Below are 230,686 nucleotides of genomic sequence, written 5' to 3' on the forward strand. Positions count from 1 at the left end.
ACAGCACGCATTGCGCCACCGGCGATTACGCCAGTACCTTCAGATGCAGGTTGCATATAGACTTTACTAGCACCATGACGTGCTTTGATCGGATGATACAAAGTTGCATCATTTAATTCAACAGTGATCATATTGCGTTTAGCAGCTTCTAGTGCTTTTTGGATAGCAGCTGGCACTTCACGTGCTTTACCACGACCAAAACCAACGCGGCCATTACCATCACCCACTACAGTCAATGCAGTGAAAGAGAAAATACGACCACCTTTAACAACTTTTGCAACGCGATCAACGGTAACTAAGCGTTCTACTAGACCGTCAGTCTGTTCATTTTTATCATTTTTATCATTTCTAGCCATGATTAAAACTCCAATCCGTTTTCGCGAGCAGCTTCTGCTAAAGCTTTAACTCGACCATGATATTTAAAACCACTACGGTCAAAGGCAACTTTAGTAATGCCAGCTGCTTTTGCGCGTTCTGCGATCATTTGGCCTACAGACGTTGCTGAATCAGCATTACCAGTCGCGCCTGAACGCAAGCTGTTGTCTAAGGTAGATGCCTGAGCAATCACTTCACCACCATTTGGAGAGATAATCTGGGCATAAATATGTTTTGACGTGCGGTTAACCGTTAAGCGATGAACGCCCAAGAAACGGATATGTGCGCGTGTTTTCTTAGCTCGACGCAGACGAGCTGCTTTTTTATCAAACATTTCAACTCACCTTATTTTTTCTTAGCTTCTTTGCGAATCACATGCTCGTCACTATAACGAATACCTTTACCTTTATAAGGCTCAGGTGGGCGGAAACCACGGATATTAGCCGCTGCTTGACCAAGCTGCTGTTTGTTGTTTGATTTCAAAACAATTTCAGTTTGCGTTGGGGTTTCAGCTGACACACCTTCAGGTAACGTGTACTCTACTGGATGAGAGTAACCAACGTTAAGGGTTACTTTGTTACCAGCAACTTGAGCACGATAACCAACACCAATTAATTGAAGACGTCTTTCAAAGCCTTCGTTCACGCCTTTAACATAGTTGTTAATAAGAGCGCGCATGGTGCCAGTGTGCATCATAGCTTCTTTTGAATCGACTGTAGGTGAGAAAATGATAGCATCATCTTCCTGTTTCAGCTCGACCAATTCATGCAGGTGTAAAGACATAGTACCGTTCTTGCCTTTAACTTCGACCTGCCGATCGTTCAAAGTAACGCTTACGCCGTTAGGCAGCGTCACTGGGGCTTTAGCCACACGAGACATAGGAATATTCCTTAAAAAATTTAACTTCTTTATATTAGCGAAAAAACTAACAGGCTAAAAAGCGTGTTAGTTTAGCATAGTTGACTATGTTAGACACCTATCAATTTGAAATAATTTAATATTACTCCATCAATAGAGGCCTAACAATCATCAAGTAAACTTCATCGTCGTATAGCTTACGCTACAAATGCGACGATTTCACCACCGATACCAGCAGCGCGTGCAGCACGATCGCTCATGATACCTTGGCTAGTAGATACGATAGCAACACCCATACCTTGCTTAACAGTAGGGATTTCATCTTTGCCGCGGAACTGGCGTAGACCAGGACGGCTATAACGTTGAATCGTTTCGATGACAGCACGGCCTTCGAAGTATTTCAATTCAATAGTAAGGGTCGCTTTGTTGTTTTCTTCTTCAGCAACAACAGCGCTAGCCACATAACCTTCGCTAACTAGCAAATCAGCAATTGATTTACGTAATTTAGAGCTCGGCATTGCTACCGATACTTTGTTAGCCATTTGTGCGTTACGGATACGGGTTAGCATATCCCCAACGGTATCTTGCATACTCATATAGTTACTCCTTACCAGCTTGCTTTACGAACACCAGGCACATCGCCTTGCATGACACGCTCACGCAGCATATTGCGTGATAAGCCAAACTTGCGGAAGTAACCGTGAGGACGACCGGTGATAGCACAACGATTACGCAGACGTACTGGTGATGAATTACGTGGAAGAGCTTGTAGCTCTAACATCGCTTCCATACGAGCTTCGTCACTTGCAGTCATATCACTGATAGTTTCTTTTAGCTTGATACGCTTTTCAGCATACTTAGCAACCATTTTTTCGCGCTTTAATTCGCGGTTAATCATGCTCTTCTTTGCCATAACGTCTTTACCTTATTTAAATGGGAAGCCGAATGCTTTAAGCAACGCACGACCTTCTTCATCAGATTGAGCTGACGTGGTGATAGTCACATCCATACCACGGATACGATCAATCTTGTCAAAATCTACTTCTGGGAATACGATCTGTTCTTTGATACCCAATGAGTAGTTACCACGTCCGTCAAAGGCTTTAGGTGAAAAACCGCGGAAATCACGAATACGAGGAATTGCAATGGCAACGAGACGATCTAAAAATTCGTACATTTGCTCACCGCGTAGCGTTACTTTACAACCAATTGGCCATTCTTCACGAATCTTAAAGCCAGCGACTGATTTACGCGCTTTAGTGACAACAGGCTTTTGACCAGCGATAGCGGTCATATCAGCTACAGCACCTTCAAGCAATTTCTTGTCTTGAGACGCGCCGCCCACACCCATATTAAGTGTGATTTTAGTGATTTTCGGCACTTGCATCACATTACCCAAACCAAGTTCTTCTTTGATTTGTTGCTTTAGTTCATCGTTATATAAAGATTTTAATCTTGCCATTACCATTACACCCTTAGTGTCTTACGCAGTCGCCACTACTTCACCGTTTGAACGATAGACGCGTTGTTTCTTGCCATCTTCGCCAAACTGATAAGTAATACGGTCTGCTTTTTGGGTTTGCGCATTTAAGATTGCGACATTTGAAATATGCAGAAAAGCTTCTTGCTTAAGAATGCCACCTTCAACGCCAGTTGCCTGATTTGGCTTCTGGTGTTTAGTAACAATATTAATGCCTTCAACTTTAATACGATCATTTTTTACAGCTTGTACAGTACCTTGCTTGCCTTTGTCTTTCCCAGCAATCACGATAACTGTATCGCCTTTACGTAATTTTGACATGGATTACCTCACAATACTTCTGGTGCTAGTGATACAATTTTCATAAACTGATCACCACGTAGTTCACGAGTTACCGGTCCAAAAATACGAGTTGCAATCGGCGCTTTGTTTTGGTTCAACAATACCGCAGCATTGTCATCAAAACGTAACACAGAACCATCAGGACGACGAACGCCTTTTTTGGTACGTACAACTACTGCATTCATCACGTCGCCTTTTTTGACACGACCGCGAGGAATGGCTTCTTTAACCGTTACTTTAATAATGTCGCCAACTGATGCATAACGACGATGAGAACCACCCAGTACTTTAATGCACTGAACTCGCCTTGCACCGCTATTGTCTGCAACTTCCAGCATTGACTCAACCTGAATCATAGCGTTACTCCACACGTATGAGCAATAAAAACCAGTTGCTGCCGCTAGCACAGAATGAGTAGACGGCATTTTAATATAAATAGCCGCAATTTACTCTTCATGTGAGTGATATACGCTCGGCGCAATCAGCATCCTTAAAAAGGCGGCTATTTTAACAGCTTCTGGCTTTTAATGCAATTTACTTAGATTTTTTCTACTTTTTCAACCACATCAACTAAAGTCCAAGACTTAGTTTTTGAGATTGGACGCGTTTCTTTGATACGGACAAGGTCACCTTGTTGGCAAACGTTGTTCTCATCATGTGCTTTGATTTTAGTAGAACGACGAAGCTGCTTGCCATACAAAGGATGACGAACCAGACGCTCAATCAAAACTGTGATGGACTTGTCCATCTTATCGCTGACAACTCGTCCTGTCACTACGCTAGCATTGGTAGCTGTTTGATTGTTATCGCTCATGAGTCGCCTCGTTGTTTCTCGTTAATCAAAGTCTGAAGCTGGGCAATCGTACGACGATTGTCTCTAACTTCATGGGTATTACCCAACTGACCAGTTGCTTTAGCCATACGAATACGGAAAGCATCAAGTTGCTTCTCATCAAGTAACTGGGTCAGTTCTTCTAATGATTTATCACGTAATTCACTGATCTTCATTACATTATCGTCCGCTTAACAATGGTAGTTTTAAAGGGCAGTTTTGCTGCAGCAAGCGTTAAAGCATCGCGAGCAAGCTCTTCAGATACCCCTTCAATTTCATATAGCACTTTACCAGGCTTGATTTCGCATACCCAATATTCAACTGGACCTTTACCTTTACCCATACGTACTTCTAATGGTTTATTGGTAATTGGCTTGTCTGGGAATACACGAATCCAAATCTTACCGCCACGCTTAATTTTACGAGTGATGGTACGACGTGCTGCTTCAATTTGACGAGCTGTCATACGACCACGCGTCAATGATTTTAGACCAATTTGTCCGAATGCAACGGTGCTTCCACGATGAGCTAGCCCAGTGTTACGACCTTTGTGCATTTTACGAAACTTGGTACGTTTTGGCTGTAACATAGTTTAACCTCTGTCTGAGTTTCGACGGTTTCCACGACCACGGCGTTTTGGCGCACGAGTCTGCTCTTCTTTGACGGGATTGTAAACACTGTTCATACCGTCAAGGATTTCGCCACGGAAAATCCAAACTTTAACACCGATGGTGCCGTAAGTTGTCTCTGCACGAATTGACGAGTAGTCAATATCAGCACGAAGTGTATGCAATGGCACACGGCCTTCACGATACCATTCGCTACGAGCAATCTCAGCACCGCCAAGACGACCAGACAGCTCAACTTTGATGCCTTTAGCACCAGAACGCATACTGTTCTGTACAGCGCGTTTCATCGCACGGCGGAACATAACACGACGCTCAAGCTGGCTACCGATACCGTCTGCTACCAAACGTGCATCAAGATCAGGTGACGTGATTTCTTCAATGTTGACCTGAGCAGGTACGCCCATAATTTTGGTCAATTCTTTTTGAAGTCTTTCGATATCTTCGCCTTTCTTACCGATAACGATACCAGGGCGCGCAGTGGCGATGGTAATCTTAGCAGCGCCAGTAGGACGCTCGATCATGATGTTGCTGATCATTGCGTTATCTAGCTTCTTGCGTAGATATTCACGAACTTGAATATCGTTGATTAGGTATTCTGAGTATTGTTTAGGGTTAGCATACCAGTTTGCGTTATGCTTTTTTACAACACCAAGACGAATTCCGATTGGATGTACTTTTTGACCCATAACTTATTCTCCTACCTTTATAGTGATGTGACAAGTACGCTTGCTGATACGATCAGCGCGACCTTTGGCACGTGGTAGGATACGTTTTAGCGTAATGCCTTCATCAACATAGATAGTCGCGACTTTAAGATCGTCGATATCTAGGCCGTGATTATGTTCGGCATTGGCGATGGCTGAGTTAAGACATTTCTTAACAAACACAGCGCCCTTTTTATTGCTATACGTTAGGATATCCAAAGCACGCTCAATAGATTTGCCACGAACTTCATCAGCAACGAGTCTAACTTTTTGTGCCGATATGGCGGCACCGCGTAATTTTGCAGTTACTTCCATGGTAAGCACCTTATCTCTTAGCTTTTTTGTCAATGCCATGACCACGATACGTACGAGTCGGGGCAAATTCACCTAGTTTATGACCAACCATCTGCTCACTTACGATAACCGGTACATGAGTACGGCCGTTGTGGACAGACAAAGTTAAGCCAACCATTTGTGGTAGGATCATCGAGCGGCGCGACCAAGTTTTAATTGGCTTGCGTGAGTTGGTGTCTAATGCATTCTCAACTTTAGCAAATAAGTGCGCGTCTATGAATGGACCTTTTTTCAATGAACGAGGCATGAAATTCTTCCTTTATTTCTTCTTGGCGCGACGGCGGATGATCATGTTGTCAGTACGCTTATTATGACGCGTTTTAAGTCCTTTAGACTTCTGACCCCAAGGGCTAGTTGGATGGCGACCTTTGTTACGACCTTCACCACCACCATGTGGGTGATCAACCGGGTTCATAGCGACACCACGAACTGAAGGACGAACACCACGCCAACGTGAAGCACCAGCTTTACCAAGTGATTTCAAGTTGTTTTCAGTGTTAGAAACTTCACCAATAACAGCACGGCAATTTACGTGTACACGGCGTGTTTCGCCAGAGCGTAGACGTATAATAGCGTAGATACCGTCACGGCCTAGTAACTGAACGCTAGCACCCGCAGAACGAGCCATCTGTGCACCTTTACCGATTTTAAGCTCGATATTGTGAATCACAGTACCCAATGGGATGTTTTTTAGCGGCAAGCAGTTACCTGGACGAATTGGAGAAGTCTCACCTGACATTACGGTATCACCAACTGCTTGTTTTTTAGCAGCAATGATGTAACGACGTTCGCCATCAGCATACTTAAGTAGTGCAATATGTGCAGTACGGTTAGGATCGTATTCAATACGCTCTACCGTTGCTGGGATATTGTCTTTAGTACGTTTGAAGTCGATAATGCGATAATGTTGCTTATGACCACCGCCAATGTGACGAGTAGTGATACGACCATTATTGTTACGACCACCTGACTTACTTTTTGATTCTAGAAGCGCTGCATAAGGACGACCTTTATAAAGGTGTGGATGCACAACTTTTTCAACAAAACGACGGCCTGGTGATGTTGGCTTTGCTCTTACGATAGGCATGAGTGTAATCCTTATTCGTTATTCGCTGTTTCACTAGTAGAAGTAGTAGTGTTCGCTACGTCTTCACCAGCATCAGCCATTTGTACATCTTGACCAGCTTTTAAGGTAACATAGGCTTTTTTATAGTCATTACGACGGCCGATGCTTTTACCAAAACGCTTTGTCTTACCTTTAACATTCAAAGTGTTTACTTTAGTAACTTCAACACCTTCAAACATCAACTCAACTGCTTTCTTGACTTCAAGCTTAGTAGCATTAGAATCAATTTTAAATACCTGCACACCAAGTGAGTCGCCAAGCATTTGAGATTTTTCTGAGAATACAGGTCCTCTTAAGACCTGATAAAGTCTTGCGTTGTTCATGCTAGTGCTTCCTCAAATTGTTTCGCAGCTTCAACTGACATGATCACTTTATCAAATGCGATCAAGCTCACTGGATCCACTTCGCCTGTACCAAGTACGTTGACGTGTGGAATGTTGCGAGCAGCTAAGTATAAGTTCTCGTCAACTTCTTTAGTGACGATCAATGCACGAGGTGCACCAAGCTCATTTAGCTTTGCAATCAGTTCTTTGGTTTTCGGCCCAGAAACGCTCAACTCTTCTACCAAAATCAGACGCTCTTGACGAATCAATTCTGCTAGGATGCACTGCATCGCACCGCGATACATTTTACGGTTTACTTTCTGTGACCAATCTTGTGGTTTTGCAGCGAATGCACGACCACCTGAACGCCATATTGGGCTACGAATAGAGCCCGCACGAGCGCGACCAGTACCTTTTTGGCGCCATGGCTTGATACCACCGCCAGAAACTTCGGCACGGGTTTTTTGTGCGCGTGTACCTTGACGAGCACCAGCTAAATAAGCGGTGACGACCTGATGCACTAGTGCTTCGTTGAATTCACGACCAAAAGCCGTATCAGAAAGCTCAACCGCCGCACCTGTAACTGTTTTTAAATCCACGTTAATCCCCTTGCTTAGGCTTTGACTGACGGACGTACGATAACATCGCCACCGGTGGCACCTGGGATAGCACCCTTGATGACAAGTAACCCTTTTTCGGCATCAACCGAAATCACTTCTAGGCCTTGAACAGTAACACGCTTGTTACCCATCTGGCCCGCCATCTTCTTGCCTTTGAATACTTTACCTGGTGACTGGTTTTGACCAGTTGAACCATGCGCACGATGAGACACTGAGTTACCATGAGTAGCATCTTGCATACTAAAGTTGTGACGTTTTACTGGACCCTGAAAGCCTTTACCTTTGCTCTGTCCTGTCACATCAACCATCTGACCTTGTTCGAACAAATCAGCTAGAATCTCGCCACCAATCTCACGACCTTCAAGATCGCTTTCGTTGGCACGGAATTCCCAAACACCACGGCCAGCTTTAACACCAGCTTTAGCGAAGTGACCTTTTTGTGCTGCAGTTACGCGGCTGTCACGACGGGTACCTGTAGTGATTTGGATGGCTTGATAACCATCTACATCAGTACTTTTTACTTGAGTAATGCGGTTTGCATCGACCTCAACTACTGTTACAGGGATAGATGCGCCTGCTTCAGTGAAGACACGGGTCATGCCGCACTTTTTACCGACTAAACCGATCGCCATTTTAGACCTCTTTATATCTTATATTAATGGGTTGGGTGTGCATTAACCCAAAGCAATTTGAACGTCAACACCCGCCGCTAAATCTAATTTCATTAGCGCATCCACAGTTTTGTCAGTAGGTTGAACGATATCAACCATACGCTTATGAGTACGGATTTCGTACTGATCACGAGCGTCTTTGTTAACGTGTGGTGAGGTTAGAACGTTGAAGCGCTCAATGCGAGTCGGCAACGGTACAGGACCACAAACTTGCGCACCGGTGCGCTTTGCAGTATCAACAATCTCTTGTGCAGATTGATCAATCAGACGATGATCAAAAGACTTAAGACGGATACGGATTCTCTGGTTAGCCATGCCAGCAAGCTCCTAATATGTGCTTTCGTCATTCTTGCGTTGCAAGATCATGATCAAAAGCAGTTTGGTTAAATATTCACTTAAAGCGGCCTTCTGTTCTTAACCAGAATGAGTTCTTTATCCGAACTTATAGCGTGCCAAAAGCAAAATAGTTTAAAGCCCCGCCGACCCTCCTATAATGGATGTCAGCAAAGGCATAATGAAATAGTGCTAGAAACGATGCTCCAGCTGTAATAGCGCCAGCTTTTCTGTTCAGCTGCGCGTATATAATTCAGTGGTGTATATTATACACAGTATTTTGGTCATTGCAAGGGCAATATATTTGAGAGTTTCACATGCCAACTCTAAAAATTTCTCGCATATAAATTTATTTATTACTTAGACCTATTAACTGCGCTTAATAATAGCTATTGATATCGCTAGTCCAGAACAATATCGTACTGTTCTTGGGTATATAGGTTTTCTACATCAAAAGTAATCACTCTACCTAGTAGATACTCTAAATCGGCTACTGTGTCTGACTCTGTTGTGAGTAGTAAGTCAATAACTGCCGCATGAGCCACTACCGTGAACTTTTTGGGAGAGTTATAGGTGCGAGCACATCGCATGATCTCACGGAATATCTCAAAACAAACCGTTTCTGCGGTTTTTACGAACCCGCGACCCTGACAGGTAGAACAAGGCTCACAAAGCTGCTGACCTAATGACTCACGTGTACGTTTACGTGTCATCTCCACCAATCCAAGCTCACTGACTTGTGTAATCTTGGTTTTGGCATAGTCTTGAGTAAGCTGTGACTGTAGGCTCTCTAGTACATCATCTTTATGCTGTTGCTCCAGCATGTCGATAAAATCTAGGATAATAATACCGCCCAGATTACGTAGACGCAGCTGACGCGCAATAGCATGTGTGGCTTCTAAATTGGTCTTATAGACGGTGTCCTCTAATGAACGACCACCCACAAAAGAGCCCGTATTGACATCAATAGTGGTCATTGCTTCTGTTTGGTCGATGATTAGATACCCACCAGACTTTAGATCAACACGGCGTTTTAGGGCATCACGCAAGTCATCCTCAACACGGTGTACATCAAACAATGACAGCTCTGCCGTATAATGCACGATTCTATCATATACAAATGGTACAAACTCTTTGGCAAAGTATCTTATTTGCTCATAAATCTGTGTGTTATCAATGATGACTTTTTCGGTATCGGCATGCACTAGATCGCGGATAGAACGCAGCGGTAGAGACAACTCTTGATAAATAAGCTCTGAGCTCTGGTTGTGGTTGATCTCTTGACGACGCGCACAGATAGTACGCCATAGCTGTAGTAGATAATAGATGTCTTCTTCTAGCTTATCGACAGGGACACGCTCAGCAGCAGTACGAGCAATGAGACCGCCTTTTAGGTTGACTGTCTGCATCAAGCTACTCAGCTCAGTTTTTAGACGCGTGCGTTCTTCGTCACCATCGATACGCTGTGATATACCAATATGATCGCTTGACGGTAAATAAACCAAATAACGTGATGGTAAAGAGATGTTGGTCGTTAAACGCGCGCCTTTACTACCCAACTGATCTTTGGTCACCTGCACCAAGATACGCTGGCTTTCGTGCAAACGGTGTTGAATCAAAGTCTTCGACGCAGGTACAACTTCAGTACTTTTTGCACTAACAACTGGCGGGGTTACCTCTAAGTTGTCTGCAGAGGTTTCTATAGCCGACCTACTATCACCGGTTTCTTTTTTGGTTTCTGCAGCCGTTTTATTTTTATTTTCTGCGACTGGGCGTGGCTCTCGCTGCATGTCGTTGACATGCAAAAATGCAGTTCTTGACTGACCGATATCGACAAAAGCTGCCTGCATACCAGGAAGTACACGTACAACCGTACCCAAATAGATATTGCCGACCAAACCCAGTTTGTGATGTCGCTCAATATAAATCTCACCCAAGATGCCATTGTCTAAAACCGCAACACGGGACTCCATTGGACTAATATTAATCAGCAGCTCTTCGGACATAGTTTTTTCTCTTATCTCTTAGCTTTCTTATTAGGCGTTCATCGCCTATTCGTTTGACAGTGTAACAAATGCAGCTTGCTCTTGCCCATTACCCTACCGTGTCATTATGTGCATATCCGATATGGTAGGTTGATTGCGTTCACCTTGTGCTATGTGTTCTCGCTACCCTATGACATATCTTTGATCAATGCCAACGTTTGTGCCAATGGCAGACCGACAACATTGGTATAGCTGCCGTTGATACGCTCAACCCAAGCCGCACCCAAACCTTGAATGCCATAGCCGCCTGCTTTATCAGCGGGCTCTCCGCTATCCCAGTAATCGCTCATCATCTGCGTGGTTAACGGTATAAAGGTCACCTCTGTACGTTCAGTGAATTGCTGCTGATCAACAACCTGGAAGTCTTTGATACGGTCTGGAGTATGGCCTTCTTTTTTTGATAGCAACTGTACTCGAGTTGCTTGCACAGCTGTCCACACTTCATGAACATTGTCAGACATCTGCTGCCACATACTATAAGCATGCTCGCGATCGACTGGTTTGACCAGGACTGTCTTACCATCCGGCAGTACACCAATGGTGTCGGAGGTCAGAATAATAACTGACTCGGCAAAGATATCCTCATCTATATTCAGTGTTTGGTTTAATTGCTCTATAGCAACAGCAGCTTTGGTCGCGACCATACGTTCGATATAGTCTTTTGGCAATTCATCAACTTGCTTGGTCTCATCGATATCTACGCTTAGGACTCTAAAATCTAACTGCGCTCTGGCTAGCAACTCTCGACGACGCGGCGAACCAGACGCTAAAATGATATTCATCGCTTTTCTCTTTATTTATCAAAATATAATGTATGGGTTTGCTGAATAGATTGGCAAATGCAAAAGCGACTGTGACAAAGCAACCATTGATAGCAACCATTAATAACAGCGCTGTCATTAACGTGCGAATTTGCGTAGCGCCAACAGTATAAGTGGCCAGCTGATAATACTCATGATGAGTGACAGAGCAGATTTTGCGACAAAAACGTTTTGGACAAACAGTTGCAGTATCCATAAATTCAACTGGAAAACGAACAACCCTAAGCTGGCGATCAACCACGCACTAATTGTGTTTAACTGCCTGACATAGATGCTGACAATCTTGATCACAAGGGCAACCACAACCGCTGCAAACGCTTGCTGCCCCAAATGGGTATCCATCAGTAAGTCTGCAATAAGCCCAATGGTAAATGCGGTAAAGATACCGACATAGCGCGGCTGAAATAGCAGCCAATAGATCAGTACCATAATCATAACCATAGGGCGCAAGGTTGCCATACTAGGACTTAATGGATAGACATTGAGTGAGGAGGCAACGATAAAGCTTAGGGCAATGACCACAATCAATAGCGCCGTTGAATTCTCAGAATCAGGATACGACATGAGTACTTACCTTAGCGATTGTGTGGTGGCTACTATTATGTTGTGGGATAAATACTGAAAGGGCAAATACTGTGAGTACCATTTGATAACAGAGTTACCTAACGAGCAAGCTATTCGATAGCTTTACGCTAAACATGATGCGATCAATGTTTACTGACTCATAATAGTATTGTTTTTATTGGGCATCTTGTCTTGGAGTATCAACACATAGGCATTATCAATAAAGTTGGCAGCGGGCGTAATTTCGATACTTCTGAAATTATCGGCTTGCTCGTCTTTGATATGAGCAATACGGCCAACACGGTAGCCTGCTGGGATACGTCCACCCAATCCCGACGATACCAACTCATCACCGACGCGTACATCTGAGGTCTTAAAGACATAGTTAAGGCTTAACGCAGATGGGATACCCTGACCTGTCACGATAGCTCGCTGACCAGTACGCTTGACAGTGACTGCAACTGACTGCTGCTCATCAGTAATCAGTAGTAAGCGGCTGGTATTAGGATAGACATTAATAATCTGCCCCAAAATACCATCTTCATCAATGACTGTCTGTCCAACTTGCACGCCATCTTGCTCGCCCTTATTGAGCACAACAATCTGTCTGAGCAGGTTGGTATCGGTACCGATCACTTGAGCCAAGTTAAGATCAAACTGCTCGGGTTTGGTCGTCGACAAAATACCTTGCAAGCGCGCATTTTGTGCCAAGATATAATCTTGCTGCTGCAGCTTTGCGTGTGCATGAATAAGTTGCGATTTTAATTGCATGTTTTCGCGGCGCAGTGCTTCTTTTGATTGTAGGCTACCACTCGCCCAATGCTTGGCATAACTGGGCAATAAAGACAGCTCATAAATAGGCTGCATAGCGGCATGACTGGTATTACGCACTGGATTGAACCATTCCGAATTTTTGCTATCAAACCACATCAGTACTGAGGCCACTATCAATACGATAGCAGTCTTACGAAGTGATAATGCCTGGCGCGCAAAAATACTTGGGGTCATAAGTCGTCTAATTTAAGAATTCTAAAATGAGCAATAGCACGGGGTTAGAGCGTGAGTGTTTATCGATAATATTGGGTTCTAGCATGGTTCAATGCAATTAAAGGCAGCACAACTGGCTACCTTTAATATTGTAAACTGCGATCTCACAGAATATTTAGCTGTCATAAAGCATGATAGACGCTATAACGACAACCTCACACTCATGAGTAAACGCTACTTAAACAAAGATCATGTTCAAGCTTTTGTTATTGATGAAATCAAGCGCAATACCACCACCGCGGCTAACACAGGTTAATGGATCTTCTGCTACAGTCACTGGCAAGCCTGTCTCTTGTGAGATAAGCTTATCAAGATCGCGTAACAATGCGCCGCCACCCGTCAATACAATACCACGCTCAGCGATGTCTGATGATAACTCTGGCGGTGTCTGCTCAAGGGCTACTTTTACAGCGCTGATAATACCGCTCAATGGGTCAGTCAATGCTTTTTGCACTTCTTCTGAATTGACGATAAAGGTCTTTGGTACGCCTTCTGCCATACTACGACCACGCACTTCCACCTCTAGCTTGCTGTCTTCATTCAATGCAGAGCCGACTTCTTTTTTGATGCGCTCAGCGGTCGTCTCACCGATCACACAACCGTGCGTACGACGTACGTGTGTGATGATTGCTTCGTCAAACATATCGCCACCGATGCGAATAGACTCAGCATAGACACAACCAGACAGCGCGATAACGGCAATCTCAGTCGTACCACCACCAATATCAACGACCATAGAACCACTGGCTTCGTGGACAGGCATGCCAGCACCGATAGCCGCAGCCATAGGCTCTTCTAGTAGTAACACCTTGCTTGCGCCCGCTGATGATACCGCTTCGCGAATCGCCTTACGTTCAACCAATGTAGACTTACAGGGTACACAGACCACCACGTTAGGCTGCGCCATAAAACGCTTGGCTTTTACTTTAGCAATGAAGTGCTTTAGCATTTTTTGCGTCACTTCAAAATCAGCAATCACGCCGTCCTTCAACGGGCGAATCGCTGTGATGTTCGCAGGTGTACGGCCTAACATCTGCTTGGCATCAATACCAACAGCAGCGACGGTCGGGTTTTGAGTACGATTGCTTCGTAACGCGACCACCGTGGGCTCGTCAAGCACGACGCCTTTATTAGGAATAAAAATTAGGGTGTTCGCAGTACCGAGGTCGATAGCGATATTATTTGATAAAAATCCAAACAGGTTCATGACTAATATATCCAGCGTCTTACGAATGAGGCGAATGAGATTGACTGAGGGGTTACTCGTCAGTGTTGAGCAGGTCATCGTTAGACAGTAACGGCAGCGAAATTAAGTCATCGCAACCCGTCAAACCTAAGCAATAATGATGAAATGAAAAACTGAGCTAAATTATACCGATTTAGCTCGAAAAAAACATAGATATTTGCATCAGTAAGCAAGGATTTTTGTCTTAGACGCCAAAAGTTGTTACAAAGTTTGAAATAGTAGCGACTATCATTCCACTCAATGAAACATCATTTATTCTGATAACTAACAAGGCTCTACAGGCAGATGATTGTTTTACTTAACAGCAGATGCATACTGTAACGTATTTTAGAACCTAATTGGGGAGCAATTGAGAATCAATCGCCAATTATACGCGTAGTTTTGCAAATGTTTGTGTCGCTGCGTTTATATACCCCTAGATCATTAGTCCATCTTGGTTGATATTGTGCATCAATCAAGCCTCATACTCTGTAAACTTGAGTCAGATGCTTTATAATAAGCCAACTTTATAGCCAATTACATTTGAGCACTTATATATTCGCCCTGCCCCTACTCTAACAAAAACTGTCCTTAACTGGAGAAACTATGTCTCAGCAATCAGCAACGTCTGACAACACTGTCAGCCGTGAAGAAATTCTAGAAGTGGCCAACCTTGCACGCTTGGGTGTCGATGAAAGCACGGCCGATAGCTATGCCGACGATATCAGTAAAGTATTAAAACTTATGAACACGTTATCTAACGTAGATACCACAGACATCAAGCCATTAGCCAATATCCACGAAGCTTGCCAAGAGCTACGTGTCGATGTGGCCAAGCACGATATCGAACGCGAGCGCAATCAATCGGTAGCGCCTGCCGTTGAAGACGGCTTTTATCTGGTACCACAGGTGATCGAATAGTCATATCACATGACAGTGATTAGCGCGCCTAATCACGTATTTGCCATTATCTCATCTTATCTTATGCTATTAACATTTTGACGGACGACACCTTATGTCTGAACTTCATCTATTAAGTACCGATCAGCTCATTATGGGCTTGCAAGACAAACAATTTAGTAGCGCGGAATTAACCGAGCACTATATCAAGCGCATCGACGCGCTAGACAGCAAGATCAATAGCTTTATCACGCATACTTCTGAGACTGCACGTGCACAAGCAAAAGCGGCAGACGAGATGCGTGCACAAGGCGATAAGCGTCCGCTACTTGGCGTGCCTATGGCGCACAAAGACATCTTTTGTACCCAAGGCGTACTGACGACTTGTGGCTCAAAGATGCTGCATAACTTTGTCTCACCATATAACGCGACCATCGTCTCTAACATCGACAACGCTGGCATGATTAGCTTGGGCAAGCTCAACATGGATGAGTTTGCAATGGGCTCAGACAACAGTAGCTCATACTACGGTACGGTACAGAATCCTTGGAACCTAGAGCGCGTCCCTGGTGGTTCATCAGGTGGTAGTGCTGCCGCGGTTGCCGCTGGTTTTGTGCCAGTTGCTACCGGTAGTGATACAGGTGGCTCTATTCGTCAGCCTGCTTCATTCTGCGGACTAACTGGTATCAAGCCTACTTATGGCCGTGTGTCACGCTTTGGTATGATTGCCTATGCCTCAAGTCTAGACCAAGCCGGTAGCATGGGACGTAGCGCAAAAGACTGTGCCTACCTGCTACAGCCAATGATTGGTCATGATCCGCGTGATGCCACCTCTATCAAACATGAGATGCCTGACTACGTACAAGATATCAATGATGCTCAGGCTGCTGCTGGTGATAAGCCATTTGAAGGTCTTCGTATCGGTGTTGCCAAAGAATACTTTGGCGCAGGGCTGGATAGCGAAGTTGAGCAAGCTGCCCGTGCCGCTCTAAAGAAATACGAAGAGCTGGGTGCGACGATTGTAGAAGTGAACATCACTGATCCTGAGATCACGCTTGCCACTTACTATATGTTAGCGCCTGCTGAAGCGTCATCGAACCTATCACGCTTCGATGGCGTACGCTTTGGCTATCGCTGTGAAAACCCAACGGATCTGATTGACCTATATACACGCTCACGCTCTGAAGGCTTTGGCCCTGAAGTACAGCGCCGTATCTTGACCGGGACTTATGCGCTATCGGCCGGCTACTTCGATGCTTACTACACTAAAGCACAGAAGATTCGCCGCTTAATCGTCAAAGACTTCGATGAGGCATTTGCTAGCTGTGATGTGATTGCTAGTCCAACGGCACCGACAGCAGCTTATAAGCTGAGTGAAGATCTCGACCCTGCAACCATGTACTTAGGCGACGTTTACACCATCGCGGTCAACTTGGCAGGTCTGCCTGCGCTCAGTCAGCCAGTTGGTTTGACTAAAGAAGGTCTACCTATTGGCTTGCAATTAATCGGTAAGCACTGGCAAGAGAGTCAACTGCTTACGACTGCGCATCTATTCCAGCAGCATACAGACCATCACTTACAACACTCAGCCATCGCAAAGGAGACGGTATAATGAACACAGCTACTACTGATAACAATGCCGTCCGTGAACACGCCGTGCGTAAAGAGCTATTTATTGATGGTTATGAAGTGGTCATCGGTATCGAGATTCACTGCCAGCTAAATACAGAAAGTAAAATATTCTCAAGTGCGCCGACTGACTTCGGTCATGAGCCAAACAGCCAAGCCAGTATCGTTGACTTAGGTCTACCTGGCGTATTGCCCGTATTAAATGCTGGCGTGGTCGATCGCGCGCTCAAATTCGGTATCGGCGTCAATGCTGAGCTGGGTCTGTTTAATACGTTTGACCGTAAGAACTACTTTTACCCTGACCTACCTAAAGGCTATCAAATCACTCAGATGGCCAATCCTATCGTCGGCGTTGGCTATATCGATGTCGTGGTGAATGAAGGAGATAAGAACGAATACCCTAAACGTATGGGTATCACCCGCGCGCATCTAGAAGAAGATGCAGGTAAATCAGTGCATGACGCTGTCGACGGTATGACCGGTGTGGATTTGAACCGTGCTGGTACACCACTGATCGAAATCGTCTCTGAGCCAGACATGCGCTCAGCTCACGAAGCACTTGCCTACATCAAAGCCATCCATCAGCTAGTCACGTGGCTAGGTATCTCAGACGCTGTAATGGCTGAAGGCTCATTCCGCTGTGACTGTAACGTCTCTGTGCGCAAGCCAGGCGCGGATCTTGGTACACGTACTGAGCTGAAGAACCTAAACTCATTCCGCTTTATCGAGCGTGCCATCAACCGTGAAATCGAGCGTCAAATCGACATCATCGAAGATGGTGGTAAAGTCGTACAAGCGACGATGCTGTATGATCCAGAGCGAGACGAAACGCGTACCATGCGTACCAAAGAAGACGCTAACGACTATCGCTACTTCCCTGATCCTGACCTGCTACCTGTCCGTATCGAGCAGCACACGGTTGATGCCATCAAAGCAGCGATGCCAGAGCTACCAGTTGCTCGTCGTGCACGTTTCGAAGAAGCGCTTGGTCTGTCAGAGTATGACGCACGTATCTTGACGGGTAGTCGTCAACTTGCCGATTACTTCGAAGATGTGGTGGCTGAAATCGGTCAGTCAGATGCCAAAATGGCTGGCAACTGGGTCATGGGCGATTTGCTTGGCGCACTGAACAAAGATGACAAAGACATCGTCGACTCTCCTATCAGCGCCAAACAGTTGGCTGGTATGCTGAAGCGTATCAAAGATGACACGCTATCTGGCAAGTTGGCTAAGAAAGTCTTTAGTGCTCTATATGAGCGCGAAGGTGGCAATGATGATGACGCAGCAGATAAGATCATCAAAGACAAAGGCCTCAAGCAAGAAACTGACACTGGTGCTATCAAAGCCATGGTCGAAGACGTCATCGCAAAAAATGAAGCCATGGTAGAAGAATATCGCGGCGGTAAAGAAAAAGCCTTTAACGGTCTAGTCGGTCAGGTCATGAAAGCCAGTCGCGGTAGTGCCAACCCGCAGCAAGTGAACCAAATCCTAAAAGAGCTATTGGGTTAAGACGAGTTACTCACTAGTTATGCTAACTGTGATATGCAGAATAATGTGATAGATTTTGGCTAGTATAAATAGCCCTTGCAATATACATAATTTTGCGTAAAATAGTCAGTCATTCGGGGCGTAGCGCAGTCTGGTAGCGCACTACACTGGGGGTGTAGTGGTCGCAGGTTCAAATCCTGCCGTTCCGACCAAACATAGATTTAGGGCAGACCGTCATAGACCGTCTGCCCTTTATTTTGGGCGTTTTTTGGGTTTTCACCACTTTGTAGGTGTATGGCGTTCCATATAGAATGTTGGTATTATTGTTGGTATCGAGCAATACCAACATGGACAATACCAACAAAGGATAGACCCATGCCCCTAACCCATACCAGTATCAACAAGCTATCACCTAGACCCACCTCGATTGATACAAAACGACCTGATAAACACAGTGACGGTAACGGGCTGCAATTATGGGTGCGTCACACGGGCACTAAAACGTGGATCAGCGCCTATCGCTGGCAAGGTAAGCAGCAAACCCTCACTATTGGCACTTATCCAGTAATGAGCCTTCAAGATGCACGCAAGCGCAATATTGAGATCAAAAGATTATTAGCTGATGGTATCAACCCTAAAGACGACAAGAAAAAGACACAAGCTGACAATGACGGATCAAGGGCGTTCGATACTATAGCCCAGCGTTGGCATGATGACCGCAAAGCGCACATAGCCCCTACCACCTATAGCCGTGACTATTCACAGTACCAGCGCGATATTAAACCCATCATTGGTCACATGAATATAGAGGACATAACCGCGCCTGATGTTTTGGCTATCGGTAAAACTATCGAAGCGAGGGGCGCTAGTGATATGGCAAGGCGTGCAATGCGTCAAACGGGGCAGATATTCAAACAAGCCATACGTGAAGGCTTAACCAACCTCAACCCAGCCACCGACCTAACCGAAGCACTAAAACCGCATAAGGTGAAGCACCACAGCCGTGTGACCAGCCAGCAATTACCTAAACTACTTCAAGACATTAATGCTTATGATGGTGATCTACTGGTGAAACTGGGCTTATGGTTTCTATGCTATACGTTTGTGCGTACTCAAGAATTACGCTTCATGGAATGGTCAGAGATAGACTACAAAGCTAAGGTATGGCGCATACCAGCCGACAAAATGAAAATGGATAGACCACACCTAGTACCACTTGCACCGCAAACAATGGCATTATTAGAACAGATCAGGGCGCTAGGTTTTTCGGATCAGTACGTTTTCTTTAACCCCTCAACCCGTAAGCCATACAGTACAAACGCTTTTATCACTGCCCTATGGCGAATGGGTTATAAAGGACGTATGACAGGGCACGGTTTCCGTGGACTTGCCAGCACTACCCTACATGAACAGGAATACATGCACGAAGCGATAGAGCTACAGCTAGCACATGAAAAAGAAAATAAGATCAGCAAGGCATACAACGGAGCGCAGCACCTACCATACAGAACCAAGATGATGAATGAGTGGGCAAACTTCATTGATAATGCTTACGCTGGCAAGCTGGACAACTTGATCCGTGCAGACTTTAAAGGACAAAAACAAAAGCTAGGCTAAGGCTTAGCACCAACTATGCAAGGCTAGGACTAATTACCCGAAAGCCAGCCGTTCACACACCTTTAGGCTGGCACTGCCTTGCACCTACTTTGATTTAAGGGTGTGTAAAGGTGTGAAAATGAGTTTTTTTGAACAGCAAGAACAACGTAAAGATAAACAGTTCATATCAGTTTTTGATAGCGTTTCTTTTGTATCAGAACATGGCAAAGGTACATTGCAGCAAGCCTTTGATCTTATAACAAGTACATTTTTAAGAAAGCAGACTTACTTACTACTCATTACCCCCACTACAGTTAAAGCCGTGTATGTATGCAGTAGTTACGAGCAATCAACTTGCGAACCCTATATTACTTTTGAGTCTATTATTCATGAGTTAAAAATGTGCCTTGACCGCAATAAGGTTGAAAAAGGCAATCCAATTTATAAGCTAGGTTTTGGTAAAAAAAGATTTGTGGAACAGTTGGTTAATTTAGGTATGCAGCTACCTGAACAAATAATATTTAATACTGAGTCACCCGACATAACAGATGCAGACTACACAAGCGAGGGTGACGAGTTAGCATTTTATCAAGGCTTGCCTAAAGAATACGACATCTTGAGAGCTGATAACGAGAAGCTAAAAGCTCAATATCAAGAACTATTCAACAAGAAAGGATCACCTGAAGCTCTTTACGAAATCCGAGAGAAGCTATATAAAAGTAGTCGAGAGCAGCTAGACAAATGCAAAAATGAGTTAGATAAGTTATCAGTAGATTATAAAAATCTTGAGTCAGATTACGACTACTGCAAACGCAACTTTGAAAGCACAAAGAAAAAGACAGCTTTAACTCAACAGGTAGCAGAAAAAAGAATATCAGACCTTGAGAGCCAACTAGCACAAGCTAATGCAGCACTGGCAAACAAGCCAACTGATGACTATCAGCAATTGAGTGAACGTACCGAAAAAAGCTACCAGACTACCATAGGCTTATTATTAGAATTGATGGTCACACCTAAAGGAATTGACCATAAACAACCGTTTTCAAGCCAAGCCGTCATTATTAGTGAAATTACAGATAAAGGAATATACGGGCAAGGTAAAAGCACTTTAGAAACTCGCTTTAGTGATGCTAATTCTATTTTGAGTGATGCAAAAAAGAAATAATATAATCATGACTAGACACCACCCCAAAATAAACTCATACCCCATTTAGGGTGTGACTTCACCCCAGCTAGGGTGCTGCAAATATTCCTACCCCCTAAAGTAGTAACCACTGGACGTTACATACCGTAGCGTCATTTAGTGGAGCTACACACAATGACACACCCAACCCAAAATACCCCAATAATTCCTTTTACTGATAACACCCCTCACGATACCGAACCAACCACCGCAAACAGTCCAGCTATGCAACTGCCTACTACTGGCATGGGGCGTGCGAAGGATATCTTACCCTATCTACCCTTTAGCAAAACCACCTTGTTTGAATGGTCAAAAGACGGACGTTTTCCAGCTGGCAGAAAGTTATCACCAACGATGACCGCATGGAGCTATGCAGACGTTCACGAATGGCTTAATTCTCACACCTCAACCACTAGCGAGGTGTAGATCATGAACACACGGCAAACAAAGCAGAAGTACAAGCAAATCATTCTTAATCATCTGTTAGCAGGTAAGACTCTATCCACCTATGAAGCGTACGACCTCTATAACATTACGTGCTTTTTACAGCGTGTCAGTGAGCTAAGAGATCAAGGCGTAACCATTCAAGATGAATGGGTAAAGAATAACGGCAAACGCTTTAAACGCTACTGGATAGACCAGCCAATCAATAAAGATGATGACGCTAGTGGGGTGCAATCATGAACCAATCAAACGACATATTAGAACCGCGCCTAGTGGCAGTAGATAGTTATTACTTGTCTGTCATTAATGACCGCATACAAGACCTATCAAACGATGCTGAGAGCCTAGCAATGGCGCTTAATGCAATCAGCACCGATGATGATGCAAGCCGTGGCGTAATAGTCGCTGTACGGTCTGCCTTACTCGCTAACAGTGAACTGGCAACCATTCTAAGCGAGCAGATGGACGGGCTTATCTTACTGCCTGAGCTGGAGGTAACAGACCATGAGTGATAACGACCTAGTGAATGAAGTTATAGACAGGTTAAAAGGTGAAGGGTTTTTGATGATAACTGATGACTTTATAGATCAGCTGATTATCACCCTACATGCCAATGTAACCCTTATTAATACTATGACCCAAATAGCCGAACTAGAAACTGCAATGTTAGGCAGCTTGCTACCTACAGGCAGCCGACAAGTAGAGTCGCTAAAAAACCTATCGGTAAAAATAGCAGAAATTGCTTTCAACATGGAGGACGTGCGGGATGAGCAACGATAACAAAACCAATCTAAAAGCCGACCACGGGCAGAATATCGACAACAAGAAAACTAATAATAGAAAGGTAGTTACTATGCTTAATTCAAATAAAACACAGTCTAATATTGACGCTCAATTCATTAACGATGCTCAAGGTTTTAGTATTACTGGACTCAACCTGTTAAATATAAATGATTTACCTAAGTCGCTACAGTTTTTGGCTAAAGCGCGTTATTACTTATCTATTATCAATGATGAACTTATAAAAACAGGCAAAACCCAAGAATTAAACCGCGAAAAGATAAGCAACTTTATAGCCCATTTATGGAATGAGCTAGAACAAGTGACTTTTGCATTTAGTAATTACGATAACAATCTCAAAGCACTAGCAGAACCATTACCACTTATGGCAGAACAAATGCTATCTGGCTTTTTTGCTGATGATGAAATAGTAAGTCATATTGGTTTTATAGACTTCCTTATTCAAACGATCACTATGAGCAGACGCTTAGAATTAGTTTGTGAAGCTGCATTGAACCGTCAAACAGATTGCAGCAAGGAGGTAGTAAGTCATGCTTAATAATCACGACAGAAATAACCTAAAAGCCGACCACGGGCAGCACAGCGACAACCAGCCCCACAAACGTAGCTTACTACTTAGATTTACTATCTTTGTGTCATGGGTAGTAGGTATTGGCTTGCTACTGTCACTAATCGCGTGCCAGCCAGTCAATGCTAAACTGATTGCAACCAATACCAACAATGGTTACTATATAGACCTCTCAAAACTTAACAGCGACTTGCCAAGTCGTAAACCTTTGGCTTTTTTTATGCCTGATAATAGCGCAGCCTCTCAAGCTGTCCCTATCTACTCAAGCATAGCCCCACATGCTTATTTAAGCGTATCAAGGGGGCAAACCATCATATCTATAGCAAATCACTTGCTAACCGACTATGACGGGTTGACGCTGCAAAATAAAATAGCCGAAAGGCGAATATGCGGGGCGGTCACTGTTAAGACCGAGAGTAAGACCCGTCACCCTATACTTTTACCGTATAGCGTGGCACATACTCAAAAATTAACAGGAGGCTATCATGCCTAATTCAATCCGCACGACCTCAAACACTCAAACCACTACCAACAGCACACCAGCCATATTCAAGGCAGGTGATAGCGTTCTGTGTCCGTCTGTGGGCAATGGTATATATAAGCTAGTTCAAAAGTCAAAAGACTGCCTAACCATCAATATTGGCAATGTTGAGTGCCTATATCGCGCTGATGGTAGGGCTTATCATGATGACTGCTACGTCTTACCCTCACTATTTCACGACACGCCAGCCAACCGCCAAGCGATAGCCACGCTATACAGGGGCAGCCAAACCAGCCAACGCACAGTAATAGACATAACCGAAGCAGACGACAACGAAGTGATCTTAATGTCTGCATTTGAGTTATCAGATATTGCTTGTGATCTTGAAAGCGCAGCCGTTGTTATAAGTGACATTGGCAAGCTATTAGCACTCATTCACTATGAAAAAATAGAGACTCACACCGCTATATCAATGGCACGCTTAACGCATGACACCACTGAAACGTGGCACGAACTACTACAAAGCCAGTTAGGTTCAATCAAAGAAACCCTAGCAATGACAAGTTACGGCAAGGAGGGCAGCCAATGAAAACCTACCCTCCAAAACAGAGCCGTAAGCACGCCAAGCGCAAAAGCTACTACAAGAAGTACAGAGCCACGCGCCAGCCTAAACAGTCACACGCAAGGGGGAACAGATGACCACCACACCAACAGACACCCATGAAAAAGCCCATGCATTTAGCACAGGCTTTACGGAATTGCTGAATAGTTTTGATGCAGCCACACGGCAAGGGCTAGCAGATGATTATCTATTGATTAAACTATTGCAGCTGTTACCGCCTAACAGTCTAATAAATATTACAGATGATCTTACTACAGATGACGCGCAAATAGTAGCAACCGCTGGCACGATAGCCTTACGTTTGACCGACAAACAAGGCGATACAGTAGGCGCGGTATTCTACACACCAAACAGCAAAGCAAAGCCTATTGTCATTGATCCTACAGGGTATGGCGCTATCGTCATTGGTGAGCCAAACAAAGCCCATGAGGTGATAGCACTTGATAACCTAGATGATGGTATCGAGGTTTACAGCTATCTAATGAGTAGTGATAAGACAATTATTGTTAGCCCTCATAGAACCAAGCAATGCCTTAAAAAGATGGTGCAGCACTGGAGCAGCGGATCACTTGTTACCGTACCGATGACACTTGATGACAAGGGCTTGATAAACCTATTGGCAGGTGTGAGGGCGCAAGCATTGGTTACTGTGGCTCATATTGTCACTATGCTACAACATGACAGCTATGAAGCGATACTAGCAGCTGATGACACCCAGCTAATTAATTTACAAGATACTGCCTATTATCCTGAATGGCGCGATGATCCCCAGCTGAATGAACCGATGACCTACAGTGATGGGCGTTTTGAGCTATACCACGATGGGCTGTTTTTCGTGAAGTATAACGATGATGACCCAGCAAACATTACTTTCAAGTTTAAGGCGTTTGTTTGTTCACCGATTGAGGTTATCGCTAAGACACGGGACACAAGCAGCGGTACATGGGGGCGGTTATTGCAATGGCGTGATGATGACAGCGTATTGCATACATGGTCAATGCCGTTATCACTACTACAAGGCGATGCAAAGGAATACCGCAAAGAGCTGGCTAGTCAAGGATTGAACATTACCACCAACCCCAAACAGCGCAGCTACTTAGACACCTATATTCAAAACTACCCTATTCATAAACGGGCGTTATGCGTGGATAAGCTGGGCTGGCACGATAAGCAATATATATTACCTGACAGGGCGATAGGCAGCGATGGCAAGCAGCTTATTGTCTATCAGTCTGCAAATAGCATTAACAGCACCCTAGCCCAGCAAGGCACATTAGATCAGTGGCGTGATAACTTATGCAAACCACTAGCAGAACAAAGCCGTTTTGTTTTCTCTATTGCTTGCGCGTTCGCAGGGCAACTACTGGAATTATTAGAGTATGACGGGGGCGGTTTTCACCTCTTAGGTTCATCAAGCATGGGTAAGTCCCTATCGCTTAAATTGGCTGCTAGTGTATGGGGCAACCCTGACAGGTACGTTAAGACATGGCGCAGCACTGACAATGCCCTAGAGGGCACAGCAAGCGAGCACAACGACAGTTTTTTACCACTTGATGAGATCAGCGAATGTGACCCCAAAATAGTAGGTAAAACCGTTTACATGCTGGCTAATGGTCAAGGTAAAGGACGTAGCACCACCACGGGACACAATCGCATAGCCAAAACATGGCGCATTATCTTTTTGTCTAATGGTGAGGAGTCGCTACAAAACTTTATGGCGCAAGCAGGACAAAAAACCAATGCAGGTATTGAGGTTCGAGTCGCACATATAGACGCTAATGCCGGCAAAGGGTTAAAAACCTTTGATAGTTTGGTACTGGCAAAAACAAGCGAAGCACAAGCCGATAAGATCAAAGAGCTGTCACACGCTTACTATGGATCAGCTGGCATTGCATGGCTAGAACATATCACCAGTGACAAAGCAGAGACCACCGCCACCGCTGGGCAGTTTGTAAGTAGTTTTATGAGTAAGTACAGCGACCTGACAGCACAGGCGCATAGAGTGGCTAAACGGTTCGCTATCGTGAGCGCAGCTGGAGAACTGGCAACAAGTGCAGGTATAACAGGCTGGCAAGCAGGACAGGCAACCACAGCTGTTATGACTTGCTTAGATAATTGGCTTGATAACTACGGGCGTGATGGTGAGCATGAGCAGCGCCAAATCATAGAGCATATCAAGGCGTTTATTGAACAGCACGGATCAAGTCGTTTCCAGCCTTGCCACATTCACACGTACCAAGACTTTGAACCTAAAACCAATAACCGCGCTGGCTATCACAATTACGACACAGGGGAATACTATTTCTCTACCAGTACCTTTGATGAAGTCTGTTCACCATTTAACAAAAGCAAAGTCTTACAAGTGTTAGATGACGCTGGATTGTTGAATGTGACTGAGAATGACCGTAAAACGTGCAAAGTGCCTTTACCATTCAAAAAGAACCGCCAACGTGTTTATGCGGTCAAAGGTGAGATATTAAGTTGTGAAACTACAAAAAGCACTGGGACAGCTGGGACAACTGGGACAACCCATACACCGCAAGGGCTAGAACCTGTCCCAAGCATTAAAACACCACTGGGACAGCTGGGACAAAATGGCTCAATTTGTTAATCTGTCCCAAGTGTCCCAAAGGCTAAAAAAGGGCTGGGACAGCTGAAAGCCAGTAAGTACGGGCGCTGTCCCGTTGTCCCAAGTGTCCCAAGCAAAAAAGCAGATGCAGACAAAAATAATCAAAGGTGGGCGTTTATCGTCTGCCTTTTTTTATGCCTAATACTTATTGTGAGATCAGTTTGATGACTGGCAGCATGTTAAGCTATGTTAAGGTTTATCTAAGTTTTCGGACACGTTAGGCGATCACTGCCAAGCCCTTTTTATAGTGTAAAAAAACTAAGGTTTCCCCTAGGTTTTTGGACATCGTAGAACTTGACAAAACTCAACATTAAAAATGAAAAAACGAAGTAGTGAACCTGTCAAAACCTTACATTCAAAATCAATTTGCACCGCCTTGCCTGTTAACATTTGTTAACGTTGGTAGCACTCACTACTACAGGAAACTACAGGCTAGAACCTGTCAAAACTTGTTATTCAAAACCTCACAAAACCTCACATTGAAAACCAAATCACATACCGCGCAGTATTAGCTTGAGCTTTGCCTTTACCTAGTTTTCGGAGTCCATAAAAGGGGCGATTTTCGGACATCGTAAGCAGGGTTAAAAATGAGTTTATGGAACAGTACGCGCGCGCGCGAAGCAAGCACCAATGACGGGGTTTTTGCGCGATATAAAAGGAGTTTTTGGACTCCATAAAAAGAGTGACTTTTGCGAACAGTACGCGCACGTACAAGGAAATTTTTTGAGTCCATAAAAGGGGTAGTTTCTTAACAAGTACGAGGTAGATTGTTGGACACGCTAGGGACTTTTGGGAACAGTACGCGCACGGGTGCAGCTTATGCCAATGCTGGATAGTTTTCGGACATCTTAGAGGGCAATTAAAATAATACTTCGAGTCCATAAAAAGAGCGGTTTTTCGGACTACTATAAAAAGACTGGGGGAATTCTTTGAGTCCATAAAAAAGGACTTTCTGCACAGGTATCGAGGGGGGCTATAAATCGAGATTAAACAGGCAAACCATAGGACACCGCCCCTATCCACACGCACAAAATAAAAACCGTTTCAAAAAGAGGTTAAAGGTAGTTTTGCGACAAGTATCGTAAGCGCATGACTTACAGCGATAATTATCAGGTTAAAGCCATGTTAAAAAGTTAAAAGGAATTAAAGGTAGTTTCAGGACAAGTGAACGCCTTTTTTATAATGCGTAAAAACCTACTGAGCAGATGCCCCCAAAACTGGGGGAATGGAAGCAAAAGCGAGGAAGCAAGGAGAATAGGAAGCAAAATAGCGTATCTCTTACTATTTCTATTTAGTGCTAAGTCAATACAGCAAACGGATAGCGATGGAAGCAAAGGTTTTTGAGGAAGCAAGAACAGGAATAACCCCCACTGGTGATAATTAGCAAACGCATGAAATACGCACGCATTTGAGTGCTGTTATTGAGCGCGTGCAGTGATTAGCAAAACAACCCCATGCAAACAAAAAGCAACCCCTAAACTTTTAATTACGCGGACGCATAAAAATTACTTAGGCAGCGGTCACTACTGACAAAGCTATGAACAATTACACCGCCCTACCGTGTTGAGAAATGTTGAAACGGCAAGCAGTGAAAATAATTACAAAATAATAGTGAGTGAAGCAGCAAACAGCCAAAAAAGGGCATTATTAAAAACGATTGTTGGTATTATTGTTGGTATCGTTAATATAAAAAACAATAAAGCCTATATATTACAAGGAATACAGCCTTTACTTTACTTCCTGCCGTTCCGACCAAACATAGCAGTAAAGCAAAAAGCCAATCATTGTTTTCAATGGTTGGCTTTTTTTTGTGCTAAATTTGGTTAGTAATTGTATGATGTTTTGATTGAGCAAATAATAAAAATCTCGCCAGGCATGATGAACAATCTAAAGCCAGTCACCCATATAGCTTTAGGCTGGCTTGTCTTATATATACTTTGATTTAGTGGTTTTTAGAGGTGTGTGCTATGGGTATTATTTACGAAGTGATGCGTAAAATGGAAGAAAGTGAAAAAGAAGTCTTCGATGATAATGAGCATAAAAGCTACGTTCTATTTTATGAGTTCATAATTATTATTGCTTTATATGGAGATGATAGCGAAAAAATGGTTGCTAACTACCTCATAAGCGATGATGAGTTTTTGAAGCTAGACTACTATATTTACGACTCCTTCTTTTCGAAAGTGGCAAATCCTAAAATACCTTATAACAAAGATGGGAGTTTCTCTTTACATGAGATCCCAAACTTAGACGAGCTAATTAGTGAATATGGATTTCATAAGCAAAAATATAATGACTGTGGCAATGAAGATCAATATCCAACAGAATTTTTTTTAGAACAAGTTTTAGATGATCACGTAGAAAACATCTTCAATGACAAATATTGGAAAATTGAAGATATCCTATCATTAGATTGTATATTCAAAATAGGGTTAGATGTCAATGCTTTTGAAGAATGCTACGAAGCATTAAATAGCTCTCCTAGTACTACACTTCGCTATATTAGAGAAAGAAAGGAATTTAAGGAGAGATTAGTAGCAGAACAAAAAAAAGCTTCTAGAAGCCAAAATATTGACCCTGATATATATGATAGTGCTATTGAAAAGTTGAAGAAAAAGGAAAATGAAGTCAAAGATTTACTAGAAAAAATAAGAAATTTAGAAGGTAAGTCTTTATCAAGTGAAAATGAGCCAATGCACCCTAGAACAGCCAATAATGCTAGTAAAATTATAGGAGCACTTACTAGTGAGCTGTTAAGCATAGACTTAACACAACCTTATGCAACTGATAGTAATGGGAGAATACAAAGAGCTATTGAAAAACAAGGTAATAGCGTGAGTAAAGACGTTATTGCTTACTGGTTAAAACTTGCTCATGAAAATAGTATTTAATTCTAATTAGCTTCTAGTTAGAAGTCTTAAACTGCTAACTAGAACTATCGAACAACCCCACCACATACCATACAACCATGTCGAAAGCCGTAAAATACTTTACGGCTCAATACACAACATGGAGCTATGAGCATGACCCAGCAAAACCAACCACCGCACAACGCGCCTAACAATATATCAAAACGGCTACTACCAATACTTAAAGCAATAGTTAGCATCCTTCTACCTTACTTGCTATCACCGCCTGATATCAGCATTCATATTTACCACATTAATATCATATTTTAACGCCAACAAACTGAGCACTACCCTAACCGATACTTGTCATCTATAGACTTTTATAGAGCGAGCCGTTAGGGTAAATGCTACCCCTTACACTGGTTTATCTTATGTCCAAGCCTGTCAATCAGCCCACATCTACCCGCCTCATAGATAACGCCCCTTGGGAGGCATACCACCGACCTTACGTGCGCGATTTAGCTTATGTGCTGGCGTGCCCCAATGTTTTGACGCAGTGGCTGGACTTTGCACCGCATGAGAACACACATGCTGTTTCAGTACATAGCGCCAGTTTTTGGCAAACGCAGTTTGAAGCGTATGAGCAACGCTTAACTGAGCTAGATACTACCACTGCCTATCAAGAGTTGACTCGCTATTTACTCAAGCGTCCGAGCCCGAATCGATTAGGTTTTCATTTTGAAGGGTTACTATCATTTTGGTTAGAGGATGGCTATGCGCGTAACCTGCATCCATATGAGACACTAGCGAATAATGTGCAGCTGTATAATGGTAAGCAGACGGTCGGTGAGCTTGATTTGATTTTGTACAATCATGCAGAACAGCTGGTCGAACATTGGGAACTGGCGATTAAATTCTTTATGGGGTCTGCGCCGTTTGAACCTGAGAACTGGGTGGGGATCAACTCCAACGATAATCTACAACGCAAGATGACGCACATGCAGACTAAGCAGTTCCGAGCGGTGTGGGTAGATACTGAAGATCAAGGAAAGGTAAAAATCGATAAGCGCTATGGGGTCATTAAAGGCCGATTTTTTTTGCCGATTAACACGACTGACCTTGGCGATTATGAGTGGCCTTTGTGGCTTACACCTAGCTTTCCGATACATGAATGGTGTGACAAGAGGGACAAGGCAGGTCTTGCTACGATTGACACCACTGCATTGCGAGCTGCACATTATATTGAGTGGTTTACTCAGCGCAGCTTTTACAATGACCGTAAGCAGCAGCTAGGTTGGTCAGATAGCGAGTTACCTAGGACAGGCTTGTACTTTGAGGGTGATAGACCCATCGTCATTTACCCAAGACGGCTGAACTCAGACACAGAATTAGAATAAAACCCAGAATAAATTGATAAACCAACTTAGTTAGCTTAGTTAGCTTAGTTAGCTTAGTTAGCTTAGGTAGATTAGATAGATTAGATAGATTAGAGGCTAATAGCTCAAACAGCACTGTAATAAGGAACATTATTTGGACGGCATGGCTTAAATAACAATATGTTTCAAGCGTCAAATCTATCTAACGAACTGCTTAATAACTCTCGATGACTTGCATCAGCTCATATCTCAGCATATCGGCACTCGGCATACGCTCAGCGTGGAAACGGACAATAGCGATACCTGCACTCGCAAGGGCTTTATCTTTTTTGTCATCGGCTTTTTGCCGCGCTTTACTATTGTGAGTCCAGTCATCCAGCTCAATAGCAAGCAGCGTAGTCTGAGCATCAATATCTACAATCACATAGTCAACACTCTGACGACAGATACGATTGAACCAAAAGCTGCGCTCAGATGTCTCATCACTATTGGCCTCAATGATTCGTGACAGCTGAACCTGCACAAATATATGATACTCAGGCAATGCGTTTTTTAATTTATTAAAAAAGATGACCTCGGTATCTGTCATGATCGGCATCGGTGCAAATGGCCAGATGGCCAGCTCGTCGCCGCGCACAGGCTTTGGGTCAGGCTCAACGATTGGGCGTCGTCTGGCTGACAGTTTCGGTAACGTAATCAGCCCTAAAAACCCAACGGCCAAAATTAAAAATATAACGCCAAATGACATGGTTTTACCTTATACAATATGAAAGTGATCTGTCAGTCATCCACATCAAAAGATATCAATGATTGACCAATCACAACGTGGCAACCTATATAGGCTGACAGGTTATACAAAAACAAATAATAAAATGGTGCTCATCGTACTCAAGCTTACCTCAATCGGCAAACAATAAAACAAAAAACACGACAGTAGATGTCGTGTTTTGATAAATCAGTAGATATTAGACCAGCACATATTAGCTCGGCATCATAGCGCGTGTTTCATTTATCCCAACACAACTGCATCGCTACGCCTTTTAGTCTATGGCTTAACGCCAGTATAGTACCCAAGCACTCGTCGTGTTGACATTCGGATCGCTATTGATCTTGTCTTTTAGTGCCAATGCAGCGACTTTGCCGCGCTCAGGACCGACGACAACACGTACGCCACGACTGGTAGGGCTGGTCTTTACTTGATAGCCTGCGGATTGGAATGTTTTCACTAATTGGTCTGCTTTGGCTTGGTTATCTGCTAATGCCACTTGTACTCCAAAGCTACCTTTTGCATCGGTCTCTTTCACTTCTTTACGCGCTTCGCTAAGTTTTTGCTGGGCATCACGTTTGGCATCGGCAGATTTCTTCGCAAGCGCTTCCTCTTGTTCGCGCTTCTTCTCACGCGCTTGCTCAGCTGCTACCGCTTCACGCTCTAGACGTTGTACTTGGCTACGAGATGGTATAGTAATTTCTTGACCCAGCTGTAATGAGGTCGATGGTGAGATATTATTTGCCTGAGCCAATACTTCGACAGGCATATTGTACTGCCTTGCCAGTTTAATCAGTCCATCACCCTTTTTTACTTGATAATCAGAGGGTGATTTTGGTGGCTCGTTTTTAGCCGCTTCGGCTGCTTCCCGCTTTTTTTCAGCGGCTGCTTGCACCTCAGCTTGTTTTTTAGCTTCAGCTTGCCTCTTTGCTTCCGCTTCTTTTTTACTCTCTGCCAGTTTTTTGGCTGCGGCTTGCTCTTGAGCCTCCTGCTGCTTTTTCGCTTGCGCTTCTTTTACTGCATCGTCCGCGGCTTTGATCAATTTATCAGCGTCTTGTACTTCTTTGCTTGTCGCACTACTTTGCGTGTTGGTTGCATCTGCTGAATCATCGGTCTGCTCACTCGTCGCAGCAATGTTTTGCACATACTGCTGACTCTCGGCACGGGCTTTGGCTAGTGCTTCTGCTTCAGCAACTTCTTGCTCGGTCAAAAACTCTTTTGCACGCTTTTCTTGCTCTGCGACGCGCGCAGCCCGTTCTTTTTGCTTTTGCGCAAGGATGCGTTTTTCTGTCTCTATATCAGTCGTTAGCGGCTGCGGCGCCTCCTCTTCAACACTTGGCTTTTCTATCAGCGCGGTTGCAGGCTCTAGCTGATTGCTCTCACCGATCTGCTGCACCATGGCGTATAGCATCACGCTACCGCCTAGAATCATCCCAATGCCCAATAAGGCTTGTCTCGAAAAGTTCATCCGTTTACGTCTCTTAGTTGGTGATAAGGTTGATTGAGCGGTGCTTTGACTGCCTTGTAGCAATAGTACCATTGATACAAGACAGTATCGCTTGCCGCCAGTTAATGCCATCAGTGTTCAAGATTTGTGTCGACTATCGCCTACCAGTCTTACAAATCATTTTGATTATAAAGCATATTTTTTGCGCTGTCTGCTATCAGGCTACGACTAAGATTAACATTAAACTGGCGTTATTTTAACTTAAATTATCATACGGTAAGTGCACTCAATGCCTCGCCAATGGTATGAAACGAACCACATACGACAATGAGGTCTTGCGGTTGGCTGGCCTCTACCACTGCATGAGTCGCGGCGTGCAAACCATCGCACTCATGAATGTTGTCGCTATCAACATACTTAGCCAACACACCCTCTAGCTGCTCAGTGCTCGCAGCACGTGGATAGTCAATCTCAGCCAGATACCAATCACTAATCGGTAGACCTGCTTGAGTCAGACGCTGCACCACCATATCGATGTCTTTATCACCCAACATAGAGAACAGCATGTTTATCTTTGGCATACCTTTATCAGTTTGGCTGCTGTGTTTTGCCACATGTTGCTGCCAAAATGGTAGCAACTGCGCGATCAAAAACTCAACGCCTTGCTCATTGTGCGCCACATCAAACAACCAATGTCGACCATGACTCTCACGATAGTCGAAGCGCCCAGCCAGTTTGACCATATGTAGCGCGTGCTCAATAGCGCTGATATCAACCTCTAGCGGGCTTGCGATCACTGCCGATAGGGCATTGGCCGTATTTGTCAGGGATAGTGCAGGACGAGGTAATTGTAGGGTGACAGCCGCATTGCTGTATTGCCAAGTCGTTGAGTCAATATCGCAGTAGCTGAAATCTTGTCCAATCTGATAGCAAGTTGCCTGTCTCTCGTTAATAACATGCTGCACGCTAGACGGCATTGCAGTAGCCCCATAAATAAGAGGAATGCCTTGTCGTAAGATACCTGCTTTTTCGCGTCCGATATCCTCGACATTGTCACCTAGCCAGTCGACATGATCGATACCAATATTGGTAATCACCGCCATATCAGGATCGATGATATTGACGACATCAAGTCTGCCACCAAGCCCCACCTCTAACACCCAAACATCACAGTCAGCCTCAGCGAATATCAGCAGTGCTGCAAGCGTTGTCATCTCAAAGAACGACAAGGTCAAGTCACACGCTAATCGAGCTGACTCTACCTTGCTAAATGCGTGAATCAGTGTCTCGTCGCTGACCATTTCGCCATTGATACGCACGCGCTCGTTAAAGACACTAAGATGTGGTGACTGGTATAGCGCTGTCTTATAACCTGCGGCTTTACACATTTCGGCGATGACAGCGGTCGTAGAGCCTTTACCATTAGTACCTGCTACAGTGAAAACATAAGCATCATCTTTGGCTGACTGTACTACGCCTAGCGCTTCGGCGACAGGCAGGACGCGTGACAGTCCCATATCTATCGCAGACACGTGTATTTGCTGCATATAGTTTAGCCATTCGGTCAAGCTAGCCAAGCCAACTTTGTCGTTAGGGCTACTAAGATTAGACGCTAAAAAATCAGACATGAATAAAACCTATATAAAATTTGATAAGAGATAAACTATGTGTGTTGGCTAAAACCAAAAATAGCATTTACCGTGCAATGACGATAAATGCTATTAGGGGTCTTGCATATGCTGTAGATAGTAGCACGCAGCTATGCGGTTATGCACTCAATAAATGGCTCAGACTACCAAGCCATTCATGCTACTGAGCATCTACGTTCGGTACGCGGCATAGTTTTGCGAGCAAACGATAGATCGTATCAATCAGTTGATGACGATGCACCACTTCATCTACCACACCGTGCTCTAGCAAGAACTCAGCGCGCTGAAATGGCTCTTCTAATGTCTCACGAACGGTCTGCTCAATCACACGCTTACCAGCAAAGCCGATCATGGCTTTTGGTTCTGCTAAATGGATATCACCTAGCATCGCAAGCGACGCCGTGACACCGCCGTAGACAGGATTCGTCAATACCACAATATATGGAATACCAGCGATCTTTAAGCGTTCAATCGCTGCTGCCGTGCGTGCCATTTGCATCAATGACAACAGACCCTCTTGCATACGCGCACCGCCCGAGGCTGCAAAACAAACCAAAGGTATCTTTTGCTCTAGCGCCTTTTCGGCAGCTTGGACAAAACGATCACCAACGACTGATCCCATCGAGCCACCCATAAAGCGAAAATCAAAGGCACAAGCGACGATATCAAGATTACGCAGTTTGCCGTACATAGCAACCAGCGCTTCAGACTCACCCGTCTTTTCTTGTGCTTCACTCATACGTGCAGGATACGGCTTACTGTCCACAAAGCTCAACGGGTCTTTTGCCGTGAACTCTTGACCAGTCTCGCCATCTACTTGGTCAAGTAACCAATTCAAGCGCTCACGAGCACTCATTGGTAGATGATGATCACAATGTGGGCACACATAGCAATTAAAAATTAATGCTGTATTAGTAATCATCGAGTGACAGTTACTACACTTAGTTGACGGCTCAGTCTCTACCGCTGTCAGTGGTGCAGTCAGTTGCTGCTTGATACCCGGGATAGGACGATTGAACCATGACTGCTTACCTGTGTTATTTGGCTCAGCGTTAGCAGTATTGTTTTCAGATTTTGTTATTGTATCAGTCATATTATTTGCCATCATAAAAGGCTTATTGACAAGTTTGCTCATTGGCTTGTCATTGAGAGTGTAATGGTCGTCTAAACAAAGCGTCAAACCCAGTCATAACATGAGCAGTTATGCGACATATCAGATGTTAAGCTAATATGTTGGTACTCTGGCGGTATGCTTTTTGATAGACGATGTAATTATGAGGATAATCACTCACAATAAACTACTATCAGACGCCATATAATAATCATGTTAGTTTACACTCGTAAACTAAATTTAGCAAAGTCATTATTTAGCAAAGTCATTTAGTATTGCCTTCACGTAAAGCGCTTGAGTAAAGTCTTTAGAAGGACAATAGCTGCGATTTGACTTTGCCGTTTCAAATAACTATCTCTTTAAATAACAGTAATACTAAAGCAATAGCTACTAAGCACTTAAACTGTCCAGCGCACTACGTAGCTCATCCATTTTTTCCATGATTCTCTGCTGGGCATTGGCAACTGCCGCAGTATCATTGGCATCAATATCTGCAAAGTTCTGTACCAGCGCACTACCCACGATGACACCATCGGCATGAGTACCGATTGCTTTTGCAGAGTCACCATCACGGATACCGAAACCGACGCATACTGGTAGGTCTGTCTCTGCTTTGATCGCTTGAACTTGCGTGGCAACGTCATCTGTATCTAGGGTAGCTGAACCCGTCACGCCTTTTAGCGATACATAATAGATATAACCGCCACAATGGGTCAATACTTGCTCACGGCGTTCAGGTAATGTCGTTGGCGATAATAAGAAAATCTCATTCATCGCATGGTCAGTCAAATGCTGAGTGAAGCTGCCCGCCTCGGCCGGTGGTAAATCTACCATCAATAAACCGTCGACGCCTGACTGCTCACATAGTGCCACAAAGTTGTCATAGCCGATGATCTCCACAGGGTTGAGATAACCCATTAGGATAATCGGCGTTTGCGTATCGGTTTGACGGAACTCTGCCACCATCTTGAGCGCATCACGGGTACTGGTACCGGCGGCTAATGCACGCTCGCCAGCCAGCGCAACGGTTGGACCATCTGCCATTGGGTCAGAGAACGGTAAGCCAACTTCGATCATGTCTGCGCCGTGCTTGACCAAGTCATGTAACAGACCGACAGTGGTTGCAGGATTAGGGTCGCCTGCCATCACATAAGGAATCAGGGCTTTTTTATTTTGTGATTTTAAGGTTTCAAAGGTACTTTCAATTCGGGTCATAGTAATCTCTTAGTTATTATAAACTGGCTTATTTGACCCTTTATCTAACACTATCTATCAGACAAAGGATGCTAAGCTATTTTTTTATGAGGGAGTGTCTAGTAACTTGTAAGATTATTAGCTTACAGAGGCAGTCACTATTACATCTCAATCCCTTCTGCCTTCATGACAGAATGCAGATCTTTGTCACCGCGACCTGACATATTAACGACGATCGTCTGATCAGGGGTCATAGTCTTAGCCAGTTTCAATGCATAAGCGACGGCATGAGCAGTCTCAAGCGCAGGGATGATACCTTCTTTGCGAGTTGCTTCATGGAAGCCTTCTAACGCTTCTTTATCAGTACAGCCGACATACTCAACACGCTTCATGTCTTTTAGGAAGCTGTGCTCAGGGCCAACGCCAGGATAATCAAGACCTGCTGAGATAGAATGTGTCTCCTGAATCTGACCATCATCATCTGCCATTAGGTAGGTGCGGTTACCATGCAGTACACCGATACGACCTGCCGCCAATGGCGCAGAATGGCGACCTGATTCGATACCATCGCCCGTGGCTTCGACGCCATACATTTTGACATCGGTGTCGTTTAGGAAATCAAAGAACAGACCAATAGCGTTTGAGCCACCACCGACACAAGCGACCAATGCATCAGGAAGCTTGCCTGTTTTTTCTAAATGCTGGATACGGGCTTCTTTACCAATAATCGCTTGGAAATCACGCACCAATAGCGGATAAGGATGCGGCCCTGCCACCGTACCGATAATATAGTAGGTGCTATCGACATTGGTTACCCAGTCACGCATGGCTTCGTTCATTGCGTCTTTGAGCGTACGTGAGCCAGATGTCACAGGCACAACTGTCGCACCAAGCAAACGCATACGATAGACGTTCATCTTTTGACGCTCAACATCGTCAGCACCCATATAGACGATACATTCTAGTCCTAAGCGTGCTGCAATCGTTGCCGTTGCGACACCATGCTGTCCTGCACCAGTTTCGGCGATGATACGTTTTTTGCCGCACATTTTGGCAAGCAATGCCTGACCGATCGTGTTGTTTACTTTGTGCGCGCCTGTATGGTTAAGGTCTTCACGCTTAAAGTAAATTTGCGCACCGCCAATCTCATCGCTCAAACGCTTGGCATGATATAGCGGTGTTGGACGACCGACGTAATTGACCAAATCGTTGTGATACTCTTCCCAAAACGCTGGATCTGCTTTTACTTTGGTATAGAGGGTCTCTAGCTCCTCTAAGGCAGCCATTAGCGTCTCAGAGACAAAACGGCCACCATGTACGCCAAAGTGTCCACGTACGTCTGGATACTGGTTAAAGTCCTGTACATTTTCAGGATTGGTAAAGGTGTTTACAGACTGTGCTGTATCAGATAAATCTTTATTAGCGACATGACTCATGATAATTCCTACTGTAATAAGTGGTATTTTTTAGAATAAATATAAAGGGAAAAATAAGATTCAAACAGAAAGATCGGAATAACGATCAGATAAGCCTATTATATATAGAAAATCACCTATCATAAAAAACTTAAGCGACGTCAGTGACCGTTTCGTTTTGCCATCGGTCACGCTTGACTGCTTTCATAAAGGCACGCATTTTGGCAGCGTCTTTTTTGCCCTTGTCACTCTCGATACCGCCACTGACATCGACGCCATAGATAGGTAGATTAGAGGTTTCTGCCACGTTCTGCACATCGAGACCACCAGCCAATACAACTGGCAGCGTGCTGTCTTGTGGAATAAGACTCCAGTCAAAGCGCTGCCCTGTACCGCCGTATGCCGCTTGATGATAAGCATCCAACAAAATACTACTGGCACCTGCGGTTGCAAATTGGGCGATCTGCGCACGAACGCTATCGGGCGTGTCTTGTTCTGCATTGATACGCAGTGCCTTGATCCAGCGCTTATTGACCACACTTGCCAGCTGCGCGCATTGTTCAGGCGTCTCATCACCATGGAACTGAATAATATCAAAAGGTACAGTATTTGCCAGTTCGATCAACTCATCTGTAGGCATGTTGACCACTAACGCCACAACGCTCACAAAAGCAGGCACGGCAGCAGCGAGTGTCTGCGCTTGCGTCAGTGTAACTGCGCGCGGACTTGGTGGATAAAACACCAAACCGACCGCATCAGCACCTAACTGTGCCGCGGTCTGTATATCACTAAGCTGAGTAAACCCGCAAAACTTAACGTGCATGTCGTGACCTTTGATTTTTGGTACTTTTTCTTTCTTAAGACTGATGATTTCTTTAGAACTGCTTATCTTTTGAGACTTTATGTTCCTAAGCATGACACTGATTATAACGGTGTCAGATAGGTTTGAGCTAAAGGTAAATCGTTAGATATGATGATGATTTGTTACTCAAACGGCAAAGCCATTGCATCCAAAAACTTATCCTAGCATACTTTTATCACCAGTTTTGTTTATGATTGCGATTGATTAATATAGGGATACTTTGATGTCTAAGACTACTAACAACAGTGGTAGCAATAATAAGAATAGCGACAGTAGCAGTAGCGATAGTCCGTTGCATTACTTAATGTGGTTTCGTCGGGACCTACGCCTTCATGATAATACCGCATTGGCAGCGCTGTGCGAACGCGCTAATGAGGACAATGCATCAGTATCTGCTGTGTTTTTTTTGACACCTGAGCAGTGGCAAGAGCATGACACTTCTCTTGTCCAAGTCGATCATATTATCCGCACCTTGCCTAATCTAGCAAAGGACTTGCAATCAAAACTCAATATTACCTTGATCGTACAGCTCTGTCCTAGTTTCTCTGACTGTATAGAGGCTCTGACAAGCTTATGCAGTGACAACGATATCAGCTGCGTTATGGCCAATCATGAGTATGAGGGTAATGAGATCGATCGTGATGAGCAGGTAAAAGGCCAGCTTGCAAAAGATGATATCGAGTTCGTCCGCTGGCATGATCAGTGTATTTTACCACCACTGAGCATTACGACCAATGACGGCGACAGTATGTATAAGGTCTTTACGCCGTTTTATAAGAAATGGCGACATACCTTGGACGTGAGCACTATCCAAATGCATGACGCATCAGCGGTCGACTGCGATGATAAACTCAATCTAAAATCGTCGAAATATATGGCGACTACAATCGATGATATCGAAACACTCAGTAAAAAAATACTCAATGATTATCAAAAGACGCTAGAGAAAGAAGACTCATTAGCGCATATCGATATAGAAACCCAGTTGACTGCCGCAAGAGACGCCTATCCTGCAGGCGAATCTGCTGCTTGCCAGCGTGTAGAGGCATTTATCGCTGATGATATCAATGATTATGATGTCAGCCGTGATGTACCACATCTGCATGCTACCAGTCAGCTATCGGCTTATCTTACTATAGGCTCTATCAGCCCTAGATTCTGCTATCTACAAGCAAGCAAAGCTCAAGAAAAACTGCATGGCAATGATGGCGATAATGAAGACATCAACCGCTGGATAAGTGAGCTCGCATGGCGTGATTTTTATCGTCATGTGCTGGTCGCCAAGCCAAACCTGATTCGTCATAAAGCGTACAAAGAAGACACCGATACTAAAGTCAGTTGGTCATACGATGAAGATGATTTTAAATCATGGTATACCGGCATGACCGGTGTGCCACTCGTTGATGCGGCAATGCGCTGCTTAAATGCGACTGGATTTATGCACAACCGATTGCGTATGGTCACAGCGATGTTTTTGACCAAGGACTTATTGATTGATTGGCGCTTAGGTGAGCGCTACTTTATGCAGCAGCTCATCGATGGTGACTTTGCGTCCAATAATGGCGGCTGGCAGTGGAGCGCGTCAACAGGTACCGACTCAGCGCCCTACTTCCGTATTATGAATCCTTTTAGCCAAGGCAGTACGCATGACAAAAAAGCATTGTTCATCAAAACATGGCTACCGGAACTAAAAGATATCCCCGCGAGCACCTTGCATAGTGAAGACAAGATGCGTAAAGCACTGTCAAAGGATGGGGAGTTTGCCGATGTTAATTACCCTGTGCCAATGGTCGAACACAAATCAGTCCGAAAACTGGCCATCGCTGAATTCAAGAAAGAAGCTTAAGTTTAAGAAAACAACCAACAGACTAGCCATTCGTAGTTGCGGGCAACTGACAGGCGCCTGTACCCTGCGTGGTCACCGTCACAATAGCACCTGTCAATGTAAATAACTGCTGCAATTGCGTTTGGGCATTTTGCAGCGCCATATTCATCACGTCGCCTCTACAAGCACGCTCTAGCACCTCTGCTTTTGCCATACGCTGTGCTTCATCCAGTATCTTAGGATCGACCTGCATCATGCCAAAAGCACCAGTCTGCCAGTCATAAATCTCGATATCATCCAAATATACCGAAAATATCTCTGTAGGTGGTAAGGTAATATTGATTTGGGACATAGTGGCAGCTGATGAGTTAGGATCAGCGACTTGCTCTTCATTCGTATCAACTTGAACAGGCTGTACCACTTGTACCATCTCAGGTGTTAGCGCGCTCAGATCAACCCCTGCCTCTACGCGCCCATGAGCGATAAACAATGCTTTTTGTTCATCTTGCCACAGCTTCATCCAACTGCCCGGTCGCTCACTGGTAATCACGGTATCCACACTAAATGCAACGGTATGTAAGCGGTTGAGCTGCTGAATTTGTGTCACCACGCCCTCTCGTGTGATGGTCTCTATTGGCTCTTCTTCTGTCACGTTTTGTGCACTATAAATAGCAAAAACGATTGCAGCCAAGCCAATGAGTAGTATCACCCAAGACATCGTAGCAATAGGTTTCTTGACTGGTTGATCGGTGCCATTGGTATGATTGGTATCAGGACTGTTCATAGAGACTCCCTTTATAGTATTGCATCGTTCTTATAAGACCAATGGTGCTGTAGAGCCAAAGCAAGTGCTCACGATATAAATGCGACTATTGTGCAGTAAATTCAAGTAACGACTACCAATCCTCTACATAATATCTGGCGGAGCTGTCTACAAAGTGTCTTACGGTTTGCCATAAAATCATAGGGATAACTTAATTATTTGGCTGTTATCAGAGCCTTTACGTAGCGTTCGGTCTGAAAAGTCAAAAAGTCATTGCGTCTTAGGCTAACTTTACCTAACATAGTCAGACTGTATGTATAAAATGTCAGCATAAGTGTGCTTCTCGGGTTTTGACCTGAGTATTTATCATGACTACTTTGCATTTCGACATCATGATATATCAGTCTAAATTTACCGCTCTATTACAAGAGTGGTTTTTACTAATGTGCTTTTGTATGAGCATATTAGTAACTAGGAAATACCCTAGATTATTGCTAAGTAATAAAGGTAAGCTTGCGGCGGCAACGAAACGATTAGCCATACGCTCAACATCCTACTATTTCTTATTTTTTTATCGTTGATAAGGTTACGCTTTATTTATGAAAGCCAGTCAATTTTTATTTGCTACACTAAAAGAAACCCCAAGTGATGCTGACATCGCCTCAAGCCAATTGATGGTGCGTGCTGGTCTTATCCGTAAGATCGCTTCTGGGTTATATATTTGGTTGCCTATGGGTTTGCGCATCTTGCAAAAGGTCGAACGTATTGTTCGTGAAGAGATGCAAAATATTGGGGCGCAAGAAGTACTGATGCCAATGACTCAGCCAGCTGAGCTTTGGCAGACGACTGGACGTTTTGATGATTATGGTCCTGAGCTACTGCGTTTCAAAGACCGTCATGATCGCGACTTTGTGCTGGGTCCAACGCACGAAGAAGTCATCACCAACCTCGCCCAAGGTGAGCTGCGTAGCTACAAGCAACTGCCGATAAGTTTCTTTCAGATTCAAAACAAATTCCGTGATGAGATTCGTCCACGCTTCGGTGTGATGCGTGCCCGTGAGTTCACCATGAAAGATGCTTATTCATTTCATGTGGATCAAACCTCATTGGCCAAAACCTATGATGACATGTATGACGCTTATACCCGTATCTTCACCCGCCTGGGTTTAGATTTCCGTGCGGTACAAGCAGATACAGGCTCTATTGGCGGGTTTGCTTCCCATGAGTTTCACGTATTGGCAGACAGCGGCGAAGATGATATTGCTTTCTCTGACTCTTCTGATTATGCAGCCAACGTTGAGCTGGCTGAATCTGTCAGCACCGCTGAACGTCAGACACCTAGCATGGAGCGCGAAGACGTACTAACAGAAAAGATGACCACTTGTAAGATGGTCGCTGAACACTTAGACATCCCATTAGAAAGCACAGTCAAAACATTAATCGTACACGGTCATACCGAAAACGATGAACCACAGCTAATCGCTGTCGTATTGCGCGGCGATCATCAGCTCAATACGATCAAGGCTGAAAAGATTGAAGAAGCCAATGTACCGCTGACGCTCGCTTCTGATGAAGAGCTAAAGGCAGCTGGTCTGAACAAGGGCTATATCGGCGTCAATTTAGATATGCCAGTATTCGTTGATCGCTCAGCAGCAGCATTGTCAGATTTTGTCTGCGGTGCCAATGAAATCAATAAGCACACTATCGGCATGAACTGGGAACGTGACGCCAGCATCACGCGTGTCGTTGATGTACGCAATGTGCAAGAAGGCGATCCTTCTCCTGATGGTAAAGGTAGCCTAAAAATCAAACGCGGTATCGAAGTGGGTCATATCTTCCAATTGGGTGATAAGTACTCACAAGCGATGAGTTGTACGGTTTCCGGCGAAGACGGCAAGCCTGTGACTCTTATGATGGGTTGCTACGGTATTGGCGTCAGTCGTATCATTGCTGCTGCAATCGAGCAGAACAACGATGACAATGGCATCATGTGGCCAAAAACGCCAACGGTTGATGACTCAATCGCACCTTTCGAAGTCGCTATCATACCGATGAAGTCAAAAGAAGAAACCGTTATGCAAACAGCAACGGCATTGTACGAAGAGCTGAAGTCTCAAGGTATCAATGTGCTGCTCGACGATCGTAACGAGCGTCCAGGCGTCAAGTTTGCTGATCTTGAGTTGATTGGTATTCCGCACCGTATTGTCGTCTCTGATCGTAACCTTGCTGAAGACAAGTACGAGTACGTCAACCGCCGCGAAGCTGAGAAGCAGATGCTAAGCCGCGAAGAAGTCATGGCAAAAGTAACCAACAAATAGCAGTATCAATAATAACGATAAAAAAAGCGCCTATCTTATGAGATAGGCGCTTTTTTGTTGACTTAGCGTGGTTCGTACTCTAGCACTAGTAATGCCAGCGCTACTGACGAATCAAACGACTAGGCTTAGGTAATAGATCAATATCGCTTACACGGCAAGGATTGATATCGATACCGCCGCGGCGCGTATACCATGCGCGAACCATCAACTCGCTTGGCTCGTAGTAACGGCTCAGGTCAGCAAATATCTGCTCAACACACTGCTCATGAAAACCATTGTGTTGACGAAAGCTCAATATATAACGCAGCATATTAGCATTATTAAAAGCCTTGTCAGTCGTTATGGATACGGCTAAAGTGCCCCAGTCTGGCTGATTGGTCACTGGGCAATTACTACGCAGTAGATTGGAATAAAAATTATACGGCTGCGTACCATCACTTGCCATGCTTTCACTGCTCGCCTTTACTTCGTTAGTACTCAGCAATGACGCATCAGGATGCTCAGTTAAAGCAACTTTATCTGTGCTTTCTGCTAGCGCCTCATCAATACAAACCCCTTCAGGCTGAGCAATCAATAGTCCTGTGGCTTTGTCGTTCAAGTCATCATTTAAACCAAACAGCTCTACCTGTACGTCAGCTTGCAGACAGGCTGACAAGTCTTTGGCAATCAACGCTTGCACATCATTCCAACTGGTAAACTCAGTAAAGTTAATACTATTCAAATACAACTTAAGCGACTTTGACTCTACGATAAAGGGTGAACTGGCAGGAATACCAAAGCGCGCAATAGCCACCTGTGAGATCCCTTGCGTATTTAACCAAGACATCTCAAACGCTTGCCACCAATCCACACCAACCGTTAACTTGTCATCTTGCCAGCCAATCGCATCACGACCCATACTACGTGCAATAGGATATAGCGTCTCTGGACTATACTCTGTAGGATAGTCTGTGGTTTGCTCACCCAAGATACCGTGGATACTCATCTGTCTTCCTAATATTGAACTGTTAAAAACTTGCTATAACTAATACATTCAGTGGATAGTATCTGTACTACCCTTTTGCATCATGCATACTACAAGCGCACACGCGAACCGTTGCTTAGTAAGCGATAAGCAATCGTATAGAATATCGCACAGAATACAAAAATCGCTGCCATCGAATACCAAACATTGACATCAGAATAGCCAAGAATCCCGTAGCGGAATGAGTTGACCATGTACACGATAGGATTCAGTAGCGAGACATTTTGCCAAAAAGGCGATAAGTTCTCCATCGAATAAAAAACACCACCAAGATAGGTCAATGGGGTCAATACAAAACTCGGTATGATAGAGATATCGTCAAATGAGCGTGCAAACACCGCATTGATAAAACCGCCTAGTGAGAACAAAATCGACGTGCCAAGCACCGTAAACACCGTTACAAATAAATGCTCGATACCAAGATCGGTAAAGAATAACGCCACTATCGAAACAATGACCCCAATAGCCAGTCCGCGGAAAATACCACCGCTGATATAACCCATCAAAATGGCATGTTTGGATACAGGCGATACCAATAACTCTTCAATACTAGATGTGAACTTGGCACTAAAAAAGCTCGACACCACGTTCGAGTAACTGTTGGTAATGATCGACATCATGATCAAACCAGGTACGATAAACTGCATGTATGGCACGCCGCCCATCTCGCCCACACGCGAGCCAATCATCTTACCAAAGATGACAAAGTACAGACTCATCGTGATCACTGGCGGTAGTAACGTCTGCGGCCAAATACGCAAAATGCGGCGTACTTCTTTGAACCAAATCGTACGAAACGCAATCCACTTTTTGCTCAATGACATGGTTTTATTATGATCGGTCAATTCCTGACTCATAATCCCGCCTCCTTCATGCTGTCTGCACTTTCAATATTTTTGTCTACCAAGCGCATAAACAACTCTTCTAATCGGTTGGCTTTATTACGCATACTTCCTACCTTAATGCCTTTATCAGACAACTGATCAAAGACACCATTCAATGACTCGCCTTCTGTCAATGTGACTTCTAGTGTTTGCTCATCCGGTTGTAATATATCTGTCACCCCAGTCAAAGCCAACTGCTCAGTGAGCGGCGTGTCCAAATCAAAAACAAACGTCTCTACTGACAGCTGTGCCAACAAGTCTTTCATTTCCGTATTAATACGAATCTCACCATGATCCAAGATAGCAATGCGTTTACATAGCTGCTCCGCTTCCTCTAGATAATGAGTCGTCAAAATAATCGTAGTGTTTTCTTCGATATTAATCTGCTGCATAAACTCCCACATGGAACGGCGCAGCTCGATATCAACACCCGCCGTTGGCTCATCAAGAATCAATAGCTTTGGTTTATGAATCAATGCTCGTGCGATCATCAGACGGCGCTTCATACCGCCGGACAGCTCACGTGATTTACTGTCGCGCTTATCCCACAGCCCAAGTGCGGTAAGTAGCCTTTTCGCCCGTGGTTTGGCTTCTTTGGCAGGGATACCGAAGTAACCCGCTTGAGTAATCAAGATATCTTCGACTTTTTCGAACATATTAAAATTAAATTCTTGCGGTACTACGCCAAGGTATTGCTTAGCAATCGAAGGGTTTTCTAGTAGATCTGTCCCAAAGATATGCACACTGCCTGTGGTTGGCTTGAACAGTGAGCTGATAATACCGATCATCGTAGATTTACCTGCACCATTTGGGCCGAGCAGCGCAAAAAACCCACCTTGTGGTACCATTAAATCGACCCCTTTTAGAGCCGAAAAGCCGTTATCGTAGGTCTTGGATAAGCCTTGGATAGAAAGTGCTGGTACATCAGACATGAAGACCTCTTTATTTGTTATCGGTGTATATAAAGTGCCATTTTAGAATAATAGGCTGTGTTGAACATTCGACTGTCATATGGGCAAAAGCCATATAGAAACGCAAGAGTATGAGAATGTTCAACACACTCTACTACCTAGAAGAGACGGTACAATCTCATAAAATGAGGCTACCAATGATGAATTTCAACTGCTTTATATTCGAAGTACCATATTAATAATACTCATCATGAAAAAGCGCCTACCTCATTGCTGAAATAGGCGCTTTATAGATAACTATCCTAAAAGCTTTAAGAGATAGTTAATAAGAATTAGCTGGCTTCTGCAACCATATAATCTACAGCGTTTTGGACTTCTTCGTCAGGAATGTCCGCGCCACCTTTGGCAGGCATCGCATTAAAACCGTTGATAGCATGAGTGTATAAGGTTTCTTTACCCTTTGCTATACGTGGTCCCCACGCACCAGCATCACCAAAGATAGGTGAACCCAGCAAACCTGCTGTGTGACAAGTCTGACATACCGCGTTATAGACAGCTTTACCATCACGAGGACCATCACCCGCTGATGGACCAGCAGCACGTGCTGTTACATCACAAACTTCATCATCTTCAAAACAGACATTGGCAACAGGCTGAATACGAGCAATTAGATTCGGGTACAGCGCGATCAGTTTTTGGACTTGTGGCGTATCTTGCGGGATCGGCTTTTCGTCAGCGGCAGGTGCTACAGCGGCTGTTTCTTCGCCATCTGCTGCTGCCGTCTCTGCGCCGTCTGCTAGTGCAGCTTCGTCCGTAGTCGCAGTACCATCTGTGGTATCTGCAGCAGCTATAGGCTCACCACCTAACGTTTGCGGCGCCTCTTCTACAGCATCTTGTCCTTCTGCTACATCAGACACAGATACAGGGGTGTCTACAATATCTTCAGCTTGGCTCACCGCGATACTAGCGATTCCTAGAATGGCAGCTGCCGATAACATAACTACTTTTCTCATTCGTCACGTTCTCTTATTACGTATACAAGGGCTGAGACGGCTCGGACATTCTGTCTGTCCTCCTTTGATGACCTCTAAGTCCTCAATAGCAGACAGCCATCCCGCGTGCCAGCGCACTTGTAATCGGTGATTATAAATATGAATTCTCCCCAACATTATAAGGGAAAAGGCAGGTAAATTGCCATGCTTGTTTAATGACTTGACTGTTTTTTCTCAAAAAACCTCAATCACAGCTGTCATTCATTGGCTTTATGCATTTTATTTGTTAGACTAAGCGGTCTTTATTTACAGGCACTTTATGCTGGTTATCATGCTGATCTAAGCGTGACACTCTGGCATACCGTTATCATATGCGCTCGTAGCTCAGTTGGATAGAGTATCGGTCTCCGAAGCCGAGGGTCGTGGGTTCGATTCCCGCCGAGCGCACCATTCCCATAAATAAGCGTTATCTGGGTCTATTTCTAATTTGACTTTGTATAGTGTTTTACCTTTATCAAGACCTAGTACATCAGCCACTTTCAATATTGTTTCTTCATTCGGTTTTCGCTTGTCTCCTACTTTATAGTTTTTAAACTCTGATAGTCTGCCTTGTGTTATTCCTAGTCTTTCAGCAAGTTTTGTTTGGTTTCCTGCCTTCTTTGTCGCTCTTTCAAATAATTCGTTAATCATCGTAATTTCTCCTTGCTAATTATCCCCATTTGGATATAATAGGCGTATAGGTTATTTTTTTACCTTGCACTATCCCCATTTGGATATATACCCAAAGGGTAATAATCAAATAATATCACTAGGCAGGAGTGAACCACAATGAGCATTATTAGTTTTGAAACTAAAAGCTACAAATCAGGGGCTATGCTATTAGCAAGCCGTCCAAATTTGATAGCTATTCGTATCCATAAGATAGGCACAAAAAACCTTAAAGAGTGTTATGTGCCTTTAGCTTTACTAGATGATGTAAAGCAAATCAAAAACCATACTGCATTGGTGGCATTCGCCAAAGCAAATCGAATACAGCAATCCGCTGTTACCTCTTGTCCTGTTCCTGCCCCTGCTCCTGCCAAGTCAGCAGCTAAGGGACAGGACATTCTTTTTGTAGAAGTTGAAACGGAAGGACGCGGCAAAGCTGCCGAAATAACCGAAATATCAGTTGTTTCTATTAATGAAACCGTCCTGTTTCACTCTCATGTTAGACCTACCAAGCCAAAAAGCAATGTTTCTATGGGTGCGCCTACTTTTGACAAAGTGTGGGCGAAACTTAGTGAGGTTATTGGACGCGCTGATATAGCGTTTTATAACGCTGACCATTCCAAACGCATGATATTGCAATCTATAGCAATAGCCTTTGATACGCCCATTCCTGAGCATTTTTATACCTTATTTCCTTATAACAAGGTTCTTGATGTGGGTCTGCGTTATGAGCTTTATAACAATAGATTTCCTCGTTTTCCTTGCTCTGCTGGACGACAGCATATAAACAGTGCTTGCGGTCAGTCTGGGCTATTTTGGCGTGATGTATCCAACAAGGCATCAGGTAATGCCATTAAATCCGCTCGGCTCTATAAGTATTTAGATCATAAGGCGGTGGCGTAATGAATTATCAGCCTTTTTTAGATATGCATTTGCTTGTGTCTGACGAATTAATGAAAGCTTTACCTCCAGTCATTCAAGCAATCGCACTTACAATTTTAAGCACAGTTTTAGCCGTTCTTGCCTTTATATGGCTTCGTAAGAACGTGTAGCAGTATTTAAGCATTACAGCGTGTCATTGGTGGCAGGACTAAGTGACGACGGGGTGACACGCTTGATAAGACAAGCCGCGAACTGGTGGTTCTTTGCGTATGCGGCAGCAGTATGAGTGACACAGCTTTTCTGTGGCGTAGCGGTATATTGGGTGATCGTTGCCCTTGCTCGCGTAGTCCTAAAGCTGTGGCAGATTGACTGTGCAAAGGGGGCGCGTGTTGTCCTAATCAATCTTGCTGTGGCTTAACACTAAGACTACAGCCCCCTATCGGTGATGGTGTGATGCGTGAGCATAACAACAAAAACGAAGGCGGATCACTCTAGCGGTAAGCAAATCAGCTTATCTCTAGGGTGAGTATTTTCCCCACTAGCTCAAGTGCTCCGCATAAGCATAACGAAACATCTTGTTAGAAGAAATAGAGAAAATTTAATAAAAGTAATGAGAGCAGAGAAGCTGGACTGGTGCGAAGGGTTCTTTTTACCGCTAAGCGTTTGGGGCTTTATCCAAACGCTTAGCGGTAAAAAGAACGCGCAGTGACAGTCAGCAAACAACCGAAGGGCGTTAGCAAAGTTTAGATGTTGCAAGAATAAGTACAGTAAGGAAGGCGTTAAGGAGTTTTAGCTAATGAAGACAATTCCCCCACTAGTAATACGGGGGTTAAGTACCCCCTAGGGTTTTCAGTATTCAGTTAAGGCTTTTAAAACTTGTTTTAAACAGTCTTGTTCGGTGGTTAGTGATCTTTTGAGAGAGTACGAAATGACAGATTTTGACAAGAACGCTGCTGAGTATTTGGAAAAAACACGCTTGCAACTGGAGCGTAAAGAGAAACTAGCTAAGCATGTTGAGATTCCATTTTTAAGCGTTTCAAACTCTGCTGAGCAAGTGTTTTTAAACCCTGCCTTAGATGCATCAGCGATTGATCCACGTAAGGCAACCGAAGCGGATTACAGTCAAAGCCACCTACTGAAAGTTGAAGCTGTGATAACTGCTGACGGTGTGCAAGATGAAATGATAAGACGACCATCAGGTCGCAATAACTGCTTCATCGACTGGATAAGCATCACGATGCAGTCAGACACTTTTGATGATGCTAAGACGACAAAGGAAGTGCTCGAACGCTTCCGCCAGTCTGCAATTATCGAAAACGCATCTGATGTTTTAAAAGATATATTTGGTTTCGGCATTGAAGGTGAAAACAAAAATGGTCGTAACTTTTATGATCGTAGTTTTAGCTTAGAACATAACGCTGGTTTTATCTGCATTGGTGGTCAGAATGACACGGTTATGATTAGCATAAATGGCACTGGTTGCACTTATGGTAAACATGGCTGGGAAGAACACTTACACGCATGGCTTAACTTGTTTGCTCGTGAATTTAAAATCACTCGTGTTGATTTAGCCCATGACGATTTATATGGCGAATATACAGATATTGACTGGTTTAACAATCAGCACACGATAGGCGGTTTTACTCGCGGTGGTCGCCCTCCTAGTGTCGAATGGCGCGGAGATTGGAAACGACCAAACGGCAAAGGTAGAACGCTATACATAGGCTCTCGTCAATCTGCACAGCTATGCCGAATATACGAAAAAGGCAAACAGCTAGGGGATACAGAATCGAAATGGCTACGCACAGAAGTACAGTATAGCTCACGCGGTATGTTGATTAGCTCTGATGTATTAATTAAGCCAAACGAGTTTTTTAGCGTGACTTATCCCTGCTTCTCTATTTTTGAATTTGAGGGTGAAACAAAGAAATTTGAGCGAATAGATAAGCAAGATTTTATGACTTATCAGCAAGCCATTGATTTAGTAAAAAGGCAATACGGCAGATATCTACACTTTTTCCGCGATGTTTTTGATGATGATACCGCCCTATTGGACGTATTGACAGACATCGAAAATACCGCAATACCTGAGCGCATAGATGTGCTCACTATCCCAAAACTTAGCCACTAGGCAGGAGTGAATACTATGAATGATGACACTATCGTATTAAACGGCATTACCTATGACGCTGATGAAGTAACAGAGCGTACCCTTGTTATCAAAGGTCAGCAGCCTACTGATTACGAAGATTATAAATTTATTGAGGTTTTAGCCGAGTTAAGAAATAAAAAACCTAACGCTGGTGGTCGTGCTCAAGCTGCTTACCGTTATTCGGATTTAAGCGATCATAACAAGTTTAACGAACATCAATACCCTTACAAAGCCAATGTAAAAATGATTTCTACAGTTGATAAAAAGGGTAATCAGGTTAATGAGATTGTTTGGGTTGATTTTGCCAATATTGAAGAATTAGCGACTATCCCTCGCAAAGAATTAGAAGCCTTTGAAAAATGGAAGGCTCAGACTGCGAATAAACACGCCAATGTTGCTGGAGTTAAATAATCATGGATCCAGTCAAACTATTTATCTACACGTTTGTCATTACTGCCGTGATTGCTGCGGTGATATGGCTCTTATTCTTTAAGAAGTAACCGAATATGCCAAGCGAAGTATTTCAAGCCGTTTATGTATGTTTACAGCCTAACGCTGATAATCCAGCATTGTGCGACGCTTGGCAACAAGTGCATCAGGGTAACTACATTACACCTGAGCTAGCTGGGCAAATAATAATGTTTGCCTTCATTATCAATATAGTCGTGTATGGCTTTGTAGCCTTGAAACGGACTATTTAAAAAAGGAAGTTGTTATGGAAGTTCAAAATCAAGCGGTAGCAGTTCAAGACGTAGCAGTTACCGAAGACAAAGGCGTAATGGGTTTAACAATGCGTTTCTTACCTGCTACTGGTGCGGTTGGTGCTCTAGCGTTTACCAGTGCTGCTAATGCTGCTGAATTCAGCTTAGACATGGCAAGTTTGCTTGTGAATATTGGTGTTGTTATTGCTGCTGTGACTGCGGTTGGTCTTGCGTCATTGTCTCTAGCGTTAACTGTGAAGTCGTTCAAGTATGTTAAATCTGCGTTTTAATTAACACTTATTTAGCGTTAACTGCCCTGTCATGGTGTTAGCGCACTATGTCGGGGTTTTTTTATGACTGCTCAAGATGGTCTATACATCATATTTATCATTATATCGTGTCTAGCTATACGCGATTTATTCGCGAGGTTATAAGATGCGTAACTTATATTATCTTTTAAAAATTTCTAGATTATCGCTACCGCATAAATTCAGAAAATATATAACCATTTTGCTATTTTTGATACTTGGCTTTTTCCTGTTCAATTCTGCTTTTGCCGAGTTTGACCCAAATCCTAAACACTCAAAGTGGTTCACTGATTCCATTGTTGCCGATCCTACCGTTAAAAGTTCTGTCACTGTTGAAGCATCTAAGACTTATCCAGTCTCTACGCTTGGTGCTGACGGCAAGCCGATTGTACAAAATCGTACCGCCAAGTCTGTTGTAAAAATAGCCCCTGCTGCTGCTAACATTAGTAAGTCCTTGATTAAAAGAGTGCCGTCTGCTGCTATTAGTACCGCTTTGTTTGCTCTGCTTTCTAAGTCTGTTGATTGGGTTCTAGATAAAGAAAATAATGCTGTTACTTACACTGAAGTTGGCGTCAAGTCTTGGTTTATTAGTGGCCACCCCCCTGGAAGTACTCCCGATGCTCCTTGTAAGAGCTTAGCTAAAAGTAGCAACGGTCGCTACACTTTTCATTCGATTGAAAGTGTGACTAACGACATTTATAGATGTTTTGTCATGGATATATATGTTCCCAATAAACCCCAAAATGTTGCTAATGTCACATCATCAATTACACGCGAGCCTTCTGAGGTATCGATACCTCTTGACCATGTCTCTAATCAGATAATTAGTGATGCTAATAACGGCGAAGCTCCAGCACAGCAAGTAATCTCTGATACAGCTCTCGATATGCTCGAAGCTGGTTTGTTAGATGATGTTTTAGATGCTGCATCTGATATACCACAGCCTGACCCTGATGCAGTAGACCCAGAAACCCCAACAGACCCAGAAACCCCAACAGACCCAGAAACCCCAACAGACGGACAAGACGGACAAGACGGACAAGACGGACAAGACGGACAAGACGGTAAGGACGCAGAACCTTTTGATCTCCCTGCATTTTGTGACTGGGCTACTAAAGTCTGTGATTTTATTGACTGGGTTAAAACTGAACCTTCTGATGGTGATGGTGACGGTGACATACCAGTTGAACAGCCTGATCCTGATATGCACGTCGGCATTTTAGAGCGTCTATATATTGATATGCCTGCTGCTTGTCCTGCTGATCCTATACTTGAATTCATGGGCGCTAAAATCCCCTTTCCCATGTCTATATTTTGTCAATTTGCAGAAATGATGAAACCTTTAATACTGCTATTCGCTTATATAAAAGGGCTTTCTATCATTGGCAATGGTCTTACATAAGGAGTAAAAAATGGGCGGTTTAATTGGCTTATTCTCAAAATTATTCAGCGGATTTTCTAAAACTGGCTTAAAGCAATTGATGCTCGGTGCTGGCATTGGTCTTGCTTCTGCTGGTGTAAGTCTCATTGTTATTAACTATTTCATATCTAAGATAACTGAAATGACTGGAAGTATTGGATACGGTGTTGCTGGTCTATTCGGTCTTGCTGGTCTTGATAAAGCATTGTCTATTGTAATCGGTGCTTATGTGCTCAAAGCCATGTTGCAGCAAGGGTCTTTATCATTCAAAAAATTAGGCGCGAAGTAAGAATTAATAATATTTTTCGGCAACGAAAAATATTATTAATTCTTACGAGTTCCAAAATATTTTAACTGGAAAATATTATGTCAAGCATACTCGGACGCTCTAGCATATTGGTTACTGGGCTTGAAGGCTCGGGAAAATCACATTTCATTATGTCGCAAATCAAGCAAATACTTGATAACCCTGATAATGAGTATGAGATATATCTTGCCAATGTCGATGGGGTAACGCTCGTTGATGCTCAATTTCATATTGTGCAGCCTGAATTTTCGTGGGTAGAAGATGCCCCAAAAAACAGTATTGTTATTTATGATGAAGCTGGAACAATCGAGCGTTTCAACAATACCAAAACTAAGATTAACAGCCATATTGATGTTGAAACATTGACCATGCGACGACACAAAAACGTACTAACAATCTTTGTGACTCAAGATCCAAAGCTAGTCCATAGCGGTTTACGGTCGCTCATTAAGTTCCATTTTCACTTCTCAAACCCTTATAGTTCTGGCGCTGAAACAAAATGTTTTGTTACGGCTGGCGTCAATGATGGTTTCCCAAAAAAGACAGTTATCGAAGAATTTGATCACAAGTTAGACCCTGCTATCTTCCCCCTTTACAAGTCAGTCGATGATGGCGTAAAGCATGACCAAAAACCAGCTAAAAACAAAAAAGCGCAACTAATGCAGCGAATAGCTATTCTCTGTTTTATTCTTTGTATACCTGTTTTCATAGGCATGTTTTATCTCATTAAAAAGGTCAAAGACGACCAATTCGACACAGATAATGTTAATGAAAAAGTGAATAGTACGATAACAGACAAAGCAAAGGATTTTACCGATAAGGCGAACCCAACAAACGGCATGAATACGGCTGGTAATACTAATCTACAGCAAAACAATTTAGATGCTGCACGCTCTTTGGAGCTTTACGATCAGCGATTGCCCCAAGATTATAGAGTAACCGTAAATAATGAAGATTTGCGCGTAAGCGGTGTTGTCATGATGGGTGGCAGCTGTAAGGCATATAACGGTCATGGTGAATTTATCAACATATCTCAAGCGGAATGTGTCAATTACACTCAAGTTGCTGGAGCGATGCCAAAAGCCAACAGAAACGGTCAACGGATTATCACAGAGAATAACGCTAGCGGTAACAGCGACCAATCTAATATAGCTGAACAAAACTACAATAACGGTTCTAATGAAGTTATAGCAAATCCTGCCCCAATACCCCAAACTTAATAGGTGATTTATGTCTCATGTAACTGGTTCTTATAATGCTCAACGTGGTTACTCGTTATACGCTAATAATATTAACTATAGAGCAACGGTTTGCCTTACTTCCATTGGTGAGCCTTATGCGTCTGTTTATGTTTCTCATAATGTTACTGGTGATGCTTTCGAGCGCGCATTAAATAGAGATGATATAACCCATTTTCTATCTTTAAATCTTACTGATGATTTCATCAATCATGCTCTAGCTTTTTATCAACAATAGTTAATCTCCTGCTGCAATTTTGCATATAGGAGTTTTAACCATGTTTAGTAAGCTATCCGAAGTAATAGAGTATTATCAAGAGTATCATCTAACTAAAAATAAGTATCAATATCGAGCGGATAACCTCCGCTTTTTTGATGCCTATAATTTAAAGGATTTAAGAAAAAAAGATATTAGGCAGTACGCACAGTTTAGGCGTGTCACTGTCTCCAATAGCACCATCAACCGTGAATGTTCGTTCGCTCGTGCTGCGATCAATCGTGTGATAGATGATTATGAGATTAAATTAAACAATCCCTTTGAAAAGGTGAAGTTTGTTGAAGCGGATTACATAGCTAATTATTTGTCCAGGATAGAATATGAAAGACTTTTAAAATCAGCTCTAGCTACTGGAAATACTGACCTTCACGACTTTATTGTTTTACTCACCATGACAGGGTGTAGACCTATAGAGCTATTAACGCTTGAATGGTCAAATGTGCATTTAGATAAAAGGCAGTTCATTGTTCGCAATTACTATAGTAAAAGTAAAAGGACGATGTATAAATATTTGAATGATACTGCCTTTAATTTGCTATTGGAACGTAGCGAGCACAGGCAAGGTGATTTTGTTTTTACTAATCCATCGACTAATACGAGATATAAGAGCTTTGGTAAAGGATTTCAACTTTGCAAAAAGCGAGCTGCTGTGACTTGTACGATGTATGATCTTCGTCATACTTACGCTAGCTGGCTAATTCAAAAGGGTGTAGGGATTTATACTATTAAAGATTTGTTAGGACATGGTGATATTGACAGCACTATGCGCTATGCACACTTAGACTACGCACAGTATGTTGATGCGGTTTCATTGATAGAATAATACCAGTCATACTTATTAATAGACGGCTCATGACCTCCGAAGCCGAGGGTCGTGGGTTCGATTCCCGCCGAGCGCACCATTATTTATAGCTTAAGTTTTATTCAAGTTTCGCCTCAAACATTATATTGTTTGAGGTTTTTTTGTGTCTATAATTTCCTTTAAAACCTTTATCTATAAAGCCTAGCTATTGTGTCTTCATCAACCCTTAAGAAGCAGTCTACTCTTTAATAACATAATCGCGATAAGTTTGTGGGCATGCACTCTACCCTTTAAAAATTGGTGACCACCTGCTCGGTGACCAAACGGTGACCATTTTGTGACCAAGGTTGTTGAAGGTCGGTGATGGTTATCGACTCCATTGTCGAGGTAGTTAATCGCTAACTTAGCAACCCATTTTCAATATACCTAGTTGCTCGCTTCACCTCATAGCTATCTGACTTTAATAAATTATCCCAAACATCTAAGCATAGACTCAGAGTAACATCATCCTCATCATCGACCGCTTCATCATATATTCTCTGCAATATTTTGGTTAATTTATCCATTTCACTGTAAACAATTTGTTTAGTTTCATCAGATAGACTGGCTGTAGCTATTTCAATAAATAACTGTAATAACATACTTTTAAAATCACTTAAACATAAAACATGGTTTTCTAAAGCGTAAAATAAATGGTATAGCTTTTTGTTCACTACTTGAGAGTTCATATATATATCAACTAGTTCTTCAGTAATACCTTTATTCCAAAAATTCTTTTCTCGAATACAAGATAGCAAATTTCCTCTTACTTTCTGTGAATCATCGTTAAGTAAGGACCTATATACTTCAACTAGTTTATGTTCTTGTTCTGCATAATCATCCGTGGTCAGAAGTTGAACTAAAACTTGAGCAACACCTAGCTTAACTGACTCATCAGCCATTAAAACAGAGAATATTTCTTTTGCAAATAAATCGTTAAAGAAGTAACGGGCGAAAATTTGTGTGCCAGCCTGCCTACGAACCTCTTCGTACTCAGAAGTAAGCATAAGTCTAACTAAATCTATATACTGATCTTTAAATTTATCTATGAAAGCTGAATTAAAAAAATTATAAGATTCATAAGCACAGCTCATTCTTAAGTCAGATTTACATAAATCTAGAAACCTTTGCAATGCATAATTTATGTCGTAATTTAAGAAAGGAGTCAATAATCTGACTGCTACTATTTTTACAGCTGGATGAGGATCATTTATAGCAGAGTCAATCAAACTCAGATTATCCCGTGCATACTCTTCATTATCCCAAAATATTTTGGCAATACCACCGTATGCAATCCCTCTATAACAGTTTATAGAATTTTGCATTAGACTCTCAGCAGTAGTGTGCTCAGCACCTTCTCCCTCTTGAGGGTCATATACATTGAGCTTGTTATTGTTCGGATTGGATGAGTGAAGAGCAATATCAATAAGCTTATCTAGCATATCAGGATGGTCTATAATCTTTGGAGTATCTGTTAATAATCTTGTCAGTGCTTGACTCTCATCAAAACCTTCAAAATGTCTAATAACTTTGTAACGAAGGTCTAATAGGCAAGGTTGCCAGCTTTCTTTAAAATCTTCCGCTAAATTAGATGAATTGTTATCTGCCAGTCCATAGTAAATATTCTCAATAAACTTCTCATTGATATTTTTTGGCAGTGTTAATGATAGTTTTGCGAACCTCTCAGGCTCATTTTTTACAGCTGTACTTAGACTATTAGAAAATGCGCGTATACTGGATTCTGTAATATTCCCCCTATCTAAAGGTTTCATCTTCCAAGTACTGAAACGTTCTTCGTTTGTGAGTATAAGCTTTGTCCATGCTCTATCAGATAATTTATTCGCTTGTGGTATAGGTGAAACAACTGCACCACCATATGAAGAATCATATGAATAAAAATAAGTATTGACCCCTGCCGTCAATCCCGTATATATAAACTTGGGAGATTTTGATTACGCAGCCTGACGATAATAATCAAACCACACCTGTCTTGGCGATTTATAGCCTAAACCCTTTTGAATCCTAGTCTGATTATAATATAACTCAATATATCCAATGATATCTCTGATAGCTGCAAACCTTGTTTTATAGTCTTGGTGATATACTAGCTCGTTCTTCAATATGCCCCAGATGAGCTATGCTGAAGAAACCGTACAAGTAAACTTGGTAAACTAAGCATATTAATCGGAGTTTATCATGGTCAAGAAAATAAGAACCTATAGCACAGAATTTAAAGCTGAAGCCGTTAAGAAGATATCAGACAATAATGGCAATATCTCAGCGACTGCAAAGCAGCTTGGCATCGCCATGCAAACCTTATCGAACTGGAACAACAAAGCCAATCAAGGCAAGCTGATTGGCACAGAGCAATATGATCCTGATCTCATGAGTGCTCTTCAAGAAATAAAGCAGCTCAAGCGGCAGCTTAAAGTAGCCGAAGAGGAGCGAGAGATATTAAAAAAGGCGACGGCGTACTTCGCGAAAAACAGCTAGTCAGGTACGCCTTCATCAAAGATAACCAGCACTTCTTTACCATCACCACTATGTGCCGCGTGCTAAGGGTTAAGCATTCAAGTTACTACGACTGGCTGAGTCGCGATATCAGCGAGCAGCAGATACATCGCAACCATTGTGAGCTACTCGTTAAAGCCGCTCACAGTGAAACTCATGAGCGCTATGGTGTTGAGCGTCTGCATGCGCATCTAAGTGAGCAAGGTCATAACATCAGTCCCTACATGGTCAGAAGCATCAAAGAGGAATACAGCATCAAATGCCGTCGCCACAAACACTTTAAAGTCACCACCGACTCCAATCACAACAAACTGGTCTATCCAAACGTGTTGGATCAAGAGTTTGATGCCAGTCGCCCTAACCAAGCGTGGGCCAGTGACATCACCTATATTTGGACGCTTGAGGGCTGGTTGTATTTAGCGGGAGTCAAAGATTTATATACCAAAGAGCTGGTCGGCTATGCGATCAATAAGCGAATGACCGCAGATCTAGTATGCAAAGCATTGAACATGGCCATCAAGAATAAACAACCAAGCAAAGGGCTAGTCGTTCACTCTGACAGAGGCAGTCAGTACTGTAGCCATGCTTACCACAAGATCATCAAGCAGCATCAGTTTACAGGTTCAATGAGCGGTAAAGGCAACTGCTTTGACAACGCACCCATAGAAAGCTTCTGGGGCATATTGAAGAACGAGCTAGTATATCACCAAGACTATAAAACAAGGTTTGCAGCTATCAGAGATATCATTGGATATATTGAGTTATATTATAATCAGACTAGGATTCAAAAGGGTTTAGGCTATAAATCGCCAAGACAGGTGTGGTTTGATTATTATCGTCAGGCTGCGTAATCAAAATCTCCCAAGTTTATATATACGGGATTGACGGCAGGGGTCACTTTCTATGGGTGCGTTGTCAAAGCAGTTGCCTTTACCGCTCATTGAACCTGTAAACTGATGCTGCTTGATGATCTTGTGGTAAGCATGGCTACAGTACTGACTGCCTCTGTCAGAGTGAACGACTAGCCCTTTGCTTGGTTGTTTATTCTTGATGGCCATGTTCAATGCTTTGCATACTAGATCTGCGGTCATTCGCTTATTGATCGCATAGCCGACCAGCTCTTTGGTATATAAATCTTTGACTCCCGCTAAATACAACCAGCCCTCAAGCGTCCAAATATAGGTGATGTCACTGGCCCACGCTTGGTTAGGGCGACTGGCATCAAACTCTTGATCCAACACGTTTGGATAGACCAGTTTGTTGTGATTGGAGTCGGTGGTGACTTTAAAGTGTTTGTGGCGACGGCATTTGATGCTGTATTCCTCTTTGATGCTTCTGACCATGTAGGGACTGATGTTATGACCTTGCTCACTTAGATGCGCATGCAGACGCTCAACACCATAGCGCTCATGAGTTTCACTGTGAGCGGCTTTAACGAGTAGCTCACAATGGTTGCGATGTATCTGCTGCTCGCTGATATCGCGACTCAGCCAGTCGTAGTAACTTGAATGCTTAACCCTTAGCACGCGGCACATAGTGGTGATGGTAAAGAAGTGCTGGTTATCTTTGATGAAGGCGTACCTGACTAGCTGTTTTTCGCGAAGTACGCCGTCGCCTTTTTTAATATCTCTCGCTCCTCTTCGGCTACTTTAAGCTGCCGCTTGAGCTGCTTTATTTCTTGAAGAGCACTCATGAGATCAGGATCATATTGCTCTGTGCCAATCAGCTTGCCTTGATTGGCTTTGTTGTTCCAGTTCGATAAGGTTTGCATGGCGATGCCAAGCTGCTTTGCAGTCGCTGAGATATTGCCATTATTGTCTGATATCTTCTTAACGGCTTCAGCTTTAAATTCTGTGCTATAGGTTCTTATTTTCTTGACCATGATAAACTCCGATTAATATGCTTAGTTTACCAAGTTTACTTGTACGGTTTCTTCAGCATAGCTCACTATTGACAGGTAGACCTCAATTATTAATATCCGAAGATTTAAAGAAGAGTTACCTGTGCTATCGGTATCCACTGGAATTCACACCTACTCGTAGTAAAGCTCAAGAAAGCTGGGACTCTAAACTATATGCAGAAAATAGTTCCATCCTTCATCTTATCTACCCTACCGTTATTGGTGATATACACTATTATCTATTACATGACATAAGCATAAAGGATCTAGAAGAAATTAGAAACAAGGCTAATGAAAATTTAAAAGCTCTAAATAAGAAAAGCAAAACTAGATTAACTATTAATAAAATTAAGAATTATTTAGAGCACTTCCTTATACACAGTGGACGAGATCACGCTTTAATCAATGTCCTAATTAGTAAACCAATACACCATTCTTCGGCACTTCCTTATTTCAATGTTAGCCAACTAGATTTATTCCTTTGCCAGGACGACTTTAATGAGCATTTGTATGAAATAACATTTGATAAGGTCAACGATGAATCAAAAAAAAATCAGGAATATCTATTTTTTAAATTACCTGATGATAGAGAAATAAATTACTGGGACAAACAGATAGGTAGTGTTTTAGCCGTACAAGAAGGCCGCTTAACATCTATAGTTAGCGATTTAATCACTCGGATCAATTCTTCATTGCTAGATAGGAATACCCTAAACTCTAGATCTATAGTTGACCTACATAATACCTTTACTGATTACTTATATATTTTGCTATCGGTTTCAAGTGGTTATCGTCCAGTGCGTGAACCTTTTGGTAGGCTTATAGATATAGATGTTAGAACCAAGAAATATTTCATCAGCGACAAGGAAAACCGCCAACATACTCGAGGTAGATATATTTATCTACCTGATATAGCAAATCATCAGATTGAGCAGTACATCAAGTATTTAAAGACAAATGTCTTTATTTTAAATAATCTAGATAATAGTCTATGCGATATTTATTCAAATATTCTTGCTAGCAATATTGGACTTATCAGTTATCTAAAGCTGGATGAAAAAACTAATACTATTACTGAAGTCAGTCTCACTCAAACATTTATTCAAGAAAGACTATCTAGGATTTTAGAGTTACCGTCAAACTGGCATCGTCATTTTATACGCTCATATAAAAGCCCAGAAGTTGGAATCTTTTCTGCTAAAAGCAGTTCATCATTATCTGATAGTTTTGGTCATGATGTTATTGGAGCTTGGATGGGGCATGCTGATGAACTTGGTTTCGATTACTACGATAAGCATAGTGGTCTTAAAAGAAGTGAGTTGCGCAGGTTTGCTTATGAGCTTAATAAAATACTTGAGTATAACGGCTTTAAAATTATCTATTTGGAGAATAATTAATGGCTCAGCGTAAATCAGGTATCAAGGAGCGTGCAGAGAATAGAAGCAAAGAAACCTTAAAGCGTAAAAACTTGTCTAAACGAATAGTTAGAGAGTCTATAGATTTTGACAAAATTATTGCATCAAATGATCCTCAAACAATATTTAATGCTATGTGGGAGCAGCTTGATAAAAGATTATTAGAAAACAAACATTTTCAGGGCTATCTTGGTTATGTAGAAGGATATAACGAAGCAGTAAAGTGCTGTCAAGATTATATTGAAAATAAGGACATTGATATTGGTTTTCCAAAGCTTATTGTTACCTCATACCGTCCAAAGTCTTTTAGAAATGAAGTAACCTTTTCTGAAAACCAACAAATATTAGATTTTTATTTGTATTGGATAGATGGTATAGCTAGCAAAGCTTATGAGCTTACTATCACAGATTTAATGCTATCGTTAATTTTCCATAGTGCTGTATTAAAAAAGCCAATATTACAAACGCTTATATCTCGCATCAGTGACAAATCATTAACTATAGAAAGCATATTTGAACTGCCTGTGACAACACTCATTATTGATGACGATAGCTACCATACTAACACTTACAACGATTCAACAGCTGTACATGAAGTAAAAGTCTTTTTATCGCCATTAACGAGCTATTTAATTAAGCTCTATAACAAAAAGGGCAAGACTAAAAAGGTATCGCTTAGTACTGATATTCATAAGCTATACCAAACATTGCAGATGACTAAATCTCTTAGTCAAAACCAACTATCTATGACTTTAAAGAAGTTTTTAATAGGTGCAGTCTATGTTTTAGAAGATTATCTATTTTTAGATCTGCCAGAACATACTTGGTATCTATTAATTGGTTGGGACTCTACCTATGGTCTGTCAACAGCCAATTGGCAGTCTCTAATCTTTAACATATCTCATGAGACCCTTGCCAATGTAACTACTAGCATTGAGTATCATAACGATGTCGTTGTAGAGCCTAGAAAAGCTAACCCTACTATCACTGTCGAGATTGCTAAGCTATTCAAAAAGAATAAAGATGAAAAAATCTCAATGACTACATTCTCAGCTGGCCTCAAACAGCTATATGAACGTTTATCCACGAGCGATGCTCCTTTAAGTGAGATCGCAATTGTAGGTTGGTTACTGACGAAAACAGTAACTTGCAAAAAAGTAAGTAGTGTTCAGACTTACAGCGGCACTATTACGAATCGATGGTTATCTCTGACGCAGGGTGTTGCTCTTGAGGAGCACACTGAAGAGGATTATATTCAATTTTATAGCGAACTTATTGAACTTGGGAAGTCAAAAGACGCTAAGAATACTATTGCTACTCGTATTGATGAGATTCATGAATATTTAGTTAATCAACATAATATTGAACCTATTGCACCTCTTTCGTCTACCAAGAGAGCACATCATAGGACAGGTTATCTTTCAGAAACTATGTTTCAGGCTATTCTTAGCAGTGCTGACAATCTTGAAATGACTAAAGATGAGCTAGAAGCGGTAAAGCTCGCTCTGATTTTAGGTCAACGCTGTGGACTTAGAATAGGTGAGATAGTTAAGATTAGATTAAAAGATGTGGCTATAACTTCAGCTTATCTAGAGGTGCGTGACAACAAATATGGTAATAATAAAACGGGTTCTGCATTAAGACGGACGTTGTTAGAACAACTTTTGACAGATTCAGATATGTTGTTTTTTAGAAAAGTCGAGCTTATTCGTGGTGAGGGTAAAGGTGACACCTTAATCGCTAACCAAGCGGGTATGGCTTATCGTGCCAGTGATTTATCTAAAATTTTATCTCAGTTAATTAAAACTGTTACAGGACTTCCTCATCTTACGACTCATCATCTAAGACACAGCTTTTTGACTAATTTTCAATTAATGTCATTTATGTATGACCAAGCTAATAATTTTAAGGGACACAAATGTACTCAGGCTTTAAAAGACCTATTACCTTATGACGAAGAAAAGTCTTGTGAAATATTAGCTTATATTGAGACATCACTACAATACAAAAAAATCTATGCCTTAGCAGGGGTTGCTGGTCATGCCAGTCCTAGTACCACTTTTGAATCTTATGTTCATTTGACTGACATTCAGATTGGATTGTTACTTTGGCATATGGATTACCACCTAACGTCTAAACACCATGAATTAATAAGCATTCCTAGACGTTTGAAAAAGCAGTTAGCCGCTTCACCTGTTGCAGTTAATGACTATCTGCTTAACAAGCTCAAACTTAAACCACTGCCTAAACCAAAACATAGTAAACGACTAAAGAGAGCAGATAAAAAATCTACAAAGCCAAAAAGATACTCATTCGATGAAGTTCGTCAGACTCTAGAGGTACATAATAGAGAGGAAGATTTCAAGGAAAAAATGGATGTTTATAAACTTGATCAAAATACTTTTGAAATGTGGCTTGAGAATGCTAGACGGCTCAGAAACGATTCTGCGTTTAAAACCACACACGGTAATTCCAGATTGTTTGCCTCTGATGATAACAGGAGTTTATTACCAGTTCTCGATAGGTATGCTGAAGACAACCACATGCTCATGCAGATGACCAATAAATTTCGTGACTTATATAAGATAAAAGACAATCGAGAACCTATGCTTCAGTTTGTAGGGCTTACGCTTACGAACTCTCAATACTACAAAAATCATATTAGTTTTAATGAAGCTCTGGATCTATATAGTTATATACAAATACTGAGACAACTAGTCTTAAAGAAGAATATTAATTTAAAAATATACCATTATGCACAAGCTAAAGATGACGATAAAAAGGAATGGCAACCTGTAATGAAATTACTTGCCTCATCTCAAATAAAAAATTGTAATGTAGCAGATAAATTGAACGGCAACGTATACAAAAAGAAGATCCGTGCTGAATTATCACTATCTAGCCAAACTGAGCAGACTAGGCTTAATAATAGAGAGAAATCAAATCTCCCAATCAAGCAATGGACCGTTAGAACTTTACAAATTTTCTGTCATTACGCTTTCATTATGATAGGGCAAAGAATTAATTTAGGAGATCACAAGCCATGAATCTGTCAGCAAAGTCTATCAGCATTAACAATAGCACTAAAATTAGTCTTCATCCGTTGGCTAGCCAACTAAATAAGCTAATAGTGAAAGCCTACTTAATTGGTGGTCAAGAAGCCTATATTAAATCTATGCATACTAAGTTTGATTGTTATAACAGTGTACCTATTCATAATGTATCGTTAGTGAATAATGATGTGAATGAGTATTTACTCATTGGTGGTTGTTTTTTACCTGTATTTAACCTAAAAGATCTTAATAACAACAACACTATTTTCTTAAGTTATAAAACCTCTAAAAAAGACTCTAAGCCTGAGCATAAGAAACAAGTTAAGAAAGAATTTGATCAGGATGTGATTGACTTTATATACATGGACTTTATCCGAGCAATATCAATACTCTCGTTAGCTAAACCTGGGCTTATGTATCCAAGTCTTAAAACAATAACGCAAGAGTATAAAAGTCAGATATGGAGTGAAATATTCAATAGGGAATCAAAAACCCCAAAAGATTACATTTTATTAAATAACGTCGCCGATCTGCTTGATACAACACGTGGCACATTGAATAGTCATACTAAACTAAAGAAGTAGCGGTTAGTTCTTTCCGCTATGCCTGATTAGAAACAGAGCTATCTCACTAAGCTTAGAGTAACAAGCTAGACAACCTTAATCCTCGAATTGGAACACAAGCGATCTAATGCGAGGACTTATTCAGGATTGGATAGCGATATATCTACTTCTAGGAGTCATTAAAGAGATGATTTATGAGAGAGATACAAAGGGATGTATTCACAACCGTATTAAAACTTAATAGCTCTGCCTAACCACGCTACCAACTCACGGGCAGGAGCCTGACTCAAACACTGCGGACAATTAATATAGGTCATTATGCAGTCATTTAAATCAGTCAACATATGTAGTAATAACCCTAAACCAATTACCTTATAGGGCTTTGGTAAAAACAACATGCCCGCATATACTGCCATCGCATAATAAGTATGTAGCGGATGGAAATTAATACTACAACGATTGGGCGAAAAGATAGGTGTCGCTAGCAGATGATCTAAATCAACTAGCATGGTTGCTAATAGGATCAAATAAACTCGCTTATAGTCACTACGAAAAAACATATAGGCGATGATAAACGGCATACCAAAGTGTAGAAAATAATGGATAACGGTTTGAGTCATCGCTTTTTCCGATTTAAGAGGGTGTTTTAGAAAGTGTTCTAAGAGTATCATACACGATCTGAGGTATACCTTCACACCTGAAAGACAGGCGCGAATCCACCACCTGGCATACGGAAGTTGGTCATCTGACCGTGATAAACACGCGCAGCAGGTAACATGCTAATCTACCGTTGAGAGACGCCAGTAAACGGTAACTCGGTCTGGTAATGATGAACGAGTAAACATGCAACTGTATTTATTGCTATGGCTATTTTTGGAGGAATTATGACTCTTGTAAACCAATCGTGCCGAGCAGCAGCGTTAGCTGTGCTTGCCCTGATGGTGTGGAGCGTAAGTTTCTTTCTCCATTTTTTTTGGGAGATGGCACAGGTACCGTTCTTCTCAGGCATGGCAGAAGCGAGCCACTGGGAGGTGGTCTGGCTTTGTACACGTGCGACCTTCGGTGATGCCAATATTGCCTTTGGCGCCTACGTGCTTGGGGCGTTGTTTGTAAAAGACTGGTTCTGGATTTCAAAGCAGTGGCTTCTGTCGACTTTATCGATATACCTTGGCGTTGGCCTGATTGTGACAATACTCTTTGAATACTGGGCAACTGGAGCTGGCCAAAGGTGGAATTATAGTGGTCTGATGCCTGATGTTCCGTTACTAAGCATAGGTGCGTTGCCGCTCTTTCAGTGGATGGTCATTCCGATAATATTAATCTACGCTGTCAAATGGATGTTCCTTGGGTGGCTGGTTTCGAAGCGTACCGAACGCGAGTAGATCGAGTAAAGACAACCACATTCTCTCAAAGCGCTTCCGGAACAGTCAACATCCATGTCCTGACCTGACCTGACCTGACCTGACCTGAGGTATGAAACTCTGCTCGATATATCGTTGAGAGGGCGTTTAGCTAATTTGAAAGGGGTTTTTTACCACTCATGATCTGAAGAACAAAGGTTCCGGATACTGTAATCAATAGGAAACCGTGGAAAGCCTCCATAGCAGTCATGAATCGTAGATGTCCGTTGGGCATGAGATCGCCTCGCCCAAGCGTTGTGAAGTTGACTAGCGAAAAGTAAAAGTAGTCCATAAAATTAAGAGAGCTACCATCGCTAGATGAGGACGATACGAGGTTACCGACCTCAAGGTCGTGCACAGCAAACCAGAAGCCAGCAGCGTAGAGCAACGCCTCGAACGTATGGGCAAGTACGATTGAGCCGACTGCGACCCCAAGACAGTGTCCTAGACGGCGAGACGGCGTCACAAACTGTGACGAGAACTTTAACGCGCCGTAATGTATTGTCGTGCAGACAGCGATCAGAATCGCTGCCATTATGATTGCCAGAACCACTTTTTACCCTCTTCAAGAAAGTCATGTTATAGTCGAAGGAACGGCACAGATTACCACGCTCTATCTATCAACTGTAGTTGTTTCTTCCTATCGGTGTAAGCACAATAAGCCAGAAAAACTTATGCCCGTTTCGCCTCATAAGATAACGTATCCCTTTTATTCAGTATCGGATATAGTAATCCTAAGCCAATTATTTTGATGCAGAAAGTAATGAATAAAGAGTTGAATCATCATTTTTCCAGTTCAGCATGATATTTTGATTATTGCATTAGTACTTAGAATAATCCAAATAGTAAACACTGCTTAAAAGCCAAACCCAAATGATCACACTTGGAAAACAGGCGCAAATCCACCCCCTGGTGTGCGAAAATTAGTCGCTTGACCTTGATAGATACGCCCAGCAGTTAGTAACAGCTGTCCTGCATAGGTATAAAGACGTATATCTACTTTTTTGGTCGTCACAACATCATCGATTTTTATTGATCGCTCTGTAGCAGGTATAAAGGTCTGTGCAATATAATCCTCATCCAGAATGTTCTCAAAAACGCGTCGAGTGAGCTTGCTACCGCGATAGACGCCTTTGCTTCCATATCCAGCAACTGGCTTAAAAAACAATTGTCCCCGAGTACGCCATAACTCTGCTGCATCCTCTTTTATAACCATTTTGGTAGTTGGCACTGCCCTTTCTAGACATTTTGCATCATCATTATCTAGTCCCCACGACTGCAAAGTTTGCGGATCGGATAGTAAGGCTAAGTTGCGCTTATTCGCAAATATAGCATGGACATGAGGATTAGGCGTTACTACTACCGCACCCTCTAGATAGGCACTTTTAAGCACGGCGTGGTTAGGGTTTTCAAATGCAAAGTCGACCAACCGATTATAGATCATATCAATGGGCTTACCATGCGCTGTCAGCTTGCCATCAACATAGTTAATTTCAGACGGATCAAGTATAACGGTATCAATGCCCTTAGCTTGAAGTAGTCGGCAAGCCAGCTGAAACTCTAAATACATGAACTGACTTTTGGGATCATTATCGATAATAGCTATGCGATTAGGCATGGCAGTAGCCGATTGTCGCTGCCACTCTTGTATGAACATGTTAGTGACGGCTTCTTCAAAGCCATCAAGCATTTTAGTAGTATCAGCACTTTGCTCGGAAGGGTGGCAGCATTGTTTTTGTGCGCGGGCAAGTGCTACGTTTAAAAATGCGCCTCCAGCGTTAGTATTGATCTCAATAAGTTGAGGGCTATCGCTACCTAAGTGAAAGTCATAACCCATAAAGGCTCCTATTGGCCCTGGATCGAAAGCAGCAATTTTGGGTGCCCATGACAATACTTGCTGTTGGTAAGATGGAAGTCTAGCAGCCGACTCAATAGCTGCGACAATTCGCACCATTGTCTCTATCTCTGTTTTGGGGACAAACACCGGTGTTGCTGAAAAAATTTTATTAAGCTCATTAGCTCCTATTGGGTTGTCTCTAGTGTCTGACAATTGATTTTGAAGGCTAGTATTAAGTACTTTACGATCTAAAGTACGGCAATAGCACTCTTTATTAAGTTGATCTGCAAGATTGTCATTCACTTTATCTTGGTTATTGCTTAGGTGTTCCATTTAAATCTCATTACTAAGTTTAGTGGGTATGCTGATAAGGTTTAGAAGACAGCCAAAGTAAAAAAGGTATTTGAAATGTTTAAGATAAGGTTGTTTTTATAGTTGTTTTATAAAATAGTCATTGTGCGCCATAGCTACTTTGCGAGGTTAAACAGTTTTATGCTCTTCTTTGATTAGCACTTTTGCTAAAAACAAACCTAACTCGAACAGTAGCCACATCGGAATCGCTAGCAATAGCATTGAGACACCATCGGGTGGTGTAACTACAGCTGCCACAGCAAAACAACCAACAATGATATATCGGCGCTTACTCTCTAGACTCTGAGTGGATACGATACCGACCATTATCAATAGTAAAGTAACCACTGGAATCTCAAAAGTCAGTCCAAACACCATAAACAACTTGAGTGCAAAGCTCAGATAACTATCAATATCGGTCATAGGTATGACATTCTGCGGAGCGAATAGGATAAAGAACTTTAATACGCCTTTGAGTACCACAAAGTAGGCAAAGGCAACACCCGTATAAAATAGAAATATCGAAGAAAACAGCACAGGAATGGCAATTTTCTTCTCTTTTTTATATAAGCCAGAAGCTATAAATGACCAAATTTGATACAGAATATAAGGCATCACTACAAATGCAGCAACGAAAATTGTCAAGCGAATAGGTGCCATAAAGTTTGAGGTAATGTCAGTGGCAATCATAGTCGAGTTCGCAGGCAACTGTGCAACTAGAGGGTCTGATAAAAGGTTGTAGAGTTCACGCGAAAACCCTACCAATGCTAAGAAAACAATCAAAACGGCTACGCATATTTTGATGAGATGCTTGCGTAGTTCAATCAAGTGTTCAGTAATAGGCATATCACTGAGCGCATTCAGCACATTATCAGCCTCATCACTATGGGCAGTGTCTGGGGCTTTAATATTTGTATCCGCTAACTTTTTTTGTCGATTTTTTTGGCGTTTAAATAAGCTCATTCATTCACCTTTTCTATAGGTGAAGAAGAAATATTTGGCTGATGAGGATCGGTTGGTTGATGTGAAGCGTCTAAGCTTTGATTCTGCGAGTCTTCAAACTTTTGCATACTACCGCGCATCTCTGCTAGTTCACGCTTCATATCTGACTCAGTCTGACGGATTTTTGCAAGCTCATTTTGCATTTGTTGGCGCGTTTCAGCCAGATCAAGCTCAGCTTCTATTTCAGACTGTAAAATGGATACTGTACGGCGCAGTTTGGCATACCATTGCCCAGCCGTACGTGCGGCCTGCGGCAGTTTTTCTGGGCCCAATACGATTAAGGCTATGACGCCAAACAAGAGTAACTCGGAAAACCCGATATCAAACATAACAGACAAATATATTAATTAATAGGCTATTGAGTATCGCCATCTATAGCGGCGCACTTCATACTTTCTGCTTATTATCAGTGGTAGCAGGGTTGATTTCTATATCATCAGCCTGTGTATTTGAGTCAGTATCTGGTACTGGCAGATTGCCTTCATGACTAAGTGCGCGGTTTTTGCGAGTATGCTCGGTCTCTTCATCTTTTACCGCTTCTTTAAAGCCCTTTACCGCACCGCCTAAATCTTTACCCGCGTTTTTGAGCTTAGCGGTACCAAATACAACCACTACGACTACTAACAAAATCAGCCAATGTGTAATAGAAAAACTACCCATAACGATATCCTTATTTTTAAATTCTAATAAAACCCGTATTGGGCATTACGTTTTGACAATTTTTCCTAACATTCATATCACAAGTCCAACCTACGTAGTCTAAGCGCGTTAACAATCACCGAGAATGACGACAAGCTCATAGCTGCCGCTGCTATCATTGGACTAAGTAGAAGCCCAAATACGGGATAGAGCACACCTGCGGCAATTGGGACACCAAGTGCATTGTAAATAAAGGCAAAAAACAGGTTCTGTCTGATATTGCGCATGGTGGCGTGGCTAAGCTTATAAGCTTTAGCAATGCCCATTAAATCACCTTTTAGCAGGGTAATACCCGCACTCTCCATCGCCACATCGGTACCCGTTCCCATAGCGATACCAACATTAGCCTGCGCTAGTGCGGGCGCATCGTTGATACCGTCACCTGCCATTGCTACCAATTTACCGCTATCTTGCATCTCTTTGACGATACGGTTTTTGTCCTCTGGTGAGACGTCGGCATGGACTTCATCGATACCTAATTTATTGGCGACTGCCTGCGCGGTTTTTTCGTTATCACCCGTTAGCATGACGACTTTTAGTCCCGCGTCATGAAGCAGTGAAATAGCCTCTTTGGTGCTTGGTTTAATAGGGTCAGCAACTGAAATAATACCAGCAGCTTTACCATCTATAGCCACAAACATTACCGTTTCACCGTCTTTTCTACGGACATCAGCTTTAATGGACAGCTCATTATCAAAACTATTTAGGCTTTCCATAAGCTTAGAGTTACCAATAGCGACTTTCTTACCATCGACCACGGCTTGTACGCCTTCGCCAGTAGTCGAATTAAAGTCAGTAGCTTTAGGAATAATGAGTGATCTTTCTTGAGCCGCTCTAACGATAGCTTCTGCTAAAGGATGCTCGCTTGCACTTTCTACTGCGGCTACCAATGCGAGGAACTCGTCTTCATCTTGACCTACCTGCGCGTCAATTGCAGTAAGCTCGGGCTTACCAGCGGTCAGTGTTCCGGTCTTGTCGACGACAATAGTATCGACTTTTTCCATACTCTCTAACGCTTCAGCATTTTTGATAAGCACGCCATTCTGAGCACCCTTGCCAGTACCGACCATAATCGACATAGGTGTGGCGAGTCCTAAAGCACAAGGGCAAGCGATGATTAACACTGCAATAGCGTTGACCAGTGCAAAGGCCATAGCGGGCTCAGGGCCGAATATCGCCCAGACAATAAAGGTAATGACGGAGCAGATAAGCACGATCGGTACGAACCACCCAGCTACCTTATCTACCAATTTCTGTATAGGTGCGCGGCTACGCTGAGCTTCGGCAACCATTTGTACAATTTTGGATAATACCGAATCTGCTCCAACATTGACCGCTTCGACCAATAGCGTTCCAGTGCCATTTACCGTACCGCCAGTAACCGTATCTCCTTGTGCTTTTGACACAGGGATTGGCTCACCCGTTACCATTGATTCATCAACATTACTATTGCCATCGATCACTGTACCATCTACGGGTAGTTTCTCACCCGGTTTAACCCGTAGCTTATCGCCAGTGACGACCTCATCAAGCGAGACTTCGACTTCGTTGCCATTTTCATCGACACGTCTTGCAGTCGGCGGTGCGAGCTCAAGCAATGCTCGAATCGCGCCTGAAGTTTGACTTCTGGCTTTGAGCTCTAATACTTGACCCAAAAGTACTAAGGTTACAATGACAGCTGCCGCTTCGTAATACACACCGACTTGACCATTAGCGTCTCTGAAACTGTCTGGGAAAATATTGGGAAAAAAGGTCGCGACAATACTAAAAATATAAGCAGCGCCTACGCCTATCGCAATCAAAGTAAACATATTGAGATTGCGGCTTTTTATAGACTGCCAACCACGGACAAAAAACGGGGCGGCGCCCCAAAGCACGACAGGGGTCGCAAGCACTAACTCAGCCCATTGTAAGATCTGTGATGAGATACCATACTGACTGAAATTAACTACGTTTACGTCAAACATACCGCTCATCACATATATTAATAGCGGTACAGTCAGTACTGTACAAACCCAGAATCGACGAGTCATATCATCGAGCTCTGAGGTATCTTCTTCACCGATAGTAAGCGTTTCAGGCTCAAGTGCCATGCCGCATATTGGACAGCCACTATTCTCAACATCTCTGACTTCAGGGTGCATAGGACAGGTGTAGACCGTGCCATCATAATCAGCAGGAACTTTGTCGTATTTACCGCCTTTGATAGATTTTACATCAGTGCTGTTAGAAGTATCCTTTCCATGACAGTGTGCATGACTGTCTTCATCAGTAACCTCGTTCTCAGGTTTGAGAAACATACCGCATATTGGGCAATCGCTTTTTTCCACATCTCTCACTTCTGGATGCATAGGACAGGTATAAACGGTTCCGCTATAATTTTCAGGTACTTTGTCGTAATTACTCTCTTTAGTAGGATGGGCATCGGTATTTGACATGCTATGGCAGCTTGCATGGTCATCTTTCATTGCTACCATCTCGGCAACAGTGTCTTCAGGTTTAAGAGACATTTTGCATATGGGACAGCCTCTATCTGTAATGTCTCTGACTTCCGGATGCATCGGACAGGTATAAATGGTTCCACTGTAGCAAGTTGGCACCTTATCGTAAGTGGTATCTTTATTAGATTCTATGCCTGTATTCGCTGTACTGTCACAGCAATCAGGGGCTTCGCTGTCCGAAGTATTTTTTGTCGTATCGTGTTTCATGACTATGTTCCCGTTATTGATTGCAATGATAGTTTAGGGCTAAGTCGCTAGCTTTTGATCCCATTCAAGATTGGTGCACTGTTCGTCTTTCTCAGCATAGCTGACCTATCTGAGCCGAAGATTCAATGGCTACGCTAGACTCATCCTGCTTTAGCAAACCAGCGATATAGCGGTACAAACACAATCGCAAAATACCAACCATAAAGATAGGATTCGACAAATCCAATTAGGAAACCTGACCATGTCAGCCATTCAAAACCAGGTAGCAGCGGTGCCCAAGCCTCATGCATGCTTATCTGCTCAGGTGCGAGTAGGCCAAAGCCTATGCACAAGAGATAGCTAATGAGCAGAAACAGAGAAACGCTATTGCCCACAGGACCAATTCTTAAAGTATTCGCTTTTGAATTCAATTCGTTCATCTTGACTCTCCTTGGTGGATGCTATACACCGCTTTCGTCACTACCAAACAACGGTATGGTATATGACCCGAGCATCCGAGCCAGAAAGCTTTGCGCAATAATTATAGAAAATTACATCAGTAGAGCATTAAAACCGGTCGTCAAACAGTCTCCATATACTTGATGCAAGTACGTCGCAGCACCGCCAGCTGACGGGTAAGCGTTAGAGATTTTGATATAGGAGTAAGCACTAAAAGAGACAACAATTGCAGCAGCCAGAAGGCCAGTAGGGAAAGTGAACCATGCATACTCAGCCTTTTATTGCTTTTTCATGAGCAATGTTTTGATTCTGTAGTGAAAGTAGCTTTGAATAAAAAGACCTATATGCTTAAGTCTATTATTTGATAGACCATTATTTTATTTGTTTAAAATATTCCTATCAGTATAGATCGTTATTCAAGCTCATCAATCAATTGCTTCATCTCAGCGATTTCACGCTTTTGCGCTTTAATAATATCGTCAGCAAGCTTTTGTACACGCGGATCTTCAATATCAGCGCGACTACTAGTGAGAATGGCAATCGAGTGATGCGGTATCATCGCTTGCATCCAATCGACTTGATCGACAGTTGCTTGTGATCTAACACCCCAAATACCAACAGCAAACATCAATACGCTTAGACCATAGATCATTAAATTGACTTTGGTCTTCTTATACATATTCGTCATAAATGCCAACATGACCACTGCCATACCGGCACCCATGTAGAGCGCCATGTAAGCTCGGGTTTCACTAAAATAAATATGATCCCATTCATAAGTATTGAAATACATCATGATGTACATCACAATCGTAGACGTCACAATCATCAGAGTGAACTTTACATAAGGGTTCATGCCCTGTTGATGATCCATGGTGTTTTGATCTGAAGCATTCATAGTATATCCCCTATTATTTTAATAATATTAGAACCAGAATTTGACCCCCGCAGTCAAACTACTGCTATCAACCGATTCATTTTCTTGACGTCGTTGACCACGAGCCTTGCCAAGCGCTGTCTCATAACTCACACCGATGTAAGGCGCGAGTTGGCGACTGAATGTCTCATAAGTCAGCCTAACCTCGGCTTCCATTTCATTAAAGCCCTTGGTAATGCCATTATCATGGTCATCTTTACTAAAGGCAGTCAGTCCCACCTCCGGTATGACCACCCAATGCTGATCCAAACGCCATTCGTACTCTGCGCCTAAATCAAGACGAAGTTGACCATCGGTATATAAATAGGCTCTCGCATCTGTTTCGATAAAATACGGCGCGGTACCGACAATACCTGCCATAAGGGCAGCGTTATCGTTTTCAGTATCGTAAGCGACACCAGCTTCACCATTCCAGAAAATGCTCAGTGGTTTCCAATAAGCAAGCGAGCTCAAGCTATCGATTTCTTTATCATCTTTAGTCTGAGCACTACCTTCCGTGCGTAGCCTGATACGATTACTGTCAGTACCATACCAACCCGTCGCCTCGAAGTTGATTTGATCCTCATCAAACTGATAGCCCAAGTCGTCTACTGATACTCCCCATAATGGCATGCTGCCCATCATCATTGGCTTACCATACTGCCCGTAGGGAACCCCATTTGAATAGTCTGGACTACGAGCATCGGCTGGCGGCTGCCCGCCTTGCATCCCAGACATATCCATGCCGCTGTGATCCATGCCTGACATATCCATACCGCTGTGATCCATGCCTGACATATCCATACCGCTGTGATCCATGCCTGACATATCCATGCCGCTGTGATCCATGCCTGACATATCCATACCGCTGTGATCCATGCCTGACATATCCATACCGCTGTGATCCATACCAGACATATCGCCCGACATGTCCATGCCACTGTGATCCATACCAGACATGTCGCCCGACATACTCATACCGCTATGATCCATATCAGACATATCGCCCGACATGTCCATGCCACTGTGATCCATACCAGACATATCGCCCGACATATCCATGCCGCTGTGATCCATATCAGACATATCGCCTGACATGTCAATGCCACTGTGGTCCATACCAGACATATCGCCTGACATATCCATACCGCTATGATCCATACCAGACATATCAGCAGCCGTTGCAAACGATGATGTGAGCAAGACTAGCGATGACAAACCAATGAATGGCAGATTTTTCTTAGATATTTTCATAATAAGCCTCATATTCGAAGGTTTGTTAAACGACGGCAACTTCTCTGAACATACCGGCTTCCATGTGATAAAGCAGATGGCAATGCCATGCCCATCGTCCAACTTCACCCGTCACATCGAAGCTAATCTTTTGCGCTGGCTGCACCACAACCGTATGTTTACGTACCTGAAAGTCTCCAGATGGGGTTCGCAAGTCGCTCCACATACCATGCAGGTGCATCGGATGGTTCATCATGGTGTCATTGACTAAGGTAATGCGTACGCGCTCGTTAGGTTTAATATTGACAGGCGTTGCATCCTTAAACATGACACCATCTAACGCCCAAATATAGCGTTCCATATTGCCAGTCAAATGTAATTCGATCTCTCTAGTAGGTTTGCGCTGCTCTGCCAGTACTTGCTCATCCACGGAGCGCAATTGGTCATAAGTCAACACCTTTCTATTAATATCACGCAGGTTAATACCGGGGTCATCGAGGTTCATACGTGGACTGTCGACACGCATATCAGATTTAAAGTCGTACTCGGTCTTAGCGTGCTTTGCTTTGTAGCCTTTGTCACCCATAGCCCCCATCATATCAGCCATGGTCAGCCATTCGATCTTATCCATAGCAGGTATTGCAGCACGAGCGCCTTTTTTGGTCGCAAGCGTGGTCGCGACATAGCCCGAACGATCAATGTTTTGGGCAAATATGGTATGTGCATCTTTGGTCGGCGTGACGATGACATCATAAGTCTCAGCCACCCCAATGCGGAAATCATCAACATCGACAGGCGCGACATCATTACCATCCGTTGAGACGACTGTCATCTTCAGACCCGGTATACGCACATCGAATATCGTCTGCGCCGAGCCATTGATAAAGCGCAGTTTGACGGGCTGTCCCGCTTTCACTAGCTGTGTCCAATTGGCGGCGGTGGTTTTACCATTCATAAGGTAAGTGAATGTCTTCTCACCAGACAGATCCGTAAAATCTGTCGGCATCATGCGCATCTTATTCCACATTTTGCGCTTGTCATAAGCGGCTTCTAAATCTGTTGCGGCAATATCAGACAATAGCTTTTTAAAATCTGGCAAGTGGTAGTTATCAAAGTCAGCGCGCTGCTTTAATAGCTTTAGCAAGTTATGCGGATCACGATGTGTCCAATCACTCAATAAAATCACGTGATCTTCGGCGACTGGATGACGTTCGCGGCCTTTAGGCTCAATGACGATAGCGCCGCGCATTCCAGTTTGCTCTTGAAAGCCAGTATGGGAGTGATACCAATACGTACCCGATTGAATGAGTTTGAATTTATAGGTAAAGGTACTGTTCGCAGGAATACCATCAAAGCTGATACCTGGCACCCCATCCATCTCAAATGGGACGAGCAAGCCATGCCAGTGAATAGAGGTCGACTCATTCATCTGGTTATGGACACGGATGGTCACGGTATCGCCTTCTTGCATCTTTAGCGTTGGCGCTGGCAGCGAGTCATTGATGAGGGTTGCCATACTCGACTTGCCATTGACAGTAACGGGCTTCTTGCTGACATACAGGTCAAACTCATTACCGGTTAGGATAGGTACGATATGGTCAGATTTATCACTGTTGACGGCTACGTTTTGTTGACCTTTACCGAGCGCACTATTGGCAATAGATGGCAGTGTGGATAGCATGGATGCCCCTAATAGAGTAGAGGACCCTGTCAAAAAACGCCTGCGGTTAAGCATATTCTTGTTCATAATTATTTACCTAACTTAATCCATGAAATGGGAGTTGAGTCTATATATTTATCAGTCAAGCTTATGTCTTCGACAGCCCATTAGTAGAGCTGGATAAGCTATTTAAACGTCACTCAAACTATAATTGCTGCTGCGGTGACTCAATGGTTGCATAAATGGCTGTTGAGCCATCTTTGTTAAGCTGCATCACTTTATACGGCATAAATTTATCTTGATATTCCATACCAGGGCTACCAACTGGCATCCCAGGTACGGCAAGACCGATCGCATCACTTGGTGGGTTTTTTAGGAACTGTGCCATATATTTGGCAGGGACATGACCTTCAAATACGTAGCCGTCAGTAGTGACAGCGGTATGACAAGAGCGCATCTGCTGCGGTACGCTGTAGCGCTCTTTAAACAAGGACAAATCTTCGACGTTCTGTGCGGTTGCATTTAGGCCATGACCTTCGGCATAACCGACCCATTCTTTACAGCAGCCACAATTGGCATCTTTATAAACGGTGACTGAGATATTTTTTAGGATAGTTGGCTGGGTGTCTGAATGAGCACTGACAGGCATTATTTCCGCTTTTGGTTGCTCTGTTTGCGCGGTTTGCGTAGCGGTAGTTGGCTCAGTCGCTGGTGTTGAGTCAGCAGCAGCGTTAGGTTGACTACAAGCCGCTAATAATAGTGAAGATGTCATCATCACTAAAAGAACACGACCAGATAACCGGTTGTGTTCACTAGAAAATATATTGGTATAGCGTCTCATAAAATCACTCCTGAGCATTTATCTGACGATCAAATTTATAAAAATTAAAGCCGTAACACTGACCAAAGTGGTATTGGTAAAGCTTAAAACTCAAATCGCAAAAGGCAGCACTCTTGAGTACTGCATTTCTTACGAATAATCAATGTTGCATGCCGGATCCATCACCAGACATATCCATCTCACCATCAAATGACATGTCCAACACATCATCGTCTATCCTAGTCGTTAGCATGGTGTACTGATTTTCATCTAAGTCAGGTAACGATCTGATAAAAGCAACCATTGCCCACATTCTATCGTCATCGTGCGAAGCGCCCCATGCTGGCATACCTGATGCCATAATGCCGTGTTTGATGGCCCAAAAAGCTTGCTGAGCACCGGCATCGGTCTTATAGCGTTTAACCAAGTCAACATTGGTAAAACTTGGCGGCTTAGGATATAAACTGGCGCTAAAATCAGTGCTTTCCACCCCAGGAGACAAGTGACACCCTGCACACATATCTTTGTAATCGGCACCGCCCGAGCTGATCATTTCTGTCTTTTCTAAGTTGGGAACCGTAATGTCCTTACTAGCATTCGCTATTGAACGCGTGCGGGCAGTCTCTAAAAAATTGTAAACTAGCGGACTATGGGCTTGATCAGCGCCGATATTTATCACACCACTAGTCACTACAATAAAAATACCCACAATCGCGACAAAGACGGTAAACAGTATTCCTAGTAAAAACTTCATAGGTTTGTCCTAAAAATCCATTTTTGTTAATATCCAATTACTGCTCGACAAAACCATCTAACAATAATATTGAATTTCTACGATCCACTTCTATAAGATCAATGCCTAAGAGTCACTTTTACTAGTAACACAGTGCTTTTGATACATCGCTTTCATTTTGCTCATGTTGGTCATCATGGCTTTCATAGCAGGATCGTTCATATCCATTTTGCTATGATCCATTTTTCCCATCATATCCATGTGTTTTTCCATCTTTTCGCAGTTCATCTGATCTTTCTGCGCATGCATTTTTGGGTCATGTGCCAAAGCTGACGTTGAAACAACTAAGGCTATAGCAGTGGCTACGATTGATTTAGATAGTGGCATTGATTTGAATAATGACATGGTAAATCCTTATTTGATTTGGTATAAAGTCAAAAAATCTTTGGGGTGTTAAGTTATTTTAAAGCATACTTCATTGATTCTGACAGAGAGATGACAGCAAGATTACAATATTGTCATCTTGCTGTTTTTAGTTTTTAATGTTGCTTGTATTCATTTAGTATTGAGGCAGCATTAGAATCACGATCACGTCCATACTTATCTACGAAATACTTTTCAGACTGTAGATGTTGATCTTTGTGTTCGATCTCACAAGCCACTCTAGCATCGATATAGCTTTTCATTTGGGCGCTAGAAAGCTGAGCATCGTTATGATCCAAGTTTTTTGCAAAGTCAGTAACAGCGTCGCAGTTATTGATGACTGAAGTACTTAGATCAGTAGTATGCGCATTAGCAGTGGTAATACCGATAAGTACAGATACCGATAGCAATACTGCTTTTTTGAATGAACCGTGAATTTTCATATAAAACCTCTTTTGTAAGTTATTAGGCGTTTAAATTGATTACCTGTGAAAATAATTCGTAGTAGCTAGATATTAGGAACGAGCAACTATGTTTCATTCATATAGATTAGCAAATGAAGACTGACAATCTGATTACGAGTACATGACATTTTTGTCAGTTACAAAACGTTTTTGTCATCTATATTGATTAGGATGTCAAATAATCATAATCGTATTGAGGGGTTACTATGAAAATACTGCTGGTAGAAGACGAGTTGAAGCTTGGCGAGTATATAAAAAAAGGCTTAACGGAAGCTGGGTTTATTGTGGATCATCACATAACAGGTTTAGATGGCTATCATGCATTGATGACGGAAGAATTTAGCGTGATACTGATGGATGTCATGCTACCTGATGTTAGTGGCTTTGAGCTGGTGCGCAATTACCGAGAGGCAGGTAAGCGTACTCCCGTGCTCTTTCTAACGGCAAAAGATGGCTTAAGTGACAAAATAAAAGGGATTGAGATTGGGGGCGATGATTATTTAACCAAGCCTTTTGCGTTTGCAGAATTGATCGTTAGAATCAAAAGCTTATTACGACGTGCCAATCAATCCGATTATCAAAGTACGATTATGCAAATAGCAGATCTTAAAATGGACATTGCCAAGCGCACTGTGCATAGAAAAGACAGGGCTATTAAGCTCACGGCAAAAGAGTTCTCATTATTACAGTTTCTATTAGATCGCCGAGGTGAGGTGCTACCGCGCTCAGTCATCGCCTCTCAAGTATGGGATATGAATTTTGAAAATGATACCAATGTGATTGATGTGGCGATAAGGCGTCTTCGCATAAAAATAGATGATGAGCATGAGGCGAAGCTGATTCATACTGTGCGTGGTATGGGTTACCGATTGGAGGCACTAGCTACTGAAGTCCAAAGTGGTGCGGACGGAGACTATTCTAAATAGCATGAACTATAAACTCAAAAATCGGCGCTGGTCATTGCTATGGCGAACTATTTTCTTATTGACAGTCTTCGTTATCATCTCTCAGGTCATCATCTATGCGTGGGTGCAGCGCTCTGTGAGTGGACACTTTGAGCAAATGGACTCAGAGATTATCACCCATGCGGCTTTTAACCTGCGCAAACGCATGATTGATGTTAACGATCACATAGAACCATTCACAGTGTCAAAGTCCCAATCACTCATTAATGACAATCACTTGCATTCCTCTTGGCTAGATTATGATTTAAAAACCTTAGTAGCAGATAAAAAAGGCAAATTATTATCCAGTGACCCTAGTAATTTCATTCATAATTTACCGCCCGATTTTAGCTTGTTATCACTATGGCAGGATCATCACGATCAGCAGTTTATGATCAAGATAAATAATAGGCATTACCGAGCAATTATTATTCCAAATCAAGAGGTTTTGGCGTTTATTGCATTACCTATCGATGTGCATCATCAATATCTTATCCAGTTCAATCGCCAGCTGAGCTTGATACTTACTGCCATCACCTTATTATTAGTTTCAGTAGCGGCATTAAGTGTTTATTGGGGTTTTGCTCCTCTGGCCACTATCGTACAAAAAATGAAAGGCATAAACCTCCAAAGGTTAGACGAAAGAGTTGGGGTTGACGATATGCCGTTAGAACTGCGGCCACTAGCAGAGTCTTATAATTCGATGATGGTCAAGCTTGAAAGCAACTTTGAATCTTTGTCTCGGTTTTCAGACAATATTGCCCATGAGCTACGTACGCCAATAGCGACACTGAGTACACAAACGCAGGTCATGTTAACTAAGCCAAGAGAAGGCGACGAATATATCGAGCAGCTACATCATCAGCATGATACGTTAGAGCAGTTATCCGCCATGATTAACAATATGCTGCTACTGGCAAAAACCCAAAAAGGATTAAGTGACTCGCAAATCAGTCACGTGGATACAGACAGCTTAATCACAAAGCTCGTTGATTACTATGAAATGATTGCAGAAGATCGAGGGATAACTTTTGAGAAATCAGGTAAGTTCGAAAGAGTATTAGGTGATGAAGGCTTATTGCAACGGCTGTTTGCCAACCTGATGTCAAATGCGATTTATTATGCAGCTAGTGATAGTACTATCATGATATCCGCTACCGTCTTCACCTCAACCACCTCACTTAATGTAGCAGAAGACGAGGTTCGACCCTCAAAGCAGCCATGGTTGAGACTAACGATAACCAATCGTTTAGACAAACCGTTAGATCAGAGTCAAGCCGATAAATTATTCGAGCGATTTTATCGTCATGATAAAACTAGCCATAAGTATGCAGGTACAGGGTTGGGATTATCTATCGTGCAGGCTATCGCTAATGCACATAAAGGTACGGTTGGTATCACTATCAAAGATGAGTATTTTTTTGAGGTTACTGTAAGATTATTGATGGCTTAACAAGGTAAATCAAAAGAAGATAAACTCAAAACGTTGTTGTCAAAAACTCAATATCGGAGTATTTGCAAGTGTAGTCCAGAACCGTTTCTTCAATGCATTCGAAAAATCGTTAAGATCTAAACTACGGCTGAAATGCCTGACTGTTTTTTCGAAATTATAGCACCCCATTTCTACAGTAATTTATTCCGATATTACTTTGATGAGTTAATAATTCGCTTAATCAGTAATTTCTGAAAAATTTAAGTATAAAATACGTACATTAAAACCATAAAAAATGATTGAATTCTATACTTAACCAGTGACCAAAATTGATATTCATGTTGCTATAAACTCCTTTAAAAGACGCTAAACGTCACACCGATAAATCCTTTACACCCCTTTATTTGTATAGTATGGTAGGTTGTTATACATTAATATAACTTAATGAAATATGGTGGTTCTAGCCTCCGAAGCCGAGGGTCGTGGGTTCGATTCCCGCCGAGCGCACCAATCATTATATTTCACCTTTCCTTAGCATGACATCCACTATCTGCTACAGATAAGTACCTAGCAAGGTAATACTTCTAAGTGCTGGCATTTCTGTGTCCATATACTTTATAGAAGCCTACTCTGCCTCTTGCAAATTGGCAGTCAGTTGAGCACGGCTGGGTACACGGTGATAATTGATCACTGGTACATCTCCTAGACGGCGCTGACTTGCGGCAACCTTCTTATCAATGGTAATCATCGCAACCTTTTTACCTTGTTTGCTAATAAGCAAATGATTCACCTTACGGGCAACGTTGTAATCAGGGAAATACTGCTTTAATAATGCGGATGTCTTGTGCAAGGCATCATTAGATGTTGTTTTTTTTGACTGGTTACCACTCTTTTTGCTTATCTTTACTCCGCGGGACTTTGCAATAAACCACAAGATTGCAATGACCGCAAACAGTATGACAAGCCACCAAATTCCGTCTATCATAAGAAAAAATATCCATTATTAGCAAGGGTTGGCTCATGTTAGCAGAATTATCACCAGCGTTAATAGCAGAAGTAAAACGTGCAGCAAAACTGTTGGCAGCACAATCACGTATCTGTATCTTGACTGGGGCTGGCATCTCAGCAGAGAGCGGCATCCCTACGTTTCGAGACAAACAAACAGGACTGTGGGAAAACTACGGTGTCGAAGACTTAGCCACACCTGAAGCCTTTATGCGTGATCCAGAGCTAGTATGGTCATGGTATCAGTGGCGCAGACAGATAGTCGCAGACAAAGTACCTAACCCAGCACATCATGCGCTGGCCCAGTGGCAGTATCATGCACAAACCTCCGAGCAAGAAGTGACCCTTATCACCCAAAATGTCGATGATTTGCATGAGCAAGCAGGCAGTACGCTCACTCACTTACACGGTCATCTATGGCGCAATCGTTGTGGACAGTGTGAGATACCCTACCAAGATCAATTAAGAGCATCATACGATGGCCAAGATACTGTAAGTTTTGAAGATGAGCTGATTACTTGTCCACATTGCAACGGCTATATTAGACCAGATATTGTATGGTTCGGAGAGACGTTGCCCGCGCAGGCGTGGGAGACTGCAGAAAAAGCAGCTGCCAAATGTGATGTGTTTATTAGTATCGGTACCTCAAGCTTGGTCTACCCTGCTGCTGGGTTATCACAGTTAGCCAAACAAAACGGCGCGCAACTCATTGAGATAAACCCCGACCCAACACCCAATACCATAGTCGATATCACATTAGCAGAAAAGGCTGGCGTCATATTGCCGTTACTTATAGAAGAGATTATGTCTTTATAATAGCTACTACTGATAAATATTATTGCGGGATAAACAATAAAAAAGGCTTAACGATTTATAAAAACCGTTAAGCCTTCTCAACTAAAAAGACGCTATAAAGCTTAGTTCAACGCCAAATCAACTTTTGCTAAGTAGGCGTCTTTTAGCTCGTCACTGATGAACGCAGATCTAAAAGAGTTCTTTACCAATTTGACAATATCTTCTTCTGTGATTGGTAGATTCTCATGTAGATTGATAAAGTTTTGGTTCACGTAGCCTTTGAAATACGCAGGGTCATCTGAGTTGACACTGATATTGAGACCATAGTCTAAGAGCTCTTTGATATTGTGCTCTTTATAAGTATCAAACACTCTCAATTCGATGTTTGAGTTTGGGCAAACAGTCAACGGCATCTGCTCATCTTTGAGCCTTTGCATCAGCTCTGGGCTCTTTATAGACTGTACACCATGATCGATTCTATTGATATTTAGCAGATCTAGTGCTTCGTAGATATATGAAAAGTCCGCTTCTTCGCCTGCATGTGCCACCAATTTAAAGCCTTCTTCTTTGGCTTTTTTGAAGACTTCTTTGAACTTCGATGGTGGGTTGCCTAATTCTGATGAGTCCAGACCGACCCCGATGATGTCGTCTTTGTAGGCTAGTGCTTGCTCTAGGGTCTCAAATGCCTCTTCTTGCGATAGATGGCGCAAGAAACACATGATGATGCAAGAAGTGATGCCATACTTTTCTTTGGCGTCTGCTAATGCTTCTTTGATACCTGTGATTACCGCATCAAATGGCACGCCTCGCTCTGTATGTGTCTGCGGATCAAAAAATATCTCTGTATGAACGATATTGTCTTCGACACACTTCAAAATATATTCCCACGTCAAATCGTAGAAATCGTCTTTGGTGAGTAATACATTTGCACCCGCATAGTAGATATCTAAAAAACTTTGCAGATTGGTGAAGTTGTAAGCAGCGCGCACGTCTTCTATATCTTTGTAAGGAATTTCCACATTGTTCTTTTTGGCCAGTCTGAACATCAGCTCAGGCTCCAATGACCCTTCAATATGTAGGTGTAGCTCAGCTTTTGGTAGTTTCTTTATTAATTCAATCATAGTATTCCAATAATGGTGTTATCGAGACGTGCTTGTCATCAATGCTATATATTCTTGTACTGTATTCCAACCGCACATATATCAGGCATTATTTATTGCTAGAAGCTCTATTTTAGCATCAAAATCATATCGCCTAAAACAAAACCCTTTGTTTATACCCTTTGCTTGTATAAATCAAGCAGTCTCTCTATTTGTAGAGCCAACTGCTACGTGTAAAGCCTACAAGTCACTGCTATTTTAAAAATACCACCGTATCAGACAGCTCATTGCCTGCTGGGTCATGTTCGAGCTGATAATACTGACGCAGTAGCTGTCCTACCTCATCGAGTAAGTCAGCCAAACTCTCTTCTGTTTTTTGACTGGCAATACCTGATACTGCCTTTTCGCACATGGCACGCCAGACAGTCGGGCTAACGTGAGCACTAATACCGCGGTCAGCGACAATCTCTAGCTGATGCTCACAGATATTGACGTAAATCAGCACGCCTGTGTTTTCTTCAGTATCCCAGACGCGATACTCACTGAATAAATCAATCGCACGCTCGCGGCAATCCATGTGATAGGCATCTTGAATAGGCAAGTGGTTTTCTACAATCAAAAAAACCTCACCGCGGTGTCCAAGCTCAGCTCGTGTCACTGCTTCTGTGAGACGTGCCCGAGCTGCTGCTGTTAGCCACTTACTGTGTAGTAAAGGAACAAACAAGACCTGGCGCCACCAGCGAGCAAAGCTGGATGTCGAGCTAGAAGTTGAAACGGAGTTTGTAGCATGGTTTTCTGCCATTATATTGTTTCCTCAAATACATCGTTCTAATGGTTGTTTTGGTCTATTGTATGGAGCTTAATGGGCACTTACCACGAGCCACCAGCGCCGCCGCCGCCAAAACCACCACCGCCGCCGCCGAAGCCGCCGCCACCAAAACCACCACCGCCAAAGCCGCCACCACTTCCACCGCCCATACCAGGTAAGAAGATCATACCACCTCTGCGTCCACCTTTACCGCCGCCGCCTTTACCACCACCGCCGCCACGCGAAATCAAGAACATCCATATAAATATCGCCATGATCAGCGTCATAAAAAAGCCGCCGCCTAATGCCAACGAACCAGCAAAAAATCCACCTGCCGTGACAATCGAGCCAAATACTCGGCCTAGGATATTGGTGATAAAGCTACCAAATATCATCGCCATGATAAATAAGAAAATAGGAGATGGCATCTCCTCTGAACTTTGCTGAGCGCTACGCTCTGCAGCTTGTGCATCAGCACGTGCGAGCACTTCAGGATCAGCGCTCAGACGTGTTTTGAGCGCATCCACACCTGACAGTATCCCACCACCATAGTTGTTCTGTTTAAATAGTGGTGTGATATCTTCTCTAATAATACGGTTGACTGCTGCGTCTGGGAGCACACCCTCCAGTCCATAACCAGTTAAGATATACATATCACGATCGTTGACTGCGACGACGATGAGCAAGCCATCATCGATAGCGTCATCACCCAGCTCCCATTTCTCTGCAACCTGCAAAGCATAATCAAATATAGGTAAGCCATTGGTCGTCGGTACGATGACAACTGCTGCTTGAGCCAACCCTTGCTGATAGATATTTCTCAGCTGCGCCTCTAAGCGCTGTTTTTCTTGTGGATTTAGGATATTGGCCTGATCGACAACTGGCTCATTGAGTATGAGTTTATCGGCATCGACGCTCTGGGCGCTTGAAGTTACTGGTGGTTGAGCTTGTGCCTCAGCTGTTGCCTCATCATTCGCCGCGCTTGGATTGATCGCATCATTACCTAAGACCGCACCATTAATAGCATCATTATTCAACACTGCATCATTGATGGCTTCGTTGGACTCTCCTGCTTTTGCAATGGCTACCAGATCTTCAACGCTACGGTTTTGTAGATTTGAGCTACTATCTGTCGCAGCAGCACTGCCAACATCATCGCCTGGTGCAGCATGTAGCACTGATGTTCCACCAATGCTCAGTGTCAACAATAATGCTGATAAGATTGCTTTTGAATTATTCATCTAATCTATACCACCTCAAATGACATTTTTACAGATTGATAGACATTAGCTAGGCGTCATTACGTCATCAGCTAAATAAATAGAGCGGCATACACCGCTCTATTTTGTATATTTTTAACCAGTACTACTCTGCTGCTGTAGAATCTCCAAAGTCGACACTGGGTGCAGTCGAGATAGCTTCCTCATTAGCAACACTAAAGTTTGGCTTGGTATCCATGCCAAATACTTTTGCCGTGATATTGGTTGGGAACTGGCGCACCGTTGTATTGTAACCTTGTACTTCCTGGATGTAGCGATTACGAGATACGGCAATGCGGTTTTCTGTACCCTCTAACTGCGCCTGCAGATCTTGGAACAACGCATCTGATTTTAGTTCAGGATATCGCTCAGATACCGCCATTAAACGTGACAGCGCGCCAGTCATCTGCTCTTGCGCCGCAGCGTAACGCTCCATCGCTTCTGGGTCGTTCAGCACTTCAGGTGTCACAGTAATACCGCCAGCACGTGAGCGAGCTTCAGCTACTTGGGTGAAGACCTCTTGCTCTTGCTCAGCATACTGCTGTACAACCTTGACTAAGTTTGGCACCAAATCACTGCGACGCTGATATTGGTTGACCACTTCTGACCACGACGCTGTTACTTGTTCATCTTGCGCCTGTAAGTTGTTATAACCACAACCGCTTAGACCAACCGTAGAGGTTGTCAATAGTGCTGCTAGCAACATCGGCTTCATAATTGATTTGCGCGTCATCTTTGTTTCTCCTAATAATGATAAATAACAAATATCTAATAACCCATTTTTAATAATTTTTGCGTATATGTCCCAATAATCATCGAGCAGTCACATATGTTTTGTATTTTGTATCGAGGCGACTGTTTATAAGCAGTCAAAATACAATATGCGCAAAACCCGTTACTCTTATCGACGATCTTATTGGCAGCCACATCGATAACTTCCATATATCGATAGCTTCTATATATTGGTAATCCGCTAACAATGTCGATAGCTTACAGGATGTCATGATAATAATGGCGCTATCGCAAAGCTTTTACAATTGACCGTTACCAAAACACAACCACGTACGTCACCAGTTATCTGATTTTGCGACTGTACATAGATTGGTAGGTTAGTAAACTGGTTCAAATAGACGAAAAGTTGTATGTATACAAACAATTATTTATATCCAAACCAAAACTTGCTGATGTATCTGTCAAATAAAATTCGAATATATCTGCTCTCTACAAAGAAATTTCTAGTAATTAGCATAAAAATATGGCAAATTGCAGTTACGTAGCCGTACGGTTTGAATACATTTGGTAGTGGACTTATAGTTTGATACGTATTAGCGAGTTGGTAGCTGAGACATAAAAACGTCAACCAGCCACCAAATCTTTTCTAATGCTATCAATTCGCCATATCAGCAGTGTAGTCAATCGTAATGGCTCATAGCAAATTGAATACCATCGTCATGACGAGTATTTAATTATATAACCGCCTGTTTTATCCGCGGGTTAACTGATGACTCATCTCATTCATAGCGTGATGATAGGACACCGCACGAATTGATGCTGTATAACATTTACAAACGCAGCTGATATTAATGCTATCGACGATAAGTACTCTGCACATGGTTTTATTGTCGATAAGCCAAGCGGATAAATACAGACAACTACAGTCCATTTTTGGTGGCTAAGCACGTATGAGACTTAACTAATAAAGATATGAGTCAATGCAGATAATTTAACTGCTTAACTTAGATAAGTAAGTTAACCAGTTAATTTACTCCTAGCATACAGAGCCACCTCAAGACAGTACTAGGAATATATATATGGAAGGTTTAGTTAACTTAGTAAATGGAATTATCTGGAGCCCAGCACTGATCTATCTGTGTTTGGGTGCTGGTCTATTCTATTCCATCATGACGCGCTTCGTTCAGGTGCGTCTATTCGGTGAAATGATCAAACTCCTATTCACTGGTAAATCTAGTGCACAAGGTATTTCATCATTTCAGGCACTAGCCGTTTCCCTCGCAGGACGTGTGGGTATGGGTAACATCGCTGGGGTAGCTGCTGCTATCGGCTTCGGTGGCCCAGGTGCTGTATTCTGGATGTGGGTTGTGGCCTTCTTAGGCGCATCTACTGCCTACGTCGAGTCTACCCTTGCACAGATTTATAAAGAAAAAGATGTGGTAACTGGCGAATATCGCGGTGGCCCTGCTTATTACTTTGAGCGTGCCCTTGGTCAAAAGTGGTACGGCATCCTCTTCGCAATCTCTTCTATCTTAGCTTGTGGTATGTTCCTACCTGGTGTACAGGCGAACGGTGTTATCAGTGCGTTTGCACAGGTAATGGGCGAAGGTACGATCATGAACGTTGGTGGCCTAGAAGTTGGCTCTATGCGTTTAGTAGCACTAGCTATTATCTTAGTCGTACTAGGTATCATCATCTTTGGTGGTATTAAGCGTATTGCAACCTTTACCGAGTACGCCGTACCTTTCATGGCACTTGGCTATATCGTTCTAGCGTTGATCATCATGTTCGCTAACTTCAGCATGATCCCACAAGTATTTGGTATGATTGTTGGTGATGCGTTCACTGCACAAGCAGGTTTTGGTGCAGCGATTGGTTGGGGTGTAAAACGTGGTATCTACTCTAACGAAGCGGGTCAAGGTACAGGTCCTCACGCTGCTGCTGCTGCTGAAGTTGAGCATCCATCACAGCAGGGTCTGGTTCAGGCATTCTCAGTATATGTTGATACACTGTTAGTATGTTCTGCTACTGCCTTTATGATCCTAACGATGGGTACATACAACATCCAAGGTACGCTACCTGATGGTCAGTTCATCGTTCAAAACGTTGCAGCGACTACTGAAATCAACGCGCCTGCCTTTACGCAGATGGCAATGGAATCAGTATACGGCTCATTCGGTGATACCTTTATCGCTGTCGCTGTATTCTTCTTTGCCTTTACAACTATCCTAGCTTATTACTACATCGCTGAAGTAAACGTCACTTACTTGACTCGCTTCATCGGTCGCGGTGCGCACAAAACAGGTCTATTCTTGGTTAAGATCTTGATCATGGCGATGGTTGCTTATGGTGGTCTAAACTCAGCTGGTTACATCTGGGCAATTGGTGATATCGGTGTTGGTCTTATGGCTTGGCTTAACATTGTTGGTATTTTGGTTATCTTCATTGTGGCACGTCCAACCCTTACCATGCTTAAAGACTACGAAGCACAGCGTAAAGCTGGCGTAAAACGCTATAGTTTTGATCCTGCTAAATTTGGTATCAAAAATGCACCTTATTGGGAAGAGCGTCATCTAGAAGAGCAAAAAAGAATGAATGCAGATCCACTACGCAAATAACATATACGTAGATAATACGCATAGTATGTTTTAGAGTAGGTACTGCTCACTCTAATAAAAAGCCCGAGGCAATAGTCTCGGGCTTTTTTGTTGTCTTATTTTCGTACATACCGTTGTGACGACTATTGCAGTAGGTTTAGATAAGTTTAAACCTTAACCGTATGCAAACTTTACTCTGATAGTAGCCTTATCTGATAAAACGTTTCTTAATAATAATTGCTTTCAGTAGCCCAACGAGTAGCCTACTCTTTTATGCTTATATCAGAAAAACTGCTCATCTTTTCCTAGAGTGACAGCAACGCCAAGTATTTTTCTGGTATGTGCTCTTGTCATCTAAACACTCAAAGCACTTTCGTAGCTTTTTTATTATCAGATTGCGCTTTAGTTGTTTGAGGCGTGACGACTATTTCCTTATCTTGCAGGTTCATTATCTTATAAGTACAAAAAAGCCTAGCACTATGGCTAGGCTTTCTCTGTAAAATTAGTTCTATGGTTCAACGTTATCAAATGTTAATCATAAAACTAACCTACATTACAAAATAGTTTACTCAGGCATCAACACTGCATCGATAGTATGTACTACGCCGTTTGTCGCCATGATGTCTGTACCAGTTATGTTTGCTGTACCACCAGTAGCATCGGTAATCACGTTATCTTCGCTGATAGAGATTGTGTTGCCATTCGCGGTTTCAATATCAGTACCATAAGGGATATCAGCAGCTTGAACTTCCATTGCTACGACATGGTAAGGAAGTACTGTTTTTAATAGGTCTGTATTGGCCAACAACTCTTCTTTGGTCACACCTAGTTTTTCTAGTACAGGAGCAAATGCATCATCGGTTGGTGCAAATACAGTGTACTTAGTGTCTTCCATTAGCATGCTGTCAAGACCAGCTGCTTGTAGCGCTGCTGTTAGGATGGTTAGGTTTTCGTTACCTGCTGCTAGCTCTGCGATGGTTTGCGTCGCTTCCATATCCATATCGTCTGCCATTGGCTCTGCTTCAACCATTGGATCAGTCTCTACAACAGGCTCCATAGCCACTTCTTCAGTGGTAACTTCAGGCTCAACTGGCTCAGCAACGGTTTCAGTATCGTTACAGGCTGCTAGTGACATGGCTGCTGTTACGACTGCGATAGATAATAGGTTCTTCTTTAACATGGGTATTTCCTTTTATATAATTGGGTGCGTCATTTATTTAACAATGGATTGTTTTCAATAAATATAACAGTGACTGATATATTGTAAATATGACCAATCAATCAGTCATAATGTTATGTCCGCTATATCAATAACTACAATTCTAACGGTTTCATTTTTAATTGATACTTACTTAAGTAGTGGCACTGTATCAATCACGTATATAGCATTATCAACTTGTATATTGGTTATTGCGATATTTGAAATACGAACACGTTTCTGAACATCAATACTTACAAGATACATCTGTCATAATGGTTAAATAATCGTTGTCAGTTCTTTCCTAAATCTTAAAACAGCTATTATTCGATGATAAATTCATCAAATAATAGCTGTCTACTACTCAAGCCTTACTATAAAATTTGAGTGTTTTTACTGGTCTTATTTAGGTAGTAGTACTCTATCGATAACATGTACAACACCATTAGTGGCTGCAATATCAGTTTTTACGATATTAGCAGTACGGCCGTTTTCATCCATCAGTTTACCTTGGTTGGTAACCATCAATGTATCTTTGCTTGCAGTCATGACGTTGCCTGGCTTGACGTCTTTGGCATACATCGCCATGTCGCTACTAACTACGTGGTAGCCCAAAACTTTCGTTAGCAATGGCTTATTGGCAAACAACTGCGCTTTGGTCATGCCTGTTTCTTGCAATGCTTGCATGAATGCAGCATTGGTTGGTGCAAATACAGTATAGTGTGCGTTAGGATCAGATAGCATGCCTGTTAGACCTGCTGCTTGTACCGCTTCTACCAATACTGAAAAATCAGAGTTACCCTGAGCAACCTGTACGACGTTCATTTTTGCCATGTTTTGGCTGTGCATTGGTGCTTTCATGTCTGCGCTTTGTGCTGGCATCATATTATTACAGGCGCTTAGACCAGCAACAGAAATGGCTAGTGTACCGATAGTAGCAAGTTTGGTTAATTTCATAACATTATCCTTAATGATTGAGTATTTATTAGCTATAGTTTTACAGGTCACATTCGCTTCTTATACAAGCTGCTTGTTTTATATAGTAACTTGAACTACTACCTCATATTGATACGAGAATACCTGTCAGAGCTACTTAAGCAGTGATTTTTACTTATAAGCAAAACTTACGAAGACCTTATCTTTCTGAAATCAAATTAACATTTATAAGACAACTATCAACCTGCCTTTACGCAACTTTTTGTAGTACAGGTGTAAACTCTGTCGCACTTGTAAGAACAACCGTTGACTTTCATTTGCAAAACCAAAGCTTTATGTAATCTCTAAGCGAAATGATATTCATTTGTTCTTATTTTCTATACGACATAGAATCGATATCATGCTGTAAGCAGTGCCACAGCCAAACTGCTTGTCTATGGCAAAAGTAGAATAGGCAGTATCCACGTGGGCGATATGTTTCATGCTAGAATAATGCAAATTTGCCTACCCCTCTTTATGAGATTTTGTACTCTATTTATTTGTTATTCCTTCCTTTTATAATATTGACGATATAAGCAGCGCTACTATGACTCAAACGATGACCTCACAGACTTCTTCTCACTCTGACATTACTTCTAGCCCGTCATCTGCTGATGACTTTATTCTGACACCGCCTGCTGTCTTTCCTTATAAAGAGCAGCAACTGACGGCACGCGACCGTATCATCGAGCAAATGACATCACGAATTCTGCTGTTAGATGGCGCGATGGGTACGCAGATTCAGACCTACAAGCTAGAAGAGTCTGACTATCGTGGTGAGCGCTTCGCTGATATCAACCAAGACGTACGCGGCAATAATGATCTGCTGGTGTTGACTCAGCCGCACATGATTAAAGACATTCACCATGATCATCTGTTGGCTGGTGCGGATATTATCGAGACCAATACCTTTAACGGTACGCGCCTGTCGATGGCTGACTATGACATGCAGTATTTGGTGCCTGAGCTGAACAAAACAGCAGCCAAGATTGCGCGCGCAGCGGCTGATGAGTTTACCGCCAAGACGCCTGAGAAACCGCGTTTTGTCGCTGGTGTGGTCGGTCCGACCTCACGTACGTGCTCGCTATCGCCTGATGTCAACGACCCTGCGTTTCGTAATATTACTTTTGATGAATTGGTGCTTAATTACCGTGAAGCGACCTTATGCCTGATAGAAGGTGGCGTCGATCTTATTTTGATTGAGACAATCTTTGATACGCTAAATGCCAAAGCGGCGATATTTGCGATCACAGGTGTGTTCGACGATATTGGCTTTGAGCTACCAATCATGATTTCAGGGACGATTACCGATGCGTCAGGTCGTACGCTATCTGGTCAGACGGCGGAAGCATTCTATAACTCGATTCGCCATGCCAAGCCATTGTCTGTTGGCTTTAACTGTGCGCTTGGGGCGGATGCGCTGCGCCCACATATTCAAACGCTATCGAACATCGCGGATACCTATGTCTCTGCGCACCCAAACGCGGGTCTACCCAATGAGTTTGGTGAGTATGACGAAACCGCTGAAGAGACCGCCGCCCTACTCGAAGGTTTTGCCAAAGCGGGTATCTTAAACATCGTGGGCGGCTGCTGTGGTACAACGCCTGAACATATCCGTCAAATCGCTAAAGTCGTGGCAAACTATGCGCCGCGTGTCATTCCAGAGATTGCGCCTGCCTGCCGCTTGTCAGGTCTAGAGCCATTTACCATCAATGCTGATAGCTTGTTTGTCAATGTCGGTGAGCGTACCAACGTCACAGGCTCCAAAAAATTCCTCCGTTTGATTAAGACCGAAGCCTATCTTGAGGCGCTGGATGTGGCGCGTGATCAGGTCGAGGGCGGCGCCCAAATCGTCGATATCAATATGGACGAAGGCATGCTCGACTCCAAGCAGGCGATGATTCATTTCGTCAACCTCGTCTCAGGTGAGCCAGATATCAGCCGTGTGCCGCTGATGATTGACTCGTCCAAATGGGACATCATCGAAGAAGGCCTTAAACGTACGCAAGGCAAATCTGTCGTTAACTCCATCTCGCTAAAAGAAGGTCATGCTGAGTTCGTTGAGCGTGCCAAACTGTGCATGCGTTATGGTGCCGCCGTTATCGTCATGGCGTTCGATGAAGACGGACAAGCTGACACCTACGAGCGTAAGATTGAAATATCTAAACGCAGCTATGATGTATTGGTCAACGAGGTGGGTTTCCCTTCTGAGGACATCATCTTTGACCCGAATATCTTTGCCGTCGCCACGGGTATCACTGAGCATAACAACTACGGTGCTGACTTTATTAATGCCACGCGCTGGATCACGGAAAACCTACCAAATGCGATGGTTTCGGGCGGGGTGTCCAACGTTTCGTTTAGTTTCCGTGGTAACCCGATTCGTGAAGCGATTAACTCTGTGTTCCTATTTCACGCGATCAAAAACGGTCTGACCATGGGTATCGTCAACCCAGCCATGCTCGAGCTGTATGATGATATTCCAAAAGAAGCGCGTGATGCCATCGAAGACGTCATGCTCAACCGCAACCAAGGTGAAACTGGTCAAGATGCGACTGAACGTCTAATGACGGTCGCTGAAAACTACCAAGATGGCGGCAAGAAAAAAGACAGCACCGTCGATATGAGCTGGCGTGAGGGCACAGTAGAAGAGCGCATCGCTCATGCTCTCGTCAAAGGGGTGACCACCTTTATCGAAGAAGATACCAAAGAAGCCTGGGAGAAATACCCCAAACCGCTCGAGGTCATCGAAGGGCCACTCATGGACGGTATGAATATCGTCGGTGATTTATTCGGTGCGGGTAAAATGTTCTTACCGCAAGTCGTCAAATCTGCCCGCGTGATGAAGCAGTCCGTCGCATGGCTAAACCCGTATATCGAAGCGGAAAAAGTCGAAGGCGAAGTCAAAGGCAAAATCCTCATGGCAACCGTCAAAGGCGATGTGCATGATATTGGCAAAAACATCGTCGGCGTGGTACTTGGCTGCAACGGTTACGATATCGTCGATCTGGGCGTCATGGTACCGTGCGAAACCATCCTCGATACGGCTATCAGAGAAAAAGTCGATATCATCGGTCTGTCAGGGCTGATTACCCCCAGTCTCGATGAAATGGTCTATGTCGCCAAGCAAATGCAAGAGCGCGGCATGACCCTGCCATTGATGATCGGCGGCGCAACGACATCTAAAGCGCATACGGCCGTCAAGGTCGAGCCGCAGTATCAAAACGATGCGGTCATCTATGTCTCGGATGCCTCGCGCTCAGTTGGCGTGGTGACCAAGCTGCTATCAAAAGAGCACCGTACCGCCCTCATCGATGAGACGCGCGAAGAATATATCAAAGTCCGCGAACGCCTGGCTAAGCGTCAACCAAAAGCCGCCAAGGTTACCTATGCCGAATCGGTCAAAATTGGCTTTCAATACGACTGGGAAAACTACGTGCCACCAGTGCCAAATAAGTTAGGACAAGTGATATTGGATGACTATCCAATCACTAATCTGCTGCCATACATCGACTGGACACCGTTCTTTATCTCTTGGGGTCTGACGGGCAAATACCCAAAAATCTTGCAAGATGATGTGGTCGGCGAAGCAGCCCGTGATCTGTTTGACAATGCTGACGAGCTACTACACAAAATGATTGAGGAAAAATCAATCGTAGCAAAAGGCGTGTTTAAACTCATGCCCGCTCGCCGTACTGACTCGGATACCGTCACCGTCTATGACAATGCGCCTGCTGATGGCGGCAAACCGACCTATCAGTTCGAGCACTTACGCCAGCAAAGCAACCGTTCACAAGAGGGGGCCAGCGGCAAGCCAAACTTTAGCTTGGCAGATTTTATCTCGCCATCGGATAACCATATCGATCACTTGGGCGGCTTTACCGTCTCTATCGTCGGTACAGAAGCACTCGCTGAGCAATATAAAGCAGCAGGTGATGACTACAATGCCATTATGGTACAGGCGCTGTCTGACCGTTTAGCTGAAGCCTTTGCCGAGCATCTGCATGAGCTGATCCGCAAAGACTACTGGGGCTATCAGCCGACTGAATCTCTCACCAATGATGAGATGATCAAAGAAAAATATGTCGGCATCCGCCCTGCCCCTGGCTACCCTGCTTGCCCTGAGCATACCGAAAAAGGCAAATTGTTTGACTGGCTCGGCACGGTAGAGGCAATCGGTACAACACTAACTGAAAGCTACGCGATGTGGCCTGCGTCATCGGTCAGCGGATTCTATTACTCGCATCCTGACAGTGAGTATTTCAATATTGGAAAAATCAGCCGCGATCAGTTAGAGAGCTATGCGGAGCGTAAAGGCTGGGATATAAAAACAGCTGAGAAGTGGTTAAATCCGAATTTGTAGGTTTTCAAAACTCAGTTAACGCTTAAATAATTTGTGATAATTTTTTGGCTTATTCATTTAGTATGAGTAAGCCATTTTTTATGGTGCTCTCTACTGACTATCAGCAAACTTATCGCTACGGTCATGGCAAAATACTTTTATCATTTACTAGCAATAACCGTGCTAGATTATTGTCTACTTCATTTTTCGTTATTTTGAGACAGACTATGAGTCAGATTGCATTACTCTCTAGTTGGATTGGCAAAACCTTTGCAATCTGGGCATTGGTCAGTGCTGTGCTGGGCTTTATATTTCCTACCTTCTTTGCTTCATTGGCTTTTTTGATCGTACCGATACTTGGCATCATTATGTTTGGCATGGGTATGACGCTCAAAACTGAAGATTTCCTAGAGATTGTTAAACGCCCCAAGCCTGTACTGGTCGGATTGTTGGCACAGTTCACGCTCATGCCGCTGATTGCTTACCTATTAACTGTCATCTTTAACCTTGACCCTTTAATCGCGGTCGGTGTCATCTTGGTAGGCTGTTGCCCTGGCGGTACGTCAAGTAATGTGATTACGTTTTTGGCAAAAGGCGATGTGGCACTAAGTGTGGCGATTACGTCTATCTCTACCCTACTTGCGCCCTTTTTGACCCCTATTCTATTAAATGTGTTTGCCGGTCAGCTGATCGATATCAACCTAGCCAGTATGATGATAACCATCACCAAAATCGTCATCTTGCCCATCTTACTAGGCGTTGTCTTTCATAAATTTTTGGGTAGCAAGATCGCGTTCGTCACCGAGGTATTGCCGATGGTATCGGTATTGGGTATCTCAATTATCATTGCGGCGGTAGTGGCGGTGTCTAAAGCGACCATCTTAGACAGCGGTGCCATCGTCTTTGTCGTCGTCGCTCTGCACAATATGCTGGGGTATACCTTGGGCTATGGGATCGCGCGCTTGTCTGGATTTACGGAGAAACAGCGCCGCGCCATTATGGTGGAAGTGGGCATGCAAAACTCTGGTCTAGGCGCTGCCCTTGCGGCGACGTATTTCAATCCTGTCGCCGCCTTACCGAGTGCGATATTTAGTGTGTGGCACAACTTTAGTGGAGCGTTGGTTGCGAATATTTTTGCGAAGAGAGATGCTAGGTAGAGATTTTATTGGTTGCGGCCTAGCAATACGTACTTTCATGTAAGCGAAGTCAGCCGTGATCAGTTAGAGAGTTATGCTGAGCGTAAGGATTGGGATATGAAGACTGCTAAGAAGTGGTTGAATCCGAATTTGTAATTACTCATTACATCAATGATTACACCTTCTAATTCAAATTAAATATATTAAACTGTGTTTAGCTAAAATAGCTAGGTAGAGTTTGATATTATTAGACAGAACTATATATCAAACTCTGCGTGAATAGTTTTAATATTTGCCAATTTTAAACACTCTTTGCAGTACCCTCGCTTCTTGTTGAAGTACCTGTCTATAGTAGACTCTTCTTCCGAATGATTTAAGTTTCCACAATGAAATATCAACTTAGTTTCAGTTGTGCTTATCTGTTTTTCACGATCCCTCTGATTAGCAAAACTAATAGATGGTTTTAAAAGGGGTAGAGCAGAGAACTTCTTAGATAAAAGCTCGCTTATAATATACATTCGACCTTCTATCATCTCAATACTCTTAGTCGTGTGAGGAATATCATCTCGCATTACTGCACAAACATAGCATGGTGTCCTAAACTTTGAGGCTTTTTCCTTACTACCTATAGTATGAGCTCTTATAAAAAAGTCTGGATGAGGATTTTCAAATAGCTCAAATCTTTCTCCACAGTTATACCTTTCCATTCTTTTACCTGAGCTATCGAAATCATCAACATAAACTACCGATGGATGATATTTTTTTAAAAAATCTAATCTGTGAAATACAGTCGTTGAGCTATGCTGAAGAAACCGTACAAGTAAACTTGGTAAACTAAGCATATTAATCGGAGTTTATCATGGTCAAGAAAATAAGAACCTATAGCACAGAATTTAAAGCTGAAGCCGTTAAGAAGATATCAGACAATAATGGCAATATCTCAGCGACTGCAAAGCAGCTTGGCATCGCCATGCAAACCTTATCGAACTGGAACAACAAAGCCAATCAAGGCAAGCTGATTGGCACAGAGCAATATGATCCTGATCTCATGAGTGCTCTTCAAGAAATAAAGCAGCTCAAGCGGCAGCTTAAAGTAGCCGAAGAGGAGCGAGAGATATTAAAAAAGGCGACGGCGTACTTCGCGAAAAACAGCTAGTCAGGTACGCCTTCATCAAAGATAACCAGCACTTCTTTACCATCACCACTATGTGCCGCGTGCTAAGGGTTAAGCATTCAAGTTACTACGACTGGCTGAGTCGCGATATCAGCGAGCAGCAGATACATCGCAACCATTGTGAGCTACTCGTTAAAGCCGCTCACAGTGAAACTCATGAGCGCTATGGTGTTGAGCGTCTGCATGCGCATCTAAGTGAGCAAGGTCATAACATCAGTCCCTACATGGTCAGAAGCATCAAAGAGGAATACAGCATCAAATGCCGTCGCCACAAACACTTTAAAGTCACCACCGACTCCAATCACAACAAACTGGTCTATCCAAACGTGTTGGATCAAGAGTTTGATGCCAGTCGCCCTAACCAAGCGTGGGCCAGTGACATCACCTATATTTGGACGCTTGAGGGCTGGTTGTATTTAGCGGGAGTCAAAGATTTATATACCAAAGAGCTGGTCGGCTATGCGATCAATAAGCGAATGACCGCAGATCTAGTATGCAAAGCATTGAACATGGCCATCAAGAATAAACAACCAAGCAAAGGGCTAGTCGTTCACTCTGACAGAGGCAGTCAGTACTGTAGCCATGCTTACCACAAGATCATCAAGCAGCATCAGTTTACAGGTTCAATGAGCGGTAAAGGCAACTGCTTTGACAACGCACCCATAGAAAGCTTCTGGGGCATATTGAAGAACGAGCTAGTATATCACCAAGACTATAAAACAAGGTTTGCAGCTATCAGAGATATCATTGGATATATTGAGTTATATTATAATCAGACTAGGATTCAAAAGGGTTTAGGCTATAAATCGCCAAGACAGGTGTGGTTTGATTATTATCGTCAGGCTGCGTAATCAAAATCTCCCAAGTTTATATATACGGGATTGACGGCAGGGGTCACGTTTGTAGTGAATTAGGCCGTGAACCCGGGTAAGCGCATACAAGACATCGAGTAGGAACCACTTTATCATTTAGATAAGTATTCTTAAGTAATCTTTTAAGCTCTCTCATATTTAAATCAAAGACATGTTCTTTTAGGCATTTTGAACATGAAACTTGACAGTAAATTTCGTATTTTTTATTATTAACAGCTTTTCTTAATTCTATATTGCCTTTTTTTATTAATCCTGCTTTTGCTATCTCATTAATAAAAACATCTTCATTTTGGCGCATTGTCATAATTGAAGCTCTGTTCTCAGATGTATTTTCTAAATTATTTCTTTTTAATTCACATTGAATACATCTATAGCTCTCTCCATTAAAAAACCTCTCTAATTTTTTTTCATCTAAATTACTAATCATCTCATTATGCTCAGAGTTTCGAGAGCATACTAAGTAAAAAATACCATTCTCTAACTCTTTAATATGACTAGCTATATATTTAGAGATTTTTTTAAACATCTCTCTCTTACTATTATTATTACTAGAGCGCAAACCTTTACTCTTGCAAGAATTACAAAATTTTCTTACCTTATTATCAGTGAGTGATTTTGCGATTATATTATTTTCTTTATTACAATGACTGCACCTGTACTTTACAATTGACTCTCTATTTATTCTGTCTTTATCAGGAGAAAGTAATTTGTGCTCTCCAAGGCTATAGACAACTGAATTCTGAACATCGATATATGGGTTTTTGTTATATCCATTCCAAAGACTCTCAATTTTATCTATGTCAGTTTTAGTTAAGTTGTAATCACCTAAGTGGTTTATTTTCTTATTTCTTAATAACTTAATTATATTTTTACTGTAGCTCTCAACTGTTAACTCCTGAGTATCAACTGTTATTAGTTTAATATTCCTCTCGGCACATATTTTTCTTTTAAACAAATCTCTTTTTTTAATATCTTCAAAATTTTTTATACTTTCCTCATTATCACTAATTGGCTCATAATGCTGCCTACCGTTGTGTTCAAAAGCTATACTTAATTCTTCACAATAACCATCTAGCTCTAAATTATTACTAGTAATGTAATTCAAAAAATCTGGTCGGATATTAAAAGTCCAATTATGATTAGGAAAAATAACTCTAAAAATAGCTCTACATAAATTTTCTGCTTTATGACCACCTTGCCCCCAGTTAGTTGTCATTATTCTATATATTGAATCTGTACGCTCTTCTCCAAATCTATTTAAATATACTACATTTCTTTTTTTGCCCATAGATTTAAAAATTATATTTGTAGCACCATTCTTCTTTCCTTCCTCAATAAGGCTCTTAGCTCTCATTTTATCTTTCTTTTCTTGTACTATTAATTGGTTAACTCGCTTCAAGCTTGCTATCCGATCAATATGCTCTCCCATAGTTCGCTTGGCACTTATTTTGAAGTAATAACCTGGAGTTGTGAGGCCCTCAATTTTATTACCATAATAAGAAATATCTCCACTTGGAAATTCTTTAATAAAGTCCATCTTAGTATTTTTGATCAAACCTTCCAACTTTGATCTACTTTCAGACTGAAACTCATATGATTTTATATAGCCACGTAATTCATTTCTATTAAATTTTCTAGAATTTTTACCGCCACTGTCAACAATTATATAACCTATACTAGGAACATTAGGTTTCTCAATTTGTATATTAATAATTTTAAGAGTATTGTTTTCGTGGAGTATAGACTTGCTAAATAATAATTTAACCTCGTCTATACTTTTACAAACAGGGCAGCCAACACCATTTAGTACATTATTTAGTTGCATCTTCCACAAACCAGTTTTTCCAGTATCACAACTAGCGCATACAAAAGGTATTTTATCTTTTAAGCTAATAATATCTTCGGAATGTCCTTGTAAAACAATATTTCCATAAGATTTTTTCGACGCATGCCAGTTGCTAATCTTTTCTTCAATCGTATGCTTATTCATAGCAATACCTTTTAAATATGATAGGTTTAACTCGTATGAAATAGCGTAACATATCGAAAACTATTAAATGGCAAATATAAAAGAATAACGACAACTGATGTCGTGTATTAATTTATCTTACATTGATTCTAGCCTCATACTGTAGGTAATTATTAACTCTTCCTACCCCGCCGACACCGCTCAGAACAATAAATCACCTGCTCCCAGTCTTTCTCCCACTTCTTGCGCCACGTAAACGGACGCTGGCAGACGGGGCAAGTTTTTTGCGGTAGATTTGCTTTTTTATGTGCCATTGTTTACTCCCATCTACTTTTGACTATTTGCGTTACAGTGAAATCTTACTTTTGATGCTCGACGCCCTCATACTTCTTAATTCGGCGGCATTGGTCTGAACAATAGACCATGCTCTCCCAGTTTTTATCGAGCTTTTTAGTCCAACTAAACTCGCGCTCGCAGACAGGGCAGAGTTTTTTTCGAACGTTCTTCTTTTTGTGCGCCATACATTTCTCATTGGTTTGTTTACGACATCGGTCGCGTGTCACTATAGCCTACTACGTATCATTGCTATTAGTCACAGTTACTAGTCATAATCGTCAAATATTTTATTTAGGCGATTGAGACTGTTGACGATCAGCTTACCAGATTGATCAGTACTGCTATCAATCGCGAGCTTCTCATCCATGCGCATTGTCAGTGGTGCCAGCGCTTGCTTGAGGGCGTTCGCCATCAGCGTGGTCTGCTCATGGATATCAAGCGTATCGCTATCTAAGGTCTTACTCTCATCATTTTTAATCAAGCTTTCGGCCAAGCTACGAGACAAGCTATCTGCCATATTGTGTGCCAGTTCCTCCACGGCATCGACCAGCTGCACCATCAGCGCTTTTTGCACGTCTTGGTTTTGCTTGAGGTACTCGCCTTCCGCTTTGTGGTCATGCTTATATATCTGTAGCAATTGGCTCACGCTTTTCTCAAAGCCATTATCGATACTATCGCTGACGACTTTGGCGTTATTGATCACGCTATCAGCGAGGATTTTCTGTGAGGCTAACTGCGCCTCCATCTGAGTCTCTAACTGAGCTTGGCGCTCTGCTTCTCGTAAGCGGGCGATTTGCTCTGGATCATTTTTGGTCAAGTAAGTCTCAAACTGACGACTGATGGCATTGAAGCCACTCGCCAAGTCGACCAACTGCGCGACGATACGCGCGCCCGTATCACCGTCTTCGCCGCCCATGGATTTATTACGTAAGAAGTCGGCTTTGATCTGCGCCCAACGTTCCTTTTCTGCCTCGGTTAAGGTGCCGCGCATCTCGCCAAGCTTGAGCAAGTTGCTCTCTGCGCCTTGGGTCAATAGCTGCGACTCGCCCAAATAGTGATCGTCTATCAGCTGGTTTAGCTCATTCTCATTCATGACCGCTGACAGCTTTTCGGTCATTTTATTCATATTACGATAACTGCCTTGCAGCTTAAATATCGGCTCAACGCGATATTTATCATCTTGCGAAGCGGAGGCAATATAGGCTTGATTGACGTCCAAAATAACTGCTTGTACTTGAAACATATGACGCAAGATGGCGATAATCTCGTTAATCTCTGAGGTGCTATATGGATAGGTTAGATCGCTACTTTGGGCTTGCGCGAGGTTGGCATTGTCCGTTTTTGCCATTTTAATCAGGCGATGCACATCGCTTAGGTCGCGGTTGGCCAGTGGCGCGAGGACACTATTAGAAGTGAGGGAGTTTTCAATATAACTGAGGGCAAAGATGTCTTCCATACCGCTCATGATATCGCCTAAGTTGTAGATATCGGCACGATTGGCGAGCATGTCAGGCACTTTAAAGGCTTCGCCGCTTTCGGTATAGGGGTTACCCGCCATGACCACGCAGAACTTTTTGCCGCGCATGTCATAGGTTTTGGTCTTGCCTTGCCAGACGCCATCGATACGGCGCGTGCCATCGCCGAGTGAGATAAACTTCTGCAAAAACTCCGCGTGCGTATGCTGAATATCATCGAGATACAGCATGACGTTGTTGCCCATTTCAAAGGCCAAGTTGATTTTATTCAGCTCTTCTCGTGCAGTGGCATTCGGGGCTTTTTCGGGGTCTAATGAGGTGACGTCATGACCGAGTGACGGACAGTTAATCTTCATAAAGATTAGGCCAAGACGATTTGCCACATACTCCATCAAGGTAGTCTTACCATACCCTGGTGGCGATATCATCATGAGGATACCCATCAAGTCCGTCCGCTTATCCTCTCCGACCGTGCCCATCTGTTTGGCAAGGTTGTCACCGATGAGTGGTAGATAGCTCTCGTTAATCAGACGGTTACGCACAAATGAGGACAAGGGGCGCGGCATAAACTCGTCTAATCGCAAGGTTTCTTTTGACGCGTGTAATATCTCTGAGCGCATGGCCAGATAGCGTCGATAGGCAGGAATGACTTGGCTATCATGGTGATGCAAACGGTTTAAAAAGTCATCAACGGCAAAGGTGAGGGTTTGCTGATGAATACGAATATGCTCACCCAATAAACCGTTAACTTGTATCTCAAGCGACACTTTACCCGTATGACGCGTAAAGCTTTGCACTTGATTGAGCGGATTATTGATACTGGTCAATGACGTTGATGATGATGCTTGAGGTGAAGAGAACGACAAGGTGGAAGCGGCATTAGCTGTGCCTTTATTTGCGCCGCCTTTATCAAAGCGCGCGCCCGAGTCAATCAGACGCTGCACCAAGGCTTCGCGCTGCGCATCGTTCAGTTGAGTGAGTAAAACGGCAATGGCTTCTGGCACATAATGACGACCGCTCTCTAGTTGCTGTTTGCGTAGTGCGTTTTGTTCTTCAATCTCAGCAAGCTGCGCTTCACTGAGTGTCTCGCCTGCCTCATCCGTGCCATCAGCTGTTGCGTTAGCCGACTCACTATTGCCGTAGTTCTTATCAAGCAGTGCATGAAACCATGTCGCCAGTAGCTCATAGGCTGATTTGGGTTGGAAGCCAAGCTTGCCGATTGAGGACTGTAGCTGAGCAAAACTGGCATTACTTTGCGTACTGACGGGTGAGCTACTCAGTGTTTGGCTCAGCTGCTCGCACAACTGCTCGGCCTGCCTACTGGTCTGCCAGTTCATTGTGTTATATACGGCGGCATTTGGCTCTGCTGACTGACCCATGACGCTGACTAAGTATTCGCAAGCCAGCTGCACATAGCTGGGCTTAAAAATATTGGTATTGTGAACATCGCTGGTAGTTGAATCTGGCTCTGACTCCAATGCAGCGTCTGATGGCTGCTTAGCATCATTATTACTGCCAATACGCTCGTCACGATAGGCCGCGACAAAACGCTGCATCACTTGGCTCATATCCTCAACCAGTAAGGATTTGGCAGTGTCACTACCAAGGGCACGGCGCAATTGCTCAGCGGTAGCCGCTCTATCCGTCCAGTTATTCGCGCGGGTCAGTACTGACTCATTCAGCCAATTGTCATAGCCAAATTGACGTAGGCTGTCTAAACCCAGCGCTTGTACGATGTTTAACTGCCAATAGAACAGTTGCGCCAGTGCGCGGACTTGCGGGGTATAAATCAGTAGCCCGGCCTCACGTAACGTCGGCAGTATTTGCATCAACAGCAGCGTGGCATCATGGTCATGAATACCTTTGTCATAACCGAGCTGATAACGCGGAGTCGCGTAGGCTTTGACCAGTTTTGCCAGCGGACTGTCATTATCGATATCACCATTGATATCAATCGTAATGACGGTTTCGTCGTATGCTTGGTAGAGACGGGTCTCTGTCAAACCGTCTTGACTGTTTTTGGCGCTCTCGATGATGCTATAGGCCAAGTACTCGGCGCGGTATACTTTGTCGGACTCGGAGGCAATATTCATCTCCCAATACGGACGTAAGTCATTCAGCTCAGTGTTATTAAGCGCTTCGTAATAGTCGGTACCCGTCAGGTGAAAATTGAGCACGCGCTTGCCATCCGACTGCTGGCGACTGAGCAAGGTTAAGTCTAGCGGTTGAGTGTTAACCGAAAAGCGATGCTTGCCCAGCTTAATAATTTGACCGCCATCTTCAAACAAGTCCGATTTGTCTTTTAGACTCTTATAGCTTTCGATTTGAATGGCTTTTAGGCGCGCATCAATGTCATCGGCTTTGACGCTAAAGCCCATCGCTTGTAGCTCTTTTGCGATGTTACGGACTTTTTGCACCAGACCATCGGCGGCAAAGTACGTATTGAGCGCTTCTTCCTCGGTAAAGCCTGTGACACCTGTGCTTTGCGTGCGCTTCTTGATACTCTCAAGCATCCGTAGCGCACCATCCCCTAGGTTTTGCGCTTTGCGATTGCGAGCATCGAGCAGTTGCTGCTTATGATTTTCAAAGGTTTCGTAAATCTCTTCACGCTTACTGATGATGTCGGCTAAAAACTGATCGCCGCTATTGGTCTCTGGATCGGCGAACTGGCTTTCTAATTCCTCTAACTGTATGAGCAGCTTTGCCATTTGCTCATCTGATTTCTCAGGTGTATTGGCAATCGATAAGGCATTGGCAATCGATTGACCAAACAGCTTAAACTGCGCACCAAATTGCGCGACCGCTTCAGCTGATCCTAAGTTTTTGCGTTTATGATTGAGCTTGGCTTTGCTCTGATTCAGGCTGGCATAAATGGTCGAGATGTCATCGATGATTTGCGTACGTACCGTGGCATCTGCAACGTCCAACGTACCGAGCAGCTCGGTCAACAAGTCTAATCCTTGCGCCGTCTCATCAATTTTATCGAGCACTGGCTTTAACTCAGCATTGGTTTCAGCTGTGTTTAGGCGCTCACTGACATCGACCAATATCCCTTCGTAGCTTGATAGTGCTTCGTCTCCGCTTAAAAACAGCACGGTTTTTTCGGCAAGATCGCTTTCTGCTTCTTCTAGCTGCACCTGCAATGCTTCTAATTTATCACTATCTAGATAACGCAAATCTTCTAGGCTGACCAAGCGACCTTTTTGTCGTCTCAATGCCGACAGCTGATCGACATAGTCGCTTGCAGACTCAAACGTCGTGACCCTTATCTGCCGCAAAATCTCATTTTGCTGAGATTCGGCATCGGCAAGCGCCGTTTGGGTTTGCTTTTGAATACTTTGGACTTTGGCAAATTCATCAATGACCAACTCAGCGGTCGCTGTCACTTCTTTAATACTACTGGCGACGTCAGTCAGCTCAGGCTCAGACAGCCAATAATAGCTATCAAGCAATCTACTGGTATTGTCTGACAGCTCTTCATAGAGTTTTTGCGACACGCTTTGGTTGTCGATAAGACGGGTAATGCTATAAAGATCAGAGATGCCGCGCACCAGCTCTTTGTTACCGATTTTGCCATAGAAGCTCGTGCTCTCAGGCAATTCGCTCACATATTCAGGCGAGGCATAAGGGGTGTGCCATATCTGCATCGGATGAATGCGTGACGGCTCACTTTGGTCACTAAACAGCACCAAGCGACCATTGTCTGCCAACGCCATACCATTGCAATAGATCGGATTCGCCAGTTGTTTTTTGATCAGGTTATAAGGAAACAGCCCCGTGATACCCAGCTCTCTGTCATAAAATAAGAATAGGACATCTTCGCCATTCGTCGAGATGATTTTGCGCTTAAACTTTAAGTTTTTGGCACCGGCACTGTTGGCATCGAACAGCTTATACTCGCCCGTCTGTAGATAATAGCCACCCGGAAATATAATACCGTGATCTTCGGGCAACTGTACGCAGGACTGACCAATCGCATCCAAACGCAGCACCGCTTCGGTCAAAGTGTTATAAACAAAGTAACGATAACTGTCCTCACGATAAGGCAATATTTTGAGGAGGATTAAGCTACCGACTTTGGCATAGGCAATCTCAGCATCGGTCAGCGACTGGGTACGGTCATTGACAGGCTCGCTATAGATGCCCTGCCCTGATTGGGTGTTGTCTTCAATCTTGATGGTCAAATCACCGCCGACGGTTTCCACAAATATCGTGTCCAAGATATTCATGTGTGGATACTTACCATTGACCATCTGATCGCGCGTGGTCTCGATCCAATCAAAGTCATAGGCAGGCGGCAACTCGATATCACGCTCGCCGCGATTGTCCACGTAGGCGACTTGGGCAGCCTCTGGTGTGCCTTGGCTAAAGTCTAACGCAAAACGAAACACCCGAATATCGGTGATACGCTCACCGATCTGAAACGCCAATAGCAACTTGCTGTCTTTAACAGTCAGTTGAATCAGGCGTGTTTGCTTGTAATAACGATAGAGCTCATTGAAGTCTTGTACAAAGGCATTTTGATCTAAAAACGTCCCTGTTAAATCGACCTCTTCGAGCTGATACTCTTGCTCCGCACTATCACCACTACTGCTCTTCGGACTCTCATCGCTATCGCCTTTGTTAGCAGGATCTATCAAGCGATATAGCGACAGCACATCTTTAATATTACTGGCGCGCTTTAGCCCCATAAACACGTTATAGCCAAACAGCAAGTATTCGCCAACTTGCACCATATCCTGCGCCACACAGTTGTGCTCGGTACGAATACGCGTGCGGGCAATGACCTGCATTTGGGTGCTGCCAAATTCCATCAGGCGTGCAGCATTTAATTTGGCGGTTTGTTGCTCTAGACGACTGCCCTGCTCTGTTAGGCGTTTTTTGATGAGCTCATACGCATTACCAGAGGCCACTGCCTGATCGGTTTGGGTTGCTTGGTTCGCATTAGGATCGCTTTTACTATCTGAATTGGTTGGGTGTTGCGTGTCCGCCATCGTTACTCGTCCATTTCTGTTTTTACATAATAAGAGAATTGTCTGGCAATCAGGAAATAAGAAGCTATTTGAGATAAAACAGTATTAAAAGTAAAGAAGCGCGTGGCTAATCTAAAGGAACGGTCAATATGGGTTTGTTTAGATTAGCCAACTCATTTTCGGCGCAAACGTTGAAAATGGGTTGGTTGAATCACTCTGCTATCTAGATAACAGAGCGTTTATAACGACTAATATTCATACCAATCGCACATCGCTTAAGCAGTTTTGTCATTATTTGACTGATTGGCTTTCATCGCTTGGTTGGCCATGACCCCATTGATAATACCGCTTAACGTGTCTGACTTACCCGCTAGGCCATCAATGGCTTTACCGATCGACAATGATTTGGCAAAGTTATCAAAGAAGTGCGCCTCACCGCCGACGATATCGATTTTGGCTTTTTGGAGCGCCACTGCCAAGACTTCAGCGTTTTCTTTGGCAATCTCTTTACCAGCATCAATTGATGCCATCGCTTCTTGGAGCGCGGTCTCAAGTCCCATGCGGAACTCTTCGTGCTCACGTGCTTCCTTACTCATGCTGCCCATGGCATTGAATTTCTCGACCAGACCATCTGCTTCGGCTTGGAAGTGCGCGCGAGTGACTTCGGCTTTTGCCAGTCCAACGTCACGCTCTGCCTTGGCATTTGACTCACCGCGAGCAGCGATAACCTCAGCATTGGCCATGCCGACATCACGCTCGGCTTTAGCATTAGATTCACCGCGAGCAGCAACAATCTCTGCATCGACCATACCGATGTCACGCTCCGCTTTTGCTTTAGAGGCACCGCGAGCAGCAATAACTTCGGCTTCAGCCATGCCTTTTTCACGGTCTGTTTGAGCCTCAGCCTGCCCTGTAGCTTTGATGACATTCGCTCTCGCAATGCCTTCTTTTTCAAGCGACACTGACTTGGCTTCTTGAATCGCTGCTTCAGCAAAGCCGTGCGCTGACTCTTCTGCTTTAATACCTTCCGCCATCTTGATTTTGGCGTCCGCATCTTTTGCAGAGGCTTCCAGATTGGCATTGGCAAGCGTGGTAATTTCGACAGCTTTATGCTTGGCAGACAGCTCTTCTGCTTCGGCTTTTTTCACCTGACGCACTTTGAGCTCTTCAGCATCTGCTTCGGCAGCCAGTACGCGCGTTTGCTTAGAGCGATCCGCTTCGCTGACTTCGCGAACTTCTTTGATACGCTCTTCTTCTTGCGCCACAGTTTTGTCCACCGCGATGCGCTCACGAATGACGTTGGCGATTTCTTTTTTCTCAAGCTCAATCGCGCGCTCGGCTTCGATACGCTGCAAGTCTACTTCGCGCTCACGCGAGACAATTTCTAAATCGCGAGCACGCGTGACTTTTTCTTCTTCAATGACTACGGCACGCAGGCGATTTTGACCCGCCACTTCGATTTCACGTTGCTGATTTTCACGCTGAATCGCCAAATCTTGCTCCACCATAATGATGGCAGTTTCTGATTTTTTGCGCTCTTCTTCTTCAATCTTGCGAGTTTCGGCCGTTTCACGGGCAATCACTGATGAGATTTCACGCTTTTGCTTGGCTTCGGCATCGGCTTGTTGACGCTCCAACTCTAGCATCGCTTCTCGGGTTTCGACATTCTTTTTCTTAACGGCCAGCTCTTCGTCACGCTCAAGCTCATTGGTAATGACGTTTTGGAACGCTGTTAGCTGAGTGATCTTCTTGATACCTTCAGCATCTAGGATGTTGCTTGAGTCTAGTGATACTTTTGGTGTTTGTTCCAGATAATCAATCGCCACATCCTCTAGGACATAACCATTGAGATCGTTACCGATTTCTTGGACAATACTGTCGCGGAACTCGCTGCGGTTTTCGAACAGTTTGACAAAATCAATCTGCTTACCGACGGTTTTTAGTGCTTCTGAAAACTTAGCGTTAAACAGCTCATTGACCGCGACTTTATCGGAGGCTCTCTCAACACCGACGGACTTGGCGACTTTGAGTACATCCTCTTCGGTTTCATTGACACGTAGATAGAATGCGACTGTGATATCAGCACGCATATTATCCGCACAAATCAAACCTTCTTTACCACGTCTATCAACCTCTAGCGTGATGAGCGAGATTCTCATCAGCTCTTTTTTGTTGATTACTGGCCACACAAAGCCGCCATCAAAGCGTACGGCTATTTTACTCACACCGTTGATAATGAGTGCTTTGCCCTGCTCAACCTTGAAGTAAAAGGCTTTGAGCATCAAAAGTGCGACCATCATAAAAACAAACGCCAGCACCACAACCACGCCGACGATAATGAGTATGTCCATATCCATTCCTTTAATTAAAACATTCCAAGCGAATTTAAAACTCTTGCTATATTTACTAAATACTTATTTTTTATGTTATTTAGCCATCATCCACTGAGCAATATCATTGATGAGCTTTATTTGTCTTCAACAGGAGTCACTCGATAGCTATTAGTGCTATCTAAGTACTCTACCAGCACGACTTTATCGCCTTGTTTTAGTTGATGGTCGTTCATGTCTGATCGGATCTTGAGTATCAGTCCAGCACCGCCATCATTGAGTGTCGCCTCGCCATGTTTGTCCGTCACACTGAGCGTACGCACTACAGCGACTCTACCCACGTTACTAGACGAATTACGTTTGGGAATTTTGGCTATATTTTTGCGGATAGGGGAAATAATAATGCCTGTCAACCACATCGATACAACCAAGACAAAGACAAGTGCCCCTGTACCGAATAAATAATACAGCGCACCCGAATCAAGATACTGATGTAAAAAGCTGGTATATAAGTAGCTGAGTAGCCACCCTATCAAGCTAACGAGACTGAGTATGATGATCAACGGAACACCATAAAGACCAAATTTGAGCATGAGACCTGTGAAAAAACCAGTCGATGACAAGTTGGCGATATCAGTATCGCTGCCTGACTCACCACTTACATCAACCAGATCGACAGTGTCCATATCTGCCATGCCAAGCAAAGACACAACCCAATACAAGGTGACAAACATCACAAGCCCAGTAAAAATAATCGTGGGATACAAACTGATCTTAGTAACAAATACTAAAAACGCTTCTTGCATGACACCTGCTCTCCCTTTACCCACCTAGTCTGATACGCTAATCGTTCAGTGCAGCGCTTAGTACGATGCGGATAACGCTTAACCGACCTGACGCTATTTGTTTAAACCCTTCAGAATCAACTTATATTTTCTTATTCATAATTATATATACATTTCATTACATAATATATAGGAATTGTTACTAACGTCCCCATATCGGTGAGCGCACGACGCCACCATCTTGACTATTAATGGCGTAGCTTGTATTCCCTGAGAGCGAATGAATCACCAGATCTCCCCCATTCTTACCGCCGATTTGCCCACTGATTTTTGAGTAGCGTGTAGGATAAACCGCATAGTTTCCAGAAGGAGACAGACGAGCAGGTTCATCAAGTCCAGTTTCTGCCAGATTGGATACTTGTCCAGTTGTCAGCGTCATAACAGCGGCTTTACGGCCATTAAGGTAAGCCATCCGTTGACCGTCTGAGCTGAGCTGTGGACTGGCGACATAACCGCTGGTCGGTACAGGCGTGGCACTACTGGTTGCAAAGTTGTAGCGATAGATACGTGGGCGTCCAGCCCGGACTTTATCACTGGTATATACAAAGCTCTTGCCATCTGCTGCATAACTTGGCTGAACCTCAGTACTCGGCAAGGTTGTTAGCTGACGCGTCTTGCCATCGCTCAGTTGCATCTCATAGATATCAGCATTGCCGCCGACGGTCGAGCTGTAGAGTAAATGCTGACCATCCGGTGAGAATGACGCTGACATGTTACTGCCTTCAGCATTGACGACTAGATTGCGCGTCTTGCTACGACGATCATATATATAGATCTTGGGATGTTCACGTGCAGCTTGTTTGCTATAAGCAAGTAATTGCCCATCGGCTGACCATGCTGGTGCATAGATATAGCCGCGCAACTGATCAATGAGCTGACGATCACTACCATCAGGACGGATACTATAGAGTGTCGATACTTTAGCCGCTCCAAGCCCTTGCTCCTCTACGTAAGCAATATACCCTTGACGATCAATGGTAGGCATACGCGCAGTCAGCGGATTGCTGTCGACGGTACTGATCGGTTTTTTGGTTTGAATATCAGGCAATGTCTGACAGCCTGTCAGCGCCGCAACGATAGCGAGCGTAGTGACACCTCTCACTGTCACTTTTGGCAACTTGAGTTCTGACATGTGGATTTTGAGCATAATGTAGTATCCAATAACGTCTGAGGGAAAAAGCACGGTAAATAGCTAAAATTAAGCATCACTGCTCTGATATTTAAATCCGTAGCTGCTTTTTTAAAAATTAAGTTTATTGCAGGAGCATTACTCTAGTGTAGCCTAAACTGGCTCAAACTTTGGATAAAAAAAGCCCCACTAGTTAGTGGGGCTCTACGAAGTTTAACTCGTCTGTTTGTCTATTGGTCTGTTTGTCTATTAGTCTGTTTACGCTTAATACGTGCTCATCTCAACAAATGGCAGGCCTATTTTGAGACCGCTTTGAAGTGAGCTACTTGATTCTCACTTTTGATCGTTAAGATAGGCACATTGTTAGCATTTTTACTAAGGCTGTACTTACCTTGTACTGTGTCTAATGCCGCGGTATCAAAACTGGCTTGTGGCTCAGGACACGCCATCAAAGTACTGATACCATTTTTGATCTGCACATCACCATTTATAACGCTATAACCTGCGCTCATGTTGTTGCAGGTATTTATAAATGCTACGTAGTCTCTGCCCTCATCGTTCATAAAGCTTAGGGTCAGAGGTTTTGCTGGATCAAAGAACAGTTGCGATACTTGCTCACCGTTGCTCTCTTTGGCGTCAACCAGCTGCCAAGCGTAAGCTTGTAAGGCATCGTTGGTAACTGCCTGACTGCTTGGCGCAGGCAGATTAGCAGTCGTCTGGCAACCAGCAGCAAGCGCCCCAGTGGTAAAAGTAGCGACCATCATTACTTTCATCATGTTATTCATTTCTTCTCCTTACATATTGAACCGAAAACTCTTGTTATAAGCCCCAATAAGCTTAGCCAAAATTTTAGTTTTATTATGATTGATTGTGTTATTTCCTGTATTAAAGAATAACTACGTTTATCCTGACTCATTATCGGCTGTCATTATAAACTGGGTGTTATATTTAAAACTAATGGATTCAATTCTATAGTCGTTTGGATGCTATTCTAACAAATGATAAAGCAGATTTGCTCGATGAGTGTTTATACAGAAACACCCCACTATATAGTGAGGTGCTTCTGTATATTGTTATTAGATACTAGTGATTGCTGTCATTCCCTACTGCCTCAAATGAAACATCTAAAAAGGGTTTATTCAGCATATCAGTTATCATTTTAGATCACATCTGTACCGGTAATCTCTGGCTGGTCAGTAGCAGGTGCTGTCATGCTCGACATAGATTGGCAACCGACGAGTACCGTTACCATTACAATACCTGTCATCAATGCTTTGGTCATGTTTTTCATATGAGCTCCTAGAATAGTTCTAATATACCGTTATGGTTGGTTCAAGTGAAGTATAACTATCATTGTATTAAACTACAGATATTGGGCCGTACTTCTCCCAGAGACCGTAGCTTATTCACACTTTTAGCATACCCATCTCTTACATTGCTGTAAGTTAATTAATGTTAATGAAATAAGCTTACTGCGCCTTCATTTCTTGTAGAGCAGCATACCCTGATAAACGCTTGCGTTCAGCATCGTCAAACAACTGCTGCTCAAGTTGTTCTATCTGAGTTTTTGCTTGGCTTTGATCTGCACTTTGACTTAATAAGCGCTGTTTTTGCGTCTCATACTGGTTGAAACGCTGGTCAAAGTTGGCGTCTTCTAGATCAACTTGTGCCAGTCTCTCTGCCGCTGGTGCGCCGACGAGCTCTCGACGCATATTGTATAAGGCTTCGGGTGTTGCACCGCGCGCTTTCATTTGTTCGGTACGAGCCATCAGCTCACCAAGATTGGCTTGCTGCTGGATATTGGTTTTGGTGGCATTGTCTGGCAAGCGACTGACATAGTCTTGCCTAGCGGCTTGCTTTTGAGCATCGCTCATTTGCTGGTTTTGATTGATTCTGACCATTTCGACACTATAGTCATCATAGTCATCTGCAGCACCGAAGAACGCCGTAATGGTCGCTTTGTCAAAATATTGCTGACGTAAGCTGGCCACGTCTTGCTTTTGTTGAGCGACTGCATTCAAGTCCAGCTCGCCACTTTTGGTCGCTTGTAGCTGTAGATTACCGTAACGCTTTTCTATCTCTGGCAGTGCTTTGAGATAGGCGACATACTTGTTAAATATAGCAACTGCTTGACTCGCAGCAGGTTCTGGCGTGTGGTGACGGATGTAACTCTCAACGCGTGCAGTGATAACTGTTTCGTCCTCCTCACCAAGTGCGGATAAAAAATAATCGAATAAACGCCGCAGCCCTTCTGTAACGACCAATTGCTTGTTTTCATCAATGATGATTTCGCCATCGATTTGTGTGCCCTTTAGTGATCGTGGCAGACGCTCTAATCCAGTGACAAATGCAGACTGGTTTTGGGGGAGTGTTGCTTCCATAACTTGTCCAGTAGCCAACTCAGTTGAGATTGACTCGTTATATTCACTATCATCAACAGATGCCATCGTTTGAGCTGAGCTTGTCTGGTTATTATCAGGCTTGAACCACATAATCACCACCGCAGTTAGCGCTATGATGACCGCGGCGATTATAGCGATGGGTAAATAGGCTGGGCGGCGATTATTCGACATAGATGAGGGTTCTTTTTACTAGTCAGCTTTAGGGCTTATGTTTTTAAAATCTTGCGTTTTTAAAATCCTGCGTGTTAAAACCTTACGCTCTTAAAGGTTAGCGTTTTTGAGACGATTGACCTGAGTACGGTAGATAGATTTTGGTTCAGAATCACCCCATGCTGTCAGACCTAGCACCTGATCAGCTGAATCCAAATGGTTCATTCTATAGTTATCACGAATCACATAACCAAGACGACTCGAACAGGCAGATACCAACCCATCATTAGACTCACCTGCAAACGGTACACCTGTCGCGGCCAATAGATAATCGCTAGGATCAAGTACGCTTGTGATTTGTCCAACACCGCTAAATGAGTAGTATTTGATCCCATTGACCGCAGTACTGGTAGGCTGACCACAATAGTTTCTTGGCATGGCTGCAGGGAATTTAGCATTGAAGCGTGCAGCACCGTCAGTTGATAACGCCATGAGTGCTTGCCAGCCATCTTGCTCTTGTATCTCTTTAAAACTGATACCTGAACCAACATCTGCAAAACCACCAATCAAATTAAAGACGCCTGATACTAACTCTGTGGTGATGTTCGATGGCGTACCAGTATTGTTATTTGGTTCGAGGACGTTTTTGACAAAATCGGCTGTTTTTGATCCTTGCTCTGGGCTCGACACTGCTGTAACTGATGCGACGTACTTTGGTGCGACGCCAGCGACATAACGAATATCTATACCGCCTTGACTATGCCCAAACAAATTGACTTTAGGATCGCCTGAAATAGCGGCGATAGTTTTGACTTGTTGTAGCAGCTGCTCTCCGCGAATCTCACTGTTATTGACGGCTGACGTCTTGGTGGTATATACCTCTGAGCCACCCTTCATCAACTCTGTAGGGATGCCGTTGAAGTAATCGATAACCCCAAATAACTGGGTGAACCCGCCAAGTCCATGAGCCATAACGACTGGGTATTTGGTTTTGGTATAGCTAGATGTGAAGTACCTACTGTCAACCAGCTTACAACCATTGGCGTTGGCACAATTATAGTACTGACCTGCTGCTTGGGCTGATGTGGTTTGTAGTGTCATTAATAAGACACCAGTACCGATTGAACCCAGTATTGGCAAAAAAGCTTTTGGTGTGATGGCGGCACGAACGTATGAAGAGAGTGTCATAACAACATCCTTGTTATCGTTGATTTTAGTTATCTGTACCGCACAAAAGCGATAAAGATTGCTGCTAATCCCTTTAGCAGGCAAAACTACATTACTGATATCTTCTGTAAGATTCAACTAAATTATCAGAATATGAATATATTAGTGTGACTACGGGGTCATGTTCAGTTTTTATAGGCTGTAAAGCAATTATTATCAATCATAATGATAGGTTGACTATCACTTAACCTAGAACTGCCGTTCTTCCATTTATGGTATAATCTGTTTACATGAAACCCATAATTATAAGATAGATGACGATGACTAAAAAAAACCTTATCCAGTCGGCTGATGCCATAGAAAAAATGCGCGTGGCTGGCAAACTCGCTAGTGATGTTCTGGTAATGCTCGATGAGCATGTCAAAGTTGGCGTCAGTACCGAGGCATTGAACCAAATCGCTCATGACTATATTGTCAACGTACAGCAGGCTATCCCTGCACCGCTTAACTATAATGGATTTCCAAAATCCATTTGTACCTCAGTTAATCACGTGGTCTGCCACGGTATTCCAACTGAAAGCAAGCTATTAAAAGACGGTGACATCATCAACATTGATGTGACTGTTATTAAAGATGGCTATTATGGCGATACCTCAAAAATGTGGATCGTTGGCAACGGCTCTATCATGGCGCAGCGTATTTGCAAAGTGGCACAAGACGCCCTATATGCTGGTATGAGTGTGGTCAAAAATGGCGCGCGTTTAGGCGATGTTGGCGCTGCAATCCAAGCAGTGGTAGAACCTGAGCGTTTTAGTATCGTGCGTGAGTTCTGTGGTCACGGTATCAGTAATGAGTTCCATCATGAGCCGCAGGTCATGCATTATGGCAAAAAAGGCACTGGGTTTGAGCTAAAAACAGGTATGACCTTTACCATTGAGCCTATGATCAACCAAGGGACATGGCAGACTAAAATCTTGCCAGATGAATGGACCGCCATTACCAAAGATCGTAAGCTATCTGCTCAGTGGGAGCACACTATGGTCGTGACAGACAATGGCTGTGAAGTCTTTACGACTCGCCCTGAAGAAGATTTAAGCTTTTTGACACAGTAAGACAATAAAAGATCGCCTAGGCGGTCTTTTTTTTGGCTCATTTTTTGGTCTATAGTTAGGACATCTTTAGCTAAGCGATATTGAGTATTGTGCTGACAGGGTTTTTATCTTTATACTCTAATGACCTAACCCTTTTTATTGATGGCTTTTGCCAGCAAGCAGTGTGTTGATTGACCAGACATGCCAACTTCATAGATTAGCTTGATAGATTGACTTATAAACTCTTAATTGGATAACGCTCATGTTTAATTGCGATGGCGCTTCTATTGATCTCACGCCTCTCCCACTACTAGCTAACGCTACCGACAAACCACTGCTTGGGATTCCTGAATGGTTAGCACAAGTCAACGAGGATATCAGTCGCGAACTCGAACGTGGCACCAATATCCGTCAGTTGGTTGGTGCACGTGCTTGCGCTATCGATAGTTTACTCGTCGCTTTGTTCAAGTGGTTTGAGCTAGACAAAACTGATTTGGCGTTTTTTGCGACTGGTGGCTATGGACGCGGTGAGTTATCTCTATATTCAGATATTGATATTTTACTGCTGTCTCCTGACGAAATAGACGCTGATGCCAGTAGCAAGATCGATAAGCTAGTTGCGTTGCTGTGGGATATTAGGTTAGAGCCTGCGCTTTCTGTACGTAGTGTCAGTGATGCTCTAGAAGCCGCGCTTGATCATACTATTGCTAGTGCCCAGCTAGAAGCCCGCCTGCTTATCGGCAACGAATCGTTGCAAGATATGCCGATCCAAATTGTGAATAAACAATGGTCTCCTCGCGCTTTTTTTGATGCAAAAATGGAAGAAACTAAAGCGCGCTATCTACAGCACAACTCTACCGAGTATAACCTTGAGCCAAATATCAAAACAGCGCCCGGCGGTCTACGTGATATTCATATTATTGGCTGGGTCACCAAGCGCTACTTTCGAGTAAGTAAGCTCTATGATTTGGTACAGCAGAACTTTTTGACTGAAAAAGAGTTTGATGAGCTTAATTTTGCAGAAGGCTATTTATGGCAGATACGTCACTACTTACATGTATTGACAGGTCGCAACGAAAATAAGTTGTTGTTTGATTATCAGCGTGAGATTGCGCAGCTGATGGGTTACGAGACCCAACCAGACGATCAACCCAATGCTGCCGTCGAACGCTTTATGCGCGACTATTATCGCTGTGCTATGCAGATATCCACGCTGTCTGAGATGCTCACCAGTCATTATTATGAGACCATCATAGAACCTCAGCTGCCTGATGATGAACGTCCAAAAAAGCAGCCAATCAATGCTAGATTTAACCGTATTGGTAATCAAATCGCTATAGCGCATCATCGCGTTTTCGCCCAGCATCCTGAGTCTATTCTAGAGATGTTTTTATTGATGGGTCAGCATGGTATCGACAAGGTTCGCACCCATACGTTACGTGCTCTAAAAATTGCCGCCCGAGGTATTGATCAAGTTTATCGAGACAACCCCGCTCATAAGGCGCTGTTCTTATCTAACTTAAAAGAACAAAACTATCTGTTCCATCGTCTGCGTACCATGAATCGTTATGGGGTATTAGGCAACTATATTCCTGCTTTTGCTCAAGTCACAGGTCTCATGCAATATGACTTGTTCCATCGTTATACGGTAGATGCACATACTTTATTTTTGATTCGAATTTTGCATCGCTTTACCGATCCAATGTTCTCTGAGGATTTTCCGCTGGTCAGTGCGATCTTTCAGCGTATCGAACGCAAAGAGATATTGGTACTCGCGGCGATGTTCCATGATATTGCCAAAGGTCGCGGCGGCGATCATAGTGAGCTTGGTCAAACTGAATCGATTGAGTTTTGTTTGTCGCATGGGATGAGTCTGGCAGATGCTAACTTGGTGGGTTGGCTGACTCGCTATCATTTGTTAATGTCGATCACTGCCCAGAAAAAAGACATCTCAGACCCTGAAGTTGTGACCATCTTTTCAGATCTTATTGGCAACGTCACTCACCTAAACCATCTGTATGTACTGACAGTGGCAGATATGAACGCGACCAATCCACAGCTGTGGAACAGCTGGCGGGCGACACTCATGAAACAGCTGTACTCACAGACTCGGCGCATTTTGCGCGCTGATATCGATGCGCCGACCAACCGCCAAGACATGATTAGCGCCACACGCACACAAGCGCTAACCATGCTAGATAACGTCAATAATCAGCATATGAACCGCGATGAAGTGTTGCGTTTATGGGATGATCTGGGCGATGAATACTTCTTGCGAGAGATTGCAGAGGATATTTTGTGGCACACTGAAGCTATCTTGAACCATCCACCGATTGGTCTTGCTTCTAATGCGGATAGTCCACCATTGGTGGTCTTGCGTGAGCATCGTGAGCTGGCGCTTGACGCGGTACAGGTCTTCGTCTATACCCAAGATCAGATTAATCTGTTTGCCGTTACCATGGCTGTTTTTGATCAGATGAATCTCGATGTATTGGATGCCCGTATTATTACCGCGACCCGCGATTTTGCCCTAGATTCTTATGTATTACTAGATCCTAGCGGCACACTGTTGGTGGATCAAGACAGTCAGCAAGAGCTTAAACAACGCTTGATTGATGCATTTAAAGATCCTACCGTTCTGAAGCTGGCAAACAAACGTATGCCGCGTCAGCTGCGACATTTTGAGGTTGAGACAGTTATTAGCTTTGAATTCAATGAAGCATCGAACCAACACATCATGAGTCTCGAGACACTAGACCAGCCAGGACTATTGGCTCGGGTTGGACAGATGTTTTTGCAGGAGCAAATCGAAGTTCATGCGGCGCGTATTACTACCCTAGGTGAGCGTGCAGAAGATATGTTTTATATCAGTGACCAAAACGATAAACCACTATCTGCCGATAGGCTTGAAGCATTAAAGTCAGCATTATTAGCCAGTCTAACAACCAAAAGAGAAGATAACGTGGTCTATAGCTACTAGCGTTACCGCTACTGGAGATTGACTGCCATGGATAACGTCCACTAGTCGGTCAACCACTAACTGATATGGCTGATATGGCTGACATAATAGCCAATAGGATTAAGGGCACGCTTTATAGCGTGCTCTTATATATTATATTATCTGCATGTTCGTGCAGTTCAGCGTCAGCAAGATCAGGTGGCAGTACGCCTAATTCAAGCGCTGTTTGAGTCATTATTAGACGTCCTGCGCTGATTTCTTTTTGTAGCAAACATTGTAAACTTGCCAAATGAAACTGTCCTTTGAGGTAGTCATCTAACTGCGCTAAAGAGATAGGTGCTTTGGCATGCACGTCAGGATAAAGGCTGTCCTCTGCTAGAATAACCATCTCATTGAGCATCTCTTCGCTCATGAGCTCATCTTTATCTATTTTGCGTTGTAGTTTATTTTCTAATCGACCTTTGGCAGCAAAAGCACTGATATAGAGTATGGTCTGCAGTACAAACAACGATACATACTGCCATGCCGTTAGCGATATATTCAGCAGGTTATTAAGCAGCATCAATGCCATGGCTACGACCACATAACCGACCAGCTGCCACACCAACCACATGATCAGGCTGTTTTCGCCAAACCAAAATACTTTCTTTTCTTGACGTTCAATCAGTTGCTCCCGCGCTTGCCACCAGCACTGTTCACGCTCTTTTAGTAACTTGTATAAATTAGTAGACTGCAAGTCAGTATTAAGATTTTTATTGTTGGCATCTTGAGCGATGAGATCATCGTTATTTAGCACATTAGACATATCAAATCATCCTCAAAATGATCTACCCTTTATGATGGTAGCCATCTTTTATATTGTTATAAGGTATTAACCGTAAAGCGATTTGATGGATTCGGGTATTATAATATAGGCTGTCATAGAAGCAGCCCTAGGCATCAGATATCATGAATTCGCACGCGCGGTATAAGAACAAAAAAGACAAAAAATAAGAGAAGTGCTACACTGCTCTTATGTAAACTTTCTTTATAACTTTATTATTAATTGTCTATTATAGTTACCAAACATATGAATCACAACTTAGAGAATCTACACCCCTATCCATTTGCAAAGATGGCAACGTTACTGGCTGATAGTAAGCCTGCCAACGGTTACAGTGAAATCAAACTAGGTATTGGTGAGCCAAAACATAAGCCGCCTGCGTTTGTGCTGGACGTGCTAAGCGAAAACTTGGACAAAATAAGTCGTTATCCGACCACGAACGGTATGTTTGAGTTGCGTCAGACGATTGCACATTGGTTAGAGAAGCGCTTTTTTCTCAATCATGTCGATGCCAATACCCAAGTACTGCCTGTAATGGGGACTCGTGAAGCGATATTTAGCTTTGTACAGGCCGTTGTCGATCAAGATGCAGGTGAATCTGCGGTGTCACCGACCGTTGTCATGCCCAACCCGTTCTATCAGATATACGAGGGCGCAGCCATACTGGCACAAGCGACGCCTTACTTTGTTCCTTGTACATCGGACAATGACTTTAAGGGTGATTATCGCGCTGTGCCGCAAGAGGTGTGGGCACGTACGCAGCTTCTGTTTGTCTGTAGTCCGAATAATCCAACCGGCTCGGTTATGACTATGGAGGATTGGGAATACCTTATTCGCCTATCAGATCAGCATGGTTTTATCATTGCTAGTGATGAGTGCTATAGCGAGCTATATTTTGATACTGCTCCCATCGGACTATTGCAGGCTTGCGCGGCGCTCGGTCGACGTGACTTTAAGAACTGCGTTGTCTTTCACTCCTTATCTAAGCGCTCAAACCTACCTGGTCTGCGCTCTGGCTTTGTGGCCGGTGATGCCAAGATTTTAAAGGCATATTTGCAGTATCGTACCTATCAAGGCTGTGCGATGCCGATACCACATCAGCTTGCCTCTATTGCAGCATGGCAAGACGAGAAGCATGTGACACACAACCGCGCCCTGTATCAAGAGAAGTTTGCGCTATGGATGTCTGAGCTGGGTCAGCTGCTAGAGCTACGGATGCCAGATGCTGGTTTTTACTTTTGGATAAAAGTGCCTGAGCAGTTCGATGGTGATGATGAAGTGTTCGTCAAAGCCCTATATGAACAGGCTAATATTCACGCGTTGGCAGGACGCTATCTATCGCGCGAGATCGATGGTAACAATCCTGGACAAGGGTTTGTCCGTGTTGCGCTCGTTGCTAGTGTCGATGAGAGCCGCGAAGCGATACACCGTATTCGTAAATTACTAGGAGCATAGACAGCTACTTAGAAAGCTGGAAATTTAGATAGTACAACAGTCTCTAATAACCTTAATATAAATAGGGTTGTTAGAGGCTTTTTGCATTAAGGGTTTTGTAGTAATAGTGCTATAGTAAAAACTCTATTGCAGAATATGCCATCAAGGATGATGCCATGCCCCATCTTGATTTTACCCAGCCGCCATTTGATGTATTAAGCTTAGCTGAGCGTCAAAGCATCAGAAAAAATACTCAAATCCGCTACCTTGCTAAAAATGAAAGCTTGCCGATAGAAGAGATGCAATATCTGTATGTGGTCATTAAAGGGCAGATTGAGCAATCACTGGGTGGTGAGTTTGTTGCATCTTATCTAGGGAGTAACCACTCTGACGATCCGAACAACAATGATTGGTTTGATAGCCGGCGTTTACCGGAGCCAGGCATCAAAAGCAGCCCACAAAAAACTGCAATCTCGCCTGTACAATCGTATCAATTTCGAGCCAATGAAGAGACCTTATTACTGCAAGTTAATGGCACCACCGTCGATAAGATCAGCGCACAAAATTATCTGGTACGACAAATGCTATCAGACAAATTACCAGAACGACTAAAAGCCTTGCAGCAGCGCCGTAGCAACCATAAAGCACGAGATCCTACCCGCTATACCAATCAACAAGAAGTACAGCAAATTATGCTACAACCGGTGAGAGAGGTTCATCTATTACCAGTACATATCGTCGATGCCAATAGCAGCTTATATGACGCTGCGCGTATCATGACCCAGGCTGGGCTAAAGCATGTGCTGGTACGACCGCTTGAACATATAGAAAATATATCAAGGACCGAAGACGAAATGCCGCTCGTGCTAGGTATTCTCACTGATACTGATATCTGCCGTGCCATCAGTGACAGACAAGATCCTGCCAAAACCCTTTGCCAGCGCTATACTAATTTTAAGCTACGTACCATCAAAGCCACTGACGAAATTGGTGACGCACTACTCACCATGACCCGCTACCGCATTCATAGACTGCCAGTAATTGATGGTAATGGTAGTGTCATTGGTGTACTGGGGCAAAGCGATATGCTGGCTCATATTGGTCATCATTCGCAGCTCATCAGTATTCAAATAGAGCAAGCAACTGATCTATCGAGCCTAGATACGGCAGTCGAACTCATCGGGCGCTATATTCGGGCTCAGCATCAAAACGGTGTGAAAATCGGTAATATCAGCCGTATGGTGCAGACCTTAAATGCACAAGTATTTACCAAGCTGTGGCAACTGATCGTACCTAATGAGGTGATCCGCAACACTTGCCTCATCGTCATGGGTTCAGAAGGTCGCGGTGAGCAAATCATGCGTACCGATCAAGACAATGCACTCATCATTCGTGATGACTATACTCATCCTGATTTGGCGCAGTTTGCCGAGACGTTTAATACCCACTTAGCAACGCTTGGTTATCCGCTGTGCGATGGTAATATCATGATGACTAACCCCATGTGGCGGCAACCCCTCAAACTGTTTACCGCACAGATTGGCTTATGGTTTAGAAATACTGATCCGATGCATGCTATTTACCTGTCTGCCATACTAGATGGAGAATACGTCTGCGGTGATGAGACCCTGCTAACACAAGTGCGTCAGCATCTAAAACTTGCTCATAGACAAGCCGATCCAATGTTTGTACGTCAGTTTGCGCGTGCGGCACTACAGTTCGGTGATGTCAATCAGTGGTGGCAAAAGTTTGTACCTTTGATAGGCGGTAAATCAGTATCAGTAGATATTGATCTAAAAAAAGCAGGTATCTTTCCACTGGTTCACGGTATTCGTGCTTTGGCAATAGAGTACGATGTGCTCGATGTTCCTAGTAGCAAAGGTCGCTTAAAAGCCTTAGTACAGGCTGATGCCTTGAGCCAAGAGCGCGCCAGTACATTGCTAGAGGCTTTAGAGTTTTTTATGGCGCAGCGTTTATCAGTGGCACTGTCAACCGATGACAAACACGCACGGCAGGTCAACCCGATGACGCTGACTGCCCTTGAACGTGATCTATTCAAAGAGTGTCTGGCAGTCGTAAAAAGCTTTAAGAATCAGCTGCGTCAACACTATCAGCTAGAAATAGCATAAATGGACGAGCAATCAATATGAGCTGGCTACAGCAGTTATCTCGCGCTTGGCAAAAGACGCAGCTACAGCGCCCAGAGCTAGAAACCATGTTCACCACACCTTTGGCTGAGCAGTGGGTAGCGATTGACTGTGAAATGACCGGAATAAACCCCAAAAAGCACCATTTGCTATCTGTAGCGGCAATACATATCGATGGTAATACGATCAACACAGGTGATGGTATGCATGTGGTATGCAGGCCTCCTGTGATGCCAGATCGTGACACCATTGTCATTCATGGTCTGCGTACTGCCGATGTCGAGCATGGAATGAGCTATGAAGATATGTTGGCATTATTGCTACCCTTTATAGGCAATCGACCGATTGTCGGATTTTGCACACAGCTAGACCTGGCGTTTTTGAATCCTTTGGTCAAACGCTACATGGGCACAGCGCTGCCAAATGACATTATCGACTTACGCCATTTACACAGTCAGCGTATGAGTGGTCAGGCCCAAAACCTTGTTGGTCAGTCTCAGGACCTAACCCGTATCTTAGCGCATTATGATATTCCTGAGCTTGGCGCTCACGACGCTTATAACGATGCGATCATGACAGCGATGGCATTTTTGCATGTGCGCTAATATCTGCCATCGGTGATAAAATTGAGCTTGTGACAGCATGGGCGAAAACAGTAACTCATGTTACCATAGGCGGTTTTTACCACCTGATGAAACCTGCTCATGCGATACCCTGCTAAGTGCGATATACCCAAGCGAAATAATCATCCATCTATCACGCCTAAGATCAAAGCTTGTATCAGGGGTTGCAATCGTATGCTGTCGTTTCACCAATCGACTAAACACTTATCTGTGTTGGCACTATTGTCAGCAGCGCTAGTGACGCCAGTTCACGCGTACGCCGCACTGCCAGACGCTATTCAATCGGCATTGTCGCGGGCCGATCTCACAGACTCTGATATCAGTATTGTCATTACACCCGTAGGTGATAAGAACACCAGTCGTCTACCCTCTCCTATTCAGGTGACCGATAGCAGTGACTCTAATAACCAATCGATGCAGGCGGCAGTAGCTAAAGATACATCGACTGATATGACTGCTAGCAAGAACCGCTCTAGCCATGTTGCAAAACATCCTGACCAGCAGAGCGCACTGATCACGATAGAACAGCGCACTATTGTAAAACACGAGCAAAAAATACACGCTTATACTGATGACCCTTATACTTATCAGAGTGTAGAAAGCATCCCAACCGTACTGCCTGACGACACACCTAAGTTGACTCATGATACGAATAGTGCTGTTGACACTAGTCGCACTGTTAACAATGAAAGCACCTCAATAAAGATTTCTTTTTCACCTTTGCTAGACCATCAGTCGGACATTTCACGTACTCCTGCCAGCACTATGAAACTTGTTCCCAGCTTTATCGCTTTAGATACGTTAGGAGCGGATTTTGTCTGGTACACACGGGTCTACCACACTGGTATCGTCATCGGCGATCGCCTGTATGGTGATTTGATCATTCAGGGTAGCGGTGATCCAAAGATGACTCACGAGCGGTTGAAACAACTGCTTTATAAAGTACAAGCCTCAGGTATTCGCCACATCGATGGCGATATCATTGTCGATAGCGCTATATTTAAGAACGTAAGCGAAGATCCCGCTGCCTTTGATAACTCGCCTTTGCGCCCTTATAACGCAAGCCCCGATGGGTTTTTGGTTAATTTTAGCACTATCGGTATCAAAACCTATCCTTTAGAGAATGGTCAAGCCAGCCTAGTCTATAAGCCGCGATTGGCAAACTATAACCTGCCAGATAAAATAAACACCCGCGAAGCTTCCTGTGGACAGGCAAGCTATAGTCTAGCGCCGCAGTGGCAAGCAGAGCAGCTCACACTTAATGCCAACCTGCCAGAGCGTTGTGGTGAGCATATGTTTTATGTCGCGTATCCTAATGCGAAGGAGTTTGCTGCCTATGTCGTCGCGGCAAAATGGCAAGCGCTAGATAATACCTTAAGCGGAAAAGTTATCTCGCAAGAAACGCCTTACCATAATCATAAAATCCAAAAAACAGCACCTAGTCTCACAGCTATTGCGATGTCACCTCTGCCGATAGTCAGCTTCCCTTCTTTGAGTCTTACGCAGCAAATTCATGATATCAACCACTTCTCAAACAATGTCATGGCTGAGCAAGTAGCACTATCTATAGGGGCGTACGACAAATCAGAAATTGCGCCGACCATGCCTGCTGGTCAACCTATCGCTGATCCAAACAGCACATCAACAAACAATAAAGAACCAAGTGCACAAGATGATTCTCAAAAGAGCGATAGCTTATATCAGTTTGGTAAACCTCATACAACCGACTACTCATCAGCCTTACAGACCATTGATCACTGGTGGCAAGCCAATCTGAGCACACCGTCCCCTTACCTAACCAATGGCTCAGGACTGTGCCGTAGCTGTACCATCACAGCCGCCAACCTTGCCGAGCTGTTGACGTATGCTTATGGTCACCCAAGCTTTGCCGCTTACGTCGACTCGTTAGGTATCGCAGGGGTCAGTGGCACAATTGCAGCTCATAGCGAGCGCTTACCTGAGTCGGCAGCGATTGGCCGAGCATGGATAAAGACAGGCACACTAAATAATGTCACCTCGATGGCAGGTTATGTCAAAGGGGTATCCGGTCAAGACTATGTGGTCGTTGGTATCATCAATACCGAGCAAGCTCTCAATCCTTATACCGCCAGACCCGTACTCGATGCGATGCTTGATTGGACCGCTCAGCGCTGACTCTATTAGCGTTTTTTGGTAAATCGTAAACACTCAAATAAGCACTCATCGTATTCAGTGTTTTGACGCAGGCACTATGATGCTTTGCTGCATGTATTATCCCTATATCTCTACTATTTTATTTTACAAAGGTAAGCCTATGTCACGCCAGACAACCACGCTCAATAAGTCGCAAGCGCTTACAACCACACAGCCTAAACTGGCGCAATATGTTGGCTTTTTTGCGATTGGCTATACGCTTGCCAGTACGATATTTATGATGATTCAGACTCAGTTTGCGCTCAACTCACAACTGGTGATGGTGGTCTCTATTACTGTCGGCGCCTATATTGCTGTTAGCAAATTTATTAAGCATCACCAGCGAGCCTTGGCTAAAGGCGAAATCAATACCATTATGTTTGGCGGTGTCGCTATTGTCTGGTTGTTGACGGCTATTTATTTTTTGGCAATATGGTTTTGGTTGTTTGATATGGTCAGCCGTGAGGTATTGTTTGAGATGGCGATGGCACGTCCGCTACCACTGCTCTCTTCTCTGGTTATGATGTTTGTATTCACCTTGGTCAGCGCACGCCTTAGCATCTGGGTGATCAATCATTTTTTGAACCCTATACATAAGAACACCTAAGCACAGCCAACTGTCTACAAGGTGCTACAAAGTTTTCCCCTACTCATACGTAAAATCCGTTAGGCTAACTTTAACGAGTAGGATTTTAGCGGTTATGTGTTTTATCTTATAAGAGGAGCAAACATCATGGAAATGGTCTTTTTTGACAACATAGACAAGCTTGGTCGCATTGTTCTGACAACGGTCATGGTCTACGTGTTGATCGTACTGGTCACCAAAGCCTCAGGTAAGCGATCGACGTCACAGCTCAATAATTTTGATTGGATCGTCACGGTCATGATTGGCTCGTTGGGTGCGAGTACTATCTTGCTAAAAAACATCCCATTCATCGAAGGGGTGTCCTCTATTTTAGTACTGTACCTCTTACAGTTCTTGGTGACCAAGTACGCTTCTATCTCACTGCAATTTAGCAGTGTGATTTTGTCCGATCCACGGATTGTGTTTTATCAAGGACAGTTTTTGCCAGAGGCGATGCGCGCGGAGCGTTTAACTCGCCAAGAAATCGAATGTGCGATGCGCGACGAAGGTATAAACAACTTTGACGACATTGAAGCCGTTGTCTTTGAATCTGATGCCAAGCTCAGCGTGATTCCAAAACCAAAACCATCTGATGAGAACGATGATAGCAAAAGTAAAGATCGTAGCGTATCAGAAACGCTCAAACCGTTGATGTGAGTTTTTGAAGATAACGTAGTAGATATCGTGTTGTCGTATACACAGTAGTTTTCGTGATGATTTTGATAGTTATTGATAATTAAGTTGGTAGGTATTATGAAAGTAAGAATTTTGAGCGTTGGTAATAAAATGCCGAGCTGGGTACAAACAGGGTTTGATGAATACTTTAAGCGTATTCAGCCGATGCTAAGCACAGAGATTGTAGAGATTGCTGCTGCAAAACGGGCAAAGAACCCATCAGATGCCAATCTAGCACAGTACCGTGAGCAAGAAGGTCAAGCGATATTGGCCGCGCACAATGCTGCAAGCCGTGAGCAGCTATGGGTACTCGATGTCAAAGGTAAGATGCTATCGACCGAGGGACTGGCAGATAAACTCTCAGGTGCCATGCAGCAAGGCGATGATATTGCCTTGGTCATTGGCGGTGCAGATGGGGTATCACCAGAAGTACTGGCAAAGGCAGATGTAAAATGGTCATTGTCGGCGCTGACATTACCGCATCCTCTAGTTCGTGTTGTCCTCATGGAGCAGTTATACCGTGCGATGAGTATCAATAACAACCATCCTTATCACCGTGGTAATTAGATAAAAGCCATAACGGCGATCTTACTCTAAAATATCCATCAGACAACGGATTGAAAAACCAGCGCGCGCCCTAATAAATGCTACATGAAATATCCAAAACGCGCGACCTCCAACGCCTCTCAAATTACGCAACAGCGTGATCATTATCACGATAGTGCACCGACGCCTATTACCTCTGCTGCGGCATGGGACAGTGCGTCTGCGGTAATGTCTAATACGGCCAAACTACCGGCACTGTTTATCTCGCATGGGGCACCCACACTTGCAATTGAGCAATCTGCCACGACCAGCGCACTGGCACGTATCGGACAAAACCTACCGAAGCCACGTGCCATCATCATTATGTCGGCACATTGGCAATCAGCAAAGCTCGAGATTAGCAGTAACCCGCAGCCAAAGACATGGCATGATTTCTCGGGCTTTTCGCCTGAACTGTACGAGCTGCAGTATCCTGCATCAGGTCAACCAGCGCTAGCTGAGACACTTGCTCAGCATCTCACTGCTCGTGGTATCACCTGTAGCGTCAACCCAATGCGCGCTTGTGACCATGGGGTGTGGGCGCCACTGAGACATCTGTACCCAGAGGCAGATGTGCCTATTGTCCAAGTATCCTTGCCGCAGCATTATGACAGTATCGCTTGCTATCAATTGGGGGCGCAGCTTGCGCAGCTACGTGACGAGCAGATCCTTGTGATTGGTTCAGGTAATATCACTCACAACCTGCAAGCACTGCGCTGGGAAGCCGATAGCATCGATCAAGCAGCCAAAGCCTTTAAGCAGTGGTTGCTCCAGCAGCTCAAGACAGATATACCTACTGCCCTCGACTGGCAACAATACCCTGAGTACAAAGACATTCACCCAAGCGACGAGCATTTACTGCCGCTGTTTTTTGCGTTAGGTGCTGGTCAGCGCGTCTCTGTCGTTCATCAGAGTATGGCGCACCATAGCTTGGGCATGGATATCTATCGCTTTGATTAACTCTTATTTATTAGCGCTTACTTATTATTAGCGCTTACTTATTATTAGCGCCTACTTATCTAATCAAAACGCATAAAACTACTTCTCAAAGGCAGGCTTAGTAAATAAGCCTGCGCGCTCTATCTCGCCTGCTAAACTCAATAAGGTCGCCTCATCATTCATACGGCCGATGAGCTGCATACCAATTGGCAAGCCTTTTTTGCTCATGCCGACAGGTACTGACATGGCTGGCAATCCTGTGATATTGCCCAATAGCGTAAAGCCCATTTTTCCTAATACAGGAGCGCTCAGTTTTTCGATCATGCCTGACTTAAAGGCGTATCTACCCATATCAAACCCTTTATTGAGTATTCCAGCACTACGCATCATCATCTCGTCCATGCGACTAGGTGGTAGCACACCATGTTTGACAGCAGGCGTTGGCACTGTCGGCGACAAAATCATATCGTAGGTGTCTAATAACAGACCCGTTTGGTATTGACTGTGATGCCAACCGTGCTTGGCATGGACCAAATCTACTGCCGATAACGAGCGTCCAAGTAGCGCCATATTATAGGTTTGCGGCTCTAAGTTTTTGATATGCTCAGACCCGAACTCCCGCTCGATATTATCAATCGTAAAGGCAGTATGTGCGCACACCACTACGATAAAGTCGTGCCAAAACTGCTCGATATCGATATCTGGCTCCGCGTGTACGACCTGATGACCCATGGACTCTAGTTGCTTGGCGGTTTGCTCTAGTACAGCAAGGACTTCTTTATCCACGGCAGTATTGGCGATCAGTGGCTGCTGCTGCAACGCAATTTTGAGTGGTTTGGGCGCTCGCATGGCCGCTTGCAAAAAAGTCCCATCTGGTGGCGCAATGACATACGGCGCTCCAATCTCTGCACCATTCGTGGCATCGAGCATCGCGGCACTATCACGTACCGAGCGTGTGATTACATGATCGGCAACTGCCCCGTCCCAGCCTTCACCAAGGTTAGGGCCCATTGGGTTGCGTCCACGGCTTGGTTTTAATCCAAACGTACCGCACCATGCAGAGGGAAATCGTATCGAGCCGCCACCGTCACCGCCGCCTGCCATCGGTACGATACCGCTCGCGACTGCTGCTGCACTACCACCTGATGAACCACCAGAGCTATAGCCTTTTTTAAATGGGTTGTGAGTGACGCCATGCGCTTTTGGCTCGGTGGTGATAATTAAACCAAACTCTGGCGTATTGGTCTTACCGAAGGTGTTGACACCTGTCGACTTCATGCGTTTGACGATTTCGCTGTCTTTTTCTGAGATGATATTGACACTACGGCTACCCATTGTAATAGGCTCATCAGCGAAGCTAAACGATAGATCTTTGAGCAGGTAAGGTACACCCGTAAACACGCCAGATGGCAGTCCTGCCTGCGCAGCATCGTAAGCGCGCTCATCGAAACGATGCACAATGGCATTGAGCTTAGGGTTCACTTCATTGGCTTGATACACCGCGGCGTCCAACAGCTCCTTTGCACTGACCTCACCTGCATTGACCAATGCCGCTAACCCTATAGCATCATACTGAGTATATTCTTTAAACATAACTAACCTTCCTTGGAGAGTAACTGTCGTAAATTTTGGAATGATTGCTTTTTAAAATATATATATATTTGCCTAATATACCTCTTTTAGTTTAGTACAAAAAGTCATTACAAATAATGGATAAACAAACTCATTAGTCATTTGAAGTATTCAGTGACGTCTACTTGAATATAGACACAGTTCACTTCAACACTTTCAACTTAAAGATATCTATCTTAACTTAAAGCAAAAAAAACGAGCCACTTTCGTGACTCGCTTTTTCGTTATCAACTTGAACCTATCGCTACATCAATAGTTCGCGCTTACCACTTTTGCCCATAGAGCTGACCAATCCCGCTTCTTCCATAGAGTCAACAATACGCGCCGCACGGTTGTAGCCGATACTAAATTTACGCTGAATACTAGAGGCTGAAACCTTGCGGGTTTCCATGATAAAGGCGACTGCATCATTGTACAAGTCATCGTCTTCACCAGAAGCATTGGCGCTACCACCGCTGCCCGGACTAGACAGCTCAAAGTTCCCGGCCATATTGTCGATATAGTCAGGCGCACCGCGCTCACGCCACGCATCACAGACACGGTTGACCTCTTCGTCACTCACATAAGCACCATGCACACGATCTGGCTCAATCTGCCCAGGTCCTAAAAACAACATATCCCCATTACCCAGCATGTCTTCAGCACCGCCACTATCTAGGATCGTACGTGAATCGACTTTTGAGTTGACTCGTAGTGCTGCACGCACGGGAATGTTTGCTTTGATCAAACCAGTAATAACATCGACGGATGGACGCTGCGTGGCTAGCATCAGATGAATACCTGCTGCCCGTGATTTTTGTGCCAAACGCGTGATGAGCTCTTCGGCTTGTTTACCAACCTGCATAATCATATCAGCAAACTCATCGGCGACAATAACAATCATCGGTAAGGTTTTGAGCTTTGGTGCCTGACTGATACTGACGCTATCGTTCGGTCGCCATAGTGGGTCAAGCATAGGATTGCCTGATTGTTCTGCTGCCATAACCTTTTTGTTGAACTCATTGAGCTTACGCACTTTGAGTAGGCTCATTAATTGATAGCGGCGCTCCATCTCTGCCACACACCACGACAAGCTACTGGCCGCCTCTGTCATATCAGTGACTACTGGCGTCAATAGATGCGGAATGTCATTATAGTTGGCAAGCTCAAGCTGCTTTGGATCAATCAAGATCAGGCGCAGCTCGTTGGGCGTATACTTCAGTAGCATAGAGAGCAGCATCGAGTTGACCAGTACTGACTTACCAGAGCCTGTCGTACCAGCAACCAGCATATGCGGCGCGCGCGCAAGATCAGTGATAATAGGGTTGCCACCGATATCTTTTCCCATTGCCATACTGATTTGTGCTTTGGGGTCTTTGAAAGTATCCGTATTTAACAGCTCAATTAAGCGTACCATTTCACGTTTTTTATTGGGCACTTCGATACCGATATATGGCTTGCCCGGTATTACTTCGACCACACGTAGTGACGCCATAGATAGTGAACGCGCCAAGTCACGCGAGATACCCGTTACCTTACTCGCTTTGACACCAGCAGCCAGCTCTACTTCAAAACGAGTCACAACAGGCCCTGGGATAGCGTTGACGACAGACGCTTTTACATTGAACTCCTGTAGCTTAATCTCTAACAATTCAGATAACTGTTCAAGCTCGGCGACGGTATAGCTAGGCTTACGGTCAGGATCGGGCTTATCCAGTATAGAGACCTCTGGAATGGGCGTAAGGCTGCTGCGATAGGCCGCCGTTTGCATCGAGCGTGATTTTTGACTGAATGCTGCATCATCGCTAATGTGCGGCATGACTGGGGCACTCGCATCCTCAGCACTGTCATCTTCTGGCATCATATCCGTGATATGGTTGCTGCTATCACCCTCAGGGACAGCAAAACTAACAGATGGTTTTGCTGCGGTTATTGGCTGTGCGTCTACAACTGGGCTTACCGATTCTACTGTTGGTGCTGCCTTCGGGTTTGCAGGTGGTGTATTGGTTGGTGTCATATCTGAGATATCTGACACGGTTGGTACGACGTCCATTGCTGCTGCAATCGGCTCTTCAGATACAGATAGTGATACCTCATCATACGGCTGTTCTGCTGGCTCAGGAGACGACTTATTTGTAGAGCTAGCGGTTACCTGTGGTATAGGCTCTATTATTTGTTCCTGTACCGCTTGTTTAGCGACAGGTTGTTCAATTGCAGGCTTTTCGATTATGTCCTGAACTTTAGACTGTTCAACTCCAGGTTGCTCAATGACGGCTTGCTCAACTCGAGCCTGTTCCGTTATAACAGTATCTTGAATACTCTGAGAGTCTTGCATTGCAATGTTTGTGGCAGGTTCGGATAGGTCACCATGCTCAGCCAACCATGCTTCTGCTAACTGATCGACGCTTTGACTCGTATCACTTGCTTGAGTTATTTCAGGCGCATTAGCTTGTGGCTGACCATCGAGCTCTTGGTTATATTTAGCAGGTTCAGTCGCAGCTGTTTGCGCAATTGGCATCGCTTGGGAGTTTGATGCCCACTCCTCTTCGGGCATGTCTATAGTTGTGTCTGTCTGAGTATAGTTGGGTACAGGTGCACTAGAGCTCTCTATACTGCTGGCACCATAAACCATATGCTCACTCGCGAGCAGGTCATCAACCGTATTAGCATCGTTCCATGCAAAACTTGGCTCGACTTTTCGAGCAGGTATCGCGGTAGGAGCTGACATTGCTGATGGTGCGATATGGTCCGCTGTGCTATCAGCCATAGCACTGGCAGTCGCTGGCGCTGTATATAGTGGCGCACTTTTTTCATCGCTTGACGTAGTAGCTTCTTTAGCGGTCGCTATAGAGGCTTTGACGCTGTCTGCCAACCCTGATGTCGACAAGAAGTCTGACAACACATTACTGAACCGGCTACTGTTATCTGCCTCATTAATACTGTCAGTATGGTCAGCTGATTGTAGCTCAAGTGGTAGTTGTTCATGCTCTACTTGCTGCTCAGCCTGATCATCTACGCTGTGGCTATCGTCTTGTGGCCCACTGATTGGCCGAGTAACGTCAACATCCTCTTTGTTCTTTACGCCTGAGCCAAACCACGATAACGCCGTAATCTTCTGATATATTGCAAGCCAATGAATATTGAAAGCGAAGGTAGCCGTAATCACGACAAATACCGCCAAGAAGGCCGCACTACCCCACTGTGATAGCAGCTGTGCCAAGCGCTCTTGTAACTCAAGACCGATAATACCACCAGCCACACCTTCAAGTCCCATCGATGCAGGGTTAGTCACTTGTTGAATTAGGGCGACCAATTGTGCAAATAACGCACTAGCAGTCAGCAACAAAAACACGTAAGCGACCAGTCGCATGAGCCAAAACGTGGGTTTATTGTCCCACCAAATAAGAATCGACTCATAAACGACAAATGCTAAAAACCACCAGGCACCAAACCCAAAAAAGCTGTAGAGCAAGTCAGATAACCAAGCACCCGTCTGACCACCCATATTATTGATGGTTGTCATGTCACTACTGATATGCGACCAGCTAGGATCATTGCCTGTGTAAGTCATTAGAATGACAAACAGATATACGGCCAGTATTAACCCAAGGAGGGTAAACATTCCCTTTTTTAAATACTCAATATGCGGTGCTGATATCACGTAAAATCTGCCTTGTTGTTAATACTAAATGGTCGCCAACGCATGACTAAGCCTAATCATGCTGACATAAAGTGCTGACATAGATGTACCTCGCGGAGTGTTTTTGGTAAGGAGGTATTTATCGTAAGACCTAGCATCATAAGAACGCATAACCGTTATTATCACCCAAACCTTACCGCACTCGGCATAACTCCTTATAATAACAAATACATAGGTACAGTGGCGACAGTCTTATAAATAAAGCGTGTAGGAAAGTAAATCGAGACGCTATTTGTGCAAAAAAACCGTCCACCAATAGAGTATTGCTAGCGGTTTTGTACAAACGCTATAAAATACCAGCTGTTCCTAGCGCTAGTATTTCAAGGTTATTATGCTTTGATTCTAATGATAGCTGTGTTTGTTTTAGCAAACTTGCACTTTTCGACCTATGCCCTTATGTTATTATCACACAGCAATCAGAAAAACCATATTAGTCATAATTTTTGATTTTTTTATTATATTTATAACTATCATTATTCATTCGTATTTTTAGAAAGGAACACCTCATGGCAACTGACACTACCGCTCCACGTCACGAAAAACTCATTATTTTAGGCTCAGGTCCTGCAGGTTACTCTGCTGCAGTATATGCGGCACGTGCCAATCTTAAACCAGTTATGGTTACGGGTATGGAAGTAGGCGGACAATTAACGACCACTACCGAAGTCGATAACTGGCCAGGCGATGCACATGATTTGACAGGTCCAGCACTAATGGAGCGTATGAAGGCGCATGCTGAGCGTTTTGGTACAGAACTGGTTTATGATCATATCAATGAAGTCAATCTAAACGAGCGTCCATTTCAGCTATCAGGTAACAACGGCAACTATACTTGTGATGCCTTGATCATCTCAACAGGTGCTTCTGCACAGTATTTGGGGCTAGAGTCAGAAACCAAATTTAAAGGCCTTGGTGTATCTGCTTGTGCTACTTGTGATGGTTTTTTCTACAAGGACCAAAAAGTCGCCGTGATTGGTGGTGGTAATACCGCCGTCGAAGAAGCCTTATATTTGTCTAACATTGCTTCTGAAGTGACCTTAGTGCATCGCCGTGATAGCTTACGCTCTGAAAAAATCCTACAAGATAAGCTGTTTGAGAAAGCCAAAAACGGCAATGTCAAAATTGAATGGAACCATCAGGTAAAAGAAGTGGTTGGTGATGATATGGGTGTCAATGGTGTCGTTATCGAATCAATGACTGACGGTAGCACCAAACAACTAGACGCAATGGGTATGTTTGTCGCGATTGGTCACAAGCCCAATACTGACCTATTCACCGGTCAATTGGACATGAAAGACGGCTATTTGACTGTCAATAGTGGTCTCAATGGTAACGCTACACAAACTAGCATTGAGGGTGTATTTGCAGCTGGCGACGTCGCTGATCATGTTTATCGTCAGGCTATTACCTCTGCTGGTACAGGTTGTATGGCAGCACTTGATGCTGAAAAGTACTTAGATGCTATCGGTGAAGCAACGGCAAAAGACCATACGTATGCATCAACCCTAACTGCTGATCAAGAAGACTAAATGGATAACTTCACGCAGCACGATGATACCACTCAATACATTACGCCTGAGACTCTAAAAAGTCTTAGGCGTTATGACTTTCCTAATCCTATCTCTGTCGATCCTGATGGGATTGGAATTGTCGCGATGGGCGGCGATCTAGCACCCGAGACATTAATATCTGCTTACGCACGGGGACTATTCCCATGGTTCAATGAAGACGAACCTATTGCTTGGTGGTGTCCTGAGCCACGCTGTGTGATAGCACCATCTGATTATCAACCGAGTAAGTCGCTACGTAAGCAAGCAAGCCGCACGCGTTGGCAGTTGACACTCAATCAAGCTTTTGATGAGGTCATACATGCTTGTAGTCTACCGCGAAGCGATGGTCTTAATAATGACTTGCCTGAAGGCGAGCATACTTGGATTCATGATGAGATGATTGAGGCCTATACCAAATTGCATGCGCAAGGTTTTGCCCACAGTATTGAGGTCTGGGATGAGAAAGGTCAGCTGATTGGTGGACTTTACGGACTAAAGATAGGCAATATTTATTTTGGTGAGTCTATGTTCCATCGTGCGTCCAATGCCTCAAAGATAGCCTTCTGGGGTTTAATGCGCTTATGCGAACAAAGTCACGTGGCACTCGTCGATTGCCAATTGCCAAATGATCACCTCATGAGCTTGGGCGCTACCACCCTGCCGCGTACTGATTTCCTGGCTCAGTTAGATAGCCTGATAAGTCATCGTTTTGTTCAGTGGGATGACAGCTCGCATAAACCATTAGCAGTGACGCGACTTGATACTACAGAGCCTTGGCAACGCATATTATGATAATGACAATAGCTAAGCAACAACGAGGTTTTTATGGCGCTTGATATCTCATTTTTGTTGATTGGAGAACTGGCAGCGAAGGCCAATACCACCAAAGACACGGTACGTCATTATGAGCAGTTAGGTCTGCTAAAATCACGTAAACGTCAAGCAGGGTCACGGTTGTATACGGAGTTTCATCCTGAGTGTATCGAACGTATTGAGTTGATTAAGAGTGCACAAGCCATTGGCTTCACCCTTATCGAGATCAAAAACAGCTTAAACGATTATTACGATGGTCAACTGGATATTGATTTACAGCTTCTGCTAACGCAGCAAAAGCTAGAACAAGTCAAAAAACAACAAGCCAATATGAGTATGATGGTAGAGCTACTGAGCGAGCGCATCGACATTCTTGTTCAGATGCAAGCAGATAGTGAGTATCAGCTGGATATTGAAGTTTGCAAAAAGACAATACCTTTACAATAAGCCCGCCAAATATAGTAATTATAATAACTCTGCTTTATATCCCGTATTTGTCTTCATAAGTACTGTTACTCTACCTTCTCAACTAAATTTCCTCCAGTCTACTCGGTATAAGTGTGCTGCATAATGAGGGCATCAACTGCTGGCTGATGTGGTGATTGATAATAGCCTTTGCGCTTATGAATCACGACAAATTCTTGCCACTCATATAACGCAATCGCCGCATGATTATCTGCGCGTACCTCTAACAATAGACTCTCAACCTGATTACTCTGCAATACATCATGCAGCTTATCAATAGTCTGTGTCGCAACTCCTTGTCGCTGATAATCAGGATGCGTACCAATACGCAAAATTTCTGCTTGCTCAAAGAGCATTTGATATAAACAGTATCCAATTACGTTGCTCTTTGCACTCTTATCTGGCGCGTACACGATCAGCATATTAATACTGTCTTGATCAAGCAGTTCAAGCAAAGTCTGATAGCTCCAAGCGTCTTGCGGCTGGACGATGGCTTCGATGTTGGCTACGGCTTGAATCATTTTCTTAGACTCTGCTACATCGGTTGCTAACGCTTCTATCGCAAACATGACTGTCCTTTTATGCTTGTTATTTAATTAGTTTTATCATTTGGTTCGGCTTAGATTATATAAGTAAGTAGCTACATTATTTATTCTTTATCACAAAAAAAGCCACCCTATTTAGGGTGGCTCTCTTATGACTAACTCATAAGCTCATTACTGAGACTTGATGATTAGTTCAATACATTAGCAACAACACCAGCGCCTACAGTACGGCCGCCTTCACGAATAGCGAAGCGTAGACCTTTGTCCATAGCGATTGGGTGGATAAGCTCTACGCCCATCTCAACGTTATCACCAGGCATTACCATTTCAGTACCGTCTTGTAATTGGATTGCGCCAGTTACGTCAGTAGTACGGAAGTAGAACTGTGGACGATAGCCGTTTAGGAATGGTGTGTGACGACCACCCTCTTCTTTTGACAATACATATACTTCAGCGTCAAACTTGGTATGCGGAGTGATTGAACCTGGCTTAGCTAGTACTTGGCCACGTTGTACGTCTTCACGCTTAGTACCACGTAGTAGTACGCCACAGTTTTCGCCTGCACGACCTTCGTCAAGCAGTTTACGGAACATCTCTACACCAGTACAGGTGGTTTTTTGAGTGTCACGGATACCAACGATTTCGATCTCGTCACCAACTTTAACGATACCAGATTCAACACGGCCGGTTACTACGGTACCACGACCTGAGATTGAGAATACGTCTTCGATTGGCATTAGGAATGCTTTGTCGATGTCACGCTCTGGCTCTGGGATGTAGGTGTCTAGTACGTTTAGTAGTTCTACTACGGCTGGTTGGCCATATTTGTCTTCTGAGCCTTTTAGGGCTTCAGTAGCTGAACCTTTAACGATAGGCGTGTCGTCGCCTGGGAAGTCATAGTCGTTCAATAGTTCACGAACTTCCATTTCTACTAGTTCTAGTAGTTCTTCGTCATCAACCATGTCACATTTGTTCATGAATACGATGATGTACGGTACGCCAACCTGACGTGAAAGCAGGATGTGCTCACGTGTTTGTGGCATAGGGCCGTCAGTTGCAGATACGACTAGGATTGCGCCGTCCATCTGAGCAGCACCAGTGATCATGTTTTTAACATAATCGGCGTGACCTGGGCAATCTACGTGAGCATAGTGACGGCTGTCTGTGTCATATTCTACGTGTGAGGTGTTGATGGTGATACCACGTGCTTTTTCTTCTGGTGCTGAGTCAATAGACGCGTAGTCTTTTGCTTCGCCGCCAGAGGTAATTGCAGCTACGGTTGCGATTGCAGCGGTAAGGGTGGTTTTACCATGGTCAACGTGTCCGATGGTTCCGACGTTGACGTGTGGCTTGTTACGTTCAAACTTGGCCTTTGCCATGGGTATTTCCTCTTTTTTTGGTGAATGATAAATAAAAAGCTGTTTAATGGCTCATAATAAAATTAAATCATCATAAACCTAGCTATCAACCGCACGAACCACTGCTCCTAATCAAACAGCACTCCGAACTAATTTTTGTATCCGTTATTATACGCTGACTTGTCTTAAATAGTCATAACTCTGTCAATACAAATCAATTTTTCTCTATGCCATATAACGCTTGATTCATTACAACGTCAACTATGACCTTTCAACTGTATCGATGTACAAATCTATTGTATTAGCTCGATGACATCATCAAACAATCCGTAAAATCCGTCAACATATGAAAAAGCAATCCAATGCCAATAATGTTAAAAGGCTTACGGAAAAAGAGCAAAAACACATATACCAACATTGCATAATACGTATGTAATGGGTGAAAATTAATGCTACATCTATTTGCCTGAAAAATTGGGTTCGCTATTAAATGATCTATGTCCACCAGCATGGTCGCGAGCAAAATCAGATATGCTTTTTTCCACTCTTTTCTAAAAAACGCAATCGCAATAAAAAGAGGGAAACCAAAATGCAAGAAATAGTGTATAGATGCCTGCATGTTTGTCTACCAGTTTTAATACCATTGATATCAAACTACTAAAACCAATATTCATTAACCTGCTGACAGCACTAAAAGGCAACACCTCAGTGTCACCTTTAAATCATTATATGTCTTACTAATTTTATATGTTTCAATATTTTATATTTTCGATATCGACGCAAAGCTATATAAATAGCAAAACAAGCATAAAGGAGATAAATAATAAATGGAGCTCATATCGAGAATTGAACTCGAGACCTCTCCCTTACCAAGGGAGTGCTCTACCGCTGAGCTATATGAGCGTATATTAAAAATCTTTGAACTGCACTAAAAAAAATATCACGATACAGCAACAATAACTGACTGTCGTGATGATTGATTATTAGGCTTTGCGATGGTGTATATATGGAGCGGGTGGCGGGAATCGAACCCGCGTCATTAGCTTGGAAGGCTAAGGTGTTACCATTATACCACACCCGCATTTACTCTTGTTTATATCAACTCTAATCGAGAGTTGTTAAATATAGAGCATGCTTGGCGCTGTGACAAACTTTTAAAAAATATGGTGGTGGGAGAAGGATTCGAACCTTCGAAGCTTTCGCGACAGATTTACAGTCTGTTGGGTTTGACCGCTCCCCAATCCCACCTTAGGGTGCTTTGAACAAAAATGACTTTCATTTAAGACAAATTCATAAAAAGCTACTTTAAAAGAGATGGTGCCGACTGCCGGGATCGAACTGGCGACCTACTGATTACAAGTCAGTTGCTCTACCAACTGAGCTAAGTCGGCTTGTTCTCTCTAAAGTGGTGGCTATTCTATCAAATATTTTGAATGACGCAAGTCCTTTTTTATCTTTTTTTCAGTTATTTCAATATAAATATTCAAGCCATTGATTACATTGTTATTTTTTTGACAGAAAAATACAGCTATCTTGGCATCTTGCAGCCTATTTACTGATATTTGATAAATAAGAATAGAATAATTAGCGAATACGCAATCCATTGCATGCCATTTTTACGGCTTTTACCAATGCTAGTGCTTTTTTATTGGTTTCATCCCACTCAGCTTCTGGTACAGAATCAGCGACGACGCCTGCTCCTGCTTGGATATGTATCTCGCCGCGGCGCATTACTGCAGTGCGAATAGCAATGGCGGTATCCATATTGCCATTCCAGCCCAGATAGCCTACAGAGCCACCAAATACCGTTCGACGCACAGGCTCTATATCATCAATAATTTGCATGGCTCGAATTTTAGGAGCCCCTGATAGCGTACCAGCAGGAAAAGTCGCACAGAACACGTCCAATGCGTCTTTATCAGCTTGTATTGTGCCTTCTACATTGGACGCAATATGCATCACTTGTGAGTAGCGCTCAATAAACATCTTTTCTGTCACTTTGACACTACCATATTCGCAAACGCGGCCGATATCATTACGACCTAGATCAATAAGCATTAAATGCTCGGCAGTTTCTTTTTTGTCATGAAGTAGCTCCTGCTCCAGTGCCAGATCCTCTGCTTCATCTTGACCACGCTTACGTGTCCCTGCTAGCGGACGCACAGTTACCTTGCCATTTTCGATGCGAGATAATATTTCAGGAGACGCGCCGATGATATCGAATCGCTTGTGGTCGTCGAGCGTATAGCCATGCACCAAAAACAGATAAGGCGATGGGTTGAGATAGCGGAGCGCGCGATAAACAGCTAGAGAGTCACCTGTATAGTCAGCAGTCAAGCGCTGCGCTGGGACCACCTGCATGACATCGCCTGCTACGATATAGTCTTTTATTTTGTTGACGTCGCTACAGTATTTATCCTTACCTGTCTGCGATGTGAATGTAGGCGTAGGCATGACTGGCGCAGATAGATTCGACGGCTCTGCCAACTTTTCTTCGATTTTTTCTAACTCACGAATGGCTGTACTGTAGCCTTCTTCAGTCTGGCAGTCAGCATAAACGATTATCGACAAGGTGTTTTCTAGATTATCAAATACGATGACGCTCATTGACAGCATCAGCCACATATCTGGCATCGACATGGGATTAGGAGCATCAGATGGTCCGACGCTAGGCTCAATAATACGTACCATATCATAGCCGAAGTATCCCACTAAGCCGCCGCTAAAACTTGGTACAGTGGGCACATCTTCAGCCGTTGGCATCTGATACTGTGCCATCAGTTTACGGATATAGTCGAAAGGATCTGCTACTGCCTCTGTATCGATATAATCATTTTTTTTGATGGTCATATTGCCATCAGCATATTGTAGGATCAAATCACTACCCAAACCAATCATCGAGTATCGCGCCCAGCGTTCACCGCCTACTACAGACTCAAACAGATAAGCAGAGCCATTTAGATCACGCACTTTAGAAAAGACAGATACTGGGGTCTGTACATCCATCAAACGTTTTTTTATCAAGGGCGCATGACTAAAGCCACGATCTTTGAAAGCTTGGTATTCTTGGAAGGTCATCATAGTAACGCTCACTTTGCATCATGGCGGCAAAAACAAAACAGCACACTGTTAAATAAAATATAGCGCCAACATTTTGTTGTCATGTTGGCGCTATAAAAAAATTATTTGGATAAATAGCTAACCAAGTATTCAGCAATACTCGTTAGCCCTGATAACTTAGTCTTAGTAGCCTCAATAGTCTCCTACTCCAGCATTCATTCTATAGAGTAGTGCCATAGCTAAGTTGTATCCAGGTTGAATAGGATTAAACACCGCCCATATTAAATAACCACAACGCCAGACCAATAATCAAAATCGCTAGGAAGACCCATATAAACCAGCCGCCACTCGCTTTTTTCTCTACTTGTCCTGTATGCGCTGGATTACTGATTTCTTGATCCATCGCATTATTGCCTTCAGTACCAAGATCACGATCCTGTCCTAAATTAGCTGTACCTGAAAACTGTGCACTGGCTGCTTGTTTGGCTTTTAAAACTTCAGGGTCAGCTTCTTCTTGTAACTCTGTTTTTGTTGTTTTGTCATGTTCCATTTGGTTTGCACGCTCCTCACGTATTACAGTCTCTTTATGTGCCACTGGCTGCTCTACCACTGGTTCCTGCTCTACTAACGAGGCACTCTCATTAGTTACTGTCGACTGCTCTGGCGTTGTTGGTACAGTTGATTCAGATGTTGCCTCTGCTTCAACTGAAGTCTCTTCAATTGGTGCGGGCGCTGTACTGTCTGCTGCTGATAATACGTCTTCGATACCTGTTTCTTTTACTACTGGCTCTGGAGAGACTGATTCAGCAACTACGTCCTCAGTGGTAGGCGTTGTCTCTGGTTCTGCTGTTTTGTCCATTGTGGTAGGCGTTGTCTCTGGTTCTGCTGTTTTGTCCATTGTGGTGTCTGGCGCTATAGTTGGGTCGGTATCGACAGATGATACTTTGTCTGTATTAGAACTAGGTAGGATCTCTTCGATACCTGTTTGTTTGACGACTGGTTCGTTGCTAGCTGCTACAGGACTCTCATTTGTTTGTTCTTTAATACTAGTCTCTTCAGTAACAAGCTCATCAATAACTGGTCTATTATCAAGAGATTTTTGGTCGATAGTCTCATTAGCTATGCTCTGCTCGTCAACAGTTCCCGCGGTTGTTTCTGTCTCAGTGGTTGTCGCAGTGATTACCTCTTCTTCTGTTGCTGGTGCTAACGTTGTACTTTCTTCAGGAGTGGTAGATGCTTGTACCTGAAAGACAAAACTTGCAAAACCAAGCATATCGTTAGCTTGTAGCACATTTGACTCGTTACCTGTGATACGTCTATCGTTGATAAAAGTACCATTGGAAGAATCCAAGTCTTTTACGTATAGCTGACCGTCTAGTACGCTCAGCACAGCATGATTGCGAGATACCTGTTTGCTACCCAGCACGACATCACTGTCGCTGCCACGGCCAACAGACAAACTATCACTAACTGTCAGTGTTAAATCGCCCAATGCCTCTGTCAATGCATTCAACTGCCACGTATTGGTTGCTGCTGTCATGTTATCTGTATTATTCGTCATACTGTAACTCCTTATTTTTCTATTAATTTTCAAACGGTTTTAAGCAAATTATTATTGATGGTTATTAACTGGTCGATCTGTAGTAGAGAACATAATGTAGTCGTTATTTATCTGTCTATTTTGGTATAAAGTAAGGCTTTATCACCTTATTAAGCTCACTATACGGAATGCTCAACACGGGCATACCATAAGCATACGGGCCGATAGAATAGTGCTGATAACGAATATTGATGCCTGTATCTGTCAACGTCACATTGTCGCTCAACATAAATGGCCAGTTTTTCTCATAGCTACTGACATCGTCAGCGACCGTTTTCACCCATGTCTTGTGCGCATCATGCGCGAGTGCTTCAAAACGAGGTTTCTTGCCTGCAATAATCATATCATCGAGGGTGACTTGCTTTTCGGTACTTAGATCAAACGTCAAATACTCGCTGTATGGCATGCCGTGTGCACCGCCAGTAAAAACATAAGAGTTGATTTCGAACAGCTCAAAGTTATTGACGTGACCTAAATAGACAGGCGTCACCGTCAAACTGTAAGCCCACGAAACCTCTTCAGGCATATCTTGAAACTGCGACGCCACAAAGTTATTAATCGCAGCATTCACGTTTGCTTGAGTGCTTGGCGTTTTAATCGGTGCTGATTCTATTGGCTTACTATTGACAACCAAATTGTTAATACGTGCATTGATTGTTGTATCTATCCAGCTATGATTACTCTTGAGATATTTAACCTCAATCTCTGGGCAATTATTACGCTCAGCGCATATCTTCTGAATTTTTTCTGGCAGTTGATAATCAAGATATTCTGTCGTACTGACAATGCTACCTGCAGTTGCAGACATACTGATAGCGCCGATTAGTAAACCACTTGCTAAGGTACTAATTCGCTGAATATTCGCTGCCCTACTCAATAACAGTTGAAACATAGACTTATTAAAATAGAATCGAATCATCGCTGACATACATTTTCTTTTATAAATATAAAGTATTGCGTAACATTCTACCGTAACAATGACGCTGTATTGTAGGAACACTGTTTGTGTTTATGAAGTATTGCTAATCATTAAAAACCAACCTCAGCCCACAAACGATAGACAATAAAAAAGACACGGCTAGCGTGTCTTAATCAATAAAAAATAAGCGGTACAGGTGTTTTTGATACGGATGATATTAATGTTCACGCGTACTACTGAACGTTATTTCTGGATAACGGTCTTGCATCAACTGTAAGTTGACCCGTGATGGTGCAAGGTAAGTCAGATAACCACCACCATCTATTGATAATTGGTCGTGGGCTTTTTTCTTAAATTTTGCTAATGCCACCTCATCATCACAATGAATCCAGCGTACGGTGGCAATCGATACCGGCTCAAACGTACATTGGACTTTGTACTCTTCTTTAAGACGATGCGCGACCACCTCAAACTGTAGTACACCGACCGCACCCAAGACCAAATCGTTATTAATCTGCGGCATAAATACCTGCGTTGCGCCCTCTTCACTCAGCTGCTGTAACCCTTTTTGTAATGCTTTTGATTTAAGCGGATCTTTTAGCACCACGCGGCGGAACAGTTCAGGCGCAAAGTGAGGAATACCAGTAAAGCTCAGCTCCTCGCCTTCCGTGAAGCTGTCACCGATAGAGATCGTGCCATGGTTATGTAAACCAATAATATCACCCGGATAAGCCTCTTCTAGCGCTTCACGATCGCCTGCCAAAAAGGTCAGCGCATCAGCAATACGGACGTCTTTGCCCAAACGCACGTGCTTCATCTTCATGCCCTTCTCATACTTACCAGAGCATACGCGCAAGAACGCAATGCGGTCACGGTGACGCGGATCCATATTTGCCTGAATTTTAAAGACAAAACCTGTGAAATCAGTTTCGGTTGCTGATACTTCACGCTCAGTCGTTGGATGGGCTTTTGGCGGCGGGGCATATTTGACTAAGGTATCAAGGACCATATTGACACCGAAGTTACCCAATGCCGTACCGAACAATACTGGCGTCATCTCGCCTGCTAAGAACGCGTCAACGCTGAACTCTTCTAGCGCCATTTGTACCAGCTCTAATGACTCTTCAAACGCATCAAACATCAACTGCCCTAGACGCTCACGTATATCCGGATAGTCATAGCCCTCGCGAGTCTCAGAGACGGTCATTTTGCCGCCGTTGCCTTTTTCGTAGAGATAGGTTTTGTTTTCTGCAAGGTGATATACCCCAACAAAATCCTGCCCCATACCAATCGGCCATGTAACGGGTACGCATTTGATCTTGAGCACCGCTTCGATTTCGCTCAGCAGCTCAAGCGGCTCACGAATCTGACGATCCAGCTTGTTAACAAATGAGATGATTGGCGTATCGCGCATACGGCACACTTCCATCAGTTTGATGGTTCGTTCTTCGACACCTTTTGCCCCATCGACCATCATCAGGGCGCTGTCTACGGCGGTCAATGTACGGTACGTATCTTCACTAAAGTCGGCGTGACCTGGAGTGTCTAGTAGATTGACCATGTGATCTTGATAAGGAAACTGCATGACGGACGTGGTGATCGAAATACCACGCTCTTGCTCCATACTCATCCAATCTGAAGTCGCATGACGATCAGTCTTACGGCCTTTGACTTCGCCCACGACCTGAATCGCTTGACCCCATAACAGTAGCTTTTCGGTCATGGTGGTCTTACCCGCATCGGGATGCGAGATAATAGCGAAGGTGCGGCGCTTGGCCACTTCTTTGTTTAGTTTCTTTGGATCTACACTCATAGTTTTTGGCTTCAACCTTAACTTCAAAAAGGCTGTCTTTTAGACAGTAATCTGAATAAATAGAATAAATAATGAGCGTATTGTAGCCGATTTAGCGTTAGGGTGCAGAGTTAGCGCATAAAAAAACACGCTCTGTCGCAGTTAGACAAAGCGTGTTAACAAAATTTTTAACCGTCATCGTAGAGCTTGCTTGATTTTAATAATAGCGCTTTATTTGCTCAGCTAAAAAATCTCCTGCTACTTCATTGACAAGCGTACAATCTACGACACCAAAGCGGCTGTCTGTATTTGGATTAATACTGCCCTTAGCAACATAGTTTGCCTCATAGATATCCTTTCCATATTCAACGCCGCTATATTCATAAGCAGGCTGATTATTATATGCAAAAAACATCACTTGCGCCGCTGCTTGCTTGTTTTCTATACCCACACCGAACTGAGAGGTTCTATGATCTCTATCATTGCTAAAGCGCTGTTTGGCCGCATCAAGCCATTTCTCTAATGACGAGTAGCCAGTCTTGTTCTTGTCATTAAATGCCCAAAATGAGCGTTCGCTTGTCACGACCGGAATGTAACAAACCGATCCTTCAGGAAAGGCAACATTAGAAGGAATATTAGCGTAGTTGCTCAAGGCTGTCCGAATACCACGGCGGTCTTCGATATTCGTGCCAGCGCTATAACTGTTGGCGTTTAATCCTGATAAATTAAGGGTTTGATAGGTGGTTTCGTAGTTTAGTTTATTATTGCTGTTTTTTTCATAAATAGGACGTTTGACGGTGCGATTACTGACTTCGATGTCTTTATTTTCGAGTCGACCTTCAAAATTATCCGCTAGTACCGTTCTGTCTAGATCATTAAGACTCTGATTGCTATAACTGTTGATGAGGTTGGTTGTCTTTATTTGGCGTGCACCAGTACGGTAGGTTTCATCGATTCGGGCAATGGCAGTATCATTGGCTTTACTATCATAGCTACTATCAAAGCTTGTGAGCGTTATCGTGCTACTACCAGAACCATAAGAGGCGCCGTTCTCTTCTCCGCAGCCCACTACAGTAAGCGCTGCCACAGATAGAACACCAGATATTGCAACCACTCTATTCATCGAACACTATCCTTATGAGTCAGACTCTATTATCTGTTTTGAGAAGATTAGGACGGGTTAAAAGTCTATTATAGCAATGCCTATAGTGGATGGACACCTGTAGCACTGAATGCCTGCAGCACTACTAATGACTGCCAGTATTTATTCAATAGCTCCTGATATCACCGATACTGACATGCCTTGCTACTTAGACTGTTCATGCAAGCTTTATTCAAGAATCATTTACAAACTTGTTGTAAATATTTACTACTAACTCACTGATCTGCCTTAATGGTTTGCTATCCTAGATTGGACATTTAGATTTACCATTTCAACATAAAAACTCAAAACAAAGGATGTGTCATGAAATCTCTATATTCTACAAAATCTACGGTTACTGGCGGTCGCATGGGTACAGCAACCTTGAGCGATAGTGATCTTGAAATCAATATGGTACCACCAGGCGGTAATCAAAAAGGTAACAACCCTGAGCAATTACTCGCTATGGGTTATGGTGCTTGTTTTGATGGCGCTCTAGGTGTGGTCAAAAAAATGGAAAGCGCCACATTTGGCTCAACTGTTGAGACCTCTGTCGATCTACTACAAGGCGAAAACCACGAATACAAGCTTGCTGTAAAAATCCATGTTATCGCTGATAACACAGACCTATCTACTGATGACATCCAAAAACTGGTCGAAAAAGCGCATGAAGTATGCCCATACTCAAAAGCAACCAGCGGCAACATTGATGTCGAAGTCACTTCAGAAGTAAAATAACGCATTATTAGACTTACTATCAATAAGTAATTAAAAATAAGTTAATTATAAAAGAACTCAGCTGGTCTGGGTTCTTTTTTTATTTGAAATTTTGGTGAAAAACTAGGGAGTGTTCCTATTTTAAAAATGGTAATAAAAATGAAATAAACCGCAGGCAAACAAGGAAAATAGTGCAGACAATATCGAGATATTAACCAGCTATTTGACGCCGTTTGTCAAAGATTTAGCCATTTTTAGCCCATTTAGTGATAAGCGTTTGAATTAGGGACAGGCCCTAATACCACTACAATATCTCGTAACGGTTAAGGAGTTCGGCACACGCGGATTTTATCGTTATAATAAGAGCATATTTCTATCTAATAGCTGATAAGTGACCTTTATGACTGATAATATAGCCGACAATACAACTGGTAATACGACCAGCAATGACCACCACTCCCATCAAGCGCTAGACCCAAAAGCCTTGCCAAATTTTGACGATATGCCTAATGTTGCGCTGATGGATACCAGTCATGTGGACAAAGATCAGCCTCCATTCATCTTAGTCGATGGCTCTTACTATCTGTTTCGCACCTATCACGCTCTTCCAAAAACTATGCAAAACTCGCAAGGTCTAATAACCAATGCGATCCGTGGTACCTTGAATGCGCTGCTAAAATTGATGCGTCGTTATCATCCCACTCATATGGCGGTCTGCTTTGACACCAAGTCACCGACCTTTCGCCATCATATGTCACCTGACTATAAAGCCGCCCGTCCGCCTATAGACGTAGAGCTGGTAGAGCAAATTCCTTATATCCATCGTTTGGTCAGCGCGCTAGGTATTCCGCTGCTACGTATCGAAGGCGCAGAAGCGGACGATATCATCGGTACGCTTGCCCATCGCGCGGTCGAGCAAGGTCATCATGTGGTCATCTCAACGGGCGATAAAGACATGATGCAGCTGGTCAATGACTGTGTGATATTAGAAGACAGCTTTACGGGTAAAATTACAGATACACCAGCGGTGATCGACAAGTTCGGTATCAACCCAAATCAAATGATTGATTTTTTGACACTGATGGGTGACAGCTCTGACGGTATCAAAGGCGTGCCGGGTATCGGTAAAAAGACCGCGAAAGATTTGCTGGTTGAGTATGGTGACATCGATAACATGCTCAAGCATATTGGCTTTATCAAAGGTCGCGGCGCCAAAGGGTTGATCGAACACGCCGATGATATTCCTTTTAATAGACAGCTCGCTACCATTGTCACCAATCTACAAATCGGTCAGGACTGGAACGATCTCAAAATCAATACCGATCCTCGCGCGTATATAGATGAGCTGCGCGACCTATACGATGAGCTTGAGTTTAGAAATGAGCTGGCATCGCTCGATCACCCAAATCATCCAGCTAATGGCTCACAAAGCGTTGCTGATAGCCAAGCAAACGCTGAATCGCAAGCACAAGTTGCCAAATCGCTGCAAGCAAACAGTGGCGATGACATCAAGGTCAACCATCAGGATAAAGCGTGGCATACTGTGCTCGACGAACCTGCGTTTGATAGCTTGGTCGAATTACTAGAGGCAGCGCCGCACTTTGTCATTGATACCGAAACCACCAGCGTCCATTGGCGTGACGCACAAATCGTCGGGCTGTCCTTTGCCCTGCAAGCGCACGAGGCCTATTATGTGCCACTCACCCACAGCTTAGAAGGCGATGAGCTGACCACAAAACAGCTTGATTGTGATACGGTATTGGCACGTTTAAAGCCTGTACTAGAAAACCCAAACATCGGTAAAATCGGACAGCATCTAAAATACGATGCGCATATCCTCGCACACTATGACATCGACTTAGTCGGTGCGATACATGAGCAGCCAAACAACTGGGCGATGGATACCATGCTGGCAAGCTATGTCATTAACGCAGCAGCCACTCGACACGGTATGGACGATCTGGCGCGCCATTATCTACAAACACAGACTATCAGCTTTGAGGAAGTTGCAGGTAAAGGCGCGAAACAAGTCACCTTTGACCAAGTAGCTATCGATATTGCGAGCGATTACGCGTGTGAAGATGCCGATATCACCTATCAGCTGTTTGACGTATTCAGCGTTGAATTGGCGAATGATGCCAACAATGCCAAATTACTCCACGAGTTAGAGATTCCAACGGCTGAGATACTTTGTCAAATGGAAGCGCATGGTATTCTCATCAAACGCTCATTTTTGAACGAGCTGTCAAAGCGCTTTGACGAAGAAATCATCGCGCTCGAGCAGCGTGCCTACGAGGTGGCGGGTGAAGAGTTCAACTTAGGCTCACCGAAGCAGCTCGGCGAGATGTTGTTTGATAAGCTCGGCGTCCCAGGCGGTAAGAAAACCAAGTCTGGTCAATACTCTACTGGTGAAGCGGTCCTATCGAAAGTCGATCACCCGCTAGTCGATATTACCTTAGAGTATCGCGGGTTATCCAAGCTCAAGAGCACTTATACCGATGCGCTCGATAACGTCGCAGATAGCGAGACGGATCGCGTCCATACCAGCTATCATCAGGCTCTGACCAGCACCGGTCGTCTATCATCAACCGATCCTAACTTACAGAATATTCCAATTCGTACGGCGACTGGTCGTCTCATTCGCCAAGCCTTTATCGCACCAGAAGGTCGTGTGATCCTAGCGGCGGATTATTCACAGATTGAATTGCGTCTGATGGCGCACTTCTCAGGCGACAGCAACCTGACTCATGCCTTTAACGAAGATCTAGATATTCATGCTGCCACTGCTGCCGAAGTGCTCGGCAAAGAGGTCGCGGACGTTACGCCAACGGAGCGCCGAAATGCCAAGGCTATTAACTTTGGTCTGCTATATGGCATGAGTGCTTTTGGACTTGCCAAGCAGCTACAAATGAGTCGCGGCGAGGCGCAAGATTATATCGATATGTATTTTGAGCGCTATCCGGGTGTCAAGAACTATATGATCAACACGCGTGCCAGCGCGTACGAGCACGGCTATGTCGAGACGATATTGGGCCGTAAACTTTATACGCCCGATATTAATCACAGCAACCGTATGGTCAAGCAGGGTGCAGAGCGCGCTGCTATCAACGCGCCGCTACAAGGCTCAGCGGCTGATTTGATCAAACTTGCCATGATCGCCGTCGACAAAGTATTGCCAAAAGATCAGGCCAAAATGCTGCTGCAAGTTCATGATGAATTGGTGTTTGAATTGGATGCCGATAAAGTAGACGCGGTTAGCCAATTGATTACCGATGCCATGCAAGATGTATTGAGGACGACAGCGGTAGAGAAAGGCTGGAATGTTGACTTTGCTGTACCGTTATTAGTGGAGACTGATAGTGGTCAAAACTGGGATGAGGCGCATTGATTATTGATTTGGGCAAACTAGATCGCTAGCGAACTTAAGGATAAGACGAGCTTTGAAAGCCACTTTATCATCTATATAAACAACCGCTTATGACTACTTGGTTATATTCTACGACGCCATTACCGCAATATTGGGGTATAATGGTGTCATAGTAAATTATGCATATTTCGCTAGAGATTTTCCGGTTTAGAGTGAGCCTACGGGCTCACTTTTTTGTTTTTGACACATTTTTTTGACACGCAGGAGCCAGTTATTTTGAATTCAGACGGCCTCATTGAAATCCCCGGTATGATCCTGTTGTTTGCCTGTTTGCTACGTTGCGCACAATATCTTGTACAAAGTCATATCAAACACATTCAGGCTTTTTGGTTGGCAGCGCTACTGGTATTTGTCGCTGTCATTCGTCGCGAGCTGAACTATCTACCAGATTTGTTGGTTCCGAGCGACTTCTCGTTTTTGAATCAGTCTTATGACTGGTGGGAAGACAGTGTGCTGACCGTTATTTATCTTGTGGCGCTTGGTCTATTGGCTTATTCGAGGCATTATCTGTGGGCAGTACTAAAGAACGTACCTGTCTCGCTCTACCTCACCGTCACAGTGCTGGCAATCATTCAATATATGGGAGAGAACGCCATTGTATTTCCGCATACATTTGGAGAGATTGTCGAAGAGTTGTCTGAAACGGCTATTTACGGAATTGCCTTGGTCTATTTATGGCGATTCAAACTGGCTGACTATGAATCGTATCTGACGCAAAAATTAAATTATAAATTCAAGCATACCAATCATTAAAACGATCATCACGATAGGTGAAATTCAGTGATTTAATGACATAAACTTTATAAGTAATTCTAGAAAAACAGACGGCTGCTCAATATGAGTAGCCGTCCGATTTTGCATTTCGTCCATCGCCTTACATATTTTGAACATCCTGTCACACCTTACTACTAGTGAAAATTCTAATAACCGTACAGACTGTTCAGTAGAATAAAACTGTCAAAATAAATAGTACTTTTGCAAGCACATATGATAATTTTACTGCCAATAATTACAATAAGGAATGACTTATGGAAAACTCAAAAAACCCACTACCAGAAGAGATGGATCATATCGATGGCAATAGCCGCAATGACGGTGTCGTTGTTCAAACCGATGAAGACAATCAGTTGGTCGATCTAGACAATCCGATGTTACATACTATCGATAATGATGATGTCATCGATAATAGTGCAGGGTTTGATAACTCAGAAGTTGGTAGCGCGGCTACACAAGGGCTAACGCCTATGCATCGTCAAAATATCGATGAGGCACGTGTCGATGAGGTCTTGGTACAGGACAATCTTGATGATAATGATTATCCGGATGCGATGGATATCGCCGATAGAGACGCCGCAGAGCGTAGCAATGATGATGATTTTTAGAATTTAGTACAGCTTTTAGCGAAGCTGCTAATGGAACTTACGAATTAAAAAAGCACACCTAACGATAGTAGGTGTGCTTTTTTATAACTTGTAATTTAATTGATAAGTATATAGATGCCAACCATGCTATGCCCAACCATCAAGCGTGCCCGCCCACCCTTTTACAAGAGGCAAGCTCAATGCTTCAAGCAGCTCAATATGGGTCTCATCAAGGTTAAGTGCAGGAATGTAGTGATACTCTTGCCCGCCTGCTTCCAGAAAATTATCACGGTTTTCAATGGCCAACTCTTCTAGCGTCTCAAGACAATCCGCCGAAAATGCAGGACTAACCACTTGTACTGAGCGTACGCCAGACTTGCCCCAGTCTTCTAATACCACATCAGTATACGGCTTTACCCACTCTTGCTTACCAAAACGTGACTGGAAACTGATAATCCATTCGTCCTCTTTTAGACCAAGTGCGTGCGCTACTTGCGCCGCTGTGCATTTACAACGCTTAGGATACGGATCGCCTTTATCCGCGTAGGGCTGCGGGATACCGTGGAAGCTAAACATCAACTTTTCAGGCTTGCCATGCTTGTCTTGGAAGCGGCGAATCGAGTTGGCCAATGCTTGAATGTATAGCGGATGAGCAAAGTAATCTTTGACAATCGTATAGTTTGGCAGATTACGCTGCTTGAGTGTCCACTTCGTCAGCGCATCGTATACCGCGCCACCAGAAGAGGCCGAGTACTGCGGAAACAATGGCAGAATGACAAAGTGATCCACCCCTTCTTCGCGTAGTGCATCCATGACATCAGGCAGTCCAGGATTGCCATAGCTCATCGCAGGATGCACAGAGACACGAAATGGCGCCACGCTGTTTGCCAGACGCGGTTCCAATAGCTCAACTTGGCTATTGAGTATCTTACGAATCGGTGAGTCTCCCTCCCAAATGCTGGCATAAGCTTTTGCCACGCGCTTAGGACGACTGGGCAATACAAACAGATTCAAGATGATTGCCCATAAAAACTTGGGAATCTCAATCACTCGCGGGTCTGACAAGAACTGTTTAAGATAGCGACGTACGGCAGGTGCCGTTGGCTCATCTGGTGTACCGAGGTTGACTAACAGGACAGCAATACGTGGAGGCAATTCAGGTTTCATAGCAGCACTATTTATCAGCAGTAAGTTATTGGAGATAATGTCACAACTATCACAATGAGAGAACGCAGGATTGTGTAGACACTATGGAATATAGACATCTTTAGTGTAGCATTTTATCCATGAATAACGCATGGCAAAAGCACCCTTATACAATTTGATACGCAGTTGTCCTTATTCTTCCCTTATTCATTGTATTCGGCACTTATTCATTATTTACCTATAACCTATTTGCTATAGGGATGACACTCGAAAGGTTTGTTCAAAGGTTGTACTCCTACGCGCATCGCCATACAATAGGCAAGCCCTGTTTATAAAAATTGGGTAGGCAAAATAGTCTGCCAACCGCTTGCCATTTTGTTTTTATTTTATTGATGATTGTCGTCCTGTGAGGTAGCTTTGAACGCACGCTCTGATAACACTAATGACCAGCAACCCAACTCTCATGCTAGCAGCCTAGCCAATTCTGCTGCTGGATCAGTTGGTATTGTTACGCCACAGAACTACCATTTTTCTGAACCATTGACCCTAGAGTGCAACCGGACTCTACCCTCTTTTGACTTAATGGTAGAGACTTATGGGACACTCAATAGCGACCACTCAAATGCTATTTTGATTTGTCATGCACTATCAGGCAACCATCACGCCGCAGGTTTTCATTGCAGCGATGACAAAAAAGCGGGCTGGTGGGACAATATGATTGGTCCCAACAAAGCTATCGATACCAATCGATTCTATGTGGTATGCGTCAATAATATCGGCAGCTGTTTTGGTTCGACAGGTCCTACTACTATCAATCCAGATAGCGTTAACTCAGATACTAGCAATACAAAAAGCAGCGATGAGCCACAAGTTTATGGCCCTGACTTTCCGCTCATCACCATTAAAGACTGGGTAAAAACCCAAGCCATGTTATCAGATCGCCTAGGTATCGACGTTTGGCACGCCATCGTTGGTGGTTCAATGGGCGGTATGCAAGCGCTACAATGGTCTGTTGATTATCCAGACAGACTCAAACGCTGTGTGGTTATCGCCAGTACGCCAAAGCTATCTGCTCAAAATATCGCCTTCAACGAAGTCGCACGTCAGTCTATATTGTCCGATCCTGACTTTAAGGATGGGCGTTATATTCAGGCAGGTACATACCCTCGCCGCGGTCTCATACTGGCACGCATGGTCGGTCATATCACTTATCTGACTGATGACGCGATGAAAGCCAAATTTGGCCGTGACTTAAAATCTGGCAAATTTATGTATGGCTACGATGTTGAGTTTCAGGTTGAAAGCTACCTACGCTATCAAGGCGAACGCTTTAGCGAAAACTTCGATGCCAATACCTATCTGCTCATGACCAAAGCCTTAGATTACTTTGATCCGACACGTGGCTACCCATCAGCCGTAGCAAAAGATAGTACAGAGTCTGCTGTACCGCTAGAGGACTCAATCGCAGCGGCTGTTGAGACCGATAAGAAAAATACGCAAAATGAGTTAGAAGGTGCGGTAACCTCTATTGAAGAGATTGAATCTGATCGTCAGCAAGAGCTTTCTGCGCTCAAAGCTGCTCTCGCTCATACACAGTGTCAATATCTAGTCGTATCATTTACCACCGATTGGCGCTTTGCACCTGAGCGCTCACAAGAGATTGTGGACGCGCTAATGGCAACGGGCAAACCCGTTAGTTATATCAATATTGATGCCCCGCATGGTCATGACTCTTTCTTATTTGATATCCCACGCTACATGGGTGCGGTCGAAGGATTTTTGACGGCGCCTTTTATTACCCCTAGCCGCCAAGTCACAGGAGAGCGCTCATGAGAATGGATCACCAATTGGCAGAGCGCTGGATTGCGCCGCAAGCACACGTACTTGATCTGGGCTGTGGTAACGGCGAACTACTCGCGCATTTGCAACACAAGCTGGGCGTAACAGGCTACGGGCTTGAGATTGATGAAGACAAAATCAATGAGGCCATTGGTAATGGCTTATCGATTATTGAGCAAGACCTAAACGATGGATTGGCACGTTTTGCTGATGACAGTTTTGATACGGTGGTCATGGCGCGTGCCCTGCAAGCGGTAAAGTCCCCTGATGTGCTATTGCTGGATATGTTGAGAGTTGCTCGTGAAGCGGTCATTACCTTTCCTAACTTTGCCCATTGGCAAAACCGTATCCATTTAGGGCTTAAAGGCATGATGCCTGTTTCAGAAGCCTTACCTTACGAGTGGTACAACACCCCAAACATTCATCTGTGTACATTCAAGGACTTTGAGCAGCTATGCGCGCAGCATGATATTCATATCATCAATCGTTTTGCTGTTAGTGATTCTGAGAAAGGACATACGCCATTGATGAAAGCGCTCATACGCCAAGCGCCTAATTTGTTAGCAGATGTTGCTATCTACCGAGTAACGAAGAAAAAACCGAAGTAATGTCAGTTGTTTGATTTATACTGACGCAAATAACAACGTGCTCATCAGTAGATATTCGCGCCCGTCAAACCGTTAATTGGTTATTATCTTATAGTAACTCTATGATTTTAATAGGGACAATCAGGTATAGATGGCTATGAAATCTTGTAATTAGTATTTGAGTTTCGTAAGTTTGGGTGTTAAGCTAGCAAAATGTTGTCAGCCACCCTACTATTACGACCGTCTGTCTAATTATTGGGGTTCAAGCGACGATACAAAAATGATAAAACCCATTGCTAATGATTAGGTAAGTTCATATCGCAAGATGTCACCTAGTTGTTATCGCCGTCTAAAACACTTTGGCGGTACAATTTTTTTGCTTATTAACTACCTAATTTTGGAGCTGCTATGAAATTATTAAAAGCTGCGTTGTTTACTGCATTATTCTCTTGTGCTGGTTTAGCCAATGCTGAGTTAATATCAAATGTACCGCTTGATACCTCACGTTTTGAGCTTATGCCTATTAGCGAGTTGTCTAGTCGTGCTTCTCAAGGCAACGATCACGCTCAATTCTATCTAGCCAAGCGTTTGCAAAAAGGTGAAGGTATTGCCCAAAATACCCAACAAGCAATCCAGTGGTACACCAAAGCGGCTCAACAAGGCGTTGCTCCTGCTCAGCTAAACCTTGCTATTATGTACTTACGCGGTGAAGGCGTACAGCCTAACCTGCAACAAGCACGTCTGTGGTTGGAGAAAGCCGCCATGCGTGGTGATAACCGTGCCAGCTATACACTTGCCCTATTAGATGAAAAGCAAAAGAATCTGGTCGATGCTTATAAATGGTATGATTTGGCTGCCCGTGATGGCATGCTAGATGAAAAAGTCCGTAATAAAGCACGCGGTAAAATCGGTCAGTTGGCATTAAACTTATCAAGTGATGACATTGCCAGCGCACGTACCAAAGCAGACACTTGGTTCCAGAGTAAATAAACGCTAGTTTTTCGTGACGCATTGAATATAAAAAAGCTCAGTATTTTACTGGGCTTTTTTGTTTTTTATCTTATGAAGAAACTGTCAATTTGTAGAGAAACTGCCGATCCTTTTTAACGGTTTCGGCTCAAACACGATAAGCTATTCAAAACCTTATTAAAATTTGCTACACTACCGCGCATTAGTAATCCCACAATTGAGCTAATGTTATATATATCTACTTTTTTATTACCATTGCACTAGGTTTGCGACCTAGCTAGCAGGAGAGAGACATGAGCACTAACCAAGATAGTAATACCAAAGAAAACGCGATAACGGATAACCAGTCAGCACCTGTCTACGATAGTATTACCAATAATATCGTCGTTGCTGCATTATATAAGTTCACACGCTTTGCCGATTTTGAGCACTATCGTGAGCCTATCCTAAATACTATGCTGGGTAACGATGTAAAAGGTACGTTGTTGTTGGCAAGTGAAGGCATCAACGGGACGATTTCTGGTACGCGCCAAGGTATCGACACTGTACTTGACTATCTACGCAGTATTGAAGCCATTGGTACGTTTACTTTTAAAGAGTCTTATACTGATGCACAGCCGTTTTATCGTACCAAGGTAAAGCTAAAAAAAGAAATCGTTACCATGGGCGTAGAAAACATCGACCCCTTGGAGTCTGTTGGTCGCTATGTAAAACCAAGCGAATGGAATGCACTAATCTCAGATCCTGAGGTCACCTTGATCGACACGCGTAACGATTACGAGGTGCAAATCGGCACTTTCCAAAATGCGGTCAATCCAAATACGGAAACCTTCCGTGAGTTTCCAGAGTACGTCTCAAAAGAGCTGGACCCCACCAAGCACAAAAAAGTCGCTATGTTCTGTACGGGCGGTATTCGCTGTGAGAAATCTACTGCCTATTTGCGCGAGCAAGGGTTTGAAGAGGTCTATCATCTAGAAGGTGGTATCTTAAAATATCTAGAAGAAGTTCCTGCCAGCGACTCTATGTGGCAAGGTGATTGCTTCGTCTTTGACAACCGTGTATCGGTCAATCACAATTTAGAAAAAGGCAGCTATGAGCAATGTTTTGCTTGCCGTATGCCCATCACTGCCGATGATATGCAGAGTCCAGCCTATATCAAAGGTGAGTCATGCCCACACTGTATCGACAAAGCAACTGATGAGCAAAAAGCTCGCTTCCGTGAGCGTGAGCACCAAATGCAGTTGGCAAAACAACGCGGCGAAGCTCATATCGGTAGTGACGTAATAGACGTCATCGAAAAGCGTAAAGTCGCTAAGACTGAAGCGCGTCTACAAGCAGAAGCTGCCAATAAAGCAAAAGCCAACTAGTTTAGATTTGGCAAAATAAAAAGAAAGGCTCTATTAAATAGAGCCTCTCTTTTTTTAACTTCAAACGAGGTTAACGCTGTCACTTTTTTCTAATGAATTGACTATATTAGAATAAAATGCGTACGCGGATAGTCTCTTCCACATCTTTTAACTGATCTAGTGCAGCTGTTGAGTCATTGTAATCGACATCCATGACTAGATAACCAACATCACCTTCCGTCATTAGGCTCTGTGCTAGGATGTTAATCCCTGCTTCAGCAAACAAACGGTTAATCTGCGATAGTACACCTGGTACGTTTTTGTGGATATGTAGCAGACGATGCGAGTTTTCTTTGAACGGAATAGACACTTCTGGGAAGTTTACCGCAGTCGCTGTATCACCTTGGTCAGAGTATCTAACGAACTTATCTGCGACTTCAAGACCGATATTGGCCTGAGCTTCTTGCGTTGACCCACCGATATGCGGCGTCAAAATCACATTATCGAACTTACGTAGTGGTGACTCAAACTCTTCGTCCGCTGATTTTGGCTCTTTTGGGAACACATCGATAGCCGCTCCCAATACTTTACCAGACTCAAGCACAGCCGCCAGATCATCAATCTCGACACAGGTACCACGTGCCGCGTTGATAAAGTAACTGCCGTCTTTCATTTGAGCGAATTGCTCCGCTTTCATCATATAGCGAGTGCTTGGCACATCAGGTACATGCAAGGTCACGATATCAGCCGTTGATAGTAGCTCTTCTAGGCTGCCTACTTGTACCGCATTACCTAACGGCAATTTGGTCACGACGTCATGATAGATAACTTTCATGCCGAAGCTCTCTGCCAGCACAGACAACTGCGAGCCGATAGAGCCGTAGCCGACAATACCAATAGTCTTACCACGCACTTCGTGTGAGTTGGTCGCAGACTTGCCCCAGCCGCCGCGATGTACAGTGGCATTCTTTTCAGGGATACCGCGGTATAGCATGATGGCTTCGGCCAGTACCAGCTCAGCCACCGAACGGGTGTTCGAGAATGGCGCGTTAAAGACAGGAATACCTAAGTCACGAGCTGCCTCTAGGTCTACTTGGTTGGTACCAATACAAAAGCACCCAATGCCGATAAGCTTGTGCGCATGCTCAAGTACTTCGCGCGTCAGCTGAGTACGCGAACGAATACCGATAAAATGAGCGTCTTTGATTTTCTCAATCAGCTCATCTTTGTCTAGTGCGTGACTGATATTCTCGATGTTGTGATAACCAGCGCCTTCTAGTACTTTTAGGGCATTGTCATGTAGACCTTCAAGCAATAAAAACCGGATTTTGTCTTTTTGTAGTGATAACGCCATATGAGAACTGTCCTATAATTGTTTTATAAGATTATCTGTTGGATAATCTATGATGGATGAAACGAAAACAGTCCCGATATCTTACACAAAATTTGAGGTCGATGTTAGCAGATTAGATGAATTATTGGTTATCAAGCCTGAAAAATTTTTATGCTATAGTGAATCATTCTACTTAAAACCTATCGAACTGCTTTTTTATCATTGACCGCTTCTTATTTGTAAAAACCGCCACCCACTTATTGTTATCACGAGCGGACTCATCACTGAATTTATAGTTGTTTCGCTATATAATAAGCAGTACCAACATTCCTAGCATCGTGCTTACGCTAATATTGAGAGTTGACCATGACGACCATTACCGATCAGCCCATATCCGATACCAACACCACTGCTGTGCAAACGATCTTGAGCACACTGACTGACACTCATCAATTTGACCCCAGCCAAATCAAAACCGATGCGGAGAGCTTAGAGCATTGGGGCAAAGACTGGACCAAGCACTTCGCCCCTGCTGCCGCTGCCATCGTCTTTCCAAAAAGCACTGAGCAAGTACAAGCCATTGTACTACTGGCTAATGAGCACAACGTCGTGCTGACCCCAAGTGGCGGTCGTACTGGACTGTCTGCTGGTGCAGTAGCAGCCAACGGTGAGATTGTCGTTAGTATGGATAAAATGAACCGTATCGGGCAGTTCTATCCTGCTGATCGTATGGTCGAGATTGAAGCAGGTGTCATCACAGAGCAGCTGCAACAGTTCGCTGAATCAAAAGAGCTATACTACCCTGTCGATTTTGCTTCGGCAGGTTCTAGTCAGATGGGTGGTAATATCGGCACCAACGCAGGCGGCATCAAAGTCATTCGCTATGGCATGACTCGTCAATGGATCATGGGGCTGACCGTCGTCACGGGTAAAGGCGATATCTTGCACCTCAACCGCGGCATGGTAAAGAACGCTACTGGCTATGATTTGCGTCAATTGTTCATCGGTAGTGAAGGTACGCTTGGGCTCGTTACCCATGCACAGATTAAGCTTGAGCGTCAGCCACAAGACTTAAACGTCATGGTGCTTGGCATGGACAGCTTTAATGATGTCATGAATGTACTCTCTGCCTTTCAAGCACAGATTGATTTGACCGCGTTTGAGTTCTTTGATGATGTGGCCATTGATAAGCTGATGGCACATGGTCAAGTACAAGAGCCGTTTGAATCACGTACCAAGTTTTATACCCTACTAGAGTTCGAAGCGCCTTATGAGCCTATCATGGATAAGGCCATGGCTATATTTGAGCACTGTATGGAGCAAGGCTGGGTCGTCGATGGTGTGATGAGCCAAAGCTTGGCACAAGCGACTGAACTGTGGAAACTGCGTGAATACATCTCTGAGACCATCTCAGTGTTTACGCCTTATAAGAATGATGTCTCTGTACTGATAAGTCATGTGCCTCATTTTATCGAAGAGATCGACAGTATTGTGAGCACTAACTATCCAGATTTTGAAGTCTGCTGGTTCGGTCATATCGGCGATGGCAATTTGCACCTTAATATCTTAAAACCTGAGAACATGAGCAAGGATGATTTCTTTGCAGAGTGTCAGGTAGTGAATAAACACGTGTTTGAAACCGTACAAAAATACGGCGGTTCAGTATCTGCTGAGCATGGCGTAGGTATGACAAAAAAGCCTTATCTACAATATAGTCGCAGCAAAACTGAGATCAATTACTTGCGAGATATCAAAAAAGTATTTGATCCAAATAACATTATGAACCGTGGTAAGATTTTTGATATGTAAGCATTGGAGTGCACAAATATACTCCAATGCTTTGTCACAAAAAAGACGCTAAACCATCAGGCTTAGCGTCTTTTTTATGGCTAATATCTATCGTTTATAAATATAACAGTATCAGCGCGACGACCAGTAACACACTTAAAAACCCTTGAATGATCAAAAATGCCTGATGCGGTGCTGCAATATGGCGAAACATGTTACCCAATGCATTGTAAGTAATGCCTGCCGCTTTGATATGCGGTGGACTATCAAAGGTTTTGATTGTTTGCAAAAACCGCTCTGTACGATCAGATGACCAACCGTGCGGTGCAAATGGCAAAAACGGTGACAGCTGTGCTGCTTGTTCTTTGGTAGCAGGCGACCATAGCCAGCGCTCCAAAAACAGTAAACGCATACGCCAATCAGTAAAGCTACGATGATTGATCACTTCCAGTAACAATACTTCGATGTTTTTGTGACGACTGTCCGCAAATATACGCTCTTTGAGCACAAATACGTGTCTTTTCTCGCCTTCGATACACTGTAAAAAATGACCATTGCCATAGCATAAAGTACCGGTAATACTGTGCTGCTCGTTGTAATTACGAGCATGTCCTTCTACTTCATCAAAAATAGAAGTATTCAGGCGTGAGCTGATGGTCAATGTACTCACATAGACCAGCTGGACCAGTGCTGATTCTTCTATATCTTCCCATCTCTTGATTCTATTGCTACGATTTGAGGGCATAATAAAACAATCCTAAAAGCCGATAAATACGGCTGCGATAAATACGGCTAAATGAAACAAGCAAAACGATACTATGCCTGAAGTAAATAAAGATACTAACTCACACAAACGTAGCAAATAGTTACTACGTAGGACTATTATTACCTCTGCAGATTGCTATCATAGCAAGCAAAATGAAAGGTACTGATAGATATTACTTAGATTATGTATTTATATAATAAATAGCAAAACAATAACCGTTATGAAAGCACTGTATGATTATGTTTTTTCGCTATTGATGATGCGATAAAGATCACACAGTACAGCATGCAATAGTTACTGCCGTTTACTGCTCTATAGTAGCCAAAATAAACCTCAAACATACTGAACTATACTGTGTAAGATGTGACTATAACCCATTGTAAATACGGCAATAAATCATTGTAACGGCTCTGTCTGGTTATTGACATATTTTTATTGGTTTTTTTATAAAAAATTGACAGAATATAGTTTTTGATACCTTTATCTTAGACGTACTCAAATTTAGTAGAGACTTAATACAGGAATATTATGAGCAAAATTGAAAAGCTAGACGACTTTCATCTTACAATCGCTGAGATTAAGAAAAAAGACTACCCGCAACTCAAAGCATTGATGGATCGTGTCTATGTAAACTTAGGCGGTGCATGGTCAAAGACAACCATTCATACTTTGATTGATGCTTTTCCTGAAGGTCAGATTGCCTTGTTTGACCATGACCAATTAATCGGTATCGTGCTCTCGATGCGTGTAGATTATGCAAAATTCTCTAACCCGCACACCTATGATGATTTGATTGGGCAAAAAGAAATCATTAGAGACAACCCTGAAGGTGATGCAATTTACGGTTTGGACGCGCTGATTGATCCTGATTATCGTGGCTATCGCCTAGGTCGTCGTCTTTATGATGCTCGTAAAGAGCTGTGTCGTCAGTTGAATTTTCGCTCTATCCTTGCTGGCGGTCGTATTCCTAATTACCACAATCATAAAGACCTGACCCCAGGCGAGTACATTGATGCAGTCGAAAGCCGCGAAATTCATGATTCAGCGCTGTCTTTTCAGTTATCAAATGGCTTTATTGTCAAACGTATCTTGACCGCTTATCTACCAGACGATAAGCAATCAAAAGGCTTTGCTACCTTGCTCGAGTGGGCCAACATCTATTATGAGCCTAAAGACTACAAGCCAAACACACGCAAGTCTGAAGTGCGCATCGGTGGTATTCAGTGGCAGATGCGTGAAGTTGAATCTCCTGAAGAGCTACTACAACAGGTTGAATTCTTTGTCGATATCATGGCTGATTACAACTCAGACTTCGCGTGCTTGCCTGAGTTCTTTAATGCACCATTGATGGGACTATGTGAAGAAACAGATCAGAATATTGCCATTCGCTTTTTGGCGGGTTATACCGAGTGGTTCAAAAACGAGATTTCGCACTTAGCGGTCAGTTATAACGTCAATGTGATTACAGGCTCTATGCCGTATTTGGATGAAGACGATACGCTATACAACGTCAGCTACTTGTGTCGCCGCGATGGTACGGTTGAAGAACAACGCAAAATCCACATTACCCCGCATGAACGCAGTGCTTGGGTTATCGAAGGTGGTGATGAAGTCAAAGTGTTTGACACAGATGCTGGGCGCATCGGTATCTTGGTTTGCTACGATGTTGAGTTCCCTGAGCTTGCCCGTCTGATGGCACTTGACGATATGGATATTTTATTCGTACCTTTCTGGACAGACACCAAAAACGGCTATCTGCGTGTACGTCATTGTGCCCAAGCGCGTGCGATCGAGAACGAATGCTATGTCATGATTTGCGGCTCGGTAGGCAACTTGCCACAAGTAGAGAGCTTGGATATTCAGTACGCTCAGTCGTCGATTTTTTCACCGTCAGATTTTGCGTTCCCACATGATGCGATTATGGCAGAAACCACTGCCAACACGGAGATGGTATTCTTCTCTGATGTAAACTTAGACAAACTTACTCATGTCCGCCATGAAGGTTCAGTACATAACTTGATTGATCGCCGTGATGACTTGTTTAGCTTGAAATGGAAGCGAAAATCCAAAGTTCCAGCGAGCAAATTAACTGATGAGCAGCGCCGTGAAAACTCAGGTAGCGTACTCATCGGTGATCCGCTACAAAACCGCGCGCAAAAGCCGTAATAGGTTGACGTAGCGCACTTATAGTAGACTTTATAAATAATACGGCTGATTTTCAGCCGTTTATTTTTATCTACTATCTACTCACTCATTTATTAAATAGACTTGTTTAAACCAAAAAGCTGACGTAATGACAATTGATACTATGCATCAAGAAGTTAAGCATCAAGAAGTAAACCCTGCCAAGACAACAAAGCAAAAGATATTATCTATCCTAAAAACGGTCGTGATATATGGCTTGATGTTCGCAGTCATCTATACAGCGGTCAACTGGTGGCGACAACCAGTCATGCCAGCCAGTCCGCAATTGCAACTGACTGATTATCAGGGAGAGACTATTGATCTGGCTGAGTTGAGTTACGAACAGCCGACACTAGTATACTTCTGGGGTACATGGTGTTCAGTCTGTAGCTTTACTTCACCTACCATCAATAAGCTAGCGGCAGATAATTATCCTGTTGTCACTATCGCTGTCCAGTCAGGCTCTGATCTGGACTTACATAGCTACCTTGATGAAAACGATTTTAGTTTTAGGACGATAAATGATCAAGAGGGCGATATCTTTGACGATTGGCAAGGGCAAGTTACCCCATCATATGTGGTGTTAGAAAATGGCAAAATGACGCAAGGACTGACTGGCATACAGCCATTATGGTCGTTGAAGCTACGCTTATGGCTCGCCTCTGTTTTTTAGCGACTGAACCTGACTTTTTTAAAAATCATTTCAAAAAGAGGTCATCGTTATACTCTTATCAACGACATATAACCTAGATAAACGGTTGATATTGGTCAAAATGAGGATGAGATTGCTCAGCTCTTTTTACCCTACCCTTTTTGTCATATAATAGCTGCCGATCTAAATATTTTTTCCTATTATTTATACAAGCATATTTTATGTTGCAATCGTCTCATTACCATTTATTATTGACATAACTATTTATGGGCTAATAAGCGATAATGGCTATTTACTGGTATGACGGTTGATAAACCGACTATCATGAGCAATATACCTACTATTCGTAATTAAGCATTATCAATACCGCGTGACCCTCAGTATTATATTGAACCACACTGAATTGAACCACACTGAAAATCGAGCCTTGTAGCCGGTTTTGAACCGACACACAAACCTACCTTTTAAAAAGATATCTTCTATGACTGATAAAAGCACTGATACCCCAAGCCAAGATTACAAAGATACGCTAAACCTTGCGGACACGCCATTTGCGATGCGTGCGAACCTTGCCAAACGCGAGCCAGATTGGTTGGCTGCTTGGGAAGCAGATGACGTGTACGGTAAAATTCGTCAGGCACGTACTGGTGCGACTAAGTATATTTTGCACGATGGCCCTCCGTATGCCAACGGTCAGATTCACTTGGGTCATGCAGTTAATAAAGTGTTAAAGGACATTATCGTCAAATCAAAAACGCTATCAGGATTTGACGCGCCTTATGTCCCTGGTTGGGACTGTCATGGTCTGCCGATCGAACAAAAGGTCGAAGCCAAAGTTGGTAAAGTGGGTAAAAAAGTCTCAGCAACTGAGTTTCGCGGTCTATGCCGCGAATATGCCAGTACGCAGATTGAACTGCAAAAGGCAGACTTCAAGCGTTTAGGGGTATTTGGTGATTGGGACAACCCTTATCTAACCATGAACTTCGCGCAAGAAGCCAATATCGTACGCGCGCTTGCCAAAATCTATGACAATGGTCATGTGACTCGCGGTATGAAGCCAGTCAACTGGTGCTTGGACTGTAGCTCAGCTCTCGCAGAAGCTGAAGTAGAATACCAAGACAAGGTCTCTGACGCGATCTATGTCAGTTTTGATGTACTTGATACGGACAAAATAGCCGCATTGGCAGATATTGCAGATAACATCGCTGCGGTTATTTGGACGACCACGCCGTGGACACTACCTGCTAACCAAGCAATCTCAGTCCATCCTGAGCATAACTATAGTGTCGTTGCGACTTCAAAGGGCAACTTGCTACTGGCTGCTGATCTGGTTGAAACTGCATTGAGTGAGCTCAAACTAGACAACAACGGTATCTTAGCAACTGTTTCAGGTAGTGAGCTTGAAGGCCTACGTGCTCAGCATCCACTGATTGAAGACCGTCAAGTGCCACTCATCTTGGGCGATCATGTCACTACCGATAGTGGTACTGGTCTGGTACATACCGCACCTGGTCACGGTTTAGACGATTATATCGTGGGTCTAAAATATAACTTACCTGTTGAAAACCCAGTAGGCGGTACGGGCGTTTATTTAGATAGCGCGGCGGTATTTGCAGGTGAGCACATCTATAAAGCCAATCCAAAAATCATCGCTGCTTTACATGACAATGGACACTTAGTCAGCCATACCAAAATCGAGCACAGCTATCCGCATTGCTGGCGTCATAAGTCGCCAATTATTTTCCGTGCGACCCCGCAGTGGTTTATCAACATGGAAACTCAGGGTCTACGTGCTCGCGCGCTTGCTGACATCCCGTCAGTGAACTGGACACCAGCATGGGGACAGAACCGCATCGAGGCGATGATGAATGGTCGTCCTGACTGGTGTATCTCACGTCAACGTACGTGGGGCGTGCCAATTACGTTCTTTACGCACAAAGAAACAGGCGAGCTGCATCCAAACACGCTTGAACTGATGGAAACTGCCGCACAAAAAATCGCTGAGGGCGGTGTTGAGGCTTGGTTTGATGCCAGCTGTGAGGACTTCTTAGGCAATGAAGCGGCTGACTATGACAAAGCAACGGACACGTTGGACGTGTGGTTCGATTCAGGCACGACGCATTTTGCGGTACTTGACCAGCGCGATGAGCTGACCAATCCAGCTGATATGTATCTAGAAGGCTCTGACCAACATCGCGGTTGGTTCCAGACCTCTCTACTGACCTCAGAAGCCATATATGAGCGTCCACCGTTCAAGCAGGTATTGACCCATGGTTTTGTGGTCGATGAAAACGGTCGTAAGATGAGTAAGTCATTGGGCAACATCATCACCCCGCAAGAAGAGATCAATAAAACGGGCGCGGATATGCTGCGTCTGTGGATTGCGTCTAGCGATTATCGTTATGAGATGAGCGCTGGTAAAGCATCATTTAAAGGGGCAATAGATCAATATCGCCGTATCCGTAACACTCTGCGTTTCTTACTTGCCAATACCGATGACTTCGATCCAGCTACTGACAGCATTGACATCAATGAGTTGGTTAGCCTTGATAAATTCATCATTGAGCGTGCGCAAACTGTACAAGCGCAAATCATGAGTGCTTATGATGCGATGGACTTCCATCAGGTCACGCAGCACGTAACGGCGTTCTGCTCGCAAGACTTGGGTAGTTTCTATCTAGATATTATCAAGGATCGTCAGTACACCACGCAGGCAAATGGACAGCCGCGTCGCTCTGCACAGACGGCCATCTACCATATCACTCATGCACTGATTCGCTGGATCACACCAATCTTGTCATTCACGGCGCAAGAGGCATGGGAAGTGCTGAACCAACGTGAAGCGGACAAAGGCGGCTATGTATTCACTCAAGAGTGGTACGAGTTCCCAGCGTTTGAGCTGAGTGCCATCAGCAACGATGACTGGCAGCGCATTATGTTTGCCAAAGACATGGTAAACAAACATATTGAGACCGCACGTGGCGAAAAAATCATCAATGCTAACTTGTCTGCTGATGTCAGCCTATATGCTGATGGTGCGATGCATGAGAGCTTAGCCAAGCTGGGTGAAGAACTGCGCTTTGTATTGATTACCAGCAAGGCAGCTCTAAAACCGATGAGTGAAGCATCTGCCGATAGCGTCAAGCAGACAGACAATGCGGACGCAGAGAATACAGAAGAGGTTGTGGACTTGGTCGTACAAGTAAGTGCAGCTAGCGGTACTAAGTGCGTACGCTGCTGGCACATTCGTGATGACATCGGCACAGATAGCGCGCACCCTGAACTATGCGCGCGCTGCGTGACCAACGTCAGTGGCGACGGCGAGGTGCGTTACTATGCCTAACCCAACGGATTCATCTGATAGCCAGCATGACTCGCAGGTTGAGGTTGACCATTCTCCTAAGCCTGCTCATGCGACCACAGGTAGCTCGACCATGCCTAGAAGTCGTCTGACTAAAGTGCCAAAGATGGTAGCTAACGGCAGTCGCGCTTTTATGTGGTATGCGCTGGCGATAATTATCGTCATTATCGATCAATGGACCAAATGGCTGGCAGAAACCAAACTGACCTTTCACGATCCAGTGCCAGTAATCGAGCCATTTCTCAATTGGACACTCGCTTATAATTACGGTGCGGCATTTAGCTTTTTAGCGGATGCGGGCGGTTGGCAGAAGTGGTTTTTTTCAGGATTGGCATTACTCATGTCACTGGTCTTGATTGTCTATCTGATCAAAGCACCGCGCAAGGCTACCTTGCTATCATTTGGTCTGGCTTTAGTATTGGGCGGGGCAGTTGGTAACCTCATCGATCGTCTATTGCATGGTCATGTGATTGATTTTATCCATGTGCACTATGCTGATGTTTGGCATTATCCAATTTTTAATATCGCGGATATTGGTATTTCTATCGGTGTTGTACTGATTATCATCGATATGCTGTTTTTGGAAAAAAAGCGTGAAATGCCAAGGTCATAACCGTCTATAACTAGAGACGTTAGTTCAACTTATAAATAAAAAAGGTGGGTTACGTATTCGTAATCCACCTTTTTTTTTCGACCTATTTATTACTTTCATCGCAAAGGTATTGATGCTACCGACCAAAGCCCTACTGATAACGTTTTAGAAAAACTCTGTCAACGTCTCTAATCCACCACCTGCCAATAAAAACAACAACCCTGCCATATTGATGACAACGGTCAAATAATAAGTCACACGAAATTCAGGCTTTTGTGATTTGTGACGCAGATACGTCTGAGCCAATAGCGCGCCTACCCAACCACCAAGCGCGCTCAGCACGTGCAAGGTTGACTCGGGCGTACGCCAGTCGCCACTTTGCGCGGCCGCCTTATCTTTGGCATACATGCCATAAGTAATAACCCCTAGCACGACGTACCAGCCGACCACCAGCCAGCTCAGCTTATCTGTCGCTGCTAATAAGGCTAAGACACTATAAAAGGCAATGCCAAGGAACGAGCGTTTCTTCTGTCCTGCTTCAAACTCTGCTTGATGGTTACGCTTCTGATTGCGCTGACGGATCTGCTGGTTCTTTTGCGCCATTTTTTGCTGTACAAATCCAAGCTCTTGTACTTGCTTGGCCTGCCTGCGCCCTTGATCGTCTTGTCCAATACTAAAAACGACTTGCTCGCCAACATCAGGACGGCGCTGCGCTCTAAACTCACTCACATGAAAGAAAACAGACTCACCTGTCTCAGTTTCAATGAAGCCAAAACCTTTGTCATCCTGCCATTTTTTGACAGTGCCCTGTTGTTTATTCACTACCGACACCTCATATCTTTTAGAATTGCCAATTATAGTACACCATATGCGTTACATTATTGACGCTTACATCTGGCCTTAGATGGCTTATTATTTCTTACACTATAATAGTCTAGTTAAAAACACTACAGTCCAACTCATTATTTTCTATTCTTTTATTCTAGCAACCGATGGCTTTTATTATGACTCAATCTCAATTTATTAATCCAAACGAAGACACTCGTATCGCTTACGGTAGCCTTGTAAAGCTACACTTTGAAGTGTCATTAGAAAACGGAACCATCATCGACTCAACCTTTAATCGAGATGCGCCTGTGTCATTGACTATCGGTGATGAGAGCTTGTTGCCTGGTTTTGAGCAAGTACTGATGAACCTACGCGCCGGTGACACTCGTACTGCGCACCTTGAGCCAGAGCAAGCGTTTGGCGAATGGAATCCTGAAAACATCCAACACTTTAGCCGTACTCAGTTTGCACTCGTCGCTGAAAACCCAGAGATTGGTATGATGGTTGAGTTCGAAGACAAAGGCAAGAACACCCTACCCGGTACGATCAGCGCCATCGATGAGGACCAAGTCGAAGTAGACTTTAATCACCCACTGGCAGGGCAAGATGTGCTATTCAAAGTAAAAGTCTTTAAGGTCACACCGCCTGGTGTTACTGGTATCCAATTGATGTAAACATCAATAAGTACAACCCTTCTAAAAATAAATATCGATAAAAAACAGTCAAAAAGGAGACTTGCATGCAGTATCAAATATTACCGCAACTCGATGAAAAAGTATCTAAGATCTGTCTAGGTACGATGACTTGGGGACAGCAAAATAATGAAGCCGAAGCACATGAGCAAATGGACATGGCACTCTCTGAGGGTGTGAATTTTTGGGATACTGCCGAGATGTATCCGTCACCACCAGACAAAGACAAACAGGGTGATACCGAGCGATTCATGGGTACTTGGTTTGACAAGACCAAACAGCGTGACAAAGTTGTTCTTGCTAGCAAAATATCACCCATGGATTTTTTGCGTGATGGTCAAACGCGCTTTAACGCGCAGCATATCAGTAGCGCTATTGACGGCAACCTTGAGCGCCTACAAACTGATTATATCGATATTTATCAGCTGCATTGGCCTGAGCGTAAAACAAACTTTTTCGGTCAGCGCGGCTACTCAGAAGACATGGCAGCGCAGTCATTAGATGACTTAACGCCCTTTCTAGAGACCATTCAGGCTCTGAATGACGAGATCAAAAAAGGTCGCATTCGTGCTTATGGCTTATCAAACGATACCGCCTGGGGCCTCATGCGCTACTTATGGGAAGCGGATAAAAACGGCTTGATTGCACCCATTACTGTGCAAAACCCATATAGTTTGTTGAACCGGTTATATGAAGTTAATATGGCTGAAATTGCCCATCGTGAGAATGTTGGTCTACTTGCGTATTCACCGCTTGGTTTTGGTGTGTTGTCTGGTAAATACCTCGATGGTAAACGTCCAGCTGGTGCGCGCCTGACGATGTATGATCGTTTCGGACGTTATGTGAATGAGCAGGCCAAATCAGCCACTGAGCAATACGCCAAGATAGCCGCTGATGCTGGTCTAGACATGGCGCAGATGTCATTAGCCTTTGTGAACTCTCGTCACTTTGTCACCAGTAACATCATTGGAGCCACGACGACCGAACAGCTCAAATCAAACATCGATAGTGTCAATGTAGAGCTGACAGCAGATGTGTTAGAGGCTATTGAAGCGGTACATGCGCAGCAGCCTAATCCATCACCATAGCTCGTTGGAGGACATAAGTGCTGATAGCGTTTACTGCGTGATATTGTATTTAGCCTATTAGCACTGACACAAAAAAGGCGCAAATCGGAGTCATATAACTCACGGTTTGCGCCTTTTTGTTGGCTAGGCTGCTTATTGGCTAGACTGCGTTACAAGCACTATAAGCACTCGCTACTACAAACCATCAGTCCTGCACTGGTGTGTTAAGGACTCTTGAATGCAGCTCTGCTAAGCCTTCTTGCATACGTGCCTGCAATACATTGGTCAGCTCACTTTTAGTACAGCCTTTTGGATCGATCGGTGCTAATGGTAAGACATAAGCGGTGACATCTTTGCTATCGAGCACTTTTTTCATGCTCTCTTTCATGGTCAGTTTGCCATAGTATGGTAGTGCGTCACTTAAGGTGCCCTCTTTATCAATATAAGCAATGATAATCGGTCTGATAGGCACATCAGCGTCTATGGCTGATTGTAGGAGTGTCCCATGAATGCGCTTGATTTTTTTACCACTGGTTGTGGTCGCTTCAGGGAAGAATACCACCGAAAAACCTTTAGCTAAGAAATCAGCAATCTGTGATGACACTGAGCCTGCATCACCGGAACCACGCTCAATGAAAAGCGTCCCTGCGGCGTGAGCGAGCTTGCCAAATACAGGCCACTCACCAATCTCAGCTTTGGATAAAAAGAATGCTGGACTTACCGTGCCAACAACAGGGATATCCATCCATGAGACATGGTTCGATACCCATAACCCGTGAAGCTGCTCTACAGGCTCAACTTCAACTACTTTTACCCCAAACGAGCCTACCATCTTGCGACAAAACGTCTGAATATAGCGTGGTAGTTTTTCGCGTGGTGGCTGCTTAAATGCACCGATACGCTGTGCCGCACGTAAACCGCCGACCATGGTCGTGGTCATACCAGCGATTTGCTTGCCGCGGCCCAACTGTCGTCTGAGTGAAAAGCTTGATTTAGCTTGGCTCATCTGCGCCCTCATGATTAAATAACGGGTGTTTAATAGTCAAAAAACGAGCCCAGTATAGCAAAGTTCGCACGCTCAGTGATAGCTTGTTCACTCAGTGAGTGTTTACTTTTATAAAAATAGGCAATAAAGCCGCGTTATAAACATTTATCCACAGCAAACGCTGTAACATAAAACTATCGCTAATTATGCTAATGCCCTTTAATATCAAGTGATTCGACCACATATAGAAAACCATATAAACGCTACGATAAGGCTTACTAAGCTGATGATAGCGAGACATTTACTTTATTAAATAGGTGATACTCTTTGGATTATTTTGAAAGACATGAAGGTGGCGAGCGCGCCATTTTAGTACATTTAGACATCCGCCAAATTCAAGATCCTGACGATCTGGGCGAATTTGAGCTATTGGCTGATTCGGCAGGTGCCGATCGTTTGGCACTGGTTACGGGCTCACGCTCACGTCCTGATGCCAAGTACTTCGTCGGTAGCGGCAAAGCAGAAGAAATTGCAGAAATGGTACGCGAACACGATGCCGATATCGTACTGTTTAACCACAGCTTGTCGCCTTCACAGGAGCGTAATATCGAAGCGCTAGTGAAGTGTCGCGTGTTGGATCGTACGGGTTTGATTTTGGATATTTTTGCACAGCGTGCCCGTACCTACGAAGGTAAGCTGCAAGTAGAGTTGGCGCAGCTCAACCACCTATCAACCCGTCTGGTACGTGGTTGGACGCATTTGGAGCGTCAAAAAGGTGGTATTGGTCTGCGTGGACCTGGTGAGACCCAGCTTGAAACCGATCGCCGTCTACTACAGACTCGTGTCAATCAACTCAAAAGCAAACTAGAAAAAGTTCGTCAAACCCGTGCTCAAGGTCGTGCCCGTCGACAAAAATCTGATGTACCGACTATCTCACTTGTCGGCTATACCAATGCGGGTAAATCGACGTTGTTCAACCGCCTGGTCGATGAAAATATCTACGCTGCTGATAAGCTATTTGCCACACTAGATCCAACACTGCGCCGTTTGGACTGGCAAGGTGTTGGGCGCGTGGTGCTGGTCGATACCGTTGGTTTCGTCCGTCATCTACCGCATGAGCTGGTTGAGTCTTTCCATGCAACGTTAGAGGAGACGCTAGAGGCGGACTTATTGCTGCACGTCATTGACTCCTCAAGTGAAGACATGCATGAGCAAATTCAAGCAGTCAAGGAAGTATTGGCAGAGATCGACAACGATGTGCCTGTGCTCAATGTCTATAACAAGATCGATCTGACTGATGAGCCTGCACATATCGGCTATGCGAGTGAAGGACAGCCAAACCGCGTCTATGTCTCTTCTAGAGAGAACCTCGGTATGGAAGGACTAACACTTGCGGTACAGCAATTGCTTACTGGTAAGCTGACTACGTTTGATTTGACCTTGCCCTACGATGCTGGACAGTTCAAAAATACCTTGTATGAGCTGGGCGTTATCTTAGAAGAAAGCTATGACGATACTGGGCGTGAGTGTCTCACTATTCGCCTACCAAGTGATCGTTTGCGACAACTACTTGGTCAAGCCAACCTAAAACCAATAGATGTGTTACCACTTGCCCAAGCCACACTATTGATGCCGGTGCTCGAGGAATTCGAGAAGGTAGACGATATTGAAGAGCCGACGATGACAGAAGCCGAAGAAAAGGCGTTTGACGAGTTTGATGCGCTGAGCTCTGAGGCGATAGATTCAGAAAAATAACCCCTTATCCCGATAAGGCTACTGATTATTGGGTGATGCCAGATAGTACTTAGTATATAGTTCAATCATAAATGGACGGTATCAATCGATATCGTCCATTTTTTTGGATATACATTGCTGTTGCTTGTACGCTTTATTAGTTGGCTCACTCTCTATATAATCGCCTGTTATACATTCAACAAATATTGATAGATAGCATCAGCTAGCTAAAAGCCAGAATCTCAAAATTAACGGTATTCACAACATCACCCTCTCTATAGTATTCTTGATGCTATTACTCACTCGCTTTTGCATATAGTCTATCTATAGCTGACTTGGCCACACTACTTATGAAGCCTACTCAATCCTCACATATACCGCTGTGGCTTGCGTTAATCCTAACGCTAACCATGGTTATCACTGTTCGTGAAACTGCTGTCATTCTCTGCCAAATGGCTGGTATCGAAAAAGCCGCCAACATCGTGGGATTGGTCGCGATGTTTGTTATCTTGATGGTATGGCGCCTGAGCAAGGGATTACCCAACTGGATGACTAGAGCAAGTAACACCTTGCTAGTCGATAGTGGTTTCGCTTTTTTGCCCGTTTCGGCGGGTGCAGGCTTGTTGTTATTTGCGTTAGGAGATGAGCTATGGGGAGTGATGATAACGATGCTGATCAGTACACTCATACCACTGTGGGGACTTGCGATACTAGCCAACCGTTGGTTAAATCAAGATGCCAATGCTGATAGTGTGACCACTAATGAGCAAAAGGGACAGCAGTGAGCTGCGGAGAGATATTATGACTTTTGACAGCGTATTGATGGCGACCCTAGCGGCTGTACTCTTAACTTTAGTAGCACACGTGACTGCTCGTGTCTTGGCGCGTAAATTGACTTGGTTACCGATGGTCATTACCGCACTCGTTCTCGTACTGGTCTTCTTGTTTGTATTGCAATGGGACTACAACAACTACTATAGCGTAGCCAAGCCCGTATTCGATCATCTCTTGGGATATGTCACTGTACTATTGGCCGTGCCACTAGCAGCGATGAACTTTAAAGGCTTACCAGTCAAAAAACTGTCTATAATCGTTGCAATTGCTAGCGTCGTTGGCGCCCTACTGCCCATGTCGCTGGCTTATCTGTTTTCGCTCAGTCATGACACCATACTGGCATTCGCTACCCGCTCTGTGACCACGCCTATTGGCCTCAGTGTCGCAGACTTAATTAAGGCCCCATTAGCGATGGCTAACCTCATTATTATCGTCTCAGGTCTCATCGGCGGCACGGTCGCGCGCTTTTTGTTTCGCGGCGTTAATGATGATCGTGCCAAAGGGCTGGCGCTCGGACTGGCCGCTCATGCATTTGGTACCGTAGAGGCATGGCAAATCAGTCATACGGCTGGACGTTACGCTGCCTTCGGACTGGCTGTCAATGGTCTGGTTACTGCTGTCTGGGTACCTGTATTTATCAGTGCCCTTATTGCTTAACACTTAGACCTTTCTAACTGCCGGCTTTAGTAACAGGCTCTAATAACTGGTCGATAGCTATGTTGTCGTTTTTACCGTTGCTGAACACGATTTTAATCTTGGTATGTGTGGCAACTGCTGAACACGATTTTGATCTTGGTATGTGTGGCAACCTCTGTTCTAAGCACTGTTTTTAATTTTTGACACTACCTGAACTAAATACTATTTCTGAGCGTTATTTTTAAACATTGTCATCATGATTAAACTTTAGAGCGTTAGACTGCTGCATTCACTTCAGAGATAGACTGCAAGCAATTAGCAGTCGCATGATATGAGGGTTTTGCTGGCGAGTCTCTGAACCTATAGCGTACTACATACCTTACATTGTACGATGGTAAAAACTTGATTTTACAACTTATTTTGACAATCTGATACGGCAAAAAGTTATTATATGTTATAGTAAGCAACTATTATTTTTTGTATCTATTGCAAGTGGTTCTTATTAGACGTGGTATCCGCTGAGTAGCTATGTTCATGATGAGCTACAAAATCCGGCATTACTGATAACCGCTTAAACGCACAAAACAACGCGTCTACAGTCAAAACAATTTGCCATTATTCGATGAAAAGTGATAACACTATGATAAATACTGCTACTTTGATTACTCGCTGTTTGTCTCCTATTTTATTAAGTGCAATTGCTCTGTCTAGTTTTTCTGTTGCTGCCAATGCTGGCAATATGTATATCTATAAAGACAAAGGTGGGCAAGTATTACTGACCAACGTAAACCCTAGTGGAAATTTTGATAAATTTACGAAAAAAGTAAAAGTCACTTATTATAAAGATTCTAAAATGTATGATAGTGGCAGTAGCAGCAACAGTTATGGCAGCAGCGCTGCTAGCAATAGCGGCAGCCGCAATGCTTATGACAGCTACATTCGCGCCTCTGCTGAACGTCATGGCGTAGATCCAGGCTTGATGAAAGCGATGATGCATACTGAATCTGCTTTTAATCCTAATGCCCGCTCGCCAGTAGGTGCTCAAGGCCTCATGCAGTTGATGCCTGCCACAGCCCGTCGATTCAAAGTAAGTAATCCTTGGAACCCTGCCGATAATATCGAAGGCTCTGCCAAATATATCGCTTGGCTCATGCGCCGCTTCAACAACAACGTCGAGTATGCCATAGCAGGCTACAACGCTGGCGAAGGCAATGTTGATAAATACGGCGGTATTCCTCCATTTAAAGAAACGCGTAACTATGTTCAAAAGGTCATGAGCCGCTATCATAGCCTGTATAAAAATGATGCAGGTCTATCTGGTGCAAGCATCAATGCTAGTAATCAGACAGGCAGTACCATTACAGGTAGCGGTTTACAAAATGTCAGTTACGGTACCAGTAGTAATGTGAATAGTGCTAGCTACGCCAACTCAGCTTATGATGCTTTGCGCTAAAATAAGTTTACATGCTATTAGGTCTAGGCATTGTTAGCTCTAAAGAGCTTTTAAATAAACATTCTCTAACTAAATATTCGCTAAATAATCAGACACAAAAAAGCCCGTTAAAAGATTAACGGGCTTTTTTGTGTCTGGATGATCTACTCTAGATTAAAGCAAAAATTAGAGCCAAGTTGCGGGTGCTCATTGAGCACCCGCAGCCTTGTCCAATATACGTCGTGCTTACTTGTTAGCAGCCTGAGTTGCAGCAACTTCAGCAGCGAAGTCTTCTTGCTTCTTCTCGATGCCTTCGCCAACTTCTAGACGTTTGAAACCAAGTACTTTTACGCCTTCAGCTTTTAGTACGTCACCAACTTTTTTCTCATTGTCCATAACGTATGGCTGACGCAGTAAAGTTACTTCGTCTAGGTACTTGCGTAGGCCACCTTCGATCATTTTTTCAATGATGTTGTCAGGCTTGCCAGATTCTTTTGCTTTTGCTTCGATGATGTCTTTTTCGCGTGCTAGTACGTCAGCCGCAACATCTTCGTCATCTACAGCAACAGGGTTGAACGCTGCAATGTGCATTGCCAAGTTCTTACCAGTATCAGCATCACCGCCTTCATAAGACACAACAACACCGATACGTAGACCATGACGGTACGATGCAATGTTTGCGCCTTCAAGCGTTTCAACGCGGCGGATTTGGATGTTTTCACCAATTTTTTGTACTAGTGATACACGTGCTTCTTCTACAGTTTGGCCATCGCCATAAGGCAATGCAGAGATAGCAGCAACGTCAGTGACGTTGTTTTCTAGTGCAAGGTTAGCTACTTTTTCTGCAAATGCAGTGAAGCTATCATCTTTTGCAACGAAGTCAGTTTGGCAGTTAACTTCTAATAAGAATGCTTTGCCTTCGCCTTGAGCGATGATGATAGCGCCGTCAGCTGCGATGTTACCCGCTTTTTTAGCTGCTTTTGCTTGACCAGATTTACGTAGGTTATCAATGGCAACTTCAACATCACCGTTTGATTCTTCTAACGCTTTTTTACATTCCATCATGCCAAGACCAGTACGGTCACGCAATTCTTTTACCATTTTGGCAGATACTTTTACTTCTGTCATAAGAGTCACCTTAGTATAGTTATTTATAGGAGCACTGTACTTCTAAGTGCTGTATTTCTATTCGATATCTTGGTATTACTTAAAATCTAGCAGACAGCTCGTTTTGAACGATTACTAATATAGCCGTAGTTGATGTCAAAAAAATAACATCTCTACAGTACAGCGATATAGCCAGTAGGAACGATAATACTCGCCCGATAGCAACCCGCTGATACACATGGTGTTATTAATAATGCTTTATTCAATAACAAGGCATGACGAGTAAAACTACATCATGCCTATTATGAGCTTATACGCTGTTCAACCTATTATAGGAATACTGATAAACGTGTTATCAAGGTATCCTTACAACGTTAAACTTTTCGATCCTATTACTTACTCTGCTGGAGTAGCAGCTTCTTCTGCAGCTGGTGCTTCTTCAGTAGCAGCAGGTGCTTGCTCAGCTTTGCCGCCAGCTTGAGTTTGTGCGTATTCTTTACCAGCAATGATAGCATCAGCCATAGAAGTTACGTACAAAGTCACAGCACGGATAGCATCATCGTTAGCTGGGATGATGTAATCAACGTTGTCTGGGCTAGAGTTAGTATCAACGATACCGATAACTGGGATACCCAAGTTCTTGGCTTCTTTGATAGCGATCGCTTCGTGATCTACGTCTACTACAAAGATAGCGTCAGGTAGGCCGCCCATGTCTTTGATACCGCCTAGTGAACGCTCAAGTTTTTCCATATCGCGAGTACGCTCTAACGCTTCACGCTTAGTTAGCTTAGCGAAAGTACCGTCTTCTGCTTGCTTTTCTAGCTCTTTTAGACGGTTGATTGACTGGCGTAGAGTTTTCCAGTTGGTCAACATACCACCTAACCAGCGATGGTCAACGTATGGCATGCCAGCGCGAGCAGCTTGCTCACGTACGATACCACTTGCAGCGCGCTTAGTACCAACAAACAATACTTTGTTTTTCTTAGCAGCTAGGCCGTTTACGTAAGTCAACGCTTCGTTGAATGCTTTTACGGTGTGCTCTAGGTTGATGATATGGATCTTGTTACGTGCGCCAAAGATGTATGGACCCATTTTTGGGTTCCAAAAACGTGTTTGGTGACCAAAGTGAGCGCCGGCTTGTAGTAAGTCGCGCATTTCGATTTTGGTTGGGTTCTTTGTAGCCATGAGAATATATCCTATTGGTTGGGTTATGCCTCCACATCACAAAAACAGCCTATTTAGCGACACGCATCTGCTACCGGTTAGTTTTCATTAGTAAAGCACTAACGGTTCACAAATTAATCAAGTCGCCAAACACCCAGCAATTTTTTGCCATGATGTGTGTGTCATTGGTTGGTTTAAAAAAGAAGCTATCATTAGATTCAAGAAACACTCAAATCCAAACTATAAAGCGAATTATAAAAATAGCTGCGCTATATTTTATCACATAACGCCTTTGAATCTCCAGCTGTTTATTAGTAGCATATCAATAAGATAAAAACAAAATAGAGCGCTAACAAAATAAAAAAAAGCGACACATTGGTATCGCTTTTTTATCATTCATTTCACTGTATAGGTGCCACTTTACGCAATACAAATCCCAATCACTGCTTTGTGACCACGCCAGGTGAATGGCGTGATATAGCTCTGACGGTCTTTTGGCAAGTAAGAGACGCTAGGAGCACTCTCAACGATATGCGGCGGAGAGATAATAAACTCTGAGCCGAACTCTGTACGCGCGTTGCCAGAGATAGTATTGGCCATTTCGCCCAATAAATCTTTCATCATGGTGATTGACGAGTCAGGCTCACCCATCACTCTAATGACTTCGCGCAGCATCACGCTCGGCGCACTGACATAGACGCAGCCTTCTAAAGGACCTGATATCTTGATGACGCCGCTATAGTCAAAACCAATCGCGGTCTTGTTACTATTCAAATAAGGGGTATCAATAGCCACTTCTGAGCCATCGATCTGCGAAAAAAACGCATTGATCGAGCTTAGAAACACACCCAGTTTTTCTACTTTAAACATAATATATTAATATCCATCTGTATTACGTGGCAGCAGTACCATTAATCCTGCAGACAAACCACAATCTCGCCAACTTGCGAGTGCCAAGTGATGGGAATGATAAAAGAACGCTCATCGTTCGGCAACACAATACTTTGGGGCGCACCCTTAAATACAAATGGCACAGAGATATGAAACTCTGAACCAAATTCTTTACGTGCATTCCCCGCGATCGTATTGGCAACTTCACCCGCCAAATCAATGTAGTTCTCATCACTCTTATCGGTTTCACCCATGCTATCTAAGATCGAAGACAGTAATTGATGGGTTGCCGAAAAGTACACCACGCCTTTTTGGCCACCAGATATACCAATCACGCCCGTATAATCATGAACTTTTGGCTGTTTGTTTTCTAACAAATAAGGCGTATCAGCAACAAGCTCTTCTCCGCCAAACTGATCAAAGTAATTACTAATAATGCTTAAAAAAATCTGTAACTTTTGTTCTTTCATAATGATATCTGCTGTAGTCGATGAATGGTGTTAGTCTTGCATCAGCTCATACAAAGACTCGACAAGCTCCTCTTCTGAGAAGGGCTTGCACAAAAAGCCGCTGGCACCCAATGATAGCGCCTCAATACCAGTGGCTTTATCAGACAATGCTGACACCACTAAAATACGTACTTCAGGATCAATCGCAATAATTTTTTCGATACATTCTAGTCCATCCATTTGTGGCATGGTCAGATCCATCGTAATAACATCAGGACGATGAATATTGAATTTTTCGATAGCCTGAACCCCGCTGGTTGCTGTCGCAACTAGCATGAACTGACCTGAATCATACGCGCGCTGAATGCGGTTTCTAATAATATTTGAATCATCAACAATCATTAATTTATGCATAACTTATCTATTACCTTTAATGAAGTGCTTGTCGTCCCTGACAATATATTTACTGTGTAGTTAAGCTTTAGGTAACGTAATGACAAACCGTGTCATCTGACCCAGTTCACTGTTTACATTAAGCTTGCCATCATACTCTTTGACTTGCGCTTTGATAATATCAAGTCCAACGCCGCGACCACCATCTTCATCTGCGTGCTCTTTGGTTGAGAACCCAGAAGAAAATAACTGCTTGAGCAAATCGCCTTGACTGAGCTGGCTCGCTTCTTCCGCACTAAAACGACCTTCTGCACTCAGCTTATTTCGGATGCTGTCATAGTCGATACCTTGACCATCATCTTGTACAATCAGCACAAAGTCTGAACCGTTATCTTGTACTTCTAGATCAATCGTACCAACGTCAGTCTTGCCCGCTGCTTGGCGAGTGCTTGGTGTTTCGATACCGTGCACGACTGCGTTACGTAGCAATTGAATACTGATCTCTTTGACTGGTTTTGCAAGATGTGCTGGGATGTCAGTTTGCGCCAGTGTATTACTCTTTAACTGTACTTGCTTACCTTGTCTTGCAGCGATCTCTTTTGCAAACTCACTATAAAAAGACAAACGATCTTCTTCTGTATTACTGTCCAAATCAATGTCTAAACCGCCACCAGTGCTGATATTACCGATTGACTGGCTCACAGGCTGACGGGTTGCAGTGACTGGTACGCTATTTGTTGCCATAGCATCATCTGATGTCAACGGCGTGGTGGCTGCTTTTGGCGGTGCTGAACGATTGATACGCTCGCCTAATGTCGCGATAGTGTTTGATAGGCTGAGCAGATCATCCAAATGTACCGCTAGTGGCAAGAAGTCGTTACCAGACAACTGGCTTTGGTTCTGCAGCGCATGTAACTTATCTTCAGCATCCGAGGCAATTTTGGTAAAGCTGTGCAGCTTCAGTGCCGAGGCTTCACCTTTTAAGCTGTGCATCTCGCGATAAATCGCTTTTAGCTTGTTCTCAAGTTCGTACTGCGAGCTGCCTGGATTTTTTAAGATGTTGTTCATCTTCTCGATATGCGCTTGGGTATTGCCAATGAATTCGTTGATGATCTTTGGGTTTACATTCAAGATAGTCGTCAACATCTCAATCTGCATATCGTTTTGTGAACGCTCTTTTTCTAGACGCTGTTCTAGATAGACGGCATCTGATACATCATTTACGTTGACCAAGATACGCGCGATATCTTTATTATCATATACACGTGAGAATTTAAAATCTAAGAAGCGGTTATCAAGATTTTTGTTATCCGACACGTTGTGTAGCATGACTTTATGCAGCGGATTGAGTGAATCAACCAGTTTTTCTTTAACTCGAGGGTTGTATAGCTGTTCAATAAATTGCTGTGTGGTATTTAGGTCTTTATCAGAAATACGACCACGCAATACATTGGTAAAGTTCTCTCCAGCCAATCTATCAGAACCGATAATATTGTTAAGCGCGCGCGAATGCTGCTGTCCAATATTTAGGTCTTTATCAAGCAGGAATAGACCGGTATTTACTGTCTCCATAATCTCTTGCGTCTCGCGACGAGCAGCAAAGGCTTCAGCATCTGTCTCACGCAAACGGCGTACAAAGAAGAATACGAAGATTAGGAAGTAGGTAAAGATCGCGGCAACACCCAGTATCTGGATAAGACGAATGGTCGTCGCTTGACGCTCTGCGCTATCAAATACGTCTCTTGTCAAACTGTCTAAAGATTCGTTAATAAACAAACTTGATGTTTTTGCCTGTTCAACTGCCTGAGTCAATTCATCAGCAGAAGGCACCATCACATTATCAGCATCTTTTAAATAGGCTTGGATTTTAGGCTCTAGTGTTGTCCATTGCTCATTGGCAGCGGCAATGTTTGCTTGTGCATTGCTATCAATGTTTGGCAGATCGTAACTATTGCCTTGCGTATCTGTAATTGTACCGCCCTGCTGGATTGCAGCAATAGAGCTGGTAATTAGTGCCGTGTTTTCTTCTAGACGACTCAATACTCGTTGTATGTGTGGGGACTTAGTATCCTCACCATAACTACTGTCTAAGTCAAAAAGATCTTTAATTACGGCCTGTGCACTATTGGCAACTTGGTTGGTTTGGTCAATTAAAGCCGTGTTTCTTTCTAGTAGACTCGAGGTATAAAACGTAAACGCTAGCAAAGCACCAATCAGAGATAAGAATAGTGCAATTGAAATGATTAGACCTTGATAGCGCTTGTTGTCAACATTTGGTGTGGTTGCCATCTGCAGAATTCCTTAGTTCAATTGCGTGGTAGTAGTGTCAGAAGCGCTATTATCTGCAGGTTCAGTACCACCCAACCAGCGCGTCTCAATCTCTTTAAACGTCCCTTTTTGCTTGAGCTTAGCAATACCTTCATTCACATTGTTGATCAGCTCATTGTTGCCTTTGGCCATCAAAATAACCTGCTGTGCTGAAGGATTGTCTTGCCCTTCATAAGGAACGATAGTCACATCGTACTCAGGATGGTTTTTTGCAGTGAACTGTAGAATTGGCAAGTCATGCAAGATGACATCTACTTTGCCTTGCATCAAATCTTCATACAATAAATAAGCGGTAGTTCGTGTGGTCATATCGCTATATTTGCCCATAGCATTCAGCTGATCTTCTTGCTTTGAGCCTTCCATAGCAGCGACGTGCATACCCTGCAAGTCCTGTATGTCATTGATGGTGACATTGCTTTTGGCATACATGATAGAGGATGGGTTAAAGAAGTAAGGGGTAGATAAACCGTACTTTACCGCACGATCGTCTTTGTACGAGATACCTGATATCGCGATATCACGGCCACCTGAGGCCACACTGTCAAACATGTTTTGCCAAGTTTCTTTGTAAAACTCGACCTTAAAGCCCTGCTCTTCTCCAATAGCACGGATTGAATCGATATCAATGCCCTGCATATTGCCGTAATCGTCTTGGAACGAAAATGGAGGCATCGTTCCGGTTGTAGCCACTTTTAAAGTTGGTGCGGTATCAGGCAGCTCACTCACGAAACTGTCCTTGTTCTCTGTTACTGTCGTACTGGTGTTTTCTTGTGTGGAAGACTCACCGCAGCCAAATAGGCCAACACTCAGTATCACTGGTAACACTCGGTATAACTGCATCATAATCTACCCTTAGAGCTTAGCGTTGTTGTGCATTTTATTGAATGACACTTCAGAAAGGTTAGGCAATATCCCTATAATACTTACTTACAGAAAGTTACGTTCAGATAATACTTACCTAAAATTACAATTGCAATAATAATGTTTGGTGATTATGTATAATTAGTTATAGGTTACTGATATATTTGATTTTTTAAAGGTAGGCGTTTTCGAAAATTGTCTATATGAATTGTAAGATGACACTTTTGAAAATAGATTCTCATAGTGAGGCTGTGCATATACAAAACACGAGGCATAAAAGAGCCCTTATACGCTTAACGTATAAGGGCTTTTTGAAATATAGCTGAATTATTTTGTCGGTTTTTATCTACTCTGCATCGTCAAGGTTGAGATTACGGTCTATTTGCCAAATCAAGAACGAGCCAATACTCATAAGAGAAAACATCGCAATACCGATCTTGAGTACAGGATTGACGGGAAATAGATTGAGTAATAGCCCACCAAAAATACCTACTGAAAACATAAGCGAGCCTTGTAACGCACTTGCCATACCAGCACGGCGCTTTTGAAATGCCAATGCAATTGCCGAAGCATTAGGCTGCGTCAAACCCAAACCTGCAATACAAAAGAAAATACATGCTAGCACTAAGGGTAGCCAAGCATCTGTCCCCAAAAACAGACCTATCACAAACAACACGCCTGCAGAAATAACCTGCATCATCGCGCCAAACCGCAAGATACTTAAGATGCGAAATCGGTTGGTGAGCCATTGATTTAGCTGAGTTAATCCCACAAAACCTGCTGCATTCATTCCAAACAACCAGCCAAAATGCGTCGCTGATACGCCATACGTATCCATGATCAACTCAGACGCTGAGCTGATATAAACAAACATCGCACCCATTAATAACCCGCCGCCAATGGCTGGATAGTTAAAGGTTGGGTCTTTTAGTAGATTCCAATACTGACTTAGCACTTCTTTTGCAGGGCGTACATTACGGTTTTCTTCGGTCAAGGTTTCAAAGAAGAAAAACTTGGTAAGCAATAAATTTAGCGCACCAAAAGCAGCTAAGAACCAAAATATAGAATGCCAATCAAAGAACTGTAGGAATAATGCTCCTAGTGATGGCGCCAATATAGGTGCTAAGCCCATGACCAATATCATGATTGAAAAGGCTTTTGCAGTCTGTTTGGCTGTGAGACGATCACGAATAGCAGCACGTGTCACCACTGCCCCTACACAAGCGCCTAAAGCTTGCAAAGTACGACCTGCAAACAGCACGTATTCGTTATTGGTGGTTGCACACAAGATAGAGGCAATCACATACAGCGTCATACCTATATATAACGGTTTGACGCGACCAACACGATCGCTAAAAGGCCCATAGAATAGCTGCCCAAATACCAGACCTAAAAAATACGCTGGCACAGAGTTGGCCATAAATGCCGTAGATACGCCAAAATCATCTGCCATCGAGGGCAATGCAGGTAGGTACATGTCTATAGACAAGGGCCCTACCGCAACCATCAACCCAAGCATCATAATCCAGGCGACAGGCAGATCAGCAGAGCGTACGCGTTCAGAAGCGATAGGCTTATTGGGGAGGGAGGGTTTTGAGACAGACATATTTGGACCGTTTTATATAGTGATGATTGCTTTGGTGTTTAGGTGCTTATTATAGGCGTAGAGTAGAGAGGCACTTTTAACAACAATAGTGCATCTTTACCTGCATCTGTGCAAGCGGACAGTGTTATATCGTGCTATCTGCCTGTATTTCAATAGCTGTGAACTGCTAGTGAAACATCCCTTAACAACTAAAAAACAATCAAATTTTTTGTCAAAATATGTCTGGTATATCTTTTGCCTAAACAGGGCTAAAAATACTGTTTAAAAAGTACGGGTATAAAAATATTGAGATTAGAAATATTTAGGTTAGATAGCTTGGAAGAAACTATTTAACCTATCTCATTTATCTCTCATTAAAGTAAAAGCATATTAGCGGAACTGGCGTTTACCAAATACGGTACTGGCTTGTTTTGCTTTTCTAAGTGCAAGCTTACGATTACGTCCGATCATCATCTTAAACTGCCACACTTTTTCTTTGTATAAGGTTGCCGTAGGTTGCTCGTACATCGCATTGATGACTCGCTTGCTTGCTAACACCGCATCAGGGGAACGTTCAGCAAACTCAGCCGCTAGCTCTTGTGCTTGCTCCAGCGGAGTATCGCTACAATGGCTAATGAGCCCCAAATCTTTACCTTCGTTGGCATTAACGATGCGCGCACTCATAGCCAGCTCTTTTAACACGTCTTCTCGCACCACACCAAACGCCGATTGCGTCAGACCCATATCCGGTACCAAGCCCCATTTGGCTTCCATGATAGATAACTGACAATCAGGATGGCTGATGCGTACGTCACAAGCCAGGGCCAACTGTAGCCCAGCACCAATACAGTAGCCTTCTAATACCGCAATGACAGGTACTGGCAAATCCCGCCATACCAGACAAACTCGTTGGAACGAGCTTTGCCAAGGCTTGATCAACTCCCAAATAGCAAAGGCTTTATTTTTTGGATGATTTAGATCACCCAAATCAATACCTGCACAGAATGTACCTTCTGCACCTTTCAAAATAACGGCGCGTATTGTTTTGTCTTTGCTGATTCGATCTGCCAAAGTAATCAACTCATCAATCACTTGAAAGCTCATGGCATTTTTTTTGTGTGGACGATTCAAGGTGACCGTTAGTATATTGTCTACAATACTCACCTGTAACGTCTCGTATTGGTAACTTGCAATCGCGTTCATAACAGTCCTTATCAATGAAATAATATAAATATAGTAGTGGTTATAATATTAGCAGGCTTACCCCTACTCTACCGTAGCAATAACTGACTGCCACGGTACGATATGAAAAACCAGCGGCTTTATATTCAAGCAATAAATAGTCAAATAACGGGATGATGGATCGCCTTATATCATTTTCCATGTCATATCGTTTTCGCTCAAACGATGATAATTGAGCTGCGGATAAGCAGACAAATCAACACTCTGTAAATTATTCAGCGCCGTAAGTAATGCCTCGTAATACGGCTCAATCATCGCAAACTGTACTGGTGTCGTATGCTGCACATTTAATAAGCACTTGTCCTCCAAGTCCTGACTGGCCTGACGCAACTGCGGTACACCTGTGTAACGACTACCACCCAGTATACGGTGCGCGATTTGTGCCAGTAGGCTACGGTCACGTGCTTCCCATGCTTGAGTCAATGCTTGCTTTTCCTCATTTATCGTATCAATCATCATGATGATAAGCTTCGCTGCTAGATCAGGTTTATTTGCTGATCGAGTCAGTGCATCTTGCCAGTCTAAAATCTCAGACGTATCTTCGGTCGTACTTACGTTGTGTTGATTTAAGTCTTGATTTAGGGTCTGGTGTAAGTTGTGATGCAGATTATGATCTGCTTGCTCATAAACTCTCTCATCTATACTCGCACCCATATCTTCAGAAGCATACGCTATAGGTGCCGCTTGTGAGTCTAATAACGGCGCGCGTCCTTGATTATGCAGGCGTACCCCTGCGTAGCGTGGCTGGTTCTCACGCGTCGTTTCTCGTCTATAATCCTCTCGAGGCTGGCTGTCACGTAAGTAATCATCTCGAATTTTTTTCAATGATAAAGGCCGAGTAACTTTTGCCTGATCTTTTGCCTGATTTATCGTATCAAGCGTACCTCTAACCCTGTCATTGTCTTTGGCTATAGGATAAGGCGCTGTCTTTGAACCTGACAACTGCGTTGCGTGTTCTTTAAGATCTACATGCGTCAGGTCAGCACTTTGTGGGTCAAAGCTTTGTAGATCGTTATCGTGTGGATCAAAACTTTGTAGATCAGAGCCTTGTAGGTCAGTGAGTGGTAAACCAGATGCTTGTAAGTCTGTATGAGACAATGCTGTAAGTTGTGGCGAATTGCTTGTACGTCCCAGCCATTTTTGTAGCACTTGTAGTAACTGTGGTTGGCTAATGGGCTTACCAACGTAGTCGTTGATACCACTGGCAATCAACTTGTCACGCTCATCAGCTAAGCCGTGCGCTGTTAGCGCGATAATAGGAATACGGCTATCAGCAGTTTCAATATTTCGAATTTGCTTGGCCGCTTCGTGACCTGACATACGCGGCATTTGAATATCCATAAATATCAAGTCGATATGACTTTTATCTTGGGCAGCAGCTTTATCTTCAACGCCCGCATCTTCAGTATAAAGCGCAGTGCTTGATTTCTTATTTACTTCATCACGCGCTTCTGCTTTAGAGAGCTGCGTCTTATTTGATAGACTCTGCTTATCATTTTTGGCAGTTTTGACATTTTTGGTTTGTTGCTTACTGATAATCTCTATAGCATCAAACCCACTACTCGCTGTGATGACTTGAATACCAAGCTCACTCAATAGTGCATCTAACACCAATAAGTTTGGCAAATGATCATCAACTGCTAGCACCGTGACCCCTTTCCAGCGCGGCGCTTGCAAGCTACTTGGTACGCTGCGGTTTTGCGTATCAAGCATTGCATATAGTTGTCTTTTGTCCAACGGCTCATACAAGATATTGGCATGATAACGGTTGAGCAGCGCTTGGTCAGCCGCGACTTGGTAGCCGAACACAGCCAGCTTTCCTTGATAGTGCAGACGTATTTGCTTGAGCAATGCCATCATATCATCTTGCGTATCATCATCCACAATGACCCAATCCCAAAAATTCCCATATTCTTTTAGCGACTCAAGTACCCCTGGTAGTGAGTTGGCTTGGGTCAGCTTGATTGGTAAATACTGCAAGCTTGCTTTGAGCACTTGTATTGAGGCGGTATGATTGATCCAGACCAACACATTAAACTCATCGGTTTCGCTCGCAAGCGGCGCCAAGACTGGTAGCTCAATGGTCTGACCAGTTGCTGCTTCTAATACATCGACATGAGCTGGCATACGGAACCAGAACGTCGCTCCTTGATTGGCAATATTTTCTTGAGCATTGTCATGAAACCCAATATCACCGCCCATCAGACGCGTCAGCTGTTTGGAGATGACCAGTCCCAATCCTGTACCACCATATTGACGCGTAATGGATGGATCGCCTTGGCTGAAGCTTTGAAACAGCATTTTTTGATCAGCAAGGGAGATGCCTTTACCACTGTCCTGCACACTAATCATCAGATAATTATCACGATGATCATCCAAGCTCACTCGCACTACCACATCGCCACTATCCGTGAACTTAATGGCATTACCGACGATATTGGTCAGTACTTGCTTAAGGCGTAGCGCATCGCCATTGATACGCATCGGCACATCATTGTAGAACAGTACCGCCATACGCAAACCCTTCTCCGCAGAGACGGGAGAAAGCATATCAACCACATCGTATATCGTGTCATAAAGATCAAACTCATGACGATCAAGCACTAACTTGCCAGCCTCAATTTTAGAAAAGTCTAAAACGTCATTTACTAGAGCGAGCAGGTGCGCCGAAGACTTACGTATGGTCTGTACATACAAATCCTGCTCAGGGTTTAGCTCACCGTGACGCGCCAGCAAGTTGATAAAACCATCAATGCTGTTCAACGGGGTACGCAGTTCATGACTGATATTGGCTAGAAATGCAGACTTGGCTTGGCTGGTTGAGATTGCTGCATCACGTGCGTTTCGGATAGAGATGTTCTGCATCTCCATCTCATCAAAAGCCAAACGTAGGTCATCTTCGGTCTGCTCGGCGTGGTCTTTTAGTTCTTGGAAACTCCTATGCAGTCGGCGCAGCGTCCTAACTAGATCTTGCTGTAATAAGTTCAGCTCACCATCTGACTCGACTGGTACAGGCTGGTATAGATTGTCGACATGGGTACGTTGTAACTGCAAGCGCAGCTCGTAGATTGGCGCAATCCAACGTTTTGAGTAGATATTTAAGCTGAGCAATAGAATTAAGATAGTGAATAGACCTGTAATCACCAGTGCCATCGCAATACGATAACGGGCAATATAAAGAGGCTCATTATCCATATCGACCAGTAGCCACAAGGTCTGTCCTTCAAACTCACCCAAAACACTGCCATATGCTGTTCCTACCGGCGTTGGTTTTTGTGACAAGAAACTTGCCGAATCAGTGATTAAAGGCCACTCTTCATTCAGACCATAGCCAACGGTTGCCAAGACCTGATTGCCTTCATTGATGATAGCGATACGCTGTACATGCTGCTCAGACTGCATACGCCCAAGTTTATCTTGTATGCTTTCGAGCGTGGTCATTGCAGTTTCCGATGCGCCAGCGGTGCCTTTCCATATTTGCTGACGCTCTTGCGCTAACAGATCAGGGATCAGCTCAGCGATAACTGGTGTATAGCGAATAAGTACCGCTTCAGCCAACACTTCTTGCTCTGAGTCACTAGCACGCATGGTTTCGTGAAACACCAAAATACCGCCCACCGCTGCCAACACGCAAATGGGCAAAAACACCAGTATGACCAACTGACCATAAGCACTACTGGTATCGAAACGTTTTCTATATGCCATGCTCGCCCTACTCTCTACCGAATTTTTGCAGTGAATTTTGATGCTGCTTCTAACATGCGCTGCACAAGCGATTAACTATGCTAGCCTATTTCTTCACACAATATATTGTTTTACGCTTGAGATTATCTTAACAGGATTCTATAAATGACGGTGAACCATTAATACTAGTTCAGTTAAGTCTCGATCAGACAACCACTCTACCCAATACGGCAGTCAATACGAAAGTGATATGCCCCGCTACATATTTTTCATCCTAGTTACATCTAACCTCGATGATAATCAAGGTTGCTGTACCACAACTGGTATTTAGGCTACTCATCAACACCCATTCAACTAACAAGCTAGCTCAGTCACTATTATTCCTTCATGCGATAAGCGCAGCTGAAAACAAAATGATATAATGACGCAACTTTTTATTTGCCACAATAGATCGCTCATAGTCAACACGTATGGGAGCGTATTCTACTGCCTTCACGTTTTGGTTTGCTTCTCACCATAAACCAATATACAAAGCAGCTGTCTCGAATTATTATCAAACAATAAAAACAGTAACCCTATCCAAAACGGTTACCCAAAAAGTATTCTAAAAAATAAATAAGGATCGCTTATGTCCGCTACGGCCATATCAAATACCAACTTTATCACTCAAGTGACCACGCTTGCTGATTGCGTCGGTCAGACGCCACTGGTCAAATTACAGCGCCTGCCTGAGCAAGAGCACATCGGCAATGGTGCCACGCTATTGGCTAAACTGGAAGGCAACAACCCTGCTGGTTCTGTAAAGGATCGCCCTGCCTTTAATATGATCTATCAAGCCGAACAGCGCGGTGATATCAAGCCTGGTGACATGTTGATTGAAGCAACTAGTGGCAATACTGGTATTGCGCTAGCCATGGTCGCGGCAATGCGCGGCTATCCAATCACCTTGCTAATGCCAACCAACTCAACTCAAGAACGCAAAGACGCTATGATTGCTTATGGCGCGACGTTAATTGAGGTAGATGAAGGTATGGAAGCGGCGCGTGACTTGGCATTACAGATGCAAACCGACGGCAAAGGCATCGTGTTAGATCAGTTTAACAATCCTGATAATAGCCAAGCACATTATCTAACCACAGGGCCCGAACTATGGGCACAAACCGACGGTAAAATCACTCATTTTATTAGTTCAATGGGTACTACAGGTACCATCACAGGTGTCTCACGGTATCTAAAAGAACAAAATCCAGATATCCAAATCATCGGTTTGCAACCCGATGAAGAAGCTTCTATTGCTGGCATCCGCCGTTGGCCTGCTGCATATATGCCAGGTATCTTTGACGCAGACTTGGTAGATGACGTCATGGATGTTGATCAGCATATCGCTGAGATTTACATGCGCAAACTGGCGAAGAACGAAGGGATTTTTGCTGGTGTATCCTCAGGCGCCGCTACCTGGGCAGCAACGCAAGTAGCCAAAAACAATCCTGATGCTGTTATTGCCTTTATCGTCTGCGATCGTGGAGATCGTTATTTATCAACCGGTCTATACAGCGTCGATGATAGCGCTATAGATGACGCCACCAATTAAGCTTATAACCAGCTAGCTTACAAATAGTAAGCTGATAAATAGTTAGGATTATTCATGTCACAATCGCTACCATCTGACCCTATACTCGTCTTTGATATCGAGACGGTTGCCGATATTGATGCTGCGCGTCGTATCTATCCGCAGCTGGCGCAGCTCAACGATGCAGATACGTTGAGCGCACTGACGGCAATCCGGACGCAAGAGGCAGGGCATGACTTTATGCGCTTGCCACTACAGCGTATTGTCTGTATCTCAGCGTTATATATCAAAGACGGCAAGTTATCGTTGTTTTCGTTAACTGCAGATAAGTTTAGCGAAAAAGACATACTTGCTAAGTTTTTTCGAGCGTTTAGCGATGTTGAGACATTGCCACAGCTCATCAGCTGGAATGGCTCGGGCTTTGACATTCCTGTACTTATATATCGTGCGATGCAATACGACCTATCAGCGCCCTGGCTGTTTGAAGAAGGCGAACGCATCAAAAACATGCGTTTTGATAACTATGTCAATCGCTTCCACACGCGTCACCTTGATTTGATGGACAGATTTAGTCAATACGGTGCCAGTCGCCGCGAAGCTATGGATATCGTCGCCAGTTTATATGGCTTACCAGGCAAGACTGACGTTGATGGTAGCATGGTCGGTGCTCTAGTCGAGAGTGGTGACTGGCAGACCTTATCTATCTACTGTGAGTCTGATGTGATGAACACATGGCTTATCTATCTACGCTGGTTACGTCTTACAGGACAGTTATCCTCACCAGGCTTCGATGCTTGGCAACAGCAGAGCTACGACTATCTAGCACAGTATACCCAGGCAGATGGTAGTCCGCGGCACCAAGAATTTATTGCTGATTGGTCATCGGCACCCACATTATAGCAATAATACGATCAGCAGCTCTCACTCCCCTTTTCTAGTTATTTATTATTAAGGCAGGTTTATGCAACCCACCGATTCAAAAACGCCTATAGCATCTGATGCGACATCACAAAACAGTGGTATTCAAACGAATGAAGCTCAAACGAACGATACCCAGAAGATTGCTATTCCGCCTAGTAAGAAAAAGTCTAAACCATCATCAAAAACGCGTCGTCGTCTAAAGGATGCAGAACCGATTCCATTCAATATTGACGGCTTATCACACGATGGTCGAGGCGTTGCTGTCTATGGTAATGGCTTTGGTATTGATGATGGCCATGCTGAAGACAAACACGGCAAAAAGATATTTGTCAGCTTTGCACTACCGGGCGAAAGCGCTTTGGTCAAAATAACCAATAGCCGTGCCAGTTTTGAAGAAGGGGATGCAATTAGTATTACTGCCAATCCAAATCCTGAACGTGCAGTACCGCCTTGCCCGCATTTTGGGGTTTGCGGTGGTTGTAACTTACAACATTGGCAGCCAGACGGTCAGATAAACTTTAAGCAGTCTGTACTTGCTGAGATGCTGGTACATCAAGCCAATGCAGTTCCTGATAACTGGCTACCTCCTGTCGTTGGCGACCGACTTGGCTACCGTACCAAAGCACGTCTAGGCGTGCGTTATGTGGTCAAAAAAGAAACAGCACTGGTCGGCTTCCGTGAGCGCTCAAGCAACTTTTTGGCAGAGTTAAATGAATGTCATATCTTAGACCCACGTATTGGCTTTGAGATTGAAAACCTAAAGACTTTAATCAGCACATTAGAGAGTCGTGACAAGATTGCTCAGCTTGAACTTGCGATGGGTGAGCATTTGCCTGAGCTGCCCGATGGTAATCAGCCAGTTGCCCTTATCGTGCGTAACTTAGAACCATTGTCAGATGCGGATATAGATAAACTAAAAGTATTCTTTGCAGCGCGTAACTGGCAGCTATATCTGCAGTCGAAAGGTGCTGATAGCATTCAACGTATCGCTTTAACCGATGCCGACGACTTAAGCGAGCAGTTTGGTCGCTTGTATTATCAACTGCCAGAATATGACTTAACCTTTGAGTTTATCCCTACTGACTTTACTCAAGTTAACCTATCTGTAAACCGTCAAATGACAAAGCTGGCTTGCGACTTGTTGGACCTAAAAACAGGCGAGCGAGTGCTGGATCTCTTCAGCGGTTTGGGCAACTTTAGTCTACCCCTAGCGCGTCTGGTTGGGGAGACAGGTTCAGTGGTTGGGGTCGAAGGTAGCGAAGCCATGACCGAACGTGCGGCTGACAACGCACGCCGCAATGGTATCAATAACACTGAATTTTATAGTCAAGATTTGACGCAAGACTGCACTGACAAGCCTTGGGCCAATCAAGGTTTTGATGCATTATTAATCGACCCGCCGCGCTCTGGTGCGTGGGAGATTATGCAGTATTTGCCAAAGTTCAATGCGGAGCGTATTGTCTATGTCTCTTGTAACCCAGCAACGCTCGCTCGTGATACAAAGGCATTGCTAGAGCAAGGCTATCGTCTAACACACGCGGGTGTAATGGACATGTTCTGCCATACAGGCCATGTTGAATCTATCGCTCGCTTTGAAAAAGTAGCCGTTTAATTTAGGCCCTATCATATGATGAATAAGCCATATTAAGTAGACGTTTGATGATGACATAATCTGATACAAAATTTGGATAAGTTCTTATCAAGAAATAACGGCTACTTCATACAATTAGCCATAGTCATTACAGACGCTCGCTTGATTTGTCATTTCAAAGTGAGATAATAGTAAACAATCTTCTTATATTTTAGATCAAAGTATGAGAAGTACCTACGCTCATAGCTTTATATATTTTACGCGCATTTTATAGCTGCTAAAAATAACATTTTTAGCAGTTGTATTGGTTTATAGCTGGCACTTTATGAATCGTCAATTCAGAGTGTGTGCATAGTAGATGAGGTTATAATCAATTCAAAATAGCTAAGAGGAGTCGGCTATGGTAAAGATTCGTGAAGGATTACCACTGGTGGATGGACAGACCACACAGGCCGATAGTGCAACACTAGCGGCGCAACTGGTGGCGAGTCAACGCTCTCATCAGTCGGCCAATAGCTATGCCCAAATTCCCCTCGATATCAAATACCAGCTGGCAACTCATAAGCTACATACGACTTTTGATCGCTCCGCTGCACATACTTATGATGGTCGTGATCCCACGCTTGATGACGAGCAATTAGACAATACCTACGCGCAGTCGAATGAAGAGCTCGACCCAGTTGATATAGATCAAGCCAATATCGACGTCCCAACATGGCTAGATAATGTTGCCAAACGCATTGGACAAGAATCAGTGCCTCATCTTAGTGCTGCCTGTGAGTTTATCCGCAATCATATGAACACCAGTCAGTCTGAGCGTTCAGGGGCTTATGTGACTGGCATCGGCATGACGGATATATTGACCTATCTTTATCAGGATGAAGATGCGCTTGTCGCAGCTATGCTGTACCGTAGTGCTCGTAAGTCGATCATTAGTCTTGCTGAAGTAGAGAAAAACTTCGGCTCAGATGTCCATACCCTTGTCAAAGACACTTTGGCCATGGGTAAGCTTTCGGAGATTATTGAGAGTAACAAGCGCTTAGAAGACCACTTCGTAAACAACCAACGTGATCAGTTGTCGAACATTTACAGCATGCTTATCTCTGTCACCAATGACGTGCGCGTGGTTCTTATTAAGCTGGCAGAGCGTACCTTTGCCATGCGTGAGCTGACCTTTTCTAATGAAGAGCGTCAGAGCCGTGTTGCACGCGAAGTCATGACTATTTATGCGCCGCTCGCACATCGCTTGGGTATTGCACAGCTAAAATGGGAGCTTGAAGACTTGGCTTTTCGTTATCTTGCGCCTGACAGATATAAAGAAATTGCCAAATTACTGTCAGAGAAACGCAGCGAACGCGAATCCTACATCCAGCGTGTACAAGACAAGCTCAATGACTCATTAGCACAGGCAAGTATTGAGGGTGAGGTCTCTGGACGTGTCAAACACATCTATTCCATTTATCGCAAAATGAAACTCAAGGGTTTGTCGTTCGATCAGCTTTATGATATTCGCGCATTACGTGTATTGGTAACTAATCCCTCTGACTGCTATCACGTTTTGGGTCTAGTACATGGCTTATGGCGTTATATTCCTGAGCAGTTTGATGACTATATTACCAATCCAAAGTCAAATGGCTATCGCTCTCTACATACTGCCGTCATTGCTGAGAACAAATCACTGGAAGTACAGATTCGTACGCACGAAATGCATTTTGAGGCTGAGCTTGGCATGTGTGCGCATGTCAACTATAAAGAAGGTCTGAAGAACAAGAAGGACAATTACTTAAATCAAAGAATCAGCTCGCTACGTCAGTTATTGTCTATTAATAATGAAACGCGTAGTCAAACGCGCTCATCCACACTGTCAAGCGAAGAAGATGACACAGAGTTTGATGAAGAAGAACAACTCGTTGATTTCGACGAGCTTGAGCGTATTTATATCTTTAGCCGTGATGGCGACATTACCGAACTACCAAAAGGTGCAACTGTTCTTGATTTTGCCTACTACGTGCATACTCAAGTAGGCAACAGTGCCCAAGCCGCTCGAGTCAATCAGCGCTATGTACCACTGACCTATCAACTCAAAACAGGTGAGCAGGTTGAGATTATCACCAAGTCTTCACGTGAGCCAAACCGCGACTGGTTAGTGGCCTCACTAGGTTATATTCATACCAACCGCGCGCGCTCAAAACTACGCCAGTGGTTCAATAAACAAGACCGTGATAAAAATATAGAGATAGGTCGTCAGATGCTCAGCAAAGAGCTTGAGCGTCTGTCTGTACATCCTAACAGTATTGATTTAAATGACTATATTCAGCATTTTCACGTTAATACGACCGATGATATTATTGTGGGTCTTGTTACAGGTGATATTGGACTTAATCAGCTTACCAGTCATATATCGCGTCAGCTGCATCTAGAGCCTGAAATACCGTCAGAAAATTTTACCTCTCATGTGGATAATAGAGACTCAGGTAAGATTGATGCTTACAAAATCCATATCGATGGTCTAGATAATATTGAGGTCAACTTAGCAGGCTGCTGTCATCCTGTTCATGGCGAACCAATCGCTGGATATATTACGTTATCACGAGGCGTGAGTGTTCATAACCGCGGTTGCCCTGAATATACACGTCTGGTTGAGCGTGACCCCGAACGCAAAATCGAGGCAGCTTGGGAGGTGCAATCAGGTCGCTATCAACCAGTTGATATTCATGTAGAAGCGTACGACAGGCGTGGTTTATTACGTGATCTGACGCAAATTATTGACAAAGAAAATGTCAATATTCGCCAAGTTCAAACCCTTAGTAATGATGACAATATTGCCTTTCTAAAGTTTCATATCGAGGTTTCAGGGTTGGCACATTTGTCTAAGCTACTAGCAAAGCTAGAGCAGCAACATGGTATTTTGCATGCTCGCCGTGCTGTCGCTTAAGTCATACCGTTATCTATATATCGATTATTTAACAATAGAGTTGTCATAAGAATACTATGCCTGAATTGCCAGAAGTAGAAACGACCAAAACCAGCCTTGCACCGCTACTGGGACAACAGGTAGCTGATATAAAAGTGTTCCAACCCAAATTACGCTGGGCAATGCCAGATGACCTAGATAGTGTAGTGAATCACACGTTAGATAGCGTGGAGCGTCGAGCAAAATATCTCGTTCTCAATTTTTTGCCTGTCATAGTTGATGACAAATCTGCCTCCATCAAAACAGCATCACCACTTCAGTTGCTCGTTCATTTAGGAATGTCAGGTAGTTTGCAGCAGCATCCTCATGGTACTGATAAACGCAAACATGACCATTTGATCATTACTTTTAACAATGCTGACAATACAAAGTCTCAACTACATTACTATGATCCTAGACGTTTTGGCTCAGTACTATGGTACAAAGATTACGGTGCTAAATTATTAGATCATTTAGGTCCTGAACCACTCTCAAAAGCGTTTACTGCAGATTATTTGTACGCGTTGATTCAACGTACTGATTCTGGTCGTAAAGATAACCTCAGCACAAAACCGGACAGTTCCTCATCGACCAAACAACAAAAATCTATCACTCGAGCCATTAAATCGGTGATTATGGAACAAAAGGTAGTGGTAGGTGTTGGTAATATTTATGCGACCGAAAGCCTTTATCTATCAGGTATTCATCCCGCTACCCCTGCTAACCAAATCTCATACCAACAGATTAATATTTTGGTTGATCATATTAAAGACATCTTAAAAAAGGCCATTGAGCTTGGGGGTTCGACGCTACGGGATTTTACAGTAGCGAGTGGTCAGACTGGTTATTTTCAGCAAACTTTAAACGTTTATGGTCGTCAAGGAGAGCACTGTCTACATTGCGACACTACATTAGAGAATATAAAACTCAATGGTAGAGCCAGCGTTTACTGTCCAGAGTGTCAACCACTAGCATAACCGCTTGCTGTACATTGCGCCTTATTTTGCCTTAAGCTCAAGCGAGCACTCTTACCAAGTCGCTCTGACTGAGCACAATATGTTTTACTGCAGTAAGAATATCCTGCGCATTCTTGTTGCTTATTGACGTGCATCTTGCTTTAATAGAAGGAGCTCTTACATAAACAGTGCAAGCTATTTATTTTTCTGTAATACTATACCCGTATATCGTTGCCGCATTATTCTCGTGTGAAGACAGCAGCAGCCATTAATCATACTAATTATGAATCTTAGGATATCGTCATGACTGTTAAAGCTAAAACCCAACGCACAGTTAAGCAAAATCTTTTTACTGTTGTTGCTACCTTAGGGTTAATGGTTGCTAGTATGCAGCCTACTTTTGCAGCCATAGAAATAGACGAGACTGACTTTGGTCCTTCATACGAAACAATGGTAGTTGATACAGTCGTTGGCAAGCCATTACAGCTCGTTAATGCTGTGGCTGGTACCGCAGTGTATCTCGTTAGTCTACCCTTCTCACTTATTGGGGGTAATGCAGACCAAGCGCAGCAAAAATTGTTTGTTGAGCCTTGGGATGCCATGGGAAGATGTTTAGGCTGTACCGTTGCCGAAGACAACTACTATAAATCGCAGGTTGTTGATAATAATATTGTACGTATCGTCGTTGATCAACCATCAGAGATTCTGATTAATACCAACGATTACGTGGTTGTCACTCCATAGAACTGTCATTCCATAGACTACTATTTTTGACGGTTTTTTGAGTAGATTAACAACTGTCAACTTGTGAACAAACAATTTATGAACAGACACAAAAAAAGGCTAACGTAACGTTAGCCTTTTTTATTGCTTTATTTTAGAGATACTAAAATATTAAGCACCTTTCTTGCTACGACCGTGACGCTTACGCTCACTTTCAGTTAAGTAACGCTTACGGATACGTACCGCTTTTGGCGTTACTTCAACCAATTCGTCGTCTTGAATAAACTCAAGCGCTTGCTCAAGAGTGAATTTAACGGCTGGCGTCAACGTCAATGCTTCATCAGTACCACTTGCACGTACGTTGGTAAGCTGTTTAGCAGTCGTTGGGTTAACTGTCATATCATCGTTACGAGAGTTAAGACCAACAATCATACCTTCGTAAACTTCAAGCTGTGGCTCAGCAAATAACTTACCACGTTTCTGTAGGTTAAATAGTGCAAAACCTAAGCAAGTACCGTTTGCCATAGAAACCAATACGCCATTAGAGCGACCACCAACATCACCGATCTTTTGTGGACCGTAATGTGAGAAGCTTGACGTCATGATACCGCTACCTGAAGTCAATGTTAAAAACTCAGAGCGGAAACCAATCAAACCGCGAGCTGGGATCGTGGCTTCAATGCGCATACGGCCTTTACCATCAAGCTCCATATTGGTCATCTCGCCTTTACGTAGACCGACCTGCTCCATGATAGAACCTTGATGCTCTTCTTCAATATCGAAAACAACGTTTTCGTACGGCTCTTGTAGCTTACCATCAACTTCTTTTACGATAACTTCTGGACCTGATACACCCATCTCGAAACCTTCGCGGCGCATGTTTTCGATAAGTACAGATAGATGAAGCTCACCGCGACCTGATACCTTAAATTTATCAGGAGACTCAGTATCTTCTACACGCAATGCCACGTTGTGAATCAACTCACGCTCAAGACGCTCACGAATATTACGTGACGTCACAAACTTACCATCACGACCAGCAAACGGTGAGTTGTTTACTTGGAAGTTCATCGATACTGTAGGTTGATCAACCGTTAATGGTGGTAGTGCTTCAACATTATTAGGATCACAGATGGTATCAGAAATATTTAGTGCATCGATACCAGTAATACAAACGATGTCACCTGCCTGCGCATCTTCGACATCGATACGATCAAGACCATGATAACCCATAATTTTCAGGATACGGCCATTACGTGTCTTACCATGTTTATCGATAATAGTCACTGGCGTGTTGAGTTTAACTTTACCACGCTGGATACGACCAATACCAATAACACCAACAAAGCTGTTGTAATCAAGGCTTGAGATTTGCATACGGAACGGAGCATCAGCATCAACTTGTGGAGGCTGTACAACATCAACGATAGTCTTGAACAGTGGGGTCATGTCATCAGCTAGATCATCTGCTTCTAGACCTGCAATACCATTCAATGCCGACGCATAAACAACTGGGAAATCAAGCTGTTCGTCATTAGCACCTAAGTTATCAAATAAATCAAAGATTTGATCCATCACCCAGTCAGGGCGTGAGCCAGGACGGTCAATTTTATTGATAACAACAATTGGTTTTAGACCTTGCTCAAATGCTTTTTGCGTTACAAAACGAGTCTGAGGCATTGGACCATCAACAGCATCAACAACTAGCAATACGCAGTCAACCATTGACATTACACGCTCAACTTCACCACCAAAGTCGGCGTGACCTGGGGTATCAACAATGTTAATACGGTATTCAGTTTCTGAAGTCTGATCTGTCCAGCGGATAGCTGTGTTTTTAGCCAAAATAGTAATACCACGTTCTTGCTCAATATCACCTGAATCCATTGCACGTTCAGCGATGTTTGCACGATCACCAAAAGTACCAGATTGATGTAATAATTTATCAACCAAAGTTGTTTTACCGTGGTCAACGTGGGCAATAATTGCAATGTTACGCAGGTGTTTGATATCGTTCGCCATATAAAATGCTCGTGTCGTCTTAAAAAAATGCAGTAGCAATAAGCGCCGCTGGATAAACTCTTATCATCAATCAGATAGATACTAAAATCTAGATAACACAATATAAGTACTATCAAGAAATTCAATATAATCAAATATCTATGCCGATAAATTCATCGTACAGATAGCTATGCTAATGTACATTCTGTCAATTTACAGAATGTTTGGGTGGCTAGTATAACATTATTGATTCATAAATTTATGAAATAACTTACTTTTCTCAATTCACAAATAAAAAAAAGCCACCCATTAGGTGACTTTTTTTGTAACCGTATATTTAACTATACAGCTAATTAGCTAATACTTATTGAACAACCATATCTTTAGTTTGCTCAACAGTCATAGTTTTGTCACCAGTGATGATGGCATAAACACGACGGTTCATAGCACGACCTTCTTCAGTGTCGTTTGATGCAATTGGGTTGTCATAACCATAACCAACAGTTGATAGACGGTTTGGAGCGATGCCGAATTCGTTGGTTAGCATAGATTTAACAGCAACGGCACGAGCTTCAGATAGACGTTGGTTGTAACGTGCTGAAGGACCAGTTTTAGAAGCATGACCTTCTACACGAGCTGTAGAGTTAGGATACTCACGCATCTTCTCTGCTACTTTAGCGATTTCTGGCTGGTATTGAGCTTTGATAGCCGATTTGTCGTTGTCAAAGAATACACGTAGTTCCATTTTCAGCTCGTCAGTAATATCTACTGGTACTGGGCAACCACGCTCATCAACTACTACATTCATTGGAGTGCCTGGGCATGCATCCATGCTATCAGGTACGCCATCACCGTCAGAATCAAGGTCAGCTTCAACAACAACTACTGGAGTAGTATCAACCATTGGCTCTTGCATTGGTGGTACTGCTACTGTAGGTGCTAAATGGCCACCAAGTACAACTTCTAGACCGGCTAAAGCCATGCCTTCCCACCAGTTGTTATCAAAGTTGTGAATCGCACGAGCTTCACCACGTAGGCTTAGTGCATCGTTGATACGATACATAGCACCTAGACCTAGGTTACCGATAGTGTCTTTAGTACCACTAACTTTATCACCTGAAGAATCTTTAATCTCAAGCTTAGATTGACCAGCACCAACTAGTACATAAGGTTTAAGTGCACTATCAGTGTAACCAGTGAATTCTTCAGTACCGATCAAGAAGTTACCAGAGATCATTTCTTGTTCTGCATCAAAGTTATCAGAACCATCTTGGCTGATCGCATCAGTATCTGATACACCATACTCTACTTGGAACTGAGTAGAAGGGGTCAGTTCAATACCCAGTGCTGCACCAGTATAAAGACCGTCTTCTTTATAATAACTATCACCTTGACCATCATAGTTTTCTAGTAACTCTGCTTGATCATCATCAGCGCCTTCGCTGTAGTGATAACCTAGTAGTAGTGGGCTGATAGTTACACCAGCATTAGCTGCTAAAGGTGCAGCTGTTACAGCGAACAGTGCTAGAGCGATTTTATTCAGTTTCATGGACTTCCTCCAAAGGATAATTTTAGTAATGCATTAAGCAAAACCGATTCTCAAGACGTTTTCTTTAAAGTAGACATCTTTTACACATTTAAGTTACAGAGCAAAACTAATTAAGAAGCAGCTTAGCGATTATCGATTCAGTTTACAACGTTTTTCGTTAACGAGCTACACATTATTACACGATGATGTTGCAACTAAAACACAATCCATTGCCTAAGTTACTCAGAACTAACACACCTTACGAATTTTATCTATTGCATGTGAGTTCGCGGTAGGTATTGATAAGACCACACCTATCGTTTGAATATATTTTATTACAATTTATAATTTTTCTCTATGTTTAATATGGATAATTCACTAATTGAAACATTTTTTGACAGTAGATATATATTCTGTTTATATTAGGACAATCAACATTGTTCTAGGCATAAAGCAAATTTGCCAATGTACCCGTTTTGTACACTAACTTTAACTGTGATATTCAACTGCATCACTCGACAATCTCTAAGCATCGCGTTTGGTAGAAGCTATAGGACAGGCTAGATCATTTGTTAAAATAACTGAATACTATAGGACATAGCAGGTTATGAAATGGCGGCATAAGATATCATCAGGCAGTAGTCGAGGCTTCACTCTAATTGAATTGATGGTGACTATTTCAGTGCTGGCTATTGTCACTGCTATAGCGACGCCAAGTATTTTGACACAATTAACACGCATGGAAGCAAACCGTGTTAAAAGCCAGCTGGAAAACACACTATCTCTGGCTAAAGCTGAAAGTTATATCAGTAGACAAGATATAATAGTTTGTTTGTCTAAAAACGAAAAACGATGTCATAAAAATGGTGATAAAACGCTTCTGGCGTTTGTAGATAAGAACGACAACCAACGTTTTAATCCTAACGTAGACACTTTGATAACCAAACAGTCTCTGAACCTGAAATACAGCACGGTAAAATTAAGAGCAAGCAACCGTCACTACACTAAGTTTTGGGGAGATAGCGGCAAACCTCGAGGACACTTCGGACATATCAAGTACTGTCCCACCTCTTCTTACAACCAGACAATGTACCAGATATCATTCAACCAAGCAGGTATTGTCAGATACAAACCTAACGCAGACCATCCTACTGGTTGCTAGCATGACGAAAGAGCTCATGCTGACTATATGACTTGAAAGAATAAATTCACTGATAACGCTGCTGCTGTTGCCATAGTAGCCGACTTTGTAATGGTTGATAGTCAAGTAAATGATCTATCAGATGCCGATGAAGCTTTGACCAATTGTTTAGTGTCGTCTCAACAATACCAAGATGTGCCATTTCAATAATATCCACACCTTTGAGAACCGTTTGGCTAGTACTACTTTCCAAATGCTCAGATTCAGTATTGCTTTGTACAATAGGCAGTAGACCTACATCAGGTAAAAACCGATAAACACCATCAGGCTCAATATTATCTTCGACATTGTCATGTGCTAGCGTTAACGTAAAACCAAGCTCATTAAACAGATGCTTTTCAAATTGGCGCAAACATAGGCGTAGCTCATTAGCACTCAAGGACTGCTTGAGGCGCTCTAAACTGGTTTGATAATGTTGCCACAAAATAGGCATTGGATCTTCGGTAGGTAACAGCCGCCACAGTATCTCATTAAGATATAACGCTGCATATTGGTGTTGACCATTGATATTGGCGTAAGGTACTGCTTGTGAAGTCTTGGCAAAACTACCTTCTAATGCACTATCTGTTTGAGTGACCGTTTGCGAGGTGATATGAATTTGACTGAATGTCTTTAAATCGCGTTTACCCGTTGCAAAAAGTTGCAAAGGCATAAATAGCGGTGCGCCTTTTTTCCCAATACCATGAATCACACCATGCTGCTGAGAAAAAAGATAATACAACGCACGCTTTTCTTGGTAAGGTCGCTGATGTAATAAATAGCCAATTAACGCTTCGTTACGCATCGTTTATTACCTCAGCATTTAATATATGGGTAACACTACCGCACTACCCTTTGATCGCTATCAATAGCCCAAGCTGGTCAATGCACGTTCGTCATCAGACCAACCACGTTTTACTTTGACCCATAATGTCAGCATAATCTTCTTATCGAACAGCTGCTCCATATCTTTACGAGCATCCATACCGACTTGCTTAATACGTTGACCTTTGTCACCAATGACGATAGCTTTTTGACCACCGCGCTCAACAAATATAGTCGCATCAATAAAAGTGCATGCTTTACGTGGACGCCCTGTCTTTGGATCAGTATGCGCAGGTTCATCTTTAAAAGCGTCAATCTGTACAGTCAAGTCATAGGGTACTTCATCACCTGCACTACGCATGATTTTTTCGCGGATGATTTCACTAGCCAAAAAGCGCTCTGAGCGATCAGTGATTTGCTCTGTATCATAGATAGGTGCGGCAATTGGCAGATGTGAAGCAATGACTTCCTGTAAACGATCTAAATTTTGGTTTTTGAGCGCAGATACTGGAACAATATCAGCAAAATCGAAACTTTCATTGAAGGTTTCAATAAGCGGTAACACACTGCCTTTGTCTTTTAGCGTATCCGATTTATTAATCACCAGTACGACTGTCAAATTGGTTTCACCAAGTTTTTGCAACGTCAGCAAATCATCATCACGCCATTGATCTGAGTCAACGACAAATAATACGAGATCAACATCCACCAAAGCAGACACTGCTGCTTTATTCATGCGCTCGTTAATCGCACGCACCTCATTACGATGAATACCTGGCGTATCAACAAACACAGCTTGCATTTCATGGTTCGATAAAATGCCATGAATACGGTGGCGAGTCGTTTGTGGCTTACGTGAGGTAATAGATAACTTTTGACCAAGCAGATGGTTCATCAACGTTGATTTACCTACGTTTGGACGTCCAACGATCGCAACATAACCTGATCTGAAGTCATCAGCCATGCGAGCATTATTACTTGGTGCAAAAAACTCTTCGATCGCCATATCATTGTCTACTGTGACATCTTCTACGTTATCACTATCGCCATCAGTAATTTCGATATTGTCTCGGTCTAAACCAGTATCAGCATGTTCGATCATGTCTTTAGTGTTGTTTTCTTCATTTGATGGCAAATCAGTACGATTGCTCATAAGGTATTCCTATAGGGGTTGTATCTGGCCAGATATCGCTTAATAGCTTGCTTATATCGTTGCTATTGGCTATCGGCCAGTAATATTTAAAGTTTTAAGACGATTGATAGGTAAGGTGGCGTTAAACAGTGCCTTTCAAGGTATCCTCGCTTGAAAGTGACACTCTACAGTTAAAATATTTTTGCGGATATCGATAGCCATTCACTAAGGACGCTTTTTGGCTGATCCTGGAAGTTTATGTAGCTGATTGATCATAAGCTCTGCTGCTTTTTGCTCAGCAATACGGCGACTCTCACCAGATTCAGTAATATCAGGACAGTTATTGATATTGACGTGACAGCGTACTACAAAGATTTGATGGGGAGCATTACCGCGCGTTTCCATTAGCTCATAGTTTGGCAAATCAAACTGCTTCGACTGTAGCCACTCTTGCAAACGGCTTTTGGCGTCTTTTAGTGCTTTTTGGTCGTTGACGTTATCGATCAAATCTCCATACCATGACAGCACGCAGTTTCTAGTAATATCCATATCATGACTGTCTAAGTAGATAGCACCAATCAATGACTCTACTGCGTCAGCCAGAATAGAGGCGCGATTGCGACCACCACCTTTACGCTCACCTACTCCTAATATTAGATGGTTAGACAACTCCAAGTTTTGTGCAATGATAACCAGTGACTCTTGGCGTACAAGCGTTGCACGCATACGAGTGAGACGTCCTTCATTCTGATTAGGATAACGATGGTATAGCGCTTCGCCCACAATCATACCCAACAGCGCGTCGCCTAAAAACTCTAAACGCTCGTAGTTTTTTTTGCTGTCAAATGAGCGATGTGTCAATGCAAGCTTTGGGAGGCTCAAGTCATTAAAAACATAGCCTAACTTACGCGTCAATACCGCTAACCGCTGAATAAATTCTGAGCTAACAACAAGCGTGTCGACAGACGTGCTATTTTTTTTGGGAGTAGGAACCGCTTGGGAATGTTGCGAAGTTGGTTTCATGCGTGGCTTGTGGTTATCCCTTCTGTTTTACAGATTTAGTTTAATAAAAGTATACGTTGGGCAATATCAAGAGTATAAAAGTACTGTGCTGGATTGCTGCCGCTTACTTTGCTTCAGCCATATCAACGTTGCCTTCGAAACGATTGACAATATCAACATTACTAAAAAAATTATTGGTTACTTCGTATTTTTTATGAATAGCCAACTGGCCTGTTTTTTTGTCGGTGAACGTAAATACTTCTTCTGCCTTGGTATCATAATCAGCATTGATAGACAGCTGTTTGTTCACACGCTCAACGAACTGCTTGGCTGTTTCATTATTGTTGTTGGCTACTTTTAGCTCTGCGCTCAAAAGCTTTGTTAACTGATAGTCACCAATTTGAGCAGGTAGGATAGCTACCATAAGCTTCAGAGAAATACCTAGCACCATAATAATGAGAACGATATTGGTCACACTAGCACCGCGCTGCGTGGTCAAACCAGATAACTGCTGCATTATGATATTCCTCTATGGGTAAATAACTGTTTTTGATGGCTACTTATCAGACAGTCATCGATTGGATAGCAACGATATTAGCATAAAACTATTATCTATAAATCAACCAATAGAGCACTCACAATGTTAATCAATAGTACCATTACGCTCAAAGGTCGGTAAATTTAGTCCAGGTGGTTTATGCATCCATATGTAGACAGCTTTGCCTGCTAGGTTTTCATCAGGAACAAACCCCCAAAATCGACCATCCGCACTACGATCGCGATTATCACCCATCACAAAATACTGACCTTCTGGTACTTCGATACGCCACTCTGTGCCTTCCGAATCAACCACTTCTGGCGATTGTTGTTGTAAAAAAGGCGCGTACTGGGCGCTGTTCATACCATCTAAATAGCGAACTAAGTGCTTGTTGTCACCTTGCGTTTCTTGAAAGTACGTTGCTGCGTCTTCTTCTTGCTGACCCATTGCAGCCGCACTCTCTTCAGTGAGCACTTGGCCCGGACCCATCTGCCCTGGCAGATAGAGCTGTGACGTCAATTCAGCATTTGCATCAAAATCGATAGGCGTCGTATCTACAGGAACATCATTGATAGAAATCGTACCCTGATTGTAGCTGACCGTATCACCAGGCAAACCAATCAAGCGTTTAATATAGTAGATGCTTGGGTTTTCAGGATAGCGAAATACCACCACGTCACCATGCTCAGGCTCGCCTGTATCCACAACTTTATTATAAGTCAGTGGCAAACGGACGCCATACGCATACTTGTTGACTGCAATGAAGTCACCTGTATACAACGTTGGTACCATAGAGGATGATGGAATATTAAAAGGCTCAACCAAAAACGAGCGTACAACCAGTACCACGGCCAGTACAGGGAAAAAATCATAAGCCCAGCGTACCAAGAGGCTTTCTTGACCTCGTCCGCGAGTTTTACGTTGCTTGAGCGCAAGCTTATCCAACAGCCATACAATCCCTAAGCCTATAGTTAACGGTACTAAAATTAAATTAAAATCAAAATCCATACCAAATTGCCTATTAACACGCTGCCTGTATAGCTGCTTTGACGATAAGACCAACGACGTTCAACTGTGATGTACCAAAACTATAGTAGATAACGCTAGTGTTTAGCTATCTACTTGCAGGACAGCCAAGAAGGCTTCTTGTGGAATCTCCACGTTACCCACTTGCTTCATACGTTTTTTACCCGCTTTTTGCTTAGACAGCAGTTTCTTCTTACGTGATACATCGCCACCATAGCACTTAGCCAGTACGTCTTTACGCATCGCTTTTACGGTACTACGGCCAATAATCTGACTACCGATAGCCGCCTGAATAGCCACATCAAACATCTGACGCGGAATCAACTCTTTCATCTTGGTCACGAGCTGGTTACCGCGGAAACGTGCTTGATCTTGATGGACAATCATCGCCAAGGCGTCAACTTTGTCGCCATTGATTAGTACGTCAACCTTGACCAGTTTATCCACTTGGTAACGATCAAAATTATAGTCTAGTGAAGCAAAACCGCGAGAGACTGACTTTAGACGATCAAAGAAATCCATGACCACCTCGCCCATTGGAATATCAAAGATAATCTGAACTTGCTTGCCCATAAAACGCATATCGACCTGTACACCGCGGCGCTCGATACATAGCGTCATGACATTACCTAGGTAATCTTGCGGTACTAGAATCTGACAGCGCGCAATCGGCTCACGGAACTCTTCTATATTGTTCGGCTCAGGTAGTCTTGATGGATTATCAACATAGATAACCTCGCCGCCTTTCTTTTCAATCTCATAGATAACAGACGGTGCAGTGGTGATCAAATCCAAGTTATACTCGCGTTCTAGACGCTCTTGGATAATCTCCATGTGTAGCATACCCAAGAAGCCACAACGAAAGCCAAAGCCTAATGCATCTGAGGTATCCGGCTCAAAAAACAACGACGCATCGTTGATTTGTAGTTTCTGTAGTGCTTCACGGAACTTTTCAAAGTCGCTAGAATCTACTGGGAACATCCCTGCATATACTTGCGGGGTAATCTGCTTGAAACCTGGAATACGATCGACGTCAGGCGTTTTAGAATGCGTAATCGTATCGCCTACTGGGGCGCCAGCGATGTCTTTGATACCCGCAATGATAAAGCCCACTTCGCCTGCTTCTAAAACACCAGTATCGACAGGCTTAGGGGTGAATACACCGATAGAACTCACGGGATGAGCATCGCCGGTCGATTTGATATAAATCTTATCGCCCTTTCTCACAGTTCCTTGGCGTACGCGTACTAGCGATACCACGCCCAAATAGCTATCAAACCATGAATCAATGATAAGCGCTTGCAGAGGAGCTTCTCTGTCACCAGTCGGTGCCGGAATAAACTCAACCAGTGCTTCGAGCAATTTATCAACACCAAGACCAGATTTCGCTGAGACACGCGGTGCATCTACTGCATCGATGCCGATGATATCTTCAATCTCTTGAATAACACGCTCAGGCTCTACTTGTGGCAAGTCAATTTTGTTGAGAACTGCCATTACTTCTAGACCTTGGTCTACTGCTGTGTAGCAGTTGGCAACCGACTGTGCTTCTACGCCCTGAGCCGCATCAACGACCAATAGCGCGCCTTCACAAGCCGCGAGTGAGCGTGATACTTCATATGAGAAGTCAACGTGCCCGGGCGTATCAATAAAGTTCAGCTGATAGCGCTCACCATTTGGGTGATCATAAAACAGCGTTACCGACTGTGCTTTGATGGTAATACCGCGCTCACGCTCAATATCCATCGAGTCGAGCACCTGCGCCTGCATCTCTCGATCTTGCAAGGCACCGCACATCTGAATAAAACGATCGGCAAGGGTCGACTTACCATGATCAATGTGGGCAATGATTGAAAAGTTACGAATATTGGCTAATGCAGTCACAAAGCGCCTACTAATTTAAGGGTGATAGAATAATAAAGTTAAAGAACAGATGCGGTCAGGTACAATTGGAGATACTTGTGCTTCGTTGAGAATTAGATGTCTCAATCCAGTCAATTTTACTAATGTCGTCGCCTACTATACAAAGCCAAGCACATTAACTCTTATGCATACGCATGAAAGAGTATTCTAGCAGTTTTCAACCACAAAGTAAGGCGATTTTAGTAGTAGAGAGACGATTTATCAATGGTTTAAGATTGACTGACAATCGACAAGGGATATTTAACTAAGCAGTGACGTCTAGAAACTTTTGAGACAAGACATTATTTGAAGCAAAAAAAAACCAATCTCGAAGGATTGGCTTTTTGATATTGCAAGTACTGCTATATATGGTGGCGATGAAGAGACTTGAACTCTTGACCTCACGATTATGAGTCATGCGCTCTAACCAGCTGAGCTACATCGCCGTTTTAGGCTGCACATTATGCCCAAGCTGTTGACTGCCGTCAACCCCTAATGGGCATTTTTTGCAAAAAAATGAATGTAATTCAGATTAATTGCAACGATTACTACCACAAACAATAAAAAAGGTTTGGTAAACCGATAAGCCGGGTTCTGTCGTGGACGATCATTCCTCTAGGCGTATCATCGCTAATACGCTCAAGCAACCTACCCGCATCGAACGCGGGCCGCGCCATGCCGATGCCTATTTGGTCTTGCTACGCGTGGAGTTTACCATGCCGTGAGATGTTGCCATTCACGCGGTGCGCTCTTACCGCACCCTTTCACCCTTACCGATAATACCCTAAGATACTAAAGGCGGTCTACTCTCTGCTGCACTGGTCGTCAAGTTACCCTGCCCAGCCGTTAGCTGGCACGCTGCCCTATGTAGCCCGGACTTTCCTCCCCTGCTCATCTGTTGCCAGTGTGCAGCGGCGATCGCCTAGTCTACCAAGCGCGCTAGTATAGCAAACTTATGAGGGCCTGCGACTATCTTTTGGATTTATTTTTGAGGACAATACAAATGGGCTAAACAAAATTTTCTGGCAGTGTTTCAATATTACCGACCAAGTTATCTTTTAGATATGGTATCTGTAGCCAGTGCGCTTCGGGGTAATGTCTGGCTAAATAATTTTGCAAAAAATCAATGGTACTGTTTGCAATCTCAGCATCCGTTTGCTCAGCATCGTCATGAATATGATTATAAATCACACTATGCACCGTTAATCCGCGCGATTTTATGGCTTCTAAGCTCAGTAACGTATGATTGATACTACCTAACCGACCGGAGGTGACCAAGACGATAGGATAGTCTTGCTCCGCAATATAATCTAGGGTCAATAATTCAGTGGTAATCGGAACTAATAATCCGCCTGCTCCTTCTAATAATACCACTTCATAATCATTCTGCAATGCTTTGGTGGCTTCAGTAATCATCTGAATATCTAGGGGCTGGTTTGCCAATGCAGCAGACAGATGCGGTGATGCAGGTTTCTCGTAGCGATAAGGACAGGTGGTAAAATCTAAATCACAAGGCTGCAGCGGAATCTTCATCAACTTGCGGTGGCTTAAGATATCATCTGCGATGCCTAGTTCGCCATTTGCTTGTTTACTGATGCCTGTTTGCACCAGTTTTTGTGTCATGACATTGATACCTTGCTGCATCAACGCTTTGGCAAGCAATCCAGTAGCATAAGTTTTACCGATATCGGTATCAATGCCAGATACAAATAGCACGCTCATAGCTGACCTCGGCTTTCTAAATACGTACGCACCACTTTTAGGAGTGCTTGGCATAAGGTCGTCAGCTCGTCATCAGTAATCACATAAGGCGGCATGATGTACACCAATTTACCAAACGGTCTGACCCAAATACCATTATCAATCAATAAGGATTGAAAAATGGGCATATCGACCGCGTCATGCAACTCAATCACAGCAACTGCGCTCAAACAACGAACCTCAGCAACACCTTCTAATAACGCGGCAGGCGCTAATTGCTGTTCCATAATAGTCTGCATGTTTGCGGTACGCGCTTCGATATCATAAGACAGGATCAAATCAATCGATGCACATGCCACTGCACAAGCTAAAGGATTGCCCATAAAGGTTGGGCCATGCATCAGGGCTGGATAGTCACTATTATGGATGGTATCGGCAATTTTTCGGGTACATAGCGTTGCAGCAAAAGTCATATAGCCACCCGTCAGCGCCTTGCCAATGGTCATGATATCAGGGCTGATGCAAGCATGTTCACACGCAAATAATTTACCACTACGTCCAAACCCAGTGGCGATTTCATCGGCAATCAAGAGCACATCATGCTCATCACACAGTTGACGCAGCAATTGTAGATATTCAGGACTATAAAAACGCATTCCGCCTGCGCCCTGAATAATCGGCTCAATGATAAATCCCGCCAGCTGCGCGCCGTATTCGTTAAAAAACTGAGCTAATGATTCACGCTCATCTACTGTCAATGCGCGATCTAAGCCAAGCGGCGGCGCAGGAACGAAATGCTGCATCGGTAACTGCTTACCATACAGGCTGTGCATACCATTGACCGGATCACAGACACTCATCGCGTGCCACGTATCACCGTAATAGCCTGAATGGGTTGACGCAAACTGCTGCTTTAATGAACGCTTGGCGGCCACTTGATATTGCAATGCCATTTTTAGTGCCACTTCCACGGCAATACTGCCACTGTCAGCATAAAAAATTGCATCAAGTCCAGCAGGTACAATATCGAGCAGTTTTTTGCCCAGATCGATCGCTGGCTGATGGGTCAACCCACCAAACATCACATGCGCCATTTTGCTCAACTGCTGGGTCAGAGCCTCGTTTAACTTGGGATGATTATAGCCATGGACGCTCGCCCACCATGACGACATCCCATCAATGAGGCACGTGCCGTCTTCAGTGATGATATAAATACCTTCAGCGCGATCGATAACAATATTGGAATAGGTGGGCGGCAGGCTGGCATATGGGTGCCAAAGATGTCGCTGATCGAAGCCATTTGTTACTTGGATGGGTTTGATGGTTGTTGTTTGCGTGGTTATTGTTTCCATGGTCATCGTGTTGTCCCTAAAACGTTGTAAATCCAAACGTCATCAATCGCTTATCAATGTTTTATTGACCCGTAATACGTTTGTATTTAGATAACAAATCACTCTCTGTTTCGACATGATCAGGATCATGAGGGATACAGTCAACCGGACAGATCACCACGCACTGCGGCTCGTCAAAATGTCCGACACATTCTGTGCATAAATCTGGGTCGATGACATAGATATCATCGCCTTCTGAGATGGCCTCATTGGGACAAGCAGGCTCACACACATCACAGTTGATGCACTCATCAGTGATTAATAGTGCCATAAACTGCTCCTTATATTTTAATCGTTTCACGCGTAACTGGTCTCTCTTTGCCATTTTGGCAAGTCCTACCAGCAAACCGTTTAGTCAGCATCTACTATTCAATATTTAATTTTTTGTCAAAAGCTTGCAAGACACAGGGCGGAACAAACTTATTAACATCACCGCCGAGCTTGGCAATTTCACGAATCATAGTAGATGAGATAAACGAGTAATTCTGAGATGGGGTTAAAAATACCGCCTCAAAGTTTTCGTCTAGCTCGCGGTTCATATTTGCCAGTTGAAACTCGTACTCAAAATCTGACATCGCCCGTAATCCACGCAACACTGCCGTAGCGTGCTTTTCGCGCATGAAATCGACAAGCAACCCTTCAAAGCCAATCACAGATACCTGCGGTAAATCTGCAAATACGGTTTCGACCAAAGCCACGCGCTCTTCAAAATTGAACAAGGGTTTTTTATGATGGCCTGAGGCAACCGCGATAACGACCTCATCAAATAGCTTAACGGCGCGTGTGACCAAATCTACATGACCGTTGGTAATCGGATCAAAGGTACCAGGGTATAGAATTTTGGTATGTAGCTTTGAGGAATTGGGAGAAATAGAGTGGCTCATAGCATGACTGATATAATCGGTGATATTAGGCCATATGCTAGCAAATTTTGCTCAAACTTAATACTTATCTGCTACATTTGTCCTAACAGCTGATTTACCTTTTCATCAGAGGCTTTGATACAATAGGCAGTTCGACTCATCCATCTCATAATTGAAATAAAAAACAAGACTAGTTATTGGATTAGGATGAGGAATTAGTGGGACTGATTAAATAAGGAGCCTGTATCTTAGGTCATCCTTATGGAGAAATTATGTCAAAAAAATCAAAAAAGCCAGATAATCAGATTTGCGCCAATAAAAAGGCGCGTCATGAGTATTTTATCGAAGAAACCTTTGAGGCAGGACTGGCATTACAAGGTTGGGAAGTAAAAGCCATTCGTGCAGGGAAGATGACGATTACTGAAGCGTACGTCATATTCCGCAATAATGAAGCCTTCCTGTTCGGTGCGCACATTCAGCCACTACTATCGAGCTCAACGCACGTTAGTCCAGACAGCATTCGTACCCGTAAACTGCTACTGAACCGTCGTGAGATTGAAAAGCTATCTGGGGCAATCAATCAAAAAGGCTATGCTTGCGTACCGCTGTCTTGTTACTGGAAAAACTCACTGGTGAAATGCCAAATTGGTCTAGCATTGGGTAAAAAGCAGCATGACAAGCGTAAGACACTAAAAGATCGTGACTGGGAACGTGATAAACAGCGCGGTTTCAAACAGCATTTAGATTAAGCGTTATTTAATCTATATAAAAAAGGACGACTCAATATTTACTGAGCCGTCCTTTTTTGTTGTCTATCACATTTTTGAAATAGTCACCTTTATAACATCTATCCAGTGATTTTTTATGCCATTTGCTCTTCTAAAGACAACGCTGTCTTTCTATTAGCCTGACACAATTGCCTAACACCATGAGCAATCAGACAGGCAATACCCAACCAAATCAGACCATAGCTATAGATCATCGCTGACTCAAAAGGATTACCCAGCACGGTCACTGCCAAAATAAATAGCAATGCAGGCTCTAGATAGCTCATCATGCCGTAAACATTAACGGGTAGCATTTGACTGGCATCAATATTGGTCTTCATCGCCAAGACGCTGAGCACACCCAATCCTATAAGCATCATGATAAAGAAACCAGAGCCGCTAACCATCACTACATTGTTTGGGGCAAAAAAGAATAAGTAAGCCAAAGCAAAGGGCGCAGATATCGTCAAATCAACCAATAATCCCGTTACAGCACCGATTCCTTGCATGCGGCGTAAAATGTAATAAATAGGATACGTACCACACACCCATAGCGTCGCCCAAGAAACACTCTGGGTGCGGATAACTTCGCTACCCACACCCAATGCAGCAAAGGCTACTGCCAGCCATTGCAAACGACTGAGTTTTTCGCCAAAAAGCACGCAACCAAACACCACCATCATCAGTGGGAATAAGAAGTATCCCATCGCGGTTTGTACACCTTGTCCATTGACTGGCGCCCACATAAACAACCAAAACTGGCTCAGAAATATCGGTGTAGGCAGTAGCAACCAAGCCCATTGCTTAGCGCCTTTGAGCACTTTCAATTTATCAACGTGCAATCCTAGACGTCCACTCACTATTAAGTATCCGACCAACGCTACCCACATCGCGAGCATGCGCCAGATGAAAACTTGCGTCCCTGATAATGGCGACAAAAAGCTGCTATACGCATAGAGAACGCCAAATAGCACATTGGATAATATGGCAAAAGACACCCCTAATATCAGAGTGCGTTGTTGTGCGCTACCTGTCGTCCAAATCGCAGATAGTGGCAAACGTGCAGCAGTCGTTGCTAGCGTATTAGCGAATACATTGGAGAGCATTGAGATAGACATGATAAGCACCGTAGATATTAATAGACAGTAAAGACCCAACCGCTTGCTCTCATTTTTGAGTAGCTCTGATTGATATGGTCTATTTTACTTAAGTACTTTGATATATTATCTCTATATAAATACATTAATGAATAAAATTACCATATTACTAATATAAAAATAATTATTTTCTTATATTAGTATTTTTAGTGATAATTTTTATAAAATCACTAAATTTTCTACTGCCAAGGATGTCCTGAGATGAGTCATATTTTAGATAATACTGATAAAGCTATTTTGAACTTGCTGCAAGATGACGCGACATTACCGCTCAAAACAGTGGCAGAACGAGTACATGTGTCTATTGCAACGGCTCAGCGGCGTATACAAGCGCTCATAGATCATGATGTGATTACCAAACAAGTCGCCATCGTCAATCCTGACAAAGTTGGCTACGGTCTGACGGCGGTGGTCATGATAGAAATGGAGCGCTCTAACACTTCAATGCAGCATCGGTTTGAGCGCTTGATGGACGCACAATCACGTATCATGAGCTGTTATGAAGTATCGGGCGATTTTGATTTTATGTTGATGGTCAATGCCAAAAATATGAGCGACTATCATCAATTCACCCGAAATTTACTAACGTACGAAAATAATGTCCGTAATTTTAAAAGCCAATTTGTGATGAACTTTACCAAGAGTGGAACCAAAATCACGTTGGACTGATAACCCCTATCTCTCTAACGCAACGGTATTTTTATAAATTCTGGTGACAAGTAGATAAGTAGTCGCTAATCCCTGTACGATATAATAAAAGTTAGATAAGCAGTAAAATATCGATGGTTCATTCTATAGACAAGGGCGCCTACTCATGACTAACGACACAAACTCTACTGGCACAGATGTGCATGCCACACAAAAATCACTGCGCCCAAAAGCAATGCTAACAGGGGCTTTGTTCGCTATGGTACTAGCCAGCTCAGGCTGCGCTACCAGCTCATTGTTTGACAGTGGCAAGTATGTCACGACTAATACAGAAAAACAGATACTCTCTGAAGATCAAATCATAGCCTTTGGTCGCCCAGCGCAGGCATTACCCAAAATGCCAAACGCCACGATGGTTATCGTGGGTGAGAAGAACAGTTACGTACTCACCCAAGGGGGGACTGAGATGGTGAACTTACTGAGTAATCTGACACAAAAAAACATTCAAGTTGATAATGACATGAGCTTTTATGTGCCCAATAACGATGGCTATTTTCAAGGGGAAATGAAACTGTCTTATGCCAAACTAAAAGATGAGTTTGGGCGCGCGGATTATCAGTTCTTTTTGCAAAACAATGGTAAAGAATGCACCTCAGCGAGCGATCAACGTATCAATGCTCAGCGCTTTTGCTTCAGCGTGCCTGTGAAAGGAGCTATCTATCCGCAAGTTAGCAATTTGGGGCTCATTCAGTCAAAGTATCGCGCCTTGACCAAACCTTATACCGTAAGCTTCTATACACAGACTCAGCAAGATATGGTCACCCGTAGCGGACCAAACGGCGTACAAAAGCTGGTATTGCTACCCTTTGCACTCGCTTTTGATGTGATTACCTTCCCGCTTCAACTGTTAGAGTAGATAGTTAACAACTATTAGACAGTCCATTTTCTAATATCAATTTCCAAGCCAAGCTATATAAGCCACGTTATAAAAAGCATATTATATAAGGCACGTTATCGAAAGGTATTCCATACTCAACCGTAACGTGCCTACTCAACATTTTAGAATAACTTTTCGACCAATGTTTTCGGATAGCTCTGTTTCGCTGTTTCCGCTGCTCGAAACATCATCTCATCTGCTTCGACAGGGCCTGCAACGTCGCACAAGCAAACATAAGCAAGCTGAATCAAATTGTTCAACAGGTGCTCATTATCAGGTACAGAAGGACGATTGCCTTCCAAAAATTGACTGATGTTAAGGCTATGCCCTTTGAAGGTGCGTTCTTGCGAAACAGTTTGGTGCATGGTCAAAAAAAAGTTACGACTGTCGATGGTCGATAGTTGACTGCGAAGCGTCTCCATCACCGTATAAAACGCCAATACCAGCTCAGAGAGAGGCAATGGTACTGGGGTATCGATGGTCTCTTGATGACTGTCGGTCTCTATAGCCTGCTCATTGCTCGCTTGCAGCGTATCCCAAAAGCCTTTACGAATCTCAGATTTGTGCGCTTGTAGCTCAGGATAGCGCCGGGTTGCGTCCAACACGCACTGTTGCATCATCTTGACAGAGACCGCCGGATACCGTAGCCATTGCGTCTTCAGCAGTCGTACTTCCTCAGGATGTAAGTATTTTGCCAGCACTTCTGCCATCGCGGATACCGTTTGGTCTACGGATTGAGTATCAGTATTCATCAGCTCTCTCCTATAAGTGACGCTCTGTTAGACTTTTAGCATCAAACATTTGCTTTTGAAACTCAGGGTAACCCAGCTCTGCATGCTCGGTATAGTCAAGACCACGCTGCTCATGTAAACGGCTCGCCTTTAATCCAAAGCTCAGATCAATCAGCTTATACATAATAAGACCCAGCCCTAATGCCCATACCAAAGCCACACCGACACCCAGCGCCTGCACGCCCAGCCGTGATAAATTAAATAAATCCCCTGTATAGAACAGCCCAGCCGCAAGTGTACCCCACACGCCGCCGAAGCCATGTACGGCCACTGCTGAGACCACATCGTCTATCTTGAGCTTTAGTAGCGCCTGCGTAGACAATATATAGACCACGGCCGCTACGGCACCGATAATAATAGAATATAAAGGCGTCGTTGTGGCACAGCCTGCCGTGATAGACACGAGTCCGATCAAACTGGCATTGACACTATCACTGAGCAAGATTGCTTTGTTCAGTGTTCGAGAGATCAGCATATAGCTCACTACAGCACTGACTGCGGCGACAAAAGTATTGACCGCGATAAGACCGATATCGCCTGTGATAGACAGGGTCGATCCAGCATTGAACCCAAACCAGCCAAACCACAAGATAAACCCGCCTAGCGCCAGTAGCGTCATGTTATGCCCTGCGATCAATCGCGGCGTCCCATCAGGTGCAAAACGGCCCAGTCTCGGTCCGATAACTAAGACACCTGCCAGTGCCAACCAGCCGCCGATAGAATGGACCACCGTCGAGCCAGCAAAATCAATAAAACCACGCGCAGCGAGCCAGCCTGACCCGCCAAAATAGCCGCCCCAGACCCAGCTGGCAAACACAGGATAGATAAACAAACAAATCAAACAAGCTGCTATCGCATAACCGAAAAACGAGACGCGCTCTGCCATCGCACCACTCGCAATCGTCACTGCGGTCGCCGCAAACATCATCTGAAAGAACATCAGTGCCCAGTCCATATTGGACAAGGCAGTTGGCATAAAATTATCAGTACCCACAAATCCAGAGCTATTGGTGCCCATCATCAGCCCAAAGCCAACCAAATAAAACGCCAAACCACCGATACACATATCGGTATAGTTTTTCATCATCACGTTTACTGCATTTTTTGCGCGTACTGATCCGCTCTCTAGTAATGCAAAACCTGCCTGCATAAAAAACACCAACACCCCAGCCCAGATAATCCAAGCAATGTTCTGGTATTCGAGCAGCTGCGCCACCGACAATGTATCTGCCTCAGCAGCTTGTGCATGGCCCATCGCGCCAAACAATAGCGTACTCAGCATGAGCATATTACGCGGTAATGACCCACATATTTTCTTTGTCACATCTAGCCCAACAGATGATGTTCTCATTTTATCTCCAAACACTTATCCAACCCTTTAAATGTTATCGGTGCACCATTTTCACTCATAGAGGCACACAAATAAGCCCTGATAGAGTCGGAGCAAAACCTATGCCAGAATCTGTGGAGAAAAATTAGAACGGCTAACAAACATGAGAAAATGTGTGAGAAATGGGTTTGTCGCGCTGATGATATTGCTGCTCAGCTTGGGTTATTTTTATCGCTACCCTGCTGTACTGGCGGCTTACTTTGTCACTGCAGTTTATCTCGCGCTATCAATAACTTATCGGCAATCGCCCATCGTAGAATAGGTCGCATAGTGAGGTTGATTCATGTTAAAATGAGCGCTTTTAAATTCGCCTTTATTATCATTGAGTGATAAGGGACGTATTTTTAGTGCCATTTTCTAATTAACAGGTCCGCCCATGTCTGCCGATACCATCGCCCGCACTGCCTTTAAACAAGGCACCAAGCCACTTTATGATTATGACAAACACTGGGCGAGCTGCTACGAGCCGGCGCCTTATTTGCCGATGAGCCGCAAAGAGATGGACGATCTGGGCTGGGATGCTTGTGACGTCATCATCATCTCAGGCGATGCCTACGTCGATCACCCAAGCTTTGGTATGGCAATCATCGGTCGCTTGCTCGAGTCACAAGGCTTTCGTGTGGGTATCATCGCGCAGCCAGATTGGAAGAGCAAAGACGCCTTTATGGAGCTTGGCAAGCCGGTCTATGCTTATGGCGTGACCGCAGGCAACATGGACAGCATGATCAACCGTTATACAGCCGATCGCAAAATCCGTAGCGATGATGCCTACTCTCCTGGCAACGTCGCCAACAAACGCCCTGATCGCGCCGCTATCGTCTATAGTCAGCGTTGCCGTGAGGCCTATCCTGATGTGCCGATCATCTTAGGCGGTATCGAGGGTAGCTTACGCCGTATCGCGCATTATGATTATTGGTCAGATAAAGTCCGCCGTAGTATCCTGCTGGACGCTCGCGCCGATGTCTTACTATATGGTAATGCGGAGCGTGCCATTGTCGATGTGGTACATGGTCTGTCAAAAGGCTATAGCTTCGAGCAAATGAGCAAATTGCGCGGTACGTCATACCTATTGACACCAACTCGCCGCCATTGGCAAGCAGGCATGACAGAAGTCGCCAGTAACGATGTCGATACCGTTGGCCGTGTCGATCCCATCATCAACCCGTATGTCATGACCGAAGATGTTGACAGCTGCTCAATTGAGCAAAACAAACCATCGGACTCGCCTGTTGGGCAAGCGATGCCGTCATCTATGTCATCACAGTATCAGGGTTTTGTCGCTGAGCCAGTTACAGACAAAGTCATCAATGCCGATCAGGTAGACACCGACACGCAAGTGGTACAAATGCGCGGCTTTGACAATGTGTTTGATAAGCCAAAAACCGCCCGCAAGCATAAGATTAAAATGCCGCCACGTGAAGAAACGGTGATTCGTCTGCCTGATTACGAGCATGTCAAATCTGATCCTGTACTCTATGCCCATGCCAACCGTATTTTGCATTTAGAGACCAATCCGGGTAATGCTCGCGCGCTCGTACAGCGTCACAGCAGCGGTGCAGGTAACTCGCATACCTCTATCGATGTCTGGCTGAACCCGCCACCGATTCCACTCTCAACAGAAGAGATGGACTATGTGTTTGACTTGCCGTATGCCCGCCTGCCGCACCCAAGCTATGGCGATGCGCGCATCCCTGCTTATGACATGATCAAGTTTTCGGTCAATATCATGCGTGGCTGTTTTGGTGGTTGTACGTTCTGCTCGATCACCGAGCACGAAGGGCGTATTATTCAAAACCGCTCAGAAGAGTCGATCTTGCGCGAAGTCGAAGCGATTCGTGATACCGCCCCTAACTACACTGGTGTGATATCTGACCTTGGCGGTCCCACGGCCAATATGTATCGTCTAAGCTGTAAGGATGAGACTATTGAAAAGAACTGCCGTAAGCCGTCATGTGTCTATCCTGATGTCTGCGAAAATTTGCTGACCGATCACAGTAACTTGACCAAACTATATCGCAAAGCGCGTGATATCAAAGGCGTGAAAAAAATCCTTATCGCCTCAGGTTTGCGTTACGATCTGGCGGTAAAAGACCCTGAATACGTCAAAGAGCTGGTCAGCCATCATGTCGGCGGTTATCTCAAGATTGCCCCTGAGCATTCTGAAGAAGGCGTGCTTTCAAAAATGATGAAGCCGGGCATGGGCAGCTATGATCAATTCAAAGCCATGTTTGAGCAGTTCAGCCAGGAAGCAGGCAAAGAGCAATATCTGATTCCTTATTTCATCGCCGCCCACCCGGGTACGAAAGATGAAGACATGATGAACCTTGCGCTGTGGCTAAAAAACAATGGCTACCGTGCTGACCAAGTACAGGCATTCTATCCAAGCCCAATGGCGACCGCGACCACCATGTATCACACGCACAAAGACCCGCTACACAAGGTTAGCCGTGATGAAGGTGATATGGATATCGTCAAGTCTGGCAAGCAGCGCAAACTTCATAAAGCGTTCCTGCGCTATCATGATCCAAAAAACTGGGTATTATTGCGTAAAGCGCTACAAGACATGGGGCGTAGCGATCTGATTGGTAAAAACCGTGGCTGCTTGATTCCACCATTTAACGCCAGTTTAGAAGGGCGTGACGCGGCGCAAGACAGCTACCAATCCGCACGCAAAAAGAACAGCCGCCTAGGCAATGACTCGGTGAAGCGTAGCAACAACTCGTCAAAGCCTAACACCTCAAACCGTGCTGGCACAAGCAAAAACGCTGCCGGAAAAAATACCAAGAAAAAAGTCAGTAAAGGCAACTTCCAAACTCAGCATACTGGTCTGCCACCGCGCAAAACCAAGTAGCGTTAACGATATACAAAGACATGCTCAGTTTAGAGCGTGTTTAGTTCATCAAAAAAGCGTCTATCGACAATTCGTTGATAGGCGCTTTTTTATGTACTGGCTTGAGCGATTTTTTATGAACAAACTGAGCAGTACTACCCACTACAATCGGTGTTTTTGATTTACTGCCTTTACTTCATAGAACATATGCAGTTGATAGTATCTACAATTAAAAACACCTAGAACTCATGGCACCTAGGGTTAGTAACACTCAGTATTAAGGACATCTAGAATCATAAGTTACATTAGTCATGGATTAGGTAACCAAGCTAACAGGTAATAAACAATTTCTAACACTGAAATAGTTCGTTTTCGCTACTATAACCCTCATAGGCTACCTGCCTAAATAAATATAATCGAATGACATCAGTGACAAACTCTGGAGAGAACCATGAACATGATAACTAAAATCGCAACCGCCCTACCAGCCCTTGCCCTATTGAGCGCTTGTGCTACGACGGCTCCAGAAACCACTGATACACCCGTCACCGAAAAGGTAACCGCGGCTTATGATCGCATGGCACCAGCACCCTACACCTGTACTGACGGCAGCAAAATCATGGCAAAGCAATCTATCAATAAAGAGCAAGTCATGGTCAATGCCACATTACCTAAAGTAAAATGGGCAGAGCAGCCAGTCGTCTTGAACGGTGGTGTTAAGGGTGACGTCGCAAGCTATGTCAACGACTCAAATCCTGAAGTTATCTATGCATGGCACATGAAAGACGATAAAGGTATCTTTGCGATGAAATGGGCAAACGGGAAAGAATACAAAGTAAACTGCCAAATCTAGTCCGCCAAAGATAAGCAGAAACCTATTAAAAAATAAAGCAGTCACTAGATAGTGGCTGCTTTTTTGTGCCCGTTCGATCGATAGTTTTTTGATTATGATTATGGCTCTAAGGCTATGGCTATGAAACAACTACAGCTATCCGTTCTAGCTCTAGCATTGGCTCAAAAATTGGTCACTGACGCTTTTTGCTAGAGAACCGCTAAGAAACCTGTCAAAATAGTATTTATAGATTATGTCTCTATATACTACAGGGTACAAATAATCTATAAGCAGCAATCAGTATCAAACGATAGCAAAGTAAGTAAAAACAAAAAGGATAACTCGATGGCGAAGCGTCTGATAAGTATGATGGTAGTGGCAACGGTAAGTATGTGGGCGCTGACAGCCTGCGATAACACCCCCGACTCCGTCGATACTGCTGATCAAGCAGCGAACACGGTAGCGACTGCAGATACCACAGCCGAGTCATCGACAGCAGAAGGCAAACTGGCTGCCAACACGGTAGACTGGTCACTGGTAGACAGCGGTGCAAAGCCTGCTGACCCCACCAACTACAAGTATCCATTTGCGATCGATAGTCAAAACGTCCGAGACTATGCTGAGTTTTTCAAAGTGGATGCGGCGACCGCACAGCACAACCTTACTATCAGCATGGCAAGTAACGAAGCCCTGTCTAAAGTCTTGGATCAGCTGAGCGAAACCTATGTCTCACATGAGCTGACCGATGGCAATGAGATGACGCTTATCATTCATACCACGCCCGATGTCGCTGCCAGCAGCTATGATTATGTGCTGTCTGATGACTTTGCCAAAGGTCTGGTGTTGCCCATTGAGATCAAACCTGATGGTAAAAAAGGTGATGCGAAGGCTCATGGTGAGATGGCGGAGTAGAAGGCTAAGATATATCTCATCGTTATATATACGGCAAGGTTTTTATGTAGAAGTCTGGGGTAATGATTCAATTGGTTTTTTATAGCGTTTTTCAGATAAATTAAAGTAGTTTATTTCTCTAGGTGCGCTGAGCGCACCCTACGCTCCATCACTTGCGTCCGTCCATATTTAAGTCAGCATAACCATCGCCAAGCATACGTTTGGGCGCAATATATTCAAGTAGAAAATTTTCGGGGTTGTCAGTACCGCAGTTGGTATTGTGAACCATGATCTGATAAGTACCACCAATACAGTAGGTATGGTAATCCTCAACTTCAAGGTTATATACCGTCGTGGTAAAAGGAATATAAGACTCTGTACCATCATCATGAGTGGTGACATTGTAGTTATCGCAGGAAATGTCCGCATATCGAAATGCACCGAAATATTCATTGATATCGTCCATATTAAACAATGTCCCTTTGCTTAAACTTTCCTCCATATCTTCAGTATCTTCTACAGCGTGAGCATAGTAAGGTGTGGCATGCATCCATGCCACATTATCGACCTGATCACTCCCGTACTGGTATAAGGGTTTAGCGGCGACTACTGCATAATGATTGCCATTTTCTGGATTCAACAGTACATCTCCAAACGTTAGCTGGTCTGCACGTCTCCATTCAGGTGTATCAAGTAACGCTAAATCCTCTGGCGGTCCAACGAGCGAACGATCTCGGTCAGTATGATATCCTTTACCCACGATCATAAAAGGGTGATTAGGCGTGACACCAACGTGTCTTGGTGTCATTGCATAATGGATATCCTCTATATCTCTTACATCTGTTAGAGCTGGGCGCGTGATATCAATAAATCCAACGTACCATATCTCTTTGTTTTCAAAATTAAAGGTTTTGGTCACTCGTTTAAAGACAGGCTCTCCGATACCATTTTCAGGTGCTGATAGTACTTTGTCACCCACTTCGATATCTTGTATCGGTTTGTAGCTAAACCTATTTGGCCCCTCTACTCTGACTGATGTTCCTTTAACAAAACAACCAATTTCGCGCTGGCTGGCATCTTGTATTATTGTTTTCATAAAGCATCATCCAATATTTGCAAGTGGTAGCGCCTAGCGCATCTATAAATCTCAGTTGAAGCTAAACCTACCCCCCAACCATCGCCAAAAACTCATCTTCGCCCACTACTTTTACACCCAGTTTTTCCGCTTTGGTGAGCTTAGAGCCAGCCTTATCCCCTGCCAGTAGCGCCGTGGTTTTGGCTGAGATGCTGCCCGAGACTTTTGCGCCTAGTGCTTGCAGTTTGGCTTTGGCTTCATCACGCGCCATACTATCGAGCGAACCTGTGATGACCCACGTTTGCCCATCGAGTGGTAGCCCTTCTGATGCGACCTGCTCGACCTTATTCCAATGGACGCCAGCTTCACGTAGTGCAGTAATGACTTCGATATTGTGCGGGGCACGGAAGAACTTATAGGTCAGCTCGGCAGTGATTTCTCCGACATCTGGCGTTTTTATCAAGGTCTCAATACTGGCCGACATTAGACTATCTAAGTCACCAAACTGCTGAGCAAAGTTCTGCGCCGTACCTTCACCGACACCGCGAATACCCAGCGCGTAAATAAAGCGAGCCAATGTCGTATGCTTGCTGGCTTCGATAGCGTTGATGATGTTTTGTACCGATTTTTCACCCAGTTTTTCAAAGGTGACCATCTCATCTGCATGGTTGTGCAACTGATAGATATCAGCGACCGTTTTGACCAGACCATGCTCAAAAAAGCTAATGAGCCAACTGGCGCCAAGTCCATCAATATCCATCGCACGGCGCGAGACAA

General features: G+C 43.7%; 199 protein-coding genes, 7 tRNA genes, 1 other RNA gene and 3 pseudogenes (2 of these 210 running past the window's edge). 87 read left to right on the plus strand and 123 right to left on the minus strand.

Annotated features, from left to right (window positions below; all coding sequences use genetic code 11):
* The 24 genes from rpsE to AC5JP1_RS07225 all read right to left on the minus strand — a co-directional run.
* Window positions 1–356 carry the 5' portion of a 30S ribosomal protein S5 gene (gene rpsE, locus AC5JP1_RS07110; RefSeq protein WP_010196711.1) on the minus strand. It extends 160 nt beyond the left edge of the window, so 356 of the gene's 516 nt are visible here — the first part of the coding sequence; the start codon lies at window positions 354–356; the stop codon falls past the left edge of the window.
* 2 nt (window positions 357–358) lie between these two features.
* Window positions 359–709 (minus strand): 50S ribosomal protein L18, encoded by a 351-nt coding sequence (gene rplR / locus AC5JP1_RS07115; protein ID WP_319052273.1) that lies wholly within the window; start codon window positions 707–709, stop codon window positions 359–361.
* 11 nt (window positions 710–720) lie between these two features.
* Complete coding sequence (gene rplF, locus AC5JP1_RS07120) at window positions 721–1,254, minus strand: 50S ribosomal protein L6 (RefSeq protein WP_201599217.1); 534 nt, start codon at window positions 1,252–1,254, stop codon at window positions 721–723.
* 176 nt (window positions 1,255–1,430) lie between these two features.
* Window positions 1,431–1,829: a 30S ribosomal protein S8 gene (rpsH, locus tag AC5JP1_RS07125; RefSeq protein WP_319052272.1), complete on the minus strand. Its 399-nt coding sequence runs from the start codon at window positions 1,827–1,829 to the stop codon at window positions 1,431–1,433.
* Between the two features lie 11 nt (window positions 1,830–1,840).
* Window positions 1,841–2,146 (minus strand): 30S ribosomal protein S14, encoded by a 306-nt coding sequence (rpsN, locus tag AC5JP1_RS07130; protein ID WP_193006033.1) that lies wholly within the window; start codon window positions 2,144–2,146, stop codon window positions 1,841–1,843.
* 12 nt (window positions 2,147–2,158) lie between these two features.
* The gene (gene rplE / locus AC5JP1_RS07135; RefSeq protein WP_443526867.1) at window positions 2,159–2,695 is read right to left on the minus strand and encodes a 50S ribosomal protein L5; all 537 of its coding nucleotides are present in this window, start codon (window positions 2,693–2,695) and stop codon (window positions 2,159–2,161) included.
* Window positions 2,696–2,716: 21 nt separating this feature from the next.
* Window positions 2,717–3,034 carry a 50S ribosomal protein L24 gene (rplX, locus tag AC5JP1_RS07140; RefSeq protein WP_011279796.1) on the minus strand — a complete coding sequence of 106 codons (318 nt, stop codon included), beginning with the start codon at window positions 3,032–3,034 and terminating at the stop codon, window positions 2,717–2,719.
* 8 nt (window positions 3,035–3,042) lie between these two features.
* Window positions 3,043–3,411, minus strand: a complete 369-nt coding sequence (rplN, locus tag AC5JP1_RS07145; protein WP_010196702.1) for a 50S ribosomal protein L14 — start codon at window positions 3,409–3,411, stop codon at window positions 3,043–3,045.
* 182 nt (window positions 3,412–3,593) lie between these two features.
* Window positions 3,594–3,869: a 30S ribosomal protein S17 gene (gene rpsQ / locus AC5JP1_RS07150; RefSeq protein WP_319052270.1), complete on the minus strand. Its 276-nt coding sequence runs from the start codon at window positions 3,867–3,869 to the stop codon at window positions 3,594–3,596.
* Window positions 3,866–4,063, minus strand: coding sequence for a 50S ribosomal protein L29 (gene rpmC, locus AC5JP1_RS07155; RefSeq protein ID WP_102094164.1), 198 nt, complete (start codon window positions 4,061–4,063; stop codon window positions 3,866–3,868). The genes rpsQ and rpmC overlap by 4 nt, the downstream gene beginning before the upstream one ends.
* The gene (rplP, locus tag AC5JP1_RS07160; RefSeq protein WP_025644399.1) at window positions 4,063–4,476 is read right to left on the minus strand and encodes a 50S ribosomal protein L16; all 414 of its coding nucleotides are present in this window, start codon (window positions 4,474–4,476) and stop codon (window positions 4,063–4,065) included. Before rplP ends, rpmC begins: the two co-directional genes overlap by 1 nt.
* Window positions 4,477–4,479: 3 nt before the next feature.
* On the minus strand, window positions 4,480–5,202 hold the full coding sequence (gene rpsC / locus AC5JP1_RS07165) for a 30S ribosomal protein S3 (RefSeq protein ID WP_057758704.1): 723 nt from the start codon (window positions 5,200–5,202) through the stop codon (window positions 4,480–4,482).
* Between the two features lie 3 nt (window positions 5,203–5,205).
* Window positions 5,206–5,535, minus strand: coding sequence for a 50S ribosomal protein L22 (gene rplV, locus AC5JP1_RS07170; protein WP_021813373.1), 330 nt, complete (start codon window positions 5,533–5,535; stop codon window positions 5,206–5,208).
* Window positions 5,536–5,545: 10 nt separating this feature from the next.
* On the minus strand, window positions 5,546–5,821 hold the full coding sequence (gene rpsS / locus AC5JP1_RS07175; RefSeq protein ID WP_010196682.1) for a 30S ribosomal protein S19: 276 nt from the start codon (window positions 5,819–5,821) through the stop codon (window positions 5,546–5,548).
* 12 nt (window positions 5,822–5,833) lie between these two features.
* Complete coding sequence (rplB, locus tag AC5JP1_RS07180; protein ID WP_319052269.1) at window positions 5,834–6,661, minus strand: 50S ribosomal protein L2; 828 nt, start codon at window positions 6,659–6,661, stop codon at window positions 5,834–5,836.
* 11 nt (window positions 6,662–6,672) lie between these two features.
* A complete protein-coding gene (rplW, locus tag AC5JP1_RS07185) occupies window positions 6,673–7,023 on the minus strand; it encodes a 50S ribosomal protein L23 (RefSeq protein ID WP_319052268.1) in 351 nt (116 codons plus the stop codon).
* Window positions 7,020–7,622, minus strand: a complete 603-nt coding sequence (gene rplD / locus AC5JP1_RS07190) for a 50S ribosomal protein L4 (protein ID WP_319052267.1) — start codon at window positions 7,620–7,622, stop codon at window positions 7,020–7,022. The genes rplW and rplD overlap by 4 nt, the downstream gene beginning before the upstream one ends.
* A 14-nt stretch (window positions 7,623–7,636) precedes the next feature.
* Window positions 7,637–8,275: a 50S ribosomal protein L3 gene (rplC, locus tag AC5JP1_RS07195; RefSeq protein ID WP_319052266.1), complete on the minus strand. Its 639-nt coding sequence runs from the start codon at window positions 8,273–8,275 to the stop codon at window positions 7,637–7,639.
* Between the two features lie 42 nt (window positions 8,276–8,317).
* Window positions 8,318–8,629 (minus strand): 30S ribosomal protein S10, encoded by a 312-nt coding sequence (gene rpsJ / locus AC5JP1_RS07200; protein WP_010196670.1) that lies wholly within the window; start codon window positions 8,627–8,629, stop codon window positions 8,318–8,320.
* Between the two features lie 419 nt (window positions 8,630–9,048).
* Window positions 9,049–10,653, minus strand: coding sequence for an Rne/Rng family ribonuclease (locus AC5JP1_RS07205; RefSeq protein WP_493843635.1), 1,605 nt, complete (start codon window positions 10,651–10,653; stop codon window positions 9,049–9,051).
* 167 nt (window positions 10,654–10,820) lie between these two features.
* Complete coding sequence (locus tag AC5JP1_RS07210) at window positions 10,821–11,474, minus strand: Maf family protein (protein WP_493843636.1); 654 nt, start codon at window positions 11,472–11,474, stop codon at window positions 10,821–10,823.
* 117 nt (window positions 11,475–11,591) lie between these two features.
* Complete coding sequence (mreD, locus tag AC5JP1_RS07215) at window positions 11,592–12,077, minus strand: rod shape-determining protein MreD (protein ID WP_493843637.1); 486 nt, start codon at window positions 12,075–12,077, stop codon at window positions 11,592–11,594.
* 150 nt (window positions 12,078–12,227) lie between these two features.
* Window positions 12,228–13,085 carry a rod shape-determining protein MreC gene (mreC, locus tag AC5JP1_RS07220; protein WP_493843638.1) on the minus strand — a complete coding sequence of 286 codons (858 nt, stop codon included), beginning with the start codon at window positions 13,083–13,085 and terminating at the stop codon, window positions 12,228–12,230.
* Window positions 13,086–13,302: 217 nt separating this feature from the next.
* Entirely contained in the window at window positions 13,303–14,340 is a 1,038-nt protein-coding gene (locus AC5JP1_RS07225) for a rod shape-determining protein (RefSeq protein ID WP_319052277.1), read from the minus strand.
* 615 nt (window positions 14,341–14,955) lie between these two features.
* Between AC5JP1_RS07225 and gatC the strand changes: the two genes are divergently transcribed.
* From gatC to AC5JP1_RS07310, 17 genes are all read left to right on the plus strand, one after another.
* Window positions 14,956–15,270 carry an Asp-tRNA(Asn)/Glu-tRNA(Gln) amidotransferase subunit GatC gene (gene gatC, locus AC5JP1_RS07230; protein ID WP_493843639.1) on the plus strand — a complete coding sequence of 105 codons (315 nt, stop codon included), beginning with the start codon at window positions 14,956–14,958 and terminating at the stop codon, window positions 15,268–15,270.
* 94 nt (window positions 15,271–15,364) lie between these two features.
* Entirely contained in the window at window positions 15,365–16,861 is a 1,497-nt protein-coding gene (gatA, locus tag AC5JP1_RS07235) for an Asp-tRNA(Asn)/Glu-tRNA(Gln) amidotransferase subunit GatA (protein ID WP_319052260.1), read from the plus strand.
* Entirely contained in the window at window positions 16,861–18,387 is a 1,527-nt protein-coding gene (gatB, locus tag AC5JP1_RS07240) for an Asp-tRNA(Asn)/Glu-tRNA(Gln) amidotransferase subunit GatB (RefSeq protein ID WP_493843640.1), read from the plus strand. Before gatA ends, gatB begins: the two co-directional genes overlap by 1 nt.
* Before the next feature lie 114 nt (window positions 18,388–18,501).
* A tRNA-Pro gene (locus AC5JP1_RS07245) sits at window positions 18,502–18,578 on the plus strand.
* 163 nt (window positions 18,579–18,741) lie between these two features.
* A complete protein-coding gene (locus tag AC5JP1_RS07250) occupies window positions 18,742–19,983 on the plus strand; it encodes a tyrosine-type recombinase/integrase (protein WP_493843641.1) in 1,242 nt (413 codons plus the stop codon).
* A 118-nt stretch (window positions 19,984–20,101) separates the two neighbouring features.
* Complete coding sequence (locus tag AC5JP1_RS07255; protein ID WP_493843642.1) at window positions 20,102–21,127, plus strand: hypothetical protein; 1,026 nt, start codon at window positions 20,102–20,104, stop codon at window positions 21,125–21,127.
* A gap of 153 nt (window positions 21,128–21,280) precedes the next feature.
* Window positions 21,281–21,571 carry a helix-turn-helix transcriptional regulator gene (locus AC5JP1_RS07260; RefSeq protein WP_493843643.1) on the plus strand — a complete coding sequence of 97 codons (291 nt, stop codon included), beginning with the start codon at window positions 21,281–21,283 and terminating at the stop codon, window positions 21,569–21,571.
* Window positions 21,572–21,574: 3 nt separating this feature from the next.
* Window positions 21,575–21,829 (plus strand): helix-turn-helix domain-containing protein, encoded by a 255-nt coding sequence (locus AC5JP1_RS07265; RefSeq protein WP_493843644.1) that lies wholly within the window; start codon window positions 21,575–21,577, stop codon window positions 21,827–21,829.
* On the plus strand, window positions 21,826–22,101 hold the full coding sequence (locus AC5JP1_RS07270; RefSeq protein ID WP_493843645.1) for a hypothetical protein: 276 nt from the start codon (window positions 21,826–21,828) through the stop codon (window positions 22,099–22,101). Before AC5JP1_RS07265 ends, AC5JP1_RS07270 begins: the two co-directional genes overlap by 4 nt.
* On the plus strand, window positions 22,094–22,369 hold the full coding sequence (locus AC5JP1_RS07275; protein WP_493843646.1) for a hypothetical protein: 276 nt from the start codon (window positions 22,094–22,096) through the stop codon (window positions 22,367–22,369). Before AC5JP1_RS07270 ends, AC5JP1_RS07275 begins: the two co-directional genes overlap by 8 nt.
* Window positions 22,356–22,928, plus strand: a complete 573-nt coding sequence (locus AC5JP1_RS07280) for a hypothetical protein (protein WP_493843647.1) — start codon at window positions 22,356–22,358, stop codon at window positions 22,926–22,928. Before AC5JP1_RS07275 ends, AC5JP1_RS07280 begins: the two co-directional genes overlap by 14 nt.
* Window positions 22,921–23,451, plus strand: a complete 531-nt coding sequence (locus AC5JP1_RS07285) for a hypothetical protein (RefSeq protein WP_493843648.1) — start codon at window positions 22,921–22,923, stop codon at window positions 23,449–23,451. The genes AC5JP1_RS07280 and AC5JP1_RS07285 overlap by 8 nt, the downstream gene beginning before the upstream one ends.
* Entirely contained in the window at window positions 23,444–24,028 is a 585-nt protein-coding gene (locus AC5JP1_RS07290; RefSeq protein WP_493843649.1) for a hypothetical protein, read from the plus strand. Before AC5JP1_RS07285 ends, AC5JP1_RS07290 begins: the two co-directional genes overlap by 8 nt.
* A 106-nt stretch (window positions 24,029–24,134) precedes the next feature.
* Window positions 24,135–26,672, plus strand: coding sequence for a DUF927 domain-containing protein (locus AC5JP1_RS07295; RefSeq protein ID WP_493843650.1), 2,538 nt, complete (start codon window positions 24,135–24,137; stop codon window positions 26,670–26,672).
* A gap of 1,629 nt (window positions 26,673–28,301) precedes the next feature.
* Window positions 28,302–28,517, plus strand: coding sequence for a hypothetical protein (locus AC5JP1_RS07300; RefSeq protein WP_493843651.1), 216 nt, complete (start codon window positions 28,302–28,304; stop codon window positions 28,515–28,517).
* A 140-nt stretch (window positions 28,518–28,657) separates the two neighbouring features.
* On the plus strand, window positions 28,658–29,581 hold the full coding sequence (locus tag AC5JP1_RS07305; protein ID WP_443526841.1) for a hypothetical protein: 924 nt from the start codon (window positions 28,658–28,660) through the stop codon (window positions 29,579–29,581).
* A 389-nt stretch (window positions 29,582–29,970) separates the two neighbouring features.
* Window positions 29,971–30,936, plus strand: coding sequence for a DUF1853 family protein (locus AC5JP1_RS07310; RefSeq protein WP_493843652.1), 966 nt, complete (start codon window positions 29,971–29,973; stop codon window positions 30,934–30,936).
* 193 nt (window positions 30,937–31,129) lie between these two features.
* Here AC5JP1_RS07310 and AC5JP1_RS07315 read toward each other — a convergent pair whose 3' ends face one another.
* The 7 genes from AC5JP1_RS07315 to AC5JP1_RS07345 form a co-directional block, all read right to left on the minus strand.
* On the minus strand, window positions 31,130–31,663 hold the full coding sequence (locus AC5JP1_RS07315) for a DUF2726 domain-containing protein (protein WP_493843653.1): 534 nt from the start codon (window positions 31,661–31,663) through the stop codon (window positions 31,130–31,132).
* 304 nt (window positions 31,664–31,967) lie between these two features.
* Window positions 31,968–33,149 (minus strand): LysM peptidoglycan-binding domain-containing protein, encoded by a 1,182-nt coding sequence (locus tag AC5JP1_RS07320; protein ID WP_493844449.1) that lies wholly within the window; start codon window positions 33,147–33,149, stop codon window positions 31,968–31,970.
* A gap of 248 nt (window positions 33,150–33,397) precedes the next feature.
* Window positions 33,398–34,756, minus strand: a complete 1,359-nt coding sequence (locus AC5JP1_RS07325; protein ID WP_493843654.1) for a bifunctional folylpolyglutamate synthase/dihydrofolate synthase — start codon at window positions 34,754–34,756, stop codon at window positions 33,398–33,400.
* A gap of 181 nt (window positions 34,757–34,937) precedes the next feature.
* Complete coding sequence (accD, locus tag AC5JP1_RS07330; protein WP_319051791.1) at window positions 34,938–35,882, minus strand: acetyl-CoA carboxylase, carboxyltransferase subunit beta; 945 nt, start codon at window positions 35,880–35,882, stop codon at window positions 34,938–34,940.
* A gap of 396 nt (window positions 35,883–36,278) precedes the next feature.
* Entirely contained in the window at window positions 36,279–37,103 is an 825-nt protein-coding gene (gene trpA / locus AC5JP1_RS07335; protein ID WP_493843655.1) for a tryptophan synthase subunit alpha, read from the minus strand.
* Between the two features lie 140 nt (window positions 37,104–37,243).
* Window positions 37,244–38,518, minus strand: a complete 1,275-nt coding sequence (gene trpB / locus AC5JP1_RS07340) for a tryptophan synthase subunit beta (RefSeq protein WP_319051732.1) — start codon at window positions 38,516–38,518, stop codon at window positions 37,244–37,246.
* 130 nt (window positions 38,519–38,648) lie between these two features.
* On the minus strand, window positions 38,649–39,413 hold the full coding sequence (locus AC5JP1_RS07345; protein WP_493843656.1) for a phosphoribosylanthranilate isomerase: 765 nt from the start codon (window positions 39,411–39,413) through the stop codon (window positions 38,649–38,651).
* A 169-nt stretch (window positions 39,414–39,582) separates the two neighbouring features.
* Between AC5JP1_RS07345 and AC5JP1_RS07350 the strand changes: the two genes are divergently transcribed.
* Window positions 39,583–41,205, plus strand: coding sequence for a cryptochrome/photolyase family protein (locus tag AC5JP1_RS07350; RefSeq protein WP_493843657.1), 1,623 nt, complete (start codon window positions 39,583–39,585; stop codon window positions 41,203–41,205).
* 22 nt (window positions 41,206–41,227) lie between these two features.
* On the opposite strand, the gene AC5JP1_RS07355 is transcribed toward AC5JP1_RS07350, so the two are convergent.
* On the minus strand, window positions 41,228–41,968 hold the full coding sequence (locus AC5JP1_RS07355; RefSeq protein ID WP_493843658.1) for a DUF4230 domain-containing protein: 741 nt from the start codon (window positions 41,966–41,968) through the stop codon (window positions 41,228–41,230).
* Window positions 41,969–42,546: 578 nt separating this feature from the next.
* Here AC5JP1_RS07355 and AC5JP1_RS07360 point away from each other — a divergent pair.
* Window positions 42,547–44,265, plus strand: a complete 1,719-nt coding sequence (locus AC5JP1_RS07360; protein WP_493843659.1) for a proline--tRNA ligase — start codon at window positions 42,547–42,549, stop codon at window positions 44,263–44,265.
* A gap of 100 nt (window positions 44,266–44,365) precedes the next feature.
* On the opposite strand, the gene queF is transcribed toward AC5JP1_RS07360, so the two are convergent.
* The 4 genes from queF to AC5JP1_RS07380 form a co-directional block, all read right to left on the minus strand.
* Window positions 44,366–45,250 (minus strand): NADPH-dependent 7-cyano-7-deazaguanine reductase QueF, encoded by an 885-nt coding sequence (gene queF / locus AC5JP1_RS07365; RefSeq protein ID WP_493843660.1) that lies wholly within the window; start codon window positions 45,248–45,250, stop codon window positions 44,366–44,368.
* Between the two features lie 89 nt (window positions 45,251–45,339).
* Window positions 45,340–46,113: an ABC transporter permease gene (locus tag AC5JP1_RS07370; protein ID WP_319051792.1), complete on the minus strand. Its 774-nt coding sequence runs from the start codon at window positions 46,111–46,113 to the stop codon at window positions 45,340–45,342.
* A gap of 29 nt (window positions 46,114–46,142) precedes the next feature.
* Window positions 46,143–47,105: an ABC transporter ATP-binding protein gene (locus AC5JP1_RS07375; protein WP_319051738.1), complete on the minus strand. Its 963-nt coding sequence runs from the start codon at window positions 47,103–47,105 to the stop codon at window positions 46,143–46,145.
* Window positions 47,106–47,416: 311 nt separating this feature from the next.
* The gene (locus AC5JP1_RS07380) at window positions 47,417–48,082 is read right to left on the minus strand and encodes a c-type cytochrome (RefSeq protein WP_493843661.1); all 666 of its coding nucleotides are present in this window, start codon (window positions 48,080–48,082) and stop codon (window positions 47,417–47,419) included.
* A gap of 367 nt (window positions 48,083–48,449) precedes the next feature.
* Between AC5JP1_RS07380 and AC5JP1_RS07385 the strand changes: the two genes are divergently transcribed.
* A tRNA-Arg gene (locus AC5JP1_RS07385) sits at window positions 48,450–48,526 on the plus strand.
* Between the two features lie 75 nt (window positions 48,527–48,601).
* Here the strand turns inward: AC5JP1_RS07385 and AC5JP1_RS07390 are convergent.
* Window positions 48,602–48,766 (minus strand): annotated as a pseudogene (locus AC5JP1_RS07390) (hypothetical protein); the annotation flags it as partial.
* A gap of 138 nt (window positions 48,767–48,904) precedes the next feature.
* Between AC5JP1_RS07390 and AC5JP1_RS07395 the strand changes: the two are divergent.
* The 10 genes from AC5JP1_RS07395 (at window position 48,905) to AC5JP1_RS07440 (ending at window position 56,892) form a co-directional block, all read left to right on the plus strand.
* Window positions 48,905–49,687 carry a 3'-5' exonuclease family protein gene (locus AC5JP1_RS07395; RefSeq protein WP_493843662.1) on the plus strand — a complete coding sequence of 261 codons (783 nt, stop codon included), beginning with the start codon at window positions 48,905–48,907 and terminating at the stop codon, window positions 49,685–49,687.
* Window positions 49,687–49,836, plus strand: coding sequence for a hypothetical protein (locus AC5JP1_RS07400; protein ID WP_493843663.1), 150 nt, complete (start codon window positions 49,687–49,689; stop codon window positions 49,834–49,836). The genes AC5JP1_RS07395 and AC5JP1_RS07400 overlap by 1 nt, the downstream gene beginning before the upstream one ends.
* 758 nt (window positions 49,837–50,594) lie before the next feature.
* A complete protein-coding gene (locus AC5JP1_RS07405; protein WP_493843664.1) occupies window positions 50,595–51,797 on the plus strand; it encodes a replication initiation factor domain-containing protein in 1,203 nt (400 codons plus the stop codon).
* A 15-nt stretch (window positions 51,798–51,812) separates the two neighbouring features.
* Complete coding sequence (locus AC5JP1_RS07410; protein ID WP_493843665.1) at window positions 51,813–52,229, plus strand: hypothetical protein; 417 nt, start codon at window positions 51,813–51,815, stop codon at window positions 52,227–52,229.
* A 304-nt stretch (window positions 52,230–52,533) separates the two neighbouring features.
* Window positions 52,534–52,809: a hypothetical protein gene (locus AC5JP1_RS07415; protein ID WP_493843666.1), complete on the plus strand. Its 276-nt coding sequence runs from the start codon at window positions 52,534–52,536 to the stop codon at window positions 52,807–52,809.
* A gap of 145 nt (window positions 52,810–52,954) precedes the next feature.
* The gene (locus AC5JP1_RS07420; RefSeq protein ID WP_493843667.1) at window positions 52,955–54,229 is read left to right on the plus strand and encodes a virulence factor TspB C-terminal domain-related protein; all 1,275 of its coding nucleotides are present in this window, start codon (window positions 52,955–52,957) and stop codon (window positions 54,227–54,229) included.
* Window positions 54,230–54,239: 10 nt separating this feature from the next.
* Window positions 54,240–54,536, plus strand: coding sequence for a DUF2523 family protein (locus tag AC5JP1_RS07425; RefSeq protein ID WP_493843668.1), 297 nt, complete (start codon window positions 54,240–54,242; stop codon window positions 54,534–54,536).
* Window positions 54,537–54,685: 149 nt separating this feature from the next.
* On the plus strand, window positions 54,686–55,774 hold the full coding sequence (locus tag AC5JP1_RS07430; RefSeq protein WP_493843669.1) for a zonular occludens toxin domain-containing protein: 1,089 nt from the start codon (window positions 54,686–54,688) through the stop codon (window positions 55,772–55,774).
* Between the two features lie 10 nt (window positions 55,775–55,784).
* On the plus strand, window positions 55,785–56,030 hold the full coding sequence (locus AC5JP1_RS07435; protein WP_493843670.1) for a hypothetical protein: 246 nt from the start codon (window positions 55,785–55,787) through the stop codon (window positions 56,028–56,030).
* 40 nt (window positions 56,031–56,070) lie between these two features.
* Entirely contained in the window at window positions 56,071–56,892 is an 822-nt protein-coding gene (locus AC5JP1_RS07440; protein ID WP_493843671.1) for a tyrosine-type recombinase/integrase, read from the plus strand.
* Window positions 56,893–57,269: 377 nt separating this feature from the next.
* On the opposite strand, the gene AC5JP1_RS07445 is transcribed toward AC5JP1_RS07440, so the two are convergent.
* Entirely contained in the window at window positions 57,270–58,682 is a 1,413-nt protein-coding gene (locus AC5JP1_RS07445; RefSeq protein ID WP_493843672.1) for a hypothetical protein, read from the minus strand.
* Between the two features lie 180 nt (window positions 58,683–58,862).
* A pseudogene (locus tag AC5JP1_RS07450) lies at window positions 58,863–59,039 on the minus strand (IS3 family transposase); the annotation flags it as partial.
* Window positions 59,040–59,106: 67 nt separating this feature from the next.
* Between AC5JP1_RS07450 and AC5JP1_RS07455 the strand changes: the two are divergent.
* A protein-coding gene (locus AC5JP1_RS07455; protein ID WP_493842780.1) for an IS3 family transposase occupies window positions 59,107–60,272 on the plus strand; the annotation gives its coding sequence in 2 pieces (ribosomal slippage) (window positions 59,107–59,365 and window positions 59,365–60,272; 1,167 coding nt in all).
* Window positions 60,273–60,317: 45 nt separating this feature from the next.
* Here the strand turns inward: AC5JP1_RS07455 and AC5JP1_RS07460 are convergent.
* Window positions 60,318–61,303 (minus strand): annotated as a pseudogene (locus AC5JP1_RS07460) (IS3 family transposase); the annotation flags it as partial.
* 17 nt (window positions 61,304–61,320) lie between these two features.
* Here AC5JP1_RS07460 and AC5JP1_RS07465 point away from each other — a divergent pair.
* From AC5JP1_RS07465 to AC5JP1_RS07475, 3 genes are read left to right on the plus strand one after another with little or no spacing between them, the layout of a single operon-like run.
* The gene (locus tag AC5JP1_RS07465) at window positions 61,321–62,718 is read left to right on the plus strand and encodes a hypothetical protein (RefSeq protein WP_493843673.1); all 1,398 of its coding nucleotides are present in this window, start codon (window positions 61,321–61,323) and stop codon (window positions 62,716–62,718) included.
* Window positions 62,718–65,783 carry a tyrosine-type recombinase/integrase gene (locus AC5JP1_RS07470; RefSeq protein ID WP_427568373.1) on the plus strand — a complete coding sequence of 1,022 codons (3,066 nt, stop codon included), beginning with the start codon at window positions 62,718–62,720 and terminating at the stop codon, window positions 65,781–65,783. Before AC5JP1_RS07465 ends, AC5JP1_RS07470 begins: the two co-directional genes overlap by 1 nt.
* Entirely contained in the window at window positions 65,780–66,373 is a 594-nt protein-coding gene (locus tag AC5JP1_RS07475; RefSeq protein ID WP_290176785.1) for a hypothetical protein, read from the plus strand. Before AC5JP1_RS07470 ends, AC5JP1_RS07475 begins: the two co-directional genes overlap by 4 nt.
* Before the next feature lie 209 nt (window positions 66,374–66,582).
* Here AC5JP1_RS07475 and AC5JP1_RS07480 read toward each other — a convergent pair whose 3' ends face one another.
* A complete protein-coding gene (locus AC5JP1_RS07480) occupies window positions 66,583–66,972 on the minus strand; it encodes a DUF6122 family protein (RefSeq protein WP_290176786.1) in 390 nt (129 codons plus the stop codon).
* A 264-nt stretch (window positions 66,973–67,236) separates the two neighbouring features.
* On the opposite strand from AC5JP1_RS07480, the gene AC5JP1_RS07485 reads away from it, so the two are divergent.
* Window positions 67,237–67,734 (plus strand): hypothetical protein, encoded by a 498-nt coding sequence (locus tag AC5JP1_RS07485; RefSeq protein WP_290176787.1) that lies wholly within the window; start codon window positions 67,237–67,239, stop codon window positions 67,732–67,734.
* Between the two features lie 130 nt (window positions 67,735–67,864).
* On the opposite strand, the gene AC5JP1_RS07490 is transcribed toward AC5JP1_RS07485, so the two are convergent.
* The 14 genes from AC5JP1_RS07490 to AC5JP1_RS07555 all read right to left on the minus strand — a co-directional run bounded on the left by AC5JP1_RS07490 (window position 67,865) and on the right by AC5JP1_RS07555 (window position 81,015).
* A complete protein-coding gene (locus tag AC5JP1_RS07490; protein WP_371532716.1) occupies window positions 67,865–68,287 on the minus strand; it encodes an ion channel in 423 nt (140 codons plus the stop codon).
* Window positions 68,288–68,629: 342 nt separating this feature from the next.
* Window positions 68,630–69,922 (minus strand): ATP-grasp domain-containing protein, encoded by a 1,293-nt coding sequence (locus tag AC5JP1_RS07495; protein WP_240216647.1) that lies wholly within the window; start codon window positions 69,920–69,922, stop codon window positions 68,630–68,632.
* 147 nt (window positions 69,923–70,069) lie between these two features.
* Window positions 70,070–70,786 carry a twin-arginine translocase subunit TatC gene (gene tatC / locus AC5JP1_RS07500; protein WP_371532759.1) on the minus strand — a complete coding sequence of 239 codons (717 nt, stop codon included), beginning with the start codon at window positions 70,784–70,786 and terminating at the stop codon, window positions 70,070–70,072.
* Window positions 70,787–70,899: 113 nt separating this feature from the next.
* Window positions 70,900–71,271 carry a Sec-independent protein translocase protein TatB gene (gene tatB, locus AC5JP1_RS07505; RefSeq protein ID WP_240216649.1) on the minus strand — a complete coding sequence of 124 codons (372 nt, stop codon included), beginning with the start codon at window positions 71,269–71,271 and terminating at the stop codon, window positions 70,900–70,902.
* A gap of 58 nt (window positions 71,272–71,329) precedes the next feature.
* Window positions 71,330–71,602 (minus strand): Sec-independent protein translocase subunit TatA, encoded by a 273-nt coding sequence (tatA, locus tag AC5JP1_RS07510; RefSeq protein WP_240216650.1) that lies wholly within the window; start codon window positions 71,600–71,602, stop codon window positions 71,330–71,332.
* A gap of 77 nt (window positions 71,603–71,679) precedes the next feature.
* Complete coding sequence (locus AC5JP1_RS07515; protein ID WP_290176788.1) at window positions 71,680–74,349, minus strand: copper-transporting P-type ATPase; 2,670 nt, start codon at window positions 74,347–74,349, stop codon at window positions 71,680–71,682.
* 140 nt (window positions 74,350–74,489) lie between these two features.
* Window positions 74,490–74,768: a DUF5676 family membrane protein gene (locus tag AC5JP1_RS07520; protein ID WP_057758573.1), complete on the minus strand. Its 279-nt coding sequence runs from the start codon at window positions 74,766–74,768 to the stop codon at window positions 74,490–74,492.
* A 431-nt stretch (window positions 74,769–75,199) separates the two neighbouring features.
* Window positions 75,200–75,685 (minus strand): DUF305 domain-containing protein, encoded by a 486-nt coding sequence (locus tag AC5JP1_RS07525; RefSeq protein WP_290176789.1) that lies wholly within the window; start codon window positions 75,683–75,685, stop codon window positions 75,200–75,202.
* Window positions 75,686–75,712: 27 nt separating this feature from the next.
* Window positions 75,713–76,957 carry a copper resistance protein B gene (locus AC5JP1_RS07530; RefSeq protein WP_493843674.1) on the minus strand — a complete coding sequence of 415 codons (1,245 nt, stop codon included), beginning with the start codon at window positions 76,955–76,957 and terminating at the stop codon, window positions 75,713–75,715.
* A gap of 25 nt (window positions 76,958–76,982) precedes the next feature.
* The gene (locus AC5JP1_RS07535; protein ID WP_493843675.1) at window positions 76,983–78,683 is read right to left on the minus strand and encodes a copper resistance system multicopper oxidase; all 1,701 of its coding nucleotides are present in this window, start codon (window positions 78,681–78,683) and stop codon (window positions 76,983–76,985) included.
* Window positions 78,684–78,801: 118 nt separating this feature from the next.
* Window positions 78,802–79,437 (minus strand): DUF411 domain-containing protein, encoded by a 636-nt coding sequence (locus tag AC5JP1_RS07540; protein ID WP_371532718.1) that lies wholly within the window; start codon window positions 79,435–79,437, stop codon window positions 78,802–78,804.
* A 139-nt stretch (window positions 79,438–79,576) separates the two neighbouring features.
* A complete protein-coding gene (locus AC5JP1_RS07545; RefSeq protein ID WP_371532719.1) occupies window positions 79,577–80,170 on the minus strand; it encodes a c-type cytochrome in 594 nt (197 codons plus the stop codon).
* Window positions 80,171–80,275: 105 nt separating this feature from the next.
* The gene (locus AC5JP1_RS07550) at window positions 80,276–80,554 is read right to left on the minus strand and encodes a hypothetical protein (protein ID WP_201588556.1); all 279 of its coding nucleotides are present in this window, start codon (window positions 80,552–80,554) and stop codon (window positions 80,276–80,278) included.
* Between the two features lie 134 nt (window positions 80,555–80,688).
* Entirely contained in the window at window positions 80,689–81,015 is a 327-nt protein-coding gene (locus AC5JP1_RS07555) for a hypothetical protein (RefSeq protein ID WP_443527190.1), read from the minus strand.
* 227 nt (window positions 81,016–81,242) lie between these two features.
* On the opposite strand from AC5JP1_RS07555, the gene AC5JP1_RS07560 reads away from it, so the two are divergent.
* Window positions 81,243–81,962, plus strand: a complete 720-nt coding sequence (locus AC5JP1_RS07560) for a heavy metal response regulator transcription factor (protein WP_493843676.1) — start codon at window positions 81,243–81,245, stop codon at window positions 81,960–81,962.
* A 1-nt stretch (window position 81,963) separates the two neighbouring features.
* Complete coding sequence (locus AC5JP1_RS07565) at window positions 81,964–83,433, plus strand: ATP-binding protein (protein WP_493843677.1); 1,470 nt, start codon at window positions 81,964–81,966, stop codon at window positions 83,431–83,433.
* Between the two features lie 604 nt (window positions 83,434–84,037).
* Here AC5JP1_RS07565 and AC5JP1_RS07570 read toward each other — a convergent pair.
* The gene (locus tag AC5JP1_RS07570; RefSeq protein WP_493843678.1) at window positions 84,038–84,397 is read right to left on the minus strand and encodes a hypothetical protein; all 360 of its coding nucleotides are present in this window, start codon (window positions 84,395–84,397) and stop codon (window positions 84,038–84,040) included.
* A 35-nt stretch (window positions 84,398–84,432) separates the two neighbouring features.
* Between AC5JP1_RS07570 and AC5JP1_RS07575 the strand changes: the two genes are divergently transcribed.
* Complete coding sequence (locus AC5JP1_RS07575; protein ID WP_493843679.1) at window positions 84,433–85,233, plus strand: NAD-dependent deacylase; 801 nt, start codon at window positions 84,433–84,435, stop codon at window positions 85,231–85,233.
* A gap of 101 nt (window positions 85,234–85,334) precedes the next feature.
* On the opposite strand, the gene AC5JP1_RS07580 is transcribed toward AC5JP1_RS07575, so the two are convergent.
* The 4 genes from AC5JP1_RS07580 to AC5JP1_RS07595 all read right to left on the minus strand — a co-directional run bounded on the left by AC5JP1_RS07580 (window position 85,335) and on the right by AC5JP1_RS07595 (window position 89,112).
* On the minus strand, window positions 85,335–86,333 hold the full coding sequence (locus AC5JP1_RS07580; RefSeq protein WP_493843680.1) for an adenosine deaminase: 999 nt from the start codon (window positions 86,331–86,333) through the stop codon (window positions 85,335–85,337).
* Between the two features lie 232 nt (window positions 86,334–86,565).
* Window positions 86,566–87,114 carry a TPM domain-containing protein gene (locus tag AC5JP1_RS07585; RefSeq protein ID WP_493843681.1) on the minus strand — a complete coding sequence of 183 codons (549 nt, stop codon included), beginning with the start codon at window positions 87,112–87,114 and terminating at the stop codon, window positions 86,566–86,568.
* A 68-nt stretch (window positions 87,115–87,182) separates the two neighbouring features.
* Window positions 87,183–88,361 (minus strand): TPM domain-containing protein, encoded by a 1,179-nt coding sequence (locus AC5JP1_RS07590; RefSeq protein ID WP_493843682.1) that lies wholly within the window; start codon window positions 88,359–88,361, stop codon window positions 87,183–87,185.
* 124 nt (window positions 88,362–88,485) lie between these two features.
* Entirely contained in the window at window positions 88,486–89,112 is a 627-nt protein-coding gene (locus AC5JP1_RS07595; RefSeq protein WP_493843683.1) for a LemA family protein, read from the minus strand.
* A gap of 1,078 nt (window positions 89,113–90,190) precedes the next feature.
* Between AC5JP1_RS07595 and AC5JP1_RS07600 the strand changes: the two genes are divergently transcribed.
* A complete protein-coding gene (locus tag AC5JP1_RS07600; protein ID WP_319051746.1) occupies window positions 90,191–91,729 on the plus strand; it encodes an alanine/glycine:cation symporter family protein in 1,539 nt (512 codons plus the stop codon).
* 544 nt (window positions 91,730–92,273) lie between these two features.
* Here the strand turns inward: AC5JP1_RS07600 and AC5JP1_RS07605 are convergent.
* Together AC5JP1_RS07605 and AC5JP1_RS07610 are read right to left on the minus strand one after the other, a co-directional pair.
* Window positions 92,274–92,888, minus strand: coding sequence for a fasciclin domain-containing protein (locus tag AC5JP1_RS07605; protein WP_319051747.1), 615 nt, complete (start codon window positions 92,886–92,888; stop codon window positions 92,274–92,276).
* A 420-nt stretch (window positions 92,889–93,308) separates the two neighbouring features.
* Entirely contained in the window at window positions 93,309–93,863 is a 555-nt protein-coding gene (locus AC5JP1_RS07610) for a fasciclin domain-containing protein (RefSeq protein ID WP_319051748.1), read from the minus strand.
* A 565-nt stretch (window positions 93,864–94,428) separates the two neighbouring features.
* Here AC5JP1_RS07610 and metH point away from each other — a divergent pair.
* Together metH and AC5JP1_RS07620 are read left to right on the plus strand one after the other, a co-directional pair.
* Window positions 94,429–98,244, plus strand: a complete 3,816-nt coding sequence (gene metH, locus AC5JP1_RS07615) for a methionine synthase (protein WP_493843684.1) — start codon at window positions 94,429–94,431, stop codon at window positions 98,242–98,244.
* 206 nt (window positions 98,245–98,450) lie between these two features.
* A complete protein-coding gene (locus tag AC5JP1_RS07620; RefSeq protein ID WP_493844450.1) occupies window positions 98,451–99,380 on the plus strand; it encodes a bile acid:sodium symporter family protein in 930 nt (309 codons plus the stop codon).
* A 236-nt stretch (window positions 99,381–99,616) separates the two neighbouring features.
* Here AC5JP1_RS07620 and AC5JP1_RS07625 read toward each other — a convergent pair whose 3' ends face one another.
* On the minus strand, window positions 99,617–100,201 hold the full coding sequence (locus tag AC5JP1_RS07625) for a hypothetical protein (protein WP_493843685.1): 585 nt from the start codon (window positions 100,199–100,201) through the stop codon (window positions 99,617–99,619).
* Between the two features lie 17 nt (window positions 100,202–100,218).
* On the opposite strand from AC5JP1_RS07625, the gene AC5JP1_RS07630 reads away from it, so the two are divergent.
* Window positions 100,219–101,384 (plus strand): IS3 family transposase gene (locus tag AC5JP1_RS07630; RefSeq protein ID WP_493842780.1). Its coding sequence is split into 2 segments (ribosomal slippage): window positions 100,219–100,477 and window positions 100,477–101,384, totalling 1,167 coding nucleotides; the frame shifts between segments, so codons are not numbered across the junction.
* Window positions 101,385–101,427: 43 nt separating this feature from the next.
* On the opposite strand, the gene AC5JP1_RS07635 is transcribed toward AC5JP1_RS07630, so the two are convergent.
* The 11 genes from AC5JP1_RS07635 to AC5JP1_RS07685 form a co-directional block, all read right to left on the minus strand.
* Window positions 101,428–103,395, minus strand: a complete 1,968-nt coding sequence (locus tag AC5JP1_RS07635; protein WP_493843686.1) for a hypothetical protein — start codon at window positions 103,393–103,395, stop codon at window positions 101,428–101,430.
* A 152-nt stretch (window positions 103,396–103,547) separates the two neighbouring features.
* Entirely contained in the window at window positions 103,548–103,688 is a 141-nt protein-coding gene (locus AC5JP1_RS07640; RefSeq protein WP_493843687.1) for a DUF2256 domain-containing protein, read from the minus strand.
* A gap of 45 nt (window positions 103,689–103,733) precedes the next feature.
* On the minus strand, window positions 103,734–103,895 hold the full coding sequence (locus AC5JP1_RS07645) for a DUF2256 domain-containing protein (RefSeq protein WP_075106903.1): 162 nt from the start codon (window positions 103,893–103,895) through the stop codon (window positions 103,734–103,736).
* Window positions 103,896–103,975: 80 nt separating this feature from the next.
* Window positions 103,976–110,179, minus strand: a complete 6,204-nt coding sequence (locus AC5JP1_RS07650) for a DNA repair ATPase (protein WP_493843688.1) — start codon at window positions 110,177–110,179, stop codon at window positions 103,976–103,978.
* A 254-nt stretch (window positions 110,180–110,433) separates the two neighbouring features.
* Window positions 110,434–112,509: a flotillin family protein gene (locus tag AC5JP1_RS07655; protein WP_493843689.1), complete on the minus strand. Its 2,076-nt coding sequence runs from the start codon at window positions 112,507–112,509 to the stop codon at window positions 110,434–110,436.
* Between the two features lie 116 nt (window positions 112,510–112,625).
* On the minus strand, window positions 112,626–113,294 hold the full coding sequence (locus AC5JP1_RS07660; RefSeq protein ID WP_493843690.1) for a hypothetical protein: 669 nt from the start codon (window positions 113,292–113,294) through the stop codon (window positions 112,626–112,628).
* A gap of 181 nt (window positions 113,295–113,475) precedes the next feature.
* Entirely contained in the window at window positions 113,476–114,480 is a 1,005-nt protein-coding gene (locus tag AC5JP1_RS07665) for a Xaa-Pro aminopeptidase (protein WP_493843691.1), read from the minus strand.
* Between the two features lie 278 nt (window positions 114,481–114,758).
* Window positions 114,759–115,247 carry an META domain-containing protein gene (locus AC5JP1_RS07670; protein ID WP_493843692.1) on the minus strand — a complete coding sequence of 163 codons (489 nt, stop codon included), beginning with the start codon at window positions 115,245–115,247 and terminating at the stop codon, window positions 114,759–114,761.
* Window positions 115,248–115,621: 374 nt separating this feature from the next.
* A complete protein-coding gene (locus tag AC5JP1_RS07675; protein WP_319051759.1) occupies window positions 115,622–115,753 on the minus strand; it encodes a hypothetical protein in 132 nt (43 codons plus the stop codon).
* Window positions 115,754–115,931: 178 nt separating this feature from the next.
* Window positions 115,932–117,035, minus strand: coding sequence for a lipase secretion chaperone (locus AC5JP1_RS07680; protein WP_493843693.1), 1,104 nt, complete (start codon window positions 117,033–117,035; stop codon window positions 115,932–115,934).
* Between the two features lie 90 nt (window positions 117,036–117,125).
* Entirely contained in the window at window positions 117,126–118,202 is a 1,077-nt protein-coding gene (locus tag AC5JP1_RS07685) for an esterase/lipase family protein (protein WP_319051761.1), read from the minus strand.
* Between the two features lie 299 nt (window positions 118,203–118,501).
* Here AC5JP1_RS07685 and map point away from each other — a divergent pair, with 299 nt between their 5' ends.
* Window positions 118,502–119,293: a type I methionyl aminopeptidase gene (map, locus tag AC5JP1_RS07690; protein WP_442967669.1), complete on the plus strand. Its 792-nt coding sequence runs from the start codon at window positions 118,502–118,504 to the stop codon at window positions 119,291–119,293.
* 241 nt (window positions 119,294–119,534) lie between these two features.
* Window positions 119,535–122,252 carry a [protein-PII] uridylyltransferase gene (gene glnD / locus AC5JP1_RS07695; protein WP_493843694.1) on the plus strand — a complete coding sequence of 906 codons (2,718 nt, stop codon included), beginning with the start codon at window positions 119,535–119,537 and terminating at the stop codon, window positions 122,250–122,252.
* Between the two features lie 112 nt (window positions 122,253–122,364).
* Here glnD and AC5JP1_RS07700 read toward each other — a convergent pair whose 3' ends face one another.
* Window positions 122,365–123,036, minus strand: coding sequence for a hypothetical protein (locus AC5JP1_RS07700; RefSeq protein ID WP_493843695.1), 672 nt, complete (start codon window positions 123,034–123,036; stop codon window positions 122,365–122,367).
* 264 nt (window positions 123,037–123,300) lie between these two features.
* On the opposite strand from AC5JP1_RS07700, the gene dapC reads away from it, so the two are divergent.
* The 8 genes from dapC to AC5JP1_RS07740 all read left to right on the plus strand — a co-directional run bounded on the left by dapC (window position 123,301) and on the right by AC5JP1_RS07740 (window position 132,275).
* Complete coding sequence (dapC, locus tag AC5JP1_RS07705; protein ID WP_493843696.1) at window positions 123,301–124,509, plus strand: succinyldiaminopimelate transaminase; 1,209 nt, start codon at window positions 123,301–123,303, stop codon at window positions 124,507–124,509.
* A 155-nt stretch (window positions 124,510–124,664) separates the two neighbouring features.
* The gene (locus tag AC5JP1_RS07710; protein WP_493843697.1) at window positions 124,665–126,617 is read left to right on the plus strand and encodes a DUF294 nucleotidyltransferase-like domain-containing protein; all 1,953 of its coding nucleotides are present in this window, start codon (window positions 124,665–124,667) and stop codon (window positions 126,615–126,617) included.
* Window positions 126,618–126,634: 17 nt separating this feature from the next.
* Window positions 126,635–127,240: a 3'-5' exonuclease gene (locus AC5JP1_RS07715; protein ID WP_493843698.1), complete on the plus strand. Its 606-nt coding sequence runs from the start codon at window positions 126,635–126,637 to the stop codon at window positions 127,238–127,240.
* Window positions 127,241–127,432: 192 nt separating this feature from the next.
* Window positions 127,433–129,412: a D-alanyl-D-alanine carboxypeptidase/D-alanyl-D-alanine-endopeptidase gene (locus AC5JP1_RS07720; protein ID WP_493843699.1), complete on the plus strand. Its 1,980-nt coding sequence runs from the start codon at window positions 127,433–127,435 to the stop codon at window positions 129,410–129,412.
* A 139-nt stretch (window positions 129,413–129,551) separates the two neighbouring features.
* Window positions 129,552–130,037, plus strand: a complete 486-nt coding sequence (locus tag AC5JP1_RS07725) for an ABZJ_00895 family protein (RefSeq protein WP_493843700.1) — start codon at window positions 129,552–129,554, stop codon at window positions 130,035–130,037.
* 126 nt (window positions 130,038–130,163) lie between these two features.
* The gene (locus AC5JP1_RS07730) at window positions 130,164–130,712 is read left to right on the plus strand and encodes a DUF421 domain-containing protein (RefSeq protein WP_493843701.1); all 549 of its coding nucleotides are present in this window, start codon (window positions 130,164–130,166) and stop codon (window positions 130,710–130,712) included.
* Window positions 130,713–130,808: 96 nt separating this feature from the next.
* On the plus strand, window positions 130,809–131,297 hold the full coding sequence (gene rlmH / locus AC5JP1_RS07735) for a 23S rRNA (pseudouridine(1915)-N(3))-methyltransferase RlmH (protein WP_443527221.1): 489 nt from the start codon (window positions 130,809–130,811) through the stop codon (window positions 131,295–131,297).
* Window positions 131,298–131,504: 207 nt separating this feature from the next.
* Window positions 131,505–132,275 (plus strand): DODA-type extradiol aromatic ring-opening family dioxygenase, encoded by a 771-nt coding sequence (locus tag AC5JP1_RS07740; RefSeq protein WP_493844451.1) that lies wholly within the window; start codon window positions 131,505–131,507, stop codon window positions 132,273–132,275.
* Between the two features lie 78 nt (window positions 132,276–132,353).
* Here the strand turns inward: AC5JP1_RS07740 and AC5JP1_RS07745 are convergent, their stop codons facing one another.
* Window positions 132,354–133,847 (minus strand): amidase, encoded by a 1,494-nt coding sequence (locus tag AC5JP1_RS07745; RefSeq protein WP_493843702.1) that lies wholly within the window; start codon window positions 133,845–133,847, stop codon window positions 132,354–132,356.
* 283 nt (window positions 133,848–134,130) lie between these two features.
* Complete coding sequence (locus tag AC5JP1_RS07750) at window positions 134,131–137,526, minus strand: DNA translocase FtsK (protein ID WP_493843703.1); 3,396 nt, start codon at window positions 137,524–137,526, stop codon at window positions 134,131–134,133.
* Between the two features lie 545 nt (window positions 137,527–138,071).
* On the opposite strand from AC5JP1_RS07750, the gene trxB reads away from it, so the two are divergent.
* From trxB to AC5JP1_RS07765, 3 genes are read left to right on the plus strand one after another with little or no spacing between them, the layout of a single operon-like run.
* Complete coding sequence (trxB, locus tag AC5JP1_RS07755) at window positions 138,072–139,094, plus strand: thioredoxin-disulfide reductase (protein ID WP_493843704.1); 1,023 nt, start codon at window positions 138,072–138,074, stop codon at window positions 139,092–139,094.
* A complete protein-coding gene (gene aat, locus AC5JP1_RS07760) occupies window positions 139,095–139,907 on the plus strand; it encodes a leucyl/phenylalanyl-tRNA--protein transferase (protein ID WP_493843705.1) in 813 nt (270 codons plus the stop codon).
* 33 nt (window positions 139,908–139,940) lie between these two features.
* A complete protein-coding gene (locus tag AC5JP1_RS07765) occupies window positions 139,941–140,375 on the plus strand; it encodes a MerR family transcriptional regulator (protein WP_493843706.1) in 435 nt (144 codons plus the stop codon).
* 98 nt (window positions 140,376–140,473) lie between these two features.
* On the opposite strand, the gene rimI is transcribed toward AC5JP1_RS07765, so the two are convergent.
* The 12 genes from rimI to AC5JP1_RS07825 all read right to left on the minus strand — a co-directional run bounded on the left by rimI (window position 140,474) and on the right by AC5JP1_RS07825 (window position 150,790).
* A complete protein-coding gene (gene rimI / locus AC5JP1_RS07770; RefSeq protein WP_493843707.1) occupies window positions 140,474–140,962 on the minus strand; it encodes a ribosomal protein S18-alanine N-acetyltransferase in 489 nt (162 codons plus the stop codon).
* A gap of 164 nt (window positions 140,963–141,126) precedes the next feature.
* Complete coding sequence (gene tuf, locus AC5JP1_RS07775) at window positions 141,127–142,317, minus strand: elongation factor Tu (protein ID WP_319050997.1); 1,191 nt, start codon at window positions 142,315–142,317, stop codon at window positions 141,127–141,129.
* A 280-nt stretch (window positions 142,318–142,597) separates the two neighbouring features.
* A complete protein-coding gene (locus AC5JP1_RS07780; protein WP_493843708.1) occupies window positions 142,598–142,915 on the minus strand; it encodes a DUF6122 family protein in 318 nt (105 codons plus the stop codon).
* A 209-nt stretch (window positions 142,916–143,124) separates the two neighbouring features.
* Window positions 143,125–143,199, minus strand: a tRNA-Thr gene (locus AC5JP1_RS07785).
* Between the two features lie 104 nt (window positions 143,200–143,303).
* Window positions 143,304–143,377, minus strand: a tRNA-Gly gene (locus AC5JP1_RS07790).
* Window positions 143,378–143,460: 83 nt separating this feature from the next.
* Window positions 143,461–143,544, minus strand: a tRNA-Tyr gene (locus AC5JP1_RS07795).
* Window positions 143,545–143,611: 67 nt separating this feature from the next.
* A tRNA-Thr gene (locus AC5JP1_RS07800) sits at window positions 143,612–143,687 on the minus strand.
* 193 nt (window positions 143,688–143,880) lie between these two features.
* Window positions 143,881–145,377, minus strand: a complete 1,497-nt coding sequence (gene trpE, locus AC5JP1_RS07805) for an anthranilate synthase component I (RefSeq protein WP_493843709.1) — start codon at window positions 145,375–145,377, stop codon at window positions 143,881–143,883.
* A gap of 244 nt (window positions 145,378–145,621) precedes the next feature.
* Complete coding sequence (locus AC5JP1_RS07810) at window positions 145,622–146,917, minus strand: FHA domain-containing protein (protein WP_493843710.1); 1,296 nt, start codon at window positions 146,915–146,917, stop codon at window positions 145,622–145,624.
* A gap of 115 nt (window positions 146,918–147,032) precedes the next feature.
* On the minus strand, window positions 147,033–147,884 hold the full coding sequence (locus AC5JP1_RS07815; RefSeq protein ID WP_493843711.1) for an RsiV family protein: 852 nt from the start codon (window positions 147,882–147,884) through the stop codon (window positions 147,033–147,035).
* Window positions 147,885–148,092: 208 nt separating this feature from the next.
* Window positions 148,093–149,688 (minus strand): peptide chain release factor 3, encoded by a 1,596-nt coding sequence (locus tag AC5JP1_RS07820; RefSeq protein ID WP_493843712.1) that lies wholly within the window; start codon window positions 149,686–149,688, stop codon window positions 148,093–148,095.
* A gap of 196 nt (window positions 149,689–149,884) precedes the next feature.
* Window positions 149,885–150,790 carry a hypothetical protein gene (locus tag AC5JP1_RS07825; RefSeq protein ID WP_493843713.1) on the minus strand — a complete coding sequence of 302 codons (906 nt, stop codon included), beginning with the start codon at window positions 150,788–150,790 and terminating at the stop codon, window positions 149,885–149,887.
* Between the two features lie 342 nt (window positions 150,791–151,132).
* Between AC5JP1_RS07825 and AC5JP1_RS07830 the strand changes: the two genes are divergently transcribed.
* The 4 genes from AC5JP1_RS07830 to AC5JP1_RS07845 all read left to right on the plus strand — a co-directional run bounded on the left by AC5JP1_RS07830 (window position 151,133) and on the right by AC5JP1_RS07845 (window position 156,334).
* Entirely contained in the window at window positions 151,133–151,546 is a 414-nt protein-coding gene (locus AC5JP1_RS07830; protein ID WP_493843714.1) for an Ohr family peroxiredoxin, read from the plus strand.
* Window positions 151,547–151,925: 379 nt separating this feature from the next.
* Entirely contained in the window at window positions 151,926–154,913 is a 2,988-nt protein-coding gene (polA, locus tag AC5JP1_RS07835; protein ID WP_493843715.1) for a DNA polymerase I, read from the plus strand.
* 255 nt (window positions 154,914–155,168) lie between these two features.
* On the plus strand, window positions 155,169–155,705 hold the full coding sequence (locus AC5JP1_RS07840) for a hypothetical protein (RefSeq protein ID WP_493843716.1): 537 nt from the start codon (window positions 155,169–155,171) through the stop codon (window positions 155,703–155,705).
* Window positions 155,706–155,980: 275 nt separating this feature from the next.
* Window positions 155,981–156,334 (plus strand): hypothetical protein, encoded by a 354-nt coding sequence (locus AC5JP1_RS07845; RefSeq protein ID WP_493843717.1) that lies wholly within the window; start codon window positions 155,981–155,983, stop codon window positions 156,332–156,334.
* A 126-nt stretch (window positions 156,335–156,460) separates the two neighbouring features.
* Here AC5JP1_RS07845 and hemH read toward each other — a convergent pair whose 3' ends face one another.
* Window positions 156,461–157,480, minus strand: a complete 1,020-nt coding sequence (gene hemH, locus AC5JP1_RS07850) for a ferrochelatase (protein WP_493843718.1) — start codon at window positions 157,478–157,480, stop codon at window positions 156,461–156,463.
* 483 nt (window positions 157,481–157,963) lie between these two features.
* Here hemH and metX point away from each other — a divergent pair, with 483 nt between their 5' ends.
* From metX to trhO, 4 genes are all read left to right on the plus strand, one after another.
* A complete protein-coding gene (metX, locus tag AC5JP1_RS07855) occupies window positions 157,964–159,292 on the plus strand; it encodes a homoserine O-acetyltransferase MetX (RefSeq protein WP_493844452.1) in 1,329 nt (442 codons plus the stop codon).
* Window positions 159,289–159,906, plus strand: coding sequence for a methionine biosynthesis protein MetW (gene metW, locus AC5JP1_RS07860; protein ID WP_319051870.1), 618 nt, complete (start codon window positions 159,289–159,291; stop codon window positions 159,904–159,906). The genes metX and metW overlap by 4 nt, the downstream gene beginning before the upstream one ends.
* Before the next feature lie 387 nt (window positions 159,907–160,293).
* Window positions 160,294–160,875: a tetratricopeptide repeat protein gene (locus AC5JP1_RS07865; RefSeq protein WP_443525504.1), complete on the plus strand. Its 582-nt coding sequence runs from the start codon at window positions 160,294–160,296 to the stop codon at window positions 160,873–160,875.
* 272 nt (window positions 160,876–161,147) lie between these two features.
* On the plus strand, window positions 161,148–162,221 hold the full coding sequence (trhO, locus tag AC5JP1_RS07870) for an oxygen-dependent tRNA uridine(34) hydroxylase TrhO (RefSeq protein ID WP_493843719.1): 1,074 nt from the start codon (window positions 161,148–161,150) through the stop codon (window positions 162,219–162,221).
* Between the two features lie 106 nt (window positions 162,222–162,327).
* Here trhO and serA read toward each other — a convergent pair whose 3' ends face one another.
* Window positions 162,328–163,554, minus strand: a complete 1,227-nt coding sequence (gene serA / locus AC5JP1_RS07875; RefSeq protein WP_443525500.1) for a phosphoglycerate dehydrogenase — start codon at window positions 163,552–163,554, stop codon at window positions 162,328–162,330.
* Between the two features lie 345 nt (window positions 163,555–163,899).
* Here serA and AC5JP1_RS07880 point away from each other — a divergent pair, with 345 nt between their 5' ends.
* The gene (locus AC5JP1_RS07880; protein ID WP_493843720.1) at window positions 163,900–165,342 is read left to right on the plus strand and encodes an FAD-binding oxidoreductase; all 1,443 of its coding nucleotides are present in this window, start codon (window positions 163,900–163,902) and stop codon (window positions 165,340–165,342) included.
* Between the two features lie 94 nt (window positions 165,343–165,436).
* Here AC5JP1_RS07880 and AC5JP1_RS07885 read toward each other — a convergent pair whose 3' ends face one another.
* Window positions 165,437–166,066, minus strand: coding sequence for a BLUF domain-containing protein (locus AC5JP1_RS07885; protein WP_493843721.1), 630 nt, complete (start codon window positions 166,064–166,066; stop codon window positions 165,437–165,439).
* 549 nt (window positions 166,067–166,615) lie between these two features.
* On the opposite strand from AC5JP1_RS07885, the gene AC5JP1_RS07890 reads away from it, so the two are divergent.
* From AC5JP1_RS07890 to lspA, 4 genes are all read left to right on the plus strand, one after another.
* A complete protein-coding gene (locus tag AC5JP1_RS07890) occupies window positions 166,616–168,253 on the plus strand; it encodes a carbon-nitrogen hydrolase family protein (protein WP_443525495.1) in 1,638 nt (545 codons plus the stop codon).
* A gap of 127 nt (window positions 168,254–168,380) precedes the next feature.
* Window positions 168,381–168,944 carry a protein disulfide oxidoreductase gene (locus AC5JP1_RS07895; RefSeq protein WP_493843722.1) on the plus strand — a complete coding sequence of 188 codons (564 nt, stop codon included), beginning with the start codon at window positions 168,381–168,383 and terminating at the stop codon, window positions 168,942–168,944.
* A 460-nt stretch (window positions 168,945–169,404) separates the two neighbouring features.
* Entirely contained in the window at window positions 169,405–172,266 is a 2,862-nt protein-coding gene (gene ileS / locus AC5JP1_RS07900; protein ID WP_493843723.1) for an isoleucine--tRNA ligase, read from the plus strand.
* Window positions 172,259–172,897: a signal peptidase II gene (lspA, locus tag AC5JP1_RS07905; protein ID WP_493843724.1), complete on the plus strand. Its 639-nt coding sequence runs from the start codon at window positions 172,259–172,261 to the stop codon at window positions 172,895–172,897. Before ileS ends, lspA begins: the two co-directional genes overlap by 8 nt.
* 144 nt (window positions 172,898–173,041) lie before the next feature.
* Here lspA and AC5JP1_RS07910 read toward each other — a convergent pair whose 3' ends face one another.
* Window positions 173,042–173,698: a DUF1294 domain-containing protein gene (locus tag AC5JP1_RS07910; protein WP_493843725.1), complete on the minus strand. Its 657-nt coding sequence runs from the start codon at window positions 173,696–173,698 to the stop codon at window positions 173,042–173,044.
* 182 nt (window positions 173,699–173,880) lie between these two features.
* Here AC5JP1_RS07910 and AC5JP1_RS07915 point away from each other — a divergent pair, with 182 nt between their 5' ends.
* The gene (locus AC5JP1_RS07915) at window positions 173,881–174,378 is read left to right on the plus strand and encodes an FKBP-type peptidyl-prolyl cis-trans isomerase (protein ID WP_493843726.1); all 498 of its coding nucleotides are present in this window, start codon (window positions 173,881–173,883) and stop codon (window positions 174,376–174,378) included.
* Window positions 174,379–174,443: 65 nt separating this feature from the next.
* On the plus strand, window positions 174,444–175,484 hold the full coding sequence (locus tag AC5JP1_RS07920) for an aldo/keto reductase (protein ID WP_493843727.1): 1,041 nt from the start codon (window positions 174,444–174,446) through the stop codon (window positions 175,482–175,484).
* Between the two features lie 184 nt (window positions 175,485–175,668).
* Here AC5JP1_RS07920 and AC5JP1_RS07925 read toward each other — a convergent pair whose 3' ends face one another.
* Complete coding sequence (locus AC5JP1_RS07925; protein WP_493843728.1) at window positions 175,669–176,469, minus strand: lysophospholipid acyltransferase family protein; 801 nt, start codon at window positions 176,467–176,469, stop codon at window positions 175,669–175,671.
* Between the two features lie 306 nt (window positions 176,470–176,775).
* On the opposite strand from AC5JP1_RS07925, the gene hflX reads away from it, so the two are divergent.
* From hflX to AC5JP1_RS07945, 4 genes are all read left to right on the plus strand, one after another.
* Window positions 176,776–178,203, plus strand: a complete 1,428-nt coding sequence (gene hflX, locus AC5JP1_RS07930; RefSeq protein WP_493843729.1) for a ribosome rescue GTPase HflX — start codon at window positions 176,776–176,778, stop codon at window positions 178,201–178,203.
* Window positions 178,204–178,532: 329 nt separating this feature from the next.
* Window positions 178,533–178,967 (plus strand): CidA/LrgA family protein, encoded by a 435-nt coding sequence (locus AC5JP1_RS07935; RefSeq protein WP_443525478.1) that lies wholly within the window; start codon window positions 178,533–178,535, stop codon window positions 178,965–178,967.
* Between the two features lie 16 nt (window positions 178,968–178,983).
* Window positions 178,984–179,673, plus strand: a complete 690-nt coding sequence (locus tag AC5JP1_RS07940) for an LrgB family protein (RefSeq protein ID WP_493843730.1) — start codon at window positions 178,984–178,986, stop codon at window positions 179,671–179,673.
* Between the two features lie 619 nt (window positions 179,674–180,292).
* Window positions 180,293–181,105 (plus strand): lytic transglycosylase domain-containing protein, encoded by an 813-nt coding sequence (locus AC5JP1_RS07945; protein WP_493843731.1) that lies wholly within the window; start codon window positions 180,293–180,295, stop codon window positions 181,103–181,105.
* 225 nt (window positions 181,106–181,330) lie between these two features.
* Here the strand turns inward: AC5JP1_RS07945 and tsf are convergent, their stop codons facing one another.
* The 10 genes from tsf to AC5JP1_RS07995 all read right to left on the minus strand — a co-directional run bounded on the left by tsf (window position 181,331) and on the right by AC5JP1_RS07995 (window position 194,809).
* Window positions 181,331–182,212, minus strand: coding sequence for a translation elongation factor Ts (tsf, locus tag AC5JP1_RS07950; RefSeq protein ID WP_201607368.1), 882 nt, complete (start codon window positions 182,210–182,212; stop codon window positions 181,331–181,333).
* Window positions 182,213–182,587: 375 nt separating this feature from the next.
* On the minus strand, window positions 182,588–183,376 hold the full coding sequence (gene rpsB, locus AC5JP1_RS07955; protein WP_201607367.1) for a 30S ribosomal protein S2: 789 nt from the start codon (window positions 183,374–183,376) through the stop codon (window positions 182,588–182,590).
* Window positions 183,377–183,775: 399 nt separating this feature from the next.
* Window positions 183,776–184,225 carry a chemotaxis protein CheX gene (locus AC5JP1_RS07960; protein ID WP_319051887.1) on the minus strand — a complete coding sequence of 150 codons (450 nt, stop codon included), beginning with the start codon at window positions 184,223–184,225 and terminating at the stop codon, window positions 183,776–183,778.
* Window positions 184,226–184,266: 41 nt separating this feature from the next.
* Window positions 184,267–184,716 carry a chemotaxis protein CheX gene (locus AC5JP1_RS07965; RefSeq protein WP_319051888.1) on the minus strand — a complete coding sequence of 150 codons (450 nt, stop codon included), beginning with the start codon at window positions 184,714–184,716 and terminating at the stop codon, window positions 184,267–184,269.
* Between the two features lie 30 nt (window positions 184,717–184,746).
* Window positions 184,747–185,109, minus strand: a complete 363-nt coding sequence (locus AC5JP1_RS07970; protein ID WP_087814005.1) for a response regulator — start codon at window positions 185,107–185,109, stop codon at window positions 184,747–184,749.
* A 60-nt stretch (window positions 185,110–185,169) separates the two neighbouring features.
* Window positions 185,170–187,377: an ATP-binding protein gene (locus tag AC5JP1_RS07975; protein ID WP_493843732.1), complete on the minus strand. Its 2,208-nt coding sequence runs from the start codon at window positions 187,375–187,377 to the stop codon at window positions 185,170–185,172.
* Window positions 187,378–187,389: 12 nt separating this feature from the next.
* Window positions 187,390–188,259, minus strand: coding sequence for a substrate-binding periplasmic protein (locus AC5JP1_RS07980; RefSeq protein ID WP_443525467.1), 870 nt, complete (start codon window positions 188,257–188,259; stop codon window positions 187,390–187,392).
* Between the two features lie 364 nt (window positions 188,260–188,623).
* Window positions 188,624–189,883: a multidrug effflux MFS transporter gene (locus tag AC5JP1_RS07985; protein WP_493843733.1), complete on the minus strand. Its 1,260-nt coding sequence runs from the start codon at window positions 189,881–189,883 to the stop codon at window positions 188,624–188,626.
* A 369-nt stretch (window positions 189,884–190,252) separates the two neighbouring features.
* Window positions 190,253–191,065: a crotonase/enoyl-CoA hydratase family protein gene (locus AC5JP1_RS07990; RefSeq protein WP_443525463.1), complete on the minus strand. Its 813-nt coding sequence runs from the start codon at window positions 191,063–191,065 to the stop codon at window positions 190,253–190,255.
* A 165-nt stretch (window positions 191,066–191,230) separates the two neighbouring features.
* A complete protein-coding gene (locus AC5JP1_RS07995) occupies window positions 191,231–194,809 on the minus strand; it encodes an ATP-binding protein (protein ID WP_493843734.1) in 3,579 nt (1,192 codons plus the stop codon).
* Window positions 194,810–195,416: 607 nt separating this feature from the next.
* On the opposite strand from AC5JP1_RS07995, the gene cysM reads away from it, so the two are divergent.
* The 6 genes from cysM to AC5JP1_RS08025 all read left to right on the plus strand — a co-directional run bounded on the left by cysM (window position 195,417) and on the right by AC5JP1_RS08025 (window position 203,523).
* On the plus strand, window positions 195,417–196,379 hold the full coding sequence (cysM, locus tag AC5JP1_RS08000; protein ID WP_493843735.1) for a cysteine synthase CysM: 963 nt from the start codon (window positions 195,417–195,419) through the stop codon (window positions 196,377–196,379).
* Window positions 196,380–196,433: 54 nt separating this feature from the next.
* Window positions 196,434–197,258 carry a 3'-5' exonuclease gene (locus AC5JP1_RS08005; RefSeq protein ID WP_493843736.1) on the plus strand — a complete coding sequence of 275 codons (825 nt, stop codon included), beginning with the start codon at window positions 196,434–196,436 and terminating at the stop codon, window positions 197,256–197,258.
* A gap of 61 nt (window positions 197,259–197,319) precedes the next feature.
* Window positions 197,320–198,891, plus strand: coding sequence for a 23S rRNA (uracil(1939)-C(5))-methyltransferase RlmD (gene rlmD / locus AC5JP1_RS08010; RefSeq protein ID WP_493843737.1), 1,572 nt, complete (start codon window positions 197,320–197,322; stop codon window positions 198,889–198,891).
* Between the two features lie 379 nt (window positions 198,892–199,270).
* Window positions 199,271–201,805 carry a RelA/SpoT family protein gene (locus AC5JP1_RS08015; RefSeq protein ID WP_493843738.1) on the plus strand — a complete coding sequence of 845 codons (2,535 nt, stop codon included), beginning with the start codon at window positions 199,271–199,273 and terminating at the stop codon, window positions 201,803–201,805.
* Between the two features lie 56 nt (window positions 201,806–201,861).
* On the plus strand, window positions 201,862–202,800 hold the full coding sequence (gene mutM / locus AC5JP1_RS08020) for a bifunctional DNA-formamidopyrimidine glycosylase/DNA-(apurinic or apyrimidinic site) lyase (protein ID WP_493843739.1): 939 nt from the start codon (window positions 201,862–201,864) through the stop codon (window positions 202,798–202,800).
* Between the two features lie 282 nt (window positions 202,801–203,082).
* On the plus strand, window positions 203,083–203,523 hold the full coding sequence (locus AC5JP1_RS08025; RefSeq protein WP_319051899.1) for a hypothetical protein: 441 nt from the start codon (window positions 203,083–203,085) through the stop codon (window positions 203,521–203,523).
* A gap of 150 nt (window positions 203,524–203,673) precedes the next feature.
* Here AC5JP1_RS08025 and typA read toward each other — a convergent pair whose 3' ends face one another.
* Window positions 203,674–205,524: a translational GTPase TypA gene (gene typA / locus AC5JP1_RS08030; RefSeq protein WP_319051900.1), complete on the minus strand. Its 1,851-nt coding sequence runs from the start codon at window positions 205,522–205,524 to the stop codon at window positions 203,674–203,676.
* 343 nt (window positions 205,525–205,867) lie between these two features.
* Entirely contained in the window at window positions 205,868–207,052 is a 1,185-nt protein-coding gene (locus AC5JP1_RS08035) for an OmpA family protein (protein ID WP_493843740.1), read from the minus strand.
* Between the two features lie 586 nt (window positions 207,053–207,638).
* Between AC5JP1_RS08035 and AC5JP1_RS08040 the strand changes: the two genes are divergently transcribed.
* Window positions 207,639–208,193, plus strand: coding sequence for a pilus assembly FimT family protein (locus tag AC5JP1_RS08040; protein ID WP_493843741.1), 555 nt, complete (start codon window positions 207,639–207,641; stop codon window positions 208,191–208,193).
* A 46-nt stretch (window positions 208,194–208,239) separates the two neighbouring features.
* Here the strand turns inward: AC5JP1_RS08040 and recO are convergent, their stop codons facing one another.
* The 12 genes from recO to coaD all read right to left on the minus strand — a co-directional run bounded on the left by recO (window position 208,240) and on the right by coaD (window position 218,612).
* Window positions 208,240–209,016: a DNA repair protein RecO gene (gene recO, locus AC5JP1_RS08045; RefSeq protein ID WP_493843742.1), complete on the minus strand. Its 777-nt coding sequence runs from the start codon at window positions 209,014–209,016 to the stop codon at window positions 208,240–208,242.
* 60 nt (window positions 209,017–209,076) lie between these two features.
* Window positions 209,077–210,042, minus strand: a complete 966-nt coding sequence (gene era, locus AC5JP1_RS08050) for a GTPase Era (protein ID WP_493844453.1) — start codon at window positions 210,040–210,042, stop codon at window positions 209,077–209,079.
* A gap of 351 nt (window positions 210,043–210,393) precedes the next feature.
* Window positions 210,394–211,191, minus strand: a complete 798-nt coding sequence (rnc, locus tag AC5JP1_RS08055) for a ribonuclease III (protein WP_319051904.1) — start codon at window positions 211,189–211,191, stop codon at window positions 210,394–210,396.
* A 103-nt stretch (window positions 211,192–211,294) separates the two neighbouring features.
* Window positions 211,295–211,687 carry a DUF4845 domain-containing protein gene (locus AC5JP1_RS08060; RefSeq protein ID WP_319051905.1) on the minus strand — a complete coding sequence of 131 codons (393 nt, stop codon included), beginning with the start codon at window positions 211,685–211,687 and terminating at the stop codon, window positions 211,295–211,297.
* A 126-nt stretch (window positions 211,688–211,813) separates the two neighbouring features.
* The gene (lepB, locus tag AC5JP1_RS08065; protein WP_493843743.1) at window positions 211,814–212,716 is read right to left on the minus strand and encodes a signal peptidase I; all 903 of its coding nucleotides are present in this window, start codon (window positions 212,714–212,716) and stop codon (window positions 211,814–211,816) included.
* Between the two features lie 102 nt (window positions 212,717–212,818).
* Window positions 212,819–214,618: a translation elongation factor 4 gene (gene lepA, locus AC5JP1_RS08070; RefSeq protein WP_319051907.1), complete on the minus strand. Its 1,800-nt coding sequence runs from the start codon at window positions 214,616–214,618 to the stop codon at window positions 212,819–212,821.
* 387 nt (window positions 214,619–215,005) lie between these two features.
* Window positions 215,006–215,082 (minus strand) — tRNA-Met (locus AC5JP1_RS08075).
* A 121-nt stretch (window positions 215,083–215,203) separates the two neighbouring features.
* Window positions 215,204–215,570: RNase P RNA component class A (gene rnpB / locus AC5JP1_RS08080), an RNA gene on the minus strand.
* Between the two features lie 74 nt (window positions 215,571–215,644).
* Complete coding sequence (gene bioD / locus AC5JP1_RS08085) at window positions 215,645–216,358, minus strand: dethiobiotin synthase (protein ID WP_493843744.1); 714 nt, start codon at window positions 216,356–216,358, stop codon at window positions 215,645–215,647.
* Window positions 216,355–217,689, minus strand: coding sequence for an adenosylmethionine--8-amino-7-oxononanoate transaminase (bioA, locus tag AC5JP1_RS08090; protein WP_493844454.1), 1,335 nt, complete (start codon window positions 217,687–217,689; stop codon window positions 216,355–216,357). Before bioA ends, bioD begins: the two co-directional genes overlap by 4 nt.
* Window positions 217,690–217,750: 61 nt before the next feature.
* Window positions 217,751–217,999, minus strand: coding sequence for a YfhL family 4Fe-4S dicluster ferredoxin (locus tag AC5JP1_RS08095; RefSeq protein ID WP_045453660.1), 249 nt, complete (start codon window positions 217,997–217,999; stop codon window positions 217,751–217,753).
* Between the two features lie 94 nt (window positions 218,000–218,093).
* Window positions 218,094–218,612: a pantetheine-phosphate adenylyltransferase gene (gene coaD / locus AC5JP1_RS08100; RefSeq protein WP_319051912.1), complete on the minus strand. Its 519-nt coding sequence runs from the start codon at window positions 218,610–218,612 to the stop codon at window positions 218,094–218,096.
* Between the two features lie 251 nt (window positions 218,613–218,863).
* Between coaD and smpB the strand changes: the two genes are divergently transcribed.
* Entirely contained in the window at window positions 218,864–219,340 is a 477-nt protein-coding gene (gene smpB / locus AC5JP1_RS08105) for an SsrA-binding protein SmpB (RefSeq protein ID WP_057758370.1), read from the plus strand.
* 113 nt (window positions 219,341–219,453) lie between these two features.
* Here the strand turns inward: smpB and rarD are convergent, their stop codons facing one another.
* On the minus strand, window positions 219,454–220,476 hold the full coding sequence (gene rarD, locus AC5JP1_RS08110) for an EamA family transporter RarD (RefSeq protein WP_493843745.1): 1,023 nt from the start codon (window positions 220,474–220,476) through the stop codon (window positions 219,454–219,456).
* Between the two features lie 240 nt (window positions 220,477–220,716).
* Here rarD and AC5JP1_RS08115 point away from each other — a divergent pair, with 240 nt between their 5' ends.
* Both AC5JP1_RS08115 and AC5JP1_RS08120 read left to right on the plus strand, forming a co-directional pair.
* The gene (locus tag AC5JP1_RS08115; protein ID WP_493843746.1) at window positions 220,717–221,184 is read left to right on the plus strand and encodes an Lrp/AsnC family transcriptional regulator; all 468 of its coding nucleotides are present in this window, start codon (window positions 220,717–220,719) and stop codon (window positions 221,182–221,184) included.
* Between the two features lie 145 nt (window positions 221,185–221,329).
* Window positions 221,330–222,079: a YidX family protein gene (locus AC5JP1_RS08120; RefSeq protein ID WP_493843747.1), complete on the plus strand. Its 750-nt coding sequence runs from the start codon at window positions 221,330–221,332 to the stop codon at window positions 222,077–222,079.
* A gap of 143 nt (window positions 222,080–222,222) precedes the next feature.
* On the opposite strand, the gene AC5JP1_RS08125 is transcribed toward AC5JP1_RS08120, so the two are convergent.
* Window positions 222,223–222,852, minus strand: coding sequence for a hypothetical protein (locus AC5JP1_RS08125; RefSeq protein WP_493843748.1), 630 nt, complete (start codon window positions 222,850–222,852; stop codon window positions 222,223–222,225).
* Between the two features lie 10 nt (window positions 222,853–222,862).
* The gene (locus tag AC5JP1_RS08130; protein ID WP_493844455.1) at window positions 222,863–224,179 is read right to left on the minus strand and encodes an ammonium transporter; all 1,317 of its coding nucleotides are present in this window, start codon (window positions 224,177–224,179) and stop codon (window positions 222,863–222,865) included.
* 478 nt (window positions 224,180–224,657) lie between these two features.
* On the opposite strand from AC5JP1_RS08130, the gene AC5JP1_RS08135 reads away from it, so the two are divergent.
* The 3 genes from AC5JP1_RS08135 (at window position 224,658) to AC5JP1_RS08145 (ending at window position 228,855) form a co-directional block, all read left to right on the plus strand.
* Window positions 224,658–227,132 carry a YgiQ family radical SAM protein gene (locus tag AC5JP1_RS08135; protein WP_493843749.1) on the plus strand — a complete coding sequence of 825 codons (2,475 nt, stop codon included), beginning with the start codon at window positions 224,658–224,660 and terminating at the stop codon, window positions 227,130–227,132.
* Window positions 227,133–227,562: 430 nt separating this feature from the next.
* Window positions 227,563–227,964, plus strand: a complete 402-nt coding sequence (locus AC5JP1_RS08140) for a hypothetical protein (RefSeq protein ID WP_493843750.1) — start codon at window positions 227,563–227,565, stop codon at window positions 227,962–227,964.
* 324 nt (window positions 227,965–228,288) lie between these two features.
* On the plus strand, window positions 228,289–228,855 hold the full coding sequence (locus AC5JP1_RS08145; protein ID WP_493843751.1) for a hypothetical protein: 567 nt from the start codon (window positions 228,289–228,291) through the stop codon (window positions 228,853–228,855).
* Window positions 228,856–229,003: 148 nt separating this feature from the next.
* Here AC5JP1_RS08145 and AC5JP1_RS08150 read toward each other — a convergent pair whose 3' ends face one another.
* Together AC5JP1_RS08150 and ligA are read right to left on the minus strand one after the other, a co-directional pair.
* Window positions 229,004–229,930 (minus strand): Hint domain-containing protein, encoded by a 927-nt coding sequence (locus AC5JP1_RS08150; protein ID WP_493843752.1) that lies wholly within the window; start codon window positions 229,928–229,930, stop codon window positions 229,004–229,006.
* 67 nt (window positions 229,931–229,997) lie between these two features.
* A protein-coding gene (gene ligA, locus AC5JP1_RS08155; RefSeq protein WP_493844456.1) for an NAD-dependent DNA ligase LigA crosses the window boundary here: on the minus strand, window positions 229,998–230,686 show its 3' portion. The gene runs 1,351 nt beyond the window's last position; only the last 689 of its 2,040 coding nucleotides appear in the window; its start codon lies off the right edge, out of view; it ends in the stop codon at window positions 229,998–230,000.

The sequence above is a fragment of the Psychrobacter sp. H29 genome, from assembly GCF_059073055.1.

Bases quoted from the DNA above. Each gene is read 5' to 3' on its own strand.
- rplR (WP_319052273.1), bottom strand. From the start codon at position 709: ATGTTTGATAAAAAAGCAGCTCGTCTGCGTCGAGCTAAGAAAACACGC.
- rplF (WP_201599217.1), bottom strand. From the start codon at position 1,254: ATGTCTCGTGTGGCTAAAGCCCCAGTGACGCTGCCTAACGGCGTAAGC.
- rpsH (WP_319052272.1), bottom strand. From the start codon at position 1,829: ATGAGTATGCAAGATACCGTTGGGGATATGCTAACCCGTATCCGTAAC.
- rpsN (WP_193006033.1), bottom strand. From the start codon at position 2,146: ATGGCAAAGAAGAGCATGATTAACCGCGAATTAAAGCGCGAAAAAATG.
- rplE (WP_443526867.1), bottom strand. From the start codon at position 2,695: ATGGCAAGATTAAAATCTTTATATAACGATGAACTAAAGCAACAAATC.
- rplX (WP_011279796.1), bottom strand. From the start codon at position 3,034: ATGTCAAAATTACGTAAAGGCGATACAGTTATCGTGATTGCTGGGAAA.
- rplN (WP_010196702.1), bottom strand. From the start codon at position 3,411: ATGATTCAGGTTGAGTCAATGCTGGAAGTTGCAGACAATAGCGGTGCA.
- rpsQ (WP_319052270.1), bottom strand. From the start codon at position 3,869: ATGAGCGATAACAATCAAACAGCTACCAATGCTAGCGTAGTGACAGGA.
- rpmC (WP_102094164.1), bottom strand. From the start codon at position 4,063: ATGAAGATCAGTGAATTACGTGATAAATCATTAGAAGAACTGACCCAG.
- rplP (WP_025644399.1), bottom strand. From the start codon at position 4,476: ATGTTACAGCCAAAACGTACCAAGTTTCGTAAAATGCACAAAGGTCGT.
- rpsC (WP_057758704.1), bottom strand. From the start codon at position 5,202: ATGGGTCAAAAAGTACATCCAATCGGAATTCGTCTTGGTGTTGTAAAA.
- rplV (WP_021813373.1), bottom strand. From the start codon at position 5,535: ATGGAAGTAACTGCAAAATTACGCGGTGCCGCCATATCGGCACAAAAA.
- rpsS (WP_010196682.1), bottom strand. From the start codon at position 5,821: ATGCCTCGTTCATTGAAAAAAGGTCCATTCATAGACGCGCACTTATTT.
- rplB (WP_319052269.1), bottom strand. From the start codon at position 6,661: ATGCCTATCGTAAGAGCAAAGCCAACATCACCAGGCCGTCGTTTTGTT.
- rplW (WP_319052268.1), bottom strand. From the start codon at position 7,023: ATGAACAACGCAAGACTTTATCAGGTCTTAAGAGGACCTGTATTCTCA.
- rplC (WP_319052266.1), bottom strand. From the start codon at position 8,275: ATGGCGATCGGTTTAGTCGGTAAAAAGTGCGGCATGACCCGTGTCTTC.
- rpsJ (WP_010196670.1), bottom strand. From the start codon at position 8,629: ATGGCTAACCAGAGAATCCGTATCCGTCTTAAGTCTTTTGATCATCGT.
- AC5JP1_RS07205 (WP_493843635.1), bottom strand. From the start codon at position 10,653: ATGTCCGAAGAGCTGCTGATTAATATTAGTCCAATGGAGTCCCGTGTT.
- AC5JP1_RS07210 (WP_493843636.1), bottom strand. From the start codon at position 11,474: ATGAATATCATTTTAGCGTCTGGTTCGCCGCGTCGTCGAGAGTTGCTA.
- mreD (WP_493843637.1), bottom strand. From the start codon at position 12,077: ATGTCGTATCCTGATTCTGAGAATTCAACGGCGCTATTGATTGTGGTC.
- mreC (WP_493843638.1), bottom strand. From the start codon at position 13,085: ATGACCCCAAGTATTTTTGCGCGCCAGGCATTATCACTTCGTAAGACT.
- gatC (WP_493843639.1), top strand. From the start codon at position 14,956: ATGTCTCAGCAATCAGCAACGTCTGACAACACTGTCAGCCGTGAAGAA.
- gatA (WP_319052260.1), top strand. From the start codon at position 15,365: ATGTCTGAACTTCATCTATTAAGTACCGATCAGCTCATTATGGGCTTG.
- gatB (WP_493843640.1), top strand. From the start codon at position 16,861: ATGAACACAGCTACTACTGATAACAATGCCGTCCGTGAACACGCCGTG.
- AC5JP1_RS07250 (WP_493843641.1), top strand. From the start codon at position 18,742: ATGCCCCTAACCCATACCAGTATCAACAAGCTATCACCTAGACCCACC.
- AC5JP1_RS07255 (WP_493843642.1), top strand. From the start codon at position 20,102: ATGAGTTTTTTTGAACAGCAAGAACAACGTAAAGATAAACAGTTCATA.
- AC5JP1_RS07260 (WP_493843643.1), top strand. From the start codon at position 21,281: ATGACACACCCAACCCAAAATACCCCAATAATTCCTTTTACTGATAAC.
- AC5JP1_RS07265 (WP_493843644.1), top strand. From the start codon at position 21,575: ATGAACACACGGCAAACAAAGCAGAAGTACAAGCAAATCATTCTTAAT.
- AC5JP1_RS07270 (WP_493843645.1), top strand. From the start codon at position 21,826: ATGAACCAATCAAACGACATATTAGAACCGCGCCTAGTGGCAGTAGAT.
- AC5JP1_RS07275 (WP_493843646.1), top strand. From the start codon at position 22,094: ATGAGTGATAACGACCTAGTGAATGAAGTTATAGACAGGTTAAAAGGT.
- AC5JP1_RS07280 (WP_493843647.1), top strand. From the start codon at position 22,356: ATGAGCAACGATAACAAAACCAATCTAAAAGCCGACCACGGGCAGAAT.
- AC5JP1_RS07285 (WP_493843648.1), top strand. From the start codon at position 22,921: ATGCTTAATAATCACGACAGAAATAACCTAAAAGCCGACCACGGGCAG.
- AC5JP1_RS07290 (WP_493843649.1), top strand. From the start codon at position 23,444: ATGCCTAATTCAATCCGCACGACCTCAAACACTCAAACCACTACCAAC.
- AC5JP1_RS07295 (WP_493843650.1), top strand. From the start codon at position 24,135: ATGACCACCACACCAACAGACACCCATGAAAAAGCCCATGCATTTAGC.
- AC5JP1_RS07305 (WP_443526841.1), top strand. From the start codon at position 28,658: ATGGGTATTATTTACGAAGTGATGCGTAAAATGGAAGAAAGTGAAAAA.
- AC5JP1_RS07310 (WP_493843652.1), top strand. From the start codon at position 29,971: ATGTCCAAGCCTGTCAATCAGCCCACATCTACCCGCCTCATAGATAAC.
- AC5JP1_RS07315 (WP_493843653.1), bottom strand. From the start codon at position 31,663: ATGTCATTTGGCGTTATATTTTTAATTTTGGCCGTTGGGTTTTTAGGG.
- AC5JP1_RS07320 (WP_493844449.1), bottom strand. From the start codon at position 33,149: ATGAACTTTTCGAGACAAGCCTTATTGGGCATTGGGATGATTCTAGGC.
- AC5JP1_RS07325 (WP_493843654.1), bottom strand. From the start codon at position 34,756: ATGTCTGATTTTTTAGCGTCTAATCTTAGTAGCCCTAACGACAAAGTT.
- accD (WP_319051791.1), bottom strand. From the start codon at position 35,882: ATGGCAAATAATATGACTGATACAATAACAAAATCTGAAAACAATACT.
- trpA (WP_493843655.1), bottom strand. From the start codon at position 37,103: ATGACCCGAATTGAAAGTACCTTTGAAACCTTAAAATCACAAAATAAA.
- trpB (WP_319051732.1), bottom strand. From the start codon at position 38,518: ATGAGTCATGTCGCTAATAAAGATTTATCTGATACAGCACAGTCTGTA.
- AC5JP1_RS07345 (WP_493843656.1), bottom strand. From the start codon at position 39,413: ATGCTTAGGAACATAAAGTCTCAAAAGATAAGCAGTTCTAAAGAAATC.
- AC5JP1_RS07350 (WP_493843657.1), top strand. From the start codon at position 39,583: ATGTCTAAGACTACTAACAACAGTGGTAGCAATAATAAGAATAGCGAC.
- AC5JP1_RS07355 (WP_493843658.1), bottom strand. From the start codon at position 41,968: ATGAACAGTCCTGATACCAATCATACCAATGGCACCGATCAACCAGTC.
- AC5JP1_RS07360 (WP_493843659.1), top strand. From the start codon at position 42,547: ATGAAAGCCAGTCAATTTTTATTTGCTACACTAAAAGAAACCCCAAGT.
- queF (WP_493843660.1), bottom strand. From the start codon at position 45,250: ATGAGTATCCACGGTATCTTGGGTGAGCAAACCACAGACTATCCTACA.
- AC5JP1_RS07370 (WP_319051792.1), bottom strand. From the start codon at position 46,113: ATGTCATTGAGCAAAAAGTGGATTGCGTTTCGTACGATTTGGTTCAAA.
- AC5JP1_RS07375 (WP_319051738.1), bottom strand. From the start codon at position 47,105: ATGTCTGATGTACCAGCACTTTCTATCCAAGGCTTATCCAAGACCTAC.
- AC5JP1_RS07380 (WP_493843661.1), bottom strand. From the start codon at position 48,082: ATGTTATCGGCAGCTGCCATTCTAGGAATCGCTAGTATCGCGGTGAGC.
- AC5JP1_RS07395 (WP_493843662.1), top strand. From the start codon at position 48,905: ATGAGCATTATTAGTTTTGAAACTAAAAGCTACAAATCAGGGGCTATG.
- AC5JP1_RS07400 (WP_493843663.1), top strand. From the start codon at position 49,687: ATGAATTATCAGCCTTTTTTAGATATGCATTTGCTTGTGTCTGACGAA.
- AC5JP1_RS07405 (WP_493843664.1), top strand. From the start codon at position 50,595: ATGACAGATTTTGACAAGAACGCTGCTGAGTATTTGGAAAAAACACGC.
- AC5JP1_RS07410 (WP_493843665.1), top strand. From the start codon at position 51,813: ATGAATGATGACACTATCGTATTAAACGGCATTACCTATGACGCTGAT.
- AC5JP1_RS07415 (WP_493843666.1), top strand. From the start codon at position 52,534: ATGGAAGTTCAAAATCAAGCGGTAGCAGTTCAAGACGTAGCAGTTACC.
- AC5JP1_RS07420 (WP_493843667.1), top strand. From the start codon at position 52,955: ATGCGTAACTTATATTATCTTTTAAAAATTTCTAGATTATCGCTACCG.
- AC5JP1_RS07425 (WP_493843668.1), top strand. From the start codon at position 54,240: ATGGGCGGTTTAATTGGCTTATTCTCAAAATTATTCAGCGGATTTTCT.
- AC5JP1_RS07430 (WP_493843669.1), top strand. From the start codon at position 54,686: ATGTCGCAAATCAAGCAAATACTTGATAACCCTGATAATGAGTATGAG.
- AC5JP1_RS07435 (WP_493843670.1), top strand. From the start codon at position 55,785: ATGTCTCATGTAACTGGTTCTTATAATGCTCAACGTGGTTACTCGTTA.
- AC5JP1_RS07440 (WP_493843671.1), top strand. From the start codon at position 56,071: ATGTTTAGTAAGCTATCCGAAGTAATAGAGTATTATCAAGAGTATCAT.
- AC5JP1_RS07445 (WP_493843672.1), bottom strand. From the start codon at position 58,682: ATGAAACCTTTAGATAGGGGGAATATTACAGAATCCAGTATACGCGCA.
- AC5JP1_RS07465 (WP_493843673.1), top strand. From the start codon at position 61,321: ATGCTTAGTTTACCAAGTTTACTTGTACGGTTTCTTCAGCATAGCTCA.
- AC5JP1_RS07470 (WP_427568373.1), top strand. From the start codon at position 62,718: ATGGCTCAGCGTAAATCAGGTATCAAGGAGCGTGCAGAGAATAGAAGC.
- AC5JP1_RS07475 (WP_290176785.1), top strand. From the start codon at position 65,780: ATGAATCTGTCAGCAAAGTCTATCAGCATTAACAATAGCACTAAAATT.
- AC5JP1_RS07480 (WP_290176786.1), bottom strand. From the start codon at position 66,972: ATGACTCAAACCGTTATCCATTATTTTCTACACTTTGGTATGCCGTTT.
- AC5JP1_RS07485 (WP_290176787.1), top strand. From the start codon at position 67,237: ATGACTCTTGTAAACCAATCGTGCCGAGCAGCAGCGTTAGCTGTGCTT.
- AC5JP1_RS07490 (WP_371532716.1), bottom strand. From the start codon at position 68,287: ATGGCAGCGATTCTGATCGCTGTCTGCACGACAATACATTACGGCGCG.
- AC5JP1_RS07495 (WP_240216647.1), bottom strand. From the start codon at position 69,922: ATGGAACACCTAAGCAATAACCAAGATAAAGTGAATGACAATCTTGCA.
- tatC (WP_371532759.1), bottom strand. From the start codon at position 70,786: ATGCCTATTACTGAACACTTGATTGAACTACGCAAGCATCTCATCAAA.
- tatB (WP_240216649.1), bottom strand. From the start codon at position 71,271: ATGTTTGATATCGGGTTTTCCGAGTTACTCTTGTTTGGCGTCATAGCC.
- tatA (WP_240216650.1), bottom strand. From the start codon at position 71,602: ATGGGTAGTTTTTCTATTACACATTGGCTGATTTTGTTAGTAGTCGTA.
- AC5JP1_RS07515 (WP_290176788.1), bottom strand. From the start codon at position 74,349: ATGAAACACGATACGACAAAAAATACTTCGGACAGCGAAGCCCCTGAT.
- AC5JP1_RS07520 (WP_057758573.1), bottom strand. From the start codon at position 74,768: ATGAACGAATTGAATTCAAAAGCGAATACTTTAAGAATTGGTCCTGTG.
- AC5JP1_RS07525 (WP_290176789.1), bottom strand. From the start codon at position 75,685: ATGAATGCTTCAGATCAAAACACCATGGATCATCAACAGGGCATGAAC.
- AC5JP1_RS07530 (WP_493843674.1), bottom strand. From the start codon at position 76,957: ATGAAAATATCTAAGAAAAATCTGCCATTCATTGGTTTGTCATCGCTA.
- AC5JP1_RS07535 (WP_493843675.1), bottom strand. From the start codon at position 78,683: ATGAACAAGAATATGCTTAACCGCAGGCGTTTTTTGACAGGGTCCTCT.
- AC5JP1_RS07540 (WP_371532718.1), bottom strand. From the start codon at position 79,437: ATGAGACGCTATACCAATATATTTTCTAGTGAACACAACCGGTTATCT.
- AC5JP1_RS07545 (WP_371532719.1), bottom strand. From the start codon at position 80,170: ATGAAGTTTTTACTAGGAATACTGTTTACCGTCTTTGTCGCGATTGTG.
- AC5JP1_RS07550 (WP_201588556.1), bottom strand. From the start codon at position 80,554: ATGTCATTATTCAAATCAATGCCACTATCTAAATCAATCGTAGCCACT.
- AC5JP1_RS07555 (WP_443527190.1), bottom strand. From the start codon at position 81,015: ATGAAAATTCACGGTTCATTCAAAAAAGCAGTATTGCTATCGGTATCT.
- AC5JP1_RS07560 (WP_493843676.1), top strand. From the start codon at position 81,243: ATGAAAATACTGCTGGTAGAAGACGAGTTGAAGCTTGGCGAGTATATA.
- AC5JP1_RS07565 (WP_493843677.1), top strand. From the start codon at position 81,964: ATGAACTATAAACTCAAAAATCGGCGCTGGTCATTGCTATGGCGAACT.
- AC5JP1_RS07570 (WP_493843678.1), bottom strand. From the start codon at position 84,397: ATGATAGACGGAATTTGGTGGCTTGTCATACTGTTTGCGGTCATTGCA.
- AC5JP1_RS07575 (WP_493843679.1), top strand. From the start codon at position 84,433: ATGTTAGCAGAATTATCACCAGCGTTAATAGCAGAAGTAAAACGTGCA.
- AC5JP1_RS07580 (WP_493843680.1), bottom strand. From the start codon at position 86,333: ATGATTGAATTAATAAAGAAACTACCAAAAGCTGAGCTACACCTACAT.
- AC5JP1_RS07585 (WP_493843681.1), bottom strand. From the start codon at position 87,114: ATGGCAGAAAACCATGCTACAAACTCCGTTTCAACTTCTAGCTCGACA.
- AC5JP1_RS07590 (WP_493843682.1), bottom strand. From the start codon at position 88,361: ATGAATAATTCAAAAGCAATCTTATCAGCATTATTGTTGACACTGAGC.
- AC5JP1_RS07595 (WP_493843683.1), bottom strand. From the start codon at position 89,112: ATGACGCGCAAATCAATTATGAAGCCGATGTTGCTAGCAGCACTATTG.
- AC5JP1_RS07600 (WP_319051746.1), top strand. From the start codon at position 90,191: ATGGAAGGTTTAGTTAACTTAGTAAATGGAATTATCTGGAGCCCAGCA.
- AC5JP1_RS07605 (WP_319051747.1), bottom strand. From the start codon at position 92,888: ATGTTAAAGAAGAACCTATTATCTATCGCAGTCGTAACAGCAGCCATG.
- AC5JP1_RS07610 (WP_319051748.1), bottom strand. From the start codon at position 93,863: ATGAAATTAACCAAACTTGCTACTATCGGTACACTAGCCATTTCTGTT.
- metH (WP_493843684.1), top strand. From the start codon at position 94,429: ATGACTCAAACGATGACCTCACAGACTTCTTCTCACTCTGACATTACT.
- AC5JP1_RS07620 (WP_493844450.1), top strand. From the start codon at position 98,451: ATGAGTCAGATTGCATTACTCTCTAGTTGGATTGGCAAAACCTTTGCA.
- AC5JP1_RS07625 (WP_493843685.1), bottom strand. From the start codon at position 100,201: ATGCTTAGTTTACCAAGTTTACTTGTACGGTTTCTTCAGCATAGCTCA.
- AC5JP1_RS07635 (WP_493843686.1), bottom strand. From the start codon at position 103,395: ATGAATAAGCATACGATTGAAGAAAAGATTAGCAACTGGCATGCGTCG.
- AC5JP1_RS07640 (WP_493843687.1), bottom strand. From the start codon at position 103,688: ATGGCACATAAAAAAGCAAATCTACCGCAAAAAACTTGCCCCGTCTGC.
- AC5JP1_RS07645 (WP_075106903.1), bottom strand. From the start codon at position 103,895: ATGGCGCACAAAAAGAAGAACGTTCGAAAAAAACTCTGCCCTGTCTGC.
- AC5JP1_RS07650 (WP_493843688.1), bottom strand. From the start codon at position 110,179: ATGGCGGACACGCAACACCCAACCAATTCAGATAGTAAAAGCGATCCT.
- AC5JP1_RS07655 (WP_493843689.1), bottom strand. From the start codon at position 112,509: ATGGACATACTCATTATCGTCGGCGTGGTTGTGGTGCTGGCGTTTGTT.
- AC5JP1_RS07660 (WP_493843690.1), bottom strand. From the start codon at position 113,294: ATGCAAGAAGCGTTTTTAGTATTTGTTACTAAGATCAGTTTGTATCCC.
- AC5JP1_RS07665 (WP_493843691.1), bottom strand. From the start codon at position 114,480: ATGCTCAAAATCCACATGTCAGAACTCAAGTTGCCAAAAGTGACAGTG.
- AC5JP1_RS07670 (WP_493843692.1), bottom strand. From the start codon at position 115,247: ATGAATAACATGATGAAAGTAATGATGGTCGCTACTTTTACCACTGGG.
- AC5JP1_RS07675 (WP_319051759.1), bottom strand. From the start codon at position 115,753: ATGAAAAACATGACCAAAGCATTGATGACAGGTATTGTAATGGTAACG.
- AC5JP1_RS07680 (WP_493843693.1), bottom strand. From the start codon at position 117,035: ATGTCGAATAATCGCCGCCCAGCCTATTTACCCATCGCTATAATCGCC.
- AC5JP1_RS07685 (WP_319051761.1), bottom strand. From the start codon at position 118,202: ATGACACTCTCTTCATACGTTCGTGCCGCCATCACACCAAAAGCTTTT.
- map (WP_442967669.1), top strand. From the start codon at position 118,502: ATGACTAAAAAAAACCTTATCCAGTCGGCTGATGCCATAGAAAAAATG.
- glnD (WP_493843694.1), top strand. From the start codon at position 119,535: ATGTTTAATTGCGATGGCGCTTCTATTGATCTCACGCCTCTCCCACTA.
- AC5JP1_RS07700 (WP_493843695.1), bottom strand. From the start codon at position 123,036: ATGTCTAATGTGCTAAATAACGATGATCTCATCGCTCAAGATGCCAAC.
- dapC (WP_493843696.1), top strand. From the start codon at position 123,301: ATGAATCACAACTTAGAGAATCTACACCCCTATCCATTTGCAAAGATG.
- AC5JP1_RS07710 (WP_493843697.1), top strand. From the start codon at position 124,665: ATGCCCCATCTTGATTTTACCCAGCCGCCATTTGATGTATTAAGCTTA.
- AC5JP1_RS07715 (WP_493843698.1), top strand. From the start codon at position 126,635: ATGAGCTGGCTACAGCAGTTATCTCGCGCTTGGCAAAAGACGCAGCTA.
- AC5JP1_RS07720 (WP_493843699.1), top strand. From the start codon at position 127,433: ATGCTGTCGTTTCACCAATCGACTAAACACTTATCTGTGTTGGCACTA.
- AC5JP1_RS07725 (WP_493843700.1), top strand. From the start codon at position 129,552: ATGTCACGCCAGACAACCACGCTCAATAAGTCGCAAGCGCTTACAACC.
- AC5JP1_RS07730 (WP_493843701.1), top strand. From the start codon at position 130,164: ATGGAAATGGTCTTTTTTGACAACATAGACAAGCTTGGTCGCATTGTT.
- rlmH (WP_443527221.1), top strand. From the start codon at position 130,809: ATGAAAGTAAGAATTTTGAGCGTTGGTAATAAAATGCCGAGCTGGGTA.
- AC5JP1_RS07740 (WP_493844451.1), top strand. From the start codon at position 131,505: ATGTCTAATACGGCCAAACTACCGGCACTGTTTATCTCGCATGGGGCA.
- AC5JP1_RS07745 (WP_493843702.1), bottom strand. From the start codon at position 133,847: ATGTTTAAAGAATATACTCAGTATGATGCTATAGGGTTAGCGGCATTG.
- trxB (WP_493843704.1), top strand. From the start codon at position 138,072: ATGGCAACTGACACTACCGCTCCACGTCACGAAAAACTCATTATTTTA.
- aat (WP_493843705.1), top strand. From the start codon at position 139,095: ATGGATAACTTCACGCAGCACGATGATACCACTCAATACATTACGCCT.
- AC5JP1_RS07765 (WP_493843706.1), top strand. From the start codon at position 139,941: ATGGCGCTTGATATCTCATTTTTGTTGATTGGAGAACTGGCAGCGAAG.
- rimI (WP_493843707.1), bottom strand. From the start codon at position 140,962: ATGTTTGCGATAGAAGCGTTAGCAACCGATGTAGCAGAGTCTAAGAAA.
- tuf (WP_319050997.1), bottom strand. From the start codon at position 142,317: ATGGCAAAGGCCAAGTTTGAACGTAACAAGCCACACGTCAACGTCGGA.
- AC5JP1_RS07780 (WP_493843708.1), bottom strand. From the start codon at position 142,915: ATGCAGGCATCTATACACTATTTCTTGCATTTTGGTTTCCCTCTTTTT.
- trpE (WP_493843709.1), bottom strand. From the start codon at position 145,377: ATGATGACCTTCCAAGAATACCAAGCTTTCAAAGATCGTGGCTTTAGT.
- AC5JP1_RS07810 (WP_493843710.1), bottom strand. From the start codon at position 146,917: ATGACGAATAATACAGATAACATGACAGCAGCAACCAATACGTGGCAG.
- AC5JP1_RS07815 (WP_493843711.1), bottom strand. From the start codon at position 147,884: ATGTCAGCGATGATTCGATTCTATTTTAATAAGTCTATGTTTCAACTG.
- AC5JP1_RS07820 (WP_493843712.1), bottom strand. From the start codon at position 149,688: ATGAGTGTAGATCCAAAGAAACTAAACAAAGAAGTGGCCAAGCGCCGC.
- AC5JP1_RS07825 (WP_493843713.1), bottom strand. From the start codon at position 150,790: ATGAATAGAGTGGTTGCAATATCTGGTGTTCTATCTGTGGCAGCGCTT.
- AC5JP1_RS07830 (WP_493843714.1), top strand. From the start codon at position 151,133: ATGAAATCTCTATATTCTACAAAATCTACGGTTACTGGCGGTCGCATG.
- polA (WP_493843715.1), top strand. From the start codon at position 151,926: ATGACTGATAATATAGCCGACAATACAACTGGTAATACGACCAGCAAT.
- AC5JP1_RS07845 (WP_493843717.1), top strand. From the start codon at position 155,981: ATGGAAAACTCAAAAAACCCACTACCAGAAGAGATGGATCATATCGAT.
- hemH (WP_493843718.1), bottom strand. From the start codon at position 157,480: ATGAAACCTGAATTGCCTCCACGTATTGCTGTCCTGTTAGTCAACCTC.
- metW (WP_319051870.1), top strand. From the start codon at position 159,289: ATGAGAATGGATCACCAATTGGCAGAGCGCTGGATTGCGCCGCAAGCA.
- AC5JP1_RS07865 (WP_443525504.1), top strand. From the start codon at position 160,294: ATGAAATTATTAAAAGCTGCGTTGTTTACTGCATTATTCTCTTGTGCT.
- trhO (WP_493843719.1), top strand. From the start codon at position 161,148: ATGAGCACTAACCAAGATAGTAATACCAAAGAAAACGCGATAACGGAT.
- serA (WP_443525500.1), bottom strand. From the start codon at position 163,554: ATGGCGTTATCACTACAAAAAGACAAAATCCGGTTTTTATTGCTTGAA.
- AC5JP1_RS07880 (WP_493843720.1), top strand. From the start codon at position 163,900: ATGACGACCATTACCGATCAGCCCATATCCGATACCAACACCACTGCT.
- AC5JP1_RS07885 (WP_493843721.1), bottom strand. From the start codon at position 166,066: ATGCCCTCAAATCGTAGCAATAGAATCAAGAGATGGGAAGATATAGAA.
- AC5JP1_RS07890 (WP_443525495.1), top strand. From the start codon at position 166,616: ATGAGCAAAATTGAAAAGCTAGACGACTTTCATCTTACAATCGCTGAG.
- AC5JP1_RS07895 (WP_493843722.1), top strand. From the start codon at position 168,381: ATGACAATTGATACTATGCATCAAGAAGTTAAGCATCAAGAAGTAAAC.
- ileS (WP_493843723.1), top strand. From the start codon at position 169,405: ATGACTGATAAAAGCACTGATACCCCAAGCCAAGATTACAAAGATACG.
- lspA (WP_493843724.1), top strand. From the start codon at position 172,259: ATGCCTAACCCAACGGATTCATCTGATAGCCAGCATGACTCGCAGGTT.
- AC5JP1_RS07915 (WP_493843726.1), top strand. From the start codon at position 173,881: ATGACTCAATCTCAATTTATTAATCCAAACGAAGACACTCGTATCGCT.
- AC5JP1_RS07920 (WP_493843727.1), top strand. From the start codon at position 174,444: ATGCAGTATCAAATATTACCGCAACTCGATGAAAAAGTATCTAAGATC.
- AC5JP1_RS07925 (WP_493843728.1), bottom strand. From the start codon at position 176,469: ATGAGCCAAGCTAAATCAAGCTTTTCACTCAGACGACAGTTGGGCCGC.
- AC5JP1_RS07935 (WP_443525478.1), top strand. From the start codon at position 178,533: ATGAAGCCTACTCAATCCTCACATATACCGCTGTGGCTTGCGTTAATC.
- AC5JP1_RS07940 (WP_493843730.1), top strand. From the start codon at position 178,984: ATGACTTTTGACAGCGTATTGATGGCGACCCTAGCGGCTGTACTCTTA.
- AC5JP1_RS07945 (WP_493843731.1), top strand. From the start codon at position 180,293: ATGATAAATACTGCTACTTTGATTACTCGCTGTTTGTCTCCTATTTTA.
- tsf (WP_201607368.1), bottom strand. From the start codon at position 182,212: ATGACAGAAGTAAAAGTATCTGCCAAAATGGTAAAAGAATTGCGTGAC.
- rpsB (WP_201607367.1), bottom strand. From the start codon at position 183,376: ATGGCTACAAAGAACCCAACCAAAATCGAAATGCGCGACTTACTACAA.
- AC5JP1_RS07960 (WP_319051887.1), bottom strand. From the start codon at position 184,225: ATGTTTAAAGTAGAAAAACTGGGTGTGTTTCTAAGCTCGATCAATGCG.
- AC5JP1_RS07965 (WP_319051888.1), bottom strand. From the start codon at position 184,716: ATGAAAGAACAAAAGTTACAGATTTTTTTAAGCATTATTAGTAATTAC.
- AC5JP1_RS07970 (WP_087814005.1), bottom strand. From the start codon at position 185,109: ATGCATAAATTAATGATTGTTGATGATTCAAATATTATTAGAAACCGC.
- AC5JP1_RS07975 (WP_493843732.1), bottom strand. From the start codon at position 187,377: ATGGCAACCACACCAAATGTTGACAACAAGCGCTATCAAGGTCTAATC.
- AC5JP1_RS07980 (WP_443525467.1), bottom strand. From the start codon at position 188,259: ATGATGCAGTTATACCGAGTGTTACCAGTGATACTGAGTGTTGGCCTA.
- AC5JP1_RS07985 (WP_493843733.1), bottom strand. From the start codon at position 189,883: ATGTCTGTCTCAAAACCCTCCCTCCCCAATAAGCCTATCGCTTCTGAA.
- AC5JP1_RS07990 (WP_443525463.1), bottom strand. From the start codon at position 191,065: ATGAACGCGATTGCAAGTTACCAATACGAGACGTTACAGGTGAGTATT.
- AC5JP1_RS07995 (WP_493843734.1), bottom strand. From the start codon at position 194,809: ATGGCATATAGAAAACGTTTCGATACCAGTAGTGCTTATGGTCAGTTG.
- cysM (WP_493843735.1), top strand. From the start codon at position 195,417: ATGTCCGCTACGGCCATATCAAATACCAACTTTATCACTCAAGTGACC.
- AC5JP1_RS08005 (WP_493843736.1), top strand. From the start codon at position 196,434: ATGTCACAATCGCTACCATCTGACCCTATACTCGTCTTTGATATCGAG.
- rlmD (WP_493843737.1), top strand. From the start codon at position 197,320: ATGCAACCCACCGATTCAAAAACGCCTATAGCATCTGATGCGACATCA.
- AC5JP1_RS08015 (WP_493843738.1), top strand. From the start codon at position 199,271: ATGGTAAAGATTCGTGAAGGATTACCACTGGTGGATGGACAGACCACA.
- mutM (WP_493843739.1), top strand. From the start codon at position 201,862: ATGCCTGAATTGCCAGAAGTAGAAACGACCAAAACCAGCCTTGCACCG.
- AC5JP1_RS08025 (WP_319051899.1), top strand. From the start codon at position 203,083: ATGACTGTTAAAGCTAAAACCCAACGCACAGTTAAGCAAAATCTTTTT.
- typA (WP_319051900.1), bottom strand. From the start codon at position 205,524: ATGGCGAACGATATCAAACACCTGCGTAACATTGCAATTATTGCCCAC.
- AC5JP1_RS08035 (WP_493843740.1), bottom strand. From the start codon at position 207,052: ATGAAACTGAATAAAATCGCTCTAGCACTGTTCGCTGTAACAGCTGCA.
- AC5JP1_RS08040 (WP_493843741.1), top strand. From the start codon at position 207,639: ATGAAATGGCGGCATAAGATATCATCAGGCAGTAGTCGAGGCTTCACT.
- recO (WP_493843742.1), bottom strand. From the start codon at position 209,016: ATGCGTAACGAAGCGTTAATTGGCTATTTATTACATCAGCGACCTTAC.
- era (WP_493844453.1), bottom strand. From the start codon at position 210,042: ATGGCGATCGAAGAGTTTTTTGCACCAAGTAATAATGCTCGCATGGCT.
- rnc (WP_319051904.1), bottom strand. From the start codon at position 211,191: ATGAAACCAACTTCGCAACATTCCCAAGCGGTTCCTACTCCCAAAAAA.
- AC5JP1_RS08060 (WP_319051905.1), bottom strand. From the start codon at position 211,687: ATGCAGCAGTTATCTGGTTTGACCACGCAGCGCGGTGCTAGTGTGACC.
- lepB (WP_493843743.1), bottom strand. From the start codon at position 212,716: ATGGATTTTGATTTTAATTTAATTTTAGTACCGTTAACTATAGGCTTA.
- bioD (WP_493843744.1), bottom strand. From the start codon at position 216,358: ATGAGCGTGCTATTTGTATCTGGCATTGATACCGATATCGGTAAAACT.
- bioA (WP_493844454.1), bottom strand. From the start codon at position 217,689: ATGGAAACAATAACCACGCAAACAACAACCATCAAACCCATCCAAGTA.
- AC5JP1_RS08095 (WP_045453660.1), bottom strand. From the start codon at position 217,999: ATGGCACTATTAATCACTGATGAGTGCATCAACTGTGATGTGTGTGAG.
- coaD (WP_319051912.1), bottom strand. From the start codon at position 218,612: ATGAGCCACTCTATTTCTCCCAATTCCTCAAAGCTACATACCAAAATT.
- smpB (WP_057758370.1), top strand. From the start codon at position 218,864: ATGTCAAAAAAATCAAAAAAGCCAGATAATCAGATTTGCGCCAATAAA.
- rarD (WP_493843745.1), bottom strand. From the start codon at position 220,476: ATGTCTATCTCAATGCTCTCCAATGTATTCGCTAATACGCTAGCAACG.
- AC5JP1_RS08115 (WP_493843746.1), top strand. From the start codon at position 220,717: ATGAGTCATATTTTAGATAATACTGATAAAGCTATTTTGAACTTGCTG.
- AC5JP1_RS08120 (WP_493843747.1), top strand. From the start codon at position 221,330: ATGACTAACGACACAAACTCTACTGGCACAGATGTGCATGCCACACAA.
- AC5JP1_RS08125 (WP_493843748.1), bottom strand. From the start codon at position 222,852: ATGAATACTGATACTCAATCCGTAGACCAAACGGTATCCGCGATGGCA.
- AC5JP1_RS08130 (WP_493844455.1), bottom strand. From the start codon at position 224,179: ATGCTCATGCTGAGTACGCTATTGTTTGGCGCGATGGGCCATGCACAA.
- AC5JP1_RS08135 (WP_493843749.1), top strand. From the start codon at position 224,658: ATGTCTGCCGATACCATCGCCCGCACTGCCTTTAAACAAGGCACCAAG.
- AC5JP1_RS08140 (WP_493843750.1), top strand. From the start codon at position 227,563: ATGAACATGATAACTAAAATCGCAACCGCCCTACCAGCCCTTGCCCTA.
- AC5JP1_RS08145 (WP_493843751.1), top strand. From the start codon at position 228,289: ATGGCGAAGCGTCTGATAAGTATGATGGTAGTGGCAACGGTAAGTATG.
- AC5JP1_RS08150 (WP_493843752.1), bottom strand. From the start codon at position 229,930: ATGAAAACAATAATACAAGATGCCAGCCAGCGCGAAATTGGTTGTTTT.